A 186,747-nucleotide genomic window follows, 5' to 3' on the forward strand; every position below is an offset into this window, starting at 1 on the left:
AAGACACTAATACTACATGCTCGATTCAAAAAAAAGGGTGTTGTACCAATAAGAAAATTACAAAGCAACAAGATGATGTTAAAAATAATACATCAACTAATTTCATCCCACAACCATTTGTAGCTGCATTTTTTTTCACCTATACTCAAGTATTTAAAGAGAACGAATCATCAACTGTTGCTCACCAAAATTACATCCCTCCCCTACTTGTGTACGACTTACTCGTTTTGGACGAGAGTTTCTTAATCTAAATTTCATTTGGGCGCAACCCTATCGGGTCGGGCTATTCGCTATATCTTTTTTGTTGTCATGCTCAGCTTGTCGAAGCACAACAAAAAAGGATGTCGCTACTATCCCTTGCGCAATAACTTTCCTTATTCATTTTCAATACTGAAAAATTAACTGTTTTCCATTTTCAGTACATATTCAACTTTAATCACTAAAAATTATGCTCAATAAAAGCATTAAATTTTTAATCGAACACAAAATTGTAGCTGCACTTTTACTTGCAATTTTAATAGGTTACGGCCTCAGTAATGCTCCATTTAATTGGGAATTAGGTATTTTGCCTAATAATCCGGTTGCCGTAGATGCTATCCCAGACATTGGCGAAAACCAACAAATCGTTTTCACCAAATGGGAAGGACGTTCGCCTCAAGATATCGAAGATCAAATTACCTATCCGCTTACGACTTCATTATTAGGTATTCCCGGAGTAAAAACTATTCGAAGTTCTTCGATGTTCGGGTTCTCTAGCATTTATATCATTTTTGAAGAAGATATTGAGTTTTATTGGAGTCGTAGTCGAATTCTCGAAAAACTCAACTCGCTACCGGCAAATATACTCCCGCAGGGCGTCAACCCTAGTTTAGGTCCCGATGCAACCGGACTCGGACAAATATTTTGGTACACACTCGAAGGGCGCGACCAAAACGGAAATGTAACTGGCGGTTGGGATTTACAGGAGCTTCGAAGCATTCAAGACTATTACGTAAAATATGCGCTTTCTGGAGCGAGTGGTGTTTCAGAAGTTGCTTCTATTGGCGGTTACGTGCAAGAATATCAAATTGATGTAAATCCTGAAAAAATGCGTCAATACAATATCGGTCTGCAACAAATCGTGAAAGCGGTAAAAGCAAGTAACCGCGATATTGGCGCACAGACGCTAGAAATAAACCAAGCCGAATATTTAGTACGTGGTTTGGGATATGTAAAATCGATTGAAGATCTTGAAAACGCAGTGGTAAACGCTCAAAACTACACGTCTCTTCGTATCAAAGATGTGGCGAACATACATTTAGGTCCTGCCACAAGACGAGGAATTCTAGATAAAGAAGGCGCAGAAGTGGTTGGCGGCGTGGTAGTGGCTCGCTATGGAGCTAACCCCATGGAGGTAATCAATAACGTTAAAGCAAAAATTGAAAAAATTAAAGGCGGCTTGCCTTCTAAAGAATTAAAAGACGGTACCATCTCGCAATTAACCGTGGTACCATTTTATGATCGTACACAACTTATTCAGGAAACTTTAGGTACACTTAATGAAGCGCTAACTATGGAAATCTTAATTACCATTTTGGTGATTATTATTATGGTATATAACCTGCGTGCTTCGCTTTTAATCTCTGGATTACTTCCTGTAGCAGTTTTAATGGTATTTATTGCGATGAAGTTTTTTAACGTAACCGCAAATATCGTGGCCCTTTCTGGTATTGCCATTGCGATTGGTACGATGGTCGATATGGGCATTATTCTCTCTGAAAATATTATTCGACATCTTGAAAAAGCCAAAGAAAAATTCAACATAAATACAATTGTTTACCAAGCGACTTCGGAAGTTTCTGGGGCTATTTTAACGGCGGTGTTAACAACAATCATCAGTTTTATTCCTGTGTTTACAATGACGGGAGCTGAAGGAAAACTCTTCCGCCCGTTGGCATTTACCAAAACGATGGCTTTGGTTGCTTCATTAATCGTAGCGCTATTTCTAATTCCGCCATTTGCTGCCGTATTATTCAAGAAAAGAAATCGTCGAAAAAAGGTAAGTTTTTTCATCAATATAGCAATTATCATTCTAGGAACTGCAGCAATGATTTTTGGGTATCTATTAGGAATTATTTTAATTGCTTTCGGGATCGTTCAATTACTTCAGCAGAAAAATATCTTTTCCGCAACAAAAGCGAATTTCATCAATATTTTTATTTCAGCTTTAGTGATTGTTTATTTTCTAGCGACCTATTGGCGACCATTGGGAATCATGCAAAATATTACGCTCAACTTTATTTTTGTAGCATTAATCGTTTTCCTAATTTTGGGTGGTTTCACGCTGTTCAGGAAGTATTATACAAGAATTTTACGATGGACGCTTCAACACAAATTGTTCTTTTTAAGCATTCCGACAGCGATCGTGATTTTCGGTTTCTTCATTATGAAAAATACTGGCAAAGAATTTATGCCGTCACTTAATGAAGGTTCGTTTTTATTGATGCCCACTTCGTTACCACACGCGGGAGTTGAAGAAAATAAACGTATTTTACAGCAATTAGACATGGCAGTAGCCAACATTCCAGAGATTGAAACCGTAGTAGGAAAAGCCGGAAGAACCGAGTCTGCCCTCGACCCTGCTCCACTTTCTATGTATGAAAATATTATTCAGTACAAACCAGAATATGCTTTAAATGCAAAAGGCGAAAAGCAGCGTTTTAAAGTAAATGAAGACGGCTATTTTATACTGAAAAATGGAAGTTTAGTTGAAAATCCTAACAATGTTAGTTCAAATAAAGATGAGAATTCTTCTAAATCTTCCAAATACATCTCGACTCCGCTCGATGTGACAACTTCACAACTCATTCCTGATGAAAATGGTGAATATTACCGTAACTGGCGACCCAACATTAAATCACCAGATGACATTTGGAATGAGATTGTGCGTGTCACCAGATTACCCGGAATTACTTCTGCTCCCAAATTACAGCCTATTGAAACTCGACTCATTATGCTACAAACAGGGATGCGAGCACCAATGGGAATTAAAGTAAAAGGTCAAAATTTGAAAGATATCGAAGCATTTGGCTTAGCGTTAGAAAAGATTCTAAAACAAGCAAAAGGAGTGAAAGAAGAAGCTGTTTTTGCCGACAGAATTGTAGGAAAACCTTATTTATTGATCGATATTAACCGAGAAAAACTGGTACGCTATGGTATTTCTGTAGATGATGTTCAAAAAGTATTAGAAGTTGCCTTGGGTGGTATGCAGCTATCGCAAACCGTAGAAGGTCGTGAGCGCTACGGCATTAGAGTACGGTATCCGCGGGAGTTGCGTGATAGTCCAGAAGATTTAAATAACATTTACATCCCAGTAGCTAATGAAAATCCTATTCCGCTGAGTGAAGTGGCAACTGTTACCTATGAAAAAGGTCCGCAGGCCATTAAAAGTGAAGATACTTTTTTAGTAGGCTATGTTCTTTTTGATAAATTAGATGGTTTTGCTGAAGTAAACGTGGTTAAACAAGCACAGCAACTCATTCAGCAGAAAATAGAAGAAGGAAAATTAAAAGTACCTAGCGGAATTAATTATGAGTTCACCGGAAATTATGAAAACCAACTTCGCGCAGAGAAAACTTTGTCTATTGTGGTTCCGCTTTCTCTCCTAATCATTTTTATGATTCTTTATTTTCAATTTAAATCGGCCACCACATCTTTTATGGTCTTTAGCGGAATTGCCGTTGCTTTTGCGGGTGGATTTCTAATGATTTGGATGTACGGACAAGATTGGTTTTTAAACTTTAATTTCTTTGGAGAAAATATTCGTGATTTATTTCATATGAAAACCGTAAATCTAAGCGTTGCTGTTTGGGTAGGATTTATTGCATTATTCGGGATTGCTACCGATGATGGTGTAGTGATGGCAACCTACCTAACGCAAAGCTTCAAAAAAAATAAACCTGAGACTAAAGAACAAATTCGTAAGTCGGTGATAGAAGCTGGAGAAAAGAGAATTAGACCTTGTTTAATGACCACTGCAACCACTTTATTAGCATTATTACCCATTTTAACTTCGTCAGGAAAAGGTAGTGATATTATGATACCAATGGCGATCCCTAGTTTTGGTGGAATGTTAGTAGCATTAATTACATTATTTGTAGTACCCGTATTGTTTAGCTGGCGAGAAGAAAGAAAAATTAGAAGTTAGAAGTTAGAAGTTAGAAGTTAGAAGTTAGAAGTTAGAAGTTAGAAAATTATATAAACGATAATGAAAAACAGAATTAAACGTAAAATTTTCACTTTAAATAGCGTCATGTTTTACAGCTTGGTGATTCCGAGCGGAGTTAAGGAACAGTATCACATCAGACCTATGAAAATTCAACATTCAATATTTAAAATTCAAAATTTTAAAAAAGCGATTTGTTTCTGCTTACTACTTATTTTTAGTGTAACCACAAATGCTCAGTTGCTAGATAATTATATACAACAAGCGATAGAGAATAATCCAAAAGTAAAAGCAGTCGAGCTTAGCTATAAAGGTGCTCAAGAAAAAGTAAATGAAGCCAATACCTTACCTAATACCGAATTTGGTGCTGGTTATTTTGTAAGCGAACCAGAAACACGAACCGGCGCGCAAAAAGCAAAGGTTTCGGTTAGACAAATGATGCCTTGGTTTGGTACGATTACCGCTCGAGAAAACTACAGCTCTTCCTTAGCAGATGCAGCTTATGTAGATATTGTCATTGCTAAAAGACAACTTGCTTTACAGGTAACCCAAACCTATTATCAATTGTATGCCTTAAAAAATAAGCAAAAAATCATTCAACAAAATTTAAAGCTACTTAGCACTTATGAAGATTTAGCGTTAAATGCAGTAGAAGTTAATAAAGCTTCTTCTGTAGAGGTTTTAAAAATTCAGATTCAACAAAATGAACTTAATGAGCAACGTGAACTATTAATGGGTGACGAATTGGCGATGGAAAGTAAGTTTAATAACCTGCTCAATCAAGAAGAACAAGCCATTATGGTAGAGGATTCTATTGATATTCCGGTAGAAGAGCCTATGCTTAGCATGAACGATTTAGAATTACATCCAGAATTAGAAAAATACGATCAATTATTTCTTTCTATAAAGAAATCAGCTGCATTAAATAATTCAGAATCTTTACCGAGTGTAGGTATTGGCGTAGATTATATTGCTGTTGAAGAACGACCAAATATGAATTTTAGCGATAATGGTAAAGATATTTTTATACCGATGCTCGCGGTATCAGTTCCTATTTTCAATCACAAATTTAAATCGGTTGAGCGTCAGTTAAATCTTCAGCAAGAAGAATTAAAAGCGCAAAAAGAATATCGAAAAAACCAATTAGACTCTCAATTAAAAGAAGCCCTTCAGCAACGCATTTCGGCAAGAATAAGTTATCAAACCCAACAAAAAAATATTACGCAAGCAAAAGATGCAGAAGACATTCTATTAAGACAATATGAAACTAGCATTCTCGATTTTCAAGAGGTCTTAGCTATTCAAGAATTACAACATAAATTTCAGCTTAAGCAAGTTGAAGCCATTAAAAATTATTATTTACAAACTGCAATTATTAACTATTTAAGTAACTAAATTATGAAACGTACCATTTTATGTGTAAGCCTTTTGGCCCTAAGTTTAACCGCTTGTAAAAACGAAACAAAATCTGATAAAGAAACTACTTCAGAAGAAAAAAGCGAACAAGTTGAAAAAGAAAATACTGAAAATTTACCGCTAGCTTTTCAATCTGAAAGTCAATATGAAATTGCCAGACTCTATTTAGACCTTAAAACCAAATTTGTAGAAGAAGACGCTTATGGCGCTAGAAAAATTGCTGAAATTATGCTGAAAAAATTTAGTGATGAAGAAATGAAAAGCATCGCTCAAAAAATTATTCACCAAGAAAATAATATCGAAAATCAGCGAAAAGCATTCTTTCAACTTTCAGAAATGTTAGAGCCTACTTTCGCCAAAAATATTTCTGGAGGAAAACTTTACAAACAATATTGCCCAATGGCGTTAGATGGTAAAGGTGCTTTTTGGTTTTCTGCTGAAGAAAAAATTATGAATCCTTATTTTGGAGATAAAATGTTGCATTGTGGTGAAGTTCAAGAAACCCTAAAGTAAATTACATTTATCTAATTAGAAGATTAAAACTTTCTTATAAAATGAAAAAAGAATTTTACATCAAAAATATGGTTTGCGATCGTTGTAAAATGGTAGTAAAACAGCTTGCTGAAAGTTTTCATGCCAATACCGAAGAAATTCAGTTAGGAAAAGTAGTCTTAAACATTAATCAAAATTTTAATCAAACTGAATTTGCTGAAGCCTTACAAAAAAACGGATTTAAATTGATGCAAAATCCAGAAATTCAACTTACAGAAGAAATTAAAATTGAATTGATTCATGCAATTGAAAAGCTTCATTCTATAGATAATATTTCTACTTATTTAGCTAATAAACTCCATAAAGATTATAGTTTATTGAGTAAAACCTTTAAAAAAATAGAGGCGCAAACTATTGAAAAATTCTTTATTAAACTTAAAATAGAAAAGGTAAAAGAATTTATACAGATGAATAAATTTTCGTTCTCAGAAATTGCTTATCAACTCGATTACAATTCAATTCATCATTTATCTAATCAGTTTAAAACTTTAACAGGAATGACGATGAGTGAATATAAAAACAGCCCAAATTGGAACCGCATTCCGCTTGATAAAATTGTGTAAATTCTATCGGTAATTCTGTAAGTCTAACAACGACAAACACAATAACTTTGGTACTTAAAGTTATAAGAAAATGAAACATACTTATCATATAGAAGGAATGTCCTGCGCTGGTTGCCAAAATCACGTACAACAAACTTTAGAAAAAGTTAGCGGAGTAAAAAGTGTAATCGTTCATCTTGAAAAAGCTGAAGCCGAAATTGAAATGGAAAAACATATCCCTATCACAAAATTTCAGGAAGCTTTACAAAATGACGGCGGGAGCTATTCCATTCATCTTCCCGAAAAAGATTCCGAAGCAAGAAAACATACCTATTTTATTCAAGGTATGTCATGTTCAGGTTGCCAAAATCATGTGCATCAAACTTTAGAAAAAATTAGCGGAGTAAAAAGTGTAATCGTTCATCTTGAAAAAGCTGAAGCCGAAATTGAAATGGAAAAACATATCCCTATCACAAAATTTCAAGAAGCTTTACAAAATGACGGCGGAAATTATTCAATTCATTCTTCGGAAGAAGAAATTAAGCCAACACAAAAAAAAACGACGCCACCTAAAAATGGTACTGGTGTTTATTATTGTCCGATGCATTGCGAAGGTGAAAAAACGTACCACCAAGCCGGTGACTGTCCAGTTTGTGGAATGGATTTAGTCGAAGAAGTTTCAGTAACACCTACAAAAACGCAATATACCTGCCCGATGCATCCTGAAGTGGTTGAAGATTCTCCTGGTTCTTGCCCAAAATGCGGAATGGATTTGGTGCCTAAAGAACCCAACCTTTCTGCGGAAGAAAAAAATTACCGAAAACTGCTCAAAAAATTTTGGTTGGCGTTGGGCTTCAGCATTCCGATATTTATCATTTCAATGTCAGATATGCTCAACAACAATCCGTTATATACTATATTAGACTTAAAATATTGGAATTGGATTCAGTTAGCACTTTCTATTCCGGTTGTATTTTTCGCGGCTTGGTTATTTTTTGAACGTGCTTATAAATCAATAAAAACCAGAAACCTCAATATGTTTACACTCATTGGCATTGGTTCTGGTGTCGCTTGGTGTTTTAGTATTGTGGCTTTAGTATTCCCTAACCTTTTTCCGCCACAATTTAAAACAGAAAACGGTACGGTTCACGTTTATTTTGAGGCTGCCACTGTAATTCTTACGTTGGTATTACTAGGTCAAGTAATGGAAGCGCGCGCTCATAGCAAAACCAATGCCGCCGTAAAAGAATTAATTAAATTAAGTCCTAATGAAGCAACCAAAGTAGTCGATGGGAAAGAAGAAAAAATTGCGGTAGATAAAATTCAAGTCGGTGAAATTCTACGTGTAAAACCTGGAGAGAAAATACCGGTAGATGGTGTCATTACCGAAGGTTCAAGTTCAATTGATGAATCGATGATTACTGGAGAACCCATTCCTATAGAAAAAAATAAAAATGACCAAGTAAGCTCTGGAACTATTAACGGGCAACAAAGCTTTTTGATGAAAGCTGAAAAAGTAGGTAATGAAACTCTACTTTCTCAAATTATTGAAATGGTAAATAAAGCCAGCCGAAGCCAAGCGCCTATTCAAAAATTAGCCGATAAAATTTCAGGTTATTTTGTGCCTGTGGTGGTTGGAGTTTCAATTCTCACTTTTATTATCTGGGCATTTTTTGGACCAAGCCCGGCTTATGTTTATGCTTTTGTAAATGCTGTTGCAGTATTAATCATTGCTTGCCCTTGTGCATTAGGTTTAGCAACCCCTATGTCGGTTATGGTTGGCGTAGGGAAAGGCGCACAAAACGGTGTACTCATTAAAAATGCGGAGGCACTTGAAAAACTGAATAAAATCGATACGCTTATTCTTGATAAAACCGGAACACTTACAGAAGGTAAACCTAAAGTTGAAAAAATTGGGTATTCTAAAAATACTTCCGAAGAAAATGCAAGCCAATTAATGGCGTCTTTAAATCAATACAGTGAGCATCCGCTAGCAAAAGCTATTTTAACGTTTGCTAAGGAAGGAAATATTCAGCTTCAAGAAACTGAAAACTTTAAAGCCATTACTGGAAAAGGAGTTCAGGCTAAAATTGACAATGAAACTTATTTCTTAGGAAATAAACGACTGATAGAAGAAAACTCGATTAATATTGAAAAAAATCTTCAGCAAGAAATTCTTCAGCAGCAAGAAAAAGGAAAAACCATTTCTTACCTCGCCAATACTACCGAAGTTTTAGGTTACGTGGTCATTGGTGATCCTGTAAAGAAAAATGCAAAAAAAGCGATACAAAATCTGCATAAAAAGGGGATTAATGTAATAATGCTCACCGGTGATAACGAACAAACCGCTAGAGCAGTTGCCAAAGAAATAGGATTAGATAATTTTAAAGCCAATATGCTTCCCGATGGTAAACAACAGGAAGTGGAACGTTTGCAAAACCAAGGTAAACAAGTTGCGATGGCCGGCGACGGAATTAATGATGCTCCTGCCCTTGCCCAAAGTAATATTGGTATTGCTATGGGAACAGGAACCGATGTAGCGATTGAAAGCGCTGAAGTCACGCTCGTTAAAGGCGATTTACACGGAATTATAAAAGCCTTAAAATTAAGTGATCAAGTAATGAAAAACATCAAACAAAATCTGTTTTTCGCACTTATTTATAACAGCATCGGCGTACCTATTGCGGCAGGTATTTTATTTCCTTTTTTAGGGATTTTACTCTCACCGATGATTGCCGCTTTAGCAATGAGTTTTAGTTCGGTTTCGGTTATTACCAATGCGCTTCGATTGCGAGCCACAAATATTGATTAATAGTTTAGAACAAATAAAATGAAAAAATACCTAATATATATTCTTTTGATAGCGGCCGGAATTTTCTTGGGTTATCTTTTTTTTAATAATTCTTATTCAACTTCAGAAAATACTCATCAACATTCTGCTGAAGAAAAAAATAAATTATGGACGTGCTCGATGCATCCACAAATTGAATTAGAAGAACCTGGTGATTGCCCTATTTGTGGTATGCAATTGATCCCTAAAGAAAAGTTGGTCAATGAAGTTGGTGAACATCAATTTACAATGACCAAAAATGCGATGGCTTTAGCAAATATTGAAACTACTGTGATAGGAGAAGCTGCTAATGAAGCTGCTTCATTAAATATTTCTGGAAAAATAAAAGTTAATAAAAATGAAACTGCTACACAACCTGCTCATTTTAATGGGCGTATTGACAAGCTTTATGTGAAAACTATTGGAGAAACTGTAAAAACAGGACAGCTAGTTGCTAAAATTTATTCTCCCGAATTAGTGGCAGCGCAACAAGAATTGATTAGTGCTTATAAAAAACGTGAAAGCCAGCCTCGACTCTACCAAGCGGTACATAATAAATTTAAAAATTGGAAAATTCATACGAAACAATTACAAGAAATTGAAAAGAGCGGAAAACCACAAATGCACATGAACATTTTTGTCCATGTCTCTGGGGTTGTCACTTCTATTGAAGTTAAGGAAGGTTCTCACATTATGGATGGCAAACCTATTTTTGAGGTTTCCAATCTTTCTACAGTTTGGGCAGAATTTGATGTTTATGAAAATGAAATTAAGAGTCTAAAGCAAGGACAAAAAATTCAAATAAAAGCAGAAGCTTATCCCGATAAAAACTTTGAAGCCAAAATTAGTTTTATAGATCCTATCCTCAATTCTTCTACCCGAACAGTAACTGTACGCGTAGAATTAGACAACAAGAATAATCTTTTAAAACCGGGAATGTTTGTTATTGCAAATTTAAAAAGTAAAGATGAAAACTCTAAGAATATTACCATTCCAAAATCAGCAGTCATGTGGACGGGAGAACGCTCTTTGGTTTATTTAAAAAGTAATGATAATCCGCCTACATTAGAAATGCGTGAGGTAAAACTTAGTGCTGAACACGGGAAGCAATATACTATTTCAAGCGGCCTTCAAAAGGGAGACGAAATTGTAACCAACGGAACTTTCACGGTCGATGCCGCAGCGCAACTTCAAGGAAAAAAATCGATGATGAACAAAGAAGCACCACTTCAGCTTTCTAAAAAAACTCAACAAGAATTCTCTAACGTGGTAACAAAATACCTTCAATTAAAAGACGCATTGGTTAATGATAAAACCGAAAAGGCACAAAAAGCTTCAAAAGAAAGTTTAGTGTATTTAGAGAACATTCAAATTTCTAATGAAAAAATTTCAACTGAAATACAATCTTTAAAAAATCTTTTTGTGTCAATTGGTCAATCTACTGAAATAGTACAGCAACGAAAAACATTCATTTCACTCTCAGATGAAATGATTAAAATTTTAAAAAAAATATCACAACCTCAACCTTTATATATTCAAAAATGCCCCATGGCAAATAATAATCAAGGAGCCAAATGGTTAAGTTTAGAAAAAGAAATAAAAAATCCTTATTACGGAACTTCTATGTTAACTTGTGGCAGCGTTATTGATATAATAAATTAAATAAGAATTAACTACTCGACGCAATATTTTTTTATTAATTTAGTTAATCATTTACACCAACTATATGAAATAAAGTTACTTTTAAAAGTCGTAACATAATGAACGCTTTATTAGAAAAGACCAAAACCCACTGCCAACAACTTCTTTCAGAAAGTAGATGTAAAGAACTTGCTTTTCATAATTCTCAGCACACTAAAGAAGTATTTAATAGTGCAAAAAAAATTGGTGCTTATGTAAATTTATCAGAAGAAGAGCTAGAAATTGTTCTTTTAGCTGCTTTATTTCACGATACTGGCAATATGGATTGTTTTAAAAATCATGAAAGTGTAAGCGCCCAAAAAGCTTCAGATTATTTAAATGAAATTGGATTTGAGCCTTCTAAAATTGAGAAAGTTATCAAATGTATTTTGGCTACTAAAATGCCACAATCTCCTACCAACATATTAGAAGAAGTTATTTGTGATGCAGATTTGGCACATTTAGGGGAAGAGAGTTTTATTTCTAAAAACGGATTATTGCGTAAAGAATGGAGTGAACATTTAAAAATTTGCTTTAGTAATAAAGAATGGGTAAAATTAAATATCGATTTTTTAGAATGTCATCGTTATTTTACTCCCTACGGAAAAAAACTTCTTCTACCACAAAAGAAAAAAAATTTAAAAATTTTAAAACAACAGTTTTCTGAAATTTATTAAGAGTTTTTTCTCTGATTAAAATGATAACAACCTCATTATGCATATTTTAATCATTGAAGATGAACAAAGTATCGTAGATTTTCTTCAGCAAGGTTTAGAAGAAGAATCTTACGAAGTGAGCTCGTTTACAAACGGAAAAGAAGGATTTCAATACGCTTTACAACAATCTTTTGATTTAATTATTTTAGATTGGATGTTACCTGGATTGCCAGGGATTGAAGTTTGTAAAGAAATTAGAAAAAAAGATTCCACTACTCCAATTATCTTTTTAACGGCAAAAGACACCATTGAAGACACCATTGAAGGTTTACAATCAGGTGCCAATGATTACATAAAAAAACCCTTCCATTTTACTGAATTATTAGAACGTATTAAAGTACAGTTACGTTCAAAAACCGATGGAAACTTTAGTTATCAATTGGGTAAAATTCAGCTTAATCCTTCTACTCATCAAGTTTTTAAAAATGAAAAAGAAATAAAACTTACCCAAAAAGAATTTTCACTTTTAGAATATCTTTTAAAGCATAAAGAGCAGGTTTGTACCCGTAAAAAAATACTTGAAAACGTTTGGGACATTAATTTTGATTATGATTCTGGTGTAATTGATGTTTTTATAAATGCGTTGAGAAAAAAACTACATTTGTCTGCTGAAGAAAATTATATCCAAACTGTAAGGGGTGTTGGCTATATAGCCAAAGAAGAATGAAACTTAACTTTAAAACTAGAATTGCGCTCAACTATTTTTTTGCTACAGGCATTGTGGTTGCATTAGTGTTCGCTATAGTTTTCATCTCTTTAAAAACAACGATTTATGAAAGCTTGGATAGTGATCTTAATTACGAATCTGAAGTTCATTTAGAGGAACTCGATTTAGAAAATATGGTCTTTTCTAACCGCGAAGAGTGGGAAGAACGCGAACATGAAGAAGTGGAAGTAAATCCTGTTTTTGTTCAGATTATCAATTCTGAAGGAAAAATTACCGATAAATCGCCTAATCTCAATGCAGACCGACTTCAATTCTTTCCTGAAAAGGAAGACCACTTGCATTTTAATACCATATTCAATAATCGCTTAATCCGCCAAGTACAAGAACCTGTAAAAGTGGATGGTAAGCTTAGCGGTTATATTATCACCGCCATGTCTTTTGAAGCTTCTCAAAAAATTATCGACCAACTATGGGTTATACTTCTAATTTCCTATCCAATTATAGTGATTGTCCTCTTTTTTATCTCTAGGTTTTTAGCGGGAAGGAGCATTGCCCCTATTAAAGATATTACCCAGATTACGGAGAGAATCAATCAAAATAACCTACAAGAGCGAGTAAACTTACCCGAAAATAAAGATGAATTGTACAACCTTTCGGCATCGATTAATTCTCTTTTAAAAAGAATTGAAGAAGCCTTGGAGCGGGAACGTCAATTTACCTCAGATGCTTCTCACGAGTTGCGAACGCCTTTAGCTGCTTTACGCGGAAATTTAGAAGTACTTATTAGAAAAGTGCGAAATCCGGAAGAGTACGAAAAAAGAATAAAAACTTCTTTACTGGAAATTGACCGACTTTCTGAAATGGTGGAGCAACTTTTATTCTTAGCAAGGTTTAACCATACTTCACAAGAACTTGAACACCTTGACTTGATTATACTTTTAGATGAATCCATTCAACGAAATAAAGAAACCATCAAGTTAAAAAACCTAAAAGTTGAATTTATTAATGAAGCTGAAAGAAGTATAAAAGTTCCCAAATATCACACACAAATTATTGTAGAGAACCTACTTTCCAATGCGATTAAATATTCTGCTGAAGGAGAAAAAATTCAAATTTTAGTAGCAGAAAAAAACACAGAAGCTTTCTTTCAAATCACTAATTACGGAATAACGATTAAGCCCGAAGACCTACAAAAAGTATTCGAACCCTTTTATAGAACACAACAGGTAAAAGACCATAAAATTAATGGCACCGGACTTGGGCTTTCCATTGTAAGAAAAGCAGCTGAAACCATTCAGGCAAGTGTAAATTTATCAACTTCAAATTTAAAAGGAACCACCTTTAAAATTACCTTTAAAAAATCTTCTTCTAAATCTTAAGCGAATCTTAAGGGTATACAAATAAAAGGCTTAAGGTTTCAATTTAGATTTGTTCATTAAATAATGAATAAATTTAAAAAATTAAAAAGGTATACCCTCTTTTTTGCCATAGGTAGTTTATATGTATTGACTTCTTTTTTATTAAGAATTGTTTTTCTTACTTGGGATTTTCATGAAGCACAAACTGATGCTATTTCGATTATTAAATCATTAGTTATAGGGACTTTCTTTGATTTAGGAACACTTTCTTATTTTCTTATTCTCTGGAGTTTTTATTTATTCTTTTTTCCTTCAAAATGGTCAGGAAATATCGTAGATAAAACCGTACAAACAAATTATTTTATTATTGTAAGTGTTAGCTTTTACTTCTCTTTTTTTGCTGAAATAACGTTTTGGGAAGAGTTCCAGCGTCGTTTTAATTTTATTGCTGTAGACTATTTAATCTATACCTATGAGGTAATTCAAAATATTAATGAATCATATCCTCTACCTTTCCTTATTTCGGGAATCATAGCTTTAGAATTATTGACAGTCTGGTTTCTAAAACGCAAAAGAATATTTAAACATACTTTCAAAAGCAATGCTTCTAAAACAACAAAAACTTTTATTTTAGGTGTTAATTTAGTATTGGTTATTGGCTTTGGTTTATTTGTGAATAATGAATCTGCTGAATGGTCGAACAATAGGTATAACAACGAAATTTCTAAAACAGGAATCTATTCTTTCTTTGCTGCTTTTAAGAATAACAACCTAAAATATAAAGAATTTTATTTGAGTATTTCTGATAAGAAAGCTTTTAAAACAGTTCAAGATGAATTAAATATTTCTTCTATCAACAAAACTGCTACTAGTCCCATTTCGAGAACCATAACCAATACTGAACAGGAAATTACCCCTAATATTATTCTGATTTGTATTGAAAGCTTAAGTGCTGATTTTATGAAAGCTTACGGAAACGAAAAAAAACTCACCCCTTTTTTAGATAGCTTACGAACTCAAAGTATTTCTTTTGAGAATTTAAACAGTACAGGGACAAGAACCGTTCGCGGATTGGAAGCTTTAAGCCTATCTATTCCTCCAACGCCAGGAAGGAGCATTGTAAAAAGAGAAAATAATGAACACTTATTTACCGTTGGAGAAGTTTTTAAAAATAAAGGCTATGAAAACACATTTTTCTATGGAGGAGATGGATATTTTGATAACATGAATCATTTTTTCAGCAACAATGGTTTCAATATTGTTGATAGAGGTAGAAAGTTATTAAATATTGATGATATTCTTACTAAGAGAAGATTAATTGAAGATGAAGAGGTGAATTTTGAAAATGCTTGGGGAGTTTCTGATGAAGATCAATACGATAAAGTTTTAAAAGTAACCGATGCTTTGCCAAAAAATCAGCCTTTCTTTCATTTTATTATGACCACTTCCAACCATCGGCCTTACACTTATCCGGAAGGAAAAATTGATATTCCCTCGGGAACAAATAGAAATGGAGCTGTAAAATATACAGATTTTGCCATCAAGCAATTTCTAAAAAAAGCTTCTAAAACAGAATGGTACAAAAACACTGTCTTTGTTATTGTTGCAGATCATTGCGCCAGTAGTGCCGGTAAATGGGAGCTAAATATTAATAATTACCATATTCCTGCCTTTATTTATAATTTCCCCAATAAAAAGCCTTTTCAGGTGAAACAATTAAGCTCACAAATAGATCTTTTACCCAGTCTTTTTGGTTTAATGAATTGGTCTTATGAATCTAATTTTTATGGACAGAATGTGTTTGAAGAAAATTATCAACCAAGAGCTTTTATTGGAAATTACAGAAAATTAGGACTTTTAAAAGATGACCATCTTATAATCCTAAACGATCATAAATCGTTCAACAACTACCAATACGTAGCCTCCAATCATCAACTCTACAAAAAAGATACAGATAGTTTATTATTAAGCTTGGCAATTGCTAATTATCAGACAGCAGACTGGCTATTTAGAAATCAAGGTTTAACTATAAAAATAAAAAATGAAAAAAATTAATATTCATTTTATAGTGAACCCTTCTGCAGGAAAAGGTTTTCCGAAAAATTTAAATAAAAAAATAGCGAATGCTTTTCAATCTCATCAATACCACATACAGCTAAAAGAGACCAAATATAAATTACATGCCAAAGAATTAACAATAGAATCTATGGCACAAAATGCCAATATTATTGTTGCTTGTGGTGGCGATAGAACCATAAATGAAGTAGCTAGTTGTCTCGTCAATTCATCTATAAAACTTGGTATAATCCCAATAGGTTCAGGCCACGGACTAGCACGAAACTTATGTATTTCTAAAAATATAGAATCCAGTATTTCTTGTATTAAAAATGGTGACTTTCTTGCTATAGATGTAGGTAAAATTAATGAAGAATATTTTTTCAGTAATTTAGGCTTAGGCTTCGATGCACAAGTAATTCATAATTATCAAAAAATTAATCAATACCCTTTTTACTCCTATTTAAAAGCAGTTTTTAAAACCTTTACCACAAATAACAACTCTTCTGTTTTTAAAATTCAAAACAAAAAAGAAACGTTTTCAGTAAAACCATTTTTGTTATTCATTACCAGCTCCAATCAAATGGGTTATCACCTCTCCTTACACAAAAGAGCTTCACTCACCGATGGTCAACTCGATTTAATCAGTATTCCTAGCATTTCATTGATAGAAAAATTATATCTCGGTTTGCTTTTATTAATTGGAAAAACTGATTATTTCAATAAAAAAAACCATCTCCCATTTACCCAATTAACCATTAAAAGGAATGATCATAAAGAATGGAAGTATCAAAAAGATGGTGAAAAATATTTCTTAACAGGCAATGAATGTCAAATAAAAATAGTTTCCAAATCACTTCAAGTGATCTGTCCCACTTAAATCTTAAGCGAATCTTAAGAATAGAAAAACTCAATTTATTTTCTATTTAATTATTTTTAAACAAAAAAGATGAAAAAGAATATTCTCCTTTTAGCACTATTGCTTTTTAGCACCATAGGTTTTTCTCAAGATTGGAAATTAGATTTTAACGAGGCTAAAACAATGGCTAGTGAAAAAGACCAACCTATAATTTTGGTTTTTCAAGGATCTGATTGGTGTGCGCCTTGTATAAAATTAGACCGAAATATTTGGTGTTCAGATGAATTTAAAAACTACGCAAAAGATCATTTTGTCATGCTACAAGCAGACTTCCCTAAAAGAAGCAAAAACGCTTTACCGGAAGAACAACAAGAGAAAAACAACAAATTAGCAGAAAAGTATAATCCAAATGGTTACTTTCCCTTTGTAGTTATTCTAGATCAAGACGGAAAAGTTTTAGGACAAACCAGCTACAAAAACATGAGTCCGAAAGAATATATTGCCCACCTAAATTCGTTCATTTATTAATTTGAAAAAGTTTATTTTTTTTACATCACTAATAGTTAGTATTCAGGGGTTTTCCCAGAATATAGTTAAACGTACCCTAAAACTAATGGGCAGCCGTTTTGATATTACGGTGGTTGCCCAAGATTCTGTGGAAGCCAATACATATATTGACTTAGCAGTTGATGAAATTTCAAGAATAGAAAAACTCATTTCTTCTTGGGATCCCAATTCACAAACCTCAGCTATCAACAAAAATGCAGGAATAAAAGCGGTAAAAGTAGATTCAGAATTAATTCAATTAATAGAGCGTGCAAAAGGAATTTCCAAATTAACTGATGGAGCTTTCGACATTAGCTATGCTTCGATGGATAAGATCTGGAAATTTGACGGAACGATGAAGCAAATGCCGCCTGCTGAAGAAATTAAAAACTCTGTAAGTAAAGTTGGTTATCAAAATATTTTGGTAGATAAAGATAGATCGACTGTTTTTCTAAAATTAAAGGGAATGAAAATTGGTTTTGGAGGCATTGGAAAAGGATATGCCGCAGATAAAGCCAAAGAATTATTAATAAGCAAAGGAGTCCCTGCCGGAATTATCAACGCCTCTGGCGATATGAATACTTGGGGAAAACAACCCAATGGAAGCGATTGGAAAGTAGCCATTACCAACCCGATGGATAAAAACAAAGCTTTTGCTCTCTTGCCTATTCAAAATGAAGCGGTAGTCACTTCAGGTAACTATGAAAAATACGTGAACTTTAACGGAAAAAGATATACGCACATTATCGATCCAAGAACGGGTTATCCTTCCAGCGGAATTATAAGTGTGACTGTTTTTGCTCCAAAAGCGGAACTGGCAGATGCCTTAGCAACTTCAGTTTTTGTTATGGGAAAAGAAGTTGGTCTTAACAGAATCAACCAGCTTCCTAATATTGAATGCATTCTGATAGACGATCAAGGAAATATTTTCACCTCCAACAATATTGAAATTAATACTAAATGAAAAAAATAATAGCCATAATCATTCTTATTGCCGGAGCTAGTTCTTGTACGGTAGTAAAAGAATATGAAAAAGTTTACCTAAACGATCCGCAAATGTTGTTAAGCACTACAAAAAAATCAGATCGTTTTGAAACTAATTTCCAAGCTTATCGTGAAGCAGCTGCAGGAGCTAACGGAGGAAAAACAGGCGGTGGCTGTGGATGTAATTAAAACTTATATGAAAAATATTTTTGTAATTATATTGTTGCTAAGTGGTTTTATTTCAAAAGCTCAGCAAGCTTCAGATTCTACTCAGACCTACAAAAAAAGAGTTTTAGAAACTACCGAAGTAGATTTTTTGGCGAGTTACTACACGCAAGATGGTAATAATGCTGCCGTTTCTGGAGGTATTGGTACCGAAAAACTAACCGATGTAACTCCTACCATTGTCGTTTCTATTCCATTAAACGATGATGATGTATTAACCATAGATGGTGGAGTATCTGCTTATACCTCTGCCTCTTCCAGCAATATAAATCCGTTTGACGGAAATCAATCTGCAGATCCTTTTGTAGAAAGTTCTGGTGCTTCCTCGGGAGATGTATGGACTAATCTTACGGGAACTTACACTCATAATTCTGATGACAGAAATACAATTTGGAGCGCGAAACTTTTGGTTTCTTCTGAATATGATTATTTCTCACTTGGTTTTGGCGGAAGCTATACCAAATTATTCAACGAAAAAAATACGGAAATCTCTATAAATGCAAATGTATATTTAGATACTTGGAATTCTATTTACCCTTATGAACTAAGACCATTTTCAGAAGACGGTAATGGATTAAACAACAATTTATTTTCGCAATATAGCATTACGGGAAATCAAAATTACAATCCTAATTTCACCAAATTTGATGATGAAAGTAGAAACTCTTATTCACTTGGTTTAAGTTTTTCTCAGATTCTATCAAAACGGGCTCAAGGAAGTTTAATGCTAGATTTAGTTCAGCAAGAAGGTTTGCTTTCAACACCTTTTCAACGAGTGTATTTTGCCGATGTAGAAGATTCGTTTATACAAAATTTTCAACTGGCAGATGCCAATGAAATTTTACCTGATACCCGTTTTAAAATTGCTTTGGGTGGAAGGTTAAATTATTACCTCAACGAAACTTTTGTGCTAAGAACCTATTATAGATTCTACACCGATAATTGGGGCATTAATTCACACACTACAAAAATTGAATTGCCCACAAAAATAAGTAGCAAATTTACACTCATCCCATCCTACCGGTTTTACTCACAATCGACAGCCGATTATTTTGCTCCTTACGAGCAGCATCTATCTACCGATGAATATTATACCTCCGATTACGATTTATCAAAATTTAATGCCAATCAGTATGGCTTAGGAGTAATTTATACCGATATTTTTACTGGATTCCACCTTTGGAAGTTAGCCTTAAAAAGCATCGATTTAAATTATCATTATTATGAAAGAAACACAGGATTGAATGCCAGCATCATTTCAGGAGGTTTTAATTTTATAGTGTACTAGAAGCAACAAAAACAATTCTAAAAAAATAAAAAATGGCTTCAAAAAGAAAAATCTTTAACACTATCATAATTATCTTAATTGCTGTCTTTATTATGGCACAGTTTTTTGGTCCAGATGAAAACACTTACCAACAAGTTCCCAATACAGATATTGCAAAAGTTGAAAATGTTTCTTCTGAAGTTATGAATATTCTAAAAACTTCTTGTTACGATTGCCATTCCAATAACACAACATATCCTTGGTATGACAAAATAACTCCCGTCAACTAGTATTTAGCTGAACATTTAGAAGATGGAAAACGCCATTTAAATTATTCTGAATGGGGATACCTGTCACAAAAATGGAAGAATCATAAAATGGAAGAAACCGAAGAAATGATTGAAAAAGGAGAAATGCCTTTACGTTCATACCTATGGTTACACAATGATGCTAAACTATCTGAAGCACAAACAAAAATACTTACAAATTGGGTAAAAGATTACCTTAGTAAATCAAAAAACTAAAGTTTATCCATCAGCTTTTAGATTTTTTATATCTTTGAGAAAATGAAAATCTTACTTACCATATTATCTATCTATATTTTAGGGCTCAATTTTATCCCTTGTGAAGATAGTATTACAGATATACAAGAACCTACTTTAGCGCAAGCAACGACTTCTCAAGATCACGAAAATCATCAACATTCAGAAGATTTTTGCTCTCCTTTTTGCCAGTGCCACTGTTGTCATATTCATGTTATCGATTTTCATTTCACTGAATTTCAAACCATTGCTCAAAAAATTTCTACACAAAATTTTATTCCTTTTGAAAATTTAGGACAAGAGATTCATAATCGTATTCTACAACCTCCAAGAAACGCATAATTTCAGTTTTCACTGAAATCTACCTCATTTGAAGCAATTTTTCTAAGCCTAATTTTTAACACTCAAATTAGTAAAGTGTTTTTTGTTTTTGGAAAAACCATTGCTTCCCTCAACCTATTATAATATTAAAATTTCTGTAAGATTTAGTCTCTCTTATATTACTACACTGAGCGGAGTTGAAGTGTTGTTTAGTGAGCTTATTAGAGTATTCAAATAATTATTTGATATTCTAAAAATTCATACAAGAATAAAAAAATAACATATTTATGATTAATAAAATCATTGATTTTTCCATTCGGAATAAAATGATCATTGGTTTACTAATGATCGCCTGGATTGGCTTTGGTGTTTGGAGCATGCTACAAGTTCCCATAGATGCCAATCCAGACATTACCAATAATCAAGTACAAGTCATTACCCAAGCGCCAAATTTAGGGACTGAAGACATAGAACAGTTTGTAACCTTACCCGTAGAAATGCTTATGAGCAACCTACCACAGGTAAAAGAAATTAGATCTATTTCTCGTTTTGGACTCTCCGTAGTCACTATTGTTTTTGAAGACGAAGCCGGTAACTACTTGCCGCGACAACTGGTTTCAGAAAAATTAATTGAAGTTCAAGAAGTAATTCCTGAAGGTTTCGGAAAGCCTGCAATGGGACCAATATCTACCGGGCTTGGAGAAATTTACCAGTACACGCTAGAAGTTGAAAAAAATTATAAAAACGAATATTCCAGCACCGATTTACGTGGTTATCAAGATTGGATAATACGTCGACAAATGGCACTAGTGCCTGGTGTGGTAGAAGTGAATGCTTTTGGTGGAAAAATAAAACAATATGAAGTTGCCGTAAAACCCGAAGAACTTAAAGCGATAGGTATTAGTGTTGCTGAGGTTTTTTCTGCTTTACAGCAAAATAATCAAAACACGGGTGGTGCTTATATCGAAAAAAATCATCAAGCTAATTTCATTCGAGGTGAAGGCTTGGCGAGAAACCTAGATGACATTCGCCAAATGGTCATAAAAAATGATAATGGTATTCCTATTAAAATTAAAGACGTTGCAGAAGTTAACATAGGTAATGCAGTTCGTTATGGAGCTTTAACCAAAAACGGCGAAGGTGAAGCTGTTGGTGGAATGATTTTAATGCTGAAAGGCGCAAACTCTAACGAAGTGATTAACCGTGTAAAAGAGCGGATGCAGCAAATTGAAAAATCGCTTCCCGAAGGAGTTCACATCAAATCCTTTTTAGATCGAAGCGATCTTATTGCCAACACCACAGGAACTATCAAAAACAATCTGTTAGAAGGCGGGCTTATTGTCATTTTCATTTTAGTGCTATTGCTTGGCAATTGGCGTGGTGGCTTAATTGTAGCATCTACTATACCACTAGCTTTATTGTTTGCTTTTATTTTGATGAATGTCTTTGATGTTTGGGCTAACTTAATGAGTTTAGGAGCTATTGACTTCGGTATAATTGTAGACGGATCTGTTATTATTGTGGAAAGTACTGTCTTTTTTCTTTACGCTTATGTGAAGAAAAAGCAAGTTGAAATCACAACAGAAAACAGAGATAAAATCACAGCGAAAGCTTCTAAAAAAATGATGAATTCGGCCTTTTTTGGTCAGCTTATCATTATGATTGTTTTTATTCCCATTTTGGCCTTAGAAGGTGTAGAAGGTAAAATGTTTCGCCCCATGGCATTGACTTTTATTTTCGCTATGGTTGGAGCCATGATTCTTTGCCTCACTTACGTTCCTATGATTTCGGCTTTGTTTATTAAAGTTCCGAAAAAATCAAAATCGACTTGGGGAGATCAATTTGTATGTTGGGTAGAACGCAATTATGAAAAAATACTTCAAAAAAGTCTTTCCAAAGGAAAATTAATCATTGGTTTTGCTATAGTACTTCTTACGTTAGCCATTTTTACCTTTAGCAAGATGGGAGGTGAATTTATACCACAACTCGATGAAGGTGATATTGCCTTTCACGTCATTTTAAAACCAGGCAGTTCGTTAACTGAGATGATTGCGACCACTACAAAAGTTGAAAAAATTATTAAAAGTAATTATCCAGAAGTGAAGTCGGTAATTAGTAGAATTGGTGTTGCCGATGTTCCCACAGACCCTATGCCTATGGATCTTGCCGATACTTTTATTATTCTGAAACCTAAATCAGAATGGACTTCTGCGAAGACCAAAGAAGAACTTATCGCTAAAATTAAAAAAGACATTAGCATAATTCCAGGTGTTTCTTATGAATTCACCCAACCTATTGAGATGCGTTTTAACGAATTACTTTCTGGTGTACGAGAAGACGTGGCGATTAAACTTTTTGGAGAAGACTTACAAGTGCTAGCAGATAAAGCAAAAGAAATAGGAAAACTGATTGCTAATATTGATGGGGTTGCCGATATGAAAGTTGAAGCTACTACTGGTTTGCCACAAATTACTGTTAATTACAACAGAAATAAGTTGGCGCAATATGGTTTGCAAATTAGTAGCTTAAATACATTAATCCAAACGGCTTTTGCGGGTAGAAAAGCGGGGGTTATTTTTGAAGGTGAAAAACGCTATGATTTGGTCGTACGCTTAGCAGAAGCAGAACGTCAAAATATTCAGCATTTAGAAAACTTGTATGTAGATCTACCTAACGGAAATCAAATTCCGCTTCGCGAAGTTGCTAACATTAGTTACCAGACTGGACCTATGCAGATTAGTCGAGACAATACAAACCGGCGCACATATGTAGGTATAAATATTAGAAATAGAGATGTTCAATCGGTCGTCAAAGATATTCAGCAAAAATTAGACAAAGAATTTGATTTACCTTCGGGTTATTATATTCGGTATGGTGGTGCTTTTGAAAATTTTGAACGCGCTAATAAACGTTTACAAACCGTCGTCCCTATAGCTTTAATTTTAATTTTCATCTTAATTTACTTCGCCTTAAAATCATTTTCAGAAACGTTAATGATTTACCTTTCTATTCCTATGGCTACTATAGGCGGTATTTTTGCACTTTGGCTAAGAGATATGCCATTTAGTATATCTGCAGGCGTTGGTTTTATTGTACTTTTTGGCGTTGCCGTACTTAATGGCTTAGTATTGATTAACGGTTTAAATGAATTAAAAGAAGAAGGTGAAACCAATGTGAGAAATCGAATTTTAAAAGGAACTAAACGTCGCGTTCGCCCAATTATGCTCACAGCATTTACCGATGTATTAGGGTTTTTACCCATGGCAATTTCTTCTTCATCTGGAGCCGAAGTACAACGTCCCTTAGCCACTGTAGTAATTGGTGGTTTAATCACTTCTACCCTACTTACACTTTTTATTATTCCTATTCTTTATCAGTGGATTGAGACCAGAAAAAAACGAAAATTAACTTCACTCCAAACCACTGCTATTGCTGGAGTCTTTATGTTTTTTCTTGTTCCGTTTCAAGGCAATGCTCAAGAAAAAACGTTTTCTGAAATCGGGATAAATCAAGCTGTTAAAATCGCTAAAGAAAATTATCCGTTACTAAAAAACAAACGATTAGAAATTAATCAGCAACAAGCTCAAAAAGCAAAAGTTTGGGATTTAGGAACCACAAAAATCTTCACAAGCGGTGAAGAAATTAATAATAATAAAGGAGTCTATACTTGGATTAATGTTGGTCAGCAAAACATCGATATATTTGGGATTGCTGCTAAAAATAAACAACTTAAAGCTGAAGTAAAATTAGCAGAAAAAGCATTAACCCTTTCTCTTCTTGAAGTAGAACGAGAAGTAAAAATAGCTTGGACTAAAGCTTATAGCGCAAAACAAAAGTTTAAGCTTTACCAACGTTTAGATTCAATTTACACTAAATTTAAAACTGCGGTAAAATTAAATTTAGAAGTGGAAGCCATTTCTAAACTCGAATTTTCTTATGCTAAAAATCAAGCTTTACAAATTGCCTTAAAAAAAGAACAAGCAAAAGATGATTATTTCATCGAATTACAAAAACTAAATTTATGGTTAACTAATGATCACATTTTTGAGGTCAGCGATAATATTTTGCTTGAAGAGGAAACGCTAATCACCGAGCAATCGATAGAAAACCATCCAGCGTTTCAAGTGGCCCAGCAACAATTAGCAACTTCCGAAGCAAATTATCACGCTGCAAAAGCAGATTTATTACCTAAGTTTAATATTCAATACGGAATACAAGAAGTGCAAAATCAAAGCGGTTTTTATACTTATCAAGCGGGCATTTCGCTTCCTTTATTTTCTGGAGATGAAAAAACTCGGGTAAAAACTACAAAAATTCAGCAGCAAGTAGCACAGAATAAAGCAGATTTTCTTCAGCAACAGTTAAAAACCCAATATCAGCAAAGTCTGCGAAATTTCATGAAATGGAAAAAATCAAAAAATTTCTACCTAAACGAAGCACTTCCTTTGGTAAAAGAACAACAAAACGGAGCTTTATTGGCTTACCGCGAAGGAGCCATAGATTACACCACTTTCACGCAAATGCTTACTAATGCTATCGAAACCGAACTCAATGCTATAGAAGCGATAAACAATTATCTAAATGCCAAATTCGATTTAACCTATTTTAATTATGAATAATATCTCTAACTCACTACAAATGAAATTTATCAGCTCTATATGTTGCGTTTTATTTTTAATTTCCTGTGGAAATAATTCCGCAGAAGAAAAAGAAAATTCAACTAAAGAAAATACTGAAAAACACAAAGAAGAAGGCATTCATCTTTCTTTTAAACAAGCCGAAATTTTAGGTTTAAAAATAGACACACTCTCCAAGCGAACTATGGGTGGTTTTGTAGAAGCTAATGGAAGATTAGAAGTGCCACCACAAAACGAAGCCACGGTAACTACTAGTGTTGGCGCAAACGTTGTGAAAATTGAAGTGATTGAAGGCGAAGAAGTTGAACAAGGACAGGTAATTGCCTATTTATCACATCCTAATATTATTCAATTACAATCTAATTATTTAGAAGCCTTTCATCAACTGAAATATTTAGAAAAAGAATACCAACGCCAAAAAAAACTATATGAAGGTGGTGTAGGTTCTGGGATGAATTTTCAAAAAGCAGAGGCTGAATACAAAGCTAAGAAAGGAATGCTGAGCGGATCAAAATCTAAATTAAAACTTTTAAATATTAGCCTAAAAAATCTTGAACAAGGAAATATTCAAGAACGTGTCGCATTATGCAGTCCCATTGAAGGAGCTGTACAAAAAGTAGAAGTGAAAACAGGGCAATACGTTCAACCTCAAACCGATTTATTTGAAATTATAAACACGCACCATGTTCACGCAGATTTAATGGTTTATGAAAAAGACGTTTATAAAATTGAAAAAGGACAAAAAATAAAATTCACCATTCAATCATTACCAGGTTCAGAACTTACGGCTCAGATTTATTCAATTAGTAAAACCTTTGAAGATAATCCGAAAGCAGTTCATGTTCATGCCGAAATTGAAAATAAAAAAGGAAATCTTATTCCAGGAATGTATATTCAAGGTCGGATTCTAACTGATAATTCAGAAACTACCGCAATTTCTGAAAGTGCGATAATAACAAAGGGGAATCGTTTCTATATCTATAAAACTGAAAAAAACAAAAACGAATGGAATTTTATACCCGTTGAAGTAAAAACCGGAAAAACTGATGGTGCATGGACAGCCATTCAGTTACTCGAAAAGCAACCTTCAAAAACTTTGTTTGCTTATAATAATGCTTATTATATACAAGCCGAAGCAGAAAAAGGTGAAGGCGGCGGGCATCATCATTAATTTAGCTGGGAGGTTTTAGGTATTATTTTTTAGGAGATTATGAGTTTGTTAGGTTTAGAGGTGATGATTTTTTAGAAAAATTCCGTCACCCTAAACTTGATTTAAGGTCTCATTATTACTTTTCATTTTTTAAAATGAGACTCTGAAATAAATTCAGAATAATCTCAACGCAAAAATCACAAAAGCCACTTTTCTTATAAATGAAGGTTGCTTTTAAGCCTAGTTGAAAAAGAGTCAATAGCCTACCTTATTATCATTTCTTTACTTATTTTTGAAACCAAATTCATTTTTCAATGCGCATATTTGTTTTAGGCACGGGACGTTGTGGTTCTTATAGTTTTATAGAAGCTTGTAAATATATGACCAATTACAGCTGTGGTCACGAAACACGTTCACAACAATTAGGAGCAGCGCGTTTTGATTATCCTAATGATCATATTGAAGCTGATAATAGATTAAGCTGGCATTTGGGTGAAATGAACCAAAAATTTACCGATCAAGTTTTTTATGTACACCTCAAAAGAGATCGAGATAAAACTGCCAAAAGTTTTAGTAAGCGCTTTTTGAAAAAGAAAAGTATGGTAGATGCGTATTCTGGTGGAATAAAAATGAATCCGCCAGAAACGTTAAACAAAGAAGAGCAACTGCAGCTTTGTTATGATTATGTAGATACGGTAACCGCAAATATAGATTTGTTTTTAAAGCATCAGCCAAAACAACTTACCATTCAACTTGCAACAATAAAAGAAGATTTTAAAATTTTCTGGAATCAGATTAATGCTGAAGGAGATCTAAAAGCTGCGTTAGCTAGTTTCGATAAACGACATAATACGGCCAAAGAGCATGAAAAATCAAACTTTGTTTATCATCTAAAATTATTTGTACTTCGGCAAAAAAGAAGGCTGTTAGCTTAATTGGTTATTCGTCTTGCTAAATTTGATTCAGCATGATATAAAACAATTAAGTTTTCAAAAAATGTACTCTTAAAAAATCGTTAATAAGAATTCTTAAACAATATTTCATAATTTTAATAATTAACTAATTTTGCATAAAAATTAAAATTATGCTCATTATTGGGATTGCCGGAGGAACCGGAAGTGGAAAAACAACTGTGGTCAATACTATCATTGATGAATTACAGCACGAAGAAGTTGCGGTTATTTCTCAAGATTCTTATTATCGTGATACTGGTAACCTAAGCTATGACGAGCGTACCAAAATAAATTTTGACCATCCACAATCTATCGATTTTGAATTACTGGTTAAGCATCTAAAACAATTAAAAGCAGGATCTTCTATTCCGCAGCCCGTATATTCTTTTAAAGAGCATAACCGCACAGGAGAAACAATTCAAACACCGCCCAAAAAAGTGATGCTTGTAGAAGGCATTTTAATACTTACCAATCCTGCGCTTCGTGAGCTGTTTGATATTATGATCTATGTTCATGCCGATAGTGACGAACGTTTAATTAGAAGGTTAAAAAGAGATATGAAAGAGCGTGGTCGCGATTTAGATGAAGTTTTAAATCGTTACCAAACCACCTTAAAACCTATGCATCAACAATTTATTGAGCCTTCTAAAGAGTTTGCCGATATTATTATACCAAATAATCGTTATAATACGGTAGCTGTTGATATTGTTCAGACCATTATTAGAGAACGCTTAGACTAATTTTGTATATTCGTTCCCATGGGTTTTAAAAAGCTTCGCGAGAAACGTTGGTTTAAAATTGTAAGCAACAAATATGTACTTATAATTTTAGTGTTTGGTGTTTGGATGTTATTTCTAGACAGCAATAGTTGGTTGGTACATCGTGAATTAGATGAAGAGTTAGATAAACTTAACAACAATAAGACCTATTACGAGAAAGAAATCAATAAAGATAAAACTATTATTGAGGGTCTAAATGATGCTGATGAACTCGAAAAATTTGCGCGTGAAGAATATTTTATGAAGCGTGAAGATGAAGAAATTTTTATTATTGAATACCAAGACGGGTCGAAAAAGGAAGATGATTATGAGTGAAAAATTGTTTGAAGATTTTAGAAATATTTCTGGTAAAGAATGGAAACAAAAAATTCAGGTAGATTTAAAAGGCGCCAATTACGAGAGTCTTATTTTTCACAGTAACGAAGGCATTGATGTAAAACCTTTTTATCATCAAGACAATTTTAAACCAAGTTATGCGCCTACTTCACCAGCTCGTTGGAATATTACCGAACGTTTTATTATTTCTGAAAAGACAACTTCAGTTTCCCTTTTAGAAAGTTTAGAAAAAGGAACTGAAGCTTTGTGGTTAGTAATTACTTCTGATGAAATAAATCTCCCAAAGTTATTAACCGAAATCGATATCGAAAAAATACCAGTATTTCTCGATTTTCAATTTTTGTCGAAAAAAATACTTCAACAATTAAAAGAAATTGTTCTAGGTAAGAATCATCAACTTTCGGTAGGTGTAGATATTGTCGGAAATCTTTCGGCCACCGGAAACTGGTTTTATAACCAAAAAGAAGATTTCCAATTATTAACTGAATTTATACAGTTAAATGATGATTTACCCATTACTATAAGTGTAAATACATCTATTTATCAAAATGCTGGAGCCAATATCGTGCAGCAATTGGCCTACGCGATGGCGCACGTGAACGAATATTTAAATTATCTAAATGAACATTTTCCGCAGCAATTAAAAGAATTTCGACCTACATTTAAAGTTTCAACAGGTTCAAATTATTTCTTTGAAATAGCTAAACTGAAAGCTTTGCGTCAACTTTATGCTAGTTTAGCTGAAGCTTACAAAGCGCCTGAAACTATTCAAATTTTAGCTTTCCCAACACAACGCAACAAAACCATTTACGATTATAATGTAAATATGTTACGCACCACTACCGAAAGTATGAGTAGTATTTTAGGTGGCGCCAATTGGGTTTGCAATCTTCCTTATGATGAAATTTACCATCACGATAATGATTTTGGACGAAGAATTGCGCGCAACCAACTTTTAATTTTAAAAGAAGAAAGTTATTTTGATAAAGTAGCGAACGCCAGTGATGGTAGTTATTATGTAGAAGAAATCACTTCGCAGTTAGCTGAAAAAGCATTGGAAATTTTCAAATCAATCGAAAAATCTGGAGGTTGGATTACTTCATTGATGGAAGGAACCATTCAACGTAAAATTAAAGAAAGTGCCGATAAAGAATTAGCACAATTTAATGAAGCTGAAAAAACGCTGGTTGGTACCAACAAGTATTTGAATCCAGAAGATAAAATGAAAGCAGATTTAGAGAAGTCTCCATTTCTTCAGAAAAAAGAACGCAAAACACTTTTGAAACCGATAATTCAGAAAAGGCTAGCTGAAAAAAGTGAGCAAATACGATTAGAAACGGAGTAATTAAAACCGAAAACCATGGCTCGAAAAGACCTTCAACATATAAAAATTCAAAATTCAGAATTGAATATTCAAAATTTTGATGAAGAAGTATTTAAGACTCCAGAGAAAATTAAAATTAAAAAATTCTACGCCAAAGAAGATATTGAAAATTTAGAACATCTCAACTTTGTAGCAGGACTTTCTCCTTTTTTGCGCGGGCCTTATTCGACCATGTATGTGAGAAGACCGTGGACAATTCGGCAATATGCGGGGTTTTCTACCGCAGAAGAAAGTAATGCTTTTTATAGAAGAAATCTGGCTGCCGGGCAAAAAGGTCTTTCTGTTGCCTTTGATCTAGCGACGCATCGCGGCTACGATAGTGATCACGAACGTGTGGTGGGTGATGTAGGAAAAGCCGGAGTTGCGATTGATTCTGTTGAAGATATGAAAATTCTTTTCGATCAAATTCCACTCGATAAGATGTCGGTTTCTATGACCATGAATGGCGCTGTTTTGCCTATTATGGCATTTTATATTGTCGCGGCAGAAGAACAAGGCGTAAAACCTGAACAACTTTCAGGAACGATTCAAAACGATATTCTTAAAGAGTTTATGGTGCGTAATACCTACATTTACCCACCTACTCCATCGATGAAAATTATTTCAGATATTTTTGAATATTCTTCTAGATATATGCCGCGTTTTAATAGCATTAGTATCTCTGGATATCATATGCAAGAAGCCGGAGCTACCAATGATATTGAACTTGCCTACACACTTGCCGACGGTCTAGAATACATAAGAAAAGGACTCGAAGCGGGAATGGATATTGACAGTTTTGCACCACGACTTTCCTTTTTCTGGGCCATTGGAATGAACCATTTTATGGAAATTGCTAAACTTCGTGCCGGCAGAATGTTATGGGCAAAATTGGTAAAACAATTCAACCCGAAAAATCCGAAATCACTTTCGTTAAGAACGCATTGCCAAACCAGCGGTTGGAGTTTAACAGAGCAAGATCCTTTTAATAATGTGGCAAGAACTTGTATTGAAGCTTCTGCAGCAGCTTTTGGCGGAACCCAAAGTTTACACACCAACGCCTTAGATGAAGCCATTGCTTTACCTACAGATTTTTCTGCACGTATTGCCAGAAACACACAATTATATTTACAGGATGAAACTGAAATTACCAAAACAGTAGACCCTTGGGCAGGCAGTTATTATGTAGAAAAGTTAACCGCTGAAATCGCCCAAAAAGCTTGGAAACTTATTGAAGAAGTAGAAGAATTGGGAGGTATGACTAAAGCGATCGAAAAAGGAATTCCGAAACTTCGTATAGAAGAAGCCGCAGCCAGAAAACAAGCAAGAATAGACAGTGGTCAAGATATTATTGTTGGCGTGAACAAATACCGACGTGATAAAGAAGATCCTATTGTCACGTTAGAAGTAGACAATCAAACCGTGCGTAAGCAACAGATCGCGCGACTTGAAGAGATGAAAGCGAATCGTAATGAAGAAAAAGTTCAAGAAGCCCTGACAAACCTCACTAAAGCCGCAGAAAAACAAGAAGGAAATCTTCTCGGCTTAGCTGTAGAGGCTGCTCGTGAACGTGCCAGCATAGGTGAAATTAGTATGGCTTTAGAAAAAATATACGGAAGACATAAAGCACAAACAAAATCTTTTAGTGGCGTGTATAGTAAAGAAATTAAAGACGACAAATCGTTTCAAAAAGCAAAAGAATTAGCCAATCAATTTGCAGAATTAGAAGGTCGCCGACCTCGAATAATGATTGCAAAAATGGGACAAGATGGTCATGATCGCGGTGCTAAAGTAGTCGCTACTGGTTATGCCGATGTAGGTTTTGATGTAGATATTGGTCCGTTATTTCAAACTCCACAAGAAGCAGCAAAACAAGCAATGGAAAATGATGTTCATATTTTAGGAGTTTCTTCTTTAGCCGCAGGACATAAAACTTTAGTCCCACAGGTTATTGAAGAATTAAAGAAACACGATCGCGAAGATATCATGGTAATTGTTGGTGGAGTGATTCCTTCTGCAGATTATCCATATTTATTTGATGCTGGCGCAGTTGCAGTCTTTGGACCAGGAACTAAAATTAGCGAAGCTGCCATTCAGATTTTAGATATTTTAATTGATTCGGTAGCCTAATGAAATGGATATAAATTAAATAAAAAAACACCCAGATGTGGGTGTTTTTTTATATTGTTTTTAATTATTATTGAATTAAAAATCTTCGCTATACGTATTAATTTTGAAATTTCCGAATAATGCACTTGCTCCATTATCACTACGTAATGGGCTACTGATAAAGAAATGTTTAAAGCGTTGCCCTCTAAAAAGATCACTGTCTGCAATTTTGGTATCATCTAAATATATTTTTACACGATCACCATCTACAGCAATAGACACATGCATTTTTTGATTAGCGTAAACTCCTAAATCAAAACTTCCATTTCTATACAAATCACGAACCTTGCTAGAAACGACAAAATCTTTACTATTCATATATTGTAATTGTGCGTGCCAGATACTACTGTTAGAAATCCAACGCGACAAACTGTTATCTTTTGTAAAACCAAAGAATAAGGATGAAAGATCATTAACTTTATCTGCAGCTATAATTAAATCGAACTCTACCGTAAAACGATCAGGATAATCTATAGTTCGTTTTAATTTATAGCTGGTGCGCTCGCTCATATTTAACCACTTCCCTGAAAATCTGCTTATTTTCACAACAGAACCCGATCCGGTAGTTTTCCATTGATCTGGCATACTCCCGTTAGCCATCCGATCAAAATTTGTGGCGTAAACTAAAGAATCTCCTGGGATAAACATTCCATTTTCTTCAATTTGTATTCGGTTAGAATTAGTAGAACAATCTTCTTCTGCAATTCCTTTATTTTTAGAGTTTTTATTTAATTGTCTATCGACCGCTTTTTCTGCCTCTCCTGCAATCTTATCTTTTAATTTTTTAAATATTTGAGCTTGCGTTGAAGGTATACTTACCAACATTACTCCTCCAAAAATTAGTAATCGATATAAAAATTTCATAAGTTATTTTTTATTATTGAGTTAATTTTTATTTACAGATTTAATATATACACCAACCGTTTCTTAGCATATGATCTTGTTTTTAGAAATCATATCTATTGATTTAAATTAAACCTAAATCAACTAGAATTTATTAAAAAATGAATCAGAACTGATCTTTTTGCCACAGCAACTAGAATATTTATTCAGAAGAAAGAATCAGATTATTTGTATTCTTCTGAAACATTTAAGCATAACTGATATTCACCAAATAAGACTTTCACCCCCCGAAAAAAAACAGAAATCGATAATTGATCTTTCCATTTTATTTAAAGGTTACGAAACTAATTGTAATAACATATTCACAAAAATATCAATTTTAATTAAAAATGTAATTTTTTTTAGCATACTCTACATAAATATTTATCCTTATATTTAGAAGAAATAGAAATTTATGAACTACACCAATAAAATGTTACGTGATGATGCTCTAAAAAATAAAAATATTGTTGTCACTGGCGGTGGAAGCGGACTTGGGAAAGCCATGACCAAATATTTTTTAGAATTGGGAGCCAAAGTCGCCATTACTTCTAGAAATTTAGACAAACTGAAAACTACCGTTAAAGAATTAGAAGCGGAAACCGGCGGAAAATGTTTTGCTATTCAATGTGATGTAAGAAATTACGATGAAGTAGAGCGCATGAAGAATGAAGCTGTTGAAAAAATGGGAAGTGTTGATATTTTATTGAATAATGCTGCGGGTAACTTCATCTCTCCTACCGAACGGCTTTCGGCTAATGCCTTTGACACCATTATAGACATTGTTTTAAAAGGAAGTAAAAATTGTACTTTAGCTTTTGGTAAACATTGGATTGACAACAACGAAAAAGATAAAACAGTTTTAAATATTGTCACTACTTACGCTTGGACGGGCTCTGCTTATGTAGTTCCATCGGCTACCGCTAAAGCTGGAGTTTTAGCGATGACACGTTCACTTGCGGTAGAATGGGCAAAATACGGAATAAGATTTAATGCCATTGCTCCTGGTCCATTTCCTACTAAAGGTGCGTGGGATAGATTATTACCAGGAGATTTAAAAGACAAGTTTGATTTGGCACAAAAAGTACCCTTAAAACGTGTTGGAGAACACCAAGAACTTGCCAATCTTGCTGCTTATTTAGTTTCAGATTTTTCAGCATATGTAAATGGTGAAGTTATTACCATAGATGGAGGTGAGTGGTTAAAAGGAGCAGGACAATTTAACTTATTAGAAGATATTTCTGAAGAAATGTGGGATACACTAGAAGAAATGATTAAAAAAAAGAAAAACAAGTAATTAACTGATTTGTTTAAAAACATCATGAACTTATTTATTTAAGCGTTTTTAATTGGAATAATAAATCGTATTTTTACCACCTAAATCTTAAATAATTGATGGGTAAAATCATTGCAATTGCTAACCAGAAAGGCGGAGTAGGTAAAACCACTACTTCAGTAAATTTAGCCGCCGCTCTAGGGGTCTTGGAGAAAAAAGTTTTATTAATTGATGCCGATCCGCAAGCGAATGCGAGTTCAAGTTTAGGTATCGATGTAGAAAATGTAGAAGTAGGTACTTACCAACTTTTAGAACATACGCTAAAAGCAGAAGATGCAATTACAGAAACTAATGCTCCTAATGTAGCTATTATTCCTTCACACATAGATTTAGTAGCGATTGAAATAGAATTGGTAGATCAAGATCAGCGCGAGTCTATGCTAAAAAAAGCTATTTTATCTCTAAAAGAAAAATACGACTATATTTTAATAGATTGCGCCCCTTCTTTAGGTTTACTTACCTTAAATGCATTAACAGCTTCAGATTCAGTAATTATTCCTATTCAATGTGAATATTTTGCTTTAGAAGGTTTAGGTAAATTGTTGAACACCATTAAAAGTGTTCAAAAAATTCATAATAATAAATTAGATATTGAGGGCTTGCTACTAACCATGTATGATTCTCGTTTACGATTATCTAATCAAGTAGTAGATGAAGTAAAAAAACATTTTGAAGCTATGGTTTTTGACACCATTATTCAACGTAATGTACGCTTAAGTGAAGCCCCAAGTTATGGTGAAAGCATTATCAATTACGATGCATCAAGTAGAGGTGCCAATAATTATTTAAGTTTAGCTGAAGAGATTATAAAGAAAAACAAGTAAGATTTATGGCGAAGGCAACAAAGAAGCAAGCTTTAGGACGTGGACTTTCTGCTTTATTAAAAGATCCAGAAAACGATATTAAATCTGCTAAAGATAAAAATGCAGATAAAGTTGTAGGAAATATAGTAAAATTAGAGTTAGAATCTATTGAGGTAAACCCATTTCAACCTCGTACTAGTTTTAATGAAGATACTTTACAAGAACTTGCTACCTCTATACGTGAATTAGGTGTAATACAACCCATTACCGTACGTAAAACAGACTTTAACAAATATCAACTTGTCTCTGGTGAGCGTCGTTTTCGTGCTTCAAAATTAGTGGGTTTAAAATCTATTCCTGCTTATATTAGAATAGCTAACGATCAAGAGTCGTTAGAGATGGCCTTAGTAGAGAATATACAACGCCAAGATTTAGACCCTATAGAAATTGCACTTTCATACCAACGATTAATCGATGAAATAGACCTAACTCAAGAACAAATGAGTGATCGTATTGGTAAAAATAGATCTACTATTGCCAATTACCTCCGTTTATTAAAATTAGATCCCATTATTCAAACAGGGATGAGAGACGGTTTTCTCTCTATGGGCCACGGGCGTGCATTAATTAATGTAGAAGATCTTGATATTCAATTAAAAATTTACGAAAAAATACTAGCAGACTCACTATCGGTTAGAGATACAGAACAATTGGTGAGATCGTATCAAAAAAACGGAAAAGAATTTTCTAATAAAAAAAGCAATACGCCAAGCATCCCTAAAGAAATAAAAACTTCTGTCAAAAATTTCTCTGAATATTTTGGTGCAAAAGTTGATGTTAAAGTTAGTAAAAAAGGCAACGGGAAATTAATCATTCCATTTTCTTCGGAAGAAGATTTTAAACGTCTGCAAAAACTTATAGAAGGTGAAGCTTAATTTATTATTAATTGTATTCACTACTTTTTCAATTTTTCAACTTAGTGCGCAAAAAGATTCTTTAGCGCTACGTACAGAAAATATTGCGAGAGTAGATGCGGTAAAAGGAGATTTTAAAAAATACGATCCGCTTGCTCCTGCAAAAGCCTCATTTTATTCAGCAATACTTCCCGGTTTAGGACAAATATATAATGGCAGCTATTGGAAATTACCTATTGTTTACGGAGCCTTAGGTACTGGTATTGGTATTTATATTCATAATAATAAAGAATATAACCGTTACCGCGATGCTTACAAACGAAGATTAGCAGGCTATCAAGATGATGAATTTCAAGATGTACTTTCCAATGAAAGGTTGGTAGATGCACAAAAACAATTTAGAAGAAACAAAGAGCTCTCTATACTTGTTATTGCGGCATTTTATATTGTAAATATTGTAGACGCTAATGTAGATGCACATTTACAACAATTTAATGTGAGCAATGATCTTTCTTTAGTCCCTAATTTTGATATCGATCAAATTAATAGAAACGTAAATTACGGGTTGTCCCTTAATATAAAATTTTAAGTATGAAAATTGCAATTTTAGGCTACGGAAGAATGGGTAAAACTATCGAACAAATTGCTATTAATAGAAATCATGAAGTAGTTTATAAAACTTCAGAAAAAATAAATACCGAAGCCTTACAAAAAGCTGATATCGCAATAGATTTTAGTATTCCCGATGCAGCTTTTGAAAATATCACCACTTGTTTTCAAAATAACATCCCCGTTGTTTCTGGAACTACAGGTTGGCTAAATCGTTATGATGAAGCAGTTAAACTTTGCAAAAAACATGAAAGTGCTTTTATTTATGCTTCAAATTTTAGTTTAGGGGTAAATTTATTTTTTCAACTGAATGAAAATTTAGCTCGATTGATGAATAAATTTGAAGATTATAAAGTTGGTGTGGAAGAGATACATCACACAAAAAAATTAGATAAACCTAGCGGAACTGCTATTACCCTGACAGAATCTATTCTTAAAAATTCTAATAAGCAAAATTGGAAATTAACAGATGCTAGCGAAACAGTTGCAGAAAACGAAGTTCCTGTAATAGCTAAACGTGAAGACGACGTAAAAGGCACGCATACGGTTAAGTACAGTTCTACAATAGATGATATTGAAATTAAACATACCGCGCATTCTAGAGAAGGATTTGCATTAGGAGCCGTTATTGCAGCAGAATGGTTATGCAATAAAAAAGGAGTTTTTACAATGAAAGATGTTTTAGGCTTTTAATAATGTAACAATTATTTACAATTTCTTACTTATATAAAAAAGACAAAAGATGACAATTATACAGTGGTTTATATTTTTTTTACTCTTACAACTTATTCACGGATTTGGAACCTGGAAACTTTACAAAATAGCAGGCAGAAAACCTTGGGAAGCTTTTGTACCGGTATACAATGCCATCGTTTTAATGAAAATTATTAATAGACCTTGGTGGTGGACTATCTTACTGTTTATCCCTATTGTAAACTTAATTATGTTTCCTGTTGTTTGGGTAGAAACGGCTAGAAGTTTTGGCAAGCACACTAAAGCAGATACTTGGCTTAGTATTTTAACTATTGGCTTTTACTTATATTATATTAATTATACGCAAGAGGTTAATCACATTTCGGACCGTAGTTTAAAACCTAGAACAGAGGTTGGTGAATGGGTAAGTTCTATACTCTTTGCCATAGTTGCAGCTACTATTGTACACACCTATTTTATACAACCATTCACGATCCCTACTTCTTCCTTAGAAAAAACATTATTAGTAGGTGATTTCTTATTTGTAAGTAAATTTCATTATGGAGCAAGGACTCCACAAACTACCGTTTCTTTTCCTATGGTTCATGATACGATTCCTGTATTAGGAATTAAATCTTACACCAATTGGCCACAACTTCCCTACTTTAGACTTCCAGGATTTGAAGATATTGAGCGTAATGATATTGTTGTGTTTAACTGGCCTGTAGATACGGTAAGAAAGTTTTTTGATCGTTCTGGCAAACACTATCAAAAACCGATAGATAAAAAATCTAACTATGTAAAAAGAGCTGTTGGATTGCCTGGAGATTCTTTAAAAATTGTAGATGGAAAAGTTTATATTAATCAAAAACCTTTAATGCTCCCTGAGCGTGCAAAACCACAATATTCTTATATAGTTCAAGGTAAAGGTCAGGGTTTCGATTTAAGAAATTTAGCACAACGTTATAATATTACAGATCCGGTAGGTTGGTATAATCAAGCAAAAAGACAATACCGATTTGTTTCTCTTTCAGAAGAAACTATTCAGAAATTTAAAAATCACCCGAACGTAGCCTCTATTACAAAAATTATTGATCCGGTAGAACAAACAGATGCTCGTATATTTCCTTCAGCAAGAATGAATTGGAATCATGACCAAATGGGGTCTATTTATATTCCAGAAAAAGGAAAAACGGTCGCAATCAATCCAAAATCATTGCCTTTCTATAAAAGAATTATCGAAGTTTATGAAGGCATAGAAATGGGAAATCCTCATAAAATAACAGTTAACGGAAAGCAAGTTTTACTAGACAACGAGCCTTTAACCCAATATACATTTAAACAAAATTACTACTTTATGATGGGTGATAACCGCCATAATAGTGAAGACAGTCGCTATTGGGGTTATGTACCAGAAAATCATGTGGTAGGAAAACCTATATTTATTTGGATGAGCTGGGATACCCATGCCAACGGATTCTTTAATAAAATTAGATGGGAAAGACTTTTTACTACTGTTGGTGGCGAAGGTAAACCTGTGTCCTATCTTTATTATTTCTTAATAGGTCTAGTAATTGTTATTGGTTTCAATTTCTTTAGAAAGCGTAAGAAAAAAGCATAAGATTTTATGAATTCTATTGTAGTACATCCAGCTTACTTTGGATCAATTTTTCAGTTTTGTCATATTATAAAAGCTGATCAATTAATTTTTGAAAACGAAGATAATTATCAAAAACAAACCTACAGAAACCGGCAATATATTTATGGAGCTAATGGTAAATTATTGCTAAATATCCCTATTAAACATACCAGAAATAAAAAAGGTAGACAAAAATATAAAGAAGTAAAAATTGAACAAGAATTTAACTGGCAAACTATTCATTGGCGGTCGCTAGAAGCTGCCTACAGAACTTCTCCTTTCTTTGAATTCTATGAAGATGAATTAATTCATCTGTATGAAAAAAAATATAAATTTTTACTCGACTTTAACCACGATTGCTACCATACCATTGCAGATTGTCTTCAACTAGATATTCCTGTTCTTACAACTGAACAATATTTTGAACCCAAAAATGAAGAAAACTGGACAGACAAACGCTATTTAATTAATGCTAAAGCGAAGTATAATTTTACACTAGAAAAGTACACGCAAGTATTTGAAAAGAAGTGTGGTTTTATTTCTAATTTATCTATTTTAGACTTACTTTTTAATGAAGGTCCAAATACGCTAAATTACCTAGAAAACCAGCAACTGGATTAATTATCGCTAGTTAACGAAAAAACACAAGAAATAGGATAGTGATCTGAATACCTAATTTCAGGGTGACTATCAAAAGCTTTCACCTCCATAGATTCGTCTACCAAAATAGCATCTATACGAAGCGGAATAAAATCGAATACAAATGTCTTCCCAAAAGATTCTCCCTTCTCTTTAAATGCATCTACATGGTTTTGCGCTAATTTTCTATATACGTAAGAAAAAGCACTGTTATTCATATCTCCGCAAATCACCGATTTATAAGGACAATTATTTAGATTTTCTAAAATTTTTTGCACCTGAACTTCTTGTTTTTTGAAAGATGTACTCATTCTACCCACTAGTCGTTGTCTATTTTTTTCGTGAAATTCAGAAACGCTAGGATTAATCTTTAAACTTTCTAAATGAATATTAATAACTCTAACGGTATCTTTAGCGATTAACAAATCAGTATAAATAGCATTATTATTAGAGTTTTCAAAACCAATTGCTCCTTTATTAATAATAGGGTAATTGGTTAAAATAGCCTGACCAAAACGCTCTTCACGATCTAATAAAACTCGGTATTGATTTTTAAATGAAGAAAAACTCACATCTTCCCGATGATCATATTCTTGAAAACAAAGAATATCTGGTTTTTGATCACCCACAAATTGAATAATTTGTTTGGTGACAGTATCTGCTTCAATCCAATTATACCTATTAAACTGCCTCACATTATAACTGAGTAATTTAACATCTGAAGGCTTTTTAGTATACTGTTCTACACCAAATTTATATAAAGATAAAATATGATTAAAACCCAAAAGTAGAATTAAAAAAGAAAGTAGAAATTGCTTTCTTAATTTCACGATCCAATAAATAAGGAAAGTAATATTTAAAATTAAAAGAATAGGCATTCCTAAACTTAAGATAGAAAGAAAAGGAAAAGTACTTGGTGGAATATAAGGAAGCAAATAAGCTAATAAAAGCGCTGTTGCAAACAAAGAATTTACAAAAAATACACCTTTATTAAAAAAACTTAATGGCTTCATTGCATTAAAAAATTAATCTTTTCCAGAATTAAATAAAAAGTCTTTTTCAGCTTTATTTAAGCTTTCATAGCCACTCTTACTTATTTTATCTAAAATACCATCTATTTTTTGTTGATGGTTTACAGCTTGACTTTTACTGCTCTTGGTGTTAGCTGCTCTTTTAGTCCTAGATTTATTTTTGTAAACTTTTTTAAATGGTGATTTTTCTTTTTTTGAAAATAAAATAGCAATACTATCCATAAATTTTTCAAACCACCCCCCTATATCGGTTCCTTTTTGCAATTGTGTGGTATAGGTGTAGCCCAAGAGTGCCCCCCCTATATGTGCTAAATGACCACCAGGATTATTAAATGGCATTTGTACGATATCAGAAATCACGAAAAAAGCAGCAATCCACCATAGTTTAATACTACCTATAATCATTAACCTTACTCGCATATGAGGCGCTTGTGTGGTAACACCTAATAAAACAGCCATAACGGCTGCAGAAGCACCCAATAAATAAGAATTCCCAGTACCTGCGAAAGCAGGAAAAATATTATAGCTAACCATAAACAATAAAGCGCCTGAAATAGCTCCTAAAAAGTAATAGCTTAATAAACGCTTAGGTGAAAAAAAGGTCAAAAACATTCTTCCTGCAAAATATAGAATAAGCATATTAGAAAGAATATGCCAAATTCCATTATGCATAAAAGCATAAGTGATAATTGTCCAAGGTTTATAAATATATTCTCCTATTTCTTTTGGAAAAACTAACCACTCAGTAAAGAAATCTCCAAATTGAAATAAATAAGCTACTGCCTTTAAAAGAAAGACGAATACAAAAACAATGACATTTATGGCAATTAGTTTTTCAACCACGCCAGCCATATTATATCGATACTGCAATTGATCTCTAAAGTTCATCTTAATTCCAGCGATTAAATTGATTTTTCTTCCAATACCACATGGTAATAAAACCGATTACTGCACCACCAATATGTGCCCAATATGCTGTATTAGATGGACCTAAAATAGTAGCTCCAGTTATTGCAGAATATACATTTATCAAAAAGTAACCACCAATTAAGTACTTTGCTTTAATTGGTATTGGAATAAACATAATATACAAAGGAAGATTAGGATACACGACTGCAAATGCCGCTAATACTCCAAATATTGCTCCTGATGCACCAACCATAGGTGTTACGTAAGCATCAGTAAGTTGCATAACCGTATCTTGAGAGACTCCGGGAAAAAACTGATACTGGTTACTTTGCACCGCTCTACCTAAACTTTGGTAAATGGTACCAGGATCTATACCTGCATCTATAAGATTTTGATATGCTGGATTAAATTTTAGATAAGTAAATAAAATTTGAAGTCCCGCCGCTGCTAGACCTGCTGAAAAATACAAAAATATGAATCTATTTTTACCAATAGACTGTTCTAGAACACTCCCAAACATGTATAAAGCAAACATATTAAAGAAAATATGAGAAATGCCTCCATGCATAAACATATGCGTAACTAATTGCCAAATTCCAAAATTAGCATTTTCTGGAAACCACAAGGCTAACATTTTCACCGCATAATCTCCTAAAAACTGACTTCCTACAAAAAATAGAATATTAGCAATTAGAAGTATTTTTACTGTTTCTGATATTCTACCCATTTACATGAATTTTTTTTCGAGTTCATTTGCAGATAAAGTTACAAAAACCTTTCTGTTTAGTGGAGTTACATTAGGCTCTTTACAAGCAAATAAACCATTTACTATAGCAATTTGCTCTACTGTATCTAAAACCGAGCCTGTTTTAATGGCCATACTTTTTGCTAAAGATTTTGCCAATAAGTCAGTCTGTTTAAAACCACTTTCTGGAATTTCATTTTCAAAATCTGACAATAATTGATCTAACATTATAGAAACTTCACTTTCTGAAATTAAATTAGGTATTCCTTTTATTTCTACCTCGTGAGATTCTATTCTTGCAAATACGAAACCGGTTTGCTCTAAAGCTTCTTTTAACTCAATTAACATCGCTGTTTCTTGTTTAGAAAATTGAAGAATTAGAGGAAACAATAACTGTTGACTAATAGCCGCTGTTACCGTTATACTTTTCAATAAATCTTCATAAAGTATTCTAGTGTGCGCACGATGCTGATCGATAACCAATAATCCTGTCTTTAGTGAACTTACAATATATTTTTTTTGAAGCTGAAAAGTATTTCCAGATGTTGTAATCTTTTCATCTTCAAATAAATTACCCGTTACCTCTTCACTCTCAAACTCCACATTACTAAAATTAGCTTCATTTTTTGAAGAACCCAATTCTGTATATAAAGATTCCCACGAACCTACATTCTTTTTTGAAGTGTAAGCAGGCTTATGATTACTCTTATTTAACGATAAATTACCTGAATATTTTGAAGCAAACTTCTTCTCGCTCTCAAAAGGATTAAAGTTTTGATCAACTTCAATTACAGGACTTTTTACTTGTCTTTCTTTATAACTATATGGCGTATCCAAATCAGAGTTTCGTTCAAAATCTAATATTGGCGCAACATTAAACTGTCCTAAACTATGTTTAATAGCACTTCTTAAAATTGCATATAAAGCATGCTCATCATCAAACTTAATTTCTGTTTTTGTAGGATGAATATTAATATCGATACGCTGAGGATCTATACTTAAGTATAAAAAATAAGAAGGATATGCTTTCTCTTTTAATAACCCATCGAAAGCTGCAGTTACAGCATGATTAAGATAAGGACTTTTAATAAAGCGATCGTTCACAAAAAAGAATTGTTCACCTTTGCTTCTTTTGGCAAATTCTGGTTTACCCACAAAACCTTCTACCTTTAGAATCTCGGTAGTTTCTTCAACAGGAACTAATTTCTCGTTTGTTTTTGCGCCAAAAACATTAACTATACGTTGCCTGTGATTACTAATTGGTAATTGAAACATTTCATTACCATTATGATATAACGAGAAAGCAATTTGTGGATGTGATAAAGCTACACGCTGAAACTCATCGATAACATGACGAGTTTCTACCGCATTAGACTTTAAAAAATTTCTTCGCGCAGGAATATTAAAAAATAAATTTTTTACACTTACTACAGTTCCTTTCGGGGTTACGCAAGGCTCTTGCGATTCTACTCTAGTTCCGTTTATTTTTATTTCTGTACCTACCTCTTCACCTGCTAGTTTTGTTTTTAAATCAACATGAGCAATTGCTGCTATAGAAGCTAAAGCTTCACCTCGAAATCCTTTTGTTTTTAACTGAAAAAGATCTTCTGCTAATTTAATTTTAGATGTTGCATGACGCTCAAAGCATAACCTAGCATCGGTTTCACTCATGCCGTTACCATCATCTGAAACCTGAATTAGAGTTTTACCGGCTTCTTTAATTAAAAGTTGAATATTGCTGGCTCCAGCATCGATAGCATTCTCTAATAACTCTTTAACTACAGAAGATGGGCGTTGCACCACTTCTCCTGCAGCAATTTGATTAGCTACATGATCTGGAAGTAATTGAATAATGTCTGCCATTAATTTGCGAAGAAAATTGATAAATCAAAATCGATAATAAATAAAAAAAGCACCACAAAAAGAGCTACAATAATCATAATTGTACGGCTAGATTGACGGTCTGATTTATCTTGAAATTCTGACCAAGCCGATTTAAAGCGAGTTACAATACCACCAGGACTGTCGATGGTTTTTCTATATTGATCAAATTTTGATCCTATTTTATAGGGATTACCCTCACCTTTATCATCAAAATAGCGAGGACTATAATTAAATTGTTTATTCTTTCTTGTTTTTAAGACTCCCATAACTTTTAGTTAATTCAAAGTTACTTAAAATCAAAAACAATGCCGCTTATAAAGCGGCAAATTTTGTTAACACAAAGCTGTAATTAAGTCTTTTATTGTTTATAAAACTTAGCATCTTTACGCAACTGAGCCATTTTGATTGCCGCCACAGCAGCTTCTGCTCCTTTATTACCGTGTTTACCACCACTTCTATCGATAGATTGCTGTTTCTCATTATCGGTAAGTACACAAAAAATTACTGGTATATCAGATTTAATATTTAAATCTTTTATTCCTTGTGTAACACCTTCACAAACAAAATCAAAATGCTTGGTCTCTCCTTGTATTACATTACCAACAGCGATAATGGCATCTAGCATCTCAAAAGATTCTTGCATTTTTTTGCAACCATAAATCAATTCAAAACTACCAGGAACATTCCACCTAACAATATTTTCTTTTAGTACACCATTTTCAATAAACACATCGAAAGCGCCTTGAAAAAGGTTTTCTGTAATGTCGTCATTCCACTCAGAAACAACAATCCCAAACCGAAAATTTTTCGCGTTTGGGATTGTATTTTTATCGTAAGCGGATAAATTTTTACCTGCTGTTGCCATAATTTATTTTAGTGCTTTTGCTTGTCCTAAGTAAACTGGTACTTTATCAGCTTCAGGAGCATCTGCATATTCATCTTCAATTGTTGTTAAAAAACCTTCTGCTTTTTCACCTTTTCCCAACTCTAACGCTGTAATCGCAGCTTTTAATAAAAATTTAGGTGTCGTAAAATCATTCGTTCTCATCTTTGCAGCATCTTCATAATAACCTAAAGCTTCTTCAGGTTGCTCTAATTGCATAAATGCATCACCAATAGCGCCTTTTGCTAAAGGTGCTAAAATTTCATCTTCACTAGAAAAATTTTCTAAGTACGTTACCGCTTTATCATACTTACCCGTATTTAGGTATGCCATACCTGCATAATAGTTAGCAAGATTAGCCGCGTTAGTACTTCCGTAGTTATCTATAATATCTAAGAAACCGTATTTACCGCCACCACCAGTTAAGGCTAGATTATATAATGAATCCTGTGCTTTACCATTTGCATCTAAAGCATTTTCAAAATAAATTTGAGATTGAGAAATTTCATTGGCTGCTTCTTGTTCTTTAGGTTGATTTATAAACTTCTCATACCCTAAATAACCTAAAACGACTACAATAATTACCGCTATCGCAATAAAAATAGGCTTTTGGTTTTTCTCTAACCACTCTTCAGTTTTGTTAGCTCCTTCATCAAGGTTATCAAAAACTTCTTGCGTGGTAGATTCTCCTTCTACATATGCATTCTCATTTTCGCCTATTTCTTCTTGTTCTGCTTCTGGTTTTGGCTTGTAGCCCCTTTTCTTATATGTTGCCATAAAATTGTCTTAATTGATGAGCAAAAATAAAATTTTTATTTATATATAAAAGAGATTTTTTTTGTTATTTTTCAATACTTTGCAAGCGTACAATAAAGATCGTACTAACAATTAACCATTTCTAAAAACAACTGTTTACTAACACTTTATGCATTTAAAAAAACTCTCTTTACTTAATTATAAAAATTTTGAAATGGCAAATTTTGAATTTGATGAGAAAATAAATTGTCTTGTGGGCTATAATGGCGTTGGAAAAACAAACGTTTTAGACAGCATTTATCATTTAGCTTACGGTAAAAGTTATTTTAATCCTATTTCTACTCAAAATATAAATCACCAAGCTGATTTTTTTGTAATAGATGGTGAATTTGAAAAGTTAGAACGTACTGAAAAAGTTGTCGTTAGTGTAAAGAAAGGACAAAAAAAAGTGATTAAGCGAAATGCAAAAGCCTATGAAAAATTTAGCGAGCATATTGGCTTAATTCCTGTAGTTATTATTTCTCCTGCAGATCGTGATTTGATCGTTGAAGGTAGCGAAACTCGTAGGAAATTTATAGATAGTATAATTTCTCAAAACGATAGCGACTACCTTAATTTATTAATGAAATACAATAAAACGCTATCGCAACGAAATTCATTATTAAAATATTTTGCTGCTAATCATACCTTTGATAGTTCTACACTAGATATTTATAATATTCAGATGAGTGAAATGGGGCAAAAAATTCATCGAAAAAGAATTGATTTCTTAGAAGCTTTTGCTCCTATTTTTAAAGAACGTTACAAAAGCATCAGTAATTCTAAAGAAAAGGTGAAAATTAGCTATAAAAGTCAGTTATCAGAAGATAGTCTTGCTAGTTTATTCGAGAAGAACCTTCAGAAAGATATGGGATTACAGTACACTAGTGTAGGTACTCATAAAGATGATTTAACTTTCAAAATAAACGGTCATCCCGTTAAAAAATTTGGATCGCAAGGGCAGCAAAAATCTTATCTTATCGCATTAAAATTGGCTCAATATGATTTTATGAAAGCTCAAAGTAAGGTAAATCCTATTTTACTCTTAGACGATGTTTTTGATAAATTAGATGAAAATCGTGTCGCACAAATTGTAGATTTGGTCACTAAAGACGATTTAGGTCAACTTTTTATAAGTGACACCCACGCTAACCGAACTGAAAATGTAGTAAAAGCAAATGCTAATCAATATAAAATGATTCAATTATCATGATTAAATTTAAATCACTATTTATCGTTCTTTTTCTAGTCTGTTTCACCTATAGTTGCAACGAGATAAAAGAAAAAGATTTACAGAATTTAGAAGGCTATTGGGAAATAAAAAAAGTAGCTAAAGAAAATGGTAAAGAAAAAATTTACAAGTTCAATGAAACGGTAGACTTTATTGAATTTAATGACCAAAAAGGAGTTAGAACTAAAGTAAAACCAACATTAGATGGAGAGTTTTTCGCTACCAATGATGCCGAGGCTTTTAGTATTTCTAAAGAAAATAATCAGTGGATTTTTCACTACCACACTGAAATGGATGATTGGGATGAAACCCTTTTAAAATTAGATAAAGATGAACTTAAAGTAAAAAACAAACAAGATATAATTTATACCTACCAACGCTTTAACGGATATTTAGATGGCAAGAAATGATGAACACCAATCAATAAGTGATGTACTCAAAAATTTTGTAGATAAAAACCGACTTCAAAAAGGTTTAGATCGTATAAATGTAAAAGAAGTGTGGCAATCTGAAATGGGACCCGCTATTAACAAATACACCACTTCAATTCAATTAAATAATGATACACTTTATGTAGAATTAAGTTCATCTGTTCTAAGGGAAGAACTAAGCTACGGTAAAGAAAAAATCATCAAAAGGATGAACGAAGAATTAGGTAAAGATTTGGTAAAAAAGTTAGTTTTAAGATAATTAGCAAACCTTAAAACCTAATAAATAAAAAAAGCTCGTTAGAAAACTAACGAGCTTTTTTATCTAACTAAAATTATTTAGAATTGCTCTCTTCCAGCAAAGTGAAAAGCACCTTCAATTTGTGCATTCTCATCGCTATCACTTCCGTGAACAGCATTTTCACCAATAGAAGTTGCATATTTTTTTCTAATTGTCCCTTCTGCCGCATCTTCTGGGTTAGTTGCGCCTATTAAAGTTCTAAAATCTTCAACAGCATTTTCTTTTTCAAGAATAGCAGCAACAATAGGTCCACGAGTCATAAATTCTACCAACTCTCCAAAAAACGGACGCTCGCTATGTACTGCGTAAAATTTTTCAGCATCACGAGTTGTCATGTGTGTTAATTTCATCGCTACAATTTTAAAGCCTGAAGCTGTAACCTGTTCTAATATTCCACCAATATGACCGTTTTCAACTGCATCTGGCTTAATCATTGTGAATGTTCTATTTCCTGACATGATGATTTTTTTAAATTTGCTGCAAAAATAATCAAATCCTTGGTAATACCTAAACTTCTAACATTTTAATAAACAAGCTAAGAAAAAAAATAAATGTAAGAAATATTATAAATTGTATATTCGTGAGCTATGAAATCAACAGAAATTAAAGAAATTAAATCACTATTAACCACACCCAAAAAAATAGTGATCGTTCCTCATAAAAATCCTGATGGAGATGCGATTGGCTCTACATTAGCGCTTTGTGACTTTTTAAAAAGCAAAAAACATGATGCGGTAGTGATTGCTCCCAATGATTATCCTGAATTTTTAAAGTGGGTTCCGGGTCAAGAAAATGTTCTAATTTTTGATAAAAATCAAAACGAAGCTAAAAGTAAAATTCAAGAAGCAGAAATAATTTTCACCTTAGATTTTAACCATTTTTCTAGAACAGGTTTAATGGAAGAGGTATTGAGCAAGACGACCACCACCTACATTATGATTGATCATCATCAACAACCAGATGATTATGCTAACTATACCTATAGTGATGTAAGTTGTTCTTCAACTTGTGAGATGGTGTATAATTTTATCGATATGTTAGATGAAACTACATTGATTTCACCTGAAGCAGCGAGTGCTTTGTATTTAGGTATAATGACAGATACTGGTTCATTTCGGTTTTCTTCTACCACTAGCAAAACACATCGCGTTATTGCAAATTTAATAGATAAAGGGGCGAAAAATGCTATAATTCATCAAGATACTTTTGATAATAATTCTTACGAGCGGATGCAATTATTAGGTGTAGCGTTAAATAATATGAAGATTTGCGCAGCATATAAAACTGCTTATATTACCCTATCTCAAGAAGAATTAGACCAATATCATTTTAAAAAAGGAGACACCGAAGGTTTTGTAAATTATAGTTTAGGAATAAAAGGAATAATTTTTGCCGCTATTTTTATTGAAAATAAAGCAGACCAAATCATAAAAATATCTTTACGTTCTAAAGGTAATTTTGATGTAAATCAATTTGCTCGAGAACATTTTCATGGTGGCGGTCATATTAATGCTGCAGGAGGAAGAAGCGATTTAAATCTAGTAGAAACCACTCAAAAATTTGAAAAACTCCTACCTGATTATGAAAAAGAACTAAAAGATGAAGCATAAGTTATTAATTATTAGTCTTGCTTTTCTAGCATTAGCTAGTTGCAAAACACCAGAAGCAAGAAAACCAGTTTCTCAAAATTCTGGTTCATTTTTTAAAGAATCGGTGAAGAGAAATCAACAACTAGTAGCACAAGAAGAAGAACGTATTTCAGAAATCATTCAAAAAGATACTGCTCATAACTACATTTCTTCTAGTGACGGCTTTTGGTATTATTACAATCAGAAGTCCACTCAAGATAGCATTTCTCCAGATTATGGAGATTTAGTAAATTTTAATTATAATATTTCTACCTTAGAAGGAACTTCTATTTACTCTACAGAAGAAATTGGAACACGAGAATATAAAATTGATCAGGAAAACGTTTTTAATGGTCTTAGACAAGGCTTAAAGATGATGAAAGAAGGAGAAACACTTACCTTTTTATTTCCTTCACATAAAGCTTTTGGTTATTATGGTGATAACGAAAAAATTGGTAGAAATGTACCCATTAAATCTACCATTACACTTAATAAAATTACAAAGGAAGATAAATTAAATTAAAACCAGAATACAAATACAATATGAAAAAACAGACCTTACTTTTATTGTTAGCAGTTGCATTTAGCGCTATTGCTTGTCAGAAAGAGCAATACCCAGAATTGAAAGATGGGATGTACGCCGAATTTAAAACGAATAAAGGAACTTTTGTTGCTGAACTTTTTTACAAAGCAACACCTATTACTGTTGCCAATTTTGTTTCTTTAGCTGAAGGTGAAAACCAAATGGTAGACTCTACTTACAAAGGGGAAAAATTCTACAATGGGTTAACCTTTCATCGTATTATCAAAGATTTCATGATTCAAGGTGGTGATCCTGAAGGAACTGGTCAAGGTGGTCCAGGCTATAAATTTCCAGATGAATTTAACGATTCACTTGTTCATGATAAAAAAGGAATTTTATCGATGGCTAACGCTGGTCCTGGCACTAATGGAAGTCAATTTTTTATCACCTTAAAACCTACTCCACATTTAAATAACAGACATAGCGTTTTTGGAGAAATTGTAAAAGGAGAAGAAGTTGTAGATTCTATAGGTAACCTAGAAACTGCTCAACGTGATAAACCTGTTGAAGATGTGGTAATGCAAGAGGTAAACATTATTAGAAAAGGACAAGATGCCAAATCTTTTGATGCACCAATGGTTTTTAAACAAGAGTTAGACAGAGTTGAAGAGAAAAAAGAAGATGCCAAGAAAGCTTTACAAGAAGAATTAGAAAATCTTAGTAAAGGTTACAAGAAAACAGATAGCGGCTTACGATATAAAGTAACTGAAGCTAACGAAGATGGAGCTATACCTAAAAAAGGACAAAAAATTAAAGTTCATTACACAGGTATGTTTACCGATGGTAAGAAATTTGACTCTTCTGTAGATAGAGGTGAACCTATAGAAATTCCTTTAGGAATGGGAAGAGTTATCCCAGGTTGGGATGAAGGTTTACAACTTTTAAAAACTGGAGAGAAAGCTAGATTTGTAATTCCTCCACATTTAGGTTACGGAGAGCGTGGTTACGGACCAATACCTGCTAATTCTATTTTAATTTTTGATGTAGAATTGGTAAGTATAGAAGAGTAAACTTTTAGAGAATTTATTCCATATAAAAGCCCTTATCGTAACGATAAGGGCTTTTACTTTTCATAGCAATTTTTAAAAAGTTATAATTATAACTTCTCAATTTCTTTCTGTAATTCTTCTTTAGATTTTCCTGTCTTTTCTTGAAGACGACCAAGCATTTCATCAAACTTACCTTCAGAATAAGTTACATCATCATCAGTAACATTTCCGTACTTTTGTTTAAAATTACCTTTTATTTGGTTCCATTTACCTTCTAATTCCATCTTATTCATAGCTTTTAGTTTTTGTTGTTTAACAATGATTAAATTTACAATCTAAATGGCTAATGCTATGCTAAAGAAATCCCATTTTATTCTTAAGGCTTTGTTATATTCTTATTTTCATAAAACAAGAATTCTCTCTTTAATCAGCGTTTGTTTAATATTGATAGGGTGTGGAGCAGGAAAACCAAAATCTTCAGCTTCTATTCAAATTAATTATTTGGATGATTATATTATTCCCGCAGATTTTAATTTTAAAAGAACAAGAATAGGCGGTTTAAGCGGAATTGATTTTGATGGCAAATATTATTATGTAGTTTGCGATTCTCCGTCCAATCCAAGATTTTATCAAATAAAGATTAAAATAAATCAGAAAAAAATTGACACCATAACATTTAAAAAGTTAATTGAACTAAATCTAGCATCTTCTTTTATAGCCAATAACATTTTCGATTTAGAATCTATACTTTACACTACAGAAAATGATGAATTTATTCTTAGCAGCGAAGGAGCTATAAATCATCATAAAAACCCATCGATCATTAAAGTAGATAACTCAGGTAATTACCTGTCTCAATATTCCCTTCCCTCCTATTTTACTGTTGAAGACAAACAACACCCTAGAAATAATGGTGTTTTTGAAGGACTATCACATGCAATAAACACTAAAGGCATTTGGTCTTCTACAGAACTGCCTTTAACTAAAGACGGACCTCAACCTCAGCTTTACCGCACCAAATCTCCTGTAAGATTTACCTATTTTAATAAACAACTAAAACCTGAATTTCAATTTTCTTATTTGTTAGCGCCTATCCAAAAGTTACCCTATTTACCGTTTCATATTAACGGAGTTACCGATATTTTAGAGATTTCACCTAAACAATTTTTAGTTTTAGAACGTTCTTTTTCTGCAGGCAGAGGAAAACGATCTTATGATGTTTTGTTATTTAAAGCAGATGCTTCGCAAGCAACAAATACATTATCTATAAAACAGCTAAAAGGTAAAATGAAAGAAAAGGTAATTCCTGCTCAAAAAGAATTCCTTTTTAATTTTAAATCGATTAAGAAAAAATTGAAAGAAAATAAGATTGATAATATAGAGGGAATTTGCTTTGGACCACAACTAGCGAACGGAAACGCAACTATTTTTGTAATTTCAGACAACAACTTCAGTAGTTTTATGCAACAATTAAACCAAGTGATTTGGTTAGAACTTCAATTAAAATAATTTATTTAAGTTTCTTTTAATGAGAAGTTATTAAGTATTGCTTAATTTTAATTCAACTAAATCTAACACATGAAATATTTATCTTTATTTATTGTATTCTTAAGTTTTATGGGTTGTAAAGAGCAACAAGCAGAAAAAGAAAATGAGCAGCAAATGGCGACAAAAGAAGCTGAGTTTAATTTTAAACCAAAAGATACTACGGTTTATTATTTTATAAGACACGGCGAAAAAGACCGTGAAGCGAATACAGACGATCCGCATTTATTACCTAAAGGTATGCAACGGGCTAACTTTTGGGCTAAAGTTTTAAAAGACAAAGAAATTGATATGGTGTACAGTACTAATTATCAGCGAACGTTAGAAACTGCTCGTCCAACCGCAGACCAATTCAACATTAAAATTGAACTCTACAAAGCTAATCACTTATACAGTAAAAATTTTCAGAAGAAAACAGATGGAAAACATGTTCTTATTGTTGGCCATCAAGACACGACTCCGCAATTCATTAATAAAATTTTAAAAGAAAAAAAATACAGTAGAATTGAAGATAATGAAAATTCAAAATTGTTTATCGTCACAATTTATCCGAACGGAAAAAAATCTAGTACGGTAGAACAACACTCGTTACCTAAAAACAATTAAGATTTTCAACGCTAAGTTTAAGCGCAATTTCTATCGAGCACCGTAACCTTTAAATCTTTATTTTCTATCGTAGAATAAAGCTCTAGCTCATTTTTCTCAAATAATTCATCTAAATCTTCTAGATTAGGAGAAGTTCTTGCTTTGGGTTTATAATTTTTATAATCTACAAATCTAATTCCTTCAATTTTGCGAGGATTAATAGCTTTTCTAAAACGCATTCCTCCTCCGTTTATATGATAGCTATAAGCTAAATAATCTACTTGATATGTATTTTTATTTACCCAATACATGTAGGTATCTTCAAAATCTTTACCTCCGTGCTGCTGAGAAAAGTTAACTTGAATCTCGTAGTAAACTTTTCCTTGAATAGAATCTTCTGCAATTAGTTCTTTTCTAACTGTAGGATCATTCAATCCAAAAGGTAATTGCACAAAATAATGTACAGAGTTAATAGAATTTCCAACTTCATTTACCATACTATCTTCTAAAAATTCTTCTTCATTATTTTTATAATAACTAAAACCAACGTTATTGATGGTTGCTAGAGTTTCATTACCCAAACTATCTTTTTTAATTCTACTAAGCTCAAACATTCCACAGTTGCGAGTGCTTTTATAAGTAGCATCTCTAAATGTAAATTCTATAGTTGCTGTTTCATACCGATGGCCGCCTGCAGAGTCTATAACCACATTCATAATTTCTGCTCCTTTCCCACCGTCTTTAGGGACTGGCATTTTAGATGTCTTTGTTTTCACTTCTTCTATCTTTTCATTTTTAGAATCGTTTTTACAAGATGTGAACGCAATTACTAATAAAAGAAGTGTATATATTTTTTTCATTATAAAATTTTATTAATTCTACCACAAATGTAGAAAAACAACCAACTTTTAAATAGATTTTAAGCAAATAATTAATAAGAACAATAAAATAATTGTAACAATTATTTCTTAAAGAAGTCCTATATTACAGAAGAGTTATTCTAAATTGAAAAAAGCTTCCTATTTTAGCGCTTACTATGGAGAAAAATAAAATCAACATAAAAAATAGGAAGGCCAGATTTCAATATGAGATCCTTGATAAATATGTAGCAGGTATAAAATTGGCTGGTACAGAAATTAAAGCCATTCGTGAAGGTAAAGCAGGAATAGCTGAAAGTTTTTGTGAATTTCATCGCGGAGAATTGTATGTAATTAACATGCACGTAGATGAATATTCTCACGCCACACATTTTAACCATAACCCAAAAAGTGAACGCAAGCTTTTATTAACCAAGCAAGAATTAAGAAAGCTTGAAAAACAAATAACCCAGTCTGGGTTAACCATTATTCCGCTCAACTTATTTATTAATGATCGAGGTTTGGCAAAATTAGCAATAGCTCTTTGTAAAGGTAAAAAGACACACGATAAACGCGAAACGATTAAAGATCGTGAAAACAAACGTCGTCTTGACCGCATTAAAAAAGACTATAAATAACTAATGCCAACACATTTTGAAAAAACTTTTACTGCTAACACTTCTGTTACTTTCTGGGGTAATTTCTGCCCAAGTGGCAGGTAAAATCACCGATGTAAACGGAGAAAAACTTCCTTATGTAAATATTTACCTCGAAAATAGTTTTACAGGAACTACCTCTAACCAAGAAGGAGAGTACGAATTAGAGATTAATAAGACAGGTAAATATACCATTGTCTATCAATTTTTAGGTTTTAAAACACAAAAGAAAAAGGTAGAAATTAACGAGTTACCCTTCACCTTAAATGTTACCTTAGTCGAAGAAGAAACTAGCCTAGAAGAGGTTCTTATTAACTCTAATGAGAATCCTGCCAATCGTGTAATTAGAAATGCTATAGCGAATCGTAAAAAAAACTTAGCTAAAATTGAAGCTTACACCGCAGATTTCTATTCTCGCGGGATGTGGAAAATAGAAAACGCACCTGAAAAAATTCTAGGTCAAGAAGTTGGCGACCTTGGTGGTGGCTTAGATTCTACCCGAAGCGGAATTGTTTACCTCTCTGAAACCAAATCGCAGATAAAATTTAAAGCACCAGACGATTTTCATGAAAAAATCTTAGCCTCTAAAGTAAGTGGCGATGATAATGGTTTCAGTTTAAATAGCGCTCAAGATGCAGATTACACATTTTACAATAATACAGTTGAATTAAATACTGAATTGGTTTCGCCTATCGCAGATTATGCCTTTAATTATTATAACTACAAACTAGAAGGGATTTTTTATGATGATTTAGGCAACCTTATTAATAAAATAAAAGTAATCCCTAAACGACCAAAAGATCGAGTTTTTTCAGGCATTATTTATATTATAGAAAATTCTTGGGAGATTTATGGAATAGAATTAATGACTACGGGAGAATCTACTCAAATCCCTCCGATAGAAACTTTAACGTTTAAACAAAATTTCACTTATTCTGAAAAAGATAAACTTTGGGTAAAACTTTCTCAGACGGTAAATTTCACTTGGAAAATTTTTGGTATTTGTGGTAATGGTAGGTTTTCTGCCGTTTACAGTAACTATAATTTTAATCCGCAATTTACACGTGGAGATTTTAGCAATGAGATTTTGAGCTTTGCTGAAAATGCAAATGAAAAAGATTCTACTTACTGGGAAACCATAAGACCTATGCCGTTAACCATAGAAGAAGCTACAGATTATGTGAAAAAAGATAGCATACAAGAGCGTAAAAATTCGAAGGTATATAAAGATTCTGTAGATCACGAGCATAATCGCTTCGGCATTACCGATCCGCTTTTTGGGTATAGCTACCGCAATTCTCACAAACAATATTCTTGGAATATCAGTGGTCCCATAGAAGGTATTCGCTATAATACGGTACAGGGTTGGAATACAACTATAGATGCAGGTTTCACCAAATGGAAAGACGATTATAATAAATATTGGAGCTTAAATGCCTCTGCTAATTATGGTTTGGCAGACGATCGTTTGCGATTAAAAGGTGGTTTTACAAAAAAATTCAATAACAATTCTAAGCCCTATTTTACCTTAAATGGAGGTATTGAAGCTAATCAGATTAATAATACCGAACCTATTTCTACTTTAGTAAGTTCTGTCGCATCTATTTTATTCGATAAGAATTATTTAAAAATTTACGATCGAACTTTTATTGAAGCTCGTTATTCTGAAGAATTATTTAATGGCTTTAGGTTATATGCCAACGCATCTTTTGAGCGTAGAAACCCGCTGTTTGATGATGCCGAAATTATTGAAGAGGAAGACGAGTACACGCCAAACAATCCATTATCTGCCAACGATTTTAATTCTGCTCCTTTCGAAGCACACAATATTGCTAAAATTGGTATCACGGGAAGGGTTAATTTTGACCAGAAATATTATAACTATCCTGACGGGAAATATAACGTCACAAATTCAGATTACCCAACGCTTTACTTCAGCTACGAAAAAGGATTTGCAGCTACAGTAGACGATTATAATTTTGATCATTTTAAGATTATGGCTACCCAAAATATAAGCCTTCAGAATAAAGGAGATTTTGAATATAGCTTAAAAGGAGGTAAATTTTTAAATGGAGATAATATTTCTTTAGTAGATCATCAACATTTTAATGGTAACTTAACTCACGTAAAATTATCGCCTACAATCAATCAATTTAATTTGCTTCCTTATTATGGGTTTAGTGCGAACGACACCTATGGAGAGCTGCACGCAGAGCATAACTTTAAAGGTTACTTATTAGGGAAAATTCCGTTTATAAGAGATTTAAATTTTAATACGGTTATCGGTGTTAATGGGTTATGGACCACTGGTAATAAACCTTATTCTGAATATTCTGTAGGAATTAGTAATATAGGTTTTGGCAAATATCGAATTTTAAGAATTGATTATGTAAAAGCTTACCAAGGTGGCTGGCAAGATAGCGGCATAATGTTTGGATTGAGTATTGGAATGTAAACCCTAATTTTATGAAACAACAAAAGTATAAATGCTTGCACAAACTTATATGGCTTTGTTGTATTGCTTTATTTTTGTTGTCTATTATCCCTAATTTATTAGCCAATTATTGGCTGGCAGATATTTTTTCAAATTTTAAATTTCAATATTTAATAGCCTCAATATGCTTATTGATGGTAGTCTATTTTCTTTTTAAAAAAAAATGGCTTGCGAGCTTTGTTTTATTGCTTAGCATTTGTTGGAATAGCTATTATATTTTGCCTTATTATCTTAAACATAAAGATGAAAATATAGTTAGTGAACATAACTTAAAAATTAATAGCATTAATTTATTATCTAGTAATGACCAAGTAAGATTAGTAGAAACTTATCTAGCAAAAGAAAACCCAGATGTTATTGTGCTTCTAGAATTTACACCTAAGTGGCAATCACTTTTAAAGAAAACTATACAAGATTATGCTTACAGCCATTTCGTTCCTAGAAACGATAATTTTGGTATTGCCATATTAAGTAAAAAACAGCTGAAAGCAAAAACTGCTTATTTTAAATTGAATGAAAAGCCTTCTATTGTTAGTGAATTAAAATTTGCAAAAAAAACGCTTACCTTAATCGCAACGCATCCTGCTGCACCGGTAGATAAAAATGCTTTTGAATTGAGGAATTTACAAATGAATTACCTTATTGAAAACCGATCTAATTATTCAGATCATTTAATCATTATTGGTGATTTTAATAACTCATCTTTCTCTAATCATTTTCAAAAATTATTAAAAAAAGATTTAAGAGATAGCAGGTTAGGATTTGGAATATTACCTACTTGGCCAGCAAATTTTTCATTACTTCAAACTACTTTAGATCATTGCTTAGTTTCTAAGAACATACAAGTTATAGAAAGAAAAGTAGGAGAAAATATTGGCTCTGATCATCTACCAATTTCGATTTCGTTAAAATTCTAAACAAAACGTCTTTCAGTATTAAATTTTACATTTAATTATCTAGATTTATCGTTAAGCTTATTTTCAAAATAAATTCTATGATACAATGAAAAGAAATTCACTTTTACTCTTATTACTTATTTACTATTTCCTGCTCCAACGATGATGAAGATTTCGTGCTCTACCAGAAGAAGAAATAGCGGCTTGTAAACTTTTAGAATATGGTTTAATTTACGATATGGATGGTAATTTTGATTATTTATATGAATTAGAATATAAAAATGCAAAGGTAATAGCCAGAAAACAAAATACAAGATTTCCTAAAATCGATAGTGTTGTATACGATGACTTGGGAAGATTATGGAAATTATATAAAATCCCTTCTAACAAGTATTCTGTATTTGAATATGAAAACAATTCTTCAAAATTACCTTTCAAAAGGTTAGAAATTAAAATCGAGTCAAGTTATATTAATCCGCCTCCACCTTATGAAGAAATGATCACCTACAATACAAATCATCAAATTAAGAAAACAGTTATAGAATATAGTAGAGAAATTGCTTCAACAGGGCAAATTTTCACCACCAACAAAACGACTAAGTACACCTACAATAATGATGGAAACCTAATTAAAGATCATTACAGAGAAACTACGAATTTTAGTGATACGGATTATGAAATAATTCAACTATATGGGGATTATGACACCCTTAACAATCCGTTTGAAGGTCTTCCGTTTTTAAATTTTGTGGTATAGCAGATTCTCCAAATAATTCGCATCACTATGAATATCAAAACTATTATAATGGAGAAGCTGGTGACACACACGATTCTAATGATATTCAAGATTATTATGCCAATGAGTTTGATTATTCAGAAGGTGTTGCCCTCTACGATTGTGAGTAAAGAGCATTTCTAAATTAATAGTTAGGTTCTTGAGAAAAACTAAATAAAAAGCCTTCAGCGAAAAACTGAAGGCTTTTTTATTTCAATTATATGGTGTTTTATTTATAAAAAAGAATATCCTAATGCTAAAGAAAACACTCCATTTTTAGCATCTGCATTCTCGACAACATCGGTAAAACCAAAATTATAACGAGCATCTACACGCAGACCAAAAGGCAAATCTAGCCCAGCTCCCACTGCTGCCGACATATCAAAATCTTTTGATTCAACCTGATCTCCAATAGCGTTAAATTCAGGAAAATCATCATTGGCTACAAAACCAAATTGTGGTCCTACTTGTAAATTTAAAAAGTCCCCAATTAAATAATATTTAAACATCACAGGGATATTTACATAATCTACGTGATAATCACCAAAATCTGAATCTCCCCCTTGCTGAGAATATAAAATTTCTGGTTGAATAGCCCACTTATTAAATTTCACCCCCACAAAAGCTCCAGCTAATACTCCTGTTCTATTATCTACATCTCCTGCATCTCTCAATTGAGAAAAGTTTACCCCTGCTTTTACTCCTAAATCAAATTCTTGAGCTTGAGAAATAGAGAACATTCCCAATGCTACTACTAACAATACTAATTTTTTCATATCTATTTTTTTTCAAAAGTAGTAAAGTAAGTAATCGGGACTTCTTAGAGAAATCTTAAAACGAATAGAAAAATGCTAATTTTTATCTTCTAACATAGGGACAAATCTAAATTCTCCAAATTCCTTTTTTTCAAATTCTTTAGCAGATTTTCTTATAAATAGAGTCATTATCTGAGGATCATTCCCGACAGGAATTACCAACCTACCTCCTACTTTTAATTGTGCCAATAAAGGATTAGGCACATAAGGAGCGCCTGCAGTGACAATAATTTTATGAAAAGGACCATATGTGGGTAATCCTTTATAACCGTCACCAAAATTTAAATATTTAGGTCGGTAACCTATTTGTGTTAAGAAACGTTTTGTTTTTAAATATAACTCTTGTTGCCGCTCTATAGAATAAACCTTAGCTCCTAATTCACAAAGTACAGCCGTTTGGTAACCACTCCCTGTTCCTATTTCAAGTATTTTCTCACCTGGTTTTACTTGTAGTAATTCAGACTGAAAAGCCACGGTAAAAGGTTGTGAAATGGTTTGTTCAGCAGCAATAGGAAAAGCTTTATCTTGGTACGCATGATCTTCAAAAGAGCTATCCATAAACAAATGTCTTGGTATCTTACCAATTGCAGCTAAGACTCTCTGGTCTTGTACTCCCTTAGATTTTACTACTTCTACCAATTGTTTACGTTTTCCCTGATGTCTAAATGTATCTTTCAAAAGCAGTTATTATTTTTAGTCTTGCAAAAATAAAGAATACCGCCTTGAATCTGAATTTTTTCAGCTTTCATTAATTAACAATTTGCAACTTCATTTCCCCAAATTGCTTCTATGAATTCTTAAAAGAAATAGTATTTTTGTGTAAAACACAAAATAACTATGTTGAAAGTAGGAGTATTAGGTGCAGGGCATTTGGGTAAAATACATTTACGTCTATTAAATGAATCTGAGAAATATGAACTTGTTGGTTTTTATGATGCCAATGAAAAGTATGCTGAAGAAGTTGCTAACGAGTTTAACTATAAAAGCTTTAAAACTATTGACGATTTGCTACAAAACGTAGATGTAATCGATATTGTAACTCCTACCCTTTCTCATTACAACACTGCTGTCAAAGCTGTTGAAGCGGGAAAACATTTTTTTGTAGAAAAACCCATTACCAATACTGTCGAAGAAGCAGAGCAACTTACTAAAATGGCTAAAGCCAAAGGCTTAAAAGGTCAAGTAGGTCATGTAGAACGGTTTAATCCAGCATTTCAAGCAGTAAACGCTAAAATTGATCACCCCATGTTTATCGAGGCACATCGATTAGCTGAATTTAATCCGCGAGGTACAGATGTTCCGGTAGTTTTAGATTTAATGATTCATGATATTGATGCTATTTTAAGTGTGGTAAAATCTAAAGTAAAAAAAGTAAATGCTAGCGGAGTTTCTGTAATTAGTGACACTCCAGATATTGCTAATGCTCGTATTGAATTTGAAAATGGTTGTGTAGCCAATCTTACCGCCAGTAGAATTTCACTAAAAAATATGCGTAAATCAAGATTTTTTCAGCGCGATGCGTACATTTCTGTAGATTTTCTAGAGAAGAAATGTGAAGTGGTTAAGATGAAAGATGCACCAGAAAAACTTGATGAGTTTGCCATGATTCTTCAAAATGCTGAAGGAGTTAAAAAACAAATTTATTTTGATAATCCTGAAGTAGATGAAAATAACGCTATTTTAGATGAATTAGAAACTTTTGCAGATGCTATCAATAATAACACCACACCAATTGTTACCTTAGAACAAGCTACAGAAGCACTTCGTGTAGCAAAAATGGTCATTGATAGTTTTGATGAATAACCAACTAAAAATACACTTATAATGAAAAACATAGCAGTTATTGGAGCCGGAACTATGGGTAATGGCATTGCTCATACTTTTGCTCAATTCGGTTTTCAGGTAAATTTAATAGACATTTCTCAAGATAATCTTTCTAAAGGAATAGCAACCATAACGAAGAATTTAGATCGTATGGTAGCTAAAGAAAAAATTTCTGAAGAAGATAAAAAGCAAACTTTAAAACATATCAACACACAAACTTCTTTGGAAGAAGGTGTGAAAAATGTTGATTTAGTGGTAGAAGCTGCTACAGAAAATGAAAAAATTAAACTAGATATATTTAGAACTTTAGATAAAGTTTGTCCAGAAAATACTATTCTTGCTTCAAATACTAGTTCTATTTCCATTACTAAAATTGCTTCGGTAACCAATCGTCCCAAGCAAGTGATTGGCATGCATTTTATGAATCCGGTGCCTATCATGAAATTAGTAGAAATTATTAGAGGTTACAACACCACAGACGAAGTAACCAATACAATTATGGAGCTTTCAAAAAAGCTAAATAAAGTTCCAACCGAGGTAAATGATTACCCTGGTTTTGTGGCTAATCGTATTTTAATGCCGATGATTAATGAAGCGATTGAAACGCTTTATAATGGTGTTGCAGGTGTTGCAGAAATTGACACAGTCATGAAGTTAGGAATGGCTCACCCTATGGGACCACTACAATTAGCAGATTTTATTGGTTTAGATGTTTGCCATTCTATTTTAGAAGTCATGTACGACGGTTTTAAAAATCCAAAATACGCTCCTTGCCCCTTATTAGTAAACATGGTAAGAGCAGGAAAATTAGGTGTAAAATCTGGAGAAGGTTTTTACGATTATTCAACCAGTAGAAAAGCAGAACATATTTCTGCACAATTTAAAGCTTAACTATATTTATGCCTAAAATACTTCCCTTTCGAGCGGTACGCCCCACGCGTGATAAAGTGAGCTTAATAGCATCACGTGCTTACCAAAGTTACACCCAAGCAGAAAGAGAAGCTCGTTTAGATAATAATCCGTTTTCATTTTTACACATTGTAAATCCGGGTTACAAATATCACAAAGAAATTTCGGGTCCAGAACGTTTTCAATTGGTAAAAAATCGTTACCAAGAGTTTAAAGAAGACGATATTTTTATTCAAGACCCTAAGCCTTACTATTATGTATACAGAATTATAAATCGAGAAGGCGAAGTATTTACTGGTATTATTGCCGCGGCTAGTGTAGAAGATTATAAGAATAATTGTATTAAGCGTCATGAAGATACCATCTCGTTTCGAGAAGAGACTTTTAAAGATTACTTAAAAACAGTTGGTTTTAATGCAGAACCTGTATTACTCACACATCCTGAAAATTCAGTTTTAGCTCACATTGTTGGCGAAATTACCCAAACCCGAGCAGAGTTTGAATTTACAACCACTTATAGAGATACTCATTATTTATGGCTTTTAGAAGATAAAGGTCAAATTAAAAGTATTCAGCAAGAATTCTCTACCATGAACTGCTTATATATTGCAGATGGGCATCACAGGTCTTCTTCTTCTTTTCTTTTAAGAGAAGAATTAAAAAATCAAAACCCAAAACATTCTGGCAACGAAGCTTATAATTATTTTATGACTTTAATTATTCCAGAAAGTGACTTGCGTATTCATGAATTTAATCGTTTGATTACTGATCTTAACGGACTTTCTAAAGAAGAGTTTTTAATTCAGTTAGATGCTAAATTCAGAATTGAAAATCGTAGGTTAGAATACTTTAAACCAAAAAAGAAACATCAGTTTAGTATGTATTTAGAAGGAGAATTTTATTCACTTCAACTTAGAAAATCTGAATACAATTTTAATGATGCCACCTCTAAACTCGATGCTAAAATTTTATACGATACTATACTAAACCCCATTTTAGGAATTAAAGATGTACGAAACGATAATCGTATTGATTATTCTCACGGAAAAAATGGCATGGCTTACGTAAAAGGAAAAATAGACGAAGGAGTGTTTAAAATAGGTTTTGGAATGCTACCCGTAAATGTAGAGGAAATGAAACAAATTGCAGATGAAGGTTTAACCATGCCGCCAAAATCTACGTATATTCAACCTAAACTAAGAAGTGGTGTTACCATCTATGAATTTTAAAAATTCTAAAAAGATTTAACAAAATGGCTAATAACATAAAAGATAATATCAATCAATACCTTGAAGAATTTTCTGGAAAGGCAACTTTAGTGGCCGTATCTAAAACCAAACCTAATGAAGATCTTTTAGAAGCTTACGAAGCTGGACAGCGAGTGTTTGGAGAAAATAAAATTCAGGAAATGACAGATAAGCACGAATCATTACCTAAAGATATTGAATGGCATATGATTGGCCACGTGCAAACCAATAAAGTAAAATATATGGCACCCTATGTAACTTTAGTTCATGCGGTACATAAATTAAAATTATTAAAAGAAATTAATAAACGAGCCAAAGAAAACAACCGTGTTATTGAATGTCTTTTACAAGTGAAGATTGCTGAAGAAGACAGTAAATACGGCATGGATGCTGAAGATGTAGATAAAATTTTAGCTTCTGATGCTTACCAACAAATGGAAAACGTAAAAGTAGTAGGCCTAATGGGAATGGCTACTTTAACCGATGATGAAACACAGATTAACAATGAATTTGCTTTCTTAAAAAATAAATATGATGAAGTTACAGCTCAGCACAAAGAATTTAAAATCTTATCTATGGGAATGAGCGGTGATTATAAAATAGCACTTCAGCACGGAAGTAATATGATAAGAATAGGAAGCGCTATATTTGGCGCTAGAAATTATAATTAAATTTTTTTGTACGCAATAGTAGACATAGAAACCACCGGAGGAAAGTATAACGAGGAAGGAGTCACAGAGATTGCCATCTATAAATTTGATGGCCATAAGGTGGTTGATCAATTTATAAGTTTAGTAAATCCTGAGAAACCTATCCAACCTTTTGTTGTTAACCTTACAGGTATTAATAATGAAATGCTTCGTAACGCTCCCAAATTTTATGAAGTCGCTAAAAGAATAGTAGAAATTACTACAGATTGTACTATTGTTGCACATAACGCCAAGTTTGATTATAGAATTATGCGCTTAGAATTTAGACGCTTAGGTTATGAGTATCAACGGCAATCGCTCTGTACGGTAGAGCTTTCTAAAAAACTTATCCCCAATATGCCTTCTTACAGTTTGGGTAAATTAGTAAAAAGTTTAGGTATTCCTCTAACAGATCGGCACCGTGCCAGCGGTGATGCTTTAGCTACGGTAAAACTCTTTAAGCTGCTTTTACAAAAAGATTCTAAAAAAGAGATTATTACAACTTCTGTAAAAAGTAATCCTAAAACTAATTTAGACACAAAGCTTGTTCGTATTATTGATGAGCTTCCCTCTTCTACAGGAGTTTATTATATTCATAATGAAAAAGGTGAAGTAATTTACATAGGCAAAAGCAAGAATATCAAAAAACGTATAAACCAGCATTTCACTAGCGATAATCATAAATCAAAGAAAATTCAAAATGAAGTTTATACGGTAACTTTTGAAAATACAGGAAATGAATTATTGGCTTTATTGAAAGAAAATGAAGAAATTAAAAAAAATAAGCCCAAGTACAATCGTGCCTTAAAAAGAGATATTTTTACTTACGCTTTATATCAATCTAAAGATAAGCATGGCTATATTCAATTTAAAATAGGAAAAGCTGATCCTGAAAAAGAAAATATCACCACATTTACCAATAGTGCCCAAGCAAAAAGTACATTACAAAGAATTTTAGATGATTTTGAGTTGTGCCAAAAAAAATTAGGTTTACATCAAACTAGAGGAAGTTGCTTTAATTATAGCATAAAAAAATGCCACGGAGCTTGTATTGCTGAAGAATCTGCAGAAGATTACAATAAACGTGCTCAACAAGTGATTAACAAATATTCTTATACCAACAAAAACATGTTAATTATTGACAGAGGACGTGATGTAGATGAAAAAAGCGTAATTTTAATTGAAGATGGAAAATTTTGTGGCATTGGTTATTTCAATTTAAACCATCAAATGGATGATATTGCTATCGTTAAAAATATTATTACTCCCATGAAGAATAATCGCGATAGTCAGCATATTATTCAAAGTTACTTACGAAAAAATAAACCCTTTAGAATAATCGAATTTTAAGATTATCGAAAAAGTAACAGTTTGAAAAAGTTTTATTTATCGATTATTTATAAAAGTTAATTTTAAATCCATTGAAAACTAAACCTAAAAGAAACTCTTGGCGCGAGAAAATTCATGAGATTATTTATGAAGCCGATACTCCTGCGGGTAAAGCTTTTGATGTAATTTTATTAGTGATTATTTTTTTAAGCATTATTTTTGTGATGCTAGAAAGTGTGAAAGGTTTAGACCCCTGGATTTATAATTATATGTATGCCGCAGAATGGGTAATTACTATCCTCTTTACTATTGAATATATTCTGCGCATCATTTCTATACAAAAACCTACAAAATATATTTTTAGCTTCTATGGTTTAATCGATTTTTTCTCTACAATCCCATTATACCTTTCATTTCTTATACCAGGCAGCAGTAGCGCCTTAATCACGGTAAGAGCCTTACGCTTATTACGCGTATTTAGAATTTTAAAAGTAAGTCGTTACATAGGTGAAAGCAATAAATTAATAAAAGCTTTAAAAGATAGTCGACCAAAAATATTAGTATTTCTATTTGCTGTTATTATTCTGTGCTTAATTTTTGGAACCGCCATGTATATGATTGAAGGTGCAGATAGCGGTTTTAAAAATATACCTGTAAGTTTGTATTGGTGCATTGTTACGCTTACTACAGTAGGCTTTGGAGACATTCATCCTGTTACACCATTAGGTCAGTTTTTAGCTTCAATTATTATGATTTTAGGCTACGGAGTCATTGCTGTACCTACCGGAATTGTAAGTGCTGAATACAGCAAATCTGAAGCTGACGAAAATGAACAAAAAAAATTATCTACCAATACACAATCTTGCTATCATTGCCATGAAAATACGCATTTAGACGGCGCTGATTATTGTCAAAATTGTGGATACCCTTTAAATCGTGAAAAATAATACGCTTATCTCTGTTGTTGGTCCCACAGCCATCGGTAAAACTTCTACCGGTATTGCTCTGGCCAATCATTACCAAACTGAAATTATTTCTGCAGATTCTAGACAGTTTTATAAGGAGATGAAAATTGGCACCGCGGTACCTTCTACTGAAGAATTATTTGCTGCAAAGCATCATTTTATTCAACATATATCAGTGAAAGATGATTATTCTGTAGGTGATTTTGAAACCGAGGCTATTCATAAGTTAGATGAATTATTTCATCACAAAAATAAAGCATTAATGGTAGGTGGTAGTGGGTTGTATGTAAAAGCAGTTTTAAAAGGTTTAGACAAATTTCCTGAAGTAGATGCATCAATTAGAGAAAACTTAAATCTTCAATTAGAAAATGAAGGCATCGAACCGCTTCAATTTCAATTAAAGAAATTAGACCCTGTTTACGCTCAAAAAGTTGATTTAGAGAATTCTCATCGCGTTATTCGAGCTTTAGAAATTTGTATAGCCAGTAGAAAACCTTTTTCTAGCTTTTTAAATAATTCTTCTTCAGAAAGAAACTTCACCCCTATTAAAATTGGGTTAACCGCTCCTCGTGAACTTATCTATGACCGTATTGAAAAACGGGTTGATTTGATGATTGCAAATGGATTACTAGATGAAGCTAAAAAAGTTTACCCTATGCGTAAACTCAATGCTTTAAACACTGTAGGTTATAAAGAATTATTTCAGTATTTTGATGATAATTGGACGTTAGACTTTGCCGTTTCAGAAATTAAAAAAAATACCAGAAGATTTGCTAAACGCCAATTAACATGGTTTAGAAAAGATGAGGAAATTAACTGGTTTAGTTACGATACTCCAATAGAAAAAATAGTAAATTTTATCGATTCCAAAATATCTCCAAGATAAATATTTTACCTTGGAGAATTTTTTGAAACTGAAATCTTTTCTTAATAATTACTATTAAGCTTTTTCTTCTTCTTTGTTTTTAATAACAAGTCTAAAGCCTTCACCATGAATATTTAAAATTTCGACATTTTCGTCTTTCTTTAAATACTTACGAAGCTTAGCGATATAAACATCCATACTTCTTGAGGTGAAATAATTATCGTCTCTCCATATTTTAGTTAATGCCAATTCACGAGGCATTAAATCATTTTCATGAAGTGCTAACAAACGTAACAATTCATTCTCTTTTGGAGAAAGTTTAATTGGTTCTTCTTCATTAAAAGTTAAAAATCTTAACTTAGAATTTAAATGAAAACCACCAATTTGAAATTCAAATTGTTTGCTATCTGCGATACTATCTGTAGCCTTACGCTGCATGATAGCTTTAATTTTCATTAATAATACTTCGCTATCAAAAGGCTTATTTAAGTAATCATCTGCACCGACTTTATACCCTTTTAATACATCTTCTTTCATCGCTTTTGCGGTTAAGAAAATAATTGGCACGTCTTCATTTTTCTCTCTAATTTCTTTAGCTAATGTAAAGCCATCTTTATATGGCATCATTACATCTAAAATACAAAGATCAAAATCGTCTTTTTTAAACTTTTCAAAACCTTCCATTCCGTTTTTAGCATGAGTAACTGTATAATCATTCATTGCTAGGTAATCTTTAAGTACGATTCCAAAATTCGGATCGTCTTCTACTAATAAAATCTTCTTGTTTTCAGTTTCCATATATCTATGATATTAGTGGTAATTTAATTATAAATGTACTTCCTTTTCCTTTTTCACTCTCTACCATCACTTGCCCGTGATGATCTACAATAATTTGTTTTACATAAGCCAATCCTAAACCATGACCTTTTACATCATGAATATCTCCGGTATGCTCCCTATAAAATTTTTCAAATACTTTTTTCTGTACAGATTTGCTCATTCCTTTTCCTTGATCTCGAATTTTAAGAATGATATAGTTTTTTACATTTTCTGTATAAATGTCAATTTTCGGTTTATCTGTAGAGTATTTCACAGCATTATCTAAAATATTGACAATCACATTAGTGAAATGTGATTCACTAGCCAATATACAAGACTGTAAAGCTCCAAAATGTGTTTGAACGTACCCTTGACGATCATCTACAATTAATTCGATATGAGTTATAGCTTCTTCTGTGAGTTCATGAAGGTCTAAACGTTCTTTTTTAATATTTAGTTCATTTCTTTCTAATTTAGACATACGCAACACATTTTCTACTTGTGCGTGCATTCTTCTATTTTCTTCACGAATCATGCCCATATAACGATTTACCTTTTCAGGATCACTGGCAATTTTTGGGTTTTTAACAGAATCTAACGCCAAATTAATCGTTGCTATAGGCGTCTTAAATTCATGCGTCATATTGTTTATAAAATCTGTCTTAATTTGAGAGATTTGTCTTTGCTTTATTAATTGAAACAAAGCACTTGCATAAGCTACAATAATAATTAAGGTAAAAATAATACTTAACAAAGCCATTAGAGCAATTGTACTTAGTACTTCTTTTTTCTTATCTAAAAAATTTATGTAAAATTCATAATTAGTATTACTAGATTCAAAAATCGGGATTCCATAAGTTCCTGGTGAATCTTTTCTGAAATTTTCTGTACCAACTTTTGTAGCTAAATCGTTACTATAAATAGCAAATTCAAAATTAGACTTTATATCTCTTGCTATAAGTTGCGCTTCTATTAAAGATTGAATTAAAGAAGTGTCTACTCGTTTATAAATAGGCAACTCAGCAGCTCTCTCTTTTATAACTTCAAATAAAGCTCTTTTTTCGTTTTTTTCTAAACGGGAAATTCTTTCAAAACGTTCTTCTGCACTTAAAGCTTCTTTTTCATCTAATTCATCATCTCTAACTATTCTAGTAATCTTACTCGATAATAATTTTTTAAAAGCAGTTGAATCATTACTTGATCCTAAAAAAGAAGAGAAAAGCTTATTATCTTCTCGTAAAAGTCTATTGGTATAATAAAAAGTTTCGTTGGTAAGTTCATTTTGTTTAATCTGAAATAACTCACTTAGTCTTGCACTAGTTGGCATTGTTGAGTCTGAAAGAATTGCATACTGAACATAGTATTTATCTATCTCTTCTCTTTCAATTTGCTTAGAAACATTGATTAGCACTTGCTTGGCACTAAATGAAAATTGCTCTTCATTGGTTTCTACTGTATTTTTAATCCAGTATCCCTGTACAAATATGATACCTATTAAGGACAGGCTCATTAATAAAATAAGGATTAAAAACAACTTTTTATTCATACCGCCAAAAGTAAGATTTTAACATTTACATTTTAAACGGTTTAACCAAATGTTAACATCAAGTATTTACTAGGCTAAGAAGTGTATGATGAAGCGATAAAACATGCTGTTTTGTAACTTTTAAATCTGTATTATCAATTACAAAATTTGCTAATTTAATCTTTTCAATATCAGCTAATTGATTATTCATTCTAGCTTTCACTTCACCTTCTGTAGCATTATCTCTTTTTAAAACTCTTTTTATTTTTTGTTCTTTAGGTGCAGTGACTAAAATTACATAATCAAATCTGTTCTGAATGTTTTTTTCAAAAATAATTGCTGCTTCGTAAATAACATACGTAGAAGTCTGTTTTAATAACCAGCTATTAAAATCTTTAGCTACTCGAGGGTGAATAATTGTATTGAGTTGGTCTAATAATTTTTTATCATGAAATACTTTAGAAGCAATAAACTTTCGGTTAGGTAATTTTTTTTTATCTAGCACTTCTTTACCGAAAAGCTGTATTAATTCTTGATGAATAGTTTCTGAATTTTCCATTAAATATTTTGCGCGTTCATCAGCTACATAAATAGGCACTTGTAATGCTTCAAACATTTTAGCTACGGTAGTTTTACCGCTACCAATTCCGCCGGTTAATCCAACAATCATCATTTTTTAATCACAAATTGAACTTTATTAATATTTAACCGTGTAGAAGTTACATTTTTTGGTTTTTCAACTAATTTAGGAATAAGAAAATTTTGATTTTCTTTCAAATCTTTATAATCGCAAACTACTTTAAAATTACCCTTAACAATAGACTTATAGTTTTCTAAACTCACCACATATATGACTACGATTCGCTTAGGAAAGATACTCAAATTAATAGCTCTAGGCGCATTAATCACTTCTATTGGCACTTCTGCTCTTCCCTCGGTAAATTTCTCTACTTTCAGTTCGTATTCTACTGCATCTGTATAAAAAGTAGCCCCTTTAGCATCAAGCGTATCTAAGCCAATCTTCCCATTAAGATCATGCTTTACCTGAGTTAAGGTTACTTGTTTTGTATAAACAGCTTTTAAAGAATCTATCACTTCAGAAGGACCACTTACCTTCACAGAATCTGGTTGCAGTTTTAACACCTCATTAGACGAGTAACCTGGAGCATAACTTATGTCTAATCTAGATTTTATAGGTATTTTTCTCACTTTCTTTTGTTCGTAAGGAATACCAAGAGTGTCCTTTAAAAACGTCACCTCATCTATATCTATATCTAATTGATCTTGAAGTTCTTGTTTATGATTTTCTGTTACAAAGATTAATTCTTTTTTATATTCAGGAAGTTCTCCTAAATCAACTTGAATAATAGGTTTTGAGATTGAAAACCAAGCAATATTAAATCCGTTTTCGTTTAAACGAATGGAAAATTCATCTTTATTTTTATGAATAATTTTATCTTTAGGTGTATTTACATACTCAACCTCTACGTTTATAGATTGCTTATAATTTTTACTGAATTGAACTAAAATCCAGATCACCACCGAAAAACAGAGAAAAAAGAAAAATGCTTTAAAATTAGTTTTTTTAAAGACCGTGCTTCTAAGTTTTTTTATGATATTTTTCATTAATTAAAAAATAATTCAGGAAATATTAATTTGGGGTTTTTCTTTAAAATTTTAATATAGTAAGTAGATTTAAGAAAGCCTAAACCATAACCAAAAAATTGTGTTAATATAGCCCTTATAGCTAAAAAACCTATTTTAAAACTTTTATTTTCTATAGCAGCTAAAACAAATATCAGTAATAAATAAAATAGATAAATTAATATTGCAAATGAATAACCTAACATTAATAAAAACAAACTTATAACTAAACCTAAAATAAAAAGACTAGGAAACCAAAACACTAGACTTGATGTTTGAGGGTGCCAAGAATTTAAAATTGGTCTTACCTTACCAAATTTATTAACCTGTGTATAAAACTTGTCCCAACTAATTCTACGCTTATGAAAAACGTAAGCCTTTTTAATAAATCCTATTTTAAAACCTGCATTTTTAATTCTAATTGATAAATCTGGATCCTCACCAGGATGAATTTTACCAAAACCGCCTGTTTTAAAAAAAGCTTTTTTAGAAATTCCCATATTGAAACTCCGCGGCTCATAAGATTTTATAGATTTTTCTTTACCACGAATACCACCTGTGGTTAAAAAAGAGGTCATCACAAAACTGATCGCTTTTTGAATAGGAGAAAAATTATCTTTAGAAGCATCAGGTCCTCCAAAACAATCTACTGGATTTTTAATTAAAAAATCATCGACAGCTAACAAGTAATGAGCCGGCATAACTACATCACTATCTAAAATTAGCATATAATCTCCGTTAGCTCTCTTCATGCCATAATTTCGAGAATCACCTGGACCAGAATTTTCTTTCTTTAGGTAAAGAATGTTTAATTGATCTGCATATTTTTCTATGACTTTTTCAGAAGAGATTGTCGAGCCATCTTCTACGATTACAATTTCGTAAGCTATATTTTTTTCCATTAGAAAAAAACTATCTAAAAGCTCTTCAATTTCATTGGGTCTATTATATACAGGTACTATAAAAGAATACTTAAATTTCATGCTGCTAAAATACACAAAGAAAAAAACCGAAACTACTACTAGCTTATTTTAAAAAAACTTTTTTTTAAAAAATCAAAAAGCCCTCAGATATTTCACCTGAGGGCTTAAAAATAAGTTACAAATTTTTATTCTTTTACTAGACGAATTATTTTAGACTGATTTCCTATTTTAACAACTACAACATAGCTTCCAGTATTTAGTTTTTCTAAATTAACCGTAGCATTTAAATTATTAAATTGTTCAATTACAATCTGTTTTCCTAATAAGTCATAAACAATAACCTCTTCTATAGAAAAAGTCTTCGCTTGTAAATGCAATAAACTTTTTACAGGATTAGGGTAGTAATTAAAGCCTATAAAATTTTCGCTATCTACTCCTAAGGGTTCAGCTATGAAACTTTCTAAAGCTGTCCAATCACTTGTATCGTCTGTACCGCAAATAGCTCTAACATATACATCGTAAGTGGTTTCTGGAGTTAAATCTGTAATTGTAATACCTAATACCCCATCGTTATCGAGTAATGAAGTTCCTTCTGTTTCAGGATCAAAATCTGCTTCTCCATAAAGAATTTCCCATTCAGTTTCATCTCCATTAGAAGTCCAACTTACTTCTGCAGTTGTAGCTGTAATATTTGTTATTTCTAAATCTGTTGGTGTTTCACAAGGTTCTTGTAAAGTTGAAAAACTTTCTGCAGTTGTCCAATCGCTTGTATCATCAGTACTGCAAATAGCTCTGACATATACATCGTAAGTGGTTTCTGGAATTAAATCTGAAAGAGTTATTCCTAATTCTCCATTATCATCTAGAAATGAAGTTCCTTCTGTTTCAGGATCAAAATCTGCTTCCCCATAAAGAACTTCCCATTCAGTTTCATCTCCATTAGAAGTCCAACTTACTTCAGCAGTTGTAGCCGTAATATTTGTTATTTCTAAATCTGTTGGTGTTTCACAAGGTAAAGTATTTACTTCAAAATCATCTATAAAGAATTCATAGTCTTCATCATCATTAATTTCACCATCAGTAGCCCAAAAAGCAAACTTAACAGTTCCTGAATAAGCACTTAAATCTATCGTTTCAATATCTCCCGTGGCAGATGGCGAATTAGACTGATCATAAGTTATTAACATTTGCCAAGTTTCACCATTATCTTGAGAGATTAATACTTGCACCTCATCATCTGATCCCATGTCTGAAGGGCTTGGACTATCATATTCAGTAATAGCTGTTGTAAACTTTAATTCATATTGTCCCTGAGAAAGGTCAAATGATGGTGAAATTAACCAGTCTTCTCTATTGTCTGTATACAGATTAATTGCCATAGCCATATTTGTAGTCTCTTCTTCGTTTAAAAACTCTTCAAGAAACCAATTACCACTACCAAAAGCTTCTGCGTCTGGACCATTTTCAGGATCCCCAGCTCCAACTTCAGTCCAACAGCTAGGTTCTTCTGTAAACTCATTAATATAATTTGGTATAACTACTTCGCAATCTGTTATAAAAGTTACCGATTCAGACCATTCGCTTATATCACCGTCTCCACAACTTGCTCTTACATACAATTCATACTCAGTATTTGCATCTAGGTTTTCTATGATTTCACCTAAAGCTTCATCATTATCAATAATCGAAGTACCTTCTGTTTCTGGATCAAAACCTTCTTCACCGTAAAGAATATCCCATTCGGTTTCTGACCCATTTGATGTCCAACTTACCTCTACTGAATTATTAGTTATATTCGCAATAGTTACCTCTGTTGGTTTTGGACACGACAATATGTTGATATCAAAATCTATTGTTTCTTCGCTTCCACTATTACAAGATGTACTTCCATCAGAAGTTAAGGTCATATATATATAACCTGAAAACGCATCAAAAGTTAAACCTTCTAACTCGTAACCATCGCCATCTGAATTGAAAAGCACATCTCCTGTTTCATCTTGACCATCATAAATAACTAGGTCATCATATGTCAAATAAATACCAAACCAACTAAGATATTCTTCTAACGTACCACTACTAAAACTAATCCTAAGTACCTCTTCGTTTTCTGCTTTAAATAGCCATCTTTTTAATTCATTATTTGTATAGCAATAGGTTTCATTAAGAATAGGATTTTCAGATGAGACAATTACTGGTTCAATTAAGGTAGCAAAACTTATAGGTCCTACTAGCTCACTTTCGCTATCTTCTCCACAAATTGATCGCAAATATACTTCATAATTGGTATCAGTGGATAGGTTCGAAATTACTTCTCCTATGTTTCCATCTGAATCAGTTATTAATTCCCCTTCAGTTTCTGGGTCAAAATCTACTTCACCAAAAATTATTTCCCATTCGGTTTCACTACCACCAGCTACCCAATTAACTTCTGCAGAAGAAGTAGTAATATTTTCTATAGTTACTTCCATAGGTTCAGGACATTGAATTGTTTGTACACAAACATCGAATCTTGCCTGTGCAGTAGAAGAAGTAGAAGAATATCCATACACTCTTAAGTAATAAGTATCTCCAACTGTTAATCCTACAGCTGTAAATGAATTTGGATCAGAGTCAGCAACTAGTTCTAAAGACTCACAACCCTGATCTCCATTATAAAGAGCCATTGCCATATCAACGCTTGTTCCAGTAATAGCCTGTACATTGGATAATGAAATTGGATGCGAAGCAGATGTGGCTACAAATCTAAACCATACATCATTATTCGGAGTTCCAATTACATCTTCTTCGTTTTCTCCTAGATCTGATGCTGTAGCACCTACTGTTGATCCTAATGTTGTAGTATTACACTCTAAATTATCATTAATAGTTATTTCTATTGCATTATCACACTCATCATTTAAGGGGAATGTAAAGAAACTTCCTAAGGTCCATATACTCTCTTCATCTTCTCCACAAACTGCTCTTACATAAACATCATAAAATGTAGATTCAGATAAACCTGATATAGAAACTCCCAATACACCATCATCATCAGCAACCATTATTCCTTCTGTTTCTGGATCGAAACCTTCTTCACCGTAAAGAATTTCCCATTCGGTTTCATCTTCACCTGCCGTCCAACTAATTTCTGCAGAGTCTGATGTAATATTATTGATTGTAACATCTGAAGGTTCTTGACAGCTAGGAATTTCTTCTACTACAAAATTATCCATGTAAATATAATATCCATCTATATTACCAGGAGGTATATGAAAAGAAATGTAAACATCACCTATATACTGATCTAAGTTAATTGTATAATCTTCATAAGAAGTATTAGAAATTTCCGTTACAGGAAGTAATTCTTCTGTAAACTCATTTGCATTTTTTCCTCCAGTAGATAACAATACTTCAAACTCATTTGGTTCTAAAAGAGATCTAGCTCTCATAGAAAATCTTAATCTTTCATTTCCTGTCAAAGTTAATAATGGTGAAATTAAATAATCATCGTTATCTCCACTATTATAATCAGTATAAATACCAACTGCCCGACTATCATCAATGCCATAATCAACATAGGTTTTCCAAAAATCTGAGTCATTATTTGCATTTAATGCAGACCAACAAGAAGATAAGTTTGGAGTTATCACTGATTCAAAATCTTCAATATAAGGAAAATCAGTAATTGATTCACAAGCTGTAAGAAATGCCGATGGACCTCTCCTAGAACTTTCTTCATCTACTCCACAAATTGCTTTTACGTAAAATTCGTATTCTGTATTGGGTGATAACCCCTCCAAAGTTTCTCCTAAAACACCATCGTTATCACTAATTGAAATTCCTTCTATTTCTGGATCGAAACCTTCTTCACCGTAAAGAATTTCCCATTCGGTTTCATCTTCACCTGCCGTCCAACTAATTTCTGCAGAGTCTGATGTAACATTATTAATAGTAATATCTGTAGGTTTCAGGCATACTTGAGTAATGCCATTAAGAATAATATTTCCTCTTAATGTTTGGATATAATTTGCTACAGATGGATTTAAAGGGTCAGGATTTGTATTATCACTCCTGTAATTAATACTAAGATTTTCATCAGCCTCTATATTAGTTTGCAATAAATAACTTGTAGAAGAATCCCAGCCTGATTCATTAGCATCAATTGCTATAATTAGATTATCCTGTCCATTATAATCAAATGAATTTTCAAATGTTATTGTTAAAACATCATTTGCAGCTGTTATCGTACCATTAGTAAGCACTTGAGTTAAGGTATTTATATCTACCCAATCTGAATTACTTTCAAAACCCACCTTATCAGTATGTCCAATCCAAACATCTACATTTTCATCACTATTAACAATCTCTGAACCAGGATTAAGTTGAAAACCTATAGAGGTAATACTACCACTTGCATTTATCTCTGAAGCCAAATAAATAACCTGAGAGTAGGAATAACCATAACGTAAATTAATTGGAGAAGAATTAGCGACACCTCCATCATCTGATTCTCCTATTGAAACCTGAGAATATCCAGTGAAGCATATAAAAACTAGAAAACAAAAAAACAATGTATTTTTTTTCATAAAATTAAATTTTTATCGATTTATTATTAAAAATAAAGTTTTTTAAGTTTAATCATAGAATAAAAAATAAAGTTTAGATAAAAAACTAATAATTCCGTTTAAAATAAATAAATTCGTTGATTAGATATCAAAAAAAGCGGCTATCAATAATTGATAGCCGCTTTTGTATAAGTTAAAGAATTAGATGTACTATTCTTCTACAAACTTTTCCATTACTTTTTGGCTTACGCCCATATTAGAGAAACCTCCATCATGGAATAAGTTCTGTAATGTTACTTTTTTTGTAAGGTCTGAAAACAACGTTAACGTATAATCTGCACACTCATCTGCCGTAGCATTTCCTAAAGCTGACATTTCATCTGCATATTTTATAAACCCATCAAAACCTTTAACTCCTTGTCCTGCTGTAGTTGGTGTTGGTGATTGAGAAATAGTATTTACTCTCACTTTCTTTTCTGTACCAAAGAAATAACCAAAACTACGGGCAATAGATTCTAAATATGCTTTATTATCTGCCATATCATTATAATCTGGAAACACACGCTGTGCAGCCATATAAGTTAACGCAACGATACTTCCCCACTCATTCATTGCATCTTTTTTGTATAAAGTTTGCATGGTTTTGTGAAAAGATACTGCAGAAACATCCCAACCTTTAGCCGTCCAATCGTAGTTTTGATCGGTATAATGTTTTCCTTTTCTTACGTTGATAGACATTCCTATCGAGTGAAGAACGAAATCTAATTTACCTCCTAAAATTTCTTGAGCTTTTTCTACTAAATTTTCAAGATCTTCGATATTGGTAGCATCGGCAGGAATAATTTCTGAACCCGTTTTTTCTGCCAATTCTTTAATAGCTCCCATTCTCATGGCTACTGGCGCGTTAGTTAAAACAAAAGTACCGCCTTGTTCGTGTACTTTTTCTGCGGTTTTCCAAGCAATAGAGTTTTCATCCAAAGCTCCGAATATAATTCCTCTCTTTCCTTTTAATAAATTATATGACATGGTATTATTTTTATTTGTTGTTGCGGCGGTAAATATAATAAAACAAACTTAGTTGAGTAATTCTTTTGCATGAGCAATGGCCGATGCAGATTTTTCTTTACCTCCTAGCATCTCTGCTAATTCTTCAATTCGTTGATTTTTATCTAATAGTGAGATATTGGTTTTAGTTACCTCATTCTCTGTTTGCTTGTAAACCTTGAAATGATGACTACCCTTAGCGGCAATTTGAGGTAAATGTGTAATTGATATTACCTGCATCTCTTTCCCCATATTATTCATAATAACTGCCATTTTTTGAGCGATATCTCCAGAAACTCCTGTATCTATTTCATCAAAAATTATGGTTGGCAATTTACTATAATTGGCCAAAATACTTTTAATAGCTAACGTAATTCTAGATAATTCTCCACCAGAGGCTGCTTTTTTAATATCATTAAAACTAGCACCTTTATTTGCGGCTAATTTCCACTCAATAGTATCTAATCCTTTTGCTGTAAAATTAGAAGTATGATCAAGTTCTACTTTTAATTGAGCGTCTGGCATACCTACTTGCGTAAGAATTTTTTCTACTGAATTTTGAAACTGCGGAATTACTTTTTTTCTATTGTTATAAATTTTCTTTGCTATTTTTTGTATCTCAGCTTTTGCGCTTTCAATTTTTTTATTGAAAGTAGCAATTTCTTCTTCTGCATTTTCTGAAGTCGCTACTTTTTCAGTTAAACCTTCTTGCAACTGAAGTAACTCTTCTACAGAATCTATATGGTGTTTTTTCTGTAAGCTATATAATTGCTGAAGTTTATCATTTACAAAAGCTAATGTTTCTGGGTCTGCCTCTACATTATTCTCTAAACTTTCTATTTCAACCGCCATATCTTCTAGCTCTATCAAAACACTTTGAATACGTTCTGATAGCGATTTATACTGATCTCCATAATTTTCAAGCGCTGCTATTCTATTTTTCACTTCCTGCAAGCTAGCAATACCTCCTATTTCTTCTTTTTGCAAATAATGAGCTGAAGCTGATAGGTTTTCTTTCAGCTCTTCTACATTATTCAACTCTTGATATTGGCTCTCTAAATCTTCTTGCATCCCTACTTTTAAATCAATTTCTTTCAATTCATTTAAAAGAAACAAGTTGTAATTGTAAGTTGCTGCAGCTTCCTTCTGTGCTTCGTTTAATTCTTTTAATTGCTGAAGGAGTTGCTGGTATTTTTTATAAGAATTTTGATATTGTTCCAATAAATCTTTATTGCCAGCTAACGCATCAATTACCTGAAACTGATAGTCTGAGTCTCCAATAAACAAGGTATCGTGCTGACTATGAATATCGACCAGTTGATTTCCTAAAACAGCAAGTTTTTGAAGCGTTGCTGGAGTATCATTAATAAACGCTCTTGATTTGCCAGAAGGCAAAATTTCGCGCCTAATAATGGTTTGCGGTTCGTAATCTATATCGTATGTATCAAAAAGTGATTGAAGATCGTAAGATTCTATTTGAAAAGTTCCTTCAACTACACACTTTTTTTCAGGATTTCTAATGGCACTTAAGTCTGCTCGCTTTCCTAAAAGCAACGATAAAGCTCCTAAAAGAATAGATTTTCCTGCTCCAGTTTCTCCTGTAATTATGGTAAATTGATCTTTAAGTTGAAGGTGAGCATCTTCAATTAAAGCAAAGTTTTTTATAGAAAGTGATGTAAGCAATTCTCTTGATTATTTTTAGGTAAATATACAAGAGAATTTTTGCTTATCGAAAAAGACTTGATAAAATTAATTATTAATAGTATTCCACTTTTTATTGTAAAGAGGTGCTATACTTTTTAAGCTCGATAAGACGGGTGAAATTGAAATTTGAGGACCACCACTTAATACGTTTTTTATTTCATCTGATTTTGCATCGAAAAAACTACGCATTAAAATTGAATTAGGTCTAGCGCTGTTTACTTCTTTCAACATTTGAATAGCTTCTACTATTTTTGATTTACCGGTTTCTACATCTTGATACATCACATCTAAACCTTCTCGGTGATAAACATACAAAGCTTGTCTGTATTTCGTGAAATTATTAGAAAGTAAATCTGCATTTAAACGATACCTAGATTGATTTCCTGAAGAAGGTAACCATCCCTCACCGCCACTTTGCTGTGCCGTGTTTACAATTAAATTAGCCTCTTCGTGATAAGCAGAACCGCCCAATGGAGCAAATGTATCGCCGTCGAAACCTAAAATTGTATACATATAAAATGAAATTGTAGATACTAAATTAGAAGAAAAGGTATTTGGATTATAATCTAGGGGTTGAAATTCACTATACCTAAAATTAAACTGATTGTCTTTAATATTAAATATTGGTGTAGAAGTGGTAGAACCATAAACCGGACGTGAAGCCTGAACCTGAATGGTTGCTGTAAAATTATCTGAACTATAATCTGAAACATTAATAAAAATATTACAATCAATTTTTTCAAAATTCTCTAAACTATTATCGGTCCAAGTATTTTGATTGATCAGATCTTGCACTGCACTTTCTAAAGTTTTAAATATAGAAAGTTTAGTTCTTCCGGTTTGTTCAGCATTTACCGTCACATTAGCATTAAACTCTTGCGCAAAGCTTACCAAAGAAAAAAAGAATAATAAAAATGTAAATTTAATGTTCATAATGGTAAATTACTTCATTTAAAATATCTTTTGCAACTTCTTGTTTAGATTTTAAATCAAACTCTTTGGTCTGATTGGGATAAATGATCTTTATTTTGTTAGTCGCTTGCTTAAATCCTGCTCCTTTATCATTTAATGAGTTTAAAATAATAAAATCTAAATTTTTACGAACTAACTTAGCTTTAGCATTTTCAACTTCATTTTCTGTTTCTAAAGCAAAACCTACTAACAATTGATGCTTTTTAGCTTTACCTAAAGAAAGTAAAATATCTTGTGTTTTTTCTAATTCTATAGAAATTTCAACCTCAGACTTCTTAATTTTTTGATTCGCAACTTGTTTAGGCTTATAGTCTGATACTGCTGCTGCGGCAATGGCAACATCAACTTGTTTATAATGAGCATGTACTTGCTCATACATTTCTTGCGTGCTAGTAACACGTATTAAAAAAATATTTTTATTAAAACTATCTAAGGCAGTAGGACCACTAACTAATATTACTTGAGCTCCTAAATTTGCTGCTTCTTCTGCCAAAGCAAACCCCATTTTTCCGCTAGAATGATTTCCTATAAAACGAACAGGATCTATAGCTTCGTATGTTGGACCAGCAGTAATTAAGATTTTCTTACCATAAAGTGGTAATTGAGCTTGTAAATCTTTTAAAATAAAATTGATGATTTCTTCGGGTTCAGCCATTCTTCCTTCGCCAGTTAGACCACTTGCTAATTCTCCTGAACCTACAGGTATCATCTTATTGTGAAAGCTTTCTAATTTTTGAATACTTGCTTTTGTAGATGGATGTTTATACATATCTAAATCCATCGCTGGAGCAAAATAAACTGGACATTTAGCAGAAAGATAAGTAGCTAAAAGTATATTATCGCTATGGCCGTTAGCCATTTTGGATAATGTATTGGCTGTGGTGGGAGCTATAAGCATAAAGTCTGCCCATAAACCTAGATCTACATGGTTATTCCAAGTTTCACCTTCTTCATTGGTAAAAGATGAAATAACTTCATTTTTGGACAAAGTAGAAAGGGTAAGAGGAGTAACAAACTCCTTTGCTTCTGGAGTCATTACTACTCTTACCTCTGCACTAGCTTTTATTAAAAGCCTTACTATATAAGCGGTTTTGTAAGCAGCAATACCTGCTGTAACACCAAGTAAAACTTTTTTTCCGCTCAACATACATTTGTTAGTCTAAGTTAGTTTTAGTATTTCTAAAGTAGATTTTCTCTTCTAACCACTCTTGTACTGCTAAAGATTGTGGTTTAGGTAATCTTTCGTAAAACTTAGAAACTTCAATTTGTTCTTTGTTTTCAAAGATTTCATCTAAGCTATCGGTATAAGTAGCAAATTCATCTAATTTTTCTAAAAGCTCTTTTTTAATTTCAGTATTAATCTGAGTTGCTCTTTTAGAAATGATTGATATTGCTTCATAGATATTATCTGTAGGAGCATCTACTAAATTCTTATCGATAGTAGTCGTATTTACAGGAGCTTCTGTTTTCTTTAAATCCATATTTTATGAATTAGTGTTATTTGTTTGTAATCTTTGTTCTATATCTACTGAATATTCTTGAGCTTGCTGTGCAAATTCTCCTTCAGGATAATATTTTATATAATCTTCGTAATATTCTTTAGCAGCTCTTAAACGCTGAGGAACTAGTTGTGCATAACTATTAATTGCTAATATATAAGCCGAATCAAATTTATAAAAATAAGCTTTTTCTAAATATTTAGAACCAGGATTATCTTCAATAAAATTATTTAAGGCCGCAATTGCTGCTTTATAATCTTCTGTATGGTGGTATTGTTTTGCAATACTGTAAGCCTTTTTATCTAACTTATCTCGTAAGTTTGAAACATATTCATTAGCATCACCAATAAACTCACCGTCAGGATACCTTGAAATATATTCCTGAAACTTATTAATTGCTTTATGAGTTTCTGTCTGATCTAAACTAAATCTAGGTGAAATCTCATAATAGCTCTTAGCGCTTTTATAATAAGCCTCTTCTGCTTTTTCACTTCTAGGGTACGCCTTTGTAAAACGCTCAAACTGGTAACCAGAATCAAAATAACTCTCTAACTCATAATAAGTGTTAGAATAAATGTAAGCCAAACGTTCACCTTGAGGCTTACCGCGGTATTGAGGCATGATTTGATCTAATAAGCGAAGTGCCTTTTTTAACTTGCTATTCTTCTCTTCTTTTATCCCTTGAGTATAAAGACTATCTGCCATAGCATACTTAGCCTTGATATCATCTTCTTTTAATACTTTTTGGTATTGACTACACGCACCTAAAGTAAGTGCGGCTAAAAGAACGAAGGTTATATTACGAATTTTTAAAAACATCTTGCAAAAATACTTTATTATTATGGATTATAAAAATTTCTAAATCTTTAATTTAAACAGCTAATAAGCAAAGATATTTCATAAAAACTTATTTAATTTCATCGACAAAGGAAACTATTTTAGCTGTCAATTCTTTACTCGCTTCAACTAAAGGCAAACGCACGTAATCTTTTGCTATGCCTAACTTATTAAATACAGCTTTAATGCCGGCAGGGTTTCCTTCTTCAAAAACCAGTTCAATCGCTGGCGTTATTTTGTAGTGAATTTGATAAGCTTCATCTACATCTCTTCCCAATCCCTTTTGAACCATTTCTGCAAAATTCTTCGGAAAACCACCAGCAATTACAGAAATAACTCCGCTACCTCCTGCCAATACTATTGGCAATGTAAGCATATCTTCTCCAGAAATTACTAAAAAATCTTTTGGGGTTTGACGAATCATTTGCATGGCTTGCATCATATCTCCCGCAGCTTCTTTAATTCCTATAATATTTTCAAAATCTGTAGCCAATCTAGCTACTGTTTTCGGAGTCATATTAGAACCTGTTCTTCCTGGCACATTATACAAAATGACGGGTAAATTTGAAGCTTGTGACACTTTTTTAAAATGTTGATAAATTCCTTCCTGTGTTGGTTTTACGTAATAAGGTGAAACTGAAAGAATAGCATCGAAGCCTTCTAAATTTTCTTTTTTAACTTGATCTGTTACCGCCTGAGTATTATTTCCTCCTATCCCAATCACTAAAGGAAGAGCTCCATTATTCTCTTCTATAACTGTTTTCTTAACTACTTCTTTTTCTTGTTGAGTAAGCGTTGCATATTCTCCAGTAGTTCCTAAAACTACTAAATAATTCACGCCATTTTCTTTTTGAAAACGAACGATTTTTTTTAAAGCTTCTACATCTACAGATCTATCTTCCTTAAATGGAGTTACTAAAGCTACTCCTGTCCCTACAAACTTTTTCATGGGTTATTTATTTATTATCGCTATATATTTTTTTAATTCTTTTAAAAATAAATTTACTTCTAAAGCATCTACATTAATTTGAAGGTCATTTAATTTTTTATCTTGTTGAGCTAAGCCTACTTTTAAATTAGCCGAAGTAGAAGCTCCCAGAAGAATTAATTCTGGCTTTGTTTCTTCAAAATAATTAATCAAAACATCAAAATGATTTTGCTGAAACCTTCTCGCCTCAGTTGTTTGCTTAAAAACACCTTTCCAACCTAAATCTCTTTTTTTAAAACTTTTTAAATCTTCTGAATCTTTTTCTGAAAACAAAATAATTTCTACTTGCTCCCCTATTTGTAAAAAAGATGACTTTAGTTTTTCAAAAGAAATTTTATTTAAAATATTTTCATCAACAATTACTCCTAATTTTTCAATATTATTTACCGCTTTAGGGCGATGGCCGTAAACACAATTCTCTATGTATTTTTTTGCTGATTTTATTTTAAGCTTTTGAAACATTAATTTTATACTACTATTAAGTAACAAATGTACTATTATTACTAGGATTTTAATCTTACTAACTACCGTTTTTCTAAAGATTATTTCAACAAAAAAAAGCTGCCTATAATAGACAGCTTTTCAACTTAAATTCTAAAAAAATATTATTTATCTAACCAAGCTTTTCTTAATTTCACACGGTGATCGTCAGTTGATAATTCCATCTCTTGAAGTTTGGTTTCTTTATCTGTTGGAGTTTTAAAACTAGCTTCTAACTGCTTTTCTTCTCCATCACGATTAACCTTCATTGTTATTTTATCTCCTTCTTTCCAAGAACGAGAACCAATAACCAACGGATAGATATTTTCTACGGTATAAACTTCTCCATTTACAGTCTTGATCACATCTTTTGGCTTTACTCCTAGATCTTTCAAGAATGAATTGTAAGCAATTCCTTCTCTAAAAAATAACTCTTTTGTTTGTGGATTTCCGTCTATATAAGGTTGTTGTCCTTTTAAGAAAACGCCAGTTTCAATTTCATTTTCAGTTTCTTCTACTCCTACTTTTGCAAAAAATTCTTGATAAGGTATTGGCGTAGTTCCGCTTACATAAGTTTCTAAAAACGATTTTATTTCAGGATATGTTAGTTCTACGATAGCCGGGAATAAATCTTCATCATTAAAAGGTTTATCTTTTCCGTATTTATTACTTAATTTTTTCATTAAGTCTAAAATACCCATTTCGCCATTACTTAATTCTCGTAAGCGAATATCTAAACTCATTCCTATTAACGCTCCTTTTTGGTATACGTTATAATAGCTGTCTTCATATTCTTCCGCTAAGATATTTTCACTCATCTTAGTAAAAGACATTGTATCATCAAATTGTTTTGAAGAGGTAATTTTGCCTGACATACGGTTATAAAAATCTTGATGATCTATTAAACCTTCTTTTACTTGAAATAAATTAGCAAAATATTCGGTAACACCTTCGTACATCCAAAGATGCTCAGACATTTTAGGATCGTTATAGTCAAAATAATGAACCTCATTAGAATGCACACTTAACGGAGTAATAATATGGAAAAATTCATGAGAAACTACATCTTTCATCGTTTCATTTAAACGATCAATCGGCATAGATTCTGGTAACACTACCGTGGTAGAAGTATGGTGCTCTAAGGCTCCAAATCCTTTTGCATCTTGCCCATTTACATTTGATAAGTATAATAAAACAGAATAAACATCTGTATTATTAATATCTCCTAAAAAGTCTTTTTGCGCCTGCATCATTTCTTTTAACTTAGGAGCAACATCTTTAACAGTGTAAGTTTTATTTGGAGAATATACTTGTAATTTCACTTTCATCCCTTGTAACTGAAAGCTTGTTGTATCTGGAGTTGAATACATAATTGGATGATCTGTCACCTGAAAATAACGATCCACATTAAATTCATCTGTTTCATAATCTTTTCCCTCTTCAGTAGCTACAGCTATTTTCTTTAAAGAAGTTCCTGCAAACAGTTTTTTAGGATGCTTGATTAATAACTGGTAAGGCTTTTCAGACATTCCATCAAAGTAACCTACAAATCCATGTAAATTCAACATAAAGTTTTCATCGGCAGCAATATTAGTTCCTGCTGGAGAAAAAACACCTTCTTCTCCTTCGATATCATAAGTATCGTTTACCCAATACGTAACTTTATCGAGTTCTTTAGCCTGCGAAATTTGCCATGAATTATCATCTAATTGCACAACGGTAAGTTCATTACCATTATAATCAATTGCTTTTAGGCCTTCAATAAATTTTCCGTAGTTATCGGTAGAATAAGTTCCTGGTACAGTTTTCGGAATAAAAAATGTAGTTTTCTCGGTAGTAAATTTTCCGGGATCTACACTTAACATCACCTTATCATCTTGTACATTCACTAAATCTAAGTTAGCTACTACTAAATCTTCACTGCTGTTTTGTTGCGTTGATTTACAACTTATTAAAGTTGAAATAACCGCAACGGCATAAATTATTTTTTTCATTAATCGAGTCGTTTTGCTTAAATAAGACTACAAACTTGTTAAAAAGTTACATCAACACCCAATATTTTTTAGATTAAGATAGCGTTAGCTTTTACATTTTTAATAGAGAATATTATTTCTCTTCTTACCTTTGCCAAAAATTAATTTTAAATGAAAAAAATTGTATTTTTTCTATGCACGCTTTCTATAATAGGTTTTCATTCTTGTAAAGAGAAATCTATAGCGATCTCTAAAATTGAAGGAAAAGAAATCAAAATCACAGATTCTATTACTTCTAACAAAGATTTAGATGAATTTATAAAACCCTATTCAGACCGTATTGAAGAAGAAATGAGCACAACTTTAGCTTACGCTCCCAAAGCTTTATCTAAATCTGATGCAAAATTCAACACTCCCATAGGCAATATGGAAGCAGATGCAGTGATGGAATTATTAAGCCCTATTCTTTTTAATAGGACTCAACATAATTTAGATGGTGTTTTACTTAATTACGGCGGAATTAGATCAAGCATCAACAAAGGCAACATTACTACTAAAACTGGTTATAATATTATGCCTTTTGAAAATGAAGCTGTTGTCGTTCGTTTAAACGGTGAAGCGATGCAAGAATTATTTAATTATTTAGCTGAACATCAAACAGCTCACCCTATTGCTGGAATGCAATTAATTTTGAATACTAACGGAAGTATTAAAAAAGCTTTAGTTAAAGGAAATCCTATAAAAAAAGATCGCATCTATTACATTGCCACTAATGATTATTTACAAAAAGGCGGAGATCATATGGATTTTCTTTCTAAAACAGATACTGTCATAAATATGAATTACAAATTAAGAAATTTGTTTATAGATTATTTTAAGAAAAAAGATACTATTGCGCCAGTTAAAGACGATCGTTTCATCAAATTAGAAGAATAAAATGAAAAGAAGAACTTTTATACAAAATACAACTGCAGCCGGAGTTTTCACAGGAATTGGCGGATTAGGATTATTATCTTCTTCTTTTGCATCTCCAGCAAAACACATTACCATTTTACACACCAACGATGTGCATAGCCATATAGAACCTTTTCCTGCAGACGATGCTAAATATCCTAATTTAGGAGGCGTTTCTCGTCGCTACACGTTAATTGAAAGCATTAGAAAAGAAAACCCAAATACACTCTTATTAGACGCGGGTGATATTTTTCAAGGCACTCCATTCTTTAATTTTTATGGTGGTGAACTCGAATTTAAACTAATGAGTAAGCTTAACTACGATGCCGCTACTTTAGGAAATCACGATTTTGATAACGGCATTGATGGATTAAATGCACAATTACCTCACGCAGAATTTAGTTTTATTAGTTCTAACTACGATTTTAAAAATACGGTTCTTGACGGAAAAGTTAAAAACTATCAAATATACACTAAAGACGGAGTGAAAATTGGAGTTTTTGGTCTAGGTATTGAGCTTGACGGCTTGGTTAGTAAGAAAAATTATAAAGAAACCAAATATTTAAATCCAGTTGAAATTGCGCAAGAAATAACTCAAAAACTCAAGCAAGAAGAACAATGTGATTTGGTGATTTGCCTTTCTCACTTAGGTTACAAATACGATTCAGACAAAATTGACGATCTAAAACTAGCCGAACAAACTAAAGATATAGATCTAATTATTGGAGGACATACACATACTTTTTTAGAAAAACCTACTGTTACTAATAACCTCGAGGGGAAAAAAGTATTAATTAATCAAACTGGTTGGGCAGGTATAAATTTAGGTCGAATTGATTTTTATTTAGATGAACAAAATAATATTTCTGCAGATGGAATGGCAATTGAAGTGTAATTCCATTTTGTGCAGACAAATATCTTTTATCGATTAAAACTTGCGTCAACCTTAATCAAGTTCAAGTTGACGCAATTCTATTTATTTTTGAGTACTATCCAACCAGTTCTAAAAAATCATCTTCAGAAATAATCGTAGTTCCCGCTTTTTCAGCTTTAGCTAATTTACTTGGCCCCATTTTATCTCCTGCGACTAAATAATTTGTTTTAGTTGAAATAGAACTAGTCACCTTTCCTCCGTTAGCCTCTATTAGTTTTTTTAATTCTGAACGCGATACTTTTGCGAATACTCCAGAAATCACAAACGTATTTCCATTTAATTTATCGGTTTGTCCCGCTAGCTCATTTTCTGAAATCGCCAATTGCAATCCGTGAGTTTTTAACCTATTTACGATATTTCGGTTTTCTTCTACTGCAAAAAAGTCTACAACACTTTCTGCGATCTTCTCTCCTATTTCATCTACGCTTACTAAATCTTCTTGAGTAGCGGTTTCAATAGCCTCAATATTCTTATAATGTTTTGCGAGTTTTTTAGCGACGGTTTCGCCCACGTAACGAATACCTAAGGCAAACAATACGCGCTCAAACGCAACTTCTTTTGATTGCTGAACTCCTTCTATTAAGTTTTCAGCAGATTTTTCTGCCATACGCTCTAATGGTAAAATTTGCTCTTTTTTCAATTCAAATAAATCGGCATAATTTTCAATTAAATTTTCACGCACTAATAAAGCTACGGTTTCTCCTCCCAAGCCTTCAATATCCATAGCTTTTCTAGAAATAAAATGCTGAATACGACCAATAATTTGTGGCGAGCAACCATTATAATTAGGACAATAGTGTTGTGCTACACCTTCTTTTCGAATTAATTGAGAGCTACATTCAGGACATTCAGAAATATATTCGGTAGGTTCTGAATTTGGATCGCGTTTAGCAAAATCTACGCCCACAATTTTTGGGATAATTTCACCGCCTTTTTCTACAAAAACCTCATCACCTTCGCGAACATCTAGTTTTTCAATCTGGTCTGCATTGTGCAATGAAGCTCTTTTTACAACAGTACCTGCCAACTGTACGGGTTCTAAATTTGCCACTGGAGTAATTGCTCCAGTCCTTCCTACTTGATAGGTGATTTTGTGTAATTGTGTTGAAACTTGTTCGGCTTTAAATTTATATGCCATCGCCCAGCGCGGCGATTTTGAAGTATAACCTAATTCTTCTTGTTGGTGTAAATTATTCACTTTAATTACCACACCATCGGTTTCGTAAGGTAAATCATGACGGTGTTTATCCCAATATTCTAAATAGGTCATTACCGCATCTGTACTTTTTGCGAGCTCTGCTTCTTGCGGAACTTTAAATCCCCAATCTCGTGCTTTTTGTAAACCTTCAAATTGACTAGAAAAAGGCAAATTCTCCCCTACAATACTATACAATAAACAATCTAATGGTCGTTTAGAAACCTCACTACTGTCTTGTAGTTTTAAACTACCAGAAGCCGTATTTCTTGGGTTTGCATACGGCTCCTCTCCATTTTCTACTCGTTCAGCGTTCATCTTTGCAAAACCTTCGTGCGGTAAAACAATCTCTCCACGAATATCAAATTTAGAAGGAAAATCTCCTTTCAATTTTAAAGGAACAGAGCGAATAGTCTTTATGTTATTAGTCACATCGTCACCCTGAATACCGTCCCCTCGAGTTACTGCTCGTACAAGCTCTCCATTTTCATAAGTTAGGCTTATAGAAGCTCCGTCGTATTTTAACTCGCAAGTATATTCCACCTCTTGCTCAACAAGCTTTTTGATACGTATTTCCCATTCTTCTAATTCTTCTTTAGAATAAGAATTAGAAAGTGAGTACATACGATTTTGGTGAACTACCGTCGCAAAATTTTTAGTGACCTGACCACCCACACGTAGTGTTGGTGAATTAGGATCATGAAATTCAGGATGTTTATCTTCAAGTTCTTGTAATTCTTTCAACTTCATATCAAAATCGTAATCTGATATTTCTGCTTGGTCCAACACGTAATAATTGTAATTATGTTGACTTAATTCTTCTCGAAGAGTAATTATTTTTTGTTCTATTGAGGTATTCATTTAAAATAAAATTGAAGTAAGCGTTTAATGCTTCAGAATAATTAATAAAATTCCGACTAAAGCCGGCAGAGCTTGTATAAAAAATATTTTCTTATCTGCAGTTATAGCGCCATAAATTCCTGCTACAGAAACACAACTTAAGAAAAATAAAGCAATATTATTTTGCCAATTTAGGTCTGTAATTAAAAATGACCAAAAAAGCCCTGCTACTAAAAAACTATTATAGAGTCCTTGGTTAGCAGCCATCGTTTTAGTTACAGGAAATAAATCTTTAGGAAATTTTTTAAATATTTTAGGTCCTTTTGTTTCCCAAGCAAACATTTCAAACCAAAAAATATAGAGATGAAAAATAGCCACAAAACCTATGATAATTTGAACAGCGATCTGCATAAGCGATTTATTAAATAAGAATTATTCGTTAATTTTTACAAGTTGATTATTTTTAAACCGAATAGCAAAGTCCTTTTCTTGGTGCTGAACAGCAACTTGGAAATCTGCTACATAAGGTTTATCATTAATTGGAAACCAATCTTTTTCTTGCTGATTAATGGTGATAAACAATCCTAAATCATCGCCCACTGCACAAAACTTTTCTAAATCTCCATCGTATTGTTCTAAACCAAATTCTTGCTGAAGAAAATTAAATTTCTCTCCTACATTATCTGTCACCAAACCAATTTCAGCAATTCCTAAAATTTGCTCGGCATTAAAGGGTTTTTCGGTTTCTGGGAATAGGTTTTGACGGGAAATAAATTCTACAATGTTTTTGTTTTCATCATAAAAATAAAGCGATTTAGCATTCCAATTCGAAAAATCTATGATGGCTTGTTCTTCAAAAGTTAAAAGTTTTACTTTATTCTCTAACCAGTTTTTAGCTTCTTCAATTTTGCATGGCATGACATGAAATGCGAAATGATAAGGTTTTGCAGTAAGATCTTCTTCCATAAAAATTTCAGAAAAACCCAAAAGAACCTGAATCACGTTGCTCCCGATTTTACGAACTGGTAAATCTAAAACTTCTTCATAGAATTTCTTCTGCTCCGCTAAATTTTGCGTGTAAATATGAAGTTGTTTAATTTTCATCAAGTCTGCTCGTTTTTAGTTAACCATTTGGTATCTACTTTCGATTCGTAATTATGCATTTTATCTAAGAGAATTTCTACCGAATCTGAAACCAGAATCAAATCTAAATTTTCTTTTTTCAGTAAGCCTTTGGTCACCATATTGTTGAACATCATCAGCAAATCGTTGTAATAACCTTCTGTATTTAAAATACCAATTGGTTTTTTATGTAAGCCCAATTGTGCCCAAGTTAAGATTTCAAAAAACTCTTCAAATGTACCAAAGCCACCGGGCAACATGATAAAACCATCACTCATTTTGTGCATTTTAAGTTTGCGCTCGTGCATATCTTGAGTGGTAATAAGCTCGGTAAGTTCGCGATGTACAATTTCTTTGGTTTTCAAAAATTCTGGTATGATGCCAAATGCGAGTCCGTCATTTTCTAAAGCCCCTTTCGCCACTTGCCCCATTAAGCCTAACTTGCTTCCGCCGTAAACCAAATCTATATTTTTATTAGCCAAAGCTCTGCCTAATTCGAAAGCTTGACTGTAAATAAATTCATCATTACTATCGCTACTTCCGCAGAATACGGCTATACTTTTAATGAAGTTTACAGCAGGTTTTTCAGTTGAATTCATATTAATTATTTTTTTTTCTAAATAGGTATTTTTAATTCAAACTTAATTTAAGCTTTTAAATTTTAGATTCTAGAGAATCATCAAAATTTAATTAAAACCCTGATAAGATTCTGAAGTAAATTCAGAATGACGAATCTTCTATTTTTATTTAAAAAACAAGACAATTAACGTCATGAGTTTCTTATCAGAATGAAGCTTTACACATTCTAAACTTTCCAAAAATATCTTTTTTTAATTCGATTTCACGGCAGTCAAATTCTTTTAACATAGATTTTAATTCTTCAGCTAAATATTCATTGATTTCAAAATAGAGAATTCCATTTTCAGTTAATGCGGTTTTAGCTAATTGGGCTATTTTTCGATAGAAAATTAATGGGTTTTCATTTTCAACAAATAACGCCAATTCTGGTTCAAACTCAAGTACATTTTTATGCATGAACTCTTTTTCTTGTTCACGAACGTAAGGCGGATTAGAAACTATCACATCGTATTTACCAGAAAGATTTTCTGCTTTTAAAATATCTTGCTGAATAAAATTGACGGTAACTTTATTTAAGCTCGCATTTAATTGGGCTACTTTTAGCGCTTCTACCGAAACATCTATCGCACTTAATTTTGCCTGCGGAAGTTCTTTAGCCAAACTTATAGGTATGCAGCCGCTACCAGTACCAATATCTAAAATACTGAATATTGAATGTTGAATGTTGAATTTGCAATCTTCAATGATCCAAGCTACCAATTCTTCTGTCTCTGGACGCGGAATTAACGTATGTTGATTCACTTGAAAAGGATAACCAAAAAATTCTGTATCTCCTAAAATATATTGAATGGGTTCTTGCTGAATTAATCGCGCTAAAGCTTTTTCAAACTGCTGATAGTGTTCAGGTTTTATTTCAAAATTTGGATCTAAAGCTAATTGAATTCTTGTTTTATCGAGATACGCTTCAGTTAATAAATAGAAAAACGATTCTACTTCTGTTTCCGGAAAAAGTGGAAGCAATTTTGCAAAAAATTCAGTTTTGTATTTTTTTATTTTCAACTTTTATTCAATTTTAAATGATAATGAGATTCTGAAACGAGTTAAGAATGACAATAAAAATAATTCTCGACTTCGCTCAAAATAATAATTTCCTAACCGTTAGTCTAATTTTTTCAACATCCAAACATCGCAAGAATAATGACCTGTATCCCCCATGCGATGGTTAATTTCTATAAACCCTGTTTTCTTGTAAAGTTTTTGAGCAGCCTTCATATACGGTAAAGTCTCTAAATAACATTGAGTGAAATTTTGAGTTCTTGCGAAATCTAAGCAAACTTTCATCATTTCACTTCCTAAACCTCGACCACGAGCTTCTGCAGAAAAATACATTTTTTGCAGCTCACAGATTTCCGCTTTTTCTTCAGCTAATGGAGCAATACCAGCACTGCCAATAATTTTATTATTTTCAACCAAAACAAAATATTGCGAACGCTCCCCTAAATAGGTTTCAAACATTTGATCTAAGGTTTTATCTTCGTAAGCAGTACCTATTTTTGGCGCTCCAGATTCTACTAAAACTTCACGAATCATTTGCGCTATAAACGGATTATCATTTTGTTGAATAGATCGAATAATAGGTGTCTTCATTATAAAATATTCTTACTACTTTTGACTTACAAAGATCGTAATTATTTAAGTTTTTACAGAGAAGAACTTAATAAGTTTAGCCTAAGCTTTTACTAAAAAATTAAATTAAAGAAGTGAAAAAACACGAATTTTACTTAAAACGATGCATACAGTTAGCTAAAAATGCTACAGGAAATACTTACCCTAATCCATTGGTGGGAAGCGTGATTGTATATCAAGATGAAATTATTGGCGAAGGCTGGCACCAAAAAGCTGGCGAACCCCACGCAGAGGTTAATGCTATTAATTCTGTAAACGATAAATCGCTGCTCAAAAAATCGACCATTTATGTAAGCTTAGAGCCTTGTTCGCATTTTGGAAAAACACCGCCTTGCAGCGATTTGATTATCGCTCATAAAATTAAACGTGTGGTGATTGGCACAATGGATCCGTTTGCAAAGGTTAAAGGTCGCGGCATTCAAAAATTATTGAGTGCTGGTTGCGATGTGGTGCTGGGAGTTTTAGAAAAAGAAAGTCAAGAATTAAACAAACGTTTTTTCACCTTTCATCAACACGAACGACCTTATGTTATTTTGAAATGGGCGCAAACTCAAGACGGATTTATCGCTCCAGAAACTCAAGACCAACGAGAACCTGTTTGGATTACCAATTCAAGTTCAAAACAATTGGTACACAAATGGCGAAGTGAAGAGCAAAGCATTTTAGTAGGCACACAAACTGCAATTAAAGACAACCCCAAATTAAACACCAGACTTTGGGAAGGCAACAACCCTGTAAGAGTTGTACTAGATCAAAATTTACGCATCCCAAAAGCTTCTCACTTATTTGACGGAACTATCAAAACTATTGTAATTACAGAACTTAATACTGAAATTCCCCCTGCATTAGAAAAAGAAAATCTTATTATTGAAAAAGTAGATTTTCAACTGAATTTAGCCGAAGAAATTTGCAAAGTGCTTTATCGTCACGAATTACAATCGGTTATTATTGAAGGAGGAAAAAAAACCCTGCAGACATTTATAGATACCAATCTTTGGAATGAAGCTCGCGTATTTACAGGAAAAAAATTATTTAAAACCGGAACTAAAGCGCCAACTTTTACAGGAAAAATAATTGAAAACTTAATGATTGATAACGATCAATTAGAAATTTATAGAAATGGTTTATAACTATATTGCCGTCTAGAAATTTATTCAAAGCTTTCTCAAGGTAATCATAACTAAATTTCTTGGTAAGCACGTAACGCTGCAAAACTAATTACTATAAAAAATGATAAAAACCTTACTTTTTGATTTTGGTGACGTATTTCTCAATTTAGATAAAGCTGCCACTTTTAGGGAATTAAACAAATTGGGGTTAAATGATTTTTCTTCAGAAATGATTCAGCAAAATCAACTTTATGAAATGGGTAAAATTTCTTCTGAAGAATTTGTCAATTTCTACACAAATAAAATACCGAAAAGTTCTTCAGAAGATTTAGTAAAAGCGTGGAATTCAATTTTATTAGATTTACCCAAACACCGTTTAGAATTTCTTCAGCAATTAAAAGAAGAAAAAAAATATGAACTTATATTATTAAGCAACACCAACGATTTACACATTTCTTGGATAAAGGAAAACATTATCGATTTTGCAGAATTTAAAGCTTGCTTTGATGCGTTTTATCTTTCTCACGAAATTAACTTTAGAAAACCTAATGTAGATATTTACGAGTTTGTTTTAGAAAAACATCAACTTCGCCCTAAAGAAGTTTTATTTGTAGACGACACGCAAGAAAATACCGAAACCGCAAAAAATTTAGGCATTCACACTTGGAATATTGACCCTAAAAGCGAAGATATCGTTCATTTATTCAGCATTAAATCTAAGCTCTTTTGATTTATCTTTTACTTAGTATATTATCGTCTACAGCTATTTATGTGGTTTTTAAACTGCTCGATAGATTTAAAATTAATTCACTTTACGCCATTGTAGTAAATTACTTTACAGCCTGTATCGCTGGTTATTTTGGACTCGAACGTGCTTTTACCATAGAAGACACTCTAGCCCAAGATTGGATTTTTGGTGCAATTTTATTAGGTGTTCTATTTATAACTGTTTTTAATTTAATGGCCATTACCACACAAAAAAGTGGACTTTCAGCAGTTTCTGTTGCTAGTAAAATGAGTGTCGCAATCCCTATATTATTTGTGATATTTTATTACAACGAACCTACTGGGTTTTTAAAAATCTGCGGAATTGCACTCGCGCTAGTTGCCGTTTATCTTTCTTCTGTTAAGACAAAATCGGGTATTCAGTTAGAAAAAAATACGCTTATTTATCCGCTATTGGTTTTTTTGGGCAGCGGAATTATAGAAACGCTTATCAAATTTTTAGAGCAAAATTTTGTTACAAAAGAAGATGTAGCGCTATTTTCTACTTCTATCTTTATTTGTGCCGCAGTTATCGGGATGATTATAGGAATTATTCATTTCACAAAAAAGAAAATTAAATTCACCTACAGAGAAGTTTTAGGCGGTATAGCCTTAGGTATTCCCAATTATTATTCTATTTACTTTTTTATTCAAGCCCTTCGCAGCGGAATGCCAAGCACCACCGTTTTTATCTTAAACAACGTAGCTATAGTTTTACTTTCTACCTTGTTAGGAATTTTACTCTTTAAAGAAAAATTACTTAGAAAAAACTGGATTGGTATTGCATTAGCTGTAGTAAGTATTATTTTAGTCGCACTCACAACCCGATAATTTTGGAAGCAGAAGATATCTATAAAACCATTTTCACACCAGGCGAAGAAGTCTTATTTAAGGACAAAGGCAGTAAGTTTTTTGGTTATGCTTTCCCTGTGAAAAATGAAGATGAAATTAATTTAGCCTTAGAAGAAATGAAAAGCAAACACCATAAAGCAAGACATTGGTGTTACGCTTGGCAATTAGGGAAACGCTACGATCATTACCGAGCTAACGATGATGGCGAGCCTTCTAATTCGGCAGGAATGCCTATTTATGGACAGTTACAATCTTTTAAAGTAACTAATATTTTAGTGGTAGTGGTTCGTTATTTTGGTGGAGTTAAATTAGGTGTTGGTGGCTTAATTAGTGCTTACAAAACTACTGCACAAATGGCGTTAGAAGCTTCTGTTATAAAAACTAAAACCATTAATACCGAATATAAAGTGACCTGCGAATATCCTGATATGAATAAAGTGATGCGGGTAATTAAAGAGAAAAACTTAAACGTTACCAATCAAATTTTAGAAATGAACTGTCAAATTTTTATTTCAGTAAGAGAAAATGAAGCTGAAAATATCTATCAGAAATTTGAGGGGATTTACGGAGTTAAAATTGAAGAAGTTGAATAATTAATTTTTTCCTTGTTCTTTTGAAGCTGAAAAGTCTAAATTGATATTCCAAATTTACAGTGAGCTTAATTATTTAAAAATTACTCTTCAACTCTAAAACACATCGTTATATTAAATTAAACTCAAATTCTATTTTTAATAAAATTTGTAGAATTAAAAATAAATCTATTAAAATGCATGACTTTTATTTAGATTCAATTTTAATTACATCTGTTTTTAAAACCCGATAGCTTTTAAAATATGTGTTGGACATGAGATAGGCTTTTTCGTTTTGGCATCCATAAATACTAAAGTTGTTTCAGCAGTTGTTAACAACTCTTCTTCCCTATATATTTTATAATTGAATTTTATTCTAAACCCAGGAGACTCTATAAGAGTGGTTTGTATAGTTAAATAGTCATCAAAATGTGCTGGTCGCTTAAATTTAAACTTCATTTCATAAACAGGAAGCATAACCCCATCATTCTCCATTGACTTATATGAAATACCAAATTGCTCCATCCACTCAATCCTTGCTAGTTCAAGGTATTGCGCGTAATTCCCGTGATGAACTACACCCATTTGATCTGTTTCTGCATAACGAACTCGGATAATTGAAGAATATGATTTCATAAAATTAATTGCTTTTCTTGGTTTAGATTTTGTAAGTTTATAAAGAATTTAAGTATGAGAAAAAAAAAGAATAAATTCAATACAAATTGGGTTTTTTTTTTACCTTTTTTGTTCACATATTTGTGGTCTCAAAATGATAAATGCTTAGTATTTCCTAAGTAGTTCATTTTCATTTTCATATATAAATAACAATAAAATTTACAATAAAATTATGGGTAAAACTGCTGATTCAGTTTGGGAAAATTGTCTGTCATTTATACAGGATAATATTACTCCCCAAGCCTATAAAACTTGGTTTGAACCAATTAAAGCAGTAAAGCTCACTGACAATGCGTTAAGCATTCAGGTGCCTTCTAAATTCTTTTACGAATGGTTAGAAGAGCATTACGTGAAGTTATTAAAGGTTTCTTTGACAAAAGAATTGGGCGAAAATGCTAAATTGGTTTATGCCATCAAGATGGAAAACACCTATGGTAATAAGCAACCATTTACAGAGAAAATACCTAGTTCACAACGAAGTAATGTCTCTTCGCAAGAAGTTAACGTTCCTTTAAAAAATAAAAGTCCAGAGTTAAAGAACCCGTTTATTATTCCTGGAATTAGAAACGTGAAAATTGATTCGCAATTGAATCCCAATTATAGTTTTGAAAATTTTCTAGAGGGAGATTCTAATAGGTTAGCAAGATCTGCAGGATTAGCAGTCTCGAACCGTCCAGGAGGCACTTCATTTAATCCACTACTAGTTTTTGGAGGTGTAGGTTTAGGTAAAACCCATTTAGGTCATGCTATTGGTGTTGAGATAAAAGATAAATATCCAGAAAAAACGGTGCTTTATATTTCTGCTGAAAAATTTACGCAACAATATATTGAATCGGTTAAAAAAAATAACAGAAACGATTTTATTCATTTCTATCAAATTATAGATGTCTTGATTGTCGATGATATTCAATTATTATCAGGAAAAGCAGGAACACAAGATGTTTTCTTCCATATTTTTAATCACTTACATCAAAATGGAAAGCAAGTAATTTTAACCAGTGATAAAGCACCAGTAGACATGCAAGACATTGAGCAGCGTTTACTCTCTCGTTTTAAATGGGGACTTTCTGCAGAATTACAGAATCCAGATTTTGAAACAAGAGTCTCTATTATTAAAAACAAATTATATAGAGATGGTGTAGAAATGCCTGAAGAAATTATTGAATATTTAGCTAATAATATTAAAACTAATATTCGAGAATTAGAAGGAGCAATTATATCTTTAATTGCACATTCTTCTTTCAATAAAAAAGACATCACAATAGATCTTGCAGGTAAAATTGTAGATAATTACGTTAAGAACACTAAGAAAGAAGTTTCAATTGAATACATTCAAAAAGTAGTGAGTGATTATTTTCAAATGGATGTAGAAACACTTCAATCTAAAACCAGAAAACGTCACATTGTACAAGCTAGACAACTAGCCATGTTTTTTGCCAAAAAACTCACCAAAGCTTCTTTAGCTAGTATTGGTACACAAATTGGAAAACGAGACCACGCTACGGTTCTTCACGCTTGTAAAACTGTTAATAATTTATCTACCACAGATAAACAATTTAAAAAGTTTGTAGAAGATTTAAATAAAAAACTTACCCTATAATTATGAAGACAAAAGTACTAATGGTTTGTTTGGGAAATATTTGCCGATCGCCATTGGCAGAAGGTCTTCTTAAAGCTAAAGTTAATAACGATAAGGTTTTTGTAGATTCTGCAGGCACTTCTAACTATCATGTAGGAAATACTCCTGACCCAAGATCTATTGCTATAGCTAAAAGACACGGAATCGATATTGCCTATCAAACTGCTAGACAATTTACTCGAGAAGATTTTGATAAGTTTGATTACATTTATGTGATGGATAAATCTAATTACAGAAACGTAATTAATTTAGCTAGAAATGAACAAGATAAAAGTAAAGTTTCTCTTATTCTAAATACTATTTTATCAGATGAAAATTCATCTGTACCAGATCCATATCAAGGCGGTGATCAAGGTTTTGAAAACGTGTACTATATGCTCGATGAAGCAACAAATACTATTTCGAAAGAATTGAACAAAGTCTAATTAATTAGAGCTTTACATTAACTTTAAATTTTATATAGATGTCGAATAGCATTCACCAAGAATTTAAATCTGGAAAATTATACCTCATCCCTAACGATTTGGGAGGTTCGGCACCTTTAGAAGTTTTACCGTTAAGTGTAAAAAAGAAAATTGAAGAAATTGATGATTATATTGTTGAAAATGAAAAAACAGCAAGAAGATTTATAAAGAATATTGCACCACATAAATCACAGCCTTCTTTAAATTTCAGCATTATTAATAAATATACTAAGCCTGAAGATGTACCAGAATTTTTAGAAGCATGTTTAGCAGGTAAAGATATGGGCGTGATAAGCGAAGCTGGCTGTCCTGGTATTGCAGATCCTGGCGCAGATGTGGTTAAATTAGCTCATGAAAAAAATATAAGAGTAATACCGCTAGTAGGACCTTCTTCTATCTTTCTTACTTTAATGAGCAGCGGACTTAATGGGCAAAATTTTGCTTTTAACGGCTATTTACCAATTGATAAAACGGAAAGAAAAGCAGCCATTAAAAAACTTGAACGTACTTCTTTAGAATTAAATCAAGCCCAAATATTTATTGAAACACCATATCGAAATGATAAGTTTCTAGAAGACTTATTACAAGTACTTCATCCACAAACTACCCTTTGCATTGGTTGTGAAGTAACACAGTCTTCAGAAGCAATTCTAACAAGAACAGTTAAAGAGTGGAAGAAAATTAAAACAGAACTTCACAAAAAGCCTTGTATATTTATTTTTCAGAAAGAGCAGTAGCCGAAAAATAATTATTAAGCTTGGTCACTGTTGCCTTAGCTTTACGATTTGGCTTCACAAAAGAAGTATCGTAACCTTTAAATTTATTTAGATAATATTTAATACTTGTTCCAAAAGCATCAGAAAAACCATCTTCTCCTCCACTGCGTAAAAATTTTTTCACGCTTCCTGGACCAGCCAAATGAGCAGCAGCTAAAACACCTGATTCTGTAACTTTTACACCACCGATAGTTCTACCCACGTACCATTTAAGATCTCTACGAAGTATCCATTTATTACGAGAAGCGTTGGCATAAAATGCAGCTTCTTGCAATTTAGGATTATTTAAAAAATCTTTTGTATCATAAATACCTATTAGCCTTAGCGTTCCTCTACCAAATTGATATTTGCCAAGATATCCAAATTGATTAATTATACTATAATCGCTACCCGATTCTTTAAAAGCAACCGCTTCTTTAAAACCTAAATAATTTTTTGGGAGTACCGGAAAAACTATTTCATTAACGAATAAGCTATCGTTAGATTTTACATTATAGTATTCTGGTAAATTTTTAGTCGTTACACTTGCAATAATTGCTTCCTCTTTATTAGAAAACCCCGATAATAGAAAAATTCCTGTCAATACCGGTACGGCTATTATTTTAGCAAAACTTCTTCTCAATACACTAAGTTTAAAAGACACTTTACAATAAAAGCTTACGTCTTTAAATTCGCGGGGCAAAGATACGCTATTTTTATATACGCAAACAAAATATTTGTTAAAATAAACATAGCTTAAAAACATCGCTAAATAATTGTTTTTCAGTTTATAAAAACTTCACAAAATCAGTACTAACATAGGATTCAAAGTTTCGTTTATTAAAAAAACGTCAAATTACTGAGTTTAGACATCAATTTTTTTAAGGAAATTTTATAATATGAAAAGAAATTTTCTTTTTGTAATCATCAACATTTATCTTTTAAATAAAAAAAATTTACAAATTTTAGCAACACCAATTTAGTATGTTTTAAATTTGATATTTATAAAAATAAAATAATGAGTGAAGAGTTTATAAAAACTACAGAACAAGCGTCGCTTTATGATAATTTAGAGCAGATGGATATTAAAACACTCCTCAAGAATATTAATCAAGAAGATCAAAAAGTTGCCCTAGCTGTCAATAAGCAATTACCTCAAATTGAAAATTTAACCCACAGAATTGTTAAACAACTTGAGAATGGTGGTAGACTATTTTATATAGGTGCAGGGACAAGTGGTCGTTTGGGTATTTTAGATGCTAGTGAATGTCCGCCTACTTTCGGAGTTTCATCAGAACTTGTTATAGGTATTATTGCTGGTGGAGATCAAGCTATTAGAAATGCTGTAGAAAATGCAGAAGATCATGAACTCCAAGGTTGGGACGATTTAAAAGATTATAAGATTTCGTCTAAAGATATAGTTGTAGGTATCGCCGCTTCAGGAACAACACCTTATGTAGTAAAAGCTTTAGAAAAATGTAACCAAGAGAATATTCCAACAGGCTGCATTACTTGTAATAAAAATAGTCCTTTAGCAAAAGTTGCTAATTTACCTATACAAGTAATTGTAGGTCCAGAATTTGTAACAGGAAGTTCTAGAATGAAAGCTGGTACGGCGCAAAAAATGGTGCTAAATATGCTCACCACCACAACTATGATTCAGCTAGGAAAAGTGAAAGGAAACCAGATGGTAGACATGCAGTTAAGTAATCAAAAACTTATAGAGCGAGGAACAAAAATGATTCAAGAAGCAACAGGTTTTTCTTATAAAGAATCACAAATCGCTTTAAAAAAATACGGTAATGTTCGTGAAGCTATAAAAAACATTAATCATGACTAAAAAAACAAATAAAGAAATTTTAGGAAAAGGAATTAGATATTTAGCAGGAGCACTTCCTGTTATATTTATAGGACCTTCAATTTTATACTCTGCTTTTCATAATAAAGAACATCCTTTATATGTTGCAGTACTCATATTAGGAATTATAGTTTGTGGATTAGGTATTTTTTTAATTTTCAAAGGAATTAGCACCTTAATGAAAGCTTTATTTGATTCGTAAAAAACATCCGAAATAAAATTATTTCGGATGTTTTTTACGAATCAAAATAGGCTTTTTTAACTCTTAAAATTTGTAACCCCGTATTTTCTAGCTTCAGCTTTTGCTCCTTCAGACCAAGATTCCAGATTATTTATACGCGTATCATTAGAAGGGTGAGTACTTAAAAATTCTGGTTGTGCTGCTCCCCCACTATTAGCTTTCATCCTTCTCCATAAATCAGCTGCTTCGTCAGGATTATACCCTGCAATTGCCATTAATGTTAATCCTATTTTATCTGCTTCTGTTTCATGGCTTCTGCTAAATGGTAACATTACTCCTACCTGTGTACCTAAACCATAAGCGGTTTGAAATATTTGCTGATTTTCTTGGCTTACAGCCACTGCGCCAACGGTAGCCCCTAATTGTTGCAATTGAGTTGCACTCATTCGTTGTTGTCCATGATTAGCTAAAGCGTGCGCTACCTCATGCCCCATAACTACCGCTAAACCAGCTTCATCTTCAGTTATAGGTAAAATTCCTGTATAAACTACAATTTTTCCTCCAGGCATACACCAAGCATTTATTGCATCATCTTTTACTAAATTATATTCCCATTGGTAGTCTTTTAAATAACCTTGAAAACCATTAGCATTTAAATAACGCTCTGCAGCAGTAGCTATCTTTTGTCCTACACTTTTTACCATCATTGCTTCTGAAGTTCCTTTTACGACTTTATTTTCTTTTAAAAACTCATCATATTGCTGAAAAGCTGTAGGCAAAATTTGCGAATTAGGGACTACCGCTAATGTTTTTTTACCAGTAAAGGGGTTCTGGGTGCAAGATAAAAAAGCAAGCATCACCACTATGGCAAAGGTTATATTTCTAAATTTCATAATTTAATCTAATTAGTTATTAGTGTAAAACTACAAAATTGCTGTATTGCTAATTTGAAGTTTATCATCGCTTTAACAATTCTTAAATTTTAGAAACGGCACAAACTTTGTAAGTTTACAAAAAAAGTAAACGATGAAAATTATAACATATCTATTTTTAATAAGTTTTTTCACATTAGTAAGCTGCCAAGGTAATGCTCAAAAAAAACCTAAAAGCGAACAATTTGAAATTCAGAAAACAGATGCAGAATGGAAAAATCAATTAACTGCACAACAATACTATGTCTTGATTAAAGAAGGTACAGAAAAACCATTTTCAAGTGAGTTAAATAAAATTAAAAATCCTGGCACTTTTATATGTGCTGCTTGCAAGCATCCACTTTTTAAAACCAAAAGAAAATTTGAAAGTGGTACTGGCTGGCCTAGTTTTGATAAACCTATAGATGGCGGCGTTTTTTATTCTGCAGATAATAAATTAGGTTACAAAAGAAATGAAGTGCTTTGCGCTAAATGCGGAGGACATTTAGGACATGTTTTTAATGATGGACCACCAGAAACAACAGGCAAAAGATATTGTTTAAATGGTGTAGCAATGAATTTTATTCCCACTAAAAAATAAAACTATGAAAAAATACAGTCTAGAAAAATCTGAACAAGAATGGAAAGAACAACTTTCTGAAGAACAGTACAGAGTTTTAAGAAAAAAAGGTACAGAAGCTCCACATACTGGTAAATATAATCTTCATTTTGAAGATGGAAAGTACAAATGTGCGGCCTGCGAAAATGTACTTTTTGAAAGCCAAGCGAAATTCAATAGCAATTGCGGATGGCCAAGTTTTGATCAGGCAGTAGAAGGAAGTATAGAGTATGTAAAAGATACCACCTTCGGAATGATGAGAACAGAAATTTTATGTAGTAATTGCGGTGGACATATTGGTCACGTTTTTGATGACGGACCAACAGAAACAGGACAACGTTACTGCGTAAATTCAGCAAGTATAGAATTTAACAAGTAAATATAAACAAGATGAATAAAATAAAACTTATAGTAATTGCTCTAATCGCAGTTTTTGGATTAACCAATTGTGAAGGAGACAAAGGTGAGCCTGGTGTAAATATACTAGGAAACACAGCAGAATTTACGGTGAATTTTAACGATAGTAACGAATTTACTTACTTATTTAGCGATAATAATATTGAGGTATTAGAATCTGACGCTGTATTGGTTTATAGGTCTGAACAATCAATATCAGATCCAACAGGGCCTATTGATGTCTGGAAGCTTTTACCTGAAACCATTTATTTTGATAATGGAGATATATTAACCTATAGCTTTGATCATACTTTTAGAGATGTAAGAATTTTTATAGACGGAAATTTTGATTTAAGCACATTAACTCCTGAATATTATCAAAATCAATTATTTAGAGTAGTAGTTGTCCCTTCAGATTTTGCAAATAATCCAAATAACGATTTACAAACTTATGAAAGTCTCATGCAAGAGGCAAGCAAAAAAGGTTTTCAAATAGATAGAAAGCTGTAAACATTCTTATTTTTTCATAATTATACCCATAATTAAAAGTAATACTTATCTAAGTCTATGCTTTTGGTTATGGGTATTATTGTTTAAATTTGTAATGTAAATTCAGCTAAAAATAAAAATGATATGAGTAAATACGATATTATAGTTTTAGGTAGTGGTCCAGGAGGTTATGTAACCGCCATTCGTGCATCACAACTAGGGTTTAAAACTGCAGTAATTGAAAAAGAAAATTTAGGAGGTGTATGTCTTAATTGGGGTTGTATACCTACCAAAGCCTTACTTAAAAGTGCAGAAGTTTTTAATTACTTAAATCATGCTGAAGATTACGGATTGAAGGCTGAAAAAGTAGATAAAGATTTTGATGCTGTTATCAAAAGAAGTCGTGATGTTGCTGGTGGAATGAGCAAGGGTGTTCAGTTCTTAATGAAGAAAAACAAAATTGATGTAATCGACGGCTTCGGAAAATTAAAACCTGGTAAAAAAGTTGCTGTAAAAGATAGAGACGGAAATACAAAAGATTACGAAGCAGATCATATTATTGTAGCAACTGGAGCAAAATCTCGCGTACTCCCTAATTTACCTCAAGATGGTGAAAAAGTAATCGGTTATCGTGAAGCGATGAACCTTAAGAAACAACCTAAGAAAATGATCGTGGTTGGTTCTGGCGCTATCGGTGTAGAGTTTGCACATTTCTACAAATCAATGGGTACAGAAGTAACAATTGTTGAATTTTTACCAAACCTAGTACCATTAGAAGACGAAGAAGTTTCTAAACAATTTGAAAAATCTTTCAAAAAAGCAGGTATTAAAGTAATGACTAATTCTTCTGTAGAAAGTGTAGATACTTCTGGAGAAGGCGTAAAAGCTAAAGTAAAAACCAAAAAAGGCGAAGAAACTTTAGAAGCGGATGTTGTACTTTCTGCTGTAGGTATAAAAACAAATATTGAAAATATAGGTTTAGAAGATTTAAATATCAAAACCGATAAAGATAAAATCGTCGTTAACGAGTGGTACCAAACTAACGTTCCTGGTATTTACGCTATTGGTGATGTTGTTGCTGGACCAGCTTTAGCACACGTTGCTTCTGCGGAAGGAATTATTTGTGTTGAAAAAATTAAAGGAATGAAAGTTGAAGCTTTAGATTATGGTAACATTCCTGGTTGTACGTATGCTTCTCCAGAAATTGCTAGTGTAGGTTTTACAGAAAAGCAAGCTAAAGAGCAAGGTTACGAAATTAAAGTAGGTAAATTCCCTTTCTCTGCCTCTGGTAAAGCAAGCGCTTCTGGTAAAAAGGAAGGATTTGTAAAAGTAATTTACGATGCTAAATACGGTGAATGGTTAGGTTGCCATATGATTGGTGCCGGTGTTACCGATATGATTGCTGAAGCAGTTGTAGCTAGAAAACTAGAAACTACTGGTCACGAAATCTTAAAAGCAGTTCACCCTCACCCAACGATGAGTGAAGCCGTAATGGAAGCAACTGCTGCCGCTTATGATGAAGTAATTCATATCTAAGATTAAAATAAGATATTCTAATAAAGCCTTGTTGTGAAACTCACAAAGCTTTATTAGTTTTTAATTGGCTCATAAATATTGAATCAAAAAAGCTCTGCAAAATTTTGCAGAGCTTTTTTTGATAATTCACCTTTTATTAAAGCGAAGGATCTAATTTAGCATCAAATTGCATCTTTAAATTTAAATTTAAATTAGAAGCATCTTCTGTACTTTCAAATTTAATTACTAATTTTAGACTTTCAGATTTTGCATATTCATCAATAAAAACACCATCGATGGTATTTAAATCTAAAGTAGTAGCACCTGATGGAATTTCATCTAAAGTAGCAACTTCTTTATACTCTAAATCGTCTGTTCTTATTCCCAAAGTGACAGAGTTAATAAAATCGAAATTTTCTTGATCATTTGCACTTACCAAGACAATATCCATATCATCTAACTCTACTTCTTCAACTTGATCTAAAGTTTCATCAGTTCCTAACTCATTTTCGATTAACTGACGTAAATCTAAATCTTTTTCAACTGGAATTTCAAAAATATTAATCGGTAAGTAATCAATACTAACCTCCGCATTTATAGGAATATCACTAATAGTTCTCAAACGATCTACTACATCATCGTCATCACTACAAGAACTAAATAAAATAGTCATGAATAATACGGGTAAAAATAAATAAGTCTTTTTCATTATTAAGTTTTTTTTTATTAATGCAAAGAAGCAAAAAATAACTAACGACATTTCTCAAAATGTCGTTAATAAAAAACCTTAAACTTATAAATCTTAGCTAAAAAAGTTAAAATTAAGCCTAATTTTTTAAAAATTTACCTTAATGAAAATTGATATTAAAACTAATTTCCTGATAACATTAATTTTTAAAGCTTTCGCTATTCATTATTATTAATGATTTAGTAATAACCTACTCTTTATTTTAATCTATATTAAAATTAGTTTTATTCACTAATAAAATTGAGGTGGAGCTATTCATTTTTATCAGGTAATTCTACAAAACTCAAGACGGCAAGTTCGTAGCTTTTCATCCCGAAACCGGTAATCACTCCGCTTGCATAAGGAGCGATATAGGAATGTTTTCTGAAATTTTCTCTTGCTAAAGTATTTGAAATATGAACCTCAACCACTGGAATTTGAATCGCTTTTACCGCATCTGCAATCGCTACAGAAGTATGTGTGTAAGCTGCTGCATTTAGCACAACCCCATCAAAATGAATTCTTGCTTCGTGTAATTTATCGATAATTTCTCCTTCGTGATTAGACTGAAAATGCGAAAGTTCTACTTCTCTTAATTTAAATTGAAGTATTGTGAAATATTCATCAAATGACTTTTTACCGTAAACACTGGGTTCACGCTCGCCAAGTAAGTTTAAGTTTGGACCGTTAATGATTAAAATTTTCATTAAATTTTATTTATAGAAAATATAAAGGTATTAAAATCTAATGAAGAAACGATTCGGTTTTATTTAATAAAGTTTTAAAATTAAAGCAAACTAGCTAAAAAAATAACCTACAGAAAATTGAACAACACGCTGTTTAATTTCTTGCTCTACAAATGCAATATTGGTTTCGCTAATATTACTCAATCCATAGTAATAGTTAGCATTTAAGAACACAGCATTGCTAAACTCATAACCTATACCTGCATTTACACCAAAATCAATATTATGACCTTAGCCATTAAAAATAAGATCATGAGATATAATTATAATATTAGATAATAATATTATAATTATAAAAAAAAGCGAAAACCAAAGTTTTCGCTCTCAAATATATTTGATGATTGGTTAGTTTAAAGAATACCTAAGACCTACACCTGCTTTTGTAGCTCCATTAGTAATATCGAAATCACTTTCAGCAGCTATATTAGAAAAGCCTGAATTCGCTACTAAATCTACAAAAAGTTTTAAATTTTCTTGAATAGGAAATTCAACACCTAAACCAAATGCAACACCAAAATCTGTACTTTCATAGGCATCTTTAGTATCAACATCTCTACCTTCAAATTCTCCTTCAGCAGAAAGTAAAAAAGCACCATACAAACCTGCCTGTAAATAAAATTTAGTTGAAGAACCAAAGTTATATTTAGCCATTACAGGAACACTTAAATAGTTTATACTTTCTTCACCATCTGTTCCATCTGTATAAGAGTATCCTTTTTGGTCGTATAATAATTCCCCTACTAATGACCAATCTTCGTTGAAGTTATATTGAGCTACAGCCCCAATATGGAATACACCTTTTGAATCTGCACTATCATCGTCTGTATAAACATTTGATATTCCATAACCTACTTGGCCACCAATTTCAAAATTTTGACCATAACTAAAAAATGTTCCGCAAATAGCTAAACCAAATACAAGTAATAATTTTTTCATAATGTTAATTATTTTAAGATTTAAATCAAATATATACACATTTATTACAAACCGTTAACATTTTATTGAAAAAATACTCATTTTTTAACCTTTATATTGTAAATATTTAAAAAACAACGCATTGCAGTATAACTTTAATAAGTAAGAAAATGTTTCACTAAAAAAACAATGAATTTGTCTAAAATTTTAAAAACAAAAAAAATTATTTTATCAATCTTTATGCTTGCTGCTTTTACGATTGCTCAAGCCCAACAAGAAACTGAAGCTTTTGGTTTTAATGAAGGTGACATGTTTGTATCGGGTTCTGTAAATTTTAGTACTACTAAACTCCCAAACAACTTTAAAAGCAATAATTTTAATATTGCACCTCGTTTTGGTTATTTTTTTAAATAAACGTATTGCTATAGGTGCAGAAGTTGGTTACGGAAAGTAAAAATCTGAAAATTCAACAGGACAACATGTTACCGATAACACTACATTTAATATCGATGTTTTTGGTAGATATTATTTTTTTAATGACAATAAGTTCAATTTATTTGGTGAACTAGGTTTAGGTTATGGACATACCAAAGACATAAATGATAATAAATTTAATGGTATAAATGTTGGTTTAGCTCCGGGTGTTAATTATTTTGTTTCAGAGCATTTTGCACTAGAGGCTACGTTTGGAATTCTTGGTTATACAAGTGCAAAACCAGACATTGAAGGTGTAGATAATGAATCTACAGACTCATTTCAATTTAGCTTAAATATGAGTGATATTAATTTAGGTCTAATTTATAGATTTTAAATTGAAATATTTGAGCAAAAAAAAACCGACTTCATTAGAAGTCGGTTTTTTTTATTATTGTTAACTATTTAGAACATAAATCCAACACCAGCTTGCCATACAGAATTATGTACATCATAATCTTTAATTAATTCTGTAAAACCGTAGTTATACCTTCCTTGAATAAAGAAACCACTATCAAATTTATATTCAATACCTGCAGCTAAACTAATATCAATGTCTTCTGCTTCATCAAAGTCAACATCACCAGCATCATCGTTAGGCTGAAAATCAATTTCTTCATTAATTTTAAAACCAATTTGAGGTCCGGCTTGTACATTTAGACCTTTAAATAAATAGATTTTTGCTAATACCGGTATTTGTATATAATCTAATTGGTACTCGATATTTTCATCATTATCTAAAAAATTATCTTGATCTGACTGTTTAACATCAAAACCTTGTCCTGAATATAAAACTTCTGGTTGAATAGAAAATCGTTCGCTAAAAGGAATTTCTGCAACAAAACCTGCATTAAAACTTGTACGTGAATCAGGATCTCCTCCTAAATCATCTCCTGTAAAAGTAGAAAAATTCACTCCACCTTTTACACCAATTTGTACTAATTCTGAATCTGATTGTGCATTAGCGCCAATAATGGCAAATAAACCTAATAATGAACTTAAAATTACTTTCTTCATAATAATATTGCTTTTTTTTTATTTGAGACAAATGTAAGCCTGTATTTGCCAATAAAATCTCAAGGAAAATCTAAATTATACTTAAATATTTAAGTTCAATTTTCTACTTTTAACGCATGAGATGGCAACAAGCACTTATAGATTATCAACACTACCTTCAGATAGAGAGAGGCTTATCTTCGAATTCTATTGAAAATTATCAATTTGATATTGTTAAACTCATTAATTACCTAGAAGAACACCACATTGAAGTTTCACCCTTAAAAATTTCAGAAGAACAAATTCAGCAATTTATTTATGAGGTTGCTAAAACCATGAGTACTCGCTCACAGGCTAGAATCATTTCTGGGTTACGTAGTTTTTTTGATTACCTAATTTTTGAAGATTATCGAAAAAACAATCCGTTAGAACTTGTAGAATCTCCAAAACTCGGTAGAAAATTACCAGATACACTTTCTACAGAAGAAATAGATATACTTATTAATAGTATAGATTTAAGCCACCCTCAAGGAGAACGTAACCGCTGTATTTTAGAAACACTTTACAGTTGTGGTTTACGCGTTTCTGAACTTATCACCTTAAAATTATCTGATTTATATTTTGACGAAGGTTTTATTCGAGTGCTAGGTAAAGGCGATAAGCAACGGCTGGTTCCTATTAGTCCGCTTACCGTTAAATACATAAATCTTTACCACAATGATATTCGGGTGCATTTACCTATTCAAAAAGGTTTTGAAGATATACTCTTTCTAAACCGGCGGGGTAAACAGTTAACTCGTGCTATGATTTTCACTATCGTTAAACAAACCGCCATCAATGCAGGAATAAAAAAGAAAATAAGTCCGCATACTTTTAGACATTCTTTCGCTACACATTTATTAGAAAACGGAGCAGATTTAAGAAGCATACAACAAATGTTGGGACACGAAAGTATTATCACCACAGAAATTTATATGCATTTAGATCGTTCTCATCTTAAAGATGTGTTAGAGAAATTTCACCCCAGACGATAGTTTTATTAAGGTGTGTTAAGATTTGCTATTAAAGTTGTGCTAAAGTAGAGCCGGTGCTTTCTCAGTTCTCATACTTCATCTATATTGAAGAAAAAACAAAAACTATGAGAACTTTAAAATTTAAAGACGGAGATCAAATGCCAGCTGTTGGTTTAGGAACTTGGAAATCTGAACCTAAAATGGTAGAAAATGCTGTTGAACATGCTTTAAATAATGGATATAGACACATAGATTGTGCCGCTATTTATGGAAATGAAAATGAAGTAGGAAACGCTTTTAAAAAAGTTTTTGATGGCGGTAAAGTGAAAAGAGAAGATGTTTGGGTTACTTCTAAGCTATGGAATAATTCACACAAAAAGGAAGATGTAATCCCTGCATTGAAGCAAACGTTAAAAGATTTACAACTTGATTATTTAGACCTTTATTTAATACATTGGCCAGTAGCTTTTAGTCCAGATGTAAAATTTCCAGAGAAAGATGAAGAATTTTTATCGCTAGATGAAGTCCCGTTGAGCGAAACTTGGGAAGCGATGTTAGAAGCTAAAAAGCAAGGATTGGTAAAACATGTTGGCGTTTCTAATTTCAGTGCTACAAAATTAGAGCAATTAAGAAAAGAAACTACTTATATGCCTGAGATGAATCAAGTTGAATTGCACCCTTACTTGCAACAAAACAATTTATTACAATATTGTAGTGAACACGGAGTTAATGTCACCGCTTATTCTCCATTAGGAAGCGGCGATCGTACAGAAGATATGAAAGCAGATGATGAACCTATTTTGTTAAAAAATGATGTTATTGAAAAGATAGCTAAAAAACACAATGCGAGTCCTGCTCAAATTTTAATTAAATGGGCAGAATTAAGAGGAACCGCAGTAATCCCAAAATCTACCAATGAAGGCAGAATTGAACAAAACCTACAAAGTGTTGGTTACGAGTTAGACAAAGAAGATATGAAACAAATTTCTGAACTCGATAAGCATTATCGATACGTAAAAGGTGATGCTCAGTTTGTTACAAAAGGAAATTCTTACGAGAATATTTTTGATGAATAATTTGCAAGTATTGAGAAATGAATATTAAAAGCTTAATTTTCTAACTATAAAAAGCCTCCAAGAATCAACTTTCTTGGAGGCTTTTTTTTAATCTTATTATGTTATATTGAAGTTTATTTCTTCGGAATATTTTGAAGCACTTCTTTAAAAAAGTACCAGAATTTTTGAGTTGAAGAAATACTAGCTCTTTCGTCTGGAGAATGTGCTCCTCTAATGGTAGGCCCAAATGAGATCATATCCATTTTTGGGTAGTGGCTACCAATAATTCCGCATTCCAATCCGGCGTGGCAAGCTGCTATATTTGCTTTTTCTCCAGTTTGTTTTTGGTATAATTCATCTAAAACTTTTAAAATAGCTGAATCTGGATTTGGAGCCCAACCTGGGTAATCTCCACTAAATTCAACTTCAAAACCAGCTAACTCAAAACCAGAACGCAGACTGTAAGCTAAATCCCATTTTCCAGATTCTACAGAAGATCTTGTTAAGCAAGAAACCTCAGCTTTTCCGTTAGCAATACTTACTTTAGCCACGTTATTAGAAGTTTCAACTAAATCTTCAATATCTGGGCTCATTCTAAAAACACCGTTATGAGCTGCATAAAGAGATTTTAAAACTTCAACCTGAGTTTCTTTAGACATCACTTTTTCAGGAGTAGAAATCACTTCTGCAGTAATATTTAAATTAGCTTCTACAGATTTAAATTCAGTTTCAATAGCTGTCTTTATAGCTTCAAATGCTTTTTGAAAAGCAGCTTGATTATCTTTCGCTACGACAATAATTGCTTGGCTTTCACGCGGGATCGCATTTCTTAATCCGCCGCCATTTACTTCAGCTATACGAATATCTACTTCTTGAGAACAATTGTAAAGCACACGATTCATTAATATATTGGCGTTACCCAAACCTTTAATAATATCCATACCTGAATGACCACCATTTAAACCTTTAACGGTAATTTTTAAAGCTTCAACTTCACCACTCACCTGCTCTTCTTGATACGTTTTTTTTGCGGTAATATCTACACCACCTGCACAACCAATACCTATCTCATCATCTTCTTCTGTATCGAGGTTTAGTAATATTTCACCTTCTAAAACCGAATTATCTAAATTTTTAGCTCCGGTCATTCCTGTTTCTTCATCGATAGTAAATAAAGCCTCAATAGCAGGATGAACAATTGTGGTACTTTCCAAAACTGCCATTGCAGCGGCAGCTCCTAAACCATTATCTGCGCCAAGAGTCGTTCCGTTTGCTCTCACCCAGTCACCATCTATATACATATCGATACCTTGTGTAGCAAAATCAAAATTGGTGTCGTTATTTTTTTGATGCACCATATCTAAATGAGATTGCAGTACAATCATTGCACGGTCTTCCATACCAGCAGTTGCAGGCTTTTTGATAATTACATTTCCCGCTTTATCTTCAATGGTTTTTAGTCCTAGCTTTTCTCCAAAATCTTTCATAAACGCAATTACCCTTTCTTCTTTTTTAGAAGGACGTGGTACAGCATTTAAATCGGCAAACTTGTTCCAAACCGCTTTAGGTTCTAAATTTCTTATTTCTTGACTCATGAATATTATTTTACATTTATACTTTTAATCACTTAGAGCGGAGTCGAGAATTCATTTATAAAATTCTACAAACTACTTCGACAAGCTCAATTATGACAAAAATTCAACTTTTGCAAAGGTATTGTTTCTCTTTACAATTATAAAATTTGTCGCCATAGCTTTACTTTGTATTTTTAAGCCATGAAACAACGTTATCACTTTATACTTGCGCTTTTATTGCCTCTTCAAGTTGCCTTAGTTTCTATTGCCGCAAAATTTCCGCAGTTTATTGAAACTTATTATAGTAATGGTTTCTACCCGATAGTTTCAAAACTAGAGCGTTATGCTTTGGGTTGGCTGCCATTTTCTGTTGGAGATTTAGTATATGCGGCATTAGTAATTTGTTTAATAAGATGGATTTATATCAGAATTAAAACGGGATTCAAAAAACCAAAAGTTTGGATCGTAAAAGGAATTTCTGCTCTTTCTATTCTATATTTTTCTTTTCATTTTTTTTGGGGATTAAACTATTACCGACTTCCACTTCACCAATCATTAGAAATTAATCACGAATATTCACAGGAAGAATTAATCAATTTCACTAAAAACTTAGCAAAGCGAACGAACAAACTTCATCTAAATTTAGTTGAAAATGATACGCTGAAAGTAGACTTTCAGTTTGAAAATTCAGAAATTAGAACCATTGCAATTGAAGGTTATCAAAATATTGAAAATGAATATCCTGAATTAGCTTACCAAGCCAAAAGCATTAAACCTTCTATATTTAGCATTCCGCTAACCTATATGGGTTTTAATGGTTATTTGAATCCGCTGACTAACGAAGCTCAAGTTAATAATCAAATTCCGAAGTTTAAATTACCCAGTACCACCAGCCACGAGATGGGTCATCAAATTGGTTACGCCAAAGAGAATGAAGCTAATTTTATGGCTTGTCTAACCACGATGGATCATCAAAATCCATATTTTAAATACGCGGGTTACACTTTTGCGTTGAAGTATTGCTTAGGCGAAGTGAATCTAACAGATCCTTGTGAAGCTCAAAATATTATAGGTATGTTGAATTTAGGAATTATAAAAAACTACAGGGAAGTAAACAAATTTTGGGATGATCACGAAAACCCATTAGAACCCTTTTTTAAATTATTCTACGGAAACTACTTAAGAGCTAACAATCAACCCCAAGGGATTAAAAGTTATAATTATGTAGTGGCACTTTTGGTGAATTATTTTAAAGGTGCTCATCAACTTTAGTGCTTAGCAAAGCGCTTATCACTATTTGCCTAATTTAAAAATTACCTACCTTTGCCGCTTAGATTTAAAACCTATGCGCAAGCAAATTAGCAGTCCCCAAAATAAGACGGTAAAACAAATACTTCAGCTTCAAGAGAAATCTAGAAATAGAAGAAAAGAAGGACTTTTTGTAATAGAAGGAATTCGAGAGATTGAATTGGCACTCAAAGCAAACTACCAGTTTGAAGCCGTTTATATTTGTCAAAAAGTTTTTAATGAAGAACATCTAGAAAAATTTTCATTTGCTGAACATTTGCTCACAGAAATAACTCCAGAAGTTTATAAAAAAATTGCATATAGAAGTAGTACCGAAGGGATTCTGGGTATTGCAAAAATCAAATTTCATGAGTTACAGCAACTAAATTTTAAAACCGAAACTCCGTTACTTTTAATTGCTGAAGCTCCAGAAAAACCCGGAAATATTGGCGCGATTTTGCGAACTGCAGACGCCGCAAATGTAGATGCGGTTATTATTGCCAACCCAAAAACAGATATATACAATACCAATATTATTAGATCTAGTGTGGGTTGTGTATTTACTAATCAAATTGCGACAGGAACAACTTCAGAAATTATTGATTTTTTAAAGGAAAAAAACATTGCTATTTATTCGGCAATTTTACAAGAATCTGAAATTTACACCAAACAGAATTTCACAAAAGCTACAGCAATTGTTGTAGGAACCGAAGCCGACGGATTAAGTGAAGAATGGCGAGAACATTCTACCCAAAATATTCATATTCCTATGCAAGGAGAAATCGATTCGATGAATGTTTCTGTAGCTGCAGGAATTCTTATTTTTGAAGCTAAACGACAACGGGATTTTAATTAATAATTAGTAATGTGTAATTTACAATTAGAAATTATTAATCATTTAAATAATGAACTTTTAGAAATACTTAAAATTCTATTCAGAATTATTGAGTCCTCTAAATAAAGAATTGTTCATTGTTCATTGTTCATTGTTCATTGTTCATTATTCATTATTCATTATAAAAATATGACTCCAACCACAGTTTTTTATATCATCATTGCGCTTTTGGTTATCGACTTTATTGTAGATCAAATTTTAGACGCGTTGAATGCTAAACATTTTGATGATAATTTACCGACAGAACTTCAAGATGTTTATGATGCTAAAGAATATGAACGCTCACAAGCTTATAAAAAAACAAATTATAAATTTGGAATACTTACCTCTTCATTTTCATTAGTATTAACCTTAGTTTTTTTCTTTTTACATGGCTTTGCTTGGGTAGATGGTATCGCTAGATCTATTGCTGATAACGAAGTTCTAATCGCACTTATTTTCTTCGGAATTATCATGATAGGGAGCGATATTCTTACGACTCCATTTTCGTATTACAGCACATTTGTAATTGAAGAAAAATTTGGTTTCAATAAAACAACCAAAAAGACTTTCTTCTTAGATAAAATTAAAGGCTGGCTCATGATGGCAATCGTTGGCGGCGGTATTTTAGCTTTAATTATTTGGTTTTATCAATTTGCTGCTGAAAGTTTTTGGATTTACGCTTGGGGACTTGTCACCGTATTTTCTATTGTAATGAATATGTTTTACAGCAAACTAATAGTGCCGTTATTCAATAAGCAAACTCCGCTAGAAGAAGGCAGCTTACGCTCTAAAATAGAAGCTTACGCGAAAACTGTAGGTTTCACCTTAGACAATATTTTTATTATAGATGGTTCTAAAAGAAGCACCAAAGCTAACGCTTACTTTTCTGGCTTTGGCAGCGAAAAAAGAATAACGCTTTTCGATACCTTAGTCAATGATTTAGATGAAGATGAAATTGTAGCAGTATTAGCTCACGAAGTAGGACACTACAAAAAGAAGCATATTATTTTTAACCTTTTTGCCGGTATTATCACCACTGGTTTTACACTTTGGTTATTATCACTTTTTGTTAATAGTCCGCTACTTTCTCAGGCTTTAGGAGTTGAGAGTACAAGTTTTCACATTGGTTTAATCGCTTTCGGGATTTTATACTCTCCTATTTCAGAAATTACAGGTTTATTAATGAATCGTTTAAGTAGAAAATTTGAATATCAAGCAGATAATTATGCCAAAGAAACATTTGGAAGCGCACCACTAATTAGCAGCCTTAAAAAACTATCTAGCAGTAGTTTGAGTAATCTTACTCCGCATCGAGCCTATGTGTTTTTTCATTATTCTCACCCCACACTTTTACAACGAATTCAGAATTTAAAGTACAAATAATCGTTTACTTTATTATATTAGTCGTATGGTTTTGACGGAAGAAGAAATAGTAAAAGAAAATAAAAAAATTGCCAAGCAATACAAAGAATTGCTGCGCATTAGTTATCGCACCTTAACAGATGATGACAAAACACTCATAAGACAAGCTTTTGAAACGGCTGTAGATGCGCACAAAGACCAGCGTAGAAAATCTGGAGAAGCCTATATTTTCCACCCCATTGCGGTAGCGAAAATCGTAGCTTCAGAAATTGGTTTAGATGCTACATCTATTGCTGCAGCTTTATTACATGATGTTGTCGAAGATACAGATTATACGCTTAATGACATTGAGCAAATGTTTGGAGAAACGGTAGCAAGAATTGTAGACGGTCTCACCAAAATTAGCCATCTAAAGCCTGAGCGTGATGTTTCTTTACAAGCGGAAAATTTCCGTAAAATGTTGTTAACGCTTAATGACGATGTTCGTGTAATAATTATAAAAATTGCCGATCGTCTTCATAATATGCAAACCATGGACTCGATGCGTGCTGATAAGCAAGTGAAAATTGCATCAGAAACGCTTTACATTTATGCTCCCATGGCGCATAGGATTGGGCTTTACAATATTAAAACAGAATTAGAAGATTTGAGTTTAAAATATACTGAACCAGAAATGTATCAGGATATTTTAACTAAAATGAAAGAGAGTAAAGAAGATCAAGATATTTATATTCAAGATTTTACTAAGATTATATCTGATTCTTTAGACAAAGAAAAATTAGCTTACGAAATTAAAGGAAGACCAAAATCGGTATTCTCTATTCGCAAAAAAATTCTGAAACAAAACATCACTTACGATGAAGTTTACGACAAATTTGCGATTAGAATTATTTATAATTGTTCCCAAGAAGATGAGAAATTTTTAGCTTGGAAAATTTATTCTATTGTTACAGATCATTTTCGTCCCAATCCAACACGTTTACGAGATTGGATTTCTTCACCTAAATCTACTGGTTACGAAGCCCTTCACATAACCGTTATGGGTCCAAAAGGAAGATGGGTAGAAGTACAAATACGTAGCCAACGGATGAACGAAATTGCCGAAAAAGGCTATGCCGCACATTACCGTTACAAAAACGAAGATGAAGAAAATGATGAAAACCTAGACCTATGGCTTAACAAACTTCAAGAAGCCTTAGAAAATAATGAAGTAAATGCGGTAGATTTTGTTGAACAATTTAAACTCAACCTTTATTCTAAAGAGATTTTTGTATTTACCCCTAAAGGAGATTTAAAATCTTTACCCAAAGGAGCTACTCCATTAGATTTTGGGTTTAGTATTCATACAGAAATTGGGTTAAAAACCAGAGGAGCTCGTGTTAACGGTAAATTAGTACCATTAAGTCATGAGTTAAAAAGTGGTGACCAAGTAGATATTATTACTTCAGAAAAAGCAAAGCCCACCAATAACTGGTTAGAATTTGCTAATACTGCTAGAGCAAGATCTAAAATTAAATCTTCACTTAAAGATGAGAAAAAATTAATTGCAGAAGATGGGAAAGCAGTCTTAATTAGAAAATTAAAGACACAAAAAATACCTTTTAACGACAAAACCATTGCAGAACTTATAAAATACTTTAAACTAAAAACTAGCTTAGATTTATTTTATCGTGTTGGTATTGGCACAATAGACAATATTAAGTTAAAAGAATTTGCGGCTTCAAGAAGTAATGCGTTTGTTTCTTTCTTTAAAAATAAAATTAGAAAACCAAGCGCTCCATATGATATTGATAAGGAAGAAATCACACATAATTATGATCAACTTGTTTTTGGTCAAGAAGAAGAAAAGCTAGAATACAAATTAGCGAATTGCTGTAATCCTATTCCTGGAGATCCTGTGTTTGGATTTATTACGGTAAATGATGGTATTAAAGTTCACAAGAAAAACTGCCCTAACGCCATTCAGCTTCAAAGTAATTATGCCTATAGAATTATTCAAGCAAAATGGATAGATTCTTCTCAACAAGAATTTTCTGCTGTTATTCGTCTTAACGGCTTAGATAATTTAGGATTGGTAAGTGAAATAACCAAAGAAATTTCTAACAACCTTCATGTAGATATGCGTAAAATTTCTTTTGAAAGCCATGACAGTGTTTTTCAAGGAAAGATCACTGTAGTGGTGAAAAATAAATCTATTCTCAAGAAATTAATGGATCGTCTAAAAAAAATAAACGGAATTGATAAGGTTACCCGTGAATAAAGCTTAAATTTGCAGGCAGAATTATGGAAGAAACAGAAAAACAAAAAAACGATCAAGCAGTAGTTAAAAACGTATTTACAAAGTTTTTAGAAGAAAAAAAACACCGTAAAACACCCGAACGTTTTGCTATTCTTCAAGAAATATACGACAGTGAGGAGCATTTTGATATCGAATCACTTTATATTACGATGAAAAATAAAAACTATCGTGTAAGTCGTGCTACCCTATACAATACCATAGAGCTTTTATTAGAGTGTGGTTTAGTAAGAAAACACCAATTTGGGAAAAACCAGGCACAGTATGAAAAATCTTACTTCGATAGGCAACACGATCATGTAATTTTAACCGATACTGGTGAAGTTATTGAATTTTGCGATCCCAGAATTCAATCAATCAAACAAACAATAGAAGAGGTTTTTGATATCAATATCAGCAACCATTCATTGTACTTTTACGGAACCAAAAAAACATCCAAATAAACTTTATTTATGGCAGTAGATTTGCTACTTGGGCTTCAATGGGGAGACGAAGGAAAAGGTAAAATTGTAGACGTACTTACCGCTAATTATAACATTATTGCAAGATTTCAAGGAGGTCCAAATGCAGGACACACCTTAGAATTTGACGGCATAAAACACGTATTAAGAACAATTCCTTCTGGGATATTTCATGAAAATTCTCTAAATGTAATTGGTAATGGGGTTGTTGTAGATCCTGTAGTTTTTGTAAAAGAATTAGAAGGTCTAGACAAATTCAATATCGATTACAAAAAGAAATTAGTCATTTCTAGAAAAGCGCATATCATTTTACCTACGCACCGTCTTTTAGATGCAGCCTCAGAAGCTTCTAAAGGAAAAGCGAAAATTGGTTCAACCTTAAAAGGTATTGGTCCAACTTACATGGATAAAACAGGACGTAATGGATTACGTTTTGGAGATTTAGAAATGGATGATTGGAAAGAAAAATATAGAAATCTAGCCGACAAACACGAGTCGATGATTTCTTTTTACAACGTAGACATTCAATACGATCTTGAAGATCTTGAAAAAGAATTCTTTGCTGCTGTAAAAAAATTAAGAGAACTTAAATTTATAGATTCTGAAGAATTTTTACACCAAGCACAAAAAAATAACCAAACCATTTTAGCAGAAGGAGCACAAGGTTCTTTATTAGACATAGATTTTGGAACCTACCCGTATGTTACTTCTAGTAACACTACCGCTGCTGGCGCTTGTACTGGTTTAGGGATTGCACCTAATCAAATCAACGAAGTTTTTGGTATTTTTAAAGCATACACGACCCGTGTAGGTGGTGGCCCTTTCCCTACTGAATTGTTTGATGAAGATGGTAAAACTATGGCCAAAAATGGAAATGAATTTGGTGCGGTAACCGGAAGACCTAGAAGATGTGGTTGGTTAGATTTAGTGGCGCTAAAATATGCAGTTCAAGTAAATGGAGTTACCCAATTAATGATGATGAAAGGAGATGTTCTAAGCGGTTTTGAAACGCTTAAGGTTTGCACTGGCTATACCTACAAAGGCGAAGAAATTTCTCACTTCCCTTTTAATATAGAAGAAGAAAATCTTTCACCAATTTACACAGAAGTAAAAGGTTGGAAAGAAGATTTAACAAAAATGACAGATGAATCTGAATTTCCACAAGAATTTAAAGATTACATCACATACATAGAGAAAGAAATTGAAGTGCCTATAAAAATTGTTTCTGTTGGTCCCGATAGAAAGCAAACAATTATGAGGTAATTTCTTAATTATAAAATCTATATAAAAAGCGCTTCAATAAAATTTGGAGCGTTTTTTGATTATTATATTTTTCAGAAAAAACAATTGCTTATTTTTGAATAAAATTATTCTCTTGAAAACTATTATTAACTATATATGTTTGATATGCATTCTATTCAGTTCTCTGAATATGTTGGCACAAACTCCATCACCTAAAAAAATTGATTACACCAGTGACCGATCGTATAAAGATGAAGAAAAATATCCTGGTGCATTTATTTTAAGTAAAATAGAAAAACAGGTTTACTTTAATCACGAAGGAATTGAGGTTTGGTGCGACCAAGCAATTTTTTATCAAGAAGAAGATTTTTTTAAAGCTTACGGAAATGTAAAAATGAAGCAAGGAGACACCATTAATATGACCAGTAATTATGCTGAATATAATGGAAACACAAAATTCGCATTTGCTAGTACAGATGTAAAACTAAAAACACCGTCTACAACGCTCACCACCGATAGTCTTTTTTTTAACAGAAAAAAACAACAAGCATTTTACAGAAGCGGAGGTAAGGTAGAAGATACATCAAGCACAATCACTAGTATAGTTGGGCGGTATTTTATGAAACAGAAAAAATATTCTTTTGTAAACGATGTAGTGGTCACCAATCCTGATTACATAATTAATTCTCAACAAATAGATTATTATTCAGAAACCAGAAACGCTTACCTATATGGTCCTTCTACCATAACCAACGAAAACAGCAAAATTTATTGTGAACGTGGTTATTATGACATGGAAAATGATAAAGGATATTTTGTTCAAAATTCTCAAGTCTTTTATGAAAACAGAAAATTAGAAGGTGACAGTATTTTCTTCAATAAAAAGAAAAATTTTGCTTCGGCAACCAATAATATTAAAGTTACAGACACCGCTAACCAATCTGTGATTAAAGGTCATTATGCTGAAATTTTTAAAGAAAAAGATTCTTTATTTATCACTAAAAGGGCAATCGCTTCCATGAAGCAAGAAACAGATTCTATTCATATACATAGCGACACTTTAATGATTACCGGGAAACCCGAAAACCGAATTATTAGAGGCTTTTACCATACCAAAATGTATAAAAGTGATATGAATGGTAAATGTGACTCCATACATATAAATGAAAAAAAAGGGCTCACTCAAATGATAGGAAAACCTGTAGTTTGGTCTGGAAGCAACCAAATGACAGGAGATAGTATTCATTTGATTAATAACAGAAAAACTGAAAAAATGGATTCTTTAAAAGTATTTTATAATGCTTTTATGATACAAAAAGATTCTATTGAAGGTTATAATCAAGTAAAAGGAAAAGAAATGTATGGTCTTTTTAGAGATGACAATCAACTCTCTGAAGTTAATTTCATTAAAAATACTGAAACCATATTTTACAGTAGAGACGAAAAACAAAACCTCATTGGGATTAGCAAGGCTATTTCTTCCTCTATCAAAATTTTATTTGAAGACCAAACTGTATCAAGTATTTATTACAATACTAATCCTGAAAATATACTTTATCAAGAAAATGATTTTCCTAAAAATGCTAGAAAATTAAGAGGTTTTAATTGGCGTGGTGATGAACAAATTAAAAGCAAAGAAGACTTATTTTCTGATGATGAACCTTTAAATTTGCCAAAAATTAAAGGAATTTCACTTCCAGAAGAGGAAGAACACTTTTTTGAAGAACGAGATAAAGATGATGATGAATTATTAAATCAAAATTCTCGTTTAAAACCAGAAACGCTACAACACCGAGAAACCGATACCACCACAAAAGATAGTATTTCTAAGCACAAAGAGCTGATAAATATCCCTTTAAAAGAGAAACAAAAAGAAAAGAAGTAATTGAATAAAGATTTTCTTACATACCAAGCACAAACCACTCCACACCCATTGGGTTTAGAAGTAACTAACGCAAAAGGAAGTTACATTAACACCACTGATGGCAAAACACACTTAGATTTTGTTGCAGGAGTTTCTGCGTGTAGCTTAGGCCATTGCCATCCCAAAGTAATTGAAGCTATTAAGCAGCAGAGTGAAAAATATTTGCATGTCATGGTTTATGGTGAATATGCTCAAAGTCCCGCTGTAGAATACACCAAACTCTTAAGCGAAAACCTAAAAATACCTAACGCAAAAACCTATTTAGTAAATAGTGGAACTGAAGCGATTGAAGGTGCTTTAAAGCTAGCTAGAAGATATACAGGAAGAAAAGAAATTATTGCAGCCCATCGTGCTTATCACGGAAACACCATGGGATCATTAAGTCTAATGGATTTTGAAGAACGTAAAAAACCTTTTGAGCCATTATTACCAGAAGTTTCTTTTTTAACCTATAATGATGAAGCTTCCATTAAAAATATCACAACAAAAACAGCAGCCGTAATTTTAGAAACCATTCAAGGTGGCGCAGGTTTTATTCAACCTAAAAACAACTTTCTTTTATTAGTAAAGCAACGTTGTGAAGCGGTAGGAGCATTATTAATTTTAGATGAAATTCAACCAGGTTTTGGACGTACAGGTAAATTATTTGCGTACGAACATTTTGGTATTGTTCCAGATATTTTAGTAATAGGAAAAGGTATGGGCGGTGGCCTACCTATAGGAGCTTTTGTAGCTTCTGCAGAGTTAATGGATACCTTGAGTGATAACCCTAAAATGGGACATATCACTACTTTTGGCGGTAACCCAATGATTGCAGCAGCAGCATTAGCTACTTTAAAAGTGATTACATCAACCAAACTTATTGAAGAAACACTTCAGAAAGAAAAGTTATTTAAAAAATTATTAGTTCACCCCTTAATTGAAGAAGTTCGCGGTAAAGGCTTAATGCTTGCTCCTATTGTGTCTTCAGAAGAAATTGCAAATCAAGTTATTCTAGAAGCCAAAGAGAACGAACTTATTTTATTTTGGTTACTTTTTGAAAAACGTGCGCTAAGAATTACACCACCCTTAACCATTTCTGAAGAAGAAATTAAAAAAGGATGTAAGATCATCCTTTCCATTTTAGATAAAATTTATAAAAATTAAGCTGTTAATTACTTTGTTAACAACAATCACGCTATTATTAAAAATTTGTCGTTATTGTAAGTAAATTTAATACAGTAGAAATAAGTAAAATTTCGTGTATGCAATTAAGTCAAAACGAAGACCACAATTTCTCTCTCTCAAAATTTGAGTCAATGCTTAAAACTAATGATGTTTTATTCTTTGATTCTAATGAATTTGAAGGAATTATATTTCATTATTTAGAAACAGGTAAATTTGCTTTAGCTAAAAAAGCTGTAAAGCTTGGTTTAGAGCAACACCCTGATGCCAGCGTACTTAAATTATTTAAAGTAGAAATTCTAATCTTCGAAGACAAACTTACCGAAGCAGACACCTTATTAAATGAATTGCATGAATTAGAGCCTTCTAACGATGAAATCTATATTCAAAAAGCAAATATTTTCTCTAAGCAGGACAATCACCAAATGGCAATTAACACGCTAAAGACTGCTTTAGATTTTACTTCTGAAGAAGCAGAAATACATTCTTTAATGGCTATGGAGTATATGTTTTTAGAAGATTACGAAAATGCTAAGCTTAATTTTATAAAATGCCTAGAATTAGAAGATGATGATTATGCTGCTTTATATAATATCATTTACTGTTTCGACTTTTTAGAACAACGCAAAGAAGCTATAGAATTTTTAAACCTATTTTTAGATAAGCATCCTTATTCTGAAGTTGCTTGGCACCAAATAGGTAAGCAATATTTCGACTTAAAAGAATATGAAAAAGCATTAACTGCTTTTGATTTTGCCATTATTTCTGATGATTATTTTGTTGGCGCTTATATGGAAAAAGGGAAAGTGCTCGAAAAAATGAGTCGTCTAGAAGAGGCCATCGAAAACTACCACATTACTTTAGAGCTCGATGATCCTACTGCATTTGCTTATTTAAGAATTGGAAAGTGCTATGAAAAATTAAAGAAATATAATTTAGCGATAGATTTTTATTCAAAAGCTGTAGATGAAGATCCATTATTAGACAAAGCCTGGATTGCAATTACCGATTTTTATACTCAAAAGCTAAATTATTCTAAAGCACTTTATTTTATAAACAAAGCCATAAGTATTGACAGCGAAAATGTATTGTATTGGAAACGTTTTGCTAAAATTAATAACCGATTAAATTTTATTGAAGAAGCAGAAAAAGGGTATAAAAAAGCGATTGAATTAGGTAATTATGAATTAGAAACTTGGATTACTCGTTGTGATCTTCTCATTAATCTAGGCGAATATGAAACCGCTTTAGATACCATGTACCAAGCTATAGAATTTTACCCAGAGACTGCTGAAATTGAATATCGATTAGCAGGGCTTTACTTCTGTATAAATCAAGGAGATAGAGGTTATTATCACTTAAAAAATGCCTTAAAAATTGATGTGGAATATTCTATCATCATAGAAGAATTATTTCCTGAAATTTTCAAAAGAAATAGCATTAAAGAATTGATTAATAAACAAGCTTAATTCTATATCCTTTAAATTTTAAGAAGAGAACTTTTTAAATACACCTTTGCTTCAAAAGTTATTTTAGTATTTTTACTTTTCAAACTAAGATATGCAAAGAAGTTTTAAAGATTATTTTACAATAGCCTTAAAAGGCGTTGCTATGGGAGCGGCAGATACGGTTCCAGGAGTTTCAGGTGGCACTATTGCTTTTATTTCTGGAATTTATGAAGAATTAATTACCACTATAGGTAACATAGATACATCATTAGTAAAAACTTGGAAAAATAAAGGCTTTAAAGCTTTTTGGTCTCAGCTTAACGGCGGGTTTATTTTAGCGCTCATGTTAGGGATTATATTTAGTGTTTTCACTTTTATGCGCCTAGCAAATTACCTTTTAAAAGAACATCCAGTACTTATTTGGTCGTTCTTCTTTGGACTCGTGGTAGCAAGTATTTGGTTTGTTGCCAAACAAATTGATAAATGGAAGACAGTAACTTTTATTACCGCTATTTTAGGAGCCGTCATCGCTTATTTGATCACTTCTCTCCCACCGGCAACATCTTCAGATAGTTATTTTTATTTACTCATTTGCGGAGCAATTGCGGTTTGCGCCATGATTCTACCAGGCATTTCAGGAGCTTTTATTCTAGTTTTAATGGGGGCTTATAGAAATATTACTCAAGCAGTACACGATTTTGATTTAAAAAAAATTGCATTAGTTGGACTTGGCGCTATTATAGGTTTACTTACATTTTCTAAGATTTTAAAATGGCTTTTTTCTAATTATAGAAATACAACACTTGCTGCATTAACAGGTTTTATAGCAGGTTCGCTTAATAAAATTTGGCCTTGGAAAGAAATCTTAAAGAGCACAAAAATTGAAGATAAAGTGATTGTTTTAAAAGACAAATCTGTACTCCCTTGGAATTTTGAAGGAGACTCTCACCTTTTATTTGCTGCTCTTTTAATGCTTGCAGGTTTCTTTTTAATCATTATTTTAGAGAAATTTGCAGAACAGAAGCCAGAAGAAGATGCAGCAAACCCGAACACTTAAAGATAAAATATTATTAGTCCTTAAGGGCTTAGCGATGGGAGCTGCAAATAAGGTTCCTGGAGTTTCAGGTGGTGTAGTTGCTTTTGTGGCAGGTTTTTATGAAGAATTTATTTATTCACTACAAAAAATAAATCATAAAGCATTTTTATTATTCGTAAACGGTAGATTTAGGAGCTTATATCACTATACTAACGCTAAATTTTTAGGCTTACTAATTTTAGGTATGCTTATTAGTTATTTTAGCGTTTCTAAATTATTAGATTTTTTTATCGAGCATGAAGAACTCTATGTTTGGTCTACATTTTTTGGGATGATTATTGGGTCTATTTATTTCATCTCTAAAGATTTTAAGTTGAAATCTTTTAGCAATTTAGCATTTATCAGCCTGGGTATTATTGCTGGTGTAGGCATTAGTTTAATGGAGCCCGCCACAGAAAATGATAATCTTTGGTTTGTATTTTTATGCGGAATTATAGGTGTATCTGGTATGACGCTTCCTGGCCTTTCTGGTTCTTTCATCTTAATTCTTATTGGCAATTACGTATTATTGTTAGTAGATTCTGTAAATGCTTTATTTGATACCCTAACAGATCTTGCCAAATTAGATTTTTCATTTGTAAATAACCCTGTAAGAGTCAATTTGCTTAAAGTATTAAGTTCGTTCACTTTTGGCTCTTTAGTAGGTTTAGTCAGCCTTTCACACATATTGGGTTTCGTTTTGAAACATTTTAAAAATATTACCTACGCCATAATTATTGGTTTTATTACAGGTTCACTTGGGGTGGTATGGCCTTGGAAAGAAAAAGTTTTTAAAACAAAAAGCAGCGGTGAATTTCTAAAAGACGCTAACGGAAATTTAATCTTAGACAACTATGATAGGTATTTGCCAGATTTAAGCAACATCAATACTTGGATCGCAATATTTTTTATAATTTTAGGAATATTAATAGTGTTAGGTTTAGAACGCTACGGAAATAAAAATGCCAATACAAATGAATAAATACGGATTAGTAGGTAAAAATATTTCATATTCATTTTCTAAAAACTTTTTTGAAAAGAAATTTGCAAATGAAGAAATAAAGGCAACATATCAAAACTTCGACTTGTCGAGCTTAAAAAATTTTAAAGAAGTTATAGCCAGAGAAGAAAAGTTAAAAGGACTAAATGTAACCATTCCTTATAAGCAAGAAATTCTTCCGTTATTAGATCAATTAGATGAACAAGCAGCTAAAATTGGTGCCGTAAATACCATCCAAATTAAAAATAAAAAACTCGTTGGCTACAATACAGATTGTTTTGGATTTATGAAATCACTATTTCCTTTATTAGAAAAACAACACACAAAAGCTTTAATTTTAGGTACCGGCGGTGCATCAAAAGCTATAGCGCATGCCCTAAAATCACTAGGCATAGAACACCTATTTGTTTCTAGAAAACCTACACAAAATCATATTTCTTACGAGCAAATTAGCAAAGAAGTCTTAGAAAAAAACTTTCTTATCATTAATTGTACGCCTTTAGGTACATATCCCAATTTAGATGAAGCTCCAGCAATACCGTATGAGTTTTTAGACCATCGTCACCTTTTATACGATTTGGTTTACAATCCGCCCCTAACCACATTTTTAGCTAATGGCAAGGTAAGAGGCTGCAAAATATTTAATGGCCAGAAAATGCTTGAATATCAAGCAGAACGCTCATGGGAAATTTGGAATGAAGCTTAATCAATATTTTTTTTAAGATTTCTAGTTTTTTTTGCAGACTAACTTAGGAGTTACTATCTTTCAAGACTAATTTAAGATGAACTTAAACATTGAAAGAAATGTCTGAAAAAGAAAAATCTCAAGCACAACAAGAGCATAAAAAAGATTTAAATTCTTTACCTGCAACTGATGAAGCTAATACTACTGAAAGTAATTCTGATATAGAACAATCTATGATTGATGAATCTCAGAAAGAACCAACAAATACTAAAAATGAAGAACTTAACTCCCAAAGTGAAGATGAAGCTGAAACTGCAGAGGAGAATGTTTCTTCTGAAGAAAAAGTAGAAGCAACAGAAGAAGATACACATCAAAGTGAGCTTGATGATGCAATCGCAGAAGACAGTGAAGATGAAGATGCCCATGAGCGTCATGGCATCGAAATGAAAGATTACCATGCGATGTCTATGTCAGAACTTGTAAAAGAACTTTCATCGCTATTGAAAAATGAGAAAATTCAACTTATAAAAGATCACGTAAAAGAAATAAAAACTGAATTTGATGCGAAGTTTGAAGAAGAAATGGAGCAGAAAAAAGAAGATTTCTTAGAAGAAGGTGGTAATATTATAGATTTCCATTATTCAAGCCCTATAAAAAAAGAATTCAATTCAATCTATTTCGACTACAAAGAAAAACGAAATAATTACTATCAACAACTCAAAAACAATCTTCAAAAAAACTTAGAAGAACGTTTAGCGATCATAGAAGAACTCAAAGGAATGATTGGCACTGGTGCAGATATGGGTGCCAATTTTAATCAATTTAAAGAACTTCAAGAACGTTGGAAAAAAGCTGGCCCTGTACCTAGAGAAGAATATAAAATGGTGTGGAATACTTATCACCATCACGTAGAAAACTTTTACGACTTCTTGCATTTAGACCGCGAGTTTAGGGATATGGATTTTAAACATAACCTTGAGCAGAAGTTAAAAATGATCGCTCGCGCAGAAGAATTAGCTGAAGAAACCAATATTAATCGTGCATTTAGAGAGCTGCAAATGCTTCATAAAATGTGGAAAGAAGATGTTGGCCCTGTTGCAAAAGAATACCGCGAAGATATTTGGGAAAAATTTAGTGCTGCTACAAAAAAAATTCACGAAAATAGACAAGTACATTTTGCAGAATTAGATCAAGAGAAAGAGAAAAATTTAGAAGCTAAACTTCAGATAATTGGAGCTATAAAAGAAATTGCAGACAAAGAAATCACTTCTCATAATCAAGCGCAGCAACAAATTAAAAAGATTGAAAGTTTTAGAGATCAATTTTTTAAAGCTGGCAAAGTACCTTTAAAAGTAAATGAAGACACTTGGAAAATTTTTAAAGAAAATGTAAGAAACTTTAACCGTAAGAAAAACGCTTATTATAAAGATCTTAAAAAAGAACAATATAAAAATCTGGAAAGAAAGCTAGAGTTAGTTGAAATTGCAGAAGACAATAAAAATAACGAAGACTTTAAAGCTACTACTCCAATTATGAAAAAAATCCAGTCTAACTGGAGAGAAATTGGCCACGTTCCAAGAAAAGATAGTGATAAAATCTGGAAACGATTTAAAGACGCTTGTAATCATTATTTTGATAGAGTTCATTCCGTTAAAAACGAAGAGAACAAAGAAGAAAATGAAGCATTCGATAAGAAGAAAGAATTACTAGACGCTACAAAATCTTTAGAACTTCAAAGCAAGCCAGAAGAAGATTTAAAACTCATCAAAACAAAAATCTCTGAATGGAAAGAAATAGGAAGAGTACCTTATAATAAACGCTACATTGAAGGAAAATTTAATAAAGTCTTAGATCAACTTTTTAGTCAATTAGATATTGGTAGAAAAGAAGCTGAAATGATGAAGTATGAAAATCGTGTACAAGCTTTAGATGCTGCTCACGATTCTAGACAAATAGAGAAAGAAGAAAGCTTTTTACGCAAGAAAATCTCAGAAACAAAAGCAGAGATCACACAGCTAGAAAATAATATGCAGTTTTTCTCTAATGCAGATGAAAGCAACTCTTTATTTCGAGAAGTACTTAAAAATATTGAAAGACATAAAGTGCAATTAGAGACATGGAAAGCTAAGCTAAAAAAAGTAAAATCTCTTTAACAATTAATAAATAACGTTACACCTTTCATGGCAACAGGATTTCTTGCAATATTAGACGATATTGCTGCATTAATGGACGATGTAGCCGTAATGAGTAAAGTAGCTGCAAAAAAAACTGCTGGTATTTTAGGAGATGATTTAGCCGTAAATGCAGAAAAAGCATCTGGTTTTGTATCTTCTCGTGAAATACCAGTTCTTTGGGCTATAACGAAAGGCTCGCTTTTAAATAAGCTTATTATTTTACCCATAGCTTTTTTACTCAGCTCTTTTCTACCAATTGCAATTACAATTATTTTACTATTAGGTGGTTTCTACCTAGGCTTTGAAGGTGCCGAAAAAATTTATCATTTTTTTGTTCCGCACAAAAAAAACTCTAAAAAAGAAGAACTTAAACAAGTAGAAACTAAAGAAGAAATTCTAGCTTTAGAAAAAGAAAGAGTTAAATCTGCAATTCTAACAGATTTTATTCTATCGGTAGAAATTGTAATTATTACTTTAGGCACCGTTGTAGGAGAACCTATTGTAGAGCAAATTATAGTTGTTAGTCTTATAGCAATTCTTGCAACCATAGGTGTTTATGGTATTGTCGCTCTAATAGTTAGAATGGATGAAGCTGGTTACTATTTAATTGAAAAAAGTAATAAAGAATCTGGTTTTAAATTTAAGTTAGGCGAATTTTTGGTAGCAGCGCTTCCCAAAGTAATTAAAGGATTAACCATTATTGGAACTATTGCACTAATTTTAGTTTCTGGAGGTATCTTTGTTCACAACCTAGATTTTATTCACCACCTTATTCCAGAAGCTATACCTTCTATGATTGCTGAATTTATTATTGGTTTAATTTTTGGTTTTTTCGCTGTAGTAATCGTTAAACTCTTTATCAAAGCAAAAAAACGTATGTTTAATTAAAAATTAGTGGCGGCGCTATATTTCGACGCTATCTTATGCCAATAGAGAATATTCCAGACCTATTTATTCCTGAAGCTAAAACTTCACCAGAAATGTTGGTGCACGATTTTAGAATGACAACAGATAATGTAAAAAGTAAAGTCAATCTGCAAATGCACATGTTTAGCTTTTTACAAATAGGAAGAAAACAAGTTCACTTTGCAGAAACCGCTATCGATGTGAATAAGAATCAATCCATTTTAACCACTAAAGGAAACTGTTTATGGACAGAGCTTATTGACACCGGAAAAATTTATTACTGCAAACTATTATTTTTTTCAGAACAGATTTTAAAAAAATTTTTAGAAAAGCATTCCTTCTCTATTAAGCAACAAAAACGTTCTCCATACTATATTATAGAGAATGATGATTATATAACAGCTTTCATCAATTCATTATCTGCTATAGGCAATGAAGCCCTTATGAAAAATGAAGAATTATTATTTGTTAAATTTGAAGAAATCTTACTTTATCTTTCTCAAAAATATGGAGATTCATTTAAATCTTACCTTCATTCACTTATCTATAAAGAAAATTCGCATTTTAGAGAAATTATAGAACAGCATTTGTATTCAAATCTTAAAATTGAAGAAATCGCTTTTTTATGCAACATGAGTGTTTCTACGTTCAAACGACATTTTAAAAATGAATATGCAGAGTCTCCAGGAAAATGGTTTCATAATAAACGCTTAGAAAAAGCTAAAATTCTAATTGAACAAGAAAGGGTAAAAGCCTCTGATGTTTATTTAGAAATAGGTTATAAAAACCTATCTAACTTTAGTACAGCATTTAAAAACAAGTTCGGAATTAGTCCAAAAGAACTATCATAAAGTAAAAAAAGTTTATTTTTAACCACTTTGAACTAAATTCATAAACAACTGACTTCTTTTAATAAATAGTTGAATAGACTTTCAACTTAACTTTGCAGGTATACTAAAAACAAAAACTATGTCACAAGTACAAAAACCTGCTTTTAAAGAAAAGTATGAAAATTTCATAAACGGAGAATTTGTAGCTCCAGTTAAAGGAGAATATTTTGATAATATATCTCCTGTAGATGGAAAAGTATTTACTAAAGCTGCGAGATCTTCAGAAGAAGATGTAAATTTAGCTTTAGATGCTGCACACGAAGCATTTCCATCTTGGAGCAAAACTTCAGCAACAGAACGTAGCAATATGCTATTAAAGATTGCTCAGGTAATGGAAGATAACTTTGAATACCTTGCAACTTTAGAAACTATAGATAATGGTAAGCCAATTCGTGAAGCCAGAGCAGCAGATATTCCTTACTGTATTGATCACTTTAGATATTTTGCTGGGGTAATTCGTGCAGACGAAGGAACTATTTCAGAACACGATAAAGATACGGTAAGTATTGCACTTCACGAGCCAATAGGAGTTGTAGGAGAAATTATCCCTTGGAACTTCCCATTATTGATGTTGGCTTGGAAAGTAGCTCCTGCTTTAGCTGCCGGATGTACAGCTGTCGTTAAACCAGCAGAACAAACTCCAACAAGTGTTATCTGTTTAATGGAATTAATTAAAGATATTTTACCTAAAGGAGTATTAAATATTGTTACTGGTTTTGGTGCAGAAGCAGGTGAAGCGCTTGCCACTTCTAAACGTGTAGCAAAACTTTCTTTTACAGGATCTACAGAAACCGGTCGTAAAGTAATGCACAATGCTGCAGAAAACATCGTACCATTAACCTTAGAATTAGGTGGTAAATCTCCAAATGTTTTCTTTAAATCTGTAGCAGATCATGATGATAATTTCTTTGATAAAGCTATTGAAGGAGCATTAATGTTTGCTTTAAATCAAGGTGAAATTTGCACTTCTCCTTCTAGAATTTTAGTACACGAAGATATCGCTGATGTGTTTATCGAAAAAATGCAAGAGCGTCTAAAAGCTGTAAAAACTGGAAGCCCACTAGATCCTGAAACCATGATTGGTTCTCAAGTTTCTAAAGCACAATTTGAAAAAATCATGAACTACATTAAAATTGGTCGTGAAGAAGGTGCCGAAGTTCTTGCAGGTGGTGAAGCTGGAAATTACGAAGGTGAAATTAAAGATGGTTATTACATTCAACCTACTGTATTAAAAGGTAAGAATGATATGCGTGTTTTCCAAGAAGAAATTTTTGGACCTGTAGTATCATTAACAACGTTTAGCTCTACAGAAGAAGCTATTGAAATTGCTAACGATACTGATTATGGTTTAGGAGCTGGCGTTTGGAGTAGAGATGCTCACGAACTTTTTCAAGTACCAAGAGCAATTCAAGCAGGTAGAGTTTGGGTAAATCAATACCACACTTACCCAGCACACGCTCCTTTTGGAGGGGTTAAAGAATCTGGTTTTGGTCGTGAAAACCATAAAATGGCTCTAGATCACTACCGAGTAGTTAAAAATATGCTTATTTCTTATAGCAAAGATGCAGTTGGATTATTCTAAATTAACATAAGAAACATTATTTACAAAAGGCCTCAGGTATTCATCTGAGGCTTTTTTTGTGTAAAATTGACAGTTCTACAAAATGGTATTTTTTTTGATAAATGTTTATTGAAACTAAACTATAAATATCATGAAAAAGTTAGCTTTAATTACATTGAGTTTAAGCTTTTTCTGGTCTTGTTCTTCACAAACAGAAAAGGCTACATCTTCTAAAAATTATGAAGATATTACAGGTAAAAGTCCGCAAGGCAATTGGGAAGTTCATAAAGAATTTGATGAACAAGGAAATCTAATAAGAGAAGACTCCACTTACTCCTATTCTTGGTCGTCGGTAAATGGTCAGCAAGTGAATCCGCAAGAAATGGATAGCCTAATGGGAAATGCCAGAAAGATGATGCAAGCGCATATGAATAGTTTTAATAGTTCTGGATTTGAAAATTCTTTTGATGATGATTTTTTCGGTGAATCAATGATGAATATGAATCCTGAAGAAATAAGAAATCAAATGATGAAACGTATGGAACAGATGCGATCTCAATTTTTTGATCATCAGAATTTTTCAAAAGAAGACGAAGAGTCTAAAAATATCAAAGAAAAATCTAATCAACAATCATCAGAAAATTCTGCTTATACTACCTCGACACAACAGATATAATCTTCTGTTAGGGATAGTAGTGAAAAGCGCGTAAAGTAAAAATTAGTTAAAAAATACTCCCTTTGGAAAGCGACGAAAGAAGCCTTCTAAAGGGTTTATTTTTATAATTTTTACTGCGTACTTGTAACGGAAAGCCCGTCTTGAACAGCATTATTATTCGCTGATTTTTACGCAGAAAAACTCATTTTTTTACTTCATTATATAATTCAAATGCTAATAAAAAATCCCTTCCGGCGAACCGAAAGGGATTTTCTGTATTGAAAAGATATTAGGAATATTATTTTCCTTCCATCTTATCTTTTAATGCTTGAAGATCTGCGTTAGCATCACCTAATGTAGGCTTGTTGTCTTCTTGCGATTTTTTAGCAGCTTGCTTAACAATTTTTGCCTCTTCTTCTTTGTGAATAGACATATGTGAAGCTACAACTCTTTTGAATTCTTTATTGAATTCAATAATTAAGAATTCTGCTGAATCACCTTTTCCTAGTTTAGATCCGTCTTCTTTTTCTAAGTGACGAGTCGGAACGAATGCAGTGATATCTTCGTTAAATTCGATCGTTGCACCTTTGTCTACCATCTCATCGATAGTTGCAGTGTGCTTCGTACCTACAGCAAATTCAGTTTCGTATTTATCCCAAGGGTTACTTTCTGTTTGCTTGTGACCTAAGCTTAGTTTACGTCCTTCAACATCAAGTTCTAGAACTACAACTTCTAACTTATCTCCTACGTTACAAAATTCTGATGGGTGCTTAATTTTCTTAGTCCAAGAAAGGTCTGAGATATAAATTAAACCATCGATACCTTCTTCTAATTCTACGAATACACCAAAGTTAGTAAAGTTTCTTACTACACCTGAGTGACGAGAACCTACTGGGTATTTAGAAGTAATATCTGTCCATGGGTCTGGTGTTAATTGCTTAATACCAAGAGACATTTTACGCTCTTCTCTATCTAAAGTTAAGATTTGCGCTTCAACCTCATCACCAACTTTTACGAAATCTTGAGCTGAACGTAAGTGTGTGCTCCAAGACATTTCAGAAACGTGAATTAATCCTTCTACACCTTCAGCAACTTCGATAAATGCACCGTAATCTGCAATTACAACTACTTTACCTTTTACTTTATCACCTACTTTTAATTCTTCGTCAAGAGCTTCCCAAGGATGTTTATTCAATTGCTTAAGACCTAATTGAATTCTTGTCTTAGCCTCATCAAAGTCTAAGATTACAACATTCAATTTCTGATCTAGCTCAACAATCTCGTTTGGATGGTTAATTCTAGACCAAGAAAGATCTGTAATGTGAACTAATCCGTCAACTCCACCAAGATCAACAAACACACCGTAAGAAGTAATATTCTTCACCGTACCTTCTAATACTTGACCTTTTTCTAATTGACCGATAATTTCTTTCTTCTGCTCTTCGATATCTGCTTCGATAAGCGCTTTGTGAGAAACTACTACGTTCTTAAATTCGTGGTTGATTTTCACCACTTTAAATTCCATAGTTTTACCTACGTAAGCATCGTAATCTCTAATTGGCTTCACATCTATTTGCGAACCTGGTAAGAAAGCTTCGATACCAAAAACGTCTACAATCATACCACCTTTAGTACGACATTTAACGAATCCGTTAACGATAGTTGCTTCTTCATGCGCAGCATTCACACGATCCCAAGCCTTAATTACACGAGCTTTACGGTGAGAAAGAATTAACTGTCCAGTTGCATCTTCACGCACATCGATAAGTACTTCTACTTTGTCTCCTTCTTTTAAATCTGGGTTGTAACGAAATTCGTTAAGAGAAATAACTCCTTCACTTTTCGCATTGATATCGATAATAGCATCACGATCTGTAATGTTAATTACCGTACCTTCTACTACTTCATCATCTAAAGTGTCTACGAAATTTTCTGCTACTAATTTTTCAAATTCTTCTAGCTTTTCATCGTCGATAGGATCAATTCCTTCTTCGTAGTTATGCCAGTTAAAATCTGCTAAAAACTTTTCAGGATTTTCTTGTTGTTTCTCAACATTAGGTTGAGATGCAGTAGCCATACCAGCTACATCCTGAACTTCTTGATTTTTTGTTTCTTCAGCCATTGAAGATAATTAATTTGTATTCTATTGTTCTTCGGAAGATTTATTCAGCTAAAACATAGAAGTTTTAATAAATAATTTTTATATTTCCTTTTCTCTTTCCGATAAAGCTGCTAAAAAGGGTTGCAAAAGTACAATTTATTTTTTGATATTCAAACAATTAAAGTTTTATAAATTAAGTTTTTAAAGTTTAGCTTTATCCATTAATTCTGTTAGTTATTGTTTTGAATATAAAGTCATTCAGAAATTGATTTGAAATGAAAAGAATTCTTCTATTCCTATTATTTATTTGTTTTTCTACCCTTGCACAAACTGAAAAATTAAAAGGTGATATTATTACTTTCGATTTAATTTCTCCTTACTATTTTCATTATTATGGTTTTGATCATTCAACCCCTCGTTGGCGTTTAGGCTATATTAAAGAGCTTAATGAACAAAGAAAATTAGGGGTAGAATTTGGTTTTGGTCATTCTACAATTTCTTTATTGAATACTGGAGAGCGTTATGCTTTAGTTGAAATTAGACCTCAATATTACTTTATTTTAAATTCTAAAAAGAAAGCAAACTTTTACACCTCGATCGAAGCATTTTACATTTATCACTTTGAAGAATTTGATCGAGAAAACTTTTTTAATAAAGAAAGGATATACTTATCTTTTGAACAAGCTAATTATCACCGGCAAAAATTTGGTGTAGTTGGTAATCTTGGTTGGTTTTGGACTACAGGTACACATTTAGGACTCAATTTTTATACTGGGGTTGGCATAAAATTTAGACATAATGACTATACTAACTTTAAAGATTTGGCATTCAAAAGTTTTGACGAGGAGCATTTCCCTCCTTATTATCGAGATGAAGGTTTAAAATTTAATGCTGAATTTAGCTTAGGTCTAAAATTATATTATAACCACAAGAAAAACAACTAATTACTAACCTCTACAGGTTTCTTCCAGACTAAATGAACCACCAATATTAAAGCTGAATAAATTAAACCTAAACTCGCTACTCCAGTCCATTGGTACCATTGCCACGCATAAGCTCCTGTGGTTGTACCCAACGCTCCACCTATAAAGTAACCGACCATATAAATGGTATTAATTCTATTTCGGGCGTCTGGGTTTTTAGAAAAAATAATGTTTTGATTGGTAATATGCAGCGATTGCAACCCCATATCTATAAAAACAACCCCTATTACTAAGCCAAGTATCGATTCTCCTGAAAACTCAAAAACTCCCCACGAAATAATCATCACTAAAGTGGCAATGGTGATTAATCGGTTTTTATTCATTTTATCACTTAACTTTCCAGCCCAAGTCGCTGCTAAAGCTCCACCAATTCCTAAAATACCAAATAGACCTGTAACTCCACTTCCGTAGTTAAAATTATCTTCCATTAAAAAAACTAGCGTAGTCCAAAATGAGCTAAATCCAGCAAAACCTAAACCACCACGCAAAGCGGCAAGACGAACAGAGCTTTCCGTCTTAAAATAAGTCCAAATAGATTGCATTAATGCAGTATAACTTCCTTTAAAGTCAGAATTTATTGACGGTAGTTTGAACACTAAGAAGAGGGCATACAAAAGCATCATTCCGCTGGCGATAAAAAACATAGTTCGCCAACCAAAATATTCGCCTACATAACCACTCACAGATCTGCTTCCTAGAATCCCTATTAACAATCCACTCATTACAATACCAATGGCTCTACCCTTTTCTTTTGGATTTGCTAATTGTGCTGCCATCGGCACAAATAATTGTGGCACTACCGAAGAAAACCCAATACAGAAACTAGCCACAGTCAATATTAATAATGAAGGAGCTAAAGCAGCAACTACTAGCGAAACGATAATGGCGATAAAATCGATTAGAATAAGTTTTTTTTTGTTGAATTTATCACCTAGCGGAATAATAAAAAGCAATCCAAACGCATAACCGAGCTGAGTAAACAAAGGAATATTACTTACTTCGGATTCAGAAACATTAAAGGTTTTTGCTATTAAATTTAATAATGGCTGGTTATAATAATTATTAGCCACTACTAAACCTGCGCCAACAGCCATTAAATACAATAAAGAATTAGAGAGTTGTTGCTTTGGCATGCTAAGCTTTTTCGATAGCGGTTTTTGCTAAAGAAAGTATTTTTTCAAATTGTTCTTCTTTACTCATATTAGAGTTATCGATTACTACAGCGTCTGTTGCCTGAACTAGTGGAGAATCTTTTCTAGTAGAATCTATATGATCTCTAGATTTTACATTTTCTAATACTTCTTCAAAAGAGACATTCTCTCCTTTTTGTTGAAGCTCATCAAACCGGCGTTGCGCACGAGTTTGTGCTGATGCAGTCATAAATAATTTTAGTTCGGCTTGAGGAAAAACTACCGTTCCTATATCGCGACCATCCATGACGATGCCTTTTTCATCACCTAATTTATGTTGCTGTTCTACTTGTTTTTTTCTTACTTCGGGTACAGCTGCCACTTGGCTCACATAATTAGAAACTTCTAAAGTTCTTATTTTATCTTCTACATTTTCACCATTTAAATACATTTCAGCAAAACCTCTTTCTGCATTAAACTGAAATTGAAGTTGAATAGCTGATAAATTTTCTATTAGTTTTTCTTTATCAAATTCATCTTTAGAAATTAAATCATGTTGCATCGCAAACAATGTCACCGCTCGGTACATTGCCCCAGTATCTACGTAAACGTAACCTAAAACCTTTGCAAGTTGCTTGGCTACAGTACTTTTTCCTGTAGAAGAATATCCGTCGACAGCAATGATGATTTTTTTCATTTTAATTATTTTGGATGAATTTTTAAACTATACTTTATTAAGTATAAGGTATGCGAAAATAGAAAAAATTGCTTCAACTAAATTAATTGAGATCTAGATTTAAGCCGAAAAAACTGGTGCTTGAAGCTGCGTGGTAACGAGCGTAAGTATAACTTAATCTAAGTTTATTAAATTTTATTGCAAACCCGCCACTAAGACCTGCAAATGAACGCTGATCTAAAATTCGAAGTTCTTCACTTCTTCTAAAGTTAAAACCAAGACGAAGATTAAACCCACCTTCAGGAAAAATTTCGGCTCCTAAAACCGTATGTCGAAGTAAATTATTAAAAAAACCAGGATCATCTTCAATTACATTTCCAGAGAGATCTGTTTCATCACGAGCAGTATTTCTAAATGCTAATTTCCATTGCTGCATATTTTCTAAGGTAATGTGCCAACGAATAGGCACACCATCTGCTAATTGAGAAACTCCAAAATCTACTTCTAAAGGTAAATCTTCATAAATTTCATGATAAGGAGTAAATTGAGTACCCATATTTCTAACCACACCAGCAATGACCAAATCCCAATCTTCGTATAAATATGTAACTCCAATATCTAAAGCTCCTCCAAGAGAATTATATTGTTCTAACTTAGAAGAAATTAATTTTAGGTTAGCACCTACATGAAAGTTGGTCCATGGGATACTGTAAGCATATCCTAAAGAAAGTGCTACTTCTCCTCCACTAAAATTGCCAGTAGACTCTCCAAATTCATTATAACCATCAAAATTTCCGTAATTCACATAAGTTACTCCTGCGTGAAGCACCTGTGTTCTTCTATCTAATAAATAAGCATAAGAAGCGGTTCCATAATTCACATCGCCTAGGTAACTCACATAATTTACCGATAGATTATTATCCATTTTATAATTAATGGTCGAAGGATTGTAAATAGCCGAAGTTGGATCGTAATCGTATATAGTGATATTTTTCCCACCTAAAGCCGCTTGGCGAGGACTTGCCACTAGGTTTAAAAACTGGTAAGTGCTTCTTCCCCCAACTTGTGAAAAAGATTTTAGGGTTACAAATAGCATTAATAAGCAAGTCCAAATTTTTGGCATAGCCGCAAAAGTAATTATTTACCCTACTTAAACGGAAATCTTTAAGATTTATTTTTAAAGTTAAATGTGATTGAACTCAGCCATAATTTAAATTCTTTTTAAAAAAATAATCTAATTTGATTTTAAAAAATATGGAATTATTATTTTCTGAATTATAAGCTGAATTATATTAAATATAAACAGCTATAATTTAGAATTTATAAATCGCAAATTTATCCTGAATAACTACATTTCAAATACTTATAATTAATTATTATATTGCTTTCTTCACTTTTTTAACGCTTAATAAATTTAAAACTTAGCTCATGAAAAAAAAGATTTACTTTATTGTTCTTACAATTTTAGTGTTTATCAATTTATTTAATATCCCCAGTTCTGTAGAAGAAGCCACAACTATTGATACTGGAGACACCGCTTGGATGCTAGTTTCTGCAGCATTAGTATTATTGATGACACCCGGCTTAGCCTTTTTTTATGGCGGAATGGTTAGCAAAAAAAATATTATTTCTACGATGCTACAAAGTTTTGTGGCTCTAGGAGTTGTAAGTATTCTTTGGGTAACAGTAGGTTTTAGTCTTGCATTTGGAGACAGTATTGGAGGAGTAATTGGAAACCCTTTAACCTATTTTAATTTTAATGGAGTTTCTCTAGCTCCTAATCCTGATTTTTCTGAAACCATTCCATTTTTACTATTCGCTTTATTTCAATTAAAATTTGCCATTATTACTCCAGCATTAATCACAGGAAGTTTTGCAGAACGCGTTCGCTTTAGAAGTTATATTCTATTTATGGTGATTTTCGTTTTATTTATCTATACACCTTTAGCTCATATGACTTGGCACCCAGATGGATTATTAAGAAATTGGGATGTATTAGATTTTGCAGGAGGAACCGTTGTACATATGTCGGCTGGTTTTGCTGCCTTAGCTGGCGCGGTGTATTTAGGAAAAAGAAAGAAAAATGTGCACAACCCTTCTCAAGTTCCTTATATTATTTTAGGTACAGCACTTTTATGGTTTGGCTGGTTTGGTTTTAATGCGGGTTCTGCTTTAGGAGCAAATCTTGATGCCGTGAGTGCATTTGCAAATACCAATTTTGCATCTGCGGCTGCCATGATTTCTTGGATCTTTTTTGATATGTTCAATAAGAAAAAAATGTCGGCTACTGGGGCGTGTATAGGTGCTGTAGTAGGTTTAGTTGCCATTACCCCTGCTGCAGGTTTTGTAACTATAGGGCAAAGTATTTTTATAGGATTTATTTCAGCTATAATTAGCTGGTTTGCGGTACAAATTAAAAATAAATCTAGTTTAGATGATACCTTAGATGTTTTTCCATGTCATGGAATTGGAGGTGTCTCGGGTATGATCTTAACAGCAGTTTTCGCCAAAGATGTGGGATTAGTTTATGGAGAAACTACTACATTTTTACATCATATAATAGCATTAATAGGAGTTGGTATTTTCACCTTTTTTGGTAGCCTTTTGTTATATAAAATAACAGATTTAATTACCCCTATACGTGTTCTTGAAGAAAAAGAAGTAGAAGGTTTAGATCTTTCTCAACACGGAGAAAGTGTAGAATAACTTTTATTTTGTTTCATAAAAAAAGGGCTTGTTAAAAATCAATAAGCCCTTTTTTATATATTAAAAATTTTTATTGTGCGTTAGGAATATTTGGGTCTAAATAATCTGGAGTACCATCATTATCTGTATCGATAAAATTAATTTCATCCTCAGTAATTACACCATCTTCATTTGCATCGTTAACTTCAATCTCATCAGCCGTAGGGACGCCGTCACCATCATCATCAGGATCTAAATAATTTGGTACTCCATCACCATCTAAATCTTCAGCTTGTTCAAAGAGTATTTCATTACCAGAAGTATCTTCTAAGTAAGAAGGAATTCCATCTCCATCATGATCCATTTGAATAGCTTTATACATTTGAAATGTAAAAATTAATGGCGCATAAGATTTAATACCTGATCCTGAAGGTACCTCATAAAAATACCCTAAACCTGAAGGTATAAATACCGCTCCATAACCATAATCATCAGAAATATTATAGGTGCCATTTTGATCATCTCCTTCAAAAATACTTGCTCCTCTAAACTCTGATAAGGCTTTATGAAAGCCCTTGATTACACCATTACCATCAGCTCCTGGAAAATCAAAACTTACTGGTACATTACTTTCGTCAAATGGCCTTACGGTTAAACTATCAATATAAGTTCCTTTATAAGTTACAATAGCTTTGTCTGCAAAGGTTGGTTTATATTCACCTTCAAAACCTTCTCGAAGTTTTAAATAATATAGTGTATAGCTTACTTCTCCATTTTCTACCGTTTTCTGTTCTAAAAAATCAGACTCTAAAATTGGTGTTTCATTCGCGTTATCACCGGAAATGGTATCAAAGATTATTTGTTTAAAAACAGGTGTTGTCGTAGTTTCTTCAACTTTATAAAAGTGAGTAGACAGATAAGTTTCTATCGCATCCATATTTTCTAAATATACTTCTTGCTCATCTCTTAATTCTACAGTTACAGGACCATTACCCCCATCATCATCTGATTTACAACCACCCATTATTATTAATGTAGTAATTGCTAAAATTTTCCAGTATTTCATCATTGCTTCAAATTTAGCCCGCAAGATACAATTTTCTTATATTTTTGTATAACGAATAAAAAGTGTTTTCTATGCGAGTTGATAAATATTTATGGTGTGTACGTTATTTTAAAACTAGAAGTATTGCTACAAATGCTTGCAAAAAAGGTCACGTAAGAGTGAATGGAGCTATTGTAAAACCTTCTAGGGAAGTTTACCCTACAGACAAAATTGAAGTAAGAAAGAACCAAATTAACTATATTATACAGGTTTTAGATTTACCACCTTCTAGAGTTGGAGCTAAATTGGTAAGTATTTATTTAACAGATATTACGCCAAAAGAGAACATAGAAAAACTAGATTTACTCAAATATTCGCAAGATTATTATAGAAAAAAGGGAACGGGTAGACCTACCAAAAAAGACCGAAGAGAAATTGATGACTGGTTTGATATAGACAATGAACCGGAAACTAACAATGAAATTAAAAAAAATGACGAAAGCTAAACCTACTTTAATTTTAAATCACCAAGAGATAGAGCACAAAATAAAACGCATGGCTTTTCAAATCTATGAAAGCAATGTAAACGAAACAGAGATTATTTTAGCTGGTATTGCTGAAAATGGTTATACTTTAGCCAAAAAACTTCACCAACAATTAACAAGCATCTCTGATTTAGAAATTAAGCTTTGTGAAGTGAAGTTAGATAAAAAAAATCCATTAAACGGAGTAAGCACCTCTTTACAAGTAACCGAGTACGAAAACAAGTCTATCATTTTAGTAGATGATGTATTAAACTCTGGTTCTACTTTAATTTATGGCGTAAGACATTTTTTAGAAGTTACGCTAAAGAAATTTCAAACAGCAGTACTGGTAGATAGAAGTCACAAAAAGTTTCCTGTTAAAGCAGATGTAAAAGGTATATCCTTATCTACCTCATTAAATGAAACAATTAAAGTGAGTTTTGGTCAAAACAGCAAAGCAACATTATTTGAATAAATAAATAATTTCATCACTTAATTGTTCTACAGATTTAAAGTTAGCATCTATTTTAAAGTCACTTTGCAAATAATAAAATTGTCTTTCAAATAGATGCTTTCTTATGTATTCTTCTAATTTCTCTTCACTTAGATGAGAGAGTAAAGGTCTTTTGTTTTTCTCTTCTAACCATAGTCTATTTTTAATATTTTCTGCTGTTAATTTAAGATAAACTAAATCTAGATCTTGATCTGCTTTTAAGAGTTCAATATTATTCGCATAACAAGGAGTCCCTCCACCAAGAGAAATTACCGCATTTTTAGAATTTTTTAAAATTCTTTTTAATGCTAAATTTTCTTGTTTTCTAAAATAGATTTCTCCTTTTTGAGAAAAAATCTCAGCAATAGACAAATTTTCTTTTTTTTGAATTTCAAGGTCAATTTCGATAAATTCAAGATTTAATTTTTCCGCTACTAACTGACCTACAGTACTTTTTCCGCTAGCCATATATCCACACAATGCTATTTTCATTATTCTAATTTTATTCAAATATGAGATTTTTTAAAAAAAATACAAATTTATCTTCTTTTTAGTTTGCTATATTGATAAAACCCTCTATATTTGCACCCGCATTCGAAAAAAGAATGTAACTAAGATCTGGTAGCTCAGTTGGTAGAGCATCTCCCTTTTAAGGAGAGGGTCCTGGGTTCGAGCCCCAGCCAGATCACTTATTTTTAATAATTTTGGTTTAAAATTATAGTTCTTTATTTAATGATCTGGTAGCTCAGTTGGTAGAGCATCTCCCTTTTAAGGAGAGGGTCCTGGGTTCGAGCCCCAGCCAGATCACTTCTTATATCTTTATAAGATATCCTATTTATTGAGCCCAGGTGCTGGAATTGGTAGACAGGCATGGTTGAGGGCCATGTGTCCATTAGGGCGTGTGGGTTCGACTCCCATTCTGGGCACATTTATAACCTCTCACCCCTCATAAACACTACAGTATTAAATTTTCAGGGAAAGATTAGGGGAAAGTAAAGCAATTTAAACCTCATCGCTGGTGTTGATATATTCTCTAAAATCACGATTTAATTCATAGGTTAAAAAATAAAAATAAAAAGCTGCTTTTTGACTTTTATCCATTTTACGCTTACCTGATAGATATAAACTTAATGAAGATTTGTCAAGTGCTAGTTGCTTAATTAAATCATTTCTTTTTATACCGAACTCCTCCATTCGTGAATTAATCCAATCGATTGATATATCGTCAACATTCAAGGAATAAACGACAGGAAGAATTTTCTCATTAGGAAATATTTCTTTAGCTCTATTATAGAGTTGTTTTTGATTGAGAATATAACCATTAAAAAGATTTTTCTGAGTAATTTTGATACCTCTCATTTGTTCTAAGCCTTCAAAAACTGGCTCTATATATATACCAGCTCTTTTATATTGATCAATACTATTTTTTTGATCAGTACTAATATTTAAAGTTTTCATTTCTTCTGTGAATTTTCAAATTAAAAAGCAAGGGCGGGGAGATTATCTCCCCTATCTAATTTTTATTTCTTTTAAATTAGTTAAGTCAAAAATTGCTAACTGTTTGTTTTGCTTCGCAAATTCAATTGCTTTCTTTAACTCTGAATTTTTAAAGACATTTACACTATCAAAATAATAAAAGTCATTTTCATTATTTAACCACCCTCCTATCATTTTGTTATGTTTCATTGCGTGGTTAATTACATTCTCTAGGGCTTCTTTGCCGAAGCTGTCTTGAGTTTCATAGTATGCTACTATAATTCCAAATTTAACAGCTCTCATTGTCTCAAGGTTTAAAGTAAAACCTTCAGGATTGTTTAGTGAGTATTCCCAAACTCTATCAATTAATTTTTCCATTTTTGTATCTTGTTTTGATTTTCGTTATGTCAAAGAACCCTTGCTTATTTGTTCTATACAAATATACATTAAAGTTTGCTATTAGCAAACAAATAATAAAATTATTTTAGATTATTTTTGAAAAATGAAAAAACCCACCTTCGTAAATACTAATGAGAAAGCTATAGAGCAATGCCTTATTAAAATAGGAAAAGGCAGACTTGAAGCTGCTTGTAAATTGATGGAGGTTGATTTTCCTAAACGCTTAGCTAATTTTAAAATTGAGTGGAAAATTAGTCGCGGCTTTTTATCGTATTCTTACAGCGAACATTACGGTAAAAAAGATTATACTCAATTACTGGTTTTACATCACGAAGAATTACCAACGTTCGGTTGGAGTATTGAAATCCTGAGTTTTTAGATACTTTTTAATAGAGGTTTTTTTAAATTTTTGATTTTCAAATTCTAACTTTAGATAATTGTTCTCAAAACCAAAATTCATATATTCTTTCACGTTTACTTTTACCTTGACTCTTATTACAGATAAAGGCTCTAAAATTATACTTTCAACCCTATTTTCATCGATATAACATCCCGAAAATTCACCTTGAAAATTATTTATTACATTAAAATTTCTTATTAGTTTTTTTTCAAACTGTGAATCATTTAAAAATTCAATAAAAAAGAAACAATAAGCAGAAACTATTTTACCAACATCTCCTTCCTCTATATTTGGAGATCTAAATCCACCAGAACCATTACTAACTAAAGTTTTTATCTTAACGTCTTCAGTTTTAAAATTTAATTTTCCTTTTTTTAAAAGCTCATCTAACTTATTTAAAAAAAAACCTAAAAAAGTTCCTATTAAAGCACCAATTAAACCAATCCAAGAATCTGACATAAATATATTTTGAGATACTAATTTATAAACTCCCAATCATAAATCCAAAACCAAAAGCCCCCAAACCGATTAAAACAAACTCCCACCAAGAAGAAGGTTTCTTAATCGTTTTTTCAGCTTCGTATTGAGTTTCGAGAATAGTGTAGTTTTCTTGGAGCAAATTAAATTTCATTTGCTCGGTGTCGAGTGCTTCTTGCATTAATCGCAGATGATCTTCAAGGTTTGCATAACCATTTTCTAATATCATCAACTTTTTATTGAGCGTGAGGTTTTGCTGCTTGGCTACAATTGCATCTTTGGCCTGCTCAATCGTGATCTGGATAGTGTCTTGAGAATAGCTGTTGAATGCTATCAGCATCACGCATATTGCGAATAACTTTTTCATCTTGAGTTTGTTTTTTGTCAAGGTTTGACATTTGCTTTTGGATAGTTAATTTTTCAGCTCTCAAAATTTCGATGCTGTCGATGATCTTTTCTTTCACTTCATCAAGGCTGTCGATATTAATGAAGTTGGTTTCTTTCTTTTCTTCAAGCTGCTCATCGATTATCGATTTGCTGTTCTTCAATGCTTTATTTTCGATTGATTGCTGATAGTTGTAAGCTACAGAAGCTATTAATCCGAAAACCAAAACAAGTGCGAAAACTGAGGTTTTATCTATTTTCATTTTGAAGTGATTTTTAATTGAAATTCGCTACCCATCATTTTCAATAGCTGCGCCATTGCTTGAGTAGAATTTGTTACATCGATCACACCATCACGATTGACATCACTCAAATTCAAACCAGGTAAAATGCATCCGCGTATATCGGTGTAGTAATTCCCCTTGTGAATTAGAATGTAAGATCTTCCGGGAACGTTAAGTATGTGAAAATGTTCTCCAAATTTTGGACTGGTTCGTTTCTTCACTTGATAGTTTCCTTCAGGAATACAGCTGATATTTCGCTGATTGTTTTTCCAAGGCAATTCCAAGCAATCTAATTCTGCTTTTACTTCATTGTTATCGTTCAAAACAAACAGTTTTCCGATGGTTTGCTTTTCTTCGTGGCTGTAACGGTTAATGTGTAGTTTCATCTTATTGATTTTTTAAGCGTTCTCGTAATTTCTCATTTTCGACACTAAGCTTGGCTAGTCTTTCTTTCAGCTGACTGTTTTCGCTCATTAACTTAGAAATCTCACGGTGAAGCTTTCTATTATCTTCTTGGAGTAACATCAAAGACTTTCGCTGATCCCTGTTTTCAATCTTCACTTCTTTCAAATCATTTCTAAGATGGTCTACATCTTCTTTGATTTGCTTGGTAAGCGTATCATAAACAGCTTGGACATTGCTTAATGCATCAGCTTCCGATTTTTGAAGATCTGCTTTTCTGAATTTGTAGCCCGTGAAAAAAGTAATAACTGGCGCCAAAACACCAATAAACCATTCCCAATTGTCTATAATTGTTTTCATTAATCTTCTATTTTTTGAATAAATTCTACCGTCAAGTCATAATCAAGCCCCTCTTTCAAATATGCTATGACTAGACCATCAGATTGAATGAATAAATTAGATGTACCTGTAAGACTTGTAGCTGCAACACAACGCCTAATTCCATCAGGTCTTAATTCTTCTGGTAGTTGTGCTATTGGAAATTCTCCGTTTGCATTGGCTAAAAAGTTTGCACGGAAAATTAAACGCTCAGCTATTCTTTTGATTTCGAATGTGCCATTAAGTACATTCTCTTCAATTGGTGGGCAAGTTTGCCATGTTGTACTAACACGCATCCTTTCATTTAATTGGTTCAAAGTGATAAATTCATTACCCAACCTAGCATCACTCCCCGAAACCCGGCCTTTGTAAACCGCCACTAAAAGATTAGGGTCACTAAGACTATCTCCGCCTAAAATTGTAAGCTTAGGTAATATAGTACCATCGGTTATAAATTGAATTTTCCCATTTGAGAATTTCACTTCTGCTCTAGAATCTTCATCACCATAAGTTATACGATCTTGGCTGTATGTTACTTTCTCATTACCAACTTTGACAATTAGAGGATTGTCGGTAAGGCTTCCATTATCTGTAACTTTTTGGAGGGAAAAATTACCCAAATTGTTAGATAGAGTTTCTACATCTAACAGGGCTTGGTTCCATTGGTCTATTTCGGTTTGCGTGAAATCTCCTGAAGTCCATAAACGGCGATGTGTTCCCCAAACACCATTGTTTTGATTTCTTAAGTAATAATCAGTACCATTATTATGCAGCCATAATTGTCCGCTGTAACTAGATGAACGACCTAAACTTAAGACTAAACCTTGAAAAGCTGATGGCATATTAGCGCCATTAGCAGAGTAAACAAGTTGAGATTTTGTTATAGAATTAAAATCGATTGCACCTACATTTGGAGCAAAACCAGCTAAACTTGAATCAAGTGCAATATATTTAGCTGTGTGATCCCCCCAACTATAAACTTCATTCCATTGGTCTATATCTGATTGAGAGAAATCTGCATCCGTATAAAACTTTTTCCAATTTTCAAAATCTCCATCTGCTTTAGATGTTCTTATAACTGAAAAACCTTGATATTTATGTATTTTTTGAGTTATATAAGCACCTGTATTCCAAACTTCAACAACCATATTTCCTGCAAATTGGTAATATTGTGTAGGAAAATTTGTGATGTTATTTAGATTTTGAGAGTTATCGATTAAATAGAAACCAAATTCAAGGTTATTCAAATCGTCACCTTCCTCAATTTTTCCACGATAATACAAAGGTCTTTCATTTTTAAGGACAAAATCACCTATGGATTTTTCAGTGTCATTACCAGTTATTAATTGGTCTGCATCACCTGTTTTGTGGATTACTTCCGAATCATTCGCTTTTAGGTCAAGTGCTGCTTGCAATCCTTGTATGTTGGTAATTTGAAAAGTAACCGAACTTAGAATATTATTTTCTGTATCTCTCAAATGAAGATTGCTTCCTGAGAGCGATATAGATTTTGCAAGATTTGAAACGAATGAACTAACGGGTATTTCACTCAACAATTCATCCGCATCATTTCTCAATTCTAGCTTTTCAGTACTTTCATTATAAGTGAAAGTAGTTCCCTCATTGTTCAGCCATCCTACACCGACTTCACTAATCAAAACACCTGAAGCATTTCTAATTAATATTTTTTGATTTGCCATGTCAGCATACAAAACCATCCCTTCCAGATCAGCTATTTTAACTTCATTGGCATCTATGTAGCTTTTTAGCAGGTTTAATTTCGCTACAATGAAAGCTTTGAAAGAGCTTATATTTTGAATTATTTTTTCTGAAAAATTCATATTTAAAAATTAATTTCGTTTTCTGCTTCGCTCGTCCAGTCGGGTATTTCATCGGAAATTAACCCGATATTTTCTTGTGCTTGTTGTTGTTGTGAATGCGTGAGATCTTGCTCTATGTCGTAGCGAATTGATGAATCGTTATAGAACCAAACCTGAAAAGGGTTATTTTGAAGGTCAGAATAGTTAGTTATATTTGGAAGTTTCCATATTTTATAGCCATTATATTCAAAATCAAAAGCTTTTAAATCTTGGCGCTGACCACTTGCATTTATAATTTGAATTGCAAAATCAGTAAACCTACCGGCTAAGCTATTTTTCACTGCAAAATGATAAGGTGTTGATTCTTGGTCAGCTTCTATAAGATAGAAATTAGCGCCAGAAAATTGATTGCTTGCATTAGCGATTACATCTGTTAGAATGAAATCGTGCCTGTCGTAGAGTGACGAGTTGTAATCTTGATAAGTGACATTATCTGTGGGTTGTGGAGGAAATATAGTTTCTCCAGTAAGCAAATTAAATTCTTCTTCGAATACCTCGTCTGTTTGTAAACCATTTTCAATATTTCCTATCAAATACTTGTCGGTACCTATAAACACATATGTAAAGGTCTCTCCTAATCTTTTGCACTTAAAAATGTTATACACATCTTGATTTGTTGTGTATTTATCAGTCCCTTCATTTATGTATAATGAAATAGGCACATTTCCTATTTCACCAAGATTATACTCTATATTTTGAAAGTTTTTTCTTGTGTAGCCTATGTACAATAGATCATTAACAGCTACAGGTGTAGCGCCATAGCCATAAGTCCCCTTCCCCGGTTTAAAAATCCATAAATGTATTTCAGGGTTGTAATTTTCTACCTGGTACATTGTGGCATTTTTGTACATCTGGTATATCACCAATTCGTTACCACTTACGATGAAAGGTGCAGAACTACTAATTCTTGTAGCCACCTTTAAATCTCTATGCCCTGGTGAATTCCAGTTAATCCAAACTGATCGTCTGGTTATTTTTATGTTGTTTGAATTATTGATAACACCTCCATTACCGTCTGAAGAATCACCTAATTTTCTAAATAACGGCAAGGCTATTGCAGCCATCAATTCTATAGCTGAATTGTAAGTATTTCCGTTGTATGAAAACTGAGTATAGCTTGTATAGGCTAGTAATTCATCTTTCGTATCATAGGCGTTAACTATTCTAACTTTGTCACCAGAAACGTAAGCGTGAAAATTTCTCACATAGGTTTTTCCATTCAATCTGAACGTTTTTTCACCTGAATTATGTTGAATATTTATTACCATTTCATTGCTCGAGTTTCAATATCATTACCAACTGAAGAGGTTCCGCAATCTTGACAATCCTTATAATTAATTTCTTTGCGATCCATGTACTTGGCCACATTCTCAAAAAGCTTATTAGCATCTTGACGATGTGTGTAATACAGATCTTTCTTTTCGGTTTGGCTTATTGGTTCTGAATTAGGCGTTTTCTTGGTTACAAAACCGTGTGAAGTGCTAACAACGTTTCCCTTTAAGATGTAACGCGCATAAGCGAAGTATGAAAGAACCGATTCCAAACCTTCGTGATAGTAAGTTCCTTCTCTGTAAGTATATTCTTTACCCGGTAAAATATCGGTGTATGGCTCTTCAGTTGATTTATTTAATAATTCATAGTAGAATTCTTCACAAACCAATGTTTTGAGGTCAAACTCTTGAGCTTCACGAATAAACCGGTTAAATTCTTTTTCTGAACAACCGATCGCCACCTGAACATATTCAGCTGCTTTACTCTTCGTTATCAATAGGGGTTGTTTCATCGTTTTCTTGAATTGTTCCATCCTCCATAAGCTTATAAAGACCAATAGTCCAATCTCCTGAAGGATTAATATTTATATGATAGTTGCGATATAATTCAGAGAACAATCGCTCAATTCTTTTTCTATGCTTTGATGTTGATTTGTTGTACAAGCTTTCCGCTGCTCTTAGATCATCACCTGAAGAGTTTCCCAGCTTCCCCTGAACAAAATCAATAATTTGTGGAGGAATATTGAAAAAAGATTTTCTAATGAAATTAGCTGAGCTAGTTTCAAAATGTTCATACTTTCCAGCTTTGGTTTTGTCCTCCAAAAAATCAAATTTGAATTTTGATTCTTCACCGGCTTCACTGTTGAACTCGTCCTCTACAGTCAAAACTGAACCGGTATTCTCATTTCCGTAAACGGTCCTTACATTACCTTCAAATTGTTTTTGTTTTTGTGGGCTGTCAAACTTTTTGTGCCTGATTATCCAAGCATCCTTGAAGCCCTTTCTTACCGTTCTATTGAAGTGCAAGCCCATTGAAGCTTCAGTATCTGAAAACATATAGCATTTCTCAACTAAGCTTTCAGCATAATGACCTTTTAAATTGTTTAATTTGAAGTGTAATATTTGACCTTTGTAATTGTGCCAACCTCCATCACGCTCAACTTGTTCCTGAATAACTTCAGGGCGTGGATTGTAAGTGTCGAATATTTGTATTTTCTTTTTATCAGCTCTTCGATCCCATCCATCAGGATTGACAATAATTTTTCCAATGTATTTTTCGCTGTCCTCTTCTCCTAATCTGCAGAATTCATCCGGAATTACTTCAAATTCTGTTTTTTGATAGGCTGCATTGTAGCCTATTTGAATCCAAACCTCTTGATGTTTACTTAATTCAGGTGTAATTTCAAAAAGAAGATCCTCCGGTGTGAAAGTTTCAAGTAAATTATCAGTAGGTTCTTCAACCATTTCAGCCTCAAAACCTGAACCTCCAATAAAGGATTCATAAATTTCTACACATTGGCCAGTCGTAGGACTTGATTTAATTAAGTTCTCGACCAAAACAGGGTAAAGGTTATCTTCGCCATTGAAGATAACCCCTAACTGTTTGTTATATACCGGTTTTTTCTTCCGGCTATCTACTGATATTAATTTACTTTCCATGAAAGATTACTCTTTTTCAGTAATTACTTCTTTTGCTGCTACTTCCTTCACTAAATCATCTTTTGATGATCTTGAACCAAATTTGTAATTATGCTTTTTTGCATAACTCTTGATTTCGTCCATATTCAAAGGATCAATTTGCTCAGCCGTTAGATCACCAGCTTCATAGGCCTTTTCAAATTCTGCTTTGGCTTGAGCTTCCGCAGCTTCTTGCTCTTCCTTATCCTTCTGAGCAGCTTCAGCTTCTTTTCTTGCTGCTTCCTCTGCTTCTTTTTGAGCAGCTTCTTCCTTAGCTTTACGATCTGCTTCTTCCTGCTCTGCTTTGGCTTGAGCTTCCGCAGCTGCAGCTTCCTCTTCAGCACGTTCTTTTTTTAAGCGTTTGATTGCTCCTTCCGGCATCTTAGCAAAAAGCGCTGCACGATTAAGATTTTGCTTGAGAAGTTCCTCAGCAATTTCATCAGTGATGTTTAAATCTGAATAGTACTTGTTAGTACCTTTTTTGTGAATTGTTGATCCACTTTTCATTCGGTATTTTCTGTCCTTTGTACTCATAATCGGTTTATTTGTATTGATTGACTGTAATTTTTTAATATAACCAGGAAGCTCACTAGAGCAATGCTTACAAGCGTAACCAAAGTACTCTTCAAATGCTTCCAGTACATACTTCAAAAGGGGCTTACCGTTATGGCTTGCCCCGTTAATAATCTCCTTGGAACTATATTCCTGGATAATTGATATTTTATCCTTTAGCTCCATTAAGGTGTTGTCTCTGCAGGTTCTGTGTACTCAGCAGCTTCGATAAAAGCTAACGTAGTCGCATAATCTGTATCTTGGAAGATTTTCGGAGCAGTACCTTCTTCTTCACCTTCTTTGGTTGCCACTGCAAGAGTAGCCACACCTGAATTTGCGTTGGTGTCATACTCAAAAGAACTCATTAGCATTCCTGATTCATAACCAGCAAATTCAAATGCTAATTCTCCATTTTGTCCTCCATCCACTTTTTCAGAAATAGAAAAGATTCGAGCACCGTCAACGATCTCCTGAACGCGTTCACGTTCTTGATCTCCACGATATAAGATGTTAACCGTATCTGTGTGAGTAAATCCGTTACCGTAATCACCAACCACACCGGAAGATTGAAGCTGATGAGTTTTATCGTTACCAAGTACAGGATATAGCTTTGCGTTTTCTTTCAAAACTAAAGTGGTGATCTTATTACCACGGTTAGCTAATACAGTAGCTTCTTTATCAATATCCTCTTGGTTTCCGTACCATTTGCGCTTAATCCCCTGTTTAGGTTTGTAACCGCAAATCTTTCTGAAATTACCGCTGATACCAATATTGCAATCGTCCATAATATTCAGTTTTTAAAATGCTGCTCTAAGCGCATAAGGGTTAGGTATTTTAAAATCCATCAAGTAAGAAGCCTTGATGTAGAAGTTCTCATCTTTACCACCCACGTACTCAAGTCGTAGATCAGTAAGTGCTGCAGTATCATCTACTCCTATCTGAAGGTTAGATTTATCTGCGATCATCGAGAAATGAGGCTGATATAAATTTCCAGCTTCTGCATCTCCTGATTGATCGAAATCTCTGCGGATAACTTTATCGTATGCCCATTGCATATCTTTAAGTGGTCGGCTATCAAACTGAGGCTCGAAAGATTGCTGAATTGCTGAAACTCCACTTTCTAGTAACTTACCTCTGAATAAATCTTTGTATTTTTTATACAAAGTATGAGAGGTTAAGAGCTGATCTCCTCCTTCAAACTCTAATCCTTCAATAAGGTCATCGTAAATAGCTAAAGCTTCTTCTCCGGTGATCGCTAACTGAGCTGATTTTGTAGCCTCAGCATTCTTGGCGATATCGTCAAATTGCGATGCTAATAAAGGATTAGCTTTAAATAACTGAAGTGTTTTAATAAGACCAGCATCGATCTGATTATAATCCCCAGCTTCACCAATCGCATTTTCACCAAGAATATCATCCACAACGATATCTTTATTTCCGTGAACTGCAACACGAACTAAATCTCGTGCCATTGCTCCTGAAGTCATATCCTTAATAAAATCAAAGAAATCTGCTTCTTGAAGGTTTCTACGATCGTAACCGTTAGCTAATCCCCATTGAACGAATGCGCCTTCAAAATCTTGGTAACACATTTTTATTCTTACGTCCATTGAACGTGGGTTCCATTTTTGAGCAATTCCGTTAATTTCAAATGCAGTGAATTCAGGCTCACAACCTGCTTGCTGCTTTGTAACATATTCGTAATCTCTCAAGGCAACTACTTGCTGCCCTCCTTTTATTCCTGGAACAAACGTGAAGAACTCTTCCGCTTGTTGAAATAAAGTCTTTTGCACAATAGCATCACGTAAATCCTGTAAAAGGCGATCGCTATTGTTAATGTCTGCAAATGCTTCTATTAAATCCATTTGTTAATTCGTTATTTGATTGATGAATGATGAATTACTTTTTCTTACTCTTCTTAGCTTCTCGCTCAGCTCTCTGCTTTTCGATTTTAGCCTCGAATGATTCCTCACCGGTATCGGTAATCCCCTTACGCTCTCCTTTTTTCGGTGCGTTATATTTGTTCGTTTTCACAGTCTTTTGAAGATTACCAATTGACTTTTCGTGAGCAGAGAACTGATCGGTAACTAAATTCATCGTTTGAGAAAACTCTTTTTTAAAAGATTTGATTTCTTTCATTAACGTGTCAAAATTGCTTTCTCCTTCGCCTTCGCTACTGCTCTGACCTTCTTCTCCTTCACCTTCATCTCCGCCATCTTCTTCAGGCTCTCTGATTTCGGTGATCATTCCGGATTCATCGGTTACGATTGTTTTACCGTTCTGAAGTAATAACTCTTCATCTTGTAAAACAGAACCATTTGCATCTTGAACAGGACCATCACCCTCTTGTGGGGTTTCATTTTCTGTTACCACTTTAATCATATCGCCAGTGGCAAGTGTAAGATCGACATCGAACTTTTTATCGTCCTCTTTAGTGCCGAACTTCTTTTTCAATTTGTTTAAAAAACTCATGTTTGGATTATTATTAGATTTACGGTTATGATAAGCTTTATAGCGCTCCAAGAAATCCATAAATAATTCAGGTTTCTCGTTAGCTATTTCATAGATCTTCGGATTATCATCAAGGAATTGAGTGATGGTTACTCCAAAATCATTTCCAACTGAAAAAAGTGCATCGGTAGCTGCAGGATCATCGACAAGATCGGAAGCTAAAAGTGAATGAAGTACTTGAACGTTTTCCCATTCTTTCTCACCTTTATCATTTTCAATCTCATTCTCATACTCATCACCCATAATCACAATTGAATTACCGAACATATCTGAATTTGATTCGGCCATATCCATTATGTAATCGTACATCTTGATTCCTTTACCCTCTACTGAAGTCTTTTTGGTGATTGGATCAAGGGTGAGATCTGCATAAGCTTTTCTATTATCGACACGAAAGTTTTTGTATCTACCTACAAAAGTGCCCAAGGAACTAGCACACATATTTGGATGACCAAAACGAGACTTAACACCTTGAGTTTGTTCATTTCCTTTCTCAACAAGATCATCAAGAAACTTTTCATCGAAAAACGTGTAGTTTTTATTTCGGCCATACTTAGCAATCTCAATATTCTTAATCGTGCTATTCTCACGATCTACATTGACGTGCTTTTGTTCTGAAAAGTTAGGCGCTGATCTAAATTCTTTTTTCATTATTAGTAATAAATTATATTACTTTTCAAAAATATGTAGTTTATACATTAAATTGTTAGACAGACTTTTGTCGAATTACTTATATTTGAGGTATGATAGTAGTAATCTTAGGTTTAGTTAGCTTTGGAATTGCCCTGATTTATGGTTGGGTTAAGTTCTTTAATTGGATATGGCCAAAGCAGAAAAAACAAACTGCTACTCCAACTCCACCCAGCAATCCATATATCGATGCTCACAAGCGTAGGCAGCAAAACGATAAGTATTATGAAGATTATTTAAACTGGATGGATAAAACTGGAGCTGATCTTCCTATGGATAAGGTGAAATCAAAAGAGGAAATCGAATTTGAAAAAAAGTATAAACAAGCGCAACGATGAAAAATAAACCAATTATTTCTCAAGAAAACGGTGAGACTAAAATTGATATTAATGCTCTTTTAGAATTTACTAGACCTAAGTATTATCGGAATATTCATACAGGTATTGAAGGTCAATATATGAGAGCATTTTATAATCGTTGGGGAAAAGCTCTTGTAGTAAAAACTATTGAGGGGAGAGAGTATTTTGGTCCTGAGAAAGAATTTGTAGAAATTTAGATTAAATATGTATCACTTAATTTTATCAATTTGCTTTTTAGGGATTATCATTTTTATTATTTCTTCAATTGCTACTTTTGAAAGTAAATATCTAATAGGTGCTGTTGTTTGCTTTTTACTTTTTTTATTTTTTTTGAGATTACAAAATTTAGAAGATAACCAATAAATTTATATATATGGGAATTATAGAATTAATCAATATCGATACTGATGAACCAGTATTAGTTAATGTAGAGAAAATAGATTACTTGCAGAAAAGAGGAGAATATTGCGCTTTGTCTGTCAATGGAGATATATTACCGATTAATAAGTCTTATTTAGAACTTTCAAGACTTATAAAGCAAATTGTTGCTGAAAATTCATAAATTATTTGAAATGAAATACGAAACAACAATTGCTGTATATATTGACAATGAATTAAATGATAATGACTATGCAAGTATAGAGGATTTTGCAAAAGACTATTCTTATGTTAACAGCAAAAAAGAAATTAGCAGTGATGGAGTTACTGACTTTTCAACCGATACTATAGTTTACAATTCAAAACTTAATAAGAGCTTTAATATTAATAAGATACGAGTACAATTAACTGGAGTTAAAGAAGTAAGAATCGATTTATTTTTAAAAGAAAAACAAAATTGGTTTGTTGTTTAACTCTCCATCTTAATTACTACCCTCTCAACAGTTTTCGAACTGCATTTAAACTCAATGGATGTCTTGAAATAGGCATCCATTTTATTTTGGCCCTCTTCCATTAGCTCAAGAAAACGCTCGTACATTTCTTTATCGTTTAAATAACGAATAGGAACAATTCCTTTCCCTAGAAGCTTCTTGAGCATCCCTTCTTTTTCTAATTGCGATATGAGTTCATAAGTGTTTACCATTTATTAATCGGGCATTTTTCATTCTTGCTTCTAACTTTTGCCGATAGTGGGCATTTACATTTACTGCAATAATAGCCTTCAATCTCGTGCAACTTATAATCTCTAAGCATCGAGGTAAATTTACCTTTACTCAAGTGTGTACATTTATTTCCATTAGGTCCTGAAGTAGCACATATTTTTGAACGCTCTTTTGCAACTTCTTCAATTACCGGATTTTCTATCAAGTAATTCTTCCAACCGTTGAGAATATCTTTAATCATCGTTAGAAATCTGCTCCTTGCTCAACATTTGCAGCTCTAGTCGCTACATCTGTAATTTGATCAACTGGTACCACCGTCTGAATTGAATTTACTCGATCGGCCAATACATTGCCAAGCATATCATAATCAAATTTTACATCTCGCATTTTAAACCTTGGCGTTTGAGGATTTCTGATCACCGCACCTCCATTAGCAGCATAACTCACCGGCTTACTCAAGCTAACCCCACCGTGTTTTTGATTCAATGCTGAAAGAACTCCAAGCTCTTTAGATGCTTCACGTTTTAGAATTACCATTTTCTCACCACCTTGAGCTTCAACCAAAGGATTTCCAGATTCATCAAATAACTTGATTCCTCCAGAAGAATGAGAAGGTCCTTCAAGATCCATCGCAATACCTTGAGCTGCTTTTGGAACTTTAGTTTTTGCAATATTCTTTACCGCTTTAAGTCCTGAAGCTAAAACAACTCCAGTACTAATTCCCTTTTGAATTGTCGCAGCTGGTTCCGGTAATACTGAATCACTAGCCCAAACTTGCGTTACTCCTTCATATGTGTTCATCGTTGCAGATGCAATACCAGCAGCTTTTCCGGCTGCAGTCTTTTCTCCAAGTAATTTAGAAACTTCACCGAAGGTGTCAGCTGTTTGCTTTCTTATTGCTGATTCTTTTTTCTCTTCAATGTCTTCCTGAATATCAGCATGCTTTTTCTTTATGGCAGTAGTATCAACGCCTAATCTTTCAGCTGCAGCAAGTTCAGCCTCATATCTTTGTTGTTCCCTTGCTAGTTCTAAATCAAACTTATTTTGAAACTGCTCAGCTTCTTGTTCACGCTGTAACTCAAGTTCAAAGGCTTGCTTTTCATTTTTGGCTTGCTCGCGCTCTGCTCTTAGTTTCTCTTGATTCTTGTAGTTTTCATCATCTATTCGAGCAATCTCATCGTTATAATCTTGCTGATTGATAGCTCCCTCTTCAAGTCGTTTTTGCTGAAATTCTCGTTCAGCCTGTGCAATATTATTTAGACGATTTCTCTCCTCTTGAAATAATTGCTCATTAAGGAATTGATTAGAATCTAGCTTACTTTGATGAGAATCCTTAAATATTTGAAGTTCACGCTCTGCATTGGCGATAGTTACATCTATCTGCTTTTGAGCAAACTCATTTGTAATATTGAACTTTTCAGTTTCATATTCGGTTTTAGAAATCTCACCAGCTTCATATTCAGATTTGAGAATTTCTAATTTTCTTTTAGAAACTTCTTTTGCTACCTGAAGCTCTTCCTCTAGGCTTTTGGCTTTAATGCCTTGTTGAGCCAAATACAAATCAAGTTCTTGTTGCTGCTTCTCGATAGCTGCATCTAGTATTCTTTGCTTTTGTTCAATTGCTTTATCAGCTCCTTCTTTACGTATTGAATTCAACTTGTTTTGCGCTTCTGTAGTTTTTGCAGCCTCTTCTTCAAGTGCTTTGTCGATCTCTGCTAACTTAGTGGCAAGCTCTGCCTTTTCTGCATCTGAAGTATCATTTGCCTCCTGCTTTAATCGAAGTATCTCAGCTTCTTGTTTAATTCTTTCAATAGATCCTTGACTGATTTCTTTTTGAAGCTGAATAGCATTTGCAGCAGCCTCTTCTCTTACTTTTGTGGATTGTGAAATATCATCTGAAAGCTTTTTTTGCTCTTCAAATTCCTTTCTTAATTTGGCTTGTTGAGTAATATATTGAGCTTCAGTTTTCGATAGGTTTTGAGTAATCTCTTCAATTTGTTTACCACGTTCCCAAGCTTCGCCAAAACGATCTGCAGCTGCTTCACCTAATTTGCTGATCTTACCGGTTAGATCCTCCACTCCGGTACCAGCTTGAATAAGATCATCACCAATACCATCAAACTCAAAATTAAGCACCTTATCTACTATGTTCGCTAATGCTACGAATCTATTGATTAAATTCTGCTTGATCATTTCACCAAGCTGCTTGATTGACTTTTTTGGGTTTGAAATTGCTTCAAATATCTCTTCTCCAAATTCCTGAACGATTCCTAGAAGCGTTCCGAAAATCTCTTTCATTGGAGTGAGAACTTTGTTCACCTTATCGATTCCTGATTGAGTAGTGGTAAGGTAAGCAATTAAAGAACCAAGAACTACAACGATCGCTCCAATTCCGGTACCAATCAAAGCAGCTCTAAAAATCCTTAGCATACCGCTAGTGGCTTTTGTTGAAGCTGCTAAAAGCTTCTGAGAATTACTCATCCCCTCAGTTTCTGCTGAAGCGTTGCGGATATCACTAGCTCCTTGTTTGATGTCTGCTCGAAGCGTATTGAATACCGGTGCAAAGTTCTGAGTGATATTTGTTACTTGTTTGATTTCTTGACCGAAAAGTCCAGATTCCTCTAAAGCCTCTGTTACCTGCTCTTTGTAATTACCAATATTTATTTTGGTTTTCTCATACTCACTCGCATTATCTTTAATGAAATCGGTATTACGATCAATCTCAGCGTTTACTTTTTTTAAGGTTGCAGCTTGATCTTCATTGCTAGCATCTAACTGATTGGCAATTGCAATAAGTTTTCTATTGGCATCACGTGCCTGGTCCTTAGTTCTTATATCCTGATTTTGAATATGGATATAAGCATCGAGTACCTTTTGGCCATCACGCACTTCTTTCTTGTACTTCTTGAGTTCGATCTCTCCAAGGGTATAAGCCTCCAGTTGCTCTTGAGTTGCATTGGTTAAGCTATCAGTTTCAGTTTTCAAAGCCTTTTGACTTTTTTCTAATTCTGCAATCTGTTTTTTTGTTTGTGCTGCCTTGGCTAAAATCTTATCGACACCGATATCGATCTCCGCAATTTTTACATTCTCAGTATTTGCCATTACCTATTGATTTTGATTAGTTTACATTCTGTTATATCATCTGTGAGATGGCTCTTTTTCATTTTATCGACTAAGAACTCCCCTCCTTTTTGCTTTACGTATATTCGTTTTTTCAAATCGAATGAATCAAACTTTGAAATATTCAATTTGAATTTAGTTGTGATCAACAGCACTCTATTGAATAAGACATCCATTGGTGAATAATATTCTTCCTTGAGCTTTTGAAATGAGTAATCAGCGTTATCAACTACTCTTAGCTTTGTAGCTGAATTGGTTTCACCTAATTGTTCACTCCCGATATTTACTGCAGTATTTAAAACGCGTTCTTTCACGAATGAGAACCTTGAATCTCTCGCCTTGTATTCGATTACGGTTTCACCGTCCTCTTGCTTCACTTCTTTTTCCCATAGTTCCAGGACCGGGATATCTTCATTTTGATTTCCAATTAAAAATGGCACTGGAAACTCATTTGGAGAATAAGTTTTTGAAGTGATCACATTTATATTATCATCAAGGTTTTCATTTTCAATATCGAAATAGCCATCATTGAAATCTTGCTCCTCTCCATTGTATTTAAATCTGAAGTAATTTCGCTTAGCATAATCACCAAGTATATATTCTTCAGAATCTTCTTCCTCAGATCCAATATAAAAATCACTCCAATCTTCAACATCTCCATTGATGCGCTCATCGTAAGTAAGAAAATCAAGGTGATTAGAATCTTTTGAAGGGAATGGAGTGAGGCCAAAACGCCACATTATCTCACGATAGAAGTCTTTAGGAGTTAAGCCTTTGAAGAAACTTGTTTGATCGATTTCTGTTTGGTTGATCTTACTGACTTCAAGCTTAATATTGTAATTTTTAGGAGAAGACACTGAAAAAGAACTGCTACTATTGTAGAACCAAAATATCATAATCGTATCGCCAGCATTATAATATTGATCAGTCATATTTTCCCAGTCAATTTGATGCAAATTCGCCTCATCAGTTTGAAATATTGAATACAAATTAGCAATCTGCGTTTGCTCTTGTTGGTGTTTGTTTTTTCCAAGCAACACGATAGCCTTTTGAAACCCTAAGATATTAGTATCTAACGACCCGGTTACTCTTATTTTGTAATAACCATTTTCAGGCACTTGATAATAAGAATAAACTTGATTAGAATCCCAAGGACATATGTTGTATGACCCTTGATCAATGCTAGTTTCTACAGTTACAGCATCTGTATAATCATCATAGTTTTCATTTAAAGTCATTGGGTGAACTTTAGACCTTTCAAAGCCTACAAAATTGCTGATATTCACTTCTATATCAGCAAACACATCACCAGATTGACCTGATATCACTCCTTTTGGATACGTTAGGAATAAATCCTTATAAGCCTGAGTATCGAATATGGCCCCACTAAATGTAAAACCAAAAGTTTGAAATATCTTCTCCCAAAGAAATGAGGTTTTAACTGACGGGATTAAGTAATCTGTATTGATGTATTTATTTAAACCTATTTCGAAATGAGTCTTACCATTATAATCAGCTAATAGGTATTTGTAATAATCATTGCCATTCTCCCAATTGCTTTTTATTTCTTCAATGTTCTTGATATGGCTTAACTCTGGAATGTCAACATCTTCAAACTTTACATTGTCAAGCTCTTTGAAGAAATCTATATTACCATCGTATATATTTATATCGAAATCATTCCCTTTTTTACCTCTGTAGATAGTCCAACCTTTTGCTATTAAACATAAATTTCCAACAAATAACATTGCCGTATTCTTCTGATAAGGCATATTTGAATTAGTACCGGTCATTCCTAAACCTTCAAAGTTTTTTACATTTTTTGGAGTAGCGGGAACCTTGAATGATTTACTGAAATTAGTTTGACGCGATGATAGATTTTTTAAGCTGTTCACTTGCTTTGTATAACCAATCTTTTGACCGTCATACATATCCACTCGAAAATCATTTATATAAAATCTTATTTCACTCATAACGACAAGCTGTATTCTTGAAATTCAATCTTAACTCGTTCACGATTGCGTTTAGTTTTTAAGCTCTTATTATCTAATGAGCTGCTTCCAACCTTAACTCCTATCCATGAATCCTTTTCTTGCTTCTGAAATAAATTACCAACAAACATTTCTACACGTGGAGACTTCAAAAAGTCCTTGAAGTTTTGCATTTCCCAATCTTCAAGGAATTCCGTCATGAATTCCATTTCAATTGAAGATTCTTTTGCTGTTAAAGATCTAGTGAGTGTGTTTTGTATTCCTTCGTAATCAACTTTGATCTCCTTACCGTCTTTTACTTTATTCTTGATCGTGAATTCTTTTTCAAATCTTATATATCCCCAGCCTCCACGGTTTCGATAGAATTTGAAATATGGAGCGCAAACCGGCTCTTTCTTATTTACATAAAGCATCAAACTTTTTTCTTCATCCATCACCATTTCAATCCGATTGATACCTGTTTGAATTGGGAGAATATCATTGATTGTGAAATCTTCACTCCCTTGAGAAAAGAATAACCTATTGATGTGTTGTAATATATTTATCCCTCCTATCTCATGGCCTGTGGTGATATTTTTTAATGTTATTGTTTTTTCTAAATTCGAAAAGAAAGTGATATCAAATGGATAGCCATAGTAGTATGTAACCCTATGTATATCGTCTATTTTACCCTTAGGCAGTAATAAGTAATACTTATCGTTATCTATATGAAATACTGAATCTTTGAAATTTGCTATCTGCTCTACTGACTTTGTAAAATAGTATCTCAACATTTCAGTAAATTGACGTCCTTCAAGTGTTGCTATCAACTCTATAGACATATTTAAAAACATTGAATTATCTTGATATATATAACCATCCTCCTCTATATTGGGTACTATTTCATCTAAAAAGTTATTCTCATTAATCAAAGGAATTGCAGCCTCTTTTAAGTTCAAATAATACCCTTCTCCATTTACCGGGGAAGGGTAAATAGTTATAGGTAATTGACCGTTGAATTTTACATTAATATTTTCCGTTCCTCCTCTCTCTATATAAACAACATTATCATTATATGCGTTTAATAATTCTCTAGGGTTTGGTTCCGATATTAAAGACAAGCTAAATTCAGGTGAATAGCTATTATCTATTCCTTTTTCTATATTAAGACCATCGTAGGTGATCCAATAAAATTGCTCTGTTGGTACCGTTAAATATAGATACACATATTCTGAATCTATATCTGTTTCATAAGGACCATTACCTACGAGATAAATATCGAAAGCATCTTTGATAGCTTGATTTTGATCTGAAGTATTAGCTTTAATTTGTATATGATATTGCTCCGTTGGGTTTTCTTTAAAAAGAAATTGATCCCTAAGTCCATTCTCTTCTTGATTAATTGAATCTACAATTACTAATTGAGGGTTAGATCCATTAACAAAGCCTAAAAATTTTATTTTGATTTCTGCGTATTTCATAATTATGCTGCTTGTAAAATGTTTTTAAAATCTGAAACAAAATCAAACTCTCTCATATATTCTTCACCGATATCATCTAGCATCTGATAGATGTATTCACCTAGATAAAGCGTTACCACATCAGATATCACTTTTCCTTCGTTGTATGCATTTGGAACTTTGATTCCCTCGTTAGCTATCTTTCGGGCAATGATAAAGGCGAATTGTTTTTTCTTCTCAACAAAGATTGCAGGCAGCCCCCGTTTAACTTCAATCCACTCTTCAATAGCTTTTAATGGAGGAAAACCACCAGGACCGCGACCGTTTTCCATATACAGAGAATGATGAGATCCGAACATCAAAAGCTTATTACCTTTGATTTCGTACTCAAGTGATTCTGCAAACTTTCCTGAAGCTCTTAATCCTAACTTATCATAGTTAGCAATTAGATCTTTTCTGAATCGTTCGAGGTATTCCGTGTATATGGCTTTGCGGTTCATCTACTATTAATTGCTTTCCAAATACCGTAACAAGCAAATACCGTAACGGTTATTAGATATATTTCTACAACCCAATTCATTATTCAGCGAAGAATATTTTAGAAGGATGCAAGTAATTCTTTCCTTCACCATTTGTCATTTTTGATTTCTCAGCGCTTGGTTTCTTTTCGCTTTTTACTGCATAATGAATTTGGCACCCTGCAACGATTACGTGTGTTTGTTGGCTTCCTACCTTAGCATACCAGTTAGTGCTGTTACGATTAGTTTTTAAGCCTAAAACATTATCTTCAAGTATTTCAACCTCTCCCCAGACTGCTCGATATTCTTGACCGTCCGGAGCTAAGAACCAACCATCTGTTGTAATTAGATATTTTCCTTTCATAGCTATTTTTTTATTGATTTAACAAACCAAATCACTCCACCGATTAAAACCGGAAGTAACACCAAAGCAGCAAACACCCACGCTAAAATGGTAAGGTCAAAAAGCCATAGCATAAGTGCCAATGCAGCAAAAAATACGATACGCGCTAAGCGTTTTTTACTAGATCTTCTCATTGTTCTATATATTCAATTGTAAACTGTATTTTTAATCCGTCCATATTGGTGTCAAACTCATCGTAAACCTCAATTTTCTTCCATCGTTTGACTGTATAGCCATCGCAATTGAGATACCCTTCAAGCACTTTAGAAGCTTCTCCCTTGAGATATCTCACCGCATCCTTGTATTTAGTTTCTTGTGATTCATCACTAAGCTTTGAACGTACCATCAAAAGAAATTCACCGGTATAGGTTAAAGCTTCTGTGGCTCCGTGCTCATTAAGTTTATCCTCTTCATCGTGCCAAAGGAATAGAAGATACTTTTGCTTTTCTTCAAATGGAATTGATGTATCATCTTCAGCATCGATAAGGTTCTGCCAATGCTCTGCACCATATTGGAACTTATATCCAAGGTTATTCTCTGCAAATTGTTCTGTGTAATCGACTATCATTTTGTTTTCATATATTGTTCATCGTACTCACTTTGTATTCTACTGAGAAGCATCTTTCTCATTACCTTTCCGTAGGGCTGTTCAAGAACTTTCTCCCACTTTTCTAAATCTCCATTTGCAAGGCCATCGATTGCCGGAATATCATCCAGCTGATCAAACTCTTCAATACCTGCATTGATCTGTTTTTGAGTTGGCTTCTTATAAAGCTTTTGCATTTCAGCTTCAGCAATCACTTCCATTTCTTCAATGATCCAAGCGTATGCTGCAAACACATCAAACACGCTGCAGTTAAAAAATTGCATATCTGTGTGAAGTGGGAATACTGCTGAAATTATTTCTTTAACTGAGTTCAGCGTATTGATATGTAAACTCTGCTTGATCTTGATGATCCACTTGTACTCAATTTCAAAAAGATCATTCACTCTAGGCTTGAGATCATAATAATTGCCCTGGTAATTAATTGAGATCACTTTCTTAGGAGCAACATTTTGAAGCACAATATCAATGAGCGTTTTATCTTCAACAAGAAGATATTCAGCGATCGTTTTGTATTTGAATATTTCGTTTCTCATATCACTCCACTATCTCCCCAATCATCATTTCCTGTTTTTGTTTCTGTCTCAATAATCCCTGTCATACAATCGGGAGCATCATCCCTTTTATTTGCTGAAAACTCCTTCTTGTATTTGGTTACGTCTTTATAAAATTGGGGCCATCGAATATGCCAGTCATCAGGAAAAACCAAACAACGATTCACCGTTGCTGAATTCGAATAAATTCGACTTTCTTTGTTTCCGGACTGATGGAACCAATTAATCGCACAAGCTCTTTTAACCAAAGTCTGAACATTTCTCGCAAACCCTCTACCTCCATTATTACTTTCAATCTTTGCCAATTTTGTTTTTGTCCTTTTAAGCATTTCAGCTGTTTGAGGTTCTGTCTTTTCCATAGCCTCCTGAGAGTAAACCACATCAACCACGTAATAATGTTCATCGGTTTTACTGAGAGGAACATCGTAAGAAATTGAACAGAGGTAATCTTTACCCTTGTCTGCTGTATCGGTGTAATTCTTTCGAATTTTTGCCGGTGGTAACTCAGAATAAGTTTTGAAAGGGTTATACATCAAACCATCTTTATTAACCGGATCACCTTGGTAAAGCGCATCGAACTTATCGGGATCTTTATCTCTTGAAGAAGTAAGTTTTTTAATCGAATGCTTTTCAGGCCAAAGAGCTTCCCCTCTCTCACGCTCATCAAATTCATTCGGCTCATCTTCCTTAATCGCTGGCAAATTGATTTTTAAGAATTCTGTTGAATCTAAACTTTCAATGAACTCGTTAAGATCTTGCTCACCTTTCCACTCTTTCACATAGCCTTTATCTTCAAGAATTGCGATCAAATCATTTTCACTCCATCGCGTAAATACAATTAACTGCTGGCTATCATTATGCAATCGTGTTTCTGCTACTGCGGTGTACCAATCCCAAACTCTCTGCTGAATTATTGGTGAATTGCCTTCTTCCCAATCCTTATACAAATCATCAAGCAGTAACACATCGACAGGATCACCAGTCAACGGACCACCAACTCCCACGAATTTCATTGACCCATCACTGTTGATTGATTCCCGGTTCTCATTGGTATTTGCTTTTGCTCCGGTATAACCACGTTCAGGATATTGAACATCAGGAAAGATTTTTTTGTATTCTCTTTCTCTCATAATGCTCATAATTTCACGCCCAAACTTTTGTGCTTTAGTTGCTGCATAGCTTACTAGGGCAATCTTATCATCAGGACGTTTTCCAGCGATAAAGGCTGGCAACCTTCTTGAGCTTCCTTCTGACTTTCCGTGCTGTGGAGGCATTGAGATAATGAGGTTCTTAATAATACCAAGTGCAAACAGAGTTAATATTTCATAGAACTTTTTGTGAAAACCTTTCGGTTTAAACTTTTGAAATGTTGCCTCAGTGAATGATAGAAGATCTTCACTCGCATCTTCATAGTAGTTTTGAAGCAACAAAGCTTCAAGCTCCATTTGTTCATCCTGAGTTAGAGGCATTTCTTTTATCAATTAATTTTTGAATTCGCTTATCACGTTCCTCACGTGATTCAATCACGATATTTCCTTTTTGCTCATTGTCTTTCTCGTAACCGCCTAGATGTCGCATCAGTTTTTCAATTACTTCTAATCGGCTGTAGGTTTTAATCTTATCTGTATGGCCACCGATTGTCTCCAGTTGCTGAATCATCTTTCTCCCTTCAATCGGCATTTGGTTAACAGGCTTTAATTTTCCTTCATCATCGTAAAGGGATCCAATATCAAACCGAGCCATCGAGGAAAGCATTTGAATAAGATCATCGAGTTCAACTCTATTTCGTTCAGCTGCTTGTTTTTGTAATTCTTCAACGCGCTGGGTTACTCTAGGTCGCTGATAAACTTTTATTGCAGCACGGTTAATGGTTGAAGGTTTAGCTCGTTTGGTTGAATACACTTCACGATAAGCTGCAGATTTATTGCCTATCAAAATATAGGCTTGGCAGAATGCTTCTTCTTTATCTGTGAGTTTTTCCTTCATCGTGTTATTGAACGATATTCAATTTTATCGGTTTGGTAGCCGATTATTATAAGCAAATTTATTCAAAGGTAATATATTATATTACTTTTTCTTTAAAATATTTTAAATCGTTTGATAATTGCTGATAGTTTTTAGCGGTGTATCTCAATACTTTCCAACCTTTCAGCTGTGCAAGATTGTATTTTACGCAATCCTTGGTATATCCCCCAATTGTGGTATGCCCTGATTTATTACTAAAAATCCCTTCGTATTCGATAGCAAGCTTCCATTGAGGAATTGCCCAGTCAAAACGAAATTGTCTTACATCGTCAAACTGCAGCTCCTCCACATAATCTGGAATGATCCCCTCCCGATGGAAAAGCCAAAGTATTTTTTTGATTGTTTCTTTCTCAACTGAAATCTTTTCAATTTTTGGAAGCTTAACCTTTGGCTTTGATTCAGGCTTGTAGTTGTGATTGAGGTTTTTCTTCTTGAGATCGCTTATAGTCCAGCTCATAGATTAGAATTTTAGAAAGGCAGATCATCGTGATCCTCTTCTGGTTTAATTGGTTCATCAAATGCGTTTGATAAATTATTATTTGGTTGTGGTCGCGATGGTTCAAAGATATCGTCATTGTCAAAATCCTGATCAGGCTCATCGATATCTGAAAACCTGGTATATTTCCCTTCGAACTTCATTCGATTCTTAACTAAACCGCCATTTCTGTTTTTGGCCACTATGTATTCAGCCTCACCGATACAAGAAATTCCATCGTAATTATCCCACGTATCGCTTCCGTAATATTCAGGTCTATAAATAAATTGCACAACGTCCGCATCCTGCTCGATCGCTCCTGATTCTCTCAAGTCGCTCAACATTGGTCTTTTATTGCCTCCACGGGTTTCCACTGCTCTCGACAATTGAGACAATGCAATCACTGGTAATTCAAGCTCTAAGGCTATCATTTTAAGTCCTCGTGATATCTTGCTAATCTCTTGCTCACGGTTCTTGCTGTTACCGTCCATCAACTGTAAATAATCCACGATGATCATTTTCACGTTGTGGTTTTTAACAAGCTTCTTAGCTTTAACTCTAAGCGTTTGAATATTCAGTGAAGAAGTATCATCGATGTGAAAAGGAATTTTCTCAAACTCCATCATTCGGGCCATAATCCTAGACTGTTCATCAGGGCTTAATCCGTCCTTGGTAAACTTATCATTATCGATTCTAAGATCCATTGACCAAAGTCGAGATAACAATCTTGAGGCGGTCATTTCAAGAGAGAAGAAAGCAACCGGTATTCCTGCAAGAGCTGCCACCCATCCAGCTTTTAAAGCGAATGCAGTTTTTCCCATACCCGGACGTGCTGCCAAAATGATCAATTCACCGTTTCTCCAACCTCCCATTCTTGAGGTGAGTAACTTGATCGGAGTTTCAATACCTGGCTTTATTTCATTTCGGAATAACTTACCACCGTAATCAATAATTTCAGCAGTTAGCTCTTTGATGTCGATCTCTTTGTTTCTGATGATTAGGTTTGAAACTTCACCAAGATGATCAAAAGCTTTATCCAAAAGTTCAAGAGAATCAACCCCATCATCGTAAGCATTTTCAATAATCGCAGAGGAATTTGAAATCAGTTCACGCTGAATATATTTCTGCATTAATATTCTACCGTGATGATCAATGTGAGCAGATGAAGAAATCTTTTGCGTTAGTTCAATCAAATGAAAATCGCCTCCAACCATTGCTAGATCCTTAGACTTTTTAAGCTGGTTAGAAACTGTTTTTAAATCAATAGCTTCATTAGCATCATAAAGGGTTTGAATAGCTTTGAAAATGAGCTTATTTTTCTCTTGGTAGAAGATATCCTGTCTTAGATAATCCATAACATCATCAGTAGCTCTGCTATCGATTAGAAGTGCACCGATTACGATTTCTTCAATTTCTTGATCCTGTGGTGGTAATTTGCCTTTCATTATCCTGTTGGAATATTTTTGTAGAAATTATCTACATCGTTGGTTGTGGTATTGTGTTTTGCGTATTTGTTTTGGTTGTCAATCCAATTTCTTGAGTATTTACCTAGTCTAGCGAATAGCTTTTTATCAGTCCATTCGAGATCTTCTTGATCAATTGTATCGTTGAAATCATCTGTAAACTTTTGTTTGTTTTCGATATTCTTTCCGTATCTCATCACAAAATCAGTTTCGAATCTTGAGGGATAATTATTTTTGAGAAAATCTAGCGCGCGTTTATTACTCTCTTTAGAGAGTATATTTACATTATCATTTACATTACCATTATCATTATCATTTACAGCTTGATTTGATTGGTTTTGCTTAGCATCTGAAGCATTTGCTTGTTTTGCTTTCTTTTGTGTTTTTTTTCCTCCTTTTCTTCCAGCTTCAGCACGCTTTTTTTTGATATCCTCATACTTACCCAAATCTCTTTTAAGCTGCTGTTTAATTGGCTGGAACAATATTTTAAGCATACGATCATCCATTTCGGGATTCTCATCATTAACATACCTAAGCAAATGCTTGATTAGCTTACCAGCTTCTTCATCTGATAACATTTCAAACGTTTCACTCCATTCGGTATATGCTACAAAGCTTTTCTTATCTTTTGCCATTGCTATATATTTTTAATGAAAGTACTTTCTTTAGTTTGTGGGGTTATGAAACAATGTTTCATTTCTTAAATAGATCCATTACGTTACTCACCATTTCCATTTTCATTTCATCACTGGCACCGGTGATGGTGTTTCCGGTGTGTCGCTTTTCCTGAATCATTTCATACAGCTGTTGATCAATAGTATTATGGCCCAGGAAGTAAGTACACATCACATTATTAGTTTGGCCAATACGGTGCGCTCTATCTTCACATTGCACACAATCGGCATAAGTCCAAGGATATTCAATGAATGCCACTCTTGAGCTTGCTGTAAGCGTAATACCTACCCCTGCAGCTTTGATATTACAAATGATCAGTTTAGTGTTTGGATCTTTCTGAAATGAATCAATTGATCGCTGTTTATCATCAACATCATCACGCCCGGTAACTGTAACCGCATTCGGAAACTCTTTAAGAAGTTCATCAACAATCACGTGATGGATCACAAATACAATCAGCTTCTCTCCTGATTCAGTAACCTCTTTGATAAATTCTTTTGCTTCATTAAGTTTACCGTAAGCAGAAAGCTTCTTGAGTTCAGCCATCTTCACCATAATTTCGCCGCGTAACTTCTTAGCAATTTCAGCATCATCCGCGCCTTGCTCTTTTAAGTACTCTACAAACTCATCTCGCGCTCTATTGTAGCGTTGACGTGTGGTAATATCACAAAGAATGGTTTGCCTTTGCTTTTCCGGTAAGTCTTTAGCAACATCTTTCTTTTCACGTCTGAAGAAGCAGAATTTATTGAGTAAGAAGTTTAACTCTTTAAGATTTGCAGCTCCACGACCACCTTCACAATAGCGTTCTAAATATCCTTTCTTACCTCCGAAATGATGAAGGCGGTTCATAATGGCCAACTGCGGAAAAAGATCAATAGGCTTATTAACTACCGGTGTACCGGTTAACAAGATCACGCGTTCTTTATCTTTACAGATATTGAGCACAAACTTGGCCTGTTGGGTTTTGGTGTCTTTACATCGATGGCTTTCATCAACGATTACCGATTTTAAAAGATTCACACGATCATCCATAAGGATATCGCTCGACTTTCTCATTTGCCCTTTTGGTGGCATATACTTCACAAAGTATTTTTTAAGGCTCTCATAGTTCACAATAAATACATCTGCCATTCCAAGCTCGTAAAAACGTTGCCAAGTGTCTTTTGATTTCGATTCAAGAACCATTGCTTTGCGATCAGTCCACATTTCCCATTCACGCTTCCAGTTAATCTTTGTTGAAGCTGGGCAAATAACTAAGCAAGGGAAAACCTTTTCACCATTGAGGTGTGCACCGTATATGGTACCAATTGATTGAAGCGTTTTACCAAGTCCTTGCTCATCACCATTCATCAATTTTTTAAGCTGTAAACCTCTTGCCACTCCCTGTTCCTGATAAGGTCTAAATCCAAACCCTTCAGGATGCGAAAGCGGAATTTCATTTTTAAGATTTGGTAATTCCGGAATATTTTCAAACTCTTCAGGATCGGTATCATTAATCTTGAAATACTTCGCGTTGGTGTAATGCTGAAGCTTGATCATATTGATACGTTGGTTCAAAGGAATTCGCCAGCATTTCTCATTACGATCATACTTTGCGTATGGTATTTTTTTAACTGCAGCATTGTTTCTTCTTCGCAATCTGTTGAAGTCAATGTGCACTCTATATTCAGTATCGTATTCTACTATTTGCATAACTTTGGTAATATTATATATTACTTTTTAATTAAATCAACTAGCGATGTTATATTTTTCACTAGCATTCACAATCTCACCAATCTTGAACATATTATCTTCAAGTATCTTTCTGATCTTATCATCGTAATCAGTTGGATTATTATATTTCCCTCGAACTTGAACCACTTGAAGCAAATCAGTATCTACTTCAACCGTTGCTGTTTTAACTCCATCAACCAGGGCCGAAAACAACAAAGTGTTTTTATCGTGGTATTCATTCACATAAACACAATGATGAAGGATCTCTCCCTCCTCTTTAATCTCATTGGTATTGTTAAGGAAACTAATTTGAATCTTACCTTTTGAAAACTTCAGACCGATGAAAGGTTTCTTATTTTTTTGGTAGCGAATGTTAGCAGTTCGATCTCGTTCAATTCTCTTTTTCTTTTGCTCCTCCTGATTCATTCTTCGCTGTCTCTCCTGAATTTTCTGTTTTTTCTTTACTAAAGTGTCGTGAGCTTTCTTAAAGTTTTTAGGGCATACGTATTTAGCATTTCTTAAATCCTTATTGAAATACCTCAATAGATCCAAGTAATCAATGTAAAGTGATGCATCTTTAATCTTATATCTATTTCGTAAACAGATTTTAATTGATGGCCAGTTGTAACTTATATCACTGGGATAATCTTTGCATCTAAACAAAAGATCGTACTGTTTAGCTTTCAATAAAGTTTCTGCTCTAGGATTTTCCGGAAGTATTTTAATTGCGTCTGTCAGAGTTAAACCATCAAGATTATAATCGATTCCATACTTCTTGTATTCGCTTTTGAATTCAGAATCTGGAGTATATTTGAAAGGATAAATTTTGTATTTCAATACATTCCAATTATAAATACTTCGAGAATAGTTTTTTCGAATTGCCCAGTCTCCACCCCAAGAATTACAATAGCCTTGAGTATGGTGTAATAATCCTACCATTGTATTCTTTCCATCAGGACGGATCCAATATTGTAAGATCTCTGTAAGTATAAATGATACTTTTTTTCCTTTTCTATAATTTGCGATTAACTCAAAATTTCTTACAATTTGATACTCTCCATACACATGAGCCTGTGCAAAAAAATTAACCTGGTGATCTGTTCGTTTACGAGTATTCTCAATTTTCAACTTCGTTTCACAATGAGGACACACAGCTCTTTTTCGATTAACTAAATCCGGAGAAAAAGTTTTCCCACAATCCATACATATAACTCTTGATTTAGTTGCAAAGCCTTTATGATCTAAACATTTATCATACGCCCATTCTTTTTGCTTTCTATCGAGATTAGGAAGTCTTTTACTTAATCTGAAAACCTCGATTTCTAATTTAGTTCTTGGTTTCATAATTAAAATAATGATAATACGTTAGTCTCTTTTTCCTCTTTTTTACCTCGCTTCTTAGGAGTTGATTTCAATCTCTCTTTTTCTTCATTGATCACTTGATCTCTAGCTTCTTTTTTCAATTGATCAATTTCATCATCTGTCAATTCTACTTTATGATTAACAACTACAGTTGAATCAATAGGTTTGCCCACCTTCACTTTTTCTTCATCATAATAGTGAAGAGCCATTCCGTAAATCTCTTCATCTGCAAAACCATTGCATCCGCTTTTCTTTACCTGGTTTAAGATGTAGGTAATACAATCATCTATATTTTTATCCTGATTCTCCATCTTCTTAGCAAAATCAGAATCCTTTTCAGCTACTTTATTTAAGTGTGATTGAATAGCTTTTTTAAAATTATCTGTTGACTTCATCTGTGATTGATTTATAGATTTTGTTGATATATCTGTTACAACTTCTTCGCTGCTTGTATGACTTTATAATTGTACCGTTAAGGTGGAGCTCAAATTTTTCAGAATGAATTTTATTGATAAAAAAAACATAACCTAGTTGATCAAGAGCTCCACATATTTCACGGTATTTTTTTGAGCCATTACGCTGCATCGTTTTCTTCGTTAGAAGAGGTGGAAACTTCAATTTTATATCCATCCTTTTCTAATTTCTTGAAGGTCTCTCTAGCTTTTGAAACGTGATCACCTTCTTGATTCTCTGTTCGATCAGGGTTAAATCCATCAGCTTCATCATCACCAAACATTTCTGTTTGATTAGTTTCTGCTTGCTTGCCATCCATAAATTCAAGAATCTCCTCTTGGCAATGCTCAATCAATTCCATTAACTTATCAAAGAATTCATAGGCATCTTCATCGGTTCCGCGATCGGTTCTTGGAGTGTCAAATTTTACCGTTTGGCCATTCGAAAGAAACTTTGTACCGGAAAGAGTTACGAAGATGATCCCTTTCACTTCTTCAACTTGAAAACCCTTTACGGTGTATTTTTTTAAAAGTCCTTCAGAAACTGTTTTCAGATCCAAATCTTTAGCCAGGTCCGGTTTCTTTTGCATTTCGGTAAGCATTACAAAATGTGGTGTAAGTGCTTTGATTGCATCACGAAGATCTTCGTGAATAGGAGCATCCGATTTACATTTGTGGTTCGTTTTTCTTCCGGCTTCAGTTTCATCATACTCGTAAGTCAAGAACAATGTACCGGATAATGCTGCTTTTTTAATTTCAATGTGCATAGAATTATGTTTATAGATTATTAATGAATGCTAAATTATTGCTGATCGTTTTGATCATTATGGAACAATGTTCCGTTTTTTAAAAAATACATTCGTGTGTTAATTGTTGGACGGGTTTCAACTTCTCCATCCTCTTCCAGCTGCTTGAGCACTGGTTCAAGTTCATTGATATGAAAACCACAATGGCCATCACTTTCGTTATGCTTTTTCTTTACCAGGAATAAAAGCATCGCTTTGAGTTTTGATATTTCTTCATCGGTGTATTGCATTATTTTACTACATCAAAACCTACCATTTCATTTATATCTTCTTGGCTAGCTTTTTCCCAAGGATCCTTTGTAGGCTGACGGTCGTACCAAACTTTGAAATTTGATTTACTTTCTGGATGGTTTCGTAAATCAACAACTTCACCATTTACTTTTTTAGCAAAACTCTTTGCGTTCTTTTCACTATTGAATCTTCTGTTTCTTCGTTTCATATTCCAAAAGGTGTTTTATTAAATTCCATTTCTAAGCCGTTATAAGCGACTGTTACATTCTTTCCGGTAGCTTTAGCAACACGATATTGAAATGCTTTCTCGTGGCTATTGCTATCAGATAAGTGAATCAAAACAATGTTGTTTACTGCGGTGATATCATTTGCATTCAAAAAGTCGATACAAGTATCAATACTCATATGCGATTGAATGATTCTATTCCTCAAGAACTCCATATCAGAAAGCTTTCTCTTTGCTATTTCTCCGTCATAATTGGCTTCGATGATGATGTTATTCAAACCTCGAAATGTGTAAGGAGAATAAACCGTATCAGTTAAAAAGAGAATGTTTCCGGTTTCTTTATGGTTGATCAGAAATCCAACTGGTTCCGCTGCATCGTGTTCAACATCGAATCCTTTAACTGCAAAATTTCCGATGATAAAAGTTGTTTGTACCAATGTGCAAACTCGATGATGACCGAAAACCCCGCAGGCTTTTAAAGTTCCTTCAGTAGCATAAACCTGAATTCCCGCAGCCATCACTTCTTTGATACTTTTAGCGTGATCACCGTGCTCGTGCGTTACTAAACATCCTACAATCTTTTTGATATTGAATTTGATTGCTTGCTTGATCGCTTTGATGTTCACCCCACATTCAATAAGGATAGCCTCCTCCTCATTCTCGAGGAGGTAAGCATTTCCTTTTGATCCTGTGCCTATTACTTTTAGATTCATTAGAAATTTTCAAATATGATTGGGTGTCCTTTTGGATAGGCTATTTCTAAACCTTCCTTTTGAGCTTCTTCAATGGTTAATCCTGCATCTGATAAAGAATAACATCCATCATCATTATCTCCGATGTAATGATCTGCTTCTAGTGTAATAGCTTCAAAGTCACTTATAGCCTCTTCTTCTCGCCACACAACTACTTTCTTTTCGAGTTGCTTTTCATCTAATGAATTAGCAAACTCTTTCAAGTCTTTCCACGTTTTAATATCCATAGCTTACTGTTGAGCCCACTCCGGCATTTTTTCTGATTGAAGTTTTGCAGCCGGTTCCGGTTCTGCTTTCTCTTCTACATAATCAGCTTCCTCTTCTTCCTCAAAACCTATTTCACTTCGATGAGCTTTGCTTTGAATCTGATGCTGAACGTGTGCCTCTGTTGGTGATTGAGTTGGTAATTCATCATCAAGTACTGCCCCATCATCAGAACTATTCACAAACATCTTGATAGCTCGATTAGTAACTGTACGCTTTGCCATTTCACCTTCAAAGTTTCTATGAGCTGGTGAATTCCCTTTTGGCGCTCCTTGTTGCCAAGACTGCTTAATTTCAGCCAAAGTCATTATATCGGTATCTTGAACTCCATCAGGAAGCGTAACCACACAATAAGCACCGATAATTTCATTCCCTAAATTTTCAAAAGGCTGATCGTGATTTGTAACTACTTTTCGGCCATCTGCTTCAATTTGATAATTGAACTTATCGCCTTTTAAAATTAAGTTTGCTTTCACATCTTGTAAACCGGCACGCTTAGCAATTAAAACCTGACCGAAATAAGATGTCATACATACCAAATCTTTACCGTAAGGCACGAAATAACATTGATTCTTTGCCGGATTCAATCCTAATTGAACCATCTTGAACAAAGCCATTGCAATAGTGTTCTTGCTACATTCCTGAAGGACCGGCTTTTTGTCTCTCGTTTGAATATCCTGCAACATTAACCAAGCTGATTGCAAAGCGTTCTGTGGAGAATAATTTGCAGGAAGTTTAAAACCTCCATCTTGTAATTCTGCAATTCGATTAGTTACATTATCAACCATTGATTCTTTGGTAACTTGTAACTCTTTTGATTGTGTACTCATAATTTTGATTTATAGATTAATTTTTAAACTGTTTGAAATTCCACTTCATCGACTGTTTCAACTCTTAACTTTTTATCAGGTTCTGAAACTATTAGGTTAATGATCTGCGATTGACTTGGAATAAGATTCACCACACTTTCACGGTTATCGATGAAGATAGGCGCGCTCACTTGGTAGTGATTGCAAAGGGTGTTGATGATATCAATACCAGCATTTATTTTTGAAGCTGTATTTGCATCTGAAAATGGAACACCATTAATTAAAGCCTGGCAAGTTTCCACTTGACCTCCATTAACCTGAGTATCGAACAACTTGAAATCAACCATATTGAAACGCTCATTGATACGCGCCTCTAATCGATCCATCTTATCTTTTACGAAACTGTCAATAATGAATTGCTCACGCTCGTAATCTGCAATAGTTTGAGCTAAATGAGATTCTTCTTGCTGCAGCTCATCAATACGTTGATTTACTTTCTTGATCTGATCCTCATTTGAAAGCATTCTTTTTAAACGATCGATCTCTTTTTCAACTTCCTCTCGTTTTGACTTGATATCAGAAATATCAACCGGCTTCATTTCAGAAAGGTTTTGCTTCAATCCTGAAACTTTAGCGATCATTTCACTAAGCTCTGTATTTGCAGAAACTAACTCTTTGTAGATTCCTTCTTCAGTTACATTAGGAAGATCTTCCTTCAACATTTTTTCTTGAGTAAGAAGATTATCACGTTTAAGTTCTAAATTTTGAATGTGATCAACACCGTTGCTAATTCTCTTCTCTAGATCCTCAACCTCTCTTAATAAATGCTCCTTAGTTTCTTTTAAGCTATTACCATTTTGATTGATTTGAGCTAAACGCTTTTGCTTATTTTCATCAAAACGTTGCTCAGCTTCAGCCTTTTTCTCATCGATGGTTGCAGGATCAAACTCACGGTTACAAGTAGGACACTTGCATTCGTTCTCATCCATCTTGAACTCTTCCGCATTTACCTTCACCCATTTTTCAGTAATAGAATTGATTTGCTCCTTAGTAGTTGAAAGCTCGTTATTCTTATTATTCAACTTACTTTTAAGCGTGTTCAATCCGTTTTGGCTTGAAGTTACTTCTGAAGTAATCTGTGTGATTTCAGACTGAACAGAAGTTAATTCTGAAGTAGAATTTGCAAACTTATCTTTTGCTTGCTGTCTGTGTTTATGCTGAACATTACTAATTTCAGTTTCTAAAGAATGGATCTTATTTTGAACCTCACTCCTTTGATTAAGGAACTCTTGTTGAGCTTCAAGTTTATTAGAAATCTGATTATCTAATGAAGCTTTAATTTCTGCCTTAGCTTCAACATCTTTTCTTAACTGATCAAAATCGAAGCTTTCCGGCTTACCACGTTCCACTTCATCAATACGTGAAGGGATAAACTTCAGCTCTTTTTTAGACTTTGCAATTGAGGCTTTGATCTGTTTTTGATATTCCTCAATTGTTTTATTAGTTAGGTTCTTTAAAAGTTCTTGATAGTCGAGATTACCGGCTGCGATATCTTCATCGGTTATATTACCAGTGATTTCAATTAATACCTGGCGCTGATCTTGCCACTTTAAGGATGTGAATGCAGCCGGTGATGTAATCAGTTTAAATATTTTTTCATCAACAATACTGCTGATCTTTGCATTGTAATCTCTTTGCGTCATTGGTACACCATTCCACTCGTAATTGGTTTCATTGCCAGTGAATTCAGCTTCTAAACTTCCTTTCTTCTTGCTCCATTTCTCACGGAATATTCTTTTCAGTGTTACACTTTCACCATCAACTAAAATGGTGGCTTCAACTTCATGATCGATTTTAGGAATTACATTGTTTTGGTTGTCTAGCGTTTTAATTTCGAAACTTGTGCGGTCCTGAGAATCTTTTCCAAATAATAACCAAGTGAACGCATCGAATACAGATGTTTTTCCGGTACCATTATCACCGAAAATTTTAGTTTCTTTTCCAAATGAATCGATGATAAGGTTTCTGATTCCTTTGAAGTTAACTAGCTTTAATGATTGAATTGTGATTGATTTCATAATAATTGAATTATAGATTATGGATTAATTTTTCTTTGGTTGATGAAACAACAAACTGAATTTCTTGATCAGGTTTCTGAAATTGTTTCATTTGTTTTCTGTCTTTACTTTCTGAGGCGAGAGAAGTCTTTTTTCTCATACAAACCTTTTCGCCTTGCTTGAGTTCTAAATAATAATGTTTCATAGTGATTGACTTATTTAGGAACCGCGTAACCGAATTGCTTGATTACTCGCTGGCCCTTCTCGTTTGACAAATAGTAATTCAGCTCATATACATAAGATCTGATAAAGTTTGCTTTTGCTTCAGCATCCTTTCGCTCTTTGAATTTTAGAGTTCTACCCTCTTCAATTCGCTTAGTTACGTTCACCCCTTCCGGAGTTAGATATTGAATGTTTGAAATCATTTTGATTTATAGATTAAAGATTAAAATGCCCAAGACTATGATTGATATGATGTAAACCGCCAAGGCTATACAGAAGCCTATGAAAGCTTGTTTATCGTTTAACTTTAGCATTGCAGTTTGTTTTAGATGATTTGAAATATTCATTCATTTCGTGCTTCTCTTCATCAGTAAGTTCAAGAAGAGGTTTTCCGTTCACTTGCCACCTTCCGTTAATGATCACTATCTCTTTTTTCATAGCGCCATAAGGATTAAAGGATTAATATTGATCCCGGTAGAATAAGCGATCATTGCAAAAACAACCTCTCTCAAAACTTTGTTATTAGTTTCTTCAGCTCGATCTAAAAGTGTGTGATAAATAGCAACTAACTCTTCATCAGTTGTTACTTTAATGTACTGCTCGTACTCGGTGTGCATCCCTAAATTGTAGAGAAAATTTCCTGCTAATACTTTTTTTAAATACATTTGTAATAAGTTTTAAGTGATTACGGCTTGTGATTGAATCGTAATCGGTTGAACTTAGATTTCGATTGTGATTGATCCGAAATCGATTTATAGATTAAAAAGCTGCCCTTACCGGTGGCTTTTTTTATACTTCCACTTATCCTCAATAATCTTTTTTAGAAATTGAATTTTAGGAATACTCCACACGGTCCCAATTAAATTAGCTTTAATCTCTCCCGAATTGATTTTGTTCTTAACAGTATTGATGTGAACACCTAAATACTCAGCACATTCCTTCGCTGTCATGCTTTTATTATTCGCATCATAAATTGCGTGAGCTTTGATGCTCTCCTCAATTCTTTGCTTTTCGGTTAATACTTCCATATTATTCGTTTTTTCTTTTACTTCTTACTCTTACTGTTCTTTGAGTTCTGCTTCTTCTCAATTGCGCGCTGTGATCCGGTACGATGAAGAAAATTTGAATTCCTAAAAAGAGAACCGCTATCAACATTTTCATCTTATCGGCATTTTCGATGGTGTAGATTCTTGTGATATCAACTACACCGCGAGCGTTCCATTTGGTTCTGATGTTCTTGATGTGTGTTTTAATTGTCTCTACACTTCTATATCGTTCAGCAGCTATCTCCTTCATTGAGTTTCCCATCGCAATCTGTTCGGTTATCTCTTTCTCTGTTGGAGAGAGCATCGTTGTGTAGGGTTTCATAGCGATGCGTATTTCTTTTGCTCACGCTCGATAATTGTTCGGTAAGCATCAATTGCTTTTTGAATCAGCTTTCTGTTACCTTCATTATCAACTTTTGCATTGATACCTACGCGAATCTTGTAGATATAAGATGGGCTCTTTTTCATTCTCTCAGCAACTTCAATGTGACTTCCTGCCGGAGAAGCTTCGGCCACTTTGATTAAAGTTTGCCTTAATTTTTCTAATTGTGATTGATCTTCCATATCCTACTTATTAGGTAATTTGATTTATAGATTACTAACTTGTTGTTTGTTTTTCTATCTTTGTCTTGTTGACTGTGACAAATATACAACACAAAATGAAAAGTACAACACATTTGTAAAGTAATTTGTGTTAAAATTTTATTTATGGAACTAAGAGAGTTTATAAAAGAGGTCTCACTTGAGATTATACAAGGAGTTACAGATACTCAAGATGAAATAAACAAAAAGGGTATTAAATCGATTGTGAATCCAACAAGTGACCAATCTTTGGGTAATGAAACGAAGGGAAAAATTTACGATTTTGGTAAATATCAAAAAATTGATATTGAAGCAGCTTTAATTACTAGAGAAGTAAAAAAGGGCGGTATTTCAGTTCAGGTGCTTTCAGGATCTTATAGTGGTGATAAAGAGAGTGTATCTAAAGTCAAGTTTAGCTTACCAATCTTATTCCCACCAGTTAATTTGCCTGATGATTTTTTCAAAGAGACTTAATATAATTGAAAATCTCTTCAAACTTAGGAATAGGATTGTTTTTGTGTTTTAAAACCAGGTTTAACAGCGGCTGTTCTTTTGTTGAAAGAAAATTAAGAATAGCAATTTTAAGATCGTTGTCTCTGTTTTTTTGAGCTTCTTCAAGTTGATCAGACATAATATAAGTTTTTGAATTTACACAAATATACAACACATATTGAAAAGTATTGAAAATAATATAAGTGAATTATCTAAACGCTTTCTCTATCTTATTAAAGAAAAAGGATATAGTGGTTATAAGATTTCAAAAGAAGTTGATGTAATTACTCAATCTAAATTAACTTTTATTAGAAAAGGGAGAAATGAACCAAGCAAAGATTTGATTAATGCAATTTTGAATAAATTCCCTGACGTGAATCCTGCTTGGCTTTTAACCGGCGAGGGTTCAATGCTAAAGGGTGAGCAAACATCAGAACCTAGTAAAGAATATAATAAAGAAGCAGAGCCAAAAGGAGTTCCTTATTTCGATTTAGATTTTACTGCGGGGTTTGCTTCAATTATAAATAATCAACAAACACAACCCGACACTTATGTTACGCATCCTTTTTTTTCAGGTTGTGATTATATTGTTAGAGCATCTGGGCAATCGATGGCAAAAATTATTAAACACGGTGATGCCATTGGTCTAACTAAAATTAATAACTGGCAGGAGTTTATACCTATGGGAGAGGTTTATGCTATTGTTACCAATAACGGATTTAGAATGATTAAAGTAATAACTAAAGGTAAAGACGACAATCATTACACACTAATAAGTAAGCCATCTGAAAGTAAAAAAGAAGAGTTCCCGCCACAACAAATAAAAAAGAGTACAATTTTATCTATTTACAAAGTACAGGCATCGAGCCACTTATTTTAATAATAACTAAAATCAAATTTATCATGAAAAAACTATTACTAATCGCAACTATTTCAACGCTTTTAATTTCTTGCGGAAGATCACACGAAGAAGAATTACTTTATAATTATCAAAAAGATAAAATAAAAGAAAACATTAATATGAATATTGATGACTTAAACTTTGAAATATCAGAAATAAATAAAGTTGAAGAAATAACTGCTAAAGATAGTCTCAAATTTTATAGAGATAAGTTAGTAAACCTATGGTTAGGTGAAGATGCCGAAAAAAACAAGAAAGATACTTTAACCTATGATTATGTTTTAGGTCAACTAGACACCCTTAGAAGTAGATATCAAGGCATCGTATTGGCTAACATTAAAGCTGATAGAGCTTATGAAAACTATGAATGGGAAAAGAAAAGAGATCAAATGATTGATGCTATTTATGATGTTAAAATTTGGAAAAACAAAAGTGATTCATATCAGAAAAGTCCTGAAAAAGTAGTTAGCACAAAATATAAAGCTTCTTATTCAATTAATAATCCAATGCTAAATGATTCCAAGCAAACATTTGATAAGTTCTATTATACTAACACAGAAGATAACAAATTTATTAAAGAAGAATCTACTAAATAATATGAATAATATTGATCAAAAAATAATCACATTGATAGATCTCCTCAAGTCAAGGGGAGATCTTAAATTCAGTACTGAATTCTGTGATACGATCGGAATTAGAAAACAGAACCTTTACAATATCAAAAAAGGATCAAATCATTTCACAACTGAACATATTTCAAAAATTATCACAAATTTCAAAGTGAATGCAAATTGGATCTTCGGTGTTAGCGATGAGATTTTCATAAAAAGTATTACTACTAAAAAAGAGAGGCCTGAAACTATTTCTTAGCTTCACTGTAATACTTATCCCACTTTTCCTTTAATCGTTTAGCGTGTTGATCCGGAGTTACTTTAATGTACCTGAGAAAACTCTTTTCTGTTGTATGTCCGGTAACTTGCATAATCGTAAGGGTATCAATTCCCATTAAATAATTATTTGTAGCAAAAGATCTTCTACAAGTATGAGAACTCACTAGATCATTCTTTGCGATCATCCCCTTTTCCAGCCTGTTTTTACTTTTTTTGCTTCTTCTGCTACCATATACTTCATAATCAATATCAGCTGCACCGCAAACATCTTTAAATATTCGATTAAATTCAACATCACTCACCTTTTCAGGAAGCCCACGCTTATCTAATATCTTTTGTATTTGCCAATGAATAGGGATCACCACCTCTTTTCCTGAAGTATATTGAGTTTTCTTGGGCATGATCTTAATATATCCATTTTCAATACCTCCGAACTTATCCCAGTCTGAAACTCTTAACCCTGTCCAGCAACCAATGATCGCCCAATCCCTTACATTTTGATATCTTGGCCGATCGTAAAAATCTTTATTGAATAACTTTTCAATTTCATCAATAGTAAGATAAACACTTTCGCTTTTCTCCTCTGGAACAAAGAAGTCTGAGCTCAAAATCTGATCATTGATTTTTAATCCCATTCGATCAGCGTGCTTTGCTAAAGATTTTAAATTCTTAATATAGAATCCAACGGTATTAGTCGCCAAATTTTCTTCATCATAAAGAAAATTCATAAACTTAGAATGAAAATTCAGTGTCAGATCTTTTAAAAGTACTTTCTTATATTTCTTCTCAAACTTTTGAAGCCCGATTAAGGCAGTTTTATAACCTTTCTTTGTTCGCTCTGAAAGTTTCCGGTTAGTACTTTTTAAAATTACCTGATCAATATGATTATCATTGAAATCCTTTATAAAATCTGAGAAATAAATGATTTCTTCATCCTTGGCTTTCTTCTTAAATTCAAAATCAAATGTACTTTTTAATTCTGCCCTGGTTAAAACCTCATTCCTTCTCTCGAAATCTTGAACCGTATCATCCAGCAAACTTGAATAATTAGAAAGTACACTTGAGATATGTTTATTCTTTACCCCTGCAGCTCCTCTTTTTGTTTTCGGCAATCTATTAACAGGATCCCAATCGTCCGGACTAATTTTTTGCCCGGTAGAATACTTAAAATTCTTACCTTCGTGCTTCAGATAATAAATCAAATAGATAATTGTATCTTTATTTGAGTTTGGTTCTTTGAGGAAGAAATACATTCAATTAATTTTCCCCAAATATAAAAAGGGGAAACTAAAGGGGAAAGTAAATTTGTTTTTATATGTTATTTAAAACTTAATATACTCACACGCAAACCACTTCAAATACTCGTTTTTGTTGATGCTTGTAAAAAAAGTGAAATTACTCTAACAAATTAAAATGCTCCCATTCTGGGCACATTTATAACCTCTCACTACTCATAAACACTACAGTATTAAATTTAAGGAGAATCAAAAAAAGACTATATACTTTTCTAATATTTTTTTAATTTTTAAAATAAAAATTAATTAGTTTCAATGAAAATAGGGATCAATCCGGATCAAGTCTAAAATCTGGGTTTTTACGATTTTAAGAATATAATTTAATCAATCGATATAAGAAGTATTCGGTATTCCTCACTCCTCTAAATTGTGATCTAAAAGCCTTTACTTTGGCATTAAAGGATTCAGCTGAA

Annotated in this window: 193 protein-coding genes, 3 tRNA genes and 2 pseudogenes (1 of these 198 cut by a window edge); 102 read left to right on the forward strand and 96 right to left on the reverse strand. The window is 33.0% G+C overall.

Annotated elements, in window-relative coordinates; genetic code table 11:
- The 25 genes and pseudogenes from KW502_RS04820 to scpA form a co-directional block, all read left to right on the forward strand.
- Positions 1 to 251, forward strand: the 3' portion of a protein-coding gene (locus KW502_RS04820; protein ID WP_439651378.1) for an HYC_CC_PP family protein. It extends 163 nt beyond the left edge of the window; 251 of the gene's 414 nt are visible here — the last part of the coding sequence; its start codon lies beyond the left edge, outside the window; it ends in the stop codon at positions 249 to 251.
- Positions 252 to 448: 197 nt separating this feature from the next.
- Entirely contained in the window at positions 449 to 4,186 is a 3,738-nt protein-coding gene (locus tag KW502_RS04825) for an efflux RND transporter permease subunit (RefSeq protein ID WP_219039402.1), read from the forward strand.
- A gap of 60 nt (positions 4,187 to 4,246) precedes the next feature.
- Positions 4,247 to 5,599, forward strand: coding sequence for a TolC family protein (locus KW502_RS04830; protein WP_255554089.1), 1,353 nt, complete (start codon positions 4,247 to 4,249; stop codon positions 5,597 to 5,599).
- Positions 5,600 to 5,602: 3 nt separating this feature from the next.
- Entirely contained in the window at positions 5,603 to 6,133 is a 531-nt protein-coding gene (locus KW502_RS04835) for a DUF3347 domain-containing protein (protein ID WP_219039403.1), read from the forward strand.
- 41 nt (positions 6,134 to 6,174) lie between these two features.
- On the forward strand, positions 6,175 to 6,735 hold the full coding sequence (locus KW502_RS04840) for a helix-turn-helix domain-containing protein (RefSeq protein WP_219039404.1): 561 nt from the start codon (positions 6,175 to 6,177) through the stop codon (positions 6,733 to 6,735).
- A 70-nt stretch (positions 6,736 to 6,805) separates the two neighbouring features.
- The gene (locus tag KW502_RS04845; RefSeq protein WP_219039405.1) at positions 6,806 to 9,526 is read left to right on the forward strand and encodes a heavy metal translocating P-type ATPase; all 2,721 of its coding nucleotides are present in this window, start codon (positions 6,806 to 6,808) and stop codon (positions 9,524 to 9,526) included.
- A gap of 18 nt (positions 9,527 to 9,544) precedes the next feature.
- Positions 9,545 to 11,206 carry an efflux RND transporter periplasmic adaptor subunit gene (locus KW502_RS04850; RefSeq protein WP_219039406.1) on the forward strand — a complete coding sequence of 554 codons (1,662 nt, stop codon included), beginning with the start codon at positions 9,545 to 9,547 and terminating at the stop codon, positions 11,204 to 11,206.
- A gap of 98 nt (positions 11,207 to 11,304) precedes the next feature.
- Entirely contained in the window at positions 11,305 to 11,901 is a 597-nt protein-coding gene (locus KW502_RS04855; RefSeq protein ID WP_219039407.1) for an HD domain-containing protein, read from the forward strand.
- A 37-nt stretch (positions 11,902 to 11,938) separates the two neighbouring features.
- Entirely contained in the window at positions 11,939 to 12,607 is a 669-nt protein-coding gene (locus tag KW502_RS04860; RefSeq protein ID WP_219039408.1) for a response regulator transcription factor, read from the forward strand.
- Positions 12,604 to 13,986: a sensor histidine kinase gene (locus KW502_RS04865; protein WP_219039409.1), complete on the forward strand. Its 1,383-nt coding sequence runs from the start codon at positions 12,604 to 12,606 to the stop codon at positions 13,984 to 13,986. The genes KW502_RS04860 and KW502_RS04865 overlap by 4 nt, the downstream gene beginning before the upstream one ends.
- A 63-nt stretch (positions 13,987 to 14,049) precedes the next feature.
- Entirely contained in the window at positions 14,050 to 16,020 is a 1,971-nt protein-coding gene (locus KW502_RS04870; protein WP_219039410.1) for an LTA synthase family protein, read from the forward strand.
- Entirely contained in the window at positions 16,007 to 16,900 is an 894-nt protein-coding gene (locus KW502_RS04875; protein ID WP_219039411.1) for a diacylglycerol/lipid kinase family protein, read from the forward strand. The genes KW502_RS04870 and KW502_RS04875 overlap by 14 nt, the downstream gene beginning before the upstream one ends.
- Before the next feature lie 69 nt (positions 16,901 to 16,969).
- A complete protein-coding gene (locus KW502_RS04880) occupies positions 16,970 to 17,407 on the forward strand; it encodes a thioredoxin family protein (RefSeq protein WP_219039412.1) in 438 nt (145 codons plus the stop codon).
- Position 17,408: 1 nt separating this feature from the next.
- Positions 17,409 to 18,389, forward strand: coding sequence for an FAD:protein FMN transferase (locus KW502_RS04885; protein WP_255554091.1), 981 nt, complete (start codon positions 17,409 to 17,411; stop codon positions 18,387 to 18,389).
- Positions 18,386 to 18,598 (forward strand): DUF4266 domain-containing protein, encoded by a 213-nt coding sequence (locus KW502_RS04890; RefSeq protein ID WP_150545971.1) that lies wholly within the window; start codon positions 18,386 to 18,388, stop codon positions 18,596 to 18,598. Before KW502_RS04885 ends, KW502_RS04890 begins: the two co-directional genes overlap by 4 nt.
- 7 nt (positions 18,599 to 18,605) lie before the next feature.
- Complete coding sequence (locus KW502_RS04895) at positions 18,606 to 19,922, forward strand: DUF3570 domain-containing protein (RefSeq protein WP_219039414.1); 1,317 nt, start codon at positions 18,606 to 18,608, stop codon at positions 19,920 to 19,922.
- Between the two features lie 92 nt (positions 19,923 to 20,014).
- Positions 20,015 to 20,425, forward strand: a pseudogene (locus KW502_RS15365) (heme-binding domain-containing protein).
- 42 nt (positions 20,426 to 20,467) lie between these two features.
- Entirely contained in the window at positions 20,468 to 20,785 is a 318-nt protein-coding gene (locus KW502_RS04910) for a DUF6660 family protein (RefSeq protein WP_219039416.1), read from the forward strand.
- A gap of 266 nt (positions 20,786 to 21,051) precedes the next feature.
- Positions 21,052 to 25,383 carry a CusA/CzcA family heavy metal efflux RND transporter gene (locus tag KW502_RS04915; RefSeq protein ID WP_219039417.1) on the forward strand — a complete coding sequence of 1,444 codons (4,332 nt, stop codon included), beginning with the start codon at positions 21,052 to 21,054 and terminating at the stop codon, positions 25,381 to 25,383.
- A gap of 19 nt (positions 25,384 to 25,402) precedes the next feature.
- A complete protein-coding gene (locus KW502_RS04920) occupies positions 25,403 to 26,572 on the forward strand; it encodes an efflux RND transporter periplasmic adaptor subunit (RefSeq protein ID WP_255554096.1) in 1,170 nt (389 codons plus the stop codon).
- 293 nt (positions 26,573 to 26,865) lie between these two features.
- The gene (locus tag KW502_RS04925) at positions 26,866 to 27,486 is read left to right on the forward strand and encodes a hypothetical protein (RefSeq protein ID WP_219039419.1); all 621 of its coding nucleotides are present in this window, start codon (positions 26,866 to 26,868) and stop codon (positions 27,484 to 27,486) included.
- Between the two features lie 149 nt (positions 27,487 to 27,635).
- The gene (gene udk, locus KW502_RS04930; RefSeq protein WP_219039420.1) at positions 27,636 to 28,244 is read left to right on the forward strand and encodes a uridine kinase; all 609 of its coding nucleotides are present in this window, start codon (positions 27,636 to 27,638) and stop codon (positions 28,242 to 28,244) included.
- Between the two features lie 18 nt (positions 28,245 to 28,262).
- Positions 28,263 to 28,598: an FtsB family cell division protein gene (locus tag KW502_RS04935; protein WP_219039421.1), complete on the forward strand. Its 336-nt coding sequence runs from the start codon at positions 28,263 to 28,265 to the stop codon at positions 28,596 to 28,598.
- Positions 28,591 to 29,964, forward strand: a complete 1,374-nt coding sequence (locus KW502_RS04940; protein WP_219039422.1) for a methylmalonyl-CoA mutase subunit beta — start codon at positions 28,591 to 28,593, stop codon at positions 29,962 to 29,964. The genes KW502_RS04935 and KW502_RS04940 overlap by 8 nt, the downstream gene beginning before the upstream one ends.
- A 15-nt stretch (positions 29,965 to 29,979) precedes the next feature.
- Complete coding sequence (gene scpA / locus KW502_RS04945; protein ID WP_219039423.1) at positions 29,980 to 32,112, forward strand: methylmalonyl-CoA mutase; 2,133 nt, start codon at positions 29,980 to 29,982, stop codon at positions 32,110 to 32,112.
- Between the two features lie 75 nt (positions 32,113 to 32,187).
- On the opposite strand, the gene KW502_RS04950 is transcribed toward scpA, so the two are convergent.
- The gene (locus KW502_RS04950; RefSeq protein WP_219039424.1) at positions 32,188 to 33,015 is read right to left on the reverse strand and encodes a hypothetical protein; all 828 of its coding nucleotides are present in this window, start codon (positions 33,013 to 33,015) and stop codon (positions 32,188 to 32,190) included.
- A gap of 433 nt (positions 33,016 to 33,448) precedes the next feature.
- Here KW502_RS04950 and KW502_RS04955 point away from each other — a divergent pair, with 433 nt between their 5' ends.
- The 7 genes from KW502_RS04955 (at position 33,449) to KW502_RS04985 (ending at position 39,648) form a co-directional block, all read left to right on the forward strand.
- Entirely contained in the window at positions 33,449 to 34,330 is an 882-nt protein-coding gene (locus tag KW502_RS04955; RefSeq protein ID WP_219039425.1) for an SDR family oxidoreductase, read from the forward strand.
- 98 nt (positions 34,331 to 34,428) lie between these two features.
- On the forward strand, positions 34,429 to 35,193 hold the full coding sequence (locus tag KW502_RS04960; RefSeq protein ID WP_219039426.1) for a ParA family protein: 765 nt from the start codon (positions 34,429 to 34,431) through the stop codon (positions 35,191 to 35,193).
- A gap of 5 nt (positions 35,194 to 35,198) precedes the next feature.
- Positions 35,199 to 36,107 carry a ParB/RepB/Spo0J family partition protein gene (locus KW502_RS04965; RefSeq protein ID WP_219039427.1) on the forward strand — a complete coding sequence of 303 codons (909 nt, stop codon included), beginning with the start codon at positions 35,199 to 35,201 and terminating at the stop codon, positions 36,105 to 36,107.
- Positions 36,097 to 36,675, forward strand: a complete 579-nt coding sequence (locus tag KW502_RS04970; RefSeq protein ID WP_219039428.1) for a DUF5683 domain-containing protein — start codon at positions 36,097 to 36,099, stop codon at positions 36,673 to 36,675. The genes KW502_RS04965 and KW502_RS04970 overlap by 11 nt, the downstream gene beginning before the upstream one ends.
- Before the next feature lie 2 nt (positions 36,676 to 36,677).
- Positions 36,678 to 37,388, forward strand: coding sequence for a 4-hydroxy-tetrahydrodipicolinate reductase (gene dapB, locus KW502_RS04975; protein ID WP_219039429.1), 711 nt, complete (start codon positions 36,678 to 36,680; stop codon positions 37,386 to 37,388).
- 49 nt (positions 37,389 to 37,437) lie between these two features.
- Positions 37,438 to 39,009, forward strand: a complete 1,572-nt coding sequence (lepB, locus tag KW502_RS04980; protein WP_219039430.1) for a signal peptidase I — start codon at positions 37,438 to 37,440, stop codon at positions 39,007 to 39,009.
- A 6-nt stretch (positions 39,010 to 39,015) separates the two neighbouring features.
- Entirely contained in the window at positions 39,016 to 39,648 is a 633-nt protein-coding gene (locus KW502_RS04985; RefSeq protein ID WP_219039431.1) for a WbqC family protein, read from the forward strand.
- On the opposite strand, the gene KW502_RS04990 is transcribed toward KW502_RS04985, so the two are convergent.
- From KW502_RS04990 to KW502_RS05020, 7 genes are all read right to left on the reverse strand, one after another.
- On the reverse strand, positions 39,645 to 40,679 hold the full coding sequence (locus KW502_RS04990; RefSeq protein WP_219039432.1) for an endonuclease/exonuclease/phosphatase family protein: 1,035 nt from the start codon (positions 40,677 to 40,679) through the stop codon (positions 39,645 to 39,647). The two genes, KW502_RS04985 and KW502_RS04990, sit on opposite strands and share 4 nt — an antisense overlap.
- A 12-nt stretch (positions 40,680 to 40,691) precedes the next feature.
- The gene (locus KW502_RS04995) at positions 40,692 to 41,585 is read right to left on the reverse strand and encodes a rhomboid family intramembrane serine protease (RefSeq protein ID WP_219039433.1); all 894 of its coding nucleotides are present in this window, start codon (positions 41,583 to 41,585) and stop codon (positions 40,692 to 40,694) included.
- 1 nt (position 41,586) lies between these two features.
- A complete protein-coding gene (locus KW502_RS05000; RefSeq protein WP_219039434.1) occupies positions 41,587 to 42,333 on the reverse strand; it encodes a rhomboid family intramembrane serine protease in 747 nt (248 codons plus the stop codon).
- A complete protein-coding gene (mutL, locus tag KW502_RS05005) occupies positions 42,334 to 44,214 on the reverse strand; it encodes a DNA mismatch repair endonuclease MutL (protein ID WP_219039435.1) in 1,881 nt (626 codons plus the stop codon).
- Complete coding sequence (locus KW502_RS05010) at positions 44,214 to 44,501, reverse strand: riboflavin synthase subunit beta (protein WP_219039436.1); 288 nt, start codon at positions 44,499 to 44,501, stop codon at positions 44,214 to 44,216. The genes mutL and KW502_RS05010 overlap by 1 nt, the downstream gene beginning before the upstream one ends.
- Positions 44,502 to 44,593: 92 nt before the next feature.
- On the reverse strand, positions 44,594 to 45,100 hold the full coding sequence (ribH, locus tag KW502_RS05015; RefSeq protein WP_219039437.1) for a 6,7-dimethyl-8-ribityllumazine synthase: 507 nt from the start codon (positions 45,098 to 45,100) through the stop codon (positions 44,594 to 44,596).
- Positions 45,101 to 45,103: 3 nt separating this feature from the next.
- Positions 45,104 to 45,895, reverse strand: coding sequence for a tetratricopeptide repeat protein (locus KW502_RS05020; protein WP_219039438.1), 792 nt, complete (start codon positions 45,893 to 45,895; stop codon positions 45,104 to 45,106).
- A 148-nt stretch (positions 45,896 to 46,043) separates the two neighbouring features.
- On the opposite strand from KW502_RS05020, the gene recF reads away from it, so the two are divergent.
- The 3 genes from recF to KW502_RS05035 are packed head-to-tail and all read left to right on the forward strand — an operon-like array spanning position 46,044 to position 47,834.
- Positions 46,044 to 47,126, forward strand: a complete 1,083-nt coding sequence (recF, locus tag KW502_RS05025) for a DNA replication/repair protein RecF (RefSeq protein ID WP_219039439.1) — start codon at positions 46,044 to 46,046, stop codon at positions 47,124 to 47,126.
- Entirely contained in the window at positions 47,123 to 47,554 is a 432-nt protein-coding gene (locus KW502_RS05030) for a lipocalin family protein (RefSeq protein ID WP_219039440.1), read from the forward strand. Before recF ends, KW502_RS05030 begins: the two co-directional genes overlap by 4 nt.
- Positions 47,541 to 47,834: a DciA family protein gene (locus tag KW502_RS05035; RefSeq protein ID WP_219039441.1), complete on the forward strand. Its 294-nt coding sequence runs from the start codon at positions 47,541 to 47,543 to the stop codon at positions 47,832 to 47,834. The genes KW502_RS05030 and KW502_RS05035 overlap by 14 nt, the downstream gene beginning before the upstream one ends.
- Positions 47,835 to 47,911: 77 nt before the next feature.
- On the opposite strand, the gene KW502_RS05040 is transcribed toward KW502_RS05035, so the two are convergent.
- Positions 47,912 to 48,331, reverse strand: a complete 420-nt coding sequence (locus KW502_RS05040; protein WP_219039442.1) for a nucleoside-diphosphate kinase — start codon at positions 48,329 to 48,331, stop codon at positions 47,912 to 47,914.
- A 129-nt stretch (positions 48,332 to 48,460) separates the two neighbouring features.
- On the opposite strand from KW502_RS05040, the gene KW502_RS05045 reads away from it, so the two are divergent.
- Genes KW502_RS05045 through KW502_RS05055 form a run of 3 tightly spaced genes read left to right on the forward strand, consistent with a single transcriptional unit; the run spans position 48,461 to position 51,094 of the window.
- Positions 48,461 to 49,483 carry a DHH family phosphoesterase gene (locus KW502_RS05045; RefSeq protein ID WP_219039443.1) on the forward strand — a complete coding sequence of 341 codons (1,023 nt, stop codon included), beginning with the start codon at positions 48,461 to 48,463 and terminating at the stop codon, positions 49,481 to 49,483.
- A complete protein-coding gene (gene gldI / locus KW502_RS05050; RefSeq protein WP_219039444.1) occupies positions 49,473 to 50,024 on the forward strand; it encodes a gliding motility-associated peptidyl-prolyl isomerase GldI in 552 nt (183 codons plus the stop codon). Before KW502_RS05045 ends, gldI begins: the two co-directional genes overlap by 11 nt.
- A 20-nt stretch (positions 50,025 to 50,044) precedes the next feature.
- Positions 50,045 to 51,094 (forward strand): peptidylprolyl isomerase, encoded by a 1,050-nt coding sequence (locus KW502_RS05055; RefSeq protein WP_219039445.1) that lies wholly within the window; start codon positions 50,045 to 50,047, stop codon positions 51,092 to 51,094.
- A gap of 86 nt (positions 51,095 to 51,180) precedes the next feature.
- On the opposite strand, the gene KW502_RS05060 is transcribed toward KW502_RS05055, so the two are convergent.
- Positions 51,181 to 51,366, reverse strand: a complete 186-nt coding sequence (locus KW502_RS05060) for a CsbD family protein (RefSeq protein WP_219039446.1) — start codon at positions 51,364 to 51,366, stop codon at positions 51,181 to 51,183.
- 58 nt (positions 51,367 to 51,424) lie between these two features.
- Here KW502_RS05060 and KW502_RS05065 point away from each other — a divergent pair, with 58 nt between their 5' ends.
- Together KW502_RS05065 and KW502_RS05070 are read left to right on the forward strand one after the other, a co-directional pair.
- A complete protein-coding gene (locus KW502_RS05065) occupies positions 51,425 to 52,582 on the forward strand; it encodes an esterase-like activity of phytase family protein (protein WP_219039447.1) in 1,158 nt (385 codons plus the stop codon).
- A gap of 69 nt (positions 52,583 to 52,651) precedes the next feature.
- Positions 52,652 to 53,224 (forward strand): histidine phosphatase family protein, encoded by a 573-nt coding sequence (locus KW502_RS05070; RefSeq protein WP_255554099.1) that lies wholly within the window; start codon positions 52,652 to 52,654, stop codon positions 53,222 to 53,224.
- A 17-nt stretch (positions 53,225 to 53,241) separates the two neighbouring features.
- On the opposite strand, the gene KW502_RS05075 is transcribed toward KW502_RS05070, so the two are convergent.
- Positions 53,242 to 54,063 carry a DUF6503 family protein gene (locus KW502_RS05075; RefSeq protein ID WP_219039448.1) on the reverse strand — a complete coding sequence of 274 codons (822 nt, stop codon included), beginning with the start codon at positions 54,061 to 54,063 and terminating at the stop codon, positions 53,242 to 53,244.
- 176 nt (positions 54,064 to 54,239) lie between these two features.
- Here KW502_RS05075 and smpB point away from each other — a divergent pair, with 176 nt between their 5' ends.
- The 4 genes from smpB (at position 54,240) to KW502_RS05095 (ending at position 58,863) form a co-directional block, all read left to right on the forward strand.
- Entirely contained in the window at positions 54,240 to 54,698 is a 459-nt protein-coding gene (smpB, locus tag KW502_RS05080) for an SsrA-binding protein SmpB (protein ID WP_219039449.1), read from the forward strand.
- A 16-nt stretch (positions 54,699 to 54,714) separates the two neighbouring features.
- Complete coding sequence (locus KW502_RS05085; RefSeq protein ID WP_219039450.1) at positions 54,715 to 57,171, forward strand: DUF5686 and carboxypeptidase regulatory-like domain-containing protein; 2,457 nt, start codon at positions 54,715 to 54,717, stop codon at positions 57,169 to 57,171.
- A gap of 11 nt (positions 57,172 to 57,182) precedes the next feature.
- Entirely contained in the window at positions 57,183 to 58,127 is a 945-nt protein-coding gene (locus KW502_RS05090) for an endonuclease/exonuclease/phosphatase family protein (protein WP_219039451.1), read from the forward strand.
- Positions 58,128 to 58,344: 217 nt separating this feature from the next.
- Entirely contained in the window at positions 58,345 to 58,863 is a 519-nt protein-coding gene (locus tag KW502_RS05095) for a hypothetical protein (protein ID WP_219039452.1), read from the forward strand.
- A 251-nt stretch (positions 58,864 to 59,114) separates the two neighbouring features.
- On the opposite strand, the gene KW502_RS05100 is transcribed toward KW502_RS05095, so the two are convergent.
- Together KW502_RS05100 and KW502_RS05105 are read right to left on the reverse strand one after the other, a co-directional pair.
- Positions 59,115 to 59,657: a porin family protein gene (locus tag KW502_RS05100; RefSeq protein WP_219039453.1), complete on the reverse strand. Its 543-nt coding sequence runs from the start codon at positions 59,655 to 59,657 to the stop codon at positions 59,115 to 59,117.
- A 75-nt stretch (positions 59,658 to 59,732) separates the two neighbouring features.
- Positions 59,733 to 60,374: a protein-L-isoaspartate(D-aspartate) O-methyltransferase gene (locus KW502_RS05105; RefSeq protein WP_219039454.1), complete on the reverse strand. Its 642-nt coding sequence runs from the start codon at positions 60,372 to 60,374 to the stop codon at positions 59,733 to 59,735.
- A 159-nt stretch (positions 60,375 to 60,533) separates the two neighbouring features.
- On the opposite strand from KW502_RS05105, the gene KW502_RS05110 reads away from it, so the two are divergent.
- From KW502_RS05110 to miaA, 7 genes are all read left to right on the forward strand, one after another.
- Positions 60,534 to 61,499, forward strand: a complete 966-nt coding sequence (locus tag KW502_RS05110; RefSeq protein WP_219039455.1) for a Gfo/Idh/MocA family protein — start codon at positions 60,534 to 60,536, stop codon at positions 61,497 to 61,499.
- A gap of 21 nt (positions 61,500 to 61,520) precedes the next feature.
- Positions 61,521 to 62,411: a 3-hydroxyacyl-CoA dehydrogenase family protein gene (locus KW502_RS05115; protein ID WP_219039456.1), complete on the forward strand. Its 891-nt coding sequence runs from the start codon at positions 61,521 to 61,523 to the stop codon at positions 62,409 to 62,411.
- 8 nt (positions 62,412 to 62,419) lie between these two features.
- Positions 62,420 to 63,658: a DUF1015 domain-containing protein gene (locus KW502_RS05120; RefSeq protein WP_219039457.1), complete on the forward strand. Its 1,239-nt coding sequence runs from the start codon at positions 62,420 to 62,422 to the stop codon at positions 63,656 to 63,658.
- Positions 63,659 to 63,681: 23 nt separating this feature from the next.
- Positions 63,682 to 64,347: a YggS family pyridoxal phosphate-dependent enzyme gene (locus KW502_RS05125; protein WP_219039458.1), complete on the forward strand. Its 666-nt coding sequence runs from the start codon at positions 63,682 to 63,684 to the stop codon at positions 64,345 to 64,347.
- A 6-nt stretch (positions 64,348 to 64,353) separates the two neighbouring features.
- Entirely contained in the window at positions 64,354 to 65,715 is a 1,362-nt protein-coding gene (locus KW502_RS05130) for an exonuclease domain-containing protein (protein WP_219039459.1), read from the forward strand.
- 71 nt (positions 65,716 to 65,786) lie between these two features.
- Positions 65,787 to 66,641 (forward strand): ion transporter, encoded by an 855-nt coding sequence (locus KW502_RS05135; RefSeq protein WP_219039460.1) that lies wholly within the window; start codon positions 65,787 to 65,789, stop codon positions 66,639 to 66,641.
- Complete coding sequence (miaA, locus tag KW502_RS05140) at positions 66,631 to 67,545, forward strand: tRNA (adenosine(37)-N6)-dimethylallyltransferase MiaA (RefSeq protein ID WP_219039461.1); 915 nt, start codon at positions 66,631 to 66,633, stop codon at positions 67,543 to 67,545. The genes KW502_RS05135 and miaA overlap by 11 nt, the downstream gene beginning before the upstream one ends.
- Before the next feature lie 54 nt (positions 67,546 to 67,599).
- Here the strand turns inward: miaA and KW502_RS05145 are convergent, their stop codons facing one another.
- The 15 genes from KW502_RS05145 to KW502_RS05215 form a co-directional block, all read right to left on the reverse strand.
- Positions 67,600 to 68,322: a response regulator transcription factor gene (locus tag KW502_RS05145; RefSeq protein ID WP_219039462.1), complete on the reverse strand. Its 723-nt coding sequence runs from the start codon at positions 68,320 to 68,322 to the stop codon at positions 67,600 to 67,602.
- A gap of 4 nt (positions 68,323 to 68,326) precedes the next feature.
- Complete coding sequence (locus tag KW502_RS05150; protein WP_219039463.1) at positions 68,327 to 69,889, reverse strand: sensor histidine kinase; 1,563 nt, start codon at positions 69,887 to 69,889, stop codon at positions 68,327 to 68,329.
- Positions 69,890 to 69,947: 58 nt separating this feature from the next.
- Complete coding sequence (gene coaE / locus KW502_RS05155; protein WP_219039464.1) at positions 69,948 to 70,541, reverse strand: dephospho-CoA kinase; 594 nt, start codon at positions 70,539 to 70,541, stop codon at positions 69,948 to 69,950.
- Positions 70,538 to 71,494: a CdaR family protein gene (locus KW502_RS05160; RefSeq protein ID WP_219039465.1), complete on the reverse strand. Its 957-nt coding sequence runs from the start codon at positions 71,492 to 71,494 to the stop codon at positions 70,538 to 70,540. The genes coaE and KW502_RS05160 overlap by 4 nt, the downstream gene beginning before the upstream one ends.
- The gene (locus KW502_RS05165) at positions 71,494 to 72,495 is read right to left on the reverse strand and encodes a glycosyltransferase family 2 protein (RefSeq protein WP_219039466.1); all 1,002 of its coding nucleotides are present in this window, start codon (positions 72,493 to 72,495) and stop codon (positions 71,494 to 71,496) included. The genes KW502_RS05160 and KW502_RS05165 overlap by 1 nt, the downstream gene beginning before the upstream one ends.
- A gap of 125 nt (positions 72,496 to 72,620) precedes the next feature.
- The gene (locus KW502_RS05170; RefSeq protein WP_219039467.1) at positions 72,621 to 77,000 is read right to left on the reverse strand and encodes a fibronectin type III domain-containing protein; all 4,380 of its coding nucleotides are present in this window, start codon (positions 76,998 to 77,000) and stop codon (positions 72,621 to 72,623) included.
- A 189-nt stretch (positions 77,001 to 77,189) separates the two neighbouring features.
- Positions 77,190 to 78,005: an enoyl-ACP reductase FabI gene (locus KW502_RS05175; protein WP_219039468.1), complete on the reverse strand. Its 816-nt coding sequence runs from the start codon at positions 78,003 to 78,005 to the stop codon at positions 77,190 to 77,192.
- A gap of 48 nt (positions 78,006 to 78,053) precedes the next feature.
- Positions 78,054 to 79,706: a DNA repair protein RecN gene (gene recN, locus KW502_RS05180; RefSeq protein ID WP_219039469.1), complete on the reverse strand. Its 1,653-nt coding sequence runs from the start codon at positions 79,704 to 79,706 to the stop codon at positions 78,054 to 78,056.
- Positions 79,707 to 79,772: 66 nt separating this feature from the next.
- Entirely contained in the window at positions 79,773 to 80,660 is an 888-nt protein-coding gene (porD, locus tag KW502_RS05185; RefSeq protein ID WP_219039470.1) for a type IX secretion system protein PorD, read from the reverse strand.
- Positions 80,650 to 81,846: a bifunctional phosphopantothenoylcysteine decarboxylase/phosphopantothenate--cysteine ligase CoaBC gene (coaBC, locus tag KW502_RS05190; protein ID WP_219039471.1), complete on the reverse strand. Its 1,197-nt coding sequence runs from the start codon at positions 81,844 to 81,846 to the stop codon at positions 80,650 to 80,652. The genes porD and coaBC overlap by 11 nt, the downstream gene beginning before the upstream one ends.
- Positions 81,847 to 81,853: 7 nt before the next feature.
- Complete coding sequence (locus tag KW502_RS05195; protein WP_219039472.1) at positions 81,854 to 82,180, reverse strand: DNA-directed RNA polymerase subunit omega; 327 nt, start codon at positions 82,178 to 82,180, stop codon at positions 81,854 to 81,856.
- 3 nt (positions 82,181 to 82,183) lie between these two features.
- Positions 82,184 to 83,017, reverse strand: coding sequence for an outer membrane protein assembly factor BamD (locus tag KW502_RS05200; RefSeq protein ID WP_219039473.1), 834 nt, complete (start codon positions 83,015 to 83,017; stop codon positions 82,184 to 82,186).
- 88 nt (positions 83,018 to 83,105) lie between these two features.
- The gene (dapA, locus tag KW502_RS05205) at positions 83,106 to 83,984 is read right to left on the reverse strand and encodes a 4-hydroxy-tetrahydrodipicolinate synthase (RefSeq protein ID WP_219039474.1); all 879 of its coding nucleotides are present in this window, start codon (positions 83,982 to 83,984) and stop codon (positions 83,106 to 83,108) included.
- 3 nt (positions 83,985 to 83,987) lie between these two features.
- Positions 83,988 to 84,485, reverse strand: coding sequence for a DUF6913 domain-containing protein (locus tag KW502_RS05210; protein WP_219039475.1), 498 nt, complete (start codon positions 84,483 to 84,485; stop codon positions 83,988 to 83,990).
- 143 nt (positions 84,486 to 84,628) lie between these two features.
- On the reverse strand, positions 84,629 to 86,497 hold the full coding sequence (locus tag KW502_RS05215; protein ID WP_219039476.1) for a M61 family metallopeptidase: 1,869 nt from the start codon (positions 86,495 to 86,497) through the stop codon (positions 84,629 to 84,631).
- A 150-nt stretch (positions 86,498 to 86,647) separates the two neighbouring features.
- On the opposite strand from KW502_RS05215, the gene KW502_RS05220 reads away from it, so the two are divergent.
- Both KW502_RS05220 and KW502_RS05225 read left to right on the forward strand, forming a co-directional pair.
- Entirely contained in the window at positions 86,648 to 87,412 is a 765-nt protein-coding gene (locus KW502_RS05220) for a 5'-nucleotidase C-terminal domain-containing protein (RefSeq protein WP_219039477.1), read from the forward strand.
- Position 87,413: 1 nt separating this feature from the next.
- Positions 87,414 to 88,325 (forward strand): bifunctional metallophosphatase/5'-nucleotidase, encoded by a 912-nt coding sequence (locus KW502_RS05225; RefSeq protein WP_219039478.1) that lies wholly within the window; start codon positions 87,414 to 87,416, stop codon positions 88,323 to 88,325.
- 94 nt (positions 88,326 to 88,419) lie between these two features.
- Here the strand turns inward: KW502_RS05225 and ligA are convergent, their stop codons facing one another.
- From ligA to KW502_RS05255, 6 genes are all read right to left on the reverse strand, one after another.
- Positions 88,420 to 90,420, reverse strand: coding sequence for an NAD-dependent DNA ligase LigA (ligA, locus tag KW502_RS05230; protein ID WP_219039479.1), 2,001 nt, complete (start codon positions 90,418 to 90,420; stop codon positions 88,420 to 88,422).
- Between the two features lie 24 nt (positions 90,421 to 90,444).
- Positions 90,445 to 90,810 (reverse strand): DUF1304 domain-containing protein, encoded by a 366-nt coding sequence (locus tag KW502_RS05235; protein ID WP_219039480.1) that lies wholly within the window; start codon positions 90,808 to 90,810, stop codon positions 90,445 to 90,447.
- A gap of 21 nt (positions 90,811 to 90,831) precedes the next feature.
- Positions 90,832 to 91,503 carry a VOC family protein gene (locus tag KW502_RS05240; protein ID WP_219039481.1) on the reverse strand — a complete coding sequence of 224 codons (672 nt, stop codon included), beginning with the start codon at positions 91,501 to 91,503 and terminating at the stop codon, positions 90,832 to 90,834.
- Positions 91,503 to 92,120 (reverse strand): LOG family protein, encoded by a 618-nt coding sequence (locus KW502_RS05245; protein ID WP_219039482.1) that lies wholly within the window; start codon positions 92,118 to 92,120, stop codon positions 91,503 to 91,505. The genes KW502_RS05240 and KW502_RS05245 overlap by 1 nt, the downstream gene beginning before the upstream one ends.
- A 184-nt stretch (positions 92,121 to 92,304) precedes the next feature.
- Entirely contained in the window at positions 92,305 to 93,159 is an 855-nt protein-coding gene (gene prmC / locus KW502_RS05250; protein WP_219039483.1) for a peptide chain release factor N(5)-glutamine methyltransferase, read from the reverse strand.
- 99 nt (positions 93,160 to 93,258) lie between these two features.
- Complete coding sequence (locus KW502_RS05255) at positions 93,259 to 93,747, reverse strand: GNAT family N-acetyltransferase (RefSeq protein WP_219039484.1); 489 nt, start codon at positions 93,745 to 93,747, stop codon at positions 93,259 to 93,261.
- Between the two features lie 113 nt (positions 93,748 to 93,860).
- Here KW502_RS05255 and ribD point away from each other — a divergent pair, with 113 nt between their 5' ends.
- From ribD to KW502_RS05275, 4 genes are all read left to right on the forward strand, one after another.
- Complete coding sequence (gene ribD / locus KW502_RS05260) at positions 93,861 to 94,916, forward strand: bifunctional diaminohydroxyphosphoribosylaminopyrimidine deaminase/5-amino-6-(5-phosphoribosylamino)uracil reductase RibD (protein ID WP_219039485.1); 1,056 nt, start codon at positions 93,861 to 93,863, stop codon at positions 94,914 to 94,916.
- Between the two features lie 100 nt (positions 94,917 to 95,016).
- The gene (locus KW502_RS05265) at positions 95,017 to 95,625 is read left to right on the forward strand and encodes an HAD family hydrolase (RefSeq protein ID WP_219039486.1); all 609 of its coding nucleotides are present in this window, start codon (positions 95,017 to 95,019) and stop codon (positions 95,623 to 95,625) included.
- Complete coding sequence (locus KW502_RS05270; RefSeq protein WP_219039487.1) at positions 95,622 to 96,491, forward strand: GRP family sugar transporter; 870 nt, start codon at positions 95,622 to 95,624, stop codon at positions 96,489 to 96,491. The genes KW502_RS05265 and KW502_RS05270 overlap by 4 nt, the downstream gene beginning before the upstream one ends.
- Positions 96,492 to 96,493: 2 nt before the next feature.
- Positions 96,494 to 97,105, forward strand: a complete 612-nt coding sequence (locus tag KW502_RS05275) for an IMPACT family protein (RefSeq protein WP_219039488.1) — start codon at positions 96,494 to 96,496, stop codon at positions 97,103 to 97,105.
- Positions 97,106 to 97,321: 216 nt separating this feature from the next.
- On the opposite strand, the gene KW502_RS05280 is transcribed toward KW502_RS05275, so the two are convergent.
- On the reverse strand, positions 97,322 to 97,717 hold the full coding sequence (locus KW502_RS05280) for an acyl-CoA thioesterase (protein ID WP_219039489.1): 396 nt from the start codon (positions 97,715 to 97,717) through the stop codon (positions 97,322 to 97,324).
- Positions 97,718 to 97,928: 211 nt separating this feature from the next.
- Here KW502_RS05280 and dnaA point away from each other — a divergent pair, with 211 nt between their 5' ends.
- The 3 genes from dnaA to KW502_RS05295 are packed head-to-tail and all read left to right on the forward strand — an operon-like array spanning position 97,929 to position 100,596.
- Positions 97,929 to 99,356: a chromosomal replication initiator protein DnaA gene (gene dnaA / locus KW502_RS05285; protein ID WP_219039490.1), complete on the forward strand. Its 1,428-nt coding sequence runs from the start codon at positions 97,929 to 97,931 to the stop codon at positions 99,354 to 99,356.
- Positions 99,357 to 99,358: 2 nt separating this feature from the next.
- On the forward strand, positions 99,359 to 99,820 hold the full coding sequence (locus tag KW502_RS05290; RefSeq protein ID WP_219039491.1) for a low molecular weight protein-tyrosine-phosphatase: 462 nt from the start codon (positions 99,359 to 99,361) through the stop codon (positions 99,818 to 99,820).
- Positions 99,821 to 99,858: 38 nt separating this feature from the next.
- The gene (locus KW502_RS05295; protein ID WP_219039492.1) at positions 99,859 to 100,596 is read left to right on the forward strand and encodes an SAM-dependent methyltransferase; all 738 of its coding nucleotides are present in this window, start codon (positions 99,859 to 99,861) and stop codon (positions 100,594 to 100,596) included.
- Here KW502_RS05295 and KW502_RS05300 read toward each other — a convergent pair.
- Positions 100,574 to 101,257, reverse strand: coding sequence for a peptidoglycan-binding protein LysM (locus KW502_RS05300; protein ID WP_219039493.1), 684 nt, complete (start codon positions 101,255 to 101,257; stop codon positions 100,574 to 100,576). The two genes, KW502_RS05295 and KW502_RS05300, sit on opposite strands and share 23 nt — an antisense overlap.
- A gap of 375 nt (positions 101,258 to 101,632) precedes the next feature.
- Here KW502_RS05300 and murQ point away from each other — a divergent pair, with 375 nt between their 5' ends.
- Positions 101,633 to 102,454: an N-acetylmuramic acid 6-phosphate etherase gene (gene murQ, locus KW502_RS05305; protein ID WP_219039494.1), complete on the forward strand. Its 822-nt coding sequence runs from the start codon at positions 101,633 to 101,635 to the stop codon at positions 102,452 to 102,454.
- A complete protein-coding gene (locus tag KW502_RS05310) occupies positions 102,447 to 102,674 on the forward strand; it encodes a DUF6095 family protein (RefSeq protein ID WP_219039495.1) in 228 nt (75 codons plus the stop codon). Before murQ ends, KW502_RS05310 begins: the two co-directional genes overlap by 8 nt.
- A 56-nt stretch (positions 102,675 to 102,730) precedes the next feature.
- On the opposite strand, the gene KW502_RS05315 is transcribed toward KW502_RS05310, so the two are convergent.
- Positions 102,731 to 103,546 (reverse strand): M48 family metallopeptidase, encoded by an 816-nt coding sequence (locus KW502_RS05315; RefSeq protein ID WP_219039496.1) that lies wholly within the window; start codon positions 103,544 to 103,546, stop codon positions 102,731 to 102,733.
- A 133-nt stretch (positions 103,547 to 103,679) separates the two neighbouring features.
- Here KW502_RS05315 and msrB (KW502_RS05320) point away from each other — a divergent pair, with 133 nt between their 5' ends.
- The 4 genes from msrB (KW502_RS05320) to lpdA all read left to right on the forward strand — a co-directional run bounded on the left by msrB (KW502_RS05320) (position 103,680) and on the right by lpdA (position 106,604).
- Positions 103,680 to 104,165, forward strand: a complete 486-nt coding sequence (msrB, locus tag KW502_RS05320) for a peptide-methionine (R)-S-oxide reductase MsrB (protein WP_219039497.1) — start codon at positions 103,680 to 103,682, stop codon at positions 104,163 to 104,165.
- 4 nt (positions 104,166 to 104,169) lie between these two features.
- Positions 104,170 to 104,562: a peptide-methionine (R)-S-oxide reductase MsrB gene (msrB, locus tag KW502_RS05325; protein ID WP_219039498.1), complete on the forward strand. Its 393-nt coding sequence runs from the start codon at positions 104,170 to 104,172 to the stop codon at positions 104,560 to 104,562.
- 11 nt (positions 104,563 to 104,573) lie between these two features.
- A complete protein-coding gene (locus tag KW502_RS05330; RefSeq protein WP_219039499.1) occupies positions 104,574 to 105,089 on the forward strand; it encodes a hypothetical protein in 516 nt (171 codons plus the stop codon).
- 123 nt (positions 105,090 to 105,212) lie between these two features.
- The gene (gene lpdA / locus KW502_RS05335) at positions 105,213 to 106,604 is read left to right on the forward strand and encodes a dihydrolipoyl dehydrogenase (RefSeq protein WP_219039500.1); all 1,392 of its coding nucleotides are present in this window, start codon (positions 105,213 to 105,215) and stop codon (positions 106,602 to 106,604) included.
- 136 nt (positions 106,605 to 106,740) lie between these two features.
- On the opposite strand, the gene KW502_RS05340 is transcribed toward lpdA, so the two are convergent.
- The 3 genes from KW502_RS05340 to KW502_RS05350 all read right to left on the reverse strand — a co-directional run bounded on the left by KW502_RS05340 (position 106,741) and on the right by KW502_RS05350 (position 108,992).
- Positions 106,741 to 107,292: a hypothetical protein gene (locus KW502_RS05340; RefSeq protein WP_219039501.1), complete on the reverse strand. Its 552-nt coding sequence runs from the start codon at positions 107,290 to 107,292 to the stop codon at positions 106,741 to 106,743.
- A gap of 290 nt (positions 107,293 to 107,582) precedes the next feature.
- Complete coding sequence (aroQ, locus tag KW502_RS05345; RefSeq protein ID WP_219039502.1) at positions 107,583 to 108,017, reverse strand: type II 3-dehydroquinate dehydratase; 435 nt, start codon at positions 108,015 to 108,017, stop codon at positions 107,583 to 107,585.
- A 384-nt stretch (positions 108,018 to 108,401) separates the two neighbouring features.
- Positions 108,402 to 108,992 carry a porin family protein gene (locus KW502_RS05350; protein WP_219039503.1) on the reverse strand — a complete coding sequence of 197 codons (591 nt, stop codon included), beginning with the start codon at positions 108,990 to 108,992 and terminating at the stop codon, positions 108,402 to 108,404.
- Positions 108,993 to 109,160: 168 nt separating this feature from the next.
- Between KW502_RS05350 and KW502_RS05355 the strand changes: the two genes are divergently transcribed.
- Together KW502_RS05355 and KW502_RS15600 are read left to right on the forward strand one after the other, a co-directional pair.
- The gene (locus KW502_RS05355; protein ID WP_219039504.1) at positions 109,161 to 109,385 is read left to right on the forward strand and encodes a hypothetical protein; all 225 of its coding nucleotides are present in this window, start codon (positions 109,161 to 109,163) and stop codon (positions 109,383 to 109,385) included.
- A gap of 82 nt (positions 109,386 to 109,467) precedes the next feature.
- Positions 109,468 to 109,782 (forward strand): annotated as a pseudogene (locus tag KW502_RS15600) (outer membrane beta-barrel protein); the annotation flags it as partial.
- Between the two features lie 68 nt (positions 109,783 to 109,850).
- On the opposite strand, the gene KW502_RS05365 reads toward KW502_RS15600, so the two are convergent.
- A complete protein-coding gene (locus KW502_RS05365; RefSeq protein ID WP_219039505.1) occupies positions 109,851 to 110,462 on the reverse strand; it encodes a porin family protein in 612 nt (203 codons plus the stop codon).
- Between the two features lie 116 nt (positions 110,463 to 110,578).
- On the opposite strand from KW502_RS05365, the gene xerD reads away from it, so the two are divergent.
- Entirely contained in the window at positions 110,579 to 111,475 is an 897-nt protein-coding gene (xerD, locus tag KW502_RS05370; protein WP_219039506.1) for a site-specific tyrosine recombinase XerD, read from the forward strand.
- A 104-nt stretch (positions 111,476 to 111,579) separates the two neighbouring features.
- Positions 111,580 to 112,530 (forward strand): aldo/keto reductase, encoded by a 951-nt coding sequence (locus KW502_RS05375; RefSeq protein WP_219039507.1) that lies wholly within the window; start codon positions 111,580 to 111,582, stop codon positions 112,528 to 112,530.
- Between the two features lie 113 nt (positions 112,531 to 112,643).
- On the opposite strand, the gene KW502_RS05380 is transcribed toward KW502_RS05375, so the two are convergent.
- Positions 112,644 to 114,104, reverse strand: a complete 1,461-nt coding sequence (locus KW502_RS05380) for an aminoacyl-histidine dipeptidase (protein WP_219039508.1) — start codon at positions 114,102 to 114,104, stop codon at positions 112,644 to 112,646.
- Between the two features lie 180 nt (positions 114,105 to 114,284).
- On the opposite strand from KW502_RS05380, the gene KW502_RS05385 reads away from it, so the two are divergent.
- The 17 genes from KW502_RS05385 to KW502_RS05465 all read left to right on the forward strand — a co-directional run bounded on the left by KW502_RS05385 (position 114,285) and on the right by KW502_RS05465 (position 135,111).
- Positions 114,285 to 115,355 carry a DUF3810 domain-containing protein gene (locus tag KW502_RS05385; RefSeq protein ID WP_219039509.1) on the forward strand — a complete coding sequence of 357 codons (1,071 nt, stop codon included), beginning with the start codon at positions 114,285 to 114,287 and terminating at the stop codon, positions 115,353 to 115,355.
- A gap of 73 nt (positions 115,356 to 115,428) precedes the next feature.
- The gene (locus KW502_RS05390) at positions 115,429 to 116,226 is read left to right on the forward strand and encodes a TrmH family RNA methyltransferase (RefSeq protein WP_219039510.1); all 798 of its coding nucleotides are present in this window, start codon (positions 115,429 to 115,431) and stop codon (positions 116,224 to 116,226) included.
- 168 nt (positions 116,227 to 116,394) lie between these two features.
- The gene (locus KW502_RS05395) at positions 116,395 to 117,630 is read left to right on the forward strand and encodes a M48 family metallopeptidase (RefSeq protein WP_219039511.1); all 1,236 of its coding nucleotides are present in this window, start codon (positions 116,395 to 116,397) and stop codon (positions 117,628 to 117,630) included.
- 31 nt (positions 117,631 to 117,661) lie between these two features.
- The gene (locus KW502_RS05400; protein ID WP_219039600.1) at positions 117,662 to 119,869 is read left to right on the forward strand and encodes a RelA/SpoT family protein; all 2,208 of its coding nucleotides are present in this window, start codon (positions 117,662 to 117,664) and stop codon (positions 119,867 to 119,869) included.
- Between the two features lie 23 nt (positions 119,870 to 119,892).
- Positions 119,893 to 120,348, forward strand: coding sequence for a Fur family transcriptional regulator (locus KW502_RS05405; protein ID WP_219039512.1), 456 nt, complete (start codon positions 119,893 to 119,895; stop codon positions 120,346 to 120,348).
- Between the two features lie 9 nt (positions 120,349 to 120,357).
- The gene (locus KW502_RS05410; protein ID WP_219039513.1) at positions 120,358 to 121,629 is read left to right on the forward strand and encodes an adenylosuccinate synthase; all 1,272 of its coding nucleotides are present in this window, start codon (positions 120,358 to 120,360) and stop codon (positions 121,627 to 121,629) included.
- A gap of 169 nt (positions 121,630 to 121,798) precedes the next feature.
- Positions 121,799 to 123,493 carry an OstA-like protein gene (locus KW502_RS05415; RefSeq protein ID WP_219039514.1) on the forward strand — a complete coding sequence of 565 codons (1,695 nt, stop codon included), beginning with the start codon at positions 121,799 to 121,801 and terminating at the stop codon, positions 123,491 to 123,493.
- A complete protein-coding gene (locus KW502_RS05420) occupies positions 123,494 to 124,678 on the forward strand; it encodes an aspartate aminotransferase family protein (RefSeq protein ID WP_219039515.1) in 1,185 nt (394 codons plus the stop codon).
- A 98-nt stretch (positions 124,679 to 124,776) separates the two neighbouring features.
- Positions 124,777 to 126,165, forward strand: a complete 1,389-nt coding sequence (locus tag KW502_RS05425) for a tetratricopeptide repeat protein (protein ID WP_219039516.1) — start codon at positions 124,777 to 124,779, stop codon at positions 126,163 to 126,165.
- Between the two features lie 91 nt (positions 126,166 to 126,256).
- Positions 126,257 to 127,201: a DUF368 domain-containing protein gene (locus KW502_RS05430; protein WP_219039517.1), complete on the forward strand. Its 945-nt coding sequence runs from the start codon at positions 126,257 to 126,259 to the stop codon at positions 127,199 to 127,201.
- On the forward strand, positions 127,179 to 128,201 hold the full coding sequence (locus KW502_RS05435; RefSeq protein ID WP_219039518.1) for a DUF368 domain-containing protein: 1,023 nt from the start codon (positions 127,179 to 127,181) through the stop codon (positions 128,199 to 128,201). Before KW502_RS05430 ends, KW502_RS05435 begins: the two co-directional genes overlap by 23 nt.
- A complete protein-coding gene (locus KW502_RS05440; RefSeq protein ID WP_219039519.1) occupies positions 128,194 to 128,925 on the forward strand; it encodes a shikimate dehydrogenase family protein in 732 nt (243 codons plus the stop codon). Before KW502_RS05435 ends, KW502_RS05440 begins: the two co-directional genes overlap by 8 nt.
- A 98-nt stretch (positions 128,926 to 129,023) precedes the next feature.
- Positions 129,024 to 131,057 (forward strand): DUF349 domain-containing protein, encoded by a 2,034-nt coding sequence (locus KW502_RS05445; RefSeq protein WP_219039520.1) that lies wholly within the window; start codon positions 129,024 to 129,026, stop codon positions 131,055 to 131,057.
- Between the two features lie 27 nt (positions 131,058 to 131,084).
- Positions 131,085 to 131,966 carry a DUF808 domain-containing protein gene (locus tag KW502_RS05450; protein ID WP_219039521.1) on the forward strand — a complete coding sequence of 294 codons (882 nt, stop codon included), beginning with the start codon at positions 131,085 to 131,087 and terminating at the stop codon, positions 131,964 to 131,966.
- Positions 131,967 to 132,001: 35 nt separating this feature from the next.
- Positions 132,002 to 132,835: a helix-turn-helix domain-containing protein gene (locus tag KW502_RS05455; RefSeq protein ID WP_219039522.1), complete on the forward strand. Its 834-nt coding sequence runs from the start codon at positions 132,002 to 132,004 to the stop codon at positions 132,833 to 132,835.
- Positions 132,836 to 132,953: 118 nt separating this feature from the next.
- On the forward strand, positions 132,954 to 134,456 hold the full coding sequence (locus KW502_RS05460) for an aldehyde dehydrogenase family protein (protein ID WP_219039523.1): 1,503 nt from the start codon (positions 132,954 to 132,956) through the stop codon (positions 134,454 to 134,456).
- Positions 134,457 to 134,586: 130 nt separating this feature from the next.
- Positions 134,587 to 135,111 carry a hypothetical protein gene (locus KW502_RS05465; protein WP_219039524.1) on the forward strand — a complete coding sequence of 175 codons (525 nt, stop codon included), beginning with the start codon at positions 134,587 to 134,589 and terminating at the stop codon, positions 135,109 to 135,111.
- A 277-nt stretch (positions 135,112 to 135,388) separates the two neighbouring features.
- On the opposite strand, the gene rpsA is transcribed toward KW502_RS05465, so the two are convergent.
- A complete protein-coding gene (gene rpsA, locus KW502_RS05470; protein ID WP_219039525.1) occupies positions 135,389 to 137,212 on the reverse strand; it encodes a 30S ribosomal protein S1 in 1,824 nt (607 codons plus the stop codon).
- Between the two features lie 254 nt (positions 137,213 to 137,466).
- On the opposite strand from rpsA, the gene KW502_RS05475 reads away from it, so the two are divergent.
- On the forward strand, positions 137,467 to 138,135 hold the full coding sequence (locus tag KW502_RS05475) for a hypothetical protein (protein WP_219039526.1): 669 nt from the start codon (positions 137,467 to 137,469) through the stop codon (positions 138,133 to 138,135).
- On the opposite strand, the gene KW502_RS05480 is transcribed toward KW502_RS05475, so the two are convergent.
- The 3 genes from KW502_RS05480 to porQ all read right to left on the reverse strand — a co-directional run bounded on the left by KW502_RS05480 (position 138,132) and on the right by porQ (position 141,103).
- Positions 138,132 to 139,307 carry an MFS transporter gene (locus tag KW502_RS05480; protein WP_219039527.1) on the reverse strand — a complete coding sequence of 392 codons (1,176 nt, stop codon included), beginning with the start codon at positions 139,305 to 139,307 and terminating at the stop codon, positions 138,132 to 138,134. The two genes, KW502_RS05475 and KW502_RS05480, sit on opposite strands and share 4 nt — an antisense overlap.
- Position 139,308: 1 nt before the next feature.
- Entirely contained in the window at positions 139,309 to 140,001 is a 693-nt protein-coding gene (gene cmk, locus KW502_RS05485) for a (d)CMP kinase (protein WP_219039528.1), read from the reverse strand.
- A gap of 82 nt (positions 140,002 to 140,083) precedes the next feature.
- A complete protein-coding gene (porQ, locus tag KW502_RS05490) occupies positions 140,084 to 141,103 on the reverse strand; it encodes a type IX secretion system protein PorQ (RefSeq protein WP_219039529.1) in 1,020 nt (339 codons plus the stop codon).
- A gap of 305 nt (positions 141,104 to 141,408) precedes the next feature.
- On the opposite strand from porQ, the gene KW502_RS05495 reads away from it, so the two are divergent.
- Positions 141,409 to 142,686, forward strand: a complete 1,278-nt coding sequence (locus KW502_RS05495; protein ID WP_219039530.1) for an ammonium transporter — start codon at positions 141,409 to 141,411, stop codon at positions 142,684 to 142,686.
- 70 nt (positions 142,687 to 142,756) lie between these two features.
- Here the strand turns inward: KW502_RS05495 and KW502_RS05500 are convergent, their stop codons facing one another.
- Positions 142,757 to 143,731, reverse strand: coding sequence for an FKBP-type peptidyl-prolyl cis-trans isomerase (locus tag KW502_RS05500; RefSeq protein WP_219039531.1), 975 nt, complete (start codon positions 143,729 to 143,731; stop codon positions 142,757 to 142,759).
- A gap of 71 nt (positions 143,732 to 143,802) precedes the next feature.
- On the opposite strand from KW502_RS05500, the gene KW502_RS05505 reads away from it, so the two are divergent.
- Both KW502_RS05505 and KW502_RS05510 read left to right on the forward strand, forming a co-directional pair.
- Complete coding sequence (locus tag KW502_RS05505) at positions 143,803 to 144,216, forward strand: RNA-binding S4 domain-containing protein (RefSeq protein WP_219039532.1); 414 nt, start codon at positions 143,803 to 143,805, stop codon at positions 144,214 to 144,216.
- Complete coding sequence (locus KW502_RS05510; protein WP_219039533.1) at positions 144,203 to 144,709, forward strand: phosphoribosyltransferase family protein; 507 nt, start codon at positions 144,203 to 144,205, stop codon at positions 144,707 to 144,709. The genes KW502_RS05505 and KW502_RS05510 overlap by 14 nt, the downstream gene beginning before the upstream one ends.
- Here KW502_RS05510 and KW502_RS05515 read toward each other — a convergent pair.
- A complete protein-coding gene (locus KW502_RS05515; RefSeq protein WP_219039534.1) occupies positions 144,698 to 145,219 on the reverse strand; it encodes a shikimate kinase in 522 nt (173 codons plus the stop codon). The two genes, KW502_RS05510 and KW502_RS05515, sit on opposite strands and share 12 nt — an antisense overlap.
- Positions 145,220 to 145,342: 123 nt before the next feature.
- On the opposite strand from KW502_RS05515, the gene KW502_RS05520 reads away from it, so the two are divergent.
- From KW502_RS05520 to KW502_RS05530, 3 genes are all read left to right on the forward strand, one after another.
- A tRNA-Lys gene (locus KW502_RS05520) sits at positions 145,343 to 145,415 on the forward strand.
- A gap of 46 nt (positions 145,416 to 145,461) precedes the next feature.
- Positions 145,462 to 145,534 (forward strand) — tRNA-Lys (locus KW502_RS05525).
- 35 nt (positions 145,535 to 145,569) lie between these two features.
- Positions 145,570 to 145,653 (forward strand) — tRNA-Leu (locus tag KW502_RS05530).
- Between the two features lie 76 nt (positions 145,654 to 145,729).
- Here the strand turns inward: KW502_RS05530 and KW502_RS05535 are convergent.
- Both KW502_RS05535 and KW502_RS05540 read right to left on the reverse strand, forming a co-directional pair.
- On the reverse strand, positions 145,730 to 146,185 hold the full coding sequence (locus tag KW502_RS05535) for a hypothetical protein (RefSeq protein WP_219039535.1): 456 nt from the start codon (positions 146,183 to 146,185) through the stop codon (positions 145,730 to 145,732).
- A 51-nt stretch (positions 146,186 to 146,236) separates the two neighbouring features.
- Positions 146,237 to 146,581 (reverse strand): hypothetical protein, encoded by a 345-nt coding sequence (locus tag KW502_RS05540; protein ID WP_219039536.1) that lies wholly within the window; start codon positions 146,579 to 146,581, stop codon positions 146,237 to 146,239.
- A gap of 124 nt (positions 146,582 to 146,705) precedes the next feature.
- Here KW502_RS05540 and KW502_RS05545 point away from each other — a divergent pair, with 124 nt between their 5' ends.
- Complete coding sequence (locus KW502_RS05545; protein ID WP_219039537.1) at positions 146,706 to 146,981, forward strand: hypothetical protein; 276 nt, start codon at positions 146,706 to 146,708, stop codon at positions 146,979 to 146,981.
- On the opposite strand, the gene KW502_RS05550 is transcribed toward KW502_RS05545, so the two are convergent.
- Genes KW502_RS05550 through KW502_RS05610 form a run of 13 tightly spaced genes read right to left on the reverse strand, consistent with a single transcriptional unit; the run spans position 146,940 to position 157,469 of the window.
- Complete coding sequence (locus tag KW502_RS05550) at positions 146,940 to 147,461, reverse strand: hypothetical protein (protein ID WP_219039538.1); 522 nt, start codon at positions 147,459 to 147,461, stop codon at positions 146,940 to 146,942. The genes KW502_RS05545 and KW502_RS05550 overlap by 42 nt on opposite strands.
- A 22-nt stretch (positions 147,462 to 147,483) precedes the next feature.
- On the reverse strand, positions 147,484 to 147,846 hold the full coding sequence (locus tag KW502_RS05555) for a hypothetical protein (RefSeq protein ID WP_219039539.1): 363 nt from the start codon (positions 147,844 to 147,846) through the stop codon (positions 147,484 to 147,486).
- A complete protein-coding gene (locus tag KW502_RS05560) occupies positions 147,767 to 148,126 on the reverse strand; it encodes a hypothetical protein (RefSeq protein WP_219039540.1) in 360 nt (119 codons plus the stop codon). Before KW502_RS05560 ends, KW502_RS05555 begins: the two co-directional genes overlap by 80 nt.
- Entirely contained in the window at positions 148,123 to 148,533 is a 411-nt protein-coding gene (locus KW502_RS05565) for a DUF5675 family protein (protein WP_219039541.1), read from the reverse strand. Before KW502_RS05565 ends, KW502_RS05560 begins: the two co-directional genes overlap by 4 nt.
- Before the next feature lies 1 nt (position 148,534).
- A complete protein-coding gene (locus KW502_RS05570; protein ID WP_219039542.1) occupies positions 148,535 to 148,909 on the reverse strand; it encodes a hypothetical protein in 375 nt (124 codons plus the stop codon).
- The gene (locus KW502_RS05575) at positions 148,909 to 150,768 is read right to left on the reverse strand and encodes a pyocin knob domain-containing protein (RefSeq protein WP_219039543.1); all 1,860 of its coding nucleotides are present in this window, start codon (positions 150,766 to 150,768) and stop codon (positions 148,909 to 148,911) included. The genes KW502_RS05570 and KW502_RS05575 overlap by 1 nt, the downstream gene beginning before the upstream one ends.
- 2 nt (positions 150,769 to 150,770) lie before the next feature.
- Entirely contained in the window at positions 150,771 to 152,030 is a 1,260-nt protein-coding gene (locus KW502_RS05580) for a hypothetical protein (protein ID WP_219039544.1), read from the reverse strand.
- A gap of 38 nt (positions 152,031 to 152,068) precedes the next feature.
- Positions 152,069 to 152,590 carry a DUF6712 family protein gene (locus tag KW502_RS05585; protein WP_219039545.1) on the reverse strand — a complete coding sequence of 174 codons (522 nt, stop codon included), beginning with the start codon at positions 152,588 to 152,590 and terminating at the stop codon, positions 152,069 to 152,071.
- Entirely contained in the window at positions 152,559 to 153,737 is a 1,179-nt protein-coding gene (locus KW502_RS05590; protein ID WP_219039546.1) for a hypothetical protein, read from the reverse strand. Before KW502_RS05590 ends, KW502_RS05585 begins: the two co-directional genes overlap by 32 nt.
- A 6-nt stretch (positions 153,738 to 153,743) precedes the next feature.
- On the reverse strand, positions 153,744 to 154,493 hold the full coding sequence (locus KW502_RS05595) for a hypothetical protein (protein WP_219039547.1): 750 nt from the start codon (positions 154,491 to 154,493) through the stop codon (positions 153,744 to 153,746).
- On the reverse strand, positions 154,493 to 155,092 hold the full coding sequence (locus KW502_RS05600) for a hypothetical protein (protein WP_219039548.1): 600 nt from the start codon (positions 155,090 to 155,092) through the stop codon (positions 154,493 to 154,495). The genes KW502_RS05595 and KW502_RS05600 overlap by 1 nt, the downstream gene beginning before the upstream one ends.
- 12 nt (positions 155,093 to 155,104) lie before the next feature.
- Positions 155,105 to 156,172, reverse strand: coding sequence for a hypothetical protein (locus tag KW502_RS05605; RefSeq protein WP_219039549.1), 1,068 nt, complete (start codon positions 156,170 to 156,172; stop codon positions 155,105 to 155,107).
- Between the two features lie 34 nt (positions 156,173 to 156,206).
- Positions 156,207 to 157,469, reverse strand: coding sequence for a hypothetical protein (locus tag KW502_RS05610; protein WP_219039550.1), 1,263 nt, complete (start codon positions 157,467 to 157,469; stop codon positions 156,207 to 156,209).
- Between the two features lie 92 nt (positions 157,470 to 157,561).
- Here KW502_RS05610 and KW502_RS05615 point away from each other — a divergent pair, with 92 nt between their 5' ends.
- From KW502_RS05615 to KW502_RS05630, 4 genes are all read left to right on the forward strand, one after another.
- Positions 157,562 to 157,846, forward strand: coding sequence for a hypothetical protein (locus tag KW502_RS05615; RefSeq protein ID WP_219039551.1), 285 nt, complete (start codon positions 157,562 to 157,564; stop codon positions 157,844 to 157,846).
- Positions 157,843 to 158,064, forward strand: a complete 222-nt coding sequence (locus tag KW502_RS05620) for a hypothetical protein (protein ID WP_219039552.1) — start codon at positions 157,843 to 157,845, stop codon at positions 158,062 to 158,064. The genes KW502_RS05615 and KW502_RS05620 overlap by 4 nt, the downstream gene beginning before the upstream one ends.
- 176 nt (positions 158,065 to 158,240) lie before the next feature.
- Positions 158,241 to 158,429 (forward strand): hypothetical protein, encoded by a 189-nt coding sequence (locus tag KW502_RS05625; protein ID WP_219039553.1) that lies wholly within the window; start codon positions 158,241 to 158,243, stop codon positions 158,427 to 158,429.
- A gap of 10 nt (positions 158,430 to 158,439) precedes the next feature.
- Complete coding sequence (locus tag KW502_RS05630; RefSeq protein WP_219039554.1) at positions 158,440 to 158,718, forward strand: hypothetical protein; 279 nt, start codon at positions 158,440 to 158,442, stop codon at positions 158,716 to 158,718.
- On the opposite strand, the gene KW502_RS05635 is transcribed toward KW502_RS05630, so the two are convergent.
- From KW502_RS05635 to KW502_RS05785, 31 genes are all read right to left on the reverse strand, one after another.
- Positions 158,715 to 158,948, reverse strand: a complete 234-nt coding sequence (locus KW502_RS05635) for a hypothetical protein (protein WP_219039555.1) — start codon at positions 158,946 to 158,948, stop codon at positions 158,715 to 158,717. The genes KW502_RS05630 and KW502_RS05635 overlap by 4 nt on opposite strands.
- On the reverse strand, positions 158,942 to 159,208 hold the full coding sequence (locus tag KW502_RS05640; RefSeq protein ID WP_219039556.1) for a hypothetical protein: 267 nt from the start codon (positions 159,206 to 159,208) through the stop codon (positions 158,942 to 158,944). The genes KW502_RS05635 and KW502_RS05640 overlap by 7 nt, the downstream gene beginning before the upstream one ends.
- Positions 159,209 to 159,210: 2 nt before the next feature.
- On the reverse strand, positions 159,211 to 162,069 hold the full coding sequence (locus KW502_RS05645) for a coiled-coil domain-containing protein (protein ID WP_219039557.1): 2,859 nt from the start codon (positions 162,067 to 162,069) through the stop codon (positions 159,211 to 159,213).
- Positions 162,069 to 164,060, reverse strand: coding sequence for a hypothetical protein (locus tag KW502_RS05650; RefSeq protein ID WP_219039558.1), 1,992 nt, complete (start codon positions 164,058 to 164,060; stop codon positions 162,069 to 162,071). Before KW502_RS05650 ends, KW502_RS05645 begins: the two co-directional genes overlap by 1 nt.
- Complete coding sequence (locus tag KW502_RS05655) at positions 164,057 to 165,538, reverse strand: hypothetical protein (protein ID WP_219039559.1); 1,482 nt, start codon at positions 165,536 to 165,538, stop codon at positions 164,057 to 164,059. Before KW502_RS05655 ends, KW502_RS05650 begins: the two co-directional genes overlap by 4 nt.
- Positions 165,539 to 165,540: 2 nt before the next feature.
- Positions 165,541 to 166,017 (reverse strand): hypothetical protein, encoded by a 477-nt coding sequence (locus KW502_RS05660; RefSeq protein WP_219039560.1) that lies wholly within the window; start codon positions 166,015 to 166,017, stop codon positions 165,541 to 165,543.
- 79 nt (positions 166,018 to 166,096) lie between these two features.
- Positions 166,097 to 166,399: a hypothetical protein gene (locus KW502_RS05665; RefSeq protein WP_219039561.1), complete on the reverse strand. Its 303-nt coding sequence runs from the start codon at positions 166,397 to 166,399 to the stop codon at positions 166,097 to 166,099.
- A gap of 2 nt (positions 166,400 to 166,401) precedes the next feature.
- Complete coding sequence (locus KW502_RS05670) at positions 166,402 to 166,572, reverse strand: hypothetical protein (RefSeq protein WP_219039562.1); 171 nt, start codon at positions 166,570 to 166,572, stop codon at positions 166,402 to 166,404.
- Positions 166,569 to 167,006 (reverse strand): hypothetical protein, encoded by a 438-nt coding sequence (locus KW502_RS05675; RefSeq protein ID WP_219039563.1) that lies wholly within the window; start codon positions 167,004 to 167,006, stop codon positions 166,569 to 166,571. The genes KW502_RS05670 and KW502_RS05675 overlap by 4 nt, the downstream gene beginning before the upstream one ends.
- The gene (locus KW502_RS05680) at positions 167,003 to 167,578 is read right to left on the reverse strand and encodes a hypothetical protein (protein ID WP_219039564.1); all 576 of its coding nucleotides are present in this window, start codon (positions 167,576 to 167,578) and stop codon (positions 167,003 to 167,005) included. The genes KW502_RS05675 and KW502_RS05680 overlap by 4 nt, the downstream gene beginning before the upstream one ends.
- Entirely contained in the window at positions 167,575 to 169,077 is a 1,503-nt protein-coding gene (terL, locus tag KW502_RS05685) for a phage terminase large subunit (RefSeq protein WP_219039565.1), read from the reverse strand. Before terL ends, KW502_RS05680 begins: the two co-directional genes overlap by 4 nt.
- On the reverse strand, positions 169,046 to 169,582 hold the full coding sequence (locus tag KW502_RS05690) for a terminase small subunit (protein WP_219039566.1): 537 nt from the start codon (positions 169,580 to 169,582) through the stop codon (positions 169,046 to 169,048). Before KW502_RS05690 ends, terL begins: the two co-directional genes overlap by 32 nt.
- Before the next feature lie 76 nt (positions 169,583 to 169,658).
- Positions 169,659 to 170,078, reverse strand: a complete 420-nt coding sequence (locus tag KW502_RS05695; protein ID WP_219039567.1) for a putative endonuclease domain-containing protein — start codon at positions 170,076 to 170,078, stop codon at positions 169,659 to 169,661.
- Positions 170,079 to 170,089: 11 nt separating this feature from the next.
- Positions 170,090 to 171,541, reverse strand: a complete 1,452-nt coding sequence (gene dnaB, locus KW502_RS05700) for a replicative DNA helicase (protein ID WP_219039568.1) — start codon at positions 171,539 to 171,541, stop codon at positions 170,090 to 170,092.
- Complete coding sequence (locus KW502_RS05705) at positions 171,541 to 172,194, reverse strand: DUF6291 domain-containing protein (RefSeq protein WP_219039569.1); 654 nt, start codon at positions 172,192 to 172,194, stop codon at positions 171,541 to 171,543. Before KW502_RS05705 ends, dnaB begins: the two co-directional genes overlap by 1 nt.
- Positions 172,195 to 172,252: 58 nt before the next feature.
- A complete protein-coding gene (locus KW502_RS05710; protein ID WP_219039570.1) occupies positions 172,253 to 173,926 on the reverse strand; it encodes a DEAD/DEAH box helicase in 1,674 nt (557 codons plus the stop codon).
- Between the two features lie 36 nt (positions 173,927 to 173,962).
- Complete coding sequence (locus KW502_RS05715) at positions 173,963 to 175,291, reverse strand: PcfJ domain-containing protein (protein WP_219039571.1); 1,329 nt, start codon at positions 175,289 to 175,291, stop codon at positions 173,963 to 173,965.
- A 2-nt stretch (positions 175,292 to 175,293) separates the two neighbouring features.
- Positions 175,294 to 175,704 carry a PcfK-like family protein gene (locus KW502_RS05720; protein WP_219039572.1) on the reverse strand — a complete coding sequence of 137 codons (411 nt, stop codon included), beginning with the start codon at positions 175,702 to 175,704 and terminating at the stop codon, positions 175,294 to 175,296.
- A gap of 179 nt (positions 175,705 to 175,883) precedes the next feature.
- Positions 175,884 to 176,528, reverse strand: coding sequence for a hypothetical protein (locus tag KW502_RS05725; RefSeq protein WP_219039573.1), 645 nt, complete (start codon positions 176,526 to 176,528; stop codon positions 175,884 to 175,886).
- A gap of 35 nt (positions 176,529 to 176,563) precedes the next feature.
- The gene (locus KW502_RS05730; protein ID WP_219039574.1) at positions 176,564 to 176,797 is read right to left on the reverse strand and encodes a hypothetical protein; all 234 of its coding nucleotides are present in this window, start codon (positions 176,795 to 176,797) and stop codon (positions 176,564 to 176,566) included.
- Positions 176,797 to 177,006: a hypothetical protein gene (locus KW502_RS05735; RefSeq protein ID WP_219039575.1), complete on the reverse strand. Its 210-nt coding sequence runs from the start codon at positions 177,004 to 177,006 to the stop codon at positions 176,797 to 176,799. Before KW502_RS05735 ends, KW502_RS05730 begins: the two co-directional genes overlap by 1 nt.
- Positions 177,003 to 177,737, reverse strand: a complete 735-nt coding sequence (locus KW502_RS05740) for an MBL fold metallo-hydrolase (protein WP_219039576.1) — start codon at positions 177,735 to 177,737, stop codon at positions 177,003 to 177,005. Before KW502_RS05740 ends, KW502_RS05735 begins: the two co-directional genes overlap by 4 nt.
- A complete protein-coding gene (locus KW502_RS05745) occupies positions 177,737 to 178,003 on the reverse strand; it encodes a hypothetical protein (RefSeq protein ID WP_219039577.1) in 267 nt (88 codons plus the stop codon). Before KW502_RS05745 ends, KW502_RS05740 begins: the two co-directional genes overlap by 1 nt.
- 3 nt (positions 178,004 to 178,006) lie before the next feature.
- A complete protein-coding gene (locus KW502_RS05750) occupies positions 178,007 to 178,870 on the reverse strand; it encodes a recombinase RecT (protein WP_219039578.1) in 864 nt (287 codons plus the stop codon).
- A 23-nt stretch (positions 178,871 to 178,893) separates the two neighbouring features.
- A complete protein-coding gene (locus KW502_RS05755; RefSeq protein WP_219039579.1) occupies positions 178,894 to 180,927 on the reverse strand; it encodes an AAA family ATPase in 2,034 nt (677 codons plus the stop codon).
- A 10-nt stretch (positions 180,928 to 180,937) separates the two neighbouring features.
- Positions 180,938 to 181,111, reverse strand: a complete 174-nt coding sequence (locus KW502_RS05760) for a hypothetical protein (protein WP_219039580.1) — start codon at positions 181,109 to 181,111, stop codon at positions 180,938 to 180,940.
- A 311-nt stretch (positions 181,112 to 181,422) separates the two neighbouring features.
- The gene (locus KW502_RS05765; RefSeq protein ID WP_219039581.1) at positions 181,423 to 181,566 is read right to left on the reverse strand and encodes a hypothetical protein; all 144 of its coding nucleotides are present in this window, start codon (positions 181,564 to 181,566) and stop codon (positions 181,423 to 181,425) included.
- Positions 181,563 to 181,793: a hypothetical protein gene (locus KW502_RS05770; RefSeq protein WP_219039582.1), complete on the reverse strand. Its 231-nt coding sequence runs from the start codon at positions 181,791 to 181,793 to the stop codon at positions 181,563 to 181,565. The genes KW502_RS05765 and KW502_RS05770 overlap by 4 nt, the downstream gene beginning before the upstream one ends.
- A gap of 108 nt (positions 181,794 to 181,901) precedes the next feature.
- Positions 181,902 to 182,156 carry a helix-turn-helix domain-containing protein gene (locus tag KW502_RS05775; RefSeq protein WP_219039583.1) on the reverse strand — a complete coding sequence of 85 codons (255 nt, stop codon included), beginning with the start codon at positions 182,154 to 182,156 and terminating at the stop codon, positions 181,902 to 181,904.
- A gap of 1 nt (position 182,157) precedes the next feature.
- Positions 182,158 to 182,496, reverse strand: coding sequence for a response regulator transcription factor (locus KW502_RS05780; RefSeq protein ID WP_219039584.1), 339 nt, complete (start codon positions 182,494 to 182,496; stop codon positions 182,158 to 182,160).
- Entirely contained in the window at positions 182,493 to 182,738 is a 246-nt protein-coding gene (locus KW502_RS05785) for a hypothetical protein (protein ID WP_219039585.1), read from the reverse strand. The genes KW502_RS05780 and KW502_RS05785 overlap by 4 nt, the downstream gene beginning before the upstream one ends.
- A 144-nt stretch (positions 182,739 to 182,882) precedes the next feature.
- Between KW502_RS05785 and KW502_RS05790 the strand changes: the two genes are divergently transcribed.
- Positions 182,883 to 183,230: a hypothetical protein gene (locus KW502_RS05790; protein ID WP_219039586.1), complete on the forward strand. Its 348-nt coding sequence runs from the start codon at positions 182,883 to 182,885 to the stop codon at positions 183,228 to 183,230.
- Here the strand turns inward: KW502_RS05790 and KW502_RS05795 are convergent.
- Positions 183,217 to 183,387, reverse strand: coding sequence for a hypothetical protein (locus KW502_RS05795; protein WP_219039587.1), 171 nt, complete (start codon positions 183,385 to 183,387; stop codon positions 183,217 to 183,219). The genes KW502_RS05790 and KW502_RS05795 overlap by 14 nt on opposite strands.
- Before the next feature lie 39 nt (positions 183,388 to 183,426).
- Between KW502_RS05795 and KW502_RS05800 the strand changes: the two genes are divergently transcribed.
- Entirely contained in the window at positions 183,427 to 184,128 is a 702-nt protein-coding gene (locus KW502_RS05800) for a LexA family transcriptional regulator (RefSeq protein WP_219039588.1), read from the forward strand.
- Between the two features lie 23 nt (positions 184,129 to 184,151).
- Positions 184,152 to 184,745 carry a hypothetical protein gene (locus KW502_RS05805; RefSeq protein WP_219039589.1) on the forward strand — a complete coding sequence of 198 codons (594 nt, stop codon included), beginning with the start codon at positions 184,152 to 184,154 and terminating at the stop codon, positions 184,743 to 184,745.
- Between the two features lie 263 nt (positions 184,746 to 185,008).
- Here the strand turns inward: KW502_RS05805 and KW502_RS05810 are convergent, their stop codons facing one another.
- Positions 185,009 to 186,292, reverse strand: coding sequence for a phage integrase SAM-like domain-containing protein (locus KW502_RS05810; RefSeq protein WP_219039590.1), 1,284 nt, complete (start codon positions 186,290 to 186,292; stop codon positions 185,009 to 185,011).
- Between the last annotated feature and the right edge of the window lie 455 nt (positions 186,293 to 186,747).

Source organism: Mesonia aestuariivivens (assembly GCF_019311235.1).
GTDB lineage: Bacteria > Bacteroidota > Bacteroidia > Flavobacteriales > Flavobacteriaceae > Mesonia > Mesonia aestuariivivens.

Coding starts and splice junctions, on each gene's coding strand:
- KW502_RS04825 (WP_219039402.1), top strand. CDS start 449: ATGCTCAATAAAAGCATTAAATTTTTAATCGAACACAAAATTGTAGCT.
- KW502_RS04830 (WP_255554089.1), top strand. CDS start 4,247: ATGAAAAACAGAATTAAACGTAAAATTTTCACTTTAAATAGCGTCATG.
- KW502_RS04835 (WP_219039403.1), top strand. CDS start 5,603: ATGAAACGTACCATTTTATGTGTAAGCCTTTTGGCCCTAAGTTTAACC.
- KW502_RS04840 (WP_219039404.1), top strand. CDS start 6,175: ATGAAAAAAGAATTTTACATCAAAAATATGGTTTGCGATCGTTGTAAA.
- KW502_RS04845 (WP_219039405.1), top strand. CDS start 6,806: ATGAAACATACTTATCATATAGAAGGAATGTCCTGCGCTGGTTGCCAA.
- KW502_RS04850 (WP_219039406.1), top strand. CDS start 9,545: ATGAAAAAATACCTAATATATATTCTTTTGATAGCGGCCGGAATTTTC.
- KW502_RS04855 (WP_219039407.1), top strand. CDS start 11,305: ATGAACGCTTTATTAGAAAAGACCAAAACCCACTGCCAACAACTTCTT.
- KW502_RS04860 (WP_219039408.1), top strand. CDS start 11,939: ATGCATATTTTAATCATTGAAGATGAACAAAGTATCGTAGATTTTCTT.
- KW502_RS04865 (WP_219039409.1), top strand. CDS start 12,604: ATGAAACTTAACTTTAAAACTAGAATTGCGCTCAACTATTTTTTTGCT.
- KW502_RS04870 (WP_219039410.1), top strand. CDS start 14,050: ATGAATAAATTTAAAAAATTAAAAAGGTATACCCTCTTTTTTGCCATA.
- KW502_RS04875 (WP_219039411.1), top strand. CDS start 16,007: ATGAAAAAAATTAATATTCATTTTATAGTGAACCCTTCTGCAGGAAAA.
- KW502_RS04880 (WP_219039412.1), top strand. CDS start 16,970: ATGAAAAAGAATATTCTCCTTTTAGCACTATTGCTTTTTAGCACCATA.
- KW502_RS04890 (WP_150545971.1), top strand. CDS start 18,386: ATGAAAAAAATAATAGCCATAATCATTCTTATTGCCGGAGCTAGTTCT.
- KW502_RS04895 (WP_219039414.1), top strand. CDS start 18,606: ATGAAAAATATTTTTGTAATTATATTGTTGCTAAGTGGTTTTATTTCA.
- KW502_RS04910 (WP_219039416.1), top strand. CDS start 20,468: ATGAAAATCTTACTTACCATATTATCTATCTATATTTTAGGGCTCAAT.
- KW502_RS04915 (WP_219039417.1), top strand. CDS start 21,052: ATGATTAATAAAATCATTGATTTTTCCATTCGGAATAAAATGATCATT.
- KW502_RS04920 (WP_255554096.1), top strand. CDS start 25,403: ATGAAATTTATCAGCTCTATATGTTGCGTTTTATTTTTAATTTCCTGT.
- KW502_RS04925 (WP_219039419.1), top strand. CDS start 26,866: ATGCGCATATTTGTTTTAGGCACGGGACGTTGTGGTTCTTATAGTTTT.
- udk (WP_219039420.1), top strand. CDS start 27,636: ATGCTCATTATTGGGATTGCCGGAGGAACCGGAAGTGGAAAAACAACT.
- KW502_RS04935 (WP_219039421.1), top strand. CDS start 28,263: ATGGGTTTTAAAAAGCTTCGCGAGAAACGTTGGTTTAAAATTGTAAGC.
- KW502_RS04940 (WP_219039422.1), top strand. CDS start 28,591: ATGAGTGAAAAATTGTTTGAAGATTTTAGAAATATTTCTGGTAAAGAA.
- scpA (WP_219039423.1), top strand. CDS start 29,980: ATGGCTCGAAAAGACCTTCAACATATAAAAATTCAAAATTCAGAATTG.
- KW502_RS04950 (WP_219039424.1), bottom strand. CDS start 33,015: ATGAAATTTTTATATCGATTACTAATTTTTGGAGGAGTAATGTTGGTA.
- KW502_RS04955 (WP_219039425.1), top strand. CDS start 33,449: ATGAACTACACCAATAAAATGTTACGTGATGATGCTCTAAAAAATAAA.
- KW502_RS04960 (WP_219039426.1), top strand. CDS start 34,429: ATGGGTAAAATCATTGCAATTGCTAACCAGAAAGGCGGAGTAGGTAAA.
- KW502_RS04965 (WP_219039427.1), top strand. CDS start 35,199: ATGGCGAAGGCAACAAAGAAGCAAGCTTTAGGACGTGGACTTTCTGCT.
- dapB (WP_219039429.1), top strand. CDS start 36,678: ATGAAAATTGCAATTTTAGGCTACGGAAGAATGGGTAAAACTATCGAA.
- lepB (WP_219039430.1), top strand. CDS start 37,438: ATGACAATTATACAGTGGTTTATATTTTTTTTACTCTTACAACTTATT.
- KW502_RS04985 (WP_219039431.1), top strand. CDS start 39,016: ATGAATTCTATTGTAGTACATCCAGCTTACTTTGGATCAATTTTTCAG.
- KW502_RS04990 (WP_219039432.1), bottom strand. CDS start 40,679: ATGAAGCCATTAAGTTTTTTTAATAAAGGTGTATTTTTTGTAAATTCT.
- KW502_RS04995 (WP_219039433.1), bottom strand. CDS start 41,585: ATGAACTTTAGAGATCAATTGCAGTATCGATATAATATGGCTGGCGTG.
- KW502_RS05000 (WP_219039434.1), bottom strand. CDS start 42,333: ATGGGTAGAATATCAGAAACAGTAAAAATACTTCTAATTGCTAATATT.
- mutL (WP_219039435.1), bottom strand. CDS start 44,214: ATGGCAGACATTATTCAATTACTTCCAGATCATGTAGCTAATCAAATT.
- KW502_RS05010 (WP_219039436.1), bottom strand. CDS start 44,501: ATGGGAGTCTTAAAAACAAGAAAGAATAAACAATTTAATTATAGTCCT.
- ribH (WP_219039437.1), bottom strand. CDS start 45,100: ATGGCAACAGCAGGTAAAAATTTATCCGCTTACGATAAAAATACAATC.
- KW502_RS05020 (WP_219039438.1), bottom strand. CDS start 45,895: ATGGCAACATATAAGAAAAGGGGCTACAAGCCAAAACCAGAAGCAGAA.
- recF (WP_219039439.1), top strand. CDS start 46,044: ATGCATTTAAAAAAACTCTCTTTACTTAATTATAAAAATTTTGAAATG.
- KW502_RS05030 (WP_219039440.1), top strand. CDS start 47,123: ATGATTAAATTTAAATCACTATTTATCGTTCTTTTTCTAGTCTGTTTC.
- KW502_RS05035 (WP_219039441.1), top strand. CDS start 47,541: ATGGCAAGAAATGATGAACACCAATCAATAAGTGATGTACTCAAAAAT.
- KW502_RS05040 (WP_219039442.1), bottom strand. CDS start 48,331: ATGTCAGGAAATAGAACATTCACAATGATTAAGCCAGATGCAGTTGAA.
- KW502_RS05045 (WP_219039443.1), top strand. CDS start 48,461: ATGAAATCAACAGAAATTAAAGAAATTAAATCACTATTAACCACACCC.
- gldI (WP_219039444.1), top strand. CDS start 49,473: ATGAAGCATAAGTTATTAATTATTAGTCTTGCTTTTCTAGCATTAGCT.
- KW502_RS05055 (WP_219039445.1), top strand. CDS start 50,045: ATGAAAAAACAGACCTTACTTTTATTGTTAGCAGTTGCATTTAGCGCT.
- KW502_RS05060 (WP_219039446.1), bottom strand. CDS start 51,366: ATGAATAAGATGGAATTAGAAGGTAAATGGAACCAAATAAAAGGTAAT.
- KW502_RS05065 (WP_219039447.1), top strand. CDS start 51,425: ATGCTAAAGAAATCCCATTTTATTCTTAAGGCTTTGTTATATTCTTAT.
- KW502_RS05070 (WP_255554099.1), top strand. CDS start 52,652: ATGAAATATTTATCTTTATTTATTGTATTCTTAAGTTTTATGGGTTGT.
- KW502_RS05075 (WP_219039448.1), bottom strand. CDS start 54,063: ATGAAAAAAATATATACACTTCTTTTATTAGTAATTGCGTTCACATCT.
- smpB (WP_219039449.1), top strand. CDS start 54,240: ATGGAGAAAAATAAAATCAACATAAAAAATAGGAAGGCCAGATTTCAA.
- KW502_RS05090 (WP_219039451.1), top strand. CDS start 57,183: ATGAAACAACAAAAGTATAAATGCTTGCACAAACTTATATGGCTTTGT.
- KW502_RS05095 (WP_219039452.1), top strand. CDS start 58,345: ATGGATGGTAATTTTGATTATTTATATGAATTAGAATATAAAAATGCA.
- KW502_RS05100 (WP_219039453.1), bottom strand. CDS start 59,657: ATGAAAAAATTAGTATTGTTAGTAGTAGCATTGGGAATGTTCTCTATT.
- KW502_RS05110 (WP_219039455.1), top strand. CDS start 60,534: ATGTTGAAAGTAGGAGTATTAGGTGCAGGGCATTTGGGTAAAATACAT.
- KW502_RS05115 (WP_219039456.1), top strand. CDS start 61,521: ATGAAAAACATAGCAGTTATTGGAGCCGGAACTATGGGTAATGGCATT.
- KW502_RS05120 (WP_219039457.1), top strand. CDS start 62,420: ATGCCTAAAATACTTCCCTTTCGAGCGGTACGCCCCACGCGTGATAAA.
- KW502_RS05125 (WP_219039458.1), top strand. CDS start 63,682: ATGGCTAATAACATAAAAGATAATATCAATCAATACCTTGAAGAATTT.
- KW502_RS05145 (WP_219039462.1), bottom strand. CDS start 68,322: ATGGAAACTGAAAACAAGAAGATTTTATTAGTAGAAGACGATCCGAAT.
- KW502_RS05150 (WP_219039463.1), bottom strand. CDS start 69,889: ATGAATAAAAAGTTGTTTTTAATCCTTATTTTATTAATGAGCCTGTCC.
- coaE (WP_219039464.1), bottom strand. CDS start 70,541: ATGATGATTGTTGGATTAACCGGCGGAATTGGTAGCGGTAAAACTACC.
- KW502_RS05160 (WP_219039465.1), bottom strand. CDS start 71,494: ATGAAAAATATCATAAAAAAACTTAGAAGCACGGTCTTTAAAAAAACT.
- KW502_RS05165 (WP_219039466.1), bottom strand. CDS start 72,495: ATGAAATTTAAGTATTCTTTTATAGTACCTGTATATAATAGACCCAAT.
- KW502_RS05170 (WP_219039467.1), bottom strand. CDS start 77,000: ATGAAAAAAAATACATTGTTTTTTTGTTTTCTAGTTTTTATATGCTTC.
- KW502_RS05175 (WP_219039468.1), bottom strand. CDS start 78,005: ATGTCATATAATTTATTAAAAGGAAAGAGAGGAATTATATTCGGAGCT.
- porD (WP_219039470.1), bottom strand. CDS start 80,660: ATGAACATTAAATTTACATTTTTATTATTCTTTTTTTCTTTGGTAAGC.
- coaBC (WP_219039471.1), bottom strand. CDS start 81,846: ATGTTGAGCGGAAAAAAAGTTTTACTTGGTGTTACAGCAGGTATTGCT.
- KW502_RS05195 (WP_219039472.1), bottom strand. CDS start 82,180: ATGGATTTAAAGAAAACAGAAGCTCCTGTAAATACGACTACTATCGAT.
- KW502_RS05200 (WP_219039473.1), bottom strand. CDS start 83,017: ATGTTTTTAAAAATTCGTAATATAACCTTCGTTCTTTTAGCCGCACTT.
- dapA (WP_219039474.1), bottom strand. CDS start 83,984: ATGAAAAAGTTTGTAGGGACAGGAGTAGCTTTAGTAACTCCATTTAAG.
- KW502_RS05210 (WP_219039475.1), bottom strand. CDS start 84,485: ATGTTTCAAAAGCTTAAAATAAAATCAGCAAAAAAATACATAGAGAAT.
- KW502_RS05215 (WP_219039476.1), bottom strand. CDS start 86,497: ATGAAAAAAATAATTTATGCCGTTGCGGTTATTTCAACTTTAATAAGT.
- KW502_RS05220 (WP_219039477.1), top strand. CDS start 86,648: ATGAAAAAAATTGTATTTTTTCTATGCACGCTTTCTATAATAGGTTTT.
- KW502_RS05225 (WP_219039478.1), top strand. CDS start 87,414: ATGAAAAGAAGAACTTTTATACAAAATACAACTGCAGCCGGAGTTTTC.
- ligA (WP_219039479.1), bottom strand. CDS start 90,420: ATGAATACCTCAATAGAACAAAAAATAATTACTCTTCGAGAAGAATTA.
- KW502_RS05235 (WP_219039480.1), bottom strand. CDS start 90,810: ATGCAGATCGCTGTTCAAATTATCATAGGTTTTGTGGCTATTTTTCAT.
- KW502_RS05240 (WP_219039481.1), bottom strand. CDS start 91,503: ATGAAAATTAAACAACTTCATATTTACACGCAAAATTTAGCGGAGCAG.
- KW502_RS05245 (WP_219039482.1), bottom strand. CDS start 92,120: ATGAATTCAACTGAAAAACCTGCTGTAAACTTCATTAAAAGTATAGCC.
- KW502_RS05255 (WP_219039484.1), bottom strand. CDS start 93,747: ATGAAGACACCTATTATTCGATCTATTCAACAAAATGATAATCCGTTT.
- KW502_RS05265 (WP_219039486.1), top strand. CDS start 95,017: ATGATAAAAACCTTACTTTTTGATTTTGGTGACGTATTTCTCAATTTA.
- KW502_RS05280 (WP_219039489.1), bottom strand. CDS start 97,717: ATGAAATCATATTCTTCAATTATCCGAGTTCGTTATGCAGAAACAGAT.
- dnaA (WP_219039490.1), top strand. CDS start 97,929: ATGGGTAAAACTGCTGATTCAGTTTGGGAAAATTGTCTGTCATTTATA.
- KW502_RS05290 (WP_219039491.1), top strand. CDS start 99,359: ATGAAGACAAAAGTACTAATGGTTTGTTTGGGAAATATTTGCCGATCG.
- KW502_RS05295 (WP_219039492.1), top strand. CDS start 99,859: ATGTCGAATAGCATTCACCAAGAATTTAAATCTGGAAAATTATACCTC.
- murQ (WP_219039494.1), top strand. CDS start 101,633: ATGAGTGAAGAGTTTATAAAAACTACAGAACAAGCGTCGCTTTATGAT.
- KW502_RS05310 (WP_219039495.1), top strand. CDS start 102,447: ATGACTAAAAAAACAAATAAAGAAATTTTAGGAAAAGGAATTAGATAT.
- KW502_RS05315 (WP_219039496.1), bottom strand. CDS start 103,546: ATGAAATTTAGAAATATAACCTTTGCCATAGTGGTGATGCTTGCTTTT.
- msrB (WP_219039497.1), top strand. CDS start 103,680: ATGAAAATTATAACATATCTATTTTTAATAAGTTTTTTCACATTAGTA.
- msrB (WP_219039498.1), top strand. CDS start 104,170: ATGAAAAAATACAGTCTAGAAAAATCTGAACAAGAATGGAAAGAACAA.
- KW502_RS05330 (WP_219039499.1), top strand. CDS start 104,574: ATGAATAAAATAAAACTTATAGTAATTGCTCTAATCGCAGTTTTTGGA.
- lpdA (WP_219039500.1), top strand. CDS start 105,213: ATGAGTAAATACGATATTATAGTTTTAGGTAGTGGTCCAGGAGGTTAT.
- KW502_RS05340 (WP_219039501.1), bottom strand. CDS start 107,292: ATGAAAAAGACTTATTTATTTTTACCCGTATTATTCATGACTATTTTA.
- aroQ (WP_219039502.1), bottom strand. CDS start 108,017: ATGAAAATTTTAATCATTAACGGTCCAAACTTAAACTTACTTGGCGAG.
- KW502_RS05350 (WP_219039503.1), bottom strand. CDS start 108,992: ATGAAAAAATTATTACTTGTATTTGGTTTAGCTATTTGCGGAACATTT.
- KW502_RS05355 (WP_219039504.1), top strand. CDS start 109,161: ATGAATTTGTCTAAAATTTTAAAAACAAAAAAAATTATTTTATCAATC.
- KW502_RS05365 (WP_219039505.1), bottom strand. CDS start 110,462: ATGAAGAAAGTAATTTTAAGTTCATTATTAGGTTTATTTGCCATTATT.
- xerD (WP_219039506.1), top strand. CDS start 110,579: ATGAGATGGCAACAAGCACTTATAGATTATCAACACTACCTTCAGATA.
- KW502_RS05375 (WP_219039507.1), top strand. CDS start 111,580: ATGAGAACTTTAAAATTTAAAGACGGAGATCAAATGCCAGCTGTTGGT.
- KW502_RS05380 (WP_219039508.1), bottom strand. CDS start 114,104: ATGAGTCAAGAAATAAGAAATTTAGAACCTAAAGCGGTTTGGAACAAG.
- KW502_RS05385 (WP_219039509.1), top strand. CDS start 114,285: ATGAAACAACGTTATCACTTTATACTTGCGCTTTTATTGCCTCTTCAA.
- KW502_RS05390 (WP_219039510.1), top strand. CDS start 115,429: ATGCGCAAGCAAATTAGCAGTCCCCAAAATAAGACGGTAAAACAAATA.
- KW502_RS05395 (WP_219039511.1), top strand. CDS start 116,395: ATGACTCCAACCACAGTTTTTTATATCATCATTGCGCTTTTGGTTATC.
- KW502_RS05405 (WP_219039512.1), top strand. CDS start 119,893: ATGGAAGAAACAGAAAAACAAAAAAACGATCAAGCAGTAGTTAAAAAC.
- KW502_RS05410 (WP_219039513.1), top strand. CDS start 120,358: ATGGCAGTAGATTTGCTACTTGGGCTTCAATGGGGAGACGAAGGAAAA.
- KW502_RS05415 (WP_219039514.1), top strand. CDS start 121,799: ATGTTGGCACAAACTCCATCACCTAAAAAAATTGATTACACCAGTGAC.
- KW502_RS05425 (WP_219039516.1), top strand. CDS start 124,777: ATGCAATTAAGTCAAAACGAAGACCACAATTTCTCTCTCTCAAAATTT.
- KW502_RS05430 (WP_219039517.1), top strand. CDS start 126,257: ATGCAAAGAAGTTTTAAAGATTATTTTACAATAGCCTTAAAAGGCGTT.
- KW502_RS05435 (WP_219039518.1), top strand. CDS start 127,179: ATGCAGCAAACCCGAACACTTAAAGATAAAATATTATTAGTCCTTAAG.
- KW502_RS05440 (WP_219039519.1), top strand. CDS start 128,194: ATGAATAAATACGGATTAGTAGGTAAAAATATTTCATATTCATTTTCT.
- KW502_RS05445 (WP_219039520.1), top strand. CDS start 129,024: ATGTCTGAAAAAGAAAAATCTCAAGCACAACAAGAGCATAAAAAAGAT.
- KW502_RS05450 (WP_219039521.1), top strand. CDS start 131,085: ATGGCAACAGGATTTCTTGCAATATTAGACGATATTGCTGCATTAATG.
- KW502_RS05455 (WP_219039522.1), top strand. CDS start 132,002: ATGCCAATAGAGAATATTCCAGACCTATTTATTCCTGAAGCTAAAACT.
- KW502_RS05460 (WP_219039523.1), top strand. CDS start 132,954: ATGTCACAAGTACAAAAACCTGCTTTTAAAGAAAAGTATGAAAATTTC.
- KW502_RS05465 (WP_219039524.1), top strand. CDS start 134,587: ATGAAAAAGTTAGCTTTAATTACATTGAGTTTAAGCTTTTTCTGGTCT.
- rpsA (WP_219039525.1), bottom strand. CDS start 137,212: ATGGCTGAAGAAACAAAAAATCAAGAAGTTCAGGATGTAGCTGGTATG.
- KW502_RS05475 (WP_219039526.1), top strand. CDS start 137,467: ATGAAAAGAATTCTTCTATTCCTATTATTTATTTGTTTTTCTACCCTT.
- KW502_RS05480 (WP_219039527.1), bottom strand. CDS start 139,307: ATGCCAAAGCAACAACTCTCTAATTCTTTATTGTATTTAATGGCTGTT.
- cmk (WP_219039528.1), bottom strand. CDS start 140,001: ATGAAAAAAATCATCATTGCTGTCGACGGATATTCTTCTACAGGAAAA.
- porQ (WP_219039529.1), bottom strand. CDS start 141,103: ATGCCAAAAATTTGGACTTGCTTATTAATGCTATTTGTAACCCTAAAA.
- KW502_RS05495 (WP_219039530.1), top strand. CDS start 141,409: ATGAAAAAAAAGATTTACTTTATTGTTCTTACAATTTTAGTGTTTATC.
- KW502_RS05500 (WP_219039531.1), bottom strand. CDS start 143,731: ATGAAATACTGGAAAATTTTAGCAATTACTACATTAATAATAATGGGT.
- KW502_RS05505 (WP_219039532.1), top strand. CDS start 143,803: ATGCGAGTTGATAAATATTTATGGTGTGTACGTTATTTTAAAACTAGA.
- KW502_RS05510 (WP_219039533.1), top strand. CDS start 144,203: ATGACGAAAGCTAAACCTACTTTAATTTTAAATCACCAAGAGATAGAG.
- KW502_RS05515 (WP_219039534.1), bottom strand. CDS start 145,219: ATGAAAATAGCATTGTGTGGATATATGGCTAGCGGAAAAAGTACTGTA.
- KW502_RS05535 (WP_219039535.1), bottom strand. CDS start 146,185: ATGAAAACTTTAAATATTAGTACTGATCAAAAAAATAGTATTGATCAA.
- KW502_RS05540 (WP_219039536.1), bottom strand. CDS start 146,581: ATGGAAAAATTAATTGATAGAGTTTGGGAATACTCACTAAACAATCCT.
- KW502_RS05545 (WP_219039537.1), top strand. CDS start 146,706: ATGAAAAAACCCACCTTCGTAAATACTAATGAGAAAGCTATAGAGCAA.
- KW502_RS05550 (WP_219039538.1), bottom strand. CDS start 147,461: ATGTCAGATTCTTGGATTGGTTTAATTGGTGCTTTAATAGGAACTTTT.
- KW502_RS05555 (WP_219039539.1), bottom strand. CDS start 147,846: ATGAAAAAGTTATTCGCAATATGCGTGATGCTGATAGCATTCAACAGC.
- KW502_RS05560 (WP_219039540.1), bottom strand. CDS start 148,126: ATGAAAATAGATAAAACCTCAGTTTTCGCACTTGTTTTGGTTTTCGGA.
- KW502_RS05565 (WP_219039541.1), bottom strand. CDS start 148,533: ATGAAACTACACATTAACCGTTACAGCCACGAAGAAAAGCAAACCATC.
- KW502_RS05570 (WP_219039542.1), bottom strand. CDS start 148,909: ATGAAAACAATTATAGACAATTGGGAATGGTTTATTGGTGTTTTGGCG.
- KW502_RS05575 (WP_219039543.1), bottom strand. CDS start 150,768: ATGAATTTTTCAGAAAAAATAATTCAAAATATAAGCTCTTTCAAAGCT.
- KW502_RS05585 (WP_219039545.1), bottom strand. CDS start 152,590: ATGAAACAACCCCTATTGATAACGAAGAGTAAAGCAGCTGAATATGTT.
- KW502_RS05590 (WP_219039546.1), bottom strand. CDS start 153,737: ATGGAAAGTAAATTAATATCAGTAGATAGCCGGAAGAAAAAACCGGTA.
- KW502_RS05595 (WP_219039547.1), bottom strand. CDS start 154,493: ATGGAGCTAAAGGATAAAATATCAATTATCCAGGAATATAGTTCCAAG.
- KW502_RS05600 (WP_219039548.1), bottom strand. CDS start 155,092: ATGGACGATTGCAATATTGGTATCAGCGGTAATTTCAGAAAGATTTGC.
- KW502_RS05605 (WP_219039549.1), bottom strand. CDS start 156,172: ATGGATTTAATAGAAGCATTTGCAGACATTAACAATAGCGATCGCCTT.
- KW502_RS05610 (WP_219039550.1), bottom strand. CDS start 157,469: ATGAAAAAAGAATTTAGATCAGCGCCTAACTTTTCAGAACAAAAGCAC.
- KW502_RS05615 (WP_219039551.1), top strand. CDS start 157,562: ATGATAGTAGTAATCTTAGGTTTAGTTAGCTTTGGAATTGCCCTGATT.
- KW502_RS05620 (WP_219039552.1), top strand. CDS start 157,843: ATGAAAAATAAACCAATTATTTCTCAAGAAAACGGTGAGACTAAAATT.
- KW502_RS05625 (WP_219039553.1), top strand. CDS start 158,241: ATGGGAATTATAGAATTAATCAATATCGATACTGATGAACCAGTATTA.
- KW502_RS05630 (WP_219039554.1), top strand. CDS start 158,440: ATGAAATACGAAACAACAATTGCTGTATATATTGACAATGAATTAAAT.
- KW502_RS05635 (WP_219039555.1), bottom strand. CDS start 158,948: ATGGTAAACACTTATGAACTCATATCGCAATTAGAAAAAGAAGGGATG.
- KW502_RS05640 (WP_219039556.1), bottom strand. CDS start 159,208: ATGATTAAAGATATTCTCAACGGTTGGAAGAATTACTTGATAGAAAAT.
- KW502_RS05645 (WP_219039557.1), bottom strand. CDS start 162,069: ATGGCAAATACTGAGAATGTAAAAATTGCGGAGATCGATATCGGTGTC.
- KW502_RS05650 (WP_219039558.1), bottom strand. CDS start 164,060: ATGAGTGAAATAAGATTTTATATAAATGATTTTCGAGTGGATATGTAT.
- KW502_RS05655 (WP_219039559.1), bottom strand. CDS start 165,538: ATGAAATACGCAGAAATCAAAATAAAATTTTTAGGCTTTGTTAATGGA.
- KW502_RS05660 (WP_219039560.1), bottom strand. CDS start 166,017: ATGAACCGCAAAGCCATATACACGGAATACCTCGAACGATTCAGAAAA.
- KW502_RS05665 (WP_219039561.1), bottom strand. CDS start 166,399: ATGAAAGGAAAATATCTAATTACAACAGATGGTTGGTTCTTAGCTCCG.
- KW502_RS05670 (WP_219039562.1), bottom strand. CDS start 166,572: ATGAGAAGATCTAGTAAAAAACGCTTAGCGCGTATCGTATTTTTTGCT.
- KW502_RS05675 (WP_219039563.1), bottom strand. CDS start 167,006: ATGATAGTCGATTACACAGAACAATTTGCAGAGAATAACCTTGGATAT.
- KW502_RS05680 (WP_219039564.1), bottom strand. CDS start 167,578: ATGAGAAACGAAATATTCAAATACAAAACGATCGCTGAATATCTTCTT.
- KW502_RS05690 (WP_219039566.1), bottom strand. CDS start 169,582: ATGAAGGAAAAACTCACAGATAAAGAAGAAGCATTCTGCCAAGCCTAT.
- KW502_RS05695 (WP_219039567.1), bottom strand. CDS start 170,078: ATGAGCTGGACTATAAGCGATCTCAAGAAGAAAAACCTCAATCACAAC.
- dnaB (WP_219039568.1), bottom strand. CDS start 171,541: ATGAAAGGCAAATTACCACCACAGGATCAAGAAATTGAAGAAATCGTA.
- KW502_RS05705 (WP_219039569.1), bottom strand. CDS start 172,194: ATGGCAAAAGATAAGAAAAGCTTTGTAGCATATACCGAATGGAGTGAA.
- KW502_RS05710 (WP_219039570.1), bottom strand. CDS start 173,926: ATGCAAATAGTAGAATACGATACTGAATATAGAGTGCACATTGACTTC.
- KW502_RS05715 (WP_219039571.1), bottom strand. CDS start 175,291: ATGAAACCAAGAACTAAATTAGAAATCGAGGTTTTCAGATTAAGTAAA.
- KW502_RS05720 (WP_219039572.1), bottom strand. CDS start 175,704: ATGAAGTCAACAGATAATTTTAAAAAAGCTATTCAATCACACTTAAAT.
- KW502_RS05725 (WP_219039573.1), bottom strand. CDS start 176,528: ATGCACATTGAAATTAAAAAAGCAGCATTATCCGGTACATTGTTCTTG.
- KW502_RS05730 (WP_219039574.1), bottom strand. CDS start 176,797: ATGCAATACACCGATGAAGAAATATCAAAACTCAAAGCGATGCTTTTA.
- KW502_RS05735 (WP_219039575.1), bottom strand. CDS start 177,006: ATGAAACGAAGAAACAGAAGATTCAATAGTGAAAAGAACGCAAAGAGT.
- KW502_RS05740 (WP_219039576.1), bottom strand. CDS start 177,737: ATGAATCTAAAAGTAATAGGCACAGGATCAAAAGGAAATGCTTACCTC.
- KW502_RS05745 (WP_219039577.1), bottom strand. CDS start 178,003: ATGGATATTAAAACGTGGAAAGACTTGAAAGAGTTTGCTAATTCATTA.
- KW502_RS05750 (WP_219039578.1), bottom strand. CDS start 178,870: ATGAGTACACAATCAAAAGAGTTACAAGTTACCAAAGAATCAATGGTT.
- KW502_RS05755 (WP_219039579.1), bottom strand. CDS start 180,927: ATGAAATCAATCACAATTCAATCATTAAAGCTAGTTAACTTCAAAGGA.
- KW502_RS05760 (WP_219039580.1), bottom strand. CDS start 181,111: ATGAAACATTATTATTTAGAACTCAAGCAAGGCGAAAAGGTTTGTATG.
- KW502_RS05765 (WP_219039581.1), bottom strand. CDS start 181,566: ATGAAAAAAGAGATAGTGATCATTAACGGAAGGTGGCAAGTGAACGGA.
- KW502_RS05770 (WP_219039582.1), bottom strand. CDS start 181,793: ATGTATTTAAAAAAAGTATTAGCAGGAAATTTTCTCTACAATTTAGGG.
- KW502_RS05775 (WP_219039583.1), bottom strand. CDS start 182,156: ATGGAAGTATTAACCGAAAAGCAAAGAATTGAGGAGAGCATCAAAGCT.
- KW502_RS05780 (WP_219039584.1), bottom strand. CDS start 182,496: ATGAAACCCTACACAACGATGCTCTCTCCAACAGAGAAAGAGATAACC.
- KW502_RS05785 (WP_219039585.1), bottom strand. CDS start 182,738: ATGGAAGATCAATCACAATTAGAAAAATTAAGGCAAACTTTAATCAAA.
- KW502_RS05790 (WP_219039586.1), top strand. CDS start 182,883: ATGGAACTAAGAGAGTTTATAAAAGAGGTCTCACTTGAGATTATACAA.
- KW502_RS05795 (WP_219039587.1), bottom strand. CDS start 183,387: ATGTCTGATCAACTTGAAGAAGCTCAAAAAAACAGAGACAACGATCTT.
- KW502_RS05805 (WP_219039589.1), top strand. CDS start 184,152: ATGAAAAAACTATTACTAATCGCAACTATTTCAACGCTTTTAATTTCT.
- KW502_RS05810 (WP_219039590.1), bottom strand. CDS start 186,292: ATGTATTTCTTCCTCAAAGAACCAAACTCAAATAAAGATACAATTATC.